This is a genomic window from Arthrobacter rhamnosi, from assembly GCF_054510975.1.
This window is the reverse complement of sequence record NZ_JBTNDN010000001.1, coordinates 115,344-339,576: the sequence shown is the minus strand read 5'-3', so window position 1 is coordinate 339,576 and position 224,233 is coordinate 115,344. Positions and strand designations below refer to the sequence as shown.

The 224,233-nt window shown below is 68.4% G+C and carries 224 protein-coding genes and 1 pseudogene (2 of these 225 only partly in view); 140 read left to right on the top strand and 85 right to left on the bottom strand.

What is annotated here, in order from left to right; all coding sequences use genetic code 11:
• From rpsJ to ACX80J_RS01425, 30 genes are all read left to right on the top strand, one after another.
• A protein-coding gene (gene rpsJ / locus ACX80J_RS01570) for a 30S ribosomal protein S10 (RefSeq protein WP_026531952.1) crosses the window boundary here: on the top strand, positions 1 to 296 show its 3' portion. It extends 13 nt beyond the left edge of the window; the window shows 296 of its 309 coding nt (coding positions 14–309); the start codon falls outside the window, past its left edge; it ends in the stop codon at positions 294 to 296.
• A gap of 16 nt (positions 297 to 312) precedes the next feature.
• Complete coding sequence (gene rplC / locus ACX80J_RS01565) at positions 313 to 969, top strand: 50S ribosomal protein L3 (protein WP_459343852.1); 657 nt, start codon at positions 313 to 315, stop codon at positions 967 to 969.
• Positions 970 to 973: 4 nt separating this feature from the next.
• The gene (gene rplD / locus ACX80J_RS01560) at positions 974 to 1,597 is read left to right on the top strand and encodes a 50S ribosomal protein L4 (protein ID WP_459343851.1); all 624 of its coding nucleotides are present in this window, start codon (positions 974 to 976) and stop codon (positions 1,595 to 1,597) included.
• Entirely contained in the window at positions 1,594 to 1,899 is a 306-nt protein-coding gene (gene rplW / locus ACX80J_RS01555; protein WP_087076895.1) for a 50S ribosomal protein L23, read from the top strand. The genes rplD and rplW overlap by 4 nt, the downstream gene beginning before the upstream one ends.
• A gap of 31 nt (positions 1,900 to 1,930) precedes the next feature.
• Positions 1,931 to 2,770 carry a 50S ribosomal protein L2 gene (gene rplB, locus ACX80J_RS01550; RefSeq protein WP_055768070.1) on the top strand — a complete coding sequence of 280 codons (840 nt, stop codon included), beginning with the start codon at positions 1,931 to 1,933 and terminating at the stop codon, positions 2,768 to 2,770.
• A 12-nt stretch (positions 2,771 to 2,782) separates the two neighbouring features.
• A complete protein-coding gene (rpsS, locus tag ACX80J_RS01545; protein WP_026549122.1) occupies positions 2,783 to 3,064 on the top strand; it encodes a 30S ribosomal protein S19 in 282 nt (93 codons plus the stop codon).
• Positions 3,065 to 3,101: 37 nt separating this feature from the next.
• Positions 3,102 to 3,467, top strand: coding sequence for a 50S ribosomal protein L22 (gene rplV / locus ACX80J_RS01540; protein WP_049829178.1), 366 nt, complete (start codon positions 3,102 to 3,104; stop codon positions 3,465 to 3,467).
• A complete protein-coding gene (gene rpsC, locus ACX80J_RS01535) occupies positions 3,468 to 4,313 on the top strand; it encodes a 30S ribosomal protein S3 (RefSeq protein ID WP_459311645.1) in 846 nt (281 codons plus the stop codon).
• A complete protein-coding gene (rplP, locus tag ACX80J_RS01530; protein ID WP_459346597.1) occupies positions 4,314 to 4,730 on the top strand; it encodes a 50S ribosomal protein L16 in 417 nt (138 codons plus the stop codon). It abuts the gene before it with no gap.
• Between the two features lie 2 nt (positions 4,731 to 4,732).
• Entirely contained in the window at positions 4,733 to 5,077 is a 345-nt protein-coding gene (gene rpmC / locus ACX80J_RS01525; protein ID WP_087076891.1) for a 50S ribosomal protein L29, read from the top strand.
• Entirely contained in the window at positions 5,074 to 5,385 is a 312-nt protein-coding gene (gene rpsQ / locus ACX80J_RS01520; protein WP_087076889.1) for a 30S ribosomal protein S17, read from the top strand. The genes rpmC and rpsQ overlap by 4 nt, the downstream gene beginning before the upstream one ends.
• A gap of 369 nt (positions 5,386 to 5,754) precedes the next feature.
• Positions 5,755 to 6,123 (top strand): 50S ribosomal protein L14, encoded by a 369-nt coding sequence (gene rplN, locus ACX80J_RS01515; RefSeq protein ID WP_049829173.1) that lies wholly within the window; start codon positions 5,755 to 5,757, stop codon positions 6,121 to 6,123.
• Positions 6,124 to 6,126: 3 nt separating this feature from the next.
• Positions 6,127 to 6,501 (top strand): 50S ribosomal protein L24, encoded by a 375-nt coding sequence (rplX, locus tag ACX80J_RS01510; protein ID WP_301226170.1) that lies wholly within the window; start codon positions 6,127 to 6,129, stop codon positions 6,499 to 6,501.
• Positions 6,501 to 7,076: a 50S ribosomal protein L5 gene (gene rplE, locus ACX80J_RS01505; RefSeq protein WP_301226172.1), complete on the top strand. Its 576-nt coding sequence runs from the start codon at positions 6,501 to 6,503 to the stop codon at positions 7,074 to 7,076. Before rplX ends, rplE begins: the two co-directional genes overlap by 1 nt.
• Positions 7,077 to 7,163: 87 nt before the next feature.
• On the top strand, positions 7,164 to 7,562 hold the full coding sequence (rpsH, locus tag ACX80J_RS01500) for a 30S ribosomal protein S8 (protein ID WP_043440638.1): 399 nt from the start codon (positions 7,164 to 7,166) through the stop codon (positions 7,560 to 7,562).
• 18 nt (positions 7,563 to 7,580) lie between these two features.
• Positions 7,581 to 8,117, top strand: a complete 537-nt coding sequence (gene rplF, locus ACX80J_RS01495) for a 50S ribosomal protein L6 (protein WP_459343850.1) — start codon at positions 7,581 to 7,583, stop codon at positions 8,115 to 8,117.
• 2 nt (positions 8,118 to 8,119) lie between these two features.
• The gene (rplR, locus tag ACX80J_RS01490) at positions 8,120 to 8,503 is read left to right on the top strand and encodes a 50S ribosomal protein L18 (RefSeq protein ID WP_459346596.1); all 384 of its coding nucleotides are present in this window, start codon (positions 8,120 to 8,122) and stop codon (positions 8,501 to 8,503) included.
• On the top strand, positions 8,500 to 9,237 hold the full coding sequence (rpsE, locus tag ACX80J_RS01485) for a 30S ribosomal protein S5 (RefSeq protein WP_459346595.1): 738 nt from the start codon (positions 8,500 to 8,502) through the stop codon (positions 9,235 to 9,237). The genes rplR and rpsE overlap by 4 nt, the downstream gene beginning before the upstream one ends.
• Positions 9,237 to 9,455, top strand: coding sequence for a 50S ribosomal protein L30 (rpmD, locus tag ACX80J_RS01480; RefSeq protein WP_301226179.1), 219 nt, complete (start codon positions 9,237 to 9,239; stop codon positions 9,453 to 9,455). Before rpsE ends, rpmD begins: the two co-directional genes overlap by 1 nt.
• Positions 9,455 to 9,952: a 50S ribosomal protein L15 gene (rplO, locus tag ACX80J_RS01475; RefSeq protein WP_459346594.1), complete on the top strand. Its 498-nt coding sequence runs from the start codon at positions 9,455 to 9,457 to the stop codon at positions 9,950 to 9,952. The genes rpmD and rplO overlap by 1 nt, the downstream gene beginning before the upstream one ends.
• 222 nt (positions 9,953 to 10,174) lie before the next feature.
• Positions 10,175 to 11,485, top strand: a complete 1,311-nt coding sequence (gene secY / locus ACX80J_RS01470; RefSeq protein WP_459343848.1) for a preprotein translocase subunit SecY — start codon at positions 10,175 to 10,177, stop codon at positions 11,483 to 11,485.
• Positions 11,486 to 11,490: 5 nt separating this feature from the next.
• The gene (locus ACX80J_RS01465) at positions 11,491 to 12,054 is read left to right on the top strand and encodes an adenylate kinase (protein WP_087076871.1); all 564 of its coding nucleotides are present in this window, start codon (positions 11,491 to 11,493) and stop codon (positions 12,052 to 12,054) included.
• Positions 12,055 to 12,064: 10 nt separating this feature from the next.
• Positions 12,065 to 12,892 carry a type I methionyl aminopeptidase gene (map, locus tag ACX80J_RS01460; protein WP_459346593.1) on the top strand — a complete coding sequence of 276 codons (828 nt, stop codon included), beginning with the start codon at positions 12,065 to 12,067 and terminating at the stop codon, positions 12,890 to 12,892.
• A gap of 276 nt (positions 12,893 to 13,168) precedes the next feature.
• Positions 13,169 to 13,390 (top strand): translation initiation factor IF-1, encoded by a 222-nt coding sequence (gene infA / locus ACX80J_RS01455; RefSeq protein WP_019481515.1) that lies wholly within the window; start codon positions 13,169 to 13,171, stop codon positions 13,388 to 13,390.
• A 21-nt stretch (positions 13,391 to 13,411) separates the two neighbouring features.
• Positions 13,412 to 13,525: a 50S ribosomal protein L36 gene (rpmJ, locus tag ACX80J_RS01450; protein ID WP_043440658.1), complete on the top strand. Its 114-nt coding sequence runs from the start codon at positions 13,412 to 13,414 to the stop codon at positions 13,523 to 13,525.
• A 162-nt stretch (positions 13,526 to 13,687) separates the two neighbouring features.
• A complete protein-coding gene (rpsM, locus tag ACX80J_RS01445) occupies positions 13,688 to 14,065 on the top strand; it encodes a 30S ribosomal protein S13 (RefSeq protein WP_087076867.1) in 378 nt (125 codons plus the stop codon).
• A gap of 169 nt (positions 14,066 to 14,234) precedes the next feature.
• Positions 14,235 to 14,636, top strand: a complete 402-nt coding sequence (gene rpsK / locus ACX80J_RS01440; protein ID WP_026531448.1) for a 30S ribosomal protein S11 — start codon at positions 14,235 to 14,237, stop codon at positions 14,634 to 14,636.
• A gap of 151 nt (positions 14,637 to 14,787) precedes the next feature.
• Positions 14,788 to 15,798 carry a DNA-directed RNA polymerase subunit alpha gene (locus ACX80J_RS01435; RefSeq protein ID WP_055769255.1) on the top strand — a complete coding sequence of 337 codons (1,011 nt, stop codon included), beginning with the start codon at positions 14,788 to 14,790 and terminating at the stop codon, positions 15,796 to 15,798.
• A gap of 65 nt (positions 15,799 to 15,863) precedes the next feature.
• Positions 15,864 to 16,457 (top strand): 50S ribosomal protein L17, encoded by a 594-nt coding sequence (rplQ, locus tag ACX80J_RS01430; protein WP_459346592.1) that lies wholly within the window; start codon positions 15,864 to 15,866, stop codon positions 16,455 to 16,457.
• A gap of 22 nt (positions 16,458 to 16,479) precedes the next feature.
• A complete protein-coding gene (locus ACX80J_RS01425; RefSeq protein ID WP_459346591.1) occupies positions 16,480 to 17,454 on the top strand; it encodes a tRNA pseudouridine synthase A in 975 nt (324 codons plus the stop codon).
• A 516-nt stretch (positions 17,455 to 17,970) separates the two neighbouring features.
• On the opposite strand, the gene ACX80J_RS01420 is transcribed toward ACX80J_RS01425, so the two are convergent.
• Together ACX80J_RS01420 and ACX80J_RS01415 are read right to left on the bottom strand one after the other, a co-directional pair.
• Positions 17,971 to 18,594 (bottom strand): prepilin peptidase, encoded by a 624-nt coding sequence (locus tag ACX80J_RS01420; RefSeq protein WP_459346590.1) that lies wholly within the window; start codon positions 18,592 to 18,594, stop codon positions 17,971 to 17,973.
• Positions 18,595 to 20,244, bottom strand: coding sequence for a sensor histidine kinase (locus tag ACX80J_RS01415; protein WP_459346589.1), 1,650 nt, complete (start codon positions 20,242 to 20,244; stop codon positions 18,595 to 18,597).
• Between the two features lie 233 nt (positions 20,245 to 20,477).
• On the opposite strand from ACX80J_RS01415, the gene ACX80J_RS01410 reads away from it, so the two are divergent.
• A complete protein-coding gene (locus ACX80J_RS01410; RefSeq protein WP_459346588.1) occupies positions 20,478 to 21,269 on the top strand; it encodes a response regulator transcription factor in 792 nt (263 codons plus the stop codon).
• 36 nt (positions 21,270 to 21,305) lie between these two features.
• On the opposite strand, the gene ACX80J_RS01405 is transcribed toward ACX80J_RS01410, so the two are convergent.
• From ACX80J_RS01405 to ACX80J_RS01365, 9 genes are all read right to left on the bottom strand, one after another.
• Positions 21,306 to 21,686 carry an Hpt domain-containing protein gene (locus tag ACX80J_RS01405; RefSeq protein WP_459346587.1) on the bottom strand — a complete coding sequence of 127 codons (381 nt, stop codon included), beginning with the start codon at positions 21,684 to 21,686 and terminating at the stop codon, positions 21,306 to 21,308.
• A 120-nt stretch (positions 21,687 to 21,806) separates the two neighbouring features.
• A complete protein-coding gene (locus ACX80J_RS01400) occupies positions 21,807 to 22,688 on the bottom strand; it encodes a type II secretion system F family protein (RefSeq protein WP_459346586.1) in 882 nt (293 codons plus the stop codon).
• Between the two features lie 10 nt (positions 22,689 to 22,698).
• Positions 22,699 to 23,628, bottom strand: a complete 930-nt coding sequence (locus ACX80J_RS01395) for a type II secretion system F family protein (RefSeq protein WP_459346937.1) — start codon at positions 23,626 to 23,628, stop codon at positions 22,699 to 22,701.
• Between the two features lie 11 nt (positions 23,629 to 23,639).
• Complete coding sequence (locus ACX80J_RS01390; RefSeq protein WP_459346585.1) at positions 23,640 to 25,088, bottom strand: CpaF family protein; 1,449 nt, start codon at positions 25,086 to 25,088, stop codon at positions 23,640 to 23,642.
• Entirely contained in the window at positions 25,085 to 26,281 is a 1,197-nt protein-coding gene (locus tag ACX80J_RS01385) for an AAA family ATPase (RefSeq protein WP_459346584.1), read from the bottom strand. The genes ACX80J_RS01390 and ACX80J_RS01385 overlap by 4 nt, the downstream gene beginning before the upstream one ends.
• Positions 26,278 to 27,045 (bottom strand): Flp pilus assembly protein CpaB, encoded by a 768-nt coding sequence (gene cpaB / locus ACX80J_RS01380; RefSeq protein ID WP_459346583.1) that lies wholly within the window; start codon positions 27,043 to 27,045, stop codon positions 26,278 to 26,280. Before cpaB ends, ACX80J_RS01385 begins: the two co-directional genes overlap by 4 nt.
• Positions 27,046 to 27,055: 10 nt before the next feature.
• On the bottom strand, positions 27,056 to 28,042 hold the full coding sequence (locus tag ACX80J_RS01375) for a Tad domain-containing protein (protein ID WP_459346582.1): 987 nt from the start codon (positions 28,040 to 28,042) through the stop codon (positions 27,056 to 27,058).
• 38 nt (positions 28,043 to 28,080) lie between these two features.
• Complete coding sequence (locus ACX80J_RS01370) at positions 28,081 to 28,473, bottom strand: TadE/TadG family type IV pilus assembly protein (protein WP_459346581.1); 393 nt, start codon at positions 28,471 to 28,473, stop codon at positions 28,081 to 28,083.
• A 74-nt stretch (positions 28,474 to 28,547) separates the two neighbouring features.
• Positions 28,548 to 28,781: a Flp family type IVb pilin gene (locus tag ACX80J_RS01365; protein WP_459346580.1), complete on the bottom strand. Its 234-nt coding sequence runs from the start codon at positions 28,779 to 28,781 to the stop codon at positions 28,548 to 28,550.
• A gap of 537 nt (positions 28,782 to 29,318) precedes the next feature.
• Here ACX80J_RS01365 and rplM point away from each other — a divergent pair.
• The 3 genes from rplM to glmM all read left to right on the top strand — a co-directional run bounded on the left by rplM (position 29,319) and on the right by glmM (position 31,882).
• Complete coding sequence (gene rplM / locus ACX80J_RS01360; RefSeq protein WP_301226221.1) at positions 29,319 to 29,762, top strand: 50S ribosomal protein L13; 444 nt, start codon at positions 29,319 to 29,321, stop codon at positions 29,760 to 29,762.
• A 41-nt stretch (positions 29,763 to 29,803) separates the two neighbouring features.
• Positions 29,804 to 30,301, top strand: a complete 498-nt coding sequence (rpsI, locus tag ACX80J_RS01355) for a 30S ribosomal protein S9 (protein ID WP_087076836.1) — start codon at positions 29,804 to 29,806, stop codon at positions 30,299 to 30,301.
• A gap of 222 nt (positions 30,302 to 30,523) precedes the next feature.
• Complete coding sequence (gene glmM / locus ACX80J_RS01350) at positions 30,524 to 31,882, top strand: phosphoglucosamine mutase (protein ID WP_459346579.1); 1,359 nt, start codon at positions 30,524 to 30,526, stop codon at positions 31,880 to 31,882.
• 36 nt (positions 31,883 to 31,918) lie between these two features.
• Here glmM and ACX80J_RS01345 read toward each other — a convergent pair whose 3' ends face one another.
• The 3 genes from ACX80J_RS01345 to nirD all read right to left on the bottom strand — a co-directional run bounded on the left by ACX80J_RS01345 (position 31,919) and on the right by nirD (position 34,739).
• Positions 31,919 to 33,304 (bottom strand): MFS transporter, encoded by a 1,386-nt coding sequence (locus ACX80J_RS01345; protein WP_459346936.1) that lies wholly within the window; start codon positions 33,302 to 33,304, stop codon positions 31,919 to 31,921.
• 216 nt (positions 33,305 to 33,520) lie between these two features.
• Positions 33,521 to 34,312, bottom strand: a complete 792-nt coding sequence (locus ACX80J_RS01340; protein ID WP_459346578.1) for a sirohydrochlorin chelatase — start codon at positions 34,310 to 34,312, stop codon at positions 33,521 to 33,523.
• Positions 34,313 to 34,349: 37 nt separating this feature from the next.
• Complete coding sequence (gene nirD / locus ACX80J_RS01335) at positions 34,350 to 34,739, bottom strand: nitrite reductase small subunit NirD (protein ID WP_459346577.1); 390 nt, start codon at positions 34,737 to 34,739, stop codon at positions 34,350 to 34,352.
• 261 nt (positions 34,740 to 35,000) lie between these two features.
• Between nirD and nirB the strand changes: the two genes are divergently transcribed.
• The 3 genes from nirB to ACX80J_RS01320 are packed head-to-tail and all read left to right on the top strand — an operon-like array spanning position 35,001 to position 39,853.
• Positions 35,001 to 37,664 (top strand): nitrite reductase large subunit NirB, encoded by a 2,664-nt coding sequence (gene nirB, locus ACX80J_RS01330; RefSeq protein ID WP_459346576.1) that lies wholly within the window; start codon positions 35,001 to 35,003, stop codon positions 37,662 to 37,664.
• Between the two features lie 3 nt (positions 37,665 to 37,667).
• Positions 37,668 to 38,735 carry a uroporphyrinogen-III C-methyltransferase gene (gene cobA / locus ACX80J_RS01325; protein ID WP_459346575.1) on the top strand — a complete coding sequence of 356 codons (1,068 nt, stop codon included), beginning with the start codon at positions 37,668 to 37,670 and terminating at the stop codon, positions 38,733 to 38,735.
• Positions 38,732 to 39,853, top strand: coding sequence for a uroporphyrinogen-III synthase (locus ACX80J_RS01320; protein WP_459346574.1), 1,122 nt, complete (start codon positions 38,732 to 38,734; stop codon positions 39,851 to 39,853). The genes cobA and ACX80J_RS01320 overlap by 4 nt, the downstream gene beginning before the upstream one ends.
• Positions 39,854 to 39,918: 65 nt before the next feature.
• On the opposite strand, the gene ACX80J_RS01315 is transcribed toward ACX80J_RS01320, so the two are convergent.
• The 3 genes from ACX80J_RS01315 to ACX80J_RS01305 all read right to left on the bottom strand — a co-directional run bounded on the left by ACX80J_RS01315 (position 39,919) and on the right by ACX80J_RS01305 (position 44,999).
• On the bottom strand, positions 39,919 to 41,433 hold the full coding sequence (locus tag ACX80J_RS01315; RefSeq protein ID WP_459346573.1) for an FAD-dependent oxidoreductase: 1,515 nt from the start codon (positions 41,431 to 41,433) through the stop codon (positions 39,919 to 39,921).
• Positions 41,430 to 43,526: a molybdopterin oxidoreductase family protein gene (locus tag ACX80J_RS01310; RefSeq protein WP_459346935.1), complete on the bottom strand. Its 2,097-nt coding sequence runs from the start codon at positions 43,524 to 43,526 to the stop codon at positions 41,430 to 41,432. The genes ACX80J_RS01315 and ACX80J_RS01310 overlap by 4 nt, the downstream gene beginning before the upstream one ends.
• Before the next feature lie 63 nt (positions 43,527 to 43,589).
• Positions 43,590 to 44,999 carry an MFS transporter gene (locus ACX80J_RS01305; RefSeq protein WP_459346572.1) on the bottom strand — a complete coding sequence of 470 codons (1,410 nt, stop codon included), beginning with the start codon at positions 44,997 to 44,999 and terminating at the stop codon, positions 43,590 to 43,592.
• Between the two features lie 325 nt (positions 45,000 to 45,324).
• Between ACX80J_RS01305 and ACX80J_RS01300 the strand changes: the two genes are divergently transcribed.
• Complete coding sequence (locus tag ACX80J_RS01300; protein ID WP_459346571.1) at positions 45,325 to 45,525, top strand: hypothetical protein; 201 nt, start codon at positions 45,325 to 45,327, stop codon at positions 45,523 to 45,525.
• A 72-nt stretch (positions 45,526 to 45,597) separates the two neighbouring features.
• On the opposite strand, the gene ACX80J_RS01295 is transcribed toward ACX80J_RS01300, so the two are convergent.
• The 6 genes from ACX80J_RS01295 to ACX80J_RS01270 all read right to left on the bottom strand — a co-directional run bounded on the left by ACX80J_RS01295 (position 45,598) and on the right by ACX80J_RS01270 (position 50,329).
• Positions 45,598 to 45,831 (bottom strand): hypothetical protein, encoded by a 234-nt coding sequence (locus ACX80J_RS01295; protein WP_459346570.1) that lies wholly within the window; start codon positions 45,829 to 45,831, stop codon positions 45,598 to 45,600.
• A 164-nt stretch (positions 45,832 to 45,995) separates the two neighbouring features.
• Positions 45,996 to 46,838 (bottom strand): alpha/beta fold hydrolase, encoded by an 843-nt coding sequence (locus tag ACX80J_RS01290; RefSeq protein WP_459346569.1) that lies wholly within the window; start codon positions 46,836 to 46,838, stop codon positions 45,996 to 45,998.
• Complete coding sequence (locus tag ACX80J_RS01285) at positions 46,835 to 47,725, bottom strand: diacylglycerol/lipid kinase family protein (RefSeq protein WP_459346568.1); 891 nt, start codon at positions 47,723 to 47,725, stop codon at positions 46,835 to 46,837. The genes ACX80J_RS01290 and ACX80J_RS01285 overlap by 4 nt, the downstream gene beginning before the upstream one ends.
• 130 nt (positions 47,726 to 47,855) lie before the next feature.
• Positions 47,856 to 48,314, bottom strand: a complete 459-nt coding sequence (locus ACX80J_RS01280; protein WP_459346567.1) for a DUF4383 domain-containing protein — start codon at positions 48,312 to 48,314, stop codon at positions 47,856 to 47,858.
• Positions 48,315 to 48,484: 170 nt separating this feature from the next.
• Positions 48,485 to 49,276 carry a ZIP family metal transporter gene (locus tag ACX80J_RS01275; protein WP_459346566.1) on the bottom strand — a complete coding sequence of 264 codons (792 nt, stop codon included), beginning with the start codon at positions 49,274 to 49,276 and terminating at the stop codon, positions 48,485 to 48,487.
• Between the two features lie 54 nt (positions 49,277 to 49,330).
• Entirely contained in the window at positions 49,331 to 50,329 is a 999-nt protein-coding gene (locus ACX80J_RS01270; protein ID WP_459346565.1) for a TIGR03885 family FMN-dependent LLM class oxidoreductase, read from the bottom strand.
• Between the two features lie 221 nt (positions 50,330 to 50,550).
• On the opposite strand from ACX80J_RS01270, the gene ACX80J_RS01265 reads away from it, so the two are divergent.
• Positions 50,551 to 50,703: a hypothetical protein gene (locus tag ACX80J_RS01265; RefSeq protein ID WP_459346564.1), complete on the top strand. Its 153-nt coding sequence runs from the start codon at positions 50,551 to 50,553 to the stop codon at positions 50,701 to 50,703.
• A 22-nt stretch (positions 50,704 to 50,725) separates the two neighbouring features.
• On the opposite strand, the gene ACX80J_RS01260 is transcribed toward ACX80J_RS01265, so the two are convergent.
• Positions 50,726 to 51,094 carry a hypothetical protein gene (locus ACX80J_RS01260; RefSeq protein WP_459346563.1) on the bottom strand — a complete coding sequence of 123 codons (369 nt, stop codon included), beginning with the start codon at positions 51,092 to 51,094 and terminating at the stop codon, positions 50,726 to 50,728.
• Between the two features lie 192 nt (positions 51,095 to 51,286).
• Here ACX80J_RS01260 and ACX80J_RS01255 point away from each other — a divergent pair, with 192 nt between their 5' ends.
• The 3 genes from ACX80J_RS01255 to ACX80J_RS01245 all read left to right on the top strand — a co-directional run bounded on the left by ACX80J_RS01255 (position 51,287) and on the right by ACX80J_RS01245 (position 53,906).
• Complete coding sequence (locus tag ACX80J_RS01255; RefSeq protein WP_459346562.1) at positions 51,287 to 52,708, top strand: amino acid permease; 1,422 nt, start codon at positions 51,287 to 51,289, stop codon at positions 52,706 to 52,708.
• A 112-nt stretch (positions 52,709 to 52,820) separates the two neighbouring features.
• Positions 52,821 to 52,940, top strand: a complete 120-nt coding sequence (locus tag ACX80J_RS01250; RefSeq protein ID WP_459346561.1) for a VOC family protein — start codon at positions 52,821 to 52,823, stop codon at positions 52,938 to 52,940.
• Positions 52,941 to 53,171: 231 nt separating this feature from the next.
• On the top strand, positions 53,172 to 53,906 hold the full coding sequence (locus tag ACX80J_RS01245) for an SDR family NAD(P)-dependent oxidoreductase (RefSeq protein ID WP_459346560.1): 735 nt from the start codon (positions 53,172 to 53,174) through the stop codon (positions 53,904 to 53,906).
• A gap of 58 nt (positions 53,907 to 53,964) precedes the next feature.
• On the opposite strand, the gene ACX80J_RS01240 is transcribed toward ACX80J_RS01245, so the two are convergent.
• Positions 53,965 to 54,789, bottom strand: a complete 825-nt coding sequence (locus ACX80J_RS01240; RefSeq protein WP_459346559.1) for a M15 family metallopeptidase — start codon at positions 54,787 to 54,789, stop codon at positions 53,965 to 53,967.
• Between the two features lie 2 nt (positions 54,790 to 54,791).
• Positions 54,792 to 55,769, bottom strand: a complete 978-nt coding sequence (gene coaA / locus ACX80J_RS01235; protein ID WP_459346558.1) for a type I pantothenate kinase — start codon at positions 55,767 to 55,769, stop codon at positions 54,792 to 54,794.
• Positions 55,770 to 55,830: 61 nt separating this feature from the next.
• Between coaA and glmS the strand changes: the two genes are divergently transcribed.
• From glmS to ACX80J_RS01190, 9 genes are all read left to right on the top strand, one after another.
• Complete coding sequence (gene glmS / locus ACX80J_RS01230) at positions 55,831 to 57,771, top strand: glutamine--fructose-6-phosphate transaminase (isomerizing) (RefSeq protein ID WP_459346557.1); 1,941 nt, start codon at positions 55,831 to 55,833, stop codon at positions 57,769 to 57,771.
• A gap of 54 nt (positions 57,772 to 57,825) precedes the next feature.
• A complete protein-coding gene (locus ACX80J_RS01225; protein WP_459343804.1) occupies positions 57,826 to 58,197 on the top strand; it encodes a holo-ACP synthase in 372 nt (123 codons plus the stop codon).
• 44 nt (positions 58,198 to 58,241) lie between these two features.
• Positions 58,242 to 59,795 (top strand): NAD(P)H-hydrate dehydratase, encoded by a 1,554-nt coding sequence (locus tag ACX80J_RS01220; protein WP_459346556.1) that lies wholly within the window; start codon positions 58,242 to 58,244, stop codon positions 59,793 to 59,795.
• Positions 59,796 to 59,932: 137 nt separating this feature from the next.
• A complete protein-coding gene (gene glgX, locus ACX80J_RS01215; RefSeq protein ID WP_459346555.1) occupies positions 59,933 to 62,119 on the top strand; it encodes a glycogen debranching protein GlgX in 2,187 nt (728 codons plus the stop codon).
• 49 nt (positions 62,120 to 62,168) lie between these two features.
• Complete coding sequence (treY, locus tag ACX80J_RS01210) at positions 62,169 to 64,490, top strand: malto-oligosyltrehalose synthase (RefSeq protein ID WP_459346554.1); 2,322 nt, start codon at positions 62,169 to 62,171, stop codon at positions 64,488 to 64,490.
• Positions 64,487 to 66,238: a malto-oligosyltrehalose trehalohydrolase gene (treZ, locus tag ACX80J_RS01205; RefSeq protein ID WP_459346553.1), complete on the top strand. Its 1,752-nt coding sequence runs from the start codon at positions 64,487 to 64,489 to the stop codon at positions 66,236 to 66,238. Before treY ends, treZ begins: the two co-directional genes overlap by 4 nt.
• 158 nt (positions 66,239 to 66,396) lie before the next feature.
• Positions 66,397 to 67,647, top strand: coding sequence for a GGDEF domain-containing protein (locus ACX80J_RS01200; protein ID WP_459346552.1), 1,251 nt, complete (start codon positions 66,397 to 66,399; stop codon positions 67,645 to 67,647).
• The gene (gene mgrA / locus ACX80J_RS01195; protein WP_459343798.1) at positions 67,644 to 68,690 is read left to right on the top strand and encodes an L-glyceraldehyde 3-phosphate reductase; all 1,047 of its coding nucleotides are present in this window, start codon (positions 67,644 to 67,646) and stop codon (positions 68,688 to 68,690) included. Before ACX80J_RS01200 ends, mgrA begins: the two co-directional genes overlap by 4 nt.
• 94 nt (positions 68,691 to 68,784) lie before the next feature.
• On the top strand, positions 68,785 to 69,534 hold the full coding sequence (locus ACX80J_RS01190) for an HpcH/HpaI aldolase family protein (RefSeq protein ID WP_459346551.1): 750 nt from the start codon (positions 68,785 to 68,787) through the stop codon (positions 69,532 to 69,534).
• A gap of 27 nt (positions 69,535 to 69,561) precedes the next feature.
• Here the strand turns inward: ACX80J_RS01190 and ACX80J_RS01185 are convergent, their stop codons facing one another.
• Positions 69,562 to 70,932: a family 4 glycosyl hydrolase gene (locus ACX80J_RS01185; protein WP_459346550.1), complete on the bottom strand. Its 1,371-nt coding sequence runs from the start codon at positions 70,930 to 70,932 to the stop codon at positions 69,562 to 69,564.
• 115 nt (positions 70,933 to 71,047) lie between these two features.
• Here ACX80J_RS01185 and ACX80J_RS01180 point away from each other — a divergent pair, with 115 nt between their 5' ends.
• On the top strand, positions 71,048 to 72,181 hold the full coding sequence (locus ACX80J_RS01180; protein WP_459346549.1) for a PfkB family carbohydrate kinase: 1,134 nt from the start codon (positions 71,048 to 71,050) through the stop codon (positions 72,179 to 72,181).
• Positions 72,182 to 72,203: 22 nt separating this feature from the next.
• Here the strand turns inward: ACX80J_RS01180 and ACX80J_RS01175 are convergent, their stop codons facing one another.
• Positions 72,204 to 72,782: a GIY-YIG nuclease family protein gene (locus tag ACX80J_RS01175; RefSeq protein ID WP_459346548.1), complete on the bottom strand. Its 579-nt coding sequence runs from the start codon at positions 72,780 to 72,782 to the stop codon at positions 72,204 to 72,206.
• Positions 72,783 to 72,889: 107 nt separating this feature from the next.
• On the opposite strand from ACX80J_RS01175, the gene alr reads away from it, so the two are divergent.
• From alr to tsaD, 5 genes are read left to right on the top strand one after another with little or no spacing between them, the layout of a single operon-like run.
• Positions 72,890 to 74,095, top strand: a complete 1,206-nt coding sequence (alr, locus tag ACX80J_RS01170; protein WP_459346547.1) for an alanine racemase — start codon at positions 72,890 to 72,892, stop codon at positions 74,093 to 74,095.
• Positions 74,040 to 74,621 (top strand): tRNA (adenosine(37)-N6)-threonylcarbamoyltransferase complex ATPase subunit type 1 TsaE, encoded by a 582-nt coding sequence (gene tsaE / locus ACX80J_RS01165; RefSeq protein WP_459346546.1) that lies wholly within the window; start codon positions 74,040 to 74,042, stop codon positions 74,619 to 74,621. Before alr ends, tsaE begins: the two co-directional genes overlap by 56 nt.
• A gap of 9 nt (positions 74,622 to 74,630) precedes the next feature.
• On the top strand, positions 74,631 to 75,332 hold the full coding sequence (gene tsaB / locus ACX80J_RS01160; RefSeq protein WP_459346545.1) for a tRNA (adenosine(37)-N6)-threonylcarbamoyltransferase complex dimerization subunit type 1 TsaB: 702 nt from the start codon (positions 74,631 to 74,633) through the stop codon (positions 75,330 to 75,332).
• Complete coding sequence (gene rimI / locus ACX80J_RS01155) at positions 75,329 to 75,823, top strand: ribosomal protein S18-alanine N-acetyltransferase (protein ID WP_459346544.1); 495 nt, start codon at positions 75,329 to 75,331, stop codon at positions 75,821 to 75,823. The genes tsaB and rimI overlap by 4 nt, the downstream gene beginning before the upstream one ends.
• Positions 75,820 to 76,941: a tRNA (adenosine(37)-N6)-threonylcarbamoyltransferase complex transferase subunit TsaD gene (gene tsaD / locus ACX80J_RS01150; RefSeq protein WP_459346543.1), complete on the top strand. Its 1,122-nt coding sequence runs from the start codon at positions 75,820 to 75,822 to the stop codon at positions 76,939 to 76,941. Before rimI ends, tsaD begins: the two co-directional genes overlap by 4 nt.
• Before the next feature lie 122 nt (positions 76,942 to 77,063).
• Here the strand turns inward: tsaD and ACX80J_RS01145 are convergent, their stop codons facing one another.
• From ACX80J_RS01145 to ACX80J_RS01115, 7 genes are all read right to left on the bottom strand, one after another.
• Positions 77,064 to 77,891: an SRPBCC family protein gene (locus ACX80J_RS01145; RefSeq protein WP_459346542.1), complete on the bottom strand. Its 828-nt coding sequence runs from the start codon at positions 77,889 to 77,891 to the stop codon at positions 77,064 to 77,066.
• Between the two features lie 176 nt (positions 77,892 to 78,067).
• Entirely contained in the window at positions 78,068 to 78,457 is a 390-nt protein-coding gene (locus ACX80J_RS01140) for a nuclear transport factor 2 family protein (protein ID WP_459346541.1), read from the bottom strand.
• Between the two features lie 21 nt (positions 78,458 to 78,478).
• Positions 78,479 to 79,366, bottom strand: a complete 888-nt coding sequence (locus tag ACX80J_RS01135; protein ID WP_459346540.1) for a sugar phosphate isomerase/epimerase family protein — start codon at positions 79,364 to 79,366, stop codon at positions 78,479 to 78,481.
• Positions 79,363 to 80,517 (bottom strand): dihydrodipicolinate synthase family protein, encoded by a 1,155-nt coding sequence (locus ACX80J_RS01130; RefSeq protein ID WP_459346539.1) that lies wholly within the window; start codon positions 80,515 to 80,517, stop codon positions 79,363 to 79,365. Before ACX80J_RS01130 ends, ACX80J_RS01135 begins: the two co-directional genes overlap by 4 nt.
• Entirely contained in the window at positions 80,514 to 81,701 is a 1,188-nt protein-coding gene (locus tag ACX80J_RS01125) for a Gfo/Idh/MocA family protein (protein ID WP_459346538.1), read from the bottom strand. The genes ACX80J_RS01130 and ACX80J_RS01125 overlap by 4 nt, the downstream gene beginning before the upstream one ends.
• 88 nt (positions 81,702 to 81,789) lie before the next feature.
• Positions 81,790 to 82,086 (bottom strand): hypothetical protein, encoded by a 297-nt coding sequence (locus ACX80J_RS01120; RefSeq protein WP_459346537.1) that lies wholly within the window; start codon positions 82,084 to 82,086, stop codon positions 81,790 to 81,792.
• A 173-nt stretch (positions 82,087 to 82,259) separates the two neighbouring features.
• Positions 82,260 to 82,553: a hypothetical protein gene (locus ACX80J_RS01115; protein WP_459346536.1), complete on the bottom strand. Its 294-nt coding sequence runs from the start codon at positions 82,551 to 82,553 to the stop codon at positions 82,260 to 82,262.
• Between the two features lie 321 nt (positions 82,554 to 82,874).
• Here ACX80J_RS01115 and ACX80J_RS01110 point away from each other — a divergent pair, with 321 nt between their 5' ends.
• Complete coding sequence (locus tag ACX80J_RS01110) at positions 82,875 to 83,099, top strand: hypothetical protein (RefSeq protein WP_301226325.1); 225 nt, start codon at positions 82,875 to 82,877, stop codon at positions 83,097 to 83,099.
• Between the two features lie 8 nt (positions 83,100 to 83,107).
• On the opposite strand, the gene ACX80J_RS01105 is transcribed toward ACX80J_RS01110, so the two are convergent.
• Complete coding sequence (locus ACX80J_RS01105; protein ID WP_459343781.1) at positions 83,108 to 84,154, bottom strand: LacI family DNA-binding transcriptional regulator; 1,047 nt, start codon at positions 84,152 to 84,154, stop codon at positions 83,108 to 83,110.
• Positions 84,155 to 84,324: 170 nt separating this feature from the next.
• Here ACX80J_RS01105 and ACX80J_RS01100 point away from each other — a divergent pair, with 170 nt between their 5' ends.
• A complete protein-coding gene (locus ACX80J_RS01100; RefSeq protein WP_459346535.1) occupies positions 84,325 to 85,470 on the top strand; it encodes a Gfo/Idh/MocA family protein in 1,146 nt (381 codons plus the stop codon).
• Entirely contained in the window at positions 85,467 to 86,378 is a 912-nt protein-coding gene (locus tag ACX80J_RS01095; RefSeq protein ID WP_459346534.1) for a DUF6807 family protein, read from the top strand. The genes ACX80J_RS01100 and ACX80J_RS01095 overlap by 4 nt, the downstream gene beginning before the upstream one ends.
• A gap of 105 nt (positions 86,379 to 86,483) precedes the next feature.
• Here the strand turns inward: ACX80J_RS01095 and ptsP are convergent, their stop codons facing one another.
• Positions 86,484 to 88,166: a phosphoenolpyruvate--protein phosphotransferase gene (gene ptsP, locus ACX80J_RS01090; RefSeq protein ID WP_459346533.1), complete on the bottom strand. Its 1,683-nt coding sequence runs from the start codon at positions 88,164 to 88,166 to the stop codon at positions 86,484 to 86,486.
• A 116-nt stretch (positions 88,167 to 88,282) separates the two neighbouring features.
• On the opposite strand from ptsP, the gene ACX80J_RS01085 reads away from it, so the two are divergent.
• The 5 genes from ACX80J_RS01085 to ACX80J_RS01065 all read left to right on the top strand — a co-directional run bounded on the left by ACX80J_RS01085 (position 88,283) and on the right by ACX80J_RS01065 (position 95,616).
• On the top strand, positions 88,283 to 89,011 hold the full coding sequence (locus ACX80J_RS01085) for a TetR/AcrR family transcriptional regulator (protein WP_087076736.1): 729 nt from the start codon (positions 88,283 to 88,285) through the stop codon (positions 89,009 to 89,011).
• A gap of 61 nt (positions 89,012 to 89,072) precedes the next feature.
• Positions 89,073 to 91,043 carry a PTS mannitol transporter subunit IICBA gene (locus ACX80J_RS01080; RefSeq protein WP_459346532.1) on the top strand — a complete coding sequence of 657 codons (1,971 nt, stop codon included), beginning with the start codon at positions 89,073 to 89,075 and terminating at the stop codon, positions 91,041 to 91,043.
• On the top strand, positions 91,043 to 92,206 hold the full coding sequence (locus tag ACX80J_RS01075) for a mannitol-1-phosphate 5-dehydrogenase (protein ID WP_459346531.1): 1,164 nt from the start codon (positions 91,043 to 91,045) through the stop codon (positions 92,204 to 92,206). The genes ACX80J_RS01080 and ACX80J_RS01075 overlap by 1 nt, the downstream gene beginning before the upstream one ends.
• Positions 92,207 to 92,372: 166 nt before the next feature.
• Complete coding sequence (locus ACX80J_RS01070) at positions 92,373 to 94,937, top strand: rhamnogalacturonan lyase (protein WP_459346530.1); 2,565 nt, start codon at positions 92,373 to 92,375, stop codon at positions 94,935 to 94,937.
• A gap of 229 nt (positions 94,938 to 95,166) precedes the next feature.
• Complete coding sequence (locus ACX80J_RS01065) at positions 95,167 to 95,616, top strand: BLUF domain-containing protein (RefSeq protein WP_459343774.1); 450 nt, start codon at positions 95,167 to 95,169, stop codon at positions 95,614 to 95,616.
• 62 nt (positions 95,617 to 95,678) lie between these two features.
• Here the strand turns inward: ACX80J_RS01065 and ACX80J_RS01060 are convergent, their stop codons facing one another.
• Complete coding sequence (locus ACX80J_RS01060; protein WP_459346529.1) at positions 95,679 to 96,662, bottom strand: acetylxylan esterase; 984 nt, start codon at positions 96,660 to 96,662, stop codon at positions 95,679 to 95,681.
• Positions 96,663 to 96,824: 162 nt separating this feature from the next.
• Here ACX80J_RS01060 and ACX80J_RS01055 point away from each other — a divergent pair, with 162 nt between their 5' ends.
• From ACX80J_RS01055 to ACX80J_RS01030, 6 genes are all read left to right on the top strand, one after another.
• Positions 96,825 to 98,117 (top strand): ABC transporter substrate-binding protein, encoded by a 1,293-nt coding sequence (locus ACX80J_RS01055; protein ID WP_459343772.1) that lies wholly within the window; start codon positions 96,825 to 96,827, stop codon positions 98,115 to 98,117.
• 16 nt (positions 98,118 to 98,133) lie between these two features.
• Positions 98,134 to 99,120: a carbohydrate ABC transporter permease gene (locus tag ACX80J_RS01050; protein WP_459343771.1), complete on the top strand. Its 987-nt coding sequence runs from the start codon at positions 98,134 to 98,136 to the stop codon at positions 99,118 to 99,120.
• A 5-nt stretch (positions 99,121 to 99,125) separates the two neighbouring features.
• Positions 99,126 to 100,037 carry a carbohydrate ABC transporter permease gene (locus ACX80J_RS01045; RefSeq protein ID WP_459346934.1) on the top strand — a complete coding sequence of 304 codons (912 nt, stop codon included), beginning with the start codon at positions 99,126 to 99,128 and terminating at the stop codon, positions 100,035 to 100,037.
• Positions 100,034 to 100,663: a hypothetical protein gene (locus ACX80J_RS01040; protein WP_459346528.1), complete on the top strand. Its 630-nt coding sequence runs from the start codon at positions 100,034 to 100,036 to the stop codon at positions 100,661 to 100,663. Before ACX80J_RS01045 ends, ACX80J_RS01040 begins: the two co-directional genes overlap by 4 nt.
• Positions 100,664 to 100,728: 65 nt before the next feature.
• Positions 100,729 to 102,705 (top strand): beta-galactosidase, encoded by a 1,977-nt coding sequence (locus ACX80J_RS01035; RefSeq protein WP_459346527.1) that lies wholly within the window; start codon positions 100,729 to 100,731, stop codon positions 102,703 to 102,705.
• A gap of 129 nt (positions 102,706 to 102,834) precedes the next feature.
• Positions 102,835 to 103,080 (top strand): hypothetical protein, encoded by a 246-nt coding sequence (locus ACX80J_RS01030; RefSeq protein WP_459343768.1) that lies wholly within the window; start codon positions 102,835 to 102,837, stop codon positions 103,078 to 103,080.
• A 56-nt stretch (positions 103,081 to 103,136) separates the two neighbouring features.
• Here the strand turns inward: ACX80J_RS01030 and ACX80J_RS01025 are convergent, their stop codons facing one another.
• Positions 103,137 to 104,276 carry a glutamate--cysteine ligase gene (locus ACX80J_RS01025; protein ID WP_459343767.1) on the bottom strand — a complete coding sequence of 380 codons (1,140 nt, stop codon included), beginning with the start codon at positions 104,274 to 104,276 and terminating at the stop codon, positions 103,137 to 103,139.
• A 145-nt stretch (positions 104,277 to 104,421) separates the two neighbouring features.
• On the opposite strand from ACX80J_RS01025, the gene ACX80J_RS01020 reads away from it, so the two are divergent.
• A complete protein-coding gene (locus tag ACX80J_RS01020; protein ID WP_459343766.1) occupies positions 104,422 to 105,240 on the top strand; it encodes a shikimate 5-dehydrogenase in 819 nt (272 codons plus the stop codon).
• Positions 105,241 to 105,264: 24 nt separating this feature from the next.
• Here the strand turns inward: ACX80J_RS01020 and ACX80J_RS01015 are convergent, their stop codons facing one another.
• Positions 105,265 to 107,163, bottom strand: coding sequence for an amylosucrase (locus tag ACX80J_RS01015; protein WP_459346526.1), 1,899 nt, complete (start codon positions 107,161 to 107,163; stop codon positions 105,265 to 105,267).
• A gap of 148 nt (positions 107,164 to 107,311) precedes the next feature.
• Between ACX80J_RS01015 and ACX80J_RS01010 the strand changes: the two genes are divergently transcribed.
• On the top strand, positions 107,312 to 108,175 hold the full coding sequence (locus ACX80J_RS01010; RefSeq protein ID WP_459346525.1) for a S1 family peptidase: 864 nt from the start codon (positions 107,312 to 107,314) through the stop codon (positions 108,173 to 108,175).
• Positions 108,176 to 108,412: 237 nt separating this feature from the next.
• Here ACX80J_RS01010 and ACX80J_RS01005 read toward each other — a convergent pair whose 3' ends face one another.
• Both ACX80J_RS01005 and ACX80J_RS01000 read right to left on the bottom strand, forming a co-directional pair.
• A complete protein-coding gene (locus ACX80J_RS01005; RefSeq protein WP_459346524.1) occupies positions 108,413 to 109,183 on the bottom strand; it encodes a type 1 glutamine amidotransferase domain-containing protein in 771 nt (256 codons plus the stop codon).
• A 75-nt stretch (positions 109,184 to 109,258) separates the two neighbouring features.
• Positions 109,259 to 109,705, bottom strand: a complete 447-nt coding sequence (locus ACX80J_RS01000) for a VOC family protein (RefSeq protein ID WP_459343762.1) — start codon at positions 109,703 to 109,705, stop codon at positions 109,259 to 109,261.
• A gap of 165 nt (positions 109,706 to 109,870) precedes the next feature.
• Here ACX80J_RS01000 and ACX80J_RS00995 point away from each other — a divergent pair, with 165 nt between their 5' ends.
• Positions 109,871 to 111,325, top strand: coding sequence for an APC family permease (locus ACX80J_RS00995; RefSeq protein WP_459346523.1), 1,455 nt, complete (start codon positions 109,871 to 109,873; stop codon positions 111,323 to 111,325).
• Positions 111,326 to 111,350: 25 nt separating this feature from the next.
• Positions 111,351 to 112,187 carry a PhzF family phenazine biosynthesis protein gene (locus tag ACX80J_RS00990; protein WP_459346522.1) on the top strand — a complete coding sequence of 279 codons (837 nt, stop codon included), beginning with the start codon at positions 111,351 to 111,353 and terminating at the stop codon, positions 112,185 to 112,187.
• A 22-nt stretch (positions 112,188 to 112,209) separates the two neighbouring features.
• Here the strand turns inward: ACX80J_RS00990 and ybaK are convergent, their stop codons facing one another.
• Both ybaK and ACX80J_RS00980 read right to left on the bottom strand, forming a co-directional pair.
• A complete protein-coding gene (gene ybaK / locus ACX80J_RS00985; RefSeq protein WP_459346521.1) occupies positions 112,210 to 112,704 on the bottom strand; it encodes a Cys-tRNA(Pro) deacylase in 495 nt (164 codons plus the stop codon).
• Positions 112,705 to 112,721: 17 nt separating this feature from the next.
• Complete coding sequence (locus tag ACX80J_RS00980) at positions 112,722 to 113,087, bottom strand: hypothetical protein (RefSeq protein ID WP_459346520.1); 366 nt, start codon at positions 113,085 to 113,087, stop codon at positions 112,722 to 112,724.
• 454 nt (positions 113,088 to 113,541) lie between these two features.
• On the opposite strand from ACX80J_RS00980, the gene ACX80J_RS00975 reads away from it, so the two are divergent.
• On the top strand, positions 113,542 to 113,835 hold the full coding sequence (locus ACX80J_RS00975) for a DUF503 domain-containing protein (RefSeq protein ID WP_459346519.1): 294 nt from the start codon (positions 113,542 to 113,544) through the stop codon (positions 113,833 to 113,835).
• 46 nt (positions 113,836 to 113,881) lie between these two features.
• Here ACX80J_RS00975 and ACX80J_RS00970 read toward each other — a convergent pair whose 3' ends face one another.
• The 6 genes from ACX80J_RS00970 to ACX80J_RS00945 all read right to left on the bottom strand — a co-directional run bounded on the left by ACX80J_RS00970 (position 113,882) and on the right by ACX80J_RS00945 (position 119,668).
• Positions 113,882 to 114,583: an HAD family hydrolase gene (locus ACX80J_RS00970; RefSeq protein WP_459346518.1), complete on the bottom strand. Its 702-nt coding sequence runs from the start codon at positions 114,581 to 114,583 to the stop codon at positions 113,882 to 113,884.
• A 115-nt stretch (positions 114,584 to 114,698) separates the two neighbouring features.
• Positions 114,699 to 115,913, bottom strand: coding sequence for a THUMP-like domain-containing protein (locus tag ACX80J_RS00965; RefSeq protein WP_459346517.1), 1,215 nt, complete (start codon positions 115,911 to 115,913; stop codon positions 114,699 to 114,701).
• 9 nt (positions 115,914 to 115,922) lie between these two features.
• Positions 115,923 to 116,681 (bottom strand): iron ABC transporter ATP-binding protein, encoded by a 759-nt coding sequence (locus ACX80J_RS00960; RefSeq protein WP_459343754.1) that lies wholly within the window; start codon positions 116,679 to 116,681, stop codon positions 115,923 to 115,925.
• Entirely contained in the window at positions 116,678 to 117,691 is a 1,014-nt protein-coding gene (locus ACX80J_RS00955) for an iron chelate uptake ABC transporter family permease subunit (RefSeq protein WP_459346516.1), read from the bottom strand. The genes ACX80J_RS00960 and ACX80J_RS00955 overlap by 4 nt, the downstream gene beginning before the upstream one ends.
• Positions 117,681 to 118,691, bottom strand: a complete 1,011-nt coding sequence (locus ACX80J_RS00950) for an ABC transporter permease (RefSeq protein ID WP_459343752.1) — start codon at positions 118,689 to 118,691, stop codon at positions 117,681 to 117,683. The genes ACX80J_RS00955 and ACX80J_RS00950 overlap by 11 nt, the downstream gene beginning before the upstream one ends.
• A 32-nt stretch (positions 118,692 to 118,723) precedes the next feature.
• Positions 118,724 to 119,668: a siderophore ABC transporter substrate-binding protein gene (locus tag ACX80J_RS00945; RefSeq protein ID WP_459346515.1), complete on the bottom strand. Its 945-nt coding sequence runs from the start codon at positions 119,666 to 119,668 to the stop codon at positions 118,724 to 118,726.
• Between the two features lie 325 nt (positions 119,669 to 119,993).
• Here ACX80J_RS00945 and groES point away from each other — a divergent pair, with 325 nt between their 5' ends.
• The gene (groES, locus tag ACX80J_RS00940; protein WP_055768411.1) at positions 119,994 to 120,290 is read left to right on the top strand and encodes a co-chaperone GroES; all 297 of its coding nucleotides are present in this window, start codon (positions 119,994 to 119,996) and stop codon (positions 120,288 to 120,290) included.
• A 73-nt stretch (positions 120,291 to 120,363) separates the two neighbouring features.
• A complete protein-coding gene (groL, locus tag ACX80J_RS00935; protein ID WP_459346514.1) occupies positions 120,364 to 121,977 on the top strand; it encodes a chaperonin GroEL in 1,614 nt (537 codons plus the stop codon).
• A 168-nt stretch (positions 121,978 to 122,145) separates the two neighbouring features.
• Here groL and ACX80J_RS00930 read toward each other — a convergent pair whose 3' ends face one another.
• Entirely contained in the window at positions 122,146 to 123,780 is a 1,635-nt protein-coding gene (locus ACX80J_RS00930; RefSeq protein WP_459343908.1) for a ribonuclease J, read from the bottom strand.
• Between the two features lie 305 nt (positions 123,781 to 124,085).
• Here ACX80J_RS00930 and ACX80J_RS00925 point away from each other — a divergent pair, with 305 nt between their 5' ends.
• The 3 genes from ACX80J_RS00925 (at position 124,086) to ACX80J_RS00915 (ending at position 129,658) form a co-directional block, all read left to right on the top strand.
• Positions 124,086 to 126,134, top strand: coding sequence for an acyltransferase family protein (locus tag ACX80J_RS00925; RefSeq protein WP_459346513.1), 2,049 nt, complete (start codon positions 124,086 to 124,088; stop codon positions 126,132 to 126,134).
• Between the two features lie 119 nt (positions 126,135 to 126,253).
• A complete protein-coding gene (guaB, locus tag ACX80J_RS00920; protein ID WP_301226392.1) occupies positions 126,254 to 127,780 on the top strand; it encodes an IMP dehydrogenase in 1,527 nt (508 codons plus the stop codon).
• 48 nt (positions 127,781 to 127,828) lie between these two features.
• Positions 127,829 to 129,658: an ABC transporter ATP-binding protein gene (locus ACX80J_RS00915; protein WP_459346512.1), complete on the top strand. Its 1,830-nt coding sequence runs from the start codon at positions 127,829 to 127,831 to the stop codon at positions 129,656 to 129,658.
• Between the two features lie 19 nt (positions 129,659 to 129,677).
• Here ACX80J_RS00915 and ACX80J_RS00910 read toward each other — a convergent pair whose 3' ends face one another.
• The gene (locus ACX80J_RS00910) at positions 129,678 to 130,700 is read right to left on the bottom strand and encodes a nitronate monooxygenase (protein WP_459346933.1); all 1,023 of its coding nucleotides are present in this window, start codon (positions 130,698 to 130,700) and stop codon (positions 129,678 to 129,680) included.
• A gap of 336 nt (positions 130,701 to 131,036) precedes the next feature.
• Between ACX80J_RS00910 and ACX80J_RS00905 the strand changes: the two genes are divergently transcribed.
• The 4 genes from ACX80J_RS00905 to ACX80J_RS00890 all read left to right on the top strand — a co-directional run bounded on the left by ACX80J_RS00905 (position 131,037) and on the right by ACX80J_RS00890 (position 134,664).
• Positions 131,037 to 131,375, top strand: coding sequence for a hypothetical protein (locus tag ACX80J_RS00905; RefSeq protein ID WP_459346511.1), 339 nt, complete (start codon positions 131,037 to 131,039; stop codon positions 131,373 to 131,375).
• A gap of 294 nt (positions 131,376 to 131,669) precedes the next feature.
• Complete coding sequence (locus tag ACX80J_RS00900; protein WP_459346510.1) at positions 131,670 to 132,671, top strand: substrate-binding domain-containing protein; 1,002 nt, start codon at positions 131,670 to 131,672, stop codon at positions 132,669 to 132,671.
• Positions 132,672 to 132,734: 63 nt separating this feature from the next.
• Positions 132,735 to 133,775 carry an ABC transporter permease gene (locus tag ACX80J_RS00895; RefSeq protein WP_459346509.1) on the top strand — a complete coding sequence of 347 codons (1,041 nt, stop codon included), beginning with the start codon at positions 132,735 to 132,737 and terminating at the stop codon, positions 133,773 to 133,775.
• Positions 133,776 to 133,791: 16 nt separating this feature from the next.
• Positions 133,792 to 134,664 carry an ATP-binding cassette domain-containing protein gene (locus ACX80J_RS00890; protein ID WP_459346508.1) on the top strand — a complete coding sequence of 291 codons (873 nt, stop codon included), beginning with the start codon at positions 133,792 to 133,794 and terminating at the stop codon, positions 134,662 to 134,664.
• Between the two features lie 86 nt (positions 134,665 to 134,750).
• On the opposite strand, the gene ACX80J_RS00885 is transcribed toward ACX80J_RS00890, so the two are convergent.
• The gene (locus ACX80J_RS00885; protein ID WP_459346507.1) at positions 134,751 to 135,533 is read right to left on the bottom strand and encodes an amidohydrolase family protein; all 783 of its coding nucleotides are present in this window, start codon (positions 135,531 to 135,533) and stop codon (positions 134,751 to 134,753) included.
• A gap of 189 nt (positions 135,534 to 135,722) precedes the next feature.
• Between ACX80J_RS00885 and ACX80J_RS00880 the strand changes: the two genes are divergently transcribed.
• Entirely contained in the window at positions 135,723 to 136,943 is a 1,221-nt protein-coding gene (locus tag ACX80J_RS00880; protein ID WP_459346506.1) for a beta-ketoacyl-[acyl-carrier-protein] synthase family protein, read from the top strand.
• Positions 136,944 to 136,981: 38 nt separating this feature from the next.
• On the opposite strand, the gene ACX80J_RS00875 is transcribed toward ACX80J_RS00880, so the two are convergent.
• The 3 genes from ACX80J_RS00875 to ACX80J_RS00865 form a co-directional block, all read right to left on the bottom strand.
• On the bottom strand, positions 136,982 to 137,521 hold the full coding sequence (locus ACX80J_RS00875; RefSeq protein WP_459346505.1) for a M23 family metallopeptidase: 540 nt from the start codon (positions 137,519 to 137,521) through the stop codon (positions 136,982 to 136,984).
• Positions 137,522 to 137,724: 203 nt separating this feature from the next.
• Positions 137,725 to 140,124 carry a beta strand repeat-containing protein gene (locus tag ACX80J_RS00870; protein WP_459346504.1) on the bottom strand — a complete coding sequence of 800 codons (2,400 nt, stop codon included), beginning with the start codon at positions 140,122 to 140,124 and terminating at the stop codon, positions 137,725 to 137,727.
• 228 nt (positions 140,125 to 140,352) lie between these two features.
• Positions 140,353 to 140,832, bottom strand: a complete 480-nt coding sequence (locus ACX80J_RS00865; RefSeq protein ID WP_459343739.1) for a hypothetical protein — start codon at positions 140,830 to 140,832, stop codon at positions 140,353 to 140,355.
• Between the two features lie 507 nt (positions 140,833 to 141,339).
• Here ACX80J_RS00865 and ACX80J_RS00860 point away from each other — a divergent pair.
• Together ACX80J_RS00860 and ACX80J_RS00855 are read left to right on the top strand one after the other, a co-directional pair.
• Positions 141,340 to 141,720, top strand: a complete 381-nt coding sequence (locus ACX80J_RS00860; RefSeq protein WP_459343738.1) for a hypothetical protein — start codon at positions 141,340 to 141,342, stop codon at positions 141,718 to 141,720.
• Between the two features lie 320 nt (positions 141,721 to 142,040).
• Positions 142,041 to 142,301: a hypothetical protein gene (locus ACX80J_RS00855; RefSeq protein ID WP_459343737.1), complete on the top strand. Its 261-nt coding sequence runs from the start codon at positions 142,041 to 142,043 to the stop codon at positions 142,299 to 142,301.
• Positions 142,302 to 142,445: 144 nt separating this feature from the next.
• Here the strand turns inward: ACX80J_RS00855 and ACX80J_RS00850 are convergent, their stop codons facing one another.
• Positions 142,446 to 143,399 carry an extracellular solute-binding protein gene (locus ACX80J_RS00850; protein WP_459346503.1) on the bottom strand — a complete coding sequence of 318 codons (954 nt, stop codon included), beginning with the start codon at positions 143,397 to 143,399 and terminating at the stop codon, positions 142,446 to 142,448.
• 425 nt (positions 143,400 to 143,824) lie between these two features.
• On the opposite strand from ACX80J_RS00850, the pseudogene ACX80J_RS00845 reads away from it, so the two are divergent.
• The 3 genes and pseudogenes from ACX80J_RS00845 (at position 143,825) to ACX80J_RS00835 (ending at position 145,018) form a co-directional block, all read left to right on the top strand.
• Positions 143,825 to 144,403 (top strand): annotated as a pseudogene (locus ACX80J_RS00845) (dihydrofolate reductase family protein).
• Between the two features lie 93 nt (positions 144,404 to 144,496).
• Positions 144,497 to 144,790, top strand: a complete 294-nt coding sequence (locus ACX80J_RS00840) for a DUF1697 domain-containing protein (protein ID WP_459346502.1) — start codon at positions 144,497 to 144,499, stop codon at positions 144,788 to 144,790.
• Between the two features lie 3 nt (positions 144,791 to 144,793).
• The gene (locus tag ACX80J_RS00835; protein WP_459346501.1) at positions 144,794 to 145,018 is read left to right on the top strand and encodes a hypothetical protein; all 225 of its coding nucleotides are present in this window, start codon (positions 144,794 to 144,796) and stop codon (positions 145,016 to 145,018) included.
• 53 nt (positions 145,019 to 145,071) lie between these two features.
• Here ACX80J_RS00835 and ACX80J_RS00830 read toward each other — a convergent pair whose 3' ends face one another.
• Together ACX80J_RS00830 and ACX80J_RS00825 are read right to left on the bottom strand one after the other, a co-directional pair.
• A complete protein-coding gene (locus ACX80J_RS00830; RefSeq protein ID WP_301226433.1) occupies positions 145,072 to 145,446 on the bottom strand; it encodes a cupin domain-containing protein in 375 nt (124 codons plus the stop codon).
• 202 nt (positions 145,447 to 145,648) lie between these two features.
• Positions 145,649 to 146,224, bottom strand: coding sequence for a TetR/AcrR family transcriptional regulator (locus ACX80J_RS00825; protein ID WP_459343733.1), 576 nt, complete (start codon positions 146,222 to 146,224; stop codon positions 145,649 to 145,651).
• A 74-nt stretch (positions 146,225 to 146,298) separates the two neighbouring features.
• On the opposite strand from ACX80J_RS00825, the gene ACX80J_RS00820 reads away from it, so the two are divergent.
• Positions 146,299 to 146,811, top strand: coding sequence for a DUF4188 domain-containing protein (locus ACX80J_RS00820; protein WP_459343732.1), 513 nt, complete (start codon positions 146,299 to 146,301; stop codon positions 146,809 to 146,811).
• Here ACX80J_RS00820 and ACX80J_RS00815 read toward each other — a convergent pair.
• From ACX80J_RS00815 to ACX80J_RS00805, 3 genes are all read right to left on the bottom strand, one after another.
• Positions 146,808 to 146,993, bottom strand: a complete 186-nt coding sequence (locus ACX80J_RS00815; RefSeq protein WP_459343731.1) for a hypothetical protein — start codon at positions 146,991 to 146,993, stop codon at positions 146,808 to 146,810. The genes ACX80J_RS00820 and ACX80J_RS00815 overlap by 4 nt on opposite strands.
• A 346-nt stretch (positions 146,994 to 147,339) precedes the next feature.
• Entirely contained in the window at positions 147,340 to 148,221 is an 882-nt protein-coding gene (locus ACX80J_RS00810; RefSeq protein ID WP_459343730.1) for a DUF427 domain-containing protein, read from the bottom strand.
• A 281-nt stretch (positions 148,222 to 148,502) separates the two neighbouring features.
• On the bottom strand, positions 148,503 to 149,030 hold the full coding sequence (locus ACX80J_RS00805) for a GNAT family N-acetyltransferase (protein ID WP_459346500.1): 528 nt from the start codon (positions 149,028 to 149,030) through the stop codon (positions 148,503 to 148,505).
• A gap of 81 nt (positions 149,031 to 149,111) precedes the next feature.
• Here ACX80J_RS00805 and ACX80J_RS00800 point away from each other — a divergent pair, with 81 nt between their 5' ends.
• Positions 149,112 to 149,483, top strand: a complete 372-nt coding sequence (locus ACX80J_RS00800; protein ID WP_459343728.1) for a VOC family protein — start codon at positions 149,112 to 149,114, stop codon at positions 149,481 to 149,483.
• 133 nt (positions 149,484 to 149,616) lie between these two features.
• Here the strand turns inward: ACX80J_RS00800 and ACX80J_RS00795 are convergent, their stop codons facing one another.
• Positions 149,617 to 150,825, bottom strand: a complete 1,209-nt coding sequence (locus tag ACX80J_RS00795) for a cysteine desulfurase-like protein (RefSeq protein ID WP_459346499.1) — start codon at positions 150,823 to 150,825, stop codon at positions 149,617 to 149,619.
• Positions 150,826 to 151,011: 186 nt separating this feature from the next.
• Here ACX80J_RS00795 and ACX80J_RS00790 point away from each other — a divergent pair, with 186 nt between their 5' ends.
• From ACX80J_RS00790 to ACX80J_RS00760, 7 genes are all read left to right on the top strand, one after another.
• Positions 151,012 to 152,151, top strand: coding sequence for a GuaB3 family IMP dehydrogenase-related protein (locus ACX80J_RS00790; RefSeq protein WP_459311433.1), 1,140 nt, complete (start codon positions 151,012 to 151,014; stop codon positions 152,149 to 152,151).
• Positions 152,152 to 152,211: 60 nt separating this feature from the next.
• A complete protein-coding gene (locus ACX80J_RS00785) occupies positions 152,212 to 153,936 on the top strand; it encodes a glycerol-3-phosphate dehydrogenase/oxidase (protein WP_459346498.1) in 1,725 nt (574 codons plus the stop codon).
• A 95-nt stretch (positions 153,937 to 154,031) separates the two neighbouring features.
• A complete protein-coding gene (locus ACX80J_RS00780) occupies positions 154,032 to 154,523 on the top strand; it encodes a PTS sugar transporter subunit IIA (protein ID WP_459343725.1) in 492 nt (163 codons plus the stop codon).
• Positions 154,524 to 154,635: 112 nt separating this feature from the next.
• Positions 154,636 to 155,505 carry an SURF1 family protein gene (locus tag ACX80J_RS00775; RefSeq protein ID WP_459346497.1) on the top strand — a complete coding sequence of 290 codons (870 nt, stop codon included), beginning with the start codon at positions 154,636 to 154,638 and terminating at the stop codon, positions 155,503 to 155,505.
• Entirely contained in the window at positions 155,480 to 155,983 is a 504-nt protein-coding gene (locus ACX80J_RS00770) for a DUF3817 domain-containing protein (RefSeq protein ID WP_459343723.1), read from the top strand. The genes ACX80J_RS00775 and ACX80J_RS00770 overlap by 26 nt, the downstream gene beginning before the upstream one ends.
• Positions 155,984 to 156,059: 76 nt before the next feature.
• The gene (gene guaA / locus ACX80J_RS00765; RefSeq protein ID WP_459346496.1) at positions 156,060 to 157,646 is read left to right on the top strand and encodes a glutamine-hydrolyzing GMP synthase; all 1,587 of its coding nucleotides are present in this window, start codon (positions 156,060 to 156,062) and stop codon (positions 157,644 to 157,646) included.
• A 93-nt stretch (positions 157,647 to 157,739) separates the two neighbouring features.
• A complete protein-coding gene (locus tag ACX80J_RS00760) occupies positions 157,740 to 161,807 on the top strand; it encodes a DUF4011 domain-containing protein (protein ID WP_459346495.1) in 4,068 nt (1,355 codons plus the stop codon).
• Positions 161,808 to 161,848: 41 nt separating this feature from the next.
• On the opposite strand, the gene ACX80J_RS00755 is transcribed toward ACX80J_RS00760, so the two are convergent.
• The 3 genes from ACX80J_RS00755 to ACX80J_RS00745 all read right to left on the bottom strand — a co-directional run bounded on the left by ACX80J_RS00755 (position 161,849) and on the right by ACX80J_RS00745 (position 163,670).
• Positions 161,849 to 162,520, bottom strand: a complete 672-nt coding sequence (locus tag ACX80J_RS00755) for an RcpC/CpaB family pilus assembly protein (RefSeq protein WP_459343720.1) — start codon at positions 162,518 to 162,520, stop codon at positions 161,849 to 161,851.
• Positions 162,521 to 162,637: 117 nt separating this feature from the next.
• Positions 162,638 to 162,931 carry an FmdB family zinc ribbon protein gene (locus ACX80J_RS00750; protein ID WP_459343719.1) on the bottom strand — a complete coding sequence of 98 codons (294 nt, stop codon included), beginning with the start codon at positions 162,929 to 162,931 and terminating at the stop codon, positions 162,638 to 162,640.
• Positions 162,932 to 163,016: 85 nt separating this feature from the next.
• Positions 163,017 to 163,670: a 5-formyltetrahydrofolate cyclo-ligase gene (locus ACX80J_RS00745; RefSeq protein ID WP_459346494.1), complete on the bottom strand. Its 654-nt coding sequence runs from the start codon at positions 163,668 to 163,670 to the stop codon at positions 163,017 to 163,019.
• Positions 163,671 to 163,726: 56 nt separating this feature from the next.
• On the opposite strand from ACX80J_RS00745, the gene galU reads away from it, so the two are divergent.
• The 4 genes from galU to ACX80J_RS00725 all read left to right on the top strand — a co-directional run bounded on the left by galU (position 163,727) and on the right by ACX80J_RS00725 (position 167,706).
• A complete protein-coding gene (galU, locus tag ACX80J_RS00740; protein ID WP_459343717.1) occupies positions 163,727 to 164,629 on the top strand; it encodes a UTP--glucose-1-phosphate uridylyltransferase GalU in 903 nt (300 codons plus the stop codon).
• Positions 164,630 to 164,635: 6 nt separating this feature from the next.
• Positions 164,636 to 165,265, top strand: a complete 630-nt coding sequence (locus ACX80J_RS00735) for a GNAT family N-acetyltransferase (RefSeq protein ID WP_459346493.1) — start codon at positions 164,636 to 164,638, stop codon at positions 165,263 to 165,265.
• A 245-nt stretch (positions 165,266 to 165,510) separates the two neighbouring features.
• Positions 165,511 to 166,380, top strand: coding sequence for a hypothetical protein (locus ACX80J_RS00730; RefSeq protein WP_459346492.1), 870 nt, complete (start codon positions 165,511 to 165,513; stop codon positions 166,378 to 166,380).
• Between the two features lie 60 nt (positions 166,381 to 166,440).
• Positions 166,441 to 167,706 carry a phosphotransferase gene (locus tag ACX80J_RS00725; RefSeq protein WP_459346491.1) on the top strand — a complete coding sequence of 422 codons (1,266 nt, stop codon included), beginning with the start codon at positions 166,441 to 166,443 and terminating at the stop codon, positions 167,704 to 167,706.
• A gap of 65 nt (positions 167,707 to 167,771) precedes the next feature.
• Here the strand turns inward: ACX80J_RS00725 and ACX80J_RS00720 are convergent, their stop codons facing one another.
• Both ACX80J_RS00720 and ACX80J_RS00715 read right to left on the bottom strand, forming a co-directional pair.
• On the bottom strand, positions 167,772 to 168,644 hold the full coding sequence (locus ACX80J_RS00720) for an alanyl-tRNA editing protein (protein ID WP_459346490.1): 873 nt from the start codon (positions 168,642 to 168,644) through the stop codon (positions 167,772 to 167,774).
• 102 nt (positions 168,645 to 168,746) lie between these two features.
• A complete protein-coding gene (locus ACX80J_RS00715) occupies positions 168,747 to 169,229 on the bottom strand; it encodes an Lrp/AsnC family transcriptional regulator (protein WP_459346932.1) in 483 nt (160 codons plus the stop codon).
• 158 nt (positions 169,230 to 169,387) lie between these two features.
• Between ACX80J_RS00715 and ACX80J_RS00710 the strand changes: the two genes are divergently transcribed.
• From ACX80J_RS00710 to ACX80J_RS00675, 8 genes are all read left to right on the top strand, one after another.
• On the top strand, positions 169,388 to 170,629 hold the full coding sequence (locus tag ACX80J_RS00710; RefSeq protein WP_459346489.1) for an MFS transporter: 1,242 nt from the start codon (positions 169,388 to 169,390) through the stop codon (positions 170,627 to 170,629).
• Between the two features lie 137 nt (positions 170,630 to 170,766).
• A complete protein-coding gene (locus tag ACX80J_RS00705) occupies positions 170,767 to 171,744 on the top strand; it encodes an N-acetylglucosamine kinase (RefSeq protein ID WP_459346488.1) in 978 nt (325 codons plus the stop codon).
• Between the two features lie 288 nt (positions 171,745 to 172,032).
• A complete protein-coding gene (locus ACX80J_RS00700; protein ID WP_459346931.1) occupies positions 172,033 to 173,151 on the top strand; it encodes an ABC transporter ATP-binding protein in 1,119 nt (372 codons plus the stop codon).
• 2 nt (positions 173,152 to 173,153) lie between these two features.
• Positions 173,154 to 173,849 (top strand): ABC transporter permease, encoded by a 696-nt coding sequence (locus ACX80J_RS00695; RefSeq protein ID WP_459346487.1) that lies wholly within the window; start codon positions 173,154 to 173,156, stop codon positions 173,847 to 173,849.
• Positions 173,849 to 174,595, top strand: coding sequence for an ABC transporter permease (locus tag ACX80J_RS00690; RefSeq protein ID WP_459346486.1), 747 nt, complete (start codon positions 173,849 to 173,851; stop codon positions 174,593 to 174,595). Before ACX80J_RS00695 ends, ACX80J_RS00690 begins: the two co-directional genes overlap by 1 nt.
• Positions 174,592 to 175,557, top strand: a complete 966-nt coding sequence (locus ACX80J_RS00685; RefSeq protein WP_459346485.1) for an ABC transporter substrate-binding protein — start codon at positions 174,592 to 174,594, stop codon at positions 175,555 to 175,557. Before ACX80J_RS00690 ends, ACX80J_RS00685 begins: the two co-directional genes overlap by 4 nt.
• Before the next feature lie 85 nt (positions 175,558 to 175,642).
• Positions 175,643 to 176,860: a pyridoxal phosphate-dependent aminotransferase gene (locus tag ACX80J_RS00680; protein WP_459346484.1), complete on the top strand. Its 1,218-nt coding sequence runs from the start codon at positions 175,643 to 175,645 to the stop codon at positions 176,858 to 176,860.
• A gap of 31 nt (positions 176,861 to 176,891) precedes the next feature.
• Positions 176,892 to 177,791 (top strand): PPK2 family polyphosphate kinase, encoded by a 900-nt coding sequence (locus ACX80J_RS00675; protein WP_459346483.1) that lies wholly within the window; start codon positions 176,892 to 176,894, stop codon positions 177,789 to 177,791.
• A gap of 4 nt (positions 177,792 to 177,795) precedes the next feature.
• On the opposite strand, the gene ACX80J_RS00670 is transcribed toward ACX80J_RS00675, so the two are convergent.
• Both ACX80J_RS00670 and xseA read right to left on the bottom strand, forming a co-directional pair.
• Complete coding sequence (locus ACX80J_RS00670) at positions 177,796 to 178,104, bottom strand: exodeoxyribonuclease VII small subunit (protein ID WP_459346482.1); 309 nt, start codon at positions 178,102 to 178,104, stop codon at positions 177,796 to 177,798.
• Between the two features lie 77 nt (positions 178,105 to 178,181).
• Positions 178,182 to 179,477 carry an exodeoxyribonuclease VII large subunit gene (xseA, locus tag ACX80J_RS00665; RefSeq protein WP_459346481.1) on the bottom strand — a complete coding sequence of 432 codons (1,296 nt, stop codon included), beginning with the start codon at positions 179,475 to 179,477 and terminating at the stop codon, positions 178,182 to 178,184.
• A gap of 171 nt (positions 179,478 to 179,648) precedes the next feature.
• Here xseA and ACX80J_RS00660 point away from each other — a divergent pair, with 171 nt between their 5' ends.
• Entirely contained in the window at positions 179,649 to 180,557 is a 909-nt protein-coding gene (locus ACX80J_RS00660) for a hypothetical protein (RefSeq protein ID WP_459346480.1), read from the top strand.
• Positions 180,554 to 181,645 (top strand): 4-hydroxy-3-methylbut-2-enyl diphosphate reductase, encoded by a 1,092-nt coding sequence (locus tag ACX80J_RS00655; RefSeq protein WP_459343702.1) that lies wholly within the window; start codon positions 180,554 to 180,556, stop codon positions 181,643 to 181,645. Before ACX80J_RS00660 ends, ACX80J_RS00655 begins: the two co-directional genes overlap by 4 nt.
• 15 nt (positions 181,646 to 181,660) lie before the next feature.
• Here the strand turns inward: ACX80J_RS00655 and ACX80J_RS00650 are convergent, their stop codons facing one another.
• Entirely contained in the window at positions 181,661 to 182,974 is a 1,314-nt protein-coding gene (locus tag ACX80J_RS00650; protein ID WP_459346479.1) for a DNA recombination protein RmuC, read from the bottom strand.
• A gap of 84 nt (positions 182,975 to 183,058) precedes the next feature.
• Between ACX80J_RS00650 and ychF the strand changes: the two genes are divergently transcribed.
• Positions 183,059 to 184,144 (top strand): redox-regulated ATPase YchF, encoded by a 1,086-nt coding sequence (ychF, locus tag ACX80J_RS00645; protein WP_459346478.1) that lies wholly within the window; start codon positions 183,059 to 183,061, stop codon positions 184,142 to 184,144.
• A 210-nt stretch (positions 184,145 to 184,354) separates the two neighbouring features.
• Positions 184,355 to 185,146 (top strand): glycoside hydrolase family 16 protein, encoded by a 792-nt coding sequence (locus tag ACX80J_RS00640; RefSeq protein WP_459346477.1) that lies wholly within the window; start codon positions 184,355 to 184,357, stop codon positions 185,144 to 185,146.
• Between the two features lie 9 nt (positions 185,147 to 185,155).
• On the opposite strand, the gene ACX80J_RS00635 is transcribed toward ACX80J_RS00640, so the two are convergent.
• The 3 genes from ACX80J_RS00635 to ACX80J_RS00625 form a co-directional block, all read right to left on the bottom strand.
• Positions 185,156 to 186,160: an acyltransferase family protein gene (locus tag ACX80J_RS00635; protein ID WP_459346476.1), complete on the bottom strand. Its 1,005-nt coding sequence runs from the start codon at positions 186,158 to 186,160 to the stop codon at positions 185,156 to 185,158.
• A gap of 119 nt (positions 186,161 to 186,279) precedes the next feature.
• Positions 186,280 to 187,338 carry an LLM class flavin-dependent oxidoreductase gene (locus ACX80J_RS00630; RefSeq protein ID WP_459346475.1) on the bottom strand — a complete coding sequence of 353 codons (1,059 nt, stop codon included), beginning with the start codon at positions 187,336 to 187,338 and terminating at the stop codon, positions 186,280 to 186,282.
• 62 nt (positions 187,339 to 187,400) lie between these two features.
• On the bottom strand, positions 187,401 to 187,715 hold the full coding sequence (locus tag ACX80J_RS00625) for a hypothetical protein (protein ID WP_459346474.1): 315 nt from the start codon (positions 187,713 to 187,715) through the stop codon (positions 187,401 to 187,403).
• Positions 187,716 to 188,079: 364 nt separating this feature from the next.
• On the opposite strand from ACX80J_RS00625, the gene ACX80J_RS00620 reads away from it, so the two are divergent.
• The 3 genes from ACX80J_RS00620 (at position 188,080) to ACX80J_RS00610 (ending at position 192,676) form a co-directional block, all read left to right on the top strand.
• Complete coding sequence (locus ACX80J_RS00620) at positions 188,080 to 189,876, top strand: ABC transporter family substrate-binding protein (protein ID WP_459346473.1); 1,797 nt, start codon at positions 188,080 to 188,082, stop codon at positions 189,874 to 189,876.
• Positions 189,877 to 190,055: 179 nt separating this feature from the next.
• A complete protein-coding gene (locus tag ACX80J_RS00615) occupies positions 190,056 to 191,597 on the top strand; it encodes an ABC transporter permease (RefSeq protein ID WP_459346472.1) in 1,542 nt (513 codons plus the stop codon).
• A complete protein-coding gene (locus ACX80J_RS00610) occupies positions 191,594 to 192,676 on the top strand; it encodes an ABC transporter permease (protein ID WP_459346471.1) in 1,083 nt (360 codons plus the stop codon). The genes ACX80J_RS00615 and ACX80J_RS00610 overlap by 4 nt, the downstream gene beginning before the upstream one ends.
• Before the next feature lie 8 nt (positions 192,677 to 192,684).
• Here ACX80J_RS00610 and ACX80J_RS00605 read toward each other — a convergent pair whose 3' ends face one another.
• Positions 192,685 to 193,311: a PH domain-containing protein gene (locus tag ACX80J_RS00605; protein ID WP_459346470.1), complete on the bottom strand. Its 627-nt coding sequence runs from the start codon at positions 193,309 to 193,311 to the stop codon at positions 192,685 to 192,687.
• Between the two features lie 89 nt (positions 193,312 to 193,400).
• Here ACX80J_RS00605 and ACX80J_RS00600 point away from each other — a divergent pair, with 89 nt between their 5' ends.
• The 8 genes from ACX80J_RS00600 to ACX80J_RS00565 all read left to right on the top strand — a co-directional run bounded on the left by ACX80J_RS00600 (position 193,401) and on the right by ACX80J_RS00565 (position 205,567).
• Positions 193,401 to 195,230, top strand: coding sequence for an ABC transporter ATP-binding protein (locus tag ACX80J_RS00600; RefSeq protein ID WP_459346469.1), 1,830 nt, complete (start codon positions 193,401 to 193,403; stop codon positions 195,228 to 195,230).
• A gap of 135 nt (positions 195,231 to 195,365) precedes the next feature.
• The gene (locus ACX80J_RS00595; protein ID WP_459346468.1) at positions 195,366 to 196,982 is read left to right on the top strand and encodes a sulfatase-like hydrolase/transferase; all 1,617 of its coding nucleotides are present in this window, start codon (positions 195,366 to 195,368) and stop codon (positions 196,980 to 196,982) included.
• Positions 196,983 to 197,334: 352 nt separating this feature from the next.
• Positions 197,335 to 198,972, top strand: a complete 1,638-nt coding sequence (locus ACX80J_RS00590; RefSeq protein ID WP_459346467.1) for a peptide ABC transporter substrate-binding protein — start codon at positions 197,335 to 197,337, stop codon at positions 198,970 to 198,972.
• A 132-nt stretch (positions 198,973 to 199,104) separates the two neighbouring features.
• The gene (locus tag ACX80J_RS00585) at positions 199,105 to 200,031 is read left to right on the top strand and encodes an ABC transporter permease (RefSeq protein WP_459343689.1); all 927 of its coding nucleotides are present in this window, start codon (positions 199,105 to 199,107) and stop codon (positions 200,029 to 200,031) included.
• Positions 200,024 to 201,037: an ABC transporter permease gene (locus ACX80J_RS00580; protein WP_459346466.1), complete on the top strand. Its 1,014-nt coding sequence runs from the start codon at positions 200,024 to 200,026 to the stop codon at positions 201,035 to 201,037. Before ACX80J_RS00585 ends, ACX80J_RS00580 begins: the two co-directional genes overlap by 8 nt.
• Positions 201,038 to 201,045: 8 nt before the next feature.
• Positions 201,046 to 202,803 (top strand): dipeptide ABC transporter ATP-binding protein, encoded by a 1,758-nt coding sequence (locus tag ACX80J_RS00575; RefSeq protein WP_459346465.1) that lies wholly within the window; start codon positions 201,046 to 201,048, stop codon positions 202,801 to 202,803.
• A gap of 252 nt (positions 202,804 to 203,055) precedes the next feature.
• The gene (gene typA / locus ACX80J_RS00570) at positions 203,056 to 204,972 is read left to right on the top strand and encodes a translational GTPase TypA (RefSeq protein ID WP_459343686.1); all 1,917 of its coding nucleotides are present in this window, start codon (positions 203,056 to 203,058) and stop codon (positions 204,970 to 204,972) included.
• 208 nt (positions 204,973 to 205,180) lie between these two features.
• Complete coding sequence (locus ACX80J_RS00565) at positions 205,181 to 205,567, top strand: hypothetical protein (RefSeq protein WP_459346464.1); 387 nt, start codon at positions 205,181 to 205,183, stop codon at positions 205,565 to 205,567.
• A gap of 46 nt (positions 205,568 to 205,613) precedes the next feature.
• Here ACX80J_RS00565 and ACX80J_RS00560 read toward each other — a convergent pair whose 3' ends face one another.
• The gene (locus tag ACX80J_RS00560) at positions 205,614 to 205,862 is read right to left on the bottom strand and encodes a hypothetical protein (protein ID WP_459346463.1); all 249 of its coding nucleotides are present in this window, start codon (positions 205,860 to 205,862) and stop codon (positions 205,614 to 205,616) included.
• A gap of 143 nt (positions 205,863 to 206,005) precedes the next feature.
• Between ACX80J_RS00560 and fdxA the strand changes: the two genes are divergently transcribed.
• From fdxA to ACX80J_RS00545, 3 genes are all read left to right on the top strand, one after another.
• On the top strand, positions 206,006 to 206,332 hold the full coding sequence (gene fdxA / locus ACX80J_RS00555) for a ferredoxin (protein WP_049829022.1): 327 nt from the start codon (positions 206,006 to 206,008) through the stop codon (positions 206,330 to 206,332).
• On the top strand, positions 206,333 to 207,487 hold the full coding sequence (gene dapC, locus ACX80J_RS00550; protein ID WP_459346462.1) for a succinyldiaminopimelate transaminase: 1,155 nt from the start codon (positions 206,333 to 206,335) through the stop codon (positions 207,485 to 207,487).
• Between the two features lie 161 nt (positions 207,488 to 207,648).
• Positions 207,649 to 208,932: a citrate synthase gene (locus ACX80J_RS00545; protein WP_459346461.1), complete on the top strand. Its 1,284-nt coding sequence runs from the start codon at positions 207,649 to 207,651 to the stop codon at positions 208,930 to 208,932.
• A gap of 83 nt (positions 208,933 to 209,015) precedes the next feature.
• On the opposite strand, the gene galE is transcribed toward ACX80J_RS00545, so the two are convergent.
• Positions 209,016 to 210,041, bottom strand: coding sequence for a UDP-glucose 4-epimerase GalE (galE, locus tag ACX80J_RS00540; protein WP_459346460.1), 1,026 nt, complete (start codon positions 210,039 to 210,041; stop codon positions 209,016 to 209,018).
• Between the two features lie 127 nt (positions 210,042 to 210,168).
• Between galE and ACX80J_RS00535 the strand changes: the two genes are divergently transcribed.
• A complete protein-coding gene (locus ACX80J_RS00535) occupies positions 210,169 to 210,783 on the top strand; it encodes a hypothetical protein (protein ID WP_459343680.1) in 615 nt (204 codons plus the stop codon).
• A 21-nt stretch (positions 210,784 to 210,804) separates the two neighbouring features.
• Here ACX80J_RS00535 and ACX80J_RS00530 read toward each other — a convergent pair whose 3' ends face one another.
• Together ACX80J_RS00530 and dapD are read right to left on the bottom strand one after the other, a co-directional pair.
• The gene (locus ACX80J_RS00530; protein WP_459346459.1) at positions 210,805 to 211,683 is read right to left on the bottom strand and encodes a hypothetical protein; all 879 of its coding nucleotides are present in this window, start codon (positions 211,681 to 211,683) and stop codon (positions 210,805 to 210,807) included.
• 3 nt (positions 211,684 to 211,686) lie between these two features.
• Positions 211,687 to 212,667: a 2,3,4,5-tetrahydropyridine-2,6-dicarboxylate N-succinyltransferase gene (gene dapD / locus ACX80J_RS00525; protein WP_459346458.1), complete on the bottom strand. Its 981-nt coding sequence runs from the start codon at positions 212,665 to 212,667 to the stop codon at positions 211,687 to 211,689.
• A 33-nt stretch (positions 212,668 to 212,700) separates the two neighbouring features.
• Here dapD and dapE point away from each other — a divergent pair, with 33 nt between their 5' ends.
• A complete protein-coding gene (gene dapE, locus ACX80J_RS00520) occupies positions 212,701 to 213,792 on the top strand; it encodes a succinyl-diaminopimelate desuccinylase (RefSeq protein WP_459346457.1) in 1,092 nt (363 codons plus the stop codon).
• Between the two features lie 105 nt (positions 213,793 to 213,897).
• Here dapE and ACX80J_RS00515 read toward each other — a convergent pair whose 3' ends face one another.
• From ACX80J_RS00515 to ACX80J_RS00500, 4 genes are all read right to left on the bottom strand, one after another.
• Positions 213,898 to 214,776, bottom strand: coding sequence for an amino acid ABC transporter permease (locus tag ACX80J_RS00515; protein WP_459346456.1), 879 nt, complete (start codon positions 214,774 to 214,776; stop codon positions 213,898 to 213,900).
• Positions 214,773 to 215,450 carry an amino acid ABC transporter permease gene (locus tag ACX80J_RS00510; RefSeq protein WP_459343675.1) on the bottom strand — a complete coding sequence of 226 codons (678 nt, stop codon included), beginning with the start codon at positions 215,448 to 215,450 and terminating at the stop codon, positions 214,773 to 214,775. Before ACX80J_RS00510 ends, ACX80J_RS00515 begins: the two co-directional genes overlap by 4 nt.
• A gap of 77 nt (positions 215,451 to 215,527) precedes the next feature.
• Complete coding sequence (locus ACX80J_RS00505; RefSeq protein WP_459343674.1) at positions 215,528 to 216,364, bottom strand: glutamate ABC transporter substrate-binding protein; 837 nt, start codon at positions 216,362 to 216,364, stop codon at positions 215,528 to 215,530.
• A gap of 45 nt (positions 216,365 to 216,409) precedes the next feature.
• Positions 216,410 to 217,186 carry an amino acid ABC transporter ATP-binding protein gene (locus ACX80J_RS00500; RefSeq protein WP_459346455.1) on the bottom strand — a complete coding sequence of 259 codons (777 nt, stop codon included), beginning with the start codon at positions 217,184 to 217,186 and terminating at the stop codon, positions 216,410 to 216,412.
• Positions 217,187 to 217,304: 118 nt separating this feature from the next.
• Here ACX80J_RS00500 and ACX80J_RS00495 point away from each other — a divergent pair, with 118 nt between their 5' ends.
• From ACX80J_RS00495 to ACX80J_RS00475, 5 genes are all read left to right on the top strand, one after another.
• Positions 217,305 to 218,186 (top strand): LOG family protein, encoded by an 882-nt coding sequence (locus ACX80J_RS00495; protein WP_459346454.1) that lies wholly within the window; start codon positions 217,305 to 217,307, stop codon positions 218,184 to 218,186.
• 44 nt (positions 218,187 to 218,230) lie between these two features.
• A complete protein-coding gene (locus tag ACX80J_RS00490) occupies positions 218,231 to 218,614 on the top strand; it encodes a DivIVA domain-containing protein (RefSeq protein WP_459343671.1) in 384 nt (127 codons plus the stop codon).
• Positions 218,611 to 219,234 (top strand): DNA-3-methyladenine glycosylase I, encoded by a 624-nt coding sequence (locus tag ACX80J_RS00485; protein WP_459346453.1) that lies wholly within the window; start codon positions 218,611 to 218,613, stop codon positions 219,232 to 219,234. The genes ACX80J_RS00490 and ACX80J_RS00485 overlap by 4 nt, the downstream gene beginning before the upstream one ends.
• Positions 219,231 to 220,442 (top strand): hypothetical protein, encoded by a 1,212-nt coding sequence (locus ACX80J_RS00480; protein ID WP_459346452.1) that lies wholly within the window; start codon positions 219,231 to 219,233, stop codon positions 220,440 to 220,442. The genes ACX80J_RS00485 and ACX80J_RS00480 overlap by 4 nt, the downstream gene beginning before the upstream one ends.
• 163 nt (positions 220,443 to 220,605) lie before the next feature.
• The gene (locus ACX80J_RS00475) at positions 220,606 to 220,773 is read left to right on the top strand and encodes a DUF3117 domain-containing protein (protein ID WP_087076540.1); all 168 of its coding nucleotides are present in this window, start codon (positions 220,606 to 220,608) and stop codon (positions 220,771 to 220,773) included.
• Between the two features lie 75 nt (positions 220,774 to 220,848).
• Here the strand turns inward: ACX80J_RS00475 and ACX80J_RS00470 are convergent, their stop codons facing one another.
• Positions 220,849 to 221,487: an O-methyltransferase gene (locus tag ACX80J_RS00470; RefSeq protein WP_459343668.1), complete on the bottom strand. Its 639-nt coding sequence runs from the start codon at positions 221,485 to 221,487 to the stop codon at positions 220,849 to 220,851.
• Between the two features lie 325 nt (positions 221,488 to 221,812).
• Here ACX80J_RS00470 and sigE point away from each other — a divergent pair, with 325 nt between their 5' ends.
• The 3 genes from sigE (at position 221,813) to ACX80J_RS00455 (ending at position 223,931) form a co-directional block, all read left to right on the top strand.
• Positions 221,813 to 222,430: an RNA polymerase sigma factor SigE gene (gene sigE / locus ACX80J_RS00465; protein ID WP_459313362.1), complete on the top strand. Its 618-nt coding sequence runs from the start codon at positions 221,813 to 221,815 to the stop codon at positions 222,428 to 222,430.
• 5 nt (positions 222,431 to 222,435) lie between these two features.
• Positions 222,436 to 223,428: an anti-sigma factor family protein gene (locus tag ACX80J_RS00460; RefSeq protein ID WP_459346451.1), complete on the top strand. Its 993-nt coding sequence runs from the start codon at positions 222,436 to 222,438 to the stop codon at positions 223,426 to 223,428.
• A gap of 110 nt (positions 223,429 to 223,538) precedes the next feature.
• A complete protein-coding gene (locus ACX80J_RS00455; protein ID WP_459346450.1) occupies positions 223,539 to 223,931 on the top strand; it encodes a Sec-independent protein translocase family protein in 393 nt (130 codons plus the stop codon).
• 18 nt (positions 223,932 to 223,949) lie between these two features.
• Here ACX80J_RS00455 and ACX80J_RS00450 read toward each other — a convergent pair whose 3' ends face one another.
• On the bottom strand, positions 223,950 to 224,233 hold the end of the coding sequence (locus ACX80J_RS00450) for an Mrp/NBP35 family ATP-binding protein (protein WP_459346449.1). The gene runs 844 nt beyond the window's last position; 284 of the gene's 1,128 nt are visible here — the last part of the coding sequence; its start codon lies off the right edge, out of view; the stop codon is at positions 223,950 to 223,952.

The window sequence follows — 224,233 nt, the reverse complement described above, 5'->3', positions numbered from 1 at the left end:
AAATCCGCATCCGGCTGAAGTCATATGACCACGAGGTCATTGATGTTTCAGCACGGAAGATCGTTGAGACGGTGACGCGCGCAGGCGCAACGGTAGTGGGCCCCGTGCCCCTGCCCACGGAGAAGAACGTATTCGTTGTCATCCGGTCCCCGCACAAGTACAAGGACAGCCGTGAGCACTTCGAAATGCGTACTCACAAGCGTCTGATCGACATCATTGATCCCACGCCCAAGGCCGTCGATTCGCTGATGCGTCTCGACCTGCCTGCGGACGTGAACATCGAAATCAAGCTGTAAGGGAGAGCGGATACACATGTCTACTTCACTTACGCGCCAGGTCAAGGGCCTGCTGGGCGTCAAGCTCGGCATGACCCAGGTCTGGGACGAGAACAACGTCCTCATCCCGGTCACGGTCGTCCAGGCTGACTCCAACGTCATCACCCAGCTCCTCAGCGCGGACAAGGACGGCTACACCGCCGTCCAGATCGGCTTCGGCCAGATCGATCCCCGCAAGGTCACCAAGCCGCTCGCCGGCCACTTCGAGAAGGCAGGCGTCACGCCCCGCCGTCACGTGGTCGAGCTGCGGACGTCCGACGCCGACTCCTACTCGCTCGGTCAGGAACTCTCCGTAGAGATGTTCGAAGCCGGCCAGACGGTCGACGTCATCGGCACCACCAAGGGCAAGGGTTTTGCCGGTGTCATGAAGCGCCACGGTTTCCACGGTGTTGGAGCCTCGCACGGTGCTCACAAGAACCACCGCAAGCCCGGTTCCATCGGTGGAGCATCCACCCCCAGCCGCGTCTTCCGTGGAATGAAAATGGCAGGCCGCATGGGCGCCGTTCGTCAGACCACGCTGAACCTCAGGGTTCACGCTGTCGACGCAGAGAAGTCGCTGCTGCTGATCAAGGGTGCCGTCCCCGGCGCCCGCGGCCAGGTCGTCCTCGTACGCACCGCCGTGAAGGGAGCATAGCCAAATGGCTGCCAACACTGTAAAGGTCGATCTCCCCGCTGAGATCTTCGATGCACAGACCAACATCCCCCTGCTGCACCAGGTCGTCGTGGCCCAGCTTGCGGCTGCCCGTCAGGGTACGCACAAGACGAAGACCCGCGCCGAGGTGAGCGGCGCAGGCCGCAAGCCGTTCAAGCAGAAGGGAACCGGTCGTGCCCGCCAGGGTTCGATCCGCGCACCTCACATGACCGGCGGTGGCGTGGTCCACGGACCGACGCCCCGCGACTACAGCCAGCGCACCCCCAAGAAGATGATTGCCGCCGCTCTCCGCGGTGCACTCTCCGACCGGGCACGCAACGGCCGTATCCACGTCCTCGAGTCCCTGGTCACCGGCGACAAGCCGTCGACCAAGGGTGCCATCGAGACCCTGCGTGCGATCTCCGAGCGGCCCCGCCTGCTCGTCGTCATCGAGCGTGCCAACGATGTCGCCGCGCTGTCGGTGCGCAACGTACCCGCAGTACACGTCCTCTACGTCGACCAGCTGAACACGTACGACGTGCTGGTGTCCGACGACGTGATCTTCACCCAGGCCGCCTACGAGCAGTTCGTCGGATCGGCTGACGCCATCTCCGAGGAGGATGCCAAGTGAGCGGCACCATCGCAAAGGATCCGCGCGACGTCGTCATTGCACCCGTCGTCTCGGAGAAGAGCTACGGCCTGATCGACGAAGGCAAGTACACCTTCCTCGTCGACCCGCGCTCGAACAAGGAAGAAATCAAGCTGGCGGTCGAGAAGATCTTCTCCGTGAAGGTCGAGTCGATCAACACCATCAACCGGGTTGGCAAGCGCAAGCGCACCAAGTTCGGCTGGGGCCAGCGCAAGGGCACCAAGCGTGCCATCGTGTCCCTCAAAGAGGGCTCGATCGACATCTTCGGCGGTCCGCTCTCCTAGAGCGGAGACCACTTTAACGAGGAATTGAGTTATGGGAATCCGTAAATACAAGCCGACAACCCCGGGCCGTCGTGGCTCGAGCGTTGCCGACTTCGCTGAAATCACCCGATCGACGCCGGAAAAGTCGTTGGTTCGTCCCCTCCCCAAGAAGGGTGGACGCAACAACACCGGTAAGATCACGACCCGCCACAAGGGTGGTGGACACAAGCGTCAGTACCGCCTGATCGACTTCCGCCGCCACGACAAGGACGGCGTCGACGCCCGCGTTGCCGAGATCGAGTACGATCCCAACCGCACCGCGCGCATCGCCCTCCTGCACTACGTCGACGGCACCAAGCGCTACATCGTCGCGCCGAACAAGCTCAAGCAGGGCGACTTCGTCGAGGCCGGCGCCGGGGCCGACATCAAGCCCGGCAACAACCTGCCGCTGCGCAACATCCCCGTGGGTACCGTCATCCACGCCGTCGAGCTCCGCCCAGGCGGCGGCGCGAAGATGGCACGCTCCGCCGGTGCGTCGGTACAGCTCGTCGCCAAGGAAGGCCGCTTCGCCCAGCTGCGACTGCCCTCCGGTGAGATCCGGAACGTCGACGTCCGCTGCCGCGCGACGATCGGCGAGGTCGGCAACGCCGAGCAGTCGAACATCAACTGGGGCAAGGCCGGCCGTAACCGCTGGAAGGGCATCCGCCCGACCGTCCGCGGTGTCGCCATGAACCCGGTCGACCACCCGCACGGTGGTGGCGAGGGCAAGACCTCCGGTGGACGCCACCCGGTCAACCCGAACGGTAAGGCCGAAGGCCGTACCCGTCGCCCCAACAAAGAGAGCGACTCACTCATCGTGCGTCGTCGTCGTTCCGGCAAGAACAAGCGATAGGAGCCTGGAGACATGCCACGCAGCCTGAAGAAAGGCCCCTTCGTCGATCAGCACCTTTACGTAAAGGTCGCTCGCGAGAACGAATCGGGCACGAAGAACGTCATCAAGACGTGGTCCCGCCGCTCCATGATCGTCCCCGACATGCTCGGGCACACGATCGCGGTGCACGACGGACGCAAGCACATCCCGGTGTTTGTCACCGAGTCGATGGTCGGGCACAAGCTCGGCGAATTCGCTCCCACGCGGACTTTCCGCGGCCATGTTAAGGACGACCGCAAGGGCAAGCGCCGCTAGGCGCTGCTCTTACGGCTAAGACGAGAGAAGGAAAGCAATGGAAGCCAAGGCTATTGCGCGTCATATCCGCGTAACGCCTATGAAGGCCCGGCGCGTCGTCAACCTTGTTCGTGGTAAGCAGGCGAATGAGGCTCTGGCTATTCTGAAGTTTGCCCCACAGGTTGCTTCGGAGCCGGTTTTCAAGGTGGTCCAGTCGGCAGTCGCCAACGCCCGCGTTCTCGCGGACCGTGACGGCGTCGCCTTCGACGAGGACAACCTCATCATCAGCGAAGCATTCGTCGATGAAGGCCCCACGATGAAGCGGTTCCGTCCGCGTGCCCAGGGCCGCGCGTTCCGCATCAACAAGCGGACCAGCCACATCACGGTTGTCGTCGCTACCCCTGAGAAAGTGGAGGTCCGCTAAGTGGGACAGAAAGTAAACCCGCACGGGTTCCGACTCGGCATCACCACCGACCACAGGTCACACTGGTTCGCCGACAGCAACAAGCCGGGCCAGCGCTACCGTGACTTCGTCCGCGAAGACATCAAGATCCGCCAGCTCATGTCGACCGGCATGGACCGGGCCGGCATCGCGAAGGTCGAGATCGAGCGCACTCGCGACCGCGTCCGCGTGGACATCCACACGGCACGTCCGGGCATCGTCATCGGTCGCCGTGGAGCAGAGGCGGACCGCATCCGCGGCGAGCTGGAGAAGCTCACCGGCAAGCAGGTCCAGCTGAACATCCTCGAGGTCAAGAACCCCGAGATGGAGGCCCAGCTTGTCGCCCAGGGCATCGCCGAGCAGCTTTCCTCCCGCGTGGCCTTCCGCCGCGCGATGAAGAAGGCCATGCAGTCCGCACAGCGTGCCGGCGCCAAGGGCATCCGTGTCCAGTGCTCCGGTCGCCTGGGTGGCGCCGAAATGAGCCGCTCGGAGTTCTACCGCGAGGGACGCGTTCCCCTGCACACGCTCCGTGCCAACATCGACTACGGCTTCTTCGAAGCGAAGACCACCTTCGGCCGCATCGGCGTGAAGGTCTGGATCTACAAGGGTGACGTCACGGCGAAGGAACTCGCAGCCCAGGCTGCAGCAGCTCCCTCCCGTGGCCGCGGTGGAGACCGTCCGGGCCGTGGCCCTGCCGGCGCCGACCGTGGTGGCGACCGCGGCGGAGACCGTCGTCGTCGTGCGCCCGAGCGCTCCGAGGGCCAGGGTGCCTCGGCACCCGCCGAGACCGCCGCAGCCCCCGCTGCGACTGAAGGAGGACAGGCTTAAATGCTTATCCCACGTCGAGTCAAGTTCCGTAAGCAGCACCACCCGGGTCGTTCCGGCGCTGCAACCGGCGGCACCGAGGTCAGCTTTGGCGAATGGGGTATCCAGGCTCTGAGCCCGGCATACGTCACCAACCGCCAGATCGAGTCCGCTCGTATCGCCATGACCCGCCACATCAAGCGTGGCGGAAAGGTCTGGATCAACATCTATCCGGACCGCCCGTTGACCAAGAAGCCTGCCGAGACCCGCATGGGTTCCGGTAAGGGTTCTCCCGAGTGGTGGGTGGCCAACGTCAAGCCGGGACGGGTTCTCTTCGAACTGTCCGGTGTTTCCGAAGAGGTAGCCCGCGAAGCCCTGCGCCTCGCGATCCACAAGCTGCCGTTGAAGGCACGCATCGTGCATCGTGAGGGTGGTGAATAGTTATGGCTCTGGGTTCAAAGGAACTGGCAACAGACCAGCTGGACGGCTTCGATAAGGACCGTCTGGTGGAAGAACTGCGCAAGGCCAAGGAGGAGCTGTTCAACCTCCGTTTCCAGTCGGCCACCGGCCAGCTCGAAAGCCACGGTCGCCTTCGTTCGGTGAAGCGCGACATCGCACGCATCTACACGGTGCTGCGTGAGCGCGAACTGGGCATCCGTCCCGAGGTCGAAGCTCCCGTCGAGGAAGCGAAGCCCGCGAAGGCGGATAAGCCCAAGAAAGCCAAGAAGGCCTCCACGAAGGACGAACCTTCCGTGGACACCGAGGCTTCTGAGGAGGACGCCAAATGAGTGAGCAGCAGAGCGAAACGACCGTAGGAACCGAGAAGGCCGTCCACGACGCCAACTCGCGCGGCTACCGCAAGGTACGCCGTGGCTACGTCGTCTCCGACAAGATGGAAAAGACGATCGTCGTCGAGGTCGAGGACCGCGTGAAGCACGCCCTGTACGGCAAGGTGCTTCGTCGCAGCTCCAAGGTCAAGGCGCACGACGAGGAGAACATCGCCGGCATCGGCGACATGGTCCTCATCAGCGAGACCCGCCCGCTGTCCGCTACCAAGCGGTGGCGCCTGGTCGAGGTCATCGAGAAGGCCAAGTAACACCCGAGCAGCACGCCGGCCCGCCGGCCCTGCAGCAGATGCCCCGGACGCAATTTCGCGTCCGGGGCATCTTCGCGATACGATAAGAACCTTGTCTGTCTGGTGGGCTGGCGCATGCCCTCACGAGGGTTCCTCCGCAGGTCTCCTGCCCAGGACTTCCGCTTGCGGGGCATCCCTCCGGGGGTTTCCTTCACACCGGGCAAATAGGCAAAAGCCCGATAATCTTGTTCATCACAAATCCGCTGTGCACACGATCCACGCACAGCCGCGCGCCCGGCGTGCACGTGCTGAGTACCAGTATTACGGGGCCCACCCATATCCGTTCCGCAAGGCTCGAGAAGAGAACCGGCGCGACGACAGGAGTAATAAGTGATTCAGCAGGAGTCGCGGCTAAAGGTCGCCGACAACACGGGGGCCAAGGAAATCTTGACCATCCGCGTTCTCGGAGGATCCGGGCGCCGCTACGCAGGCATCGGCGACGTCATCGTCGCCACCGTGAAGGACGCGATCCCCGGCGGCAACGTCAAGAAGGGTGACGTCGTCAAGGCGGTCATCGTCCGCACCAAGAAGGAACGCCGCCGCGCGGATGGTTCCTACATCAAGTTTGACGAGAACGCAGCAGTGATCCTAAAGAACGACGGCGACCCCCGCGGTACCCGTATCTTCGGCCCTGTCGGTCGCGAGCTCCGCGACAAGCGTTTCATGAAGATCATCTCGCTGGCGCCGGAGGTGCTGTAGTCCATGGCACAGAAGACAAAGCTCAAGATCAAGAAGGGTGACCTCGTCCAGGTCATCACCGGAGCCAAGCAGGACCGCGGCGGAGACCGCGGCAAGCAGGGCAAGGTACTGAAGGTGTTCCCCGAGACCAACCGCGTCCTCGTGGAAGGCATCAACCGGATCACCAAGCACACCAAGGTCGGGCAGTCGCAGCGCGGCACCAAGACCGGTGGCATCGAGGTTGTCGAGGCACCCGTGCACATCAGCAACGTCGCCGTCGTCGATCCCGAGACCAAGAAGCCGACCCGCGTCGGATACCGCACCGAGACCGTCGAGCGCGACGGCCGCGAGCGCGTTGTCCGCATCCGCGTGGCCAAGTCATCAGGGAAGGATCTGTAATGACTGTCGAAACCACAGAAGCCCGGGTTCTTCCCCGCCTGAAGGCACGCTACGCGTCCGAGATCAAGGCCGCCCTGCAGGAGGAGTTCAACTACTCCAACGTCAACCAGGTCCCGCGCCTGGTCAAGGTCGTCGTGAACATGGGTGTCGGTGACGCCGCCAAGGACTCGAAGCTGATCGACGGGGCCGTCAAGGACCTCACCGCGATCACGGGCCAGAAGCCGCAGGTCACCAAGGCCCGCAAGTCCATCGCGCAGTTCAAGCTCCGCGAAGGAATGCCCATCGGTGCGCACGCTACCCTGCGTGGCGACCGCATGTGGGAATTCACGGACCGCCTGATCTCCCTCGCCCTGCCCCGTATCCGCGATTTCCGCGGACTCAACGGCAAGCAGTTCGACGGCAACGGCAACTACACCTTCGGCCTCACGGAGCAGTCCATGTTCCACGAGATCGACCAGGACCGTATCGACCGCGTGCGTGGCATGGACATCACCGTCGTCACGACCGCCAAGACCGACGCCGAGGGCCGCGCGCTCCTCAAGGCGCTCGGCTTCCCCTTCAAATCCGAAGATTAATCTAACTACGTTGCAGGTCCACTCCAGCCGGCACCCTGAGTGCCGTCCGGAGCCCGGAAACCGTTTCGAGGAAGGGCAAGAGCCCACATGACAATGACAGATCCTGTCGCAGACATGCTCACGCGTCTGCGCAATGCAAACTCGGCTTACCACGACTCCGTGTCCATGCCGTACAGCAAGTTGAAGGCCCGCGTCGCGGACATCCTCAAGGCCGAAGGCTACATCGCCGGCTGGAAGGAAGAGGAAGCGGAGGTCGGCAAGAAGCTGACCATCGACCTCAAGTTCGGACCGGACCGCCAGCGTTCCATCGCCGGCATCCGCCGTATCTCCAAGCCCGGTCTGCGCGTGTACGCCAAGTCCACGAACCTGCCCCACGTGCTCGGCGGCCTCGGCATCGCCATCCTGTCCACGTCCTCCGGTCTGCTCACGGACCGCCAGGCATCCAAGAAGGGTGTGGGTGGGGAAGTCCTCGCCTACGTCTGGTAACGGGAAAGGGAAAGAATAATGTCACGTATTGGACGTCTCCCCATCACCGTTCCCGCCGGTGTCGAGGTCGCAGTCAACGGCAGCGAGGTCACCGTCAAGGGCTCGAAGGGCGAGCTGAGCCACACGGTTCCCAGCCCCATCGAGGTCTCCCTGAACGAGGGCATCCTCACCGTCGCGCGCCCGAACGACGAGCGCGAGTCGCGGTCGCTCCACGGCCTCACCCGCACGCTGATCTCCAACATGATCGTCGGAGTCACCGAGGGCTACAAGAAGAACCTTGAGATCGTGGGCACGGGTTACCGTGTGCAGGCCAAGGGCAGCGACCTGGAATTCGCTCTGGGTTACAGCCACCCGGTCGCCGTCAAGGCTCCCGAGGGCATCACCCTGACCGTCGACAGCCCCACCAAGCTCTCGGTCGCAGGCATCAACAAGCAGCAGGTCGGCGAGGTCGCTGCAACCATCCGCAAGCTGCGCAAGCCTGACCCCTACAAGGGCAAGGGCATCCGCTACGCAGGCGAGATCATCCGCCGCAAGGTCGGAAAGGCTGGTAAGTAACCATGGGTCTGAGCATCAACAAGAAGCGCAGCTCGAAGAGCAAGTCCGCCTCGCGTGGACGCCGCCACCTCCGTGTACGCAAGCGCGTCTCGGGCACGGCTGTCCGTCCCCGCCTGGTCGTCAACCGTTCGGCCCGCCACGTATTCGTGCAGGTCGTCGACGACACCAAAGGCATGACCGTCGCATCAGCCTCCACCCTCGAAGCGGACCTCCGTGCATTCGACGGTGACAAGACCGCCAAGGCCAAGCGCGTTGGCGAACTCGTTGCAGAGCGTGCCAAGGCTGTCGGTGTCGAAGCTGTCGTCTTCGACCGCGGCGGCAACAAGTACCACGGTCGCGTTGCAGCAATCGCAGACGGCGCACGTGAAGGTGGGCTGGCACTGTGACCGAGGAAAACAAGGCAAAGGAAGCCCCATTGAATACGGCTACAGAGCAGTCCGCGGCCGAAGCTCCGGCTGCAGGTGCAACTGACACCGCGTCGGCTGACGCCAACCGCCGCGGCAACGCCCGTGGTGGCGAGCGTGGCGGCAACTCCCGCGGCGGCGAGCGCGGCCGTGGTGGCCGTGACGGCGGACGCGACGGCGGACGCAATGACGACAAGGACAAGTTCATTGAGCGCGTCGTCACCATCAACCGTGTCGCCAAGGTCGTCAAGGGCGGCCGCCGCTTCAGCTTCACCGCCCTCGTGGTGGTAGGCGACGGCAACGGCATGGTCGGCGTCGGCTACGGAAAGGCGAAGGAAGTTCCCTCCGCCATCCAGAAGGCCGTCGAGGAAGCCAAGAAGACGATGTTCCGCGTTCCGCGCATCGGTGGCACCGTCCCGCACCTGGTGCAGGGCGAGGCAGCAGCCGGCGTCGTTCTTCTCCGTCCCGCCTCCCCGGGTACCGGCGTCATCGCCGGTGGTCCGGTGCGTGCGGTCCTGGAGTGCGTCGGTATCCACGACGTCCTCTCCAAGTCGCTCGGTTCCGCGAACGCCATCAACATCGTTCACGCGACCGTTGACGCGCTGAAGCGCCTCGAAGAGCCCCAGGCAGTCGCGGCACGCCGTGGCCTGCCCCTCGACGAGGTCGCATCCCACCAGATGCTGCGTGCAATCGCAGCTCAGAAGGCAGGTGCGTAATGACCGCGATCACGCCTAAGAACGTGCGTGTGAGCTCGGCCCAGCTCGAGATCACCCAGATCAAGTCCGCCATTGGCGGCAAGCAGAACCAGCGCGACACGCTGCGGTCGCTCGGCCTCAAGCGGATCGGCCACACCGTGGTCCGTGAAGCCGATGCCGTCACCGTTGGCATGATCAACACGGTTCCGCACCTCTTGAAGGTTGAGGAGGCCAACTAATGGCAGAGAACAACACCGCGGCTTCGGCCGCACCCGAGGCAAAGGCAGAGCGCGTCCACGCCCTCAAGGTCCACCACCTCCGCCCCGCACCCGGAGCCAAGACGGCGAAGACCCGTGTTGGCCGTGGTGAGGGTTCGAAGGGTAAGACCGCAGGCCGTGGTACCAAGGGAACTGCAGCCCGCTACCAGGTGAAGGCAGGATTTGCCGGCGGCCAGCTGCCGCTGCACATGCGCCTTCCCAAGCTGCGTGGCTTCAAGAACCCGTTCCGCGTCGAGTTCCAGGTCGTGAACCTGGACAAGCTCTCCGAGCTGTACCCGGCCGGCGGCGACGTCACCGTGGACAGCCTGGTGGCGAACGGTGCCGTCCGCAAGAACCAGCCCGTCAAGGTGCTGGGAACCGGCCAGATCACCGTGGCCGTCAACATCTCGGCCGACGCCTTCTCCGCATCCGCTGCAGAGAAGATCGTCGCAGCCGGCGGGACCGTCACCGAGCTGTAGGTCATGAGCCACCCCTTCCCCGGCGCGCTGGGGGAGGGGTTGGCTGTGATCGGTGGCACTTTGGAACTAGACTCTTGGTGGGCAGGGCTGTATCAGCCCACCAGGAGTCTTTTTTCGGCTCAGGCCACCACACCCGCCGGTGCTCTGCCACGGGTGACCAACCGTTAGACTCGGTTGTTGTGTAGGGTCCGCCACAGGACCAACAGACCTTCAGGAGGACGCTTGCTTAGCGCTATTGGCCGGGCATTCCGGACGCCAGACTTGCGGCGCAAGCTGTTGTTCACGCTGGGAATCATCGCCATCTTCCGCCTCGGAGCCTTCATTCCCGCTCCTGGTGTCGACTACGGAAACGTCCAGCAGTGTCTTGCCCTGGGCAACACCGAGGGCGGCCTCTACCAGTTCGTGAACCTCTTCAGCGGCGGAGCCCTGCTCCAGGTCTCCATCTTCGCGCTGGGGATCATGCCGTACATCACGGCCAGCATCATCACCCAGCTCCTCCGGGTGGTCATTCCCCGCTTCCAGGAACTGCACGAGGAAGGCGCCCAGGGCCAGTCGAGGCTCACCCAGTACACGCGCTACCTGACCATCGCGCTCGGCCTGCTCAACGCCACCACCCTGGTCTCGCTCGCACGCTCCGGCGCGCTGCTCGGCAACTGCCCGGTGCCCCTGATCCCGAACGACTCGCTGATCACCATCATCCTGCTGATCATCACGCTCACCGCCGGAACCGGACTCATCATGTGGATGGGCGAGCTCATCACCGAGCGCGGCGTGGGCAACGGCATGTCGCTGCTCATCTTCACGGCCATCGCCGCCGGTTTCCCCACCTCGCTCGGCGAGATCCTCCGCACCCAGGGCGCCACGGTCTTCACCTTCGTCCTGCTCATGGGCATCGTCGTCGTCGCCCTCGTGATCTTCGTGGAGCAGTCACAGCGACGCATCCCCGTGCAGTACGCCAAGCGCATGGTAGGCCGCCGCACGCTGGGCGGCAGCAGCACCTACATCCCGATCAAGGTCAACATGGCCGGCGTCATCCCCGTGATCTTCGCGTCCTCGATGCTGTACCTGCCGAGCCTGATCGCACAGTTCAACACCCCGCAGGACGGCACCGCCCCGGCAGGCTGGGTCAACTGGATCACCACGTACCTGACCAGCGGCGACCACCCGCTGTACATGGCGCTGTACTTCCTGCTCATCGTGTTCTTCACCTACTTCTACGTGGCCATCACGTTCAACCCGGACGAGGTGTCCGAGAACATGAAGAAGTACGGCGGCTTCATCCCCGGCATCCGCGCCGGGCGTCCCACGGCCGAGTACCTCCAGTACGTGCTCTCACGCATCACGCTCCCGGGTGCCATCTACCTGGGACTCGTGGCCCTGATCCCGCTGATCGCACTGGTGGCCATCGGTGCCAACCAGAACTTCCCGTTCGGCGGCACCTCGATCCTCATCATGGTGGGCGTGGGACTCGAGACGGTAAAGCAGATCGACGCTCAGCTCCAGCAGCGTCACTACGAAGGGTTGTTGCGTTGACGAGAATGCTGATCATCGGTCCCCCCGGATCCGGCAAGGGCACCCAGGCCGCCCGGATCTCGGAGCGCCTCGACGTCGTGGCCATCTCGACCGGCGACATCTTCCGCGACAACGTGAAGCGGGAGACGCCCCTGGGCCTCGAGGCGAAGAAGTACATGGACGCCGGCGACTTCGTCCCCGACAGCGTCACGAACAGCATGGTGCGCGACCGCCTCGCGGCCGACGACGTCCAGGAGGGCTTCCTCCTCGACGGGTACCCGCGCACCGCGTCGCAGGTCGCCGAACTCGACGACATCCTCCGCGAGAACGAGCTCGAGCTCGACGTCGTGCTTCAGCTGACCGCCGACGACGAGGAGCTCGTGAAGCGGCTCCTCGGGCGGGCGAAGCTGGACGGCCGTTCGGACGACAACGAACAGGTCATCCGCCACCGCCTCGGCCTGTACCACGACCAGACCGAAGCCGTGGTGTCGCGGTACGACGAGCGCGGCATCGTCACCAAGGTCGACGGCATCGGGCCGATCGACGAGGTCACCGAGCGCGTCATGGCAGCACTCAAAGTAGCGAGCTAGGACTTCACGCATGTTCCGCCAGCCGAAGATCGAGTACAAGACGACCAGCCAGATGCTCGTGATGCGCGAGGCCGGCCGGGTGCTCTCCACGGCACTCGACCGCACCGTCGCAGCTGCCACTGTCGGTGTCACCACGGCGCAGCTCAACGAGGTCTTCGAGGAGGTCCTCCGCGAGGAGGGCGCCACGTCAAACTTCCTCGGGTACCACGGCTTCCCGGCCAGCATCTGCACATCGGTCAACCACGAGGTGGTCCACGGGATCCCCGGCGGCTACGTGCTGCAGGACGGCGACATCATCTCGATCGACGGCGGCGCCGTCGTCCGCGGATGGCACTCCGACTCGGCCCGGACCGTCATCGTCGGGACGCAGCGTCCCGAGGACGTGCGGCTCTCCGACGTCACCGAGGAGGCGATGTGGCGCGGTATCGCAGCGCTGGCCTCCGCGCGGTTCGTCGGCGACATCGGTGCCGCGATCGACGACTACGTCTCGTCGGTCCCCGGACCCGCCCTCGGGATCCTCGAGGACTACGTGGGCCACGGCATCGGGACGCAGATGCACCAGGCGCCCGACGTCCTGAACTTCCGCAGCGCGAACCGCGGCCCGAAGGTTCGACCCGGACTCTGCCTCGCCATCGAGCCGATGCTCGTGCAGGGAGGACTGGAAACCGCAGTGCTCGACGACGACTGGACCGTCGTCACCACCGACGGCAAGCGCGCCTCGCAGTGGGAGCACAGCGTCGCAGTGCACGACGGCGGCATCTGGGTCCTGTCGGCCCCGGACGGGGGAGCGTCGCGACTCGAGCCGCTCGGCGTCACCCCGGCTCCTCTGGCCGGCTGACGGCACGGCCCCCTATGACGAACGAAGGTCCCGCACCCCGGTGCGGGACCTTCGTCGTTCCCGGCAGCGCCTGGTGCGGCAGCCGCGCAGACCCGCCGTCCGATTTAACGATCCGGGAACAGTAGCGTAGAGTTGTCTGTTGGTTGTCTCTGCTTTTCGTGCCCAATTGGGCCCCGAAGACCTTCCCGTCCGAGCTCCGGCTCCCGGCGGGTCTGACAATCAAAACCCCAAACCCGTCCGCCATGCAAGTGGCGGGCATAGACGTTAGCGGAGGATATGGCCAAGAAAGACGGTGTCATTGAGATTGAAGGCACTGTGAACGAGGCGCTGCCCAACGCGATGTTCCGCGTTGAGTTGGCCAACGGACACATTGTTCTCGCCCACATCTCGGGAAAGATGCGCCAGCACTACATTCGAATCCTTCCTGAGGACCGGGTCGTAGTGGAACTCAGCCCGTACGACCTCACCCGGGGCCGTATTGTCTACCGCTACAAATAAGAATCAACTCGAAGGAAAACCATGAAGGTCAACCCGAGCGTGAAGCGGATCTGCGAGAAGTGCCAGGTGGTCCGCCGCAAAGGCAACGTTCTCGTCATCTGCGAGAACCCGCGCCACAAGCAGCGCCAGGGCTAAGAACCTCTTCCAGAGGTTCTTCCCACGCGTAGAAGTACATTTCACGGCAGAACAGCGTCCCGACGGGACGTACACCCCCGGCACGGAGGCCGGGGACCGGAACACAAGTTCCGTGGACGTTCTGCTTCAGACCTCCGGTAACACCAAAGGAGCACCGCCACTATGGCACGTCTCGCTGGCGTAGACATCCCCCGTGAAAAGCGGGTAGTCATCGCACTTACCTATATCTACGGCGTGGGCAAGACCCGTGCAGAGAAGACGCTCGTCGACACGGGGATCTCCCCGAACACGCGCGTCAAGGACCTCACCGACGCCGAGCTGGTCCAGCTCCGCGACTACATCGAAGGCAGCTTCAAGGTCGAGGGTGACCTCCGCCGTGAGGTTGCAGCCGACATCCGCCGCAAGGTCGAGATCGGCAGCTACGAAGGCATTCGGCACCGCCGCGGCCTTCCCGTACGTGGACAGCGTACGAAGACCAACGCCCGTACCCGCAAGGGCCCGAAGCGTACGGTCGCAGGCAAGAAGAAGGTCGGACGCTAGTCCCTGATGGCCCCCTAACCGGACTCGCTAGCGCTCGTCCGGCCAGGGAACCCCGCCATCAGGGGCCCATCCCACTGGCTCCCTCGCCAGTGGAGGCCCCTGTTCGTAGGACCTCCGGCAGGATTCGATCCGACTCAATGCTTTACCCAATACCTTCGTAGGAGAAGTAATGCCCCCCAAGACTCGTGGAGCGGTGCGTAAGCCGCGTCGCAAGGATAAGAAGAACATCGCGCTCGGCCAGGCGCACATCAAGAGCACCTTCAACAACACCATCGTGTCCATCACGGACCCCAGTGGAGCAGTCATCTCCTGGGCCTCCGCCGGTGAGGTTGGGTTCAAGGGCTCACGCAAGTCCACCCCGTTCGCCGCGCAGATGGCTGCAGAAGCTGCTGCCAAGCGTGCCCAGGAGCACGGCGTCAAGAAGGTCGACGTCTTCGTGAAGGGACCGGGATCGGGTCGCGAAACCGCCATCCGTTCGCTGCAGGCCACCGGCCTCGAGGTCGGGTCCATCTCGGACGTCACCCCCAGCGCACACAACGGCTGCCGCCCGCCCAAGCGCCGCCGCGTCTAATCTGCTCTTCGGTCACCGTGCCGCCCTGAAGGAACTGCAATGTTCCGGCAGGGCGGTTCGGTGCCGTTCCAGTAGCTTTCGAGCCGGCCGACCCGCAGTCCCGCCCATACAGAAGCGTCATATAGCGGATGCTTCCTGAAAGGAAATGTACGTGCTTATTGCACAGCGCCCCACCCTGACTGAAGAAGTAGTCGCCGACAACCGCTCGCGGTTCGTTATCGAACCCCTCGAGCCCGGCTTCGGCTACACCCTCGGCAACTCCCTCCGCCGCACCCTCCTGTCCTCGATCCCCGGTGCTGCTGTGACCAGCATCCGCATCGACGGCGTGCTGCACGAATTCACCACGGTTCCCGGGGTGAAGGAGGATGTCACCGAGATCATCCTGAACATCAAGAATCTTGCCGTCTCCTCGGAGCACGACGAGCCCGTCGTCGCCTACCTGCGCAAGCAGGGTCCCGGCGTCGTCACCGCTGCGGACATCGCGCCTCCCGCAGGCGTCGAGTTCCACAACCCTGACCTCCACATCGCGACCCTCAACTCGAAGGGCAAGTTCGAGCTCGAACTGACCATCGAGCGTGGCCGCGGTTACGTGTCCGCCTCGCAGAACAAGTCCGGGGACTCCGAGATCGGCCGCATCCCGGTCGACTCCATCTACTCGCCGGTCCTGAAGGTCACCTTCCGCGTGGAAGCGACCCGTGTGGAGCAGCGCACCGACTTCGACAAGCTGATCGTCGACGTCGAGACGAAGGACGCCATCGCCCCGCGCGACGCCGTCGCTTCTGCCGGCACCACCCTGGTGGAGCTGTTCGGACTCGCCCGCGAGCTGAACACCGCCGCCGAGGGCATCGAGATCGGTCCTTCGCCGACCGACGCAGCACTTGCTGCCGACATGGCGCTGCCGATCGAGGACCTCGAACTCACGGTCCGCTCGTACAACTGCCTCAAGCGCGAGGGCATCCACTCCGTGGGTGAACTCGTCGCACGCTCCGAGGCCGACCTCATGGACATCCGCAACTTCGGTGCGAAGTCCATCGACGAGGTCAAGGCGAAGCTCGTCGAGCTCGGTCTCTCCCTGAAGGATTCCCCTCCAGGCTTCGACCTTGCTGCCCGCGCTGCTGCCATCGAAGAGGACGACGCCGCCTACGGCGACGAAGAGCTCTAAAACGCTATCTGTCCGTCCCGTCGCCGGAAAGCGGCGGGACGGACACCTAATGAGGAGAAATCACCATGCCCACACCCACTAAGGGCCCACGCCTCGGAGGCGGTCCGGCGCACGAACGCCTGATGCTCGCCAACCTGGCCGCCTCACTGTTCGAGCACAAGCGCATCACCACCACGGTGACGAAGGCCAAGCGCCTCCGCCCCTACGCCGAGCGTCTCATCACGTTCGCGAAGAAGGGCGACCTGGCGTCGCGTCGTCGCGTCCTCGGTGTCATCAGCAGCAAGAGCATCGTCCACGAGCTGTTCACGGACATCGCCCCCGCTGTTGCCAACCGCGAGGGTGGCTACACCCGCATCACGAAGATCGGCAACCGCAAGGGCGACAACGCCCCCATGGCCGTCATCGAACTGGTGCTGGAGCCCATGTCCGCCAAGCAGTCCGTCGTCGCCGAGGCCGAGCAGGCCAAGGCTCCCGCCGCTGCTGCAGCACCGGCCGCCGAGACCGTAGAGGTTCCGGAGACCGCTGAGGCTGTCGAGTCGGTCGACTCGGCACCTGCTGCCGACGATGTCGCAGCCGAGGAGACCACGATCGACGCCGAAGCCGGCGCCGAGGACGAGGTCGTCGTCGTCGAAGGCACTGTCGAGGACGAGAAGAAGTAATTCTTCCCCTCCGCCGCACGCCATGACCACGCTCGAGCCCGCCATCCCTTCCGGGTATGGCGGGCTTTTGCGTGTCCGGGTCCGCCTGGACATCTCCTACGACGGCGCGCCCTTCTCGGGCTGGGCCCTGCAGCCGGGGCTCACCACCGTCCAGGGCATCCTCGAAGGTGCCCTCTTCACCCTCCTGCGCCGGCAGGCGCGCCTCACCGTGGGCGGACGGACCGACGCCGGTGTCCATGCCCGCGGCCAGGTGGCCCACGTCGACCTGACCCACGCCGAGTGGGAGGGCATGCCGCGGGGCCGTGATGTCGACCCGGCCGACGCCTTCCTGCGCCGACTGACCGGCACCATCAACAGCGAGCTCACCGACGGTATGACGGGACGGGGTCGTTCCGTCCGCAACTCTGTACCCGCCGTCGTCGTGCGTTCCGCCACCCGCGCACCTGCCGGTTTCGACGCCCGCTTCTCCGCGCTCTGGCGCCGCTACAGCTACGGCATCGCCGATACCGTGGCCGGGCAGGACCCGCTGCGCCGCCACACGACGCTGTGGCACCCTGCGGCGCTGGATGTGGCGCTGCTCAACGAGGGTGCGGCCCACCTGCTCGGGATGCAGGATTTCGCCGCCTTCTGTAAGCCCCGGGTAGGGGCCACGACCATCCGGGAACTGCAGCGCTACGAGTTCGTCCGTGGGGCGGACGGCGTCATCACGGCCACCGTGCAGGCGGATGCCTTCTGCCACAACATGGTGCGGGCGCTCATCGGATCGACGCTGCGGGTGGGATCGGGGGAGCTGCCGCCGGTGTGGCTGGCAGAGCGGCTGGCGGCCCGCCTCAAGGACGCCCGGTCCATTCTGGCCGCTCCGCATCCGCTCGTGCTCGAGGAGATCGCGTACCCCGGCGACGAGGAGCTCGCCGTTCGTGCGGAGCTCACACGGGCCCGCCGGAACGCGGGACACCTGACGGATGCGCCCGCCGACTCCGACGGTCCGGACGCCTAGCCCGGACTCGAGGGCCTCGGGTCGTCATCCTCGGGTTCCTGGGCTGGGCGGCACACCCGGAGGGTCTTTCCTCGGCTCCTGCCAGATATCGGGGCGGCCTTCCCTGGGGGAGTTCCACCCGGGATGCTGTGCCCACTGCCGCCTCAGGCGCGCTTTCCTGCCGGCACGCCGGAAGATGCCCACTGCCTCGCAGGCCGCCACGATCGTCCCGCCGGCGAAGAGCACACCTGCGAAGAGGCTGACCAGGAGCATCAGCCCCGCCGCACCGGCCGAATATTCCACCAGGTAGTCATCTCCACGGGCCGGCACAAGCACCTCCGCTGGTGGCTCCACTATCCCGCTCAACCAGCCGAAAGACTCCACGGTGTAACCGAAGGTCGCCCAGCTGAGGATCACACCGCCCAGCACAAGCGCTGCCCTGCTCCAGCCCCTGGTGGGCCGATCCTCAGTCGGAGTCGGCATCTTGAAAATCTTCATTGTCCCCTACCTGATAGTCCGCCGGGCCTTCCCAAGGCTCTAACCCAGCAGGACGAAGCTCGCCAGGGCGGCGAGCAGCATGCCGGGACCGAACGGGAAGGTCGAGTTACGCGATCCTCGGCGCAGCAGGATGACGCCGATCCCGGCGAGCCCGCCTAGTAGGAACCCGCCGAGGAGTGTTCCCATCCAGGCAGCGGCACCCGCCCACCCGCCGAACAGCCCGAGGACGGCTGCAAGCTTCACGTCGCCCATCCCCATGCCGGCCGGCGAGATGAGGGCGAGTAGGAAATACACGATGAAGAGGCAGGCACCTCCCGCAGCCGCAGCCAGCAGGCCGCCCCAGTTTGCTGTCACCACTCCCGCGAGGATGAGCAGGGGAACGGTGATCGCCAGGAACCGTAGGAGGACTGCGTTCGGCAGCAGCTTGGTACGCGCGTCGATCGCTCCGAGCACGACGCCGAAGGCCGCAAGGACGACGAGGAGTGGCAAGTTCCACGACAAGCCCATGACGACGCTTCCCCCCCCCGCGAGAATTCCTGCCAGCAGCGCCATGGGAACCCGCCAGGACGAAGGCAGGACCGTACGCGGGTCCCTGCCGGCGAGGGCGAACAGCGCGTAGCCAAGAGCGGCGGAGAGGACGGTTATGGAAAGGGCGAGGACCACCTAGACGGACTCTTCCAAGGAATCGTGTGGCACGCGGCTGACGTCGCCGTTGACTGGCAGCGTCACCGTGAAGCGGCTTCCCTCGCCGGGAGAGCTGACACAGGAGATCGCCCCGCCGTGGCTCTCCACGATGGACTTGGTAATCGCCAGTCCGAGGCCCGCCCCCTCGATGTCGGCATGCCGTGCGGCCGGGGTCCGGTAGAAGCGCGAGAACACCTGCCGAGCCTCCTGCTCCGTCATGCCCATGCCACTGTCCTCGACGTGCAGGTTGATGCACGTCTCCGTCTCCTCCGCGTAGACGCTCACCACACCGCCGCGGGGGGAGTACTTGATCGCGTTGGACACGAGATTGTCGAGCACCTGGGAGATCCGCAGTGGGTCGATCAGCGTCCAGAGCGGGTTCTGGGCATCGCTCTCGAGCTTCACCTTGTTCTTCTGGGCCCGAAGTCGGTTGGACCTCACGCTCATCTCGATGAGGGCGGCAAGGTCCACAGGGCGGGGATGGACCCGAACCTTGTCTCCTGCAGTGGACAGCAGGTCGGCCACGAGGTGGAGGACACGTTCGGCGTTGCGGCCCGCCACATCCACGTAGCCCTTGAGGTGGGCGGGTAGCGGGTGCTCGTCCTCCATGACCAGTTCGAGGTAGCCGAGGACAGACGTGAGGGGAGCATGGAACTCGTGGGAGATGTTCGAGATGAAGGCGTCCTTCGCGGTGACGGCCTCGACGAGTTCGGTCACGTCACTGCACACGATCAGTGCACCGGCGATACGGCCGTCGGCGTTCTTGATAGGTCGGGCGGCTGTCGAGAGCGCGCGCTGCGCATCGCCCTCGCCTACCCAGATGAGTTCGTCGGCATAGGTCTGACCAGTGAGGGCGCGGTAGATGGGCCTTTTCTCCAGGGGGAGCGGCGTGGTGCGGTCCGGGCCGAAGTAGAGGGAGCGGTGTGTGTCGTCGTGCCCTGTTGCGAGCCGGTTGAACAGTTCCTGTTGGCGGTTTGTGAGCGTGGTGTTGCCGTGTGCATCTACGGCGGTGAGTCCGACGTCGACGGTGTCGAGGATTGCGGTCAGGACGCGTTCACGGTCCATGGCCGCGCGCAGCAGGTCGTTGAGCTCACGGTCCTTGCGCTCGATCTCCAGCTCGCGCGCCCGAGCGCTGAGGCTCATGACGCGGATGGTGACGGCGATGCAGAGCATCACGATCGGTAACAGCAGGATTCCCAGGTACGAGCGTATGCGGGCGGGGTCGAAGGAGCCTAGCAGCGGCCAAGCTGTCACCAGGAGGGATCCGGTCCAGGTGAGGACGAGAGCCGCCCAGGTGGGGAGCGAGGAGCGCATGAGCCAGAGCACAGGAAAGACGGCGAGGACGCCGAGTGCCGGCTGGGTCTCCGCGGCACCGGCCCGAACAAGTGCGATGGCGACGAAGTCGAGGATGGGCACCACCAGCAGGCTGCCGCGCGGAAGCTCGCGCCACGGGACCACGATGCACAGGGCCAGCAGGACCAGAATCATCGAAAAACCCAGGTCGAAGGTCGGATTCGACATGAGGCCGGGCCGGAGGACCGGCGCCGTGACGCCGATGACGACGACGATTACGGTGAGGGGGATCTGGCACAGCACGACGGAGCGGTTGATGGTGAACCTCGATGCCATTACGCGCAGTCGAACCGCACTTGCATCCCTAGGCACGCACTATCCAAGGAAAGATGAGAGACCACATGATAAAGAACTTTCCGACGCTGAGACCTACGTACTGCCTCACATTATGTCCCCTATCACGCGTTTTGCACCGGAAGGCGGCGTAATTCCGGTGCGCGGGCATGCACAATGGGATTCATGACGAGTCGAGCGCGCAGCAGCGCAGGTCACATGGGGGTAGGAACCGAATGAGCGATCCGGGCGTAGCGGTAGTCATCGAGGACGACGCCGATGTGCGAAATCTCGTGGCGGCCGTCCTGCGGCAGTCGGGATTCGACGTCCACGTGGCACCCAGCGGAAGGGCCGGCGTCGACCTGGTCCGCGAGCACGACGCGACCGTGGTGACGGTCGATGTCGGGCTGCCGGACATCGACGGATACGAGGTGCTCCGGCGCATCCGCAGCTCCAGCAACTGCTATGTCGTCATGCTGACGTCGCGCGGTGACGAGCTGGACACTCTCACGGCCCTGCAGCTCGGCGCGGACGACTACCTCACCAAACCGTTCCGTCCACGGGAGCTTCGAGCCCGCATCGCCGCTATGCTGCGGCGTCCGCGCGCCGTTCCCGAGCCTGTAGGGGCTGCTCACGCCGGTGCTGCAGCGCCTGCGGTGGCTGTCGCCGCACCTTCCGCTCCCGTGTCGGAGACGTCGTCGGTCCTGGAGCACAACGGGCTGGTTCTCAACGCTGCGGCCCGCACCGTCGTGCTCGACGGCGCTGACCTGCCGCTGACGCGCAGTGAGTTCGATCTGCTGCACGAGATGCTGAAGAGCAACGGAGCGGTGAGGACCAAGGCCGATCTGGTGCGTGTGGTGCGTGGCGACTACTACGGTGAGGACGCCTACATCAGTGACTCGGACGAGCGCGCCATCGAGGTGCACATCGGCAACCTCCGCCGGAAGCTGGACGAGGACCCGAAGAACCCCCGCTGGCTGCAGACCGTGCGCGGGGTGGGCTACCGGCTGACGCCCGCCCGAGTGTGACTCGGCGGTCCCATGCGGCGGTTCAGCGGTGCAGTCTCAAGCGGGCGTGAGGTACCGGGTTTCGAGTTCGTTGATGGTGTCCAGTCCGCAGCGCTCGATCGCTGTGAGTGCTGTGCGTGCTGTCTCCAGGTCTGCTGACGTCACAGCCGTCTCCAGATCCGCGGCCATCGCGGAGAGCCGTGCGGCGCCGACCATGGCGGATGAGTTGCGCAGGCTGAGGACGGCGTCGAGGGCAGCGGGGAGGTCCACCGTGCCGATGGATCTGGTGAGGCGAAGGTAGCGCGTCTCGAATCCTGTGATGTAGTCGCGCGCGAAAGCCCGGGCCGGCACGGGGTCATTTAGCTGTCGCTCCAACTGGGAGAGGACAGCGAGGTCCACGAGCGGGAGGACCATCGGGGCGACATTCGGTAGCACCATGTCAGGCTACTTCCGGGATCTGACTGTTTGCCGGAAACCGGCCGATGCTGACATATAACTGCGCAATTGCTTCCCCGTTCCCCTTCTTACGACGGGAACTCGCCTTCTTCATGGAGGACATTATTGGCCCGCGAAGGTATCGATGACGTTGAGAGCGGCGGGACCGAGAATGACAATGAACAGCACCGGAAAGATGAATAGCAGCAGCGGGAAGAGCACTGCGACGGGTAGCTTCATGGCCTTTTCCTCAGCGCGTTGGCGTCGCTTGACGCGCATCACCTTCGCCTGGGTGCGGAGTACCCCCGATAGGGCGATGCCGTAAGCATCTGCTTGCACAATGGCCTTGACGAAGCTGCGCAGTTCCGGGATGGTGCTGCGATCGGCCATCGCGAGGTAGGCCTCACGCCTGCTGCGCCCCACCTGCATGTCCTGCAGCGTCCGGACGAGTTCCTCTGCCAGTGGCCCTTTACCGGTCTCGCCTGCGCGCTGCATGGCGCTTTCGAAGCCGAGGCCCGCCTCGACTGAGATCAGCATCTGGTCGAGGGTGTTGGCCAGTTCGAGGGCCATCGCCTTCTGACGTTCCTGACCCTTGCTGTAGAGGAGCAGGTCGGGCACGAAGTACCCCAGCACGGTGATGAAGATTGCCAGCAGCACGAAGAGCTTTTCCGGCTTGGACTGCACCAAGAGCAAACCGGCAAGCCCGCCGGCGAGGGCGAGGAGGGGTTTGGCTGTCAGGACCTTCGCCAAAGGCATTGAGAAAGGCCGCCCGGCGAGCGCGAGCAGGTGGTCGAGCTTCATGACGTAGGCCTGCGGTGTCAGCCGGTGTCCCAGCCGCAACAGCGGGTTCGGCCGTTCCGCAGCTGCTGCGGCCAGTCCAATGCCCTGGTTGAGGTTGTGCTGGACGAGGCGACGCACCTTCACGTCCGACGTGAGTAACGACCACGTGAAATAGCCGAGGGGCGCGGCGGTCATCAGAAGTGACGCGAACAGGATCGGGTCCATGGAGGTTTCCTCAGAACTTCAGGTCGATGATTTTGCGCAGCCAGAGCCCGCCAATGGTCATTAGCAAGGCGGCGGCCCCGAGCATTACCCACCCCAGCGGTTTGGTGAAGAGCGGGTCCACGTAGCCCGGACTGACAACAGTCAGGATGAGTGCGATGCCGAAGGGCAGTGCGGCAAGGATGTAGGCCGAGAACTTGCCTTCCGCGGCGAGCGACCGGATGTGCCCCTTGATCTCGCTACGTTCGCGGATGGTGTGGCCGACCTGGTCGAGGACATCGGCGAGATCACCGCCCACCTCTCGATTGATCTGGATGGCCTGGCCGATCCACGCAAAGTCCTCGTTCTGCATACGGTGGGAGGTATCGATCAGCGAAGCGAGCAGGTCCTTGCCGAGGCTGGTCTCGGCGACGATGCGACGCATCTCCTCCGACGTCGGACTGTCCGCTTCAATGGCTGCTGCATCAATTGCACGCAGGATGCTGTGGCCGGCCCGCAGCCCGCCGGTCAGGAGTTGCAGTGTGTCGCCTAGCTGGGCGTCGAAGCGGCGCCGTCGTCGTCCGGTCAGGAGAACCACCACCAGGTGCGCCGCGGGCGGAGCCAGCAGGAGCAGCAGGATGCCCACCACGGGGGCGAGCAGGACCCAACCGAGTAGGAGGCCCGTGATGGCAGCAAGAATGACGAGCAGGTACACCTCCGCCTGACTGATCTTCACGCCGGCAGTTTCAAGCACCGCCTGGTTGAGGAAGCGCATCGGGCGGCGCTTGAGGTAGGAGTCCACCGCACGGCCGACAGCCCCCGCGAATCTCGACAGCTGTGAGTCCGACTCGTCGAGGGGAGGACGACGCCGATCAAGTGGCACCGGCGACTGTAGTGGCCGGAGGGCCACGAGCACGAGGGCGATGGCGCCGACCAGAAGGGCGAACCCGCTGACCAAGAGGATGCTCATCTCTTCTACCTTCCGCGCACTGGGGAGGACCCGAAAACTGCGGGAGAGACCGTGATGCCCATGTCCTCGAAGCGCTCCATGAAGCGTGGGCGGATGCCGGTGGGGATCGGCTTGCCGAGGAAACGGCCCTTCTGGTCGACTCCGGCGGAGTAGTCGAAGACGAAGGCGTCCTGCAGGGTGACGACGTCGCCTTCCATGCCCTGGACCTCCGTGACGTGCGTGATGCGGCGGCTTCCATCCCGGAGGCGCGAGATCTGCACTACGAGGTTGACGGCGGAGGCTAACTGCTCGCGGATAGCCCGGAGCGGCAGGTCCATGCCGGCCATCAGGACGAGCGTCTCGAGGCGGGCGACGGCATCGCGCGGGGAGTTCGCATGCACTGTCGAGAGCGAGCCGTCGTGTCCGGTGTTCATGGCCTGCAGCATGTCGAGGGACTCACCCCCTCGCACCTCGCCGATCACGATCCGGTCCGGCCGCATACGGAGCGAGTTACGCACCAGATCACGGATGGAGACCGCACCCTTGCCCTCGGTGTTGGGCGGGCGGCTCTCCAACCGCACCACGTGTTGCTGTTGGATTTGGAGCTCGACGGCGTCCTCGATGGTGACGATCCGCTCGTCTCCAGGGAGGAAGGAGGAGAGCACATTGAGGAGGGTCGTCTTTCCGGTACCCGTACCACCCGAGACGATGATGTTGAGCTTCGCCTTCACGCAGGCGTCGAGCAGTTCCGCCATCTCGGGCGTCAGTGTCCCGAAATCGATGAGGTTCTGTACCGTCAGGGGTACCTTGCTGAACTTACGAATCGTCAGGGAGGAGCCGTTGACGGCAAGTGGCGGGATGACCGCGTTGACACGGGAACCGTCCTCGAGCCGGGCGTCCACGAACGGCGAGGACTCGTCGATGCGGCGGCCGACCTTGGAGACGATGCGCTCGATGACCCTGCGCAGGTGTTCCTCCGAGCTGAACCGGGACTCACTGAGAGTCAACCGGCCCTTCTGCTCCACATAGATCTGGTCCATCCGGTTGACCATGATCTCGGTGACGGTGGGGTCGTCGAGGAGTCGCTGGAGCGGACCGAACCCCAGGACGTCGTCGGCGACGTCCTGGATGAGGCGGCGTCGTTCATCGGGGCTGAGCGGCACCTGTTCGGCGTCGATAATCTGGCTCAGTTCGTCACGCGCGATGACCTTCAGGTCCTCCTCGGTGATCGAGGTGTCGCTGGCGCGGACTCCCATCCGCTCGAAGAGGGCAAAGGCCGCACGCTGCTTGAGGCCAGCGAAGACGTCGACCTTCGCCGATCCTGGTTTGTCCGAAGCATCGCGAACGATGGCGGGAGCAAGCGTAGAGGGACGGGGCTCCTCGACGGTTGCTATGGCAGCGGCCGGGTCTTCGGCAGGAGCGGCGGAGGGGACGGGCGTCAGGCCGGCGGCCTGGATACGAGCAGAGAGCTTCATCGGACGACCACGCGGCGGTGTAGCTTCCGCTGAGACCTGGCGCGCCACTCGTGATCGAAGCGTTCGACGAGGTCGTTGAGGCTCTTCGTGGCCGGGTCGCGGACCTTGTCCTGGAGAAGGGGAATTCCGCGGTTCGTGGAGAGGGTGAGGCCTCGCGAGCGTGGGATGGAGACGTCGACGGGCGCCGCGAGGGTTGCTTCGATGTCCTGCACCGAGAGGCCGGTCTTCGTATCCGCGAAGTTGACCACCACGTGCCGGGTCTCGGGCAGAAGGTTGAGCTGATTGAGGACATCGAGGCCCGTGCGAAGGCCGCGGACGCTCGGCACGTCCATGCCGGTCACCCAGACAGCATCAGTGCACTGCTCAAGTGCAGCCAGACTTGGTTCCGTGAGTCCCGGCCCGGTGTCGACGACGACGTAACGGAACTCGAGGGCGAGCTGCTGGATCAGGCGCGTGATCTGCTCGGGGGAGATTCGGTCCGCATCGGCAGGATTTCGGGGACCACACAGGGCGTAGATCCCCGAGGGGTGCGCCGTGAGGAACGCCTTGAGCACCATGGTGTCCTGGGTGGCTGCACCTGATACGGCATCAAGGACGGAGTACTCGGGGTTCAGATAAAGACCGGAGGCAACGTCACCGAACTGGAGGTCCAGATCCACGATGACGACGCTCATGGGAGCAAGCTTGCCGAGACCGACCGCGAGGTTGGTGGAAATGGTGGTCTTGCCCACGCCGCCCTTCGGAGAGAACACCCCGATGACGAGACCGCTCTGCTGCTGACCCGGCAACTGCGCATCGGAGCGCTGGCGGGTAGCGAAGGCCTGGCAGGCGCGCTCAAGCTGGGCGCGGATGCTCGCGACATCGGCCAGAGGGCTGAGGATGTCGCGGACGCCCGCTCGCATCGCCTGCAGAGCGACGTCGGGGTGCTCCTCATGGACCAGCACTACGCTGATCTCGGGGAAGGTCACATCCACGATGATTGCGAGCCGCAGCGCGTCCTCGATGGCGATGCCGGGCCCAAAGATGAGCACCTCGGGTCGCTCCAGCGAAAGCTGCTCGAGGATCGCGTCGGTGTCTCCAGACAGCACGCTCGCGGGCAGGCTCTTCACGTGCCCCTGCAATCCGCCAGAGACGGCGAGGCGGACCTTCTGCTCGAAATCGGAGCTCGGTGTAATCAGGACGAATCTGCTCATCGGTACAGGACCTTGTCGTGAATGGTGATGGGTTCAGGGCTTTCCACAGCGGAGCTCGGTTCCTTGCTGAGCCACACGCTCTCAAACTCATTGGCGAAGACGATCTTCGTGGCCTGCTCCTCGCTCACGGCGACCGTCAGCATGAGCGAACCAGACGGCAGCGCTTCAGCTTCTGCCTTCGCCTGCTCTTCAGGAGTGGCCTGAGGATCGACGGCTGCCGCGACAGGTGCCCGCTGGACCGAGGTGACAAGGACCTTGTGAAGCACAAGCTGGGTGGTGTCCGCCTCCGGATCTTCGGGCAGGGAACCAGGAGCCATGGAGATGAAGATGCCGACTGTGTCACCCGGCAGTATCTTCCCGCCGACGGCGCGATCGGGTTCGATTGTGAAGGAAATCTCCTGCAAGCCTTCCGGTGCCTTGACACTTCCTGTGAGCGATGCTTCATCTGGACTGACAAGACGTTCGGCCAGCAGCTGCTCGCCCGGCATCAGGGCAACCGCGGTGACCATTCCGTCCGAGGATTCCAGGTCCTTCAGGGCGGAGTCGCCCACCGCGGTAGCCGGCAGGGTCTCCGTCGTGAGGAAGGGCATAAGTTCTTCCGAGGGCGTCCCTGCGGGAACCTCGGTTGCGACGACGAGGACGGGCACCGGGTCAAGGCCCTCTACAGCCCGAGCTTCGGCACCCTGGGCGTAGCCGTAGAGCATCATGGCTCCGACGAGCGCGAGGACGACGGCGGCGACGCCGGCCAGGACACGAGATTTCATGAGGGAGCTTTCAGAGCGAGGGTCGAACGACGGTTGCGCCGCCGCTAGTAACGGGTCCGAGGGCGTAGCCGTCGGCGAGCGAGACGTACTTGATGAACTTGCCGATGATGCCGCGGCAGTTGCCGTTGCAGCTCTTCGTGACAGATCCATCGGTCACCGACGGGTTGAAGGTCATCGGAAGGTGATTGTTCCCAGAAAATGCCCACCCCTTTACGTCGTACGCCGTGAAGTAGAGGAGGTGATATTGTGCTCCGGCACCAGTGCCGGTCACTTGATCGAAGACCGGAAGGAGGAGCGTCACGGGTCTGCCAGCCGACAGGTCGGCCGCCCAACCATTCAGGACGGCGTCACAGTTGCTCGGTCCGTCATTACCTGTGTCACCAGCGCCCAGTTGCACAGCGATGTCGACGAATGCTCCACACTGGCCGGACGATTGTGACAACCAGCCGAATCCACCCGGCACGGCAGCGCCGGAAGGGCCGTAATTGCAGTCAGGGTTCGCGTTGTCACCGTGGGCCTGAAGGAGTTGGAGTGATCCGCCGACCTGTCCCTGTACTTGACAGATCGAGAAAGTCAAAGGAAATGGTGCAATGCCCGTGGTGGGGCTTCCCCAGACCGCTTTAGAGGTCGCGGTGACCTCGCTGGAACTGATTCCTAGAACATTGGCAAAAATGGCAGAGACCCTGTTCGGCGTACCACCCTGTTCCATCGCACCCGCTGTGACGGTCACCTTCCGCTCACTCTTGTCAACGACGACGTCCGAGACATTGCTGCGCGCATCGAGGGCGTTGTCGTTGGCGAGGCTGCGTGCCAGCGGGGAGGTGGAGGCACACTCGGCATCGCTGGAGTTCGAGGCGCATTTCTGCGCGATGGCCAGGGCGCCGGCATCTGCCCCATTCTGCAACTGAGCTTTCTCCGAGTAGAGGAGCCCGATGTCGACTGCGAGGGCTGCGAAGCCCAGCAGGACCACCATGAGGAGGGCGACGAGTACGCTCACCGCGCCCCGCTCGGATCGGCTTGATGCGCTGCCCTGCATCAACCTCCACACAGCATGACTCCCTTACCGGTCATAGCGAAGGGGCCCGCTATACCCGTGAGCGTGCTCAGGGTGTAGGTAATCGTTACGGTTGATGTGCTTCCCGCAGGGCACGGATTGCTCGTTGTTGCTCCCGGAACGGATATCGCGATGTTCGAGTCGGTCAGAAGCGGGTTCAGCATCTGACCGGCCGTTGCGGTCGCGGACCGGGCCAGGCCCGGGTCCTTTGAAATCGACATGACCCGGACGCCCTCCCGAGCCGCGTTCGTGAGCGTGACCTGTGCGTTGAAAGCACGTCCGAATTCCATGATGCCGAGGAGGAGGAGGATCAGCACAGGTAGCACCAGGGCCATCTCGACTGCGGCCGCACCGCGTTCTTTATTTACACTCACCGGCGTGCATCTTCCTCAATCAGACGGCCGCAGAACTGGGTGAGCTCATAGTCCCACCCAGTTCTGCGAGGGCGTTATGCGCAGGTGGCGGGCGTCGTGGCAGTTGCAGCGGTGTAGGTCTTGCTATTGATGGCGCACTGAGCCTTTGTGAACTTGTCCTGGAGTCCGCTACCAAGCAGGGTGACAGCCGCGATGATGACGACCGCGATGAGGGCGACCATGATGCCGTACTCGACAGCGGTGGCGCCGTCTTCCTTGCGGACCAGGCGGGGGAGGATGGGCATACGGGTGTTCGAGACGAGGAACATAATGGGACTCCTGAGACGGGTAGTGGCTGACCCAGTGCCAGCTCTGAGCAAAAACCTAATCGCCAATTTGGTGGTGGACGCCTGAATCGAGGCGAACCTGAGGGAAGCTTCATCCTTCGGACCTTCTCCTGCGCAGAACCTGCGTTTTACCGGGCGGTCTCCACCGGGATCTGAGTAGTTGGAGACCGCTTACACGTAGTTCGCCCTGCTGCATGCAGGTATGGATCCGAGTCGGAAGCCGGACAGGTGTGCCGGATCGCCCGCCCAGCCGGCGCCACCGGCCATTTTGACCTGGAGCATGGCGGCAGGCTAATCTTGGTAGTCGTTGTGCGTATCCCAGCTCGATACGTCTGCGCCTCTCGGAGCGGTTCAGTTGCAGAACCACCTGGCCCGGGGGCGGAGCCGAGATTTACGGGATAACTGGTCGTATTTCAGCCCTCACCTGAAGTTCCGGTAACGCATGAATAAGCTGAGCCCGCGGGCACGGAGGTTTCCGTGGATGCGGGCGACACCGAAATAGAAACGAAGGCCATAACCGTGCGTACGTACACCCCGAAGCCAGGCGACATCAGCCGCCAGTGGCACGTAATCGATGCAACCGACGTCGTCCTCGGCCGTCTTGCCAGCCAGACCGCAATCCTGCTCCGCGGAAAGCACAAGCCGACCTTCGCTCCCCACATGGACATGGGCGATTTCGTCATCATCATCAACGCTGAAAAGGTAGCCCTCACCGGCTCCAAGCTCGAGCAGAAGCGCGCCTACCGCCACTCGGGTTACCCGGGCGGCCTGAAGTCCACCAGCTACGTGGAACTCCTGGACAAGAACCCGGAGCGCGCAGTCGAGAAGGCTATCCGCGGCATGCTTCCCAAGAACTCGCTGGCAGCCCAGCAGATCGGCAAGCTGAAGGTCTACCGCGGTGCTGAGCACCCCCACGCCGCGCAGCAGCCCAAGACGTTCGAAATCACCCAGGTCGCCCAGTAGTCCTGGCCACCACACACTAAGAAATTAATTCAAGGAGAACCGTGGCTCAGAACCCTGAAGAGCTGAATGAACCTACTGAGGAGCTTACGAGCTACACCTCAGAGTCCACCGAGGCCAGCGAGACCACCGCGAAGGAGCGCCCCGCGCTGACGGTCGGCGGCGGAGCCGTTGGACGCCGCAAGGAAGCAGTCGCCCGCGTGCGCCTCGTCCCCGGCACCGGCAAGTGGATCGTCAACGGGCGCGAGCTCGCTGACTACTTCCCGAACAAGCTGCACCAGCAGGAAGTCAACGACCCGTTCAAGCTCCTCGAGCTCGACGGCGCGTACGACGTCATCGCCCGCATCCACGGTGGTGGACCCTCCGGCCAGGCCGGTGCCCTCCGCCTCGGTGTTGCGCGCACGCTGAACGAGATCGACCGCGAGAACAACCGCCCCGCCCTCAAGAAGGCAGGCTTCTTGACCCGTGACGCCCGCGTCATCGAGCGCAAGAAGGCCGGTCTCAAGAAGGCACGCAAGGCGCCTCAGTACTCCAAGAGGTAATTTTCGCCTTCCCCGAGCGGAATCGCAGGCGCGATTCCGCTCGGGTCCCCTCGGCGAAAATTGCCTCTTGGCTCCACGCTCCAGGGCGTGGGCTGGGTCACATTCTTTCTGCTGTTAGGGACACGCGCTGATGCCCGTCCGGGGTTCCGGGCGGGCATCGTGCTTTAACCTGTTGGGGACCCACCTGAGCGGTCTCATGTTCTTCACTTAGGATGATCCACGATGAGCAAGTTATTCGGCACCGATGGTGTGCGCGGCCTGGCCAACGGCCTGATCACGGCGGAACTCTCCCTGCAGCTGGCCCAGGCGGCCGCCGTCGTGCTCGGCCACAACGCGGTCGACGGTGATCGACGGCCCACCGCCGTGATCGCCCGCGACCCCAGGATCAGCGGTGAGTTCATCGCCGCTGCCGTGGAAGCGGGCCTCGCGAGCTCCGGGGTCGACGTCTACGACGCCGGCGTCCTGCCGACGCCCGCCGCGGCGTTCCTCGTCGCCGATCTCGACGCCGACTTCGGCGTCATGATCTCCGCCTCCCACAATCCGGCCCCGGACAACGGCATCAAGTTCCTCGCCCGCGGCGGCAAGAAGCTCAGCGACGCGCTCGAGGACGCCATCGAGGCCGAGATGACCAACGCACGCCGCCGCCCCGTCGCCGGCGACGTAGGCCGGATCCAGCGCTTCGCCGACGCGGAGGACCGCTACGTGGTCCACCTGCTCCAGACCATCCCGCACCCCCTCGACGGGCTGAAGGTGGTCCTCGACTGCGCCCATGGTGCCGCCAGCGGCTGCTCCCCGGAGGTGTTCAAGAACGCCGGCGCGGACATCGTGGTCATCGGCGCGGACCCGGATGGCGTCAACATCAATGACGGATACGGCTCCACGCACCTCGAGAAGCTCCAGGCCGCCGTGCTCGAGCACGGAGCGGACCTCGGCATCGCCCACGACGGCGACGCCGACCGCTGCCTCGCCGTGGACCACGAGGGCACCGTCGTGGACGGCGACCAGATCATGGCCGTCATGGCGCTGGCCATGAAGGACGCCGGTAAGCTCAAGGACGACACCCTCGTGGCCACCGTGATGAGCAACCTCGGGCTGAAGATCGCCCTGCGCGAGGCCGGCATCTCCATCAAGGAGACCGGCGTCGGTGACCGCTACGTCCTCGAGGGCATGCGCGACGGCGACTACACGCTCGGCGGCGAACAGTCCGGCCACGTGATCTTCGCCGAGTATGCGACGACCGGCGACGGCGTCCTCACAGGGCTCCAGCTCGCCTCACGCATCGCTGCGACGGGCAAGAGCCTCAAGGAGCTCGCGGCTGTCATGACGAAGCTCCCGCAGGTACTCATCAACGTCAAGGGCGTGGACCGCACGGCCGCCACCTCGGACGAGGGTGTGCAGGAGGCCGTCCGCGAGGCGGAGCAGATCCTGGGCGAGACCGGACGGGTCCTGCTGCGTCCCTCGGGTACCGAGCCGGTCGTCCGCGTGATGGTCGAGGCCGCCGATACCGGGACGGCCCAGCGCATTGCCGAGGAACTCGCCGCCACCGTGCAGGAGCGTTTGTCGCTCGAGCCTGCCGCCTAGCCTCCCTCGTGGTGCGGGGCACAGGCCCCGAGGGCCCTATTGACCTGAGGACGCTGCGTCGGTCTTGGCAGGCCCCTGCGGGGTCTTGCTTGTCGCGGGCATTGCGACGACGGCGACGACGGTGAGAAGTGCACCGATCAGAACCGCCAGGAACACCGCGGTGGAGGCCGAGACGATGGTGTGCGCATCCGTATCGCCGCCCGGGGTGCCGGCGTAGATCGAATTGGCCACGGCCCCGAAGACGGCGACACCGATCGAACTCCCGATCGATCGTGCGAAGAGATTCGTGCCGGTGACCACGCCGCGCTCGTTCCACTCGACGCTCGACTGGGCGGCGATGAGGCTCGGGGTCGCCACCAGGCCGAGGCCGAGTCCGACGATGAAACAACTCGCCGCCACCAGCAGGATGCTGGGTGAGGACGCGGTGAGGGCGAGAACGGCTGTACCGATGACCGTGACGGTCACGCCGATCAGGGCGGTCCTGCGGAATCCGATCCGGAGATAGAACCGGCCCGATTGGGAGGCGCTGATCGGCCAGCCGAGGGTCAGTGCCGCCAGGGCGAGTCCAGCCAGGATCGGAGAGGTCTCGAGGGCTCCTTCGAGGAAGGTGGGCACGTAGGAGGTGAGGCCGAGCATGACCGCTCCGACACCGAAGGAAATCATCGCGGTGGTCGCCAGCAACCGGCGGGACACCACCCACGGCGGCAGGACCGGCTCCGAGGTTTTCCTCTCGACGAGGACGAACGCGGCGAACAGGAGTGCCCCGGCTGCGAAGACGGCGATGCCGATGAAAGAGTTCCAGGCCCACGCCTGGCCGCCCTGGAGGGCCCCCAGAATGATCAGGGTGAGTGAGACCGTCAGCAGTCCCGCCCCGAGATAGTCCACACGGTGCTTCGTGCGCTCAATATCCTCGTGGAACGTCCGAAGCAGCATCCACCCCGCCAGCAGGCACAGTGGAATGTTCACGAGGAAGATCCCACGCCAGATACCCAGTGAGGAGAAGACACCCCCGAGTGTCGGACCCACCACCGAGGAGACGGCCCACACGCTGGCGAGATACCCCTGCACCTTCGCCCGCTCGGTCAGCGTATAGATATCGCCTGCGATGGTGATCGCCACCGGCTGCACTGCGCCTGCGCCGAGACCCTGCAGCACACGGAACGCGATCAGGGCAGGCATGCTCCAGGCCACGCCGCAGAGGATCGAGCCGAGCAGGAAGAGACCGATACCGCTGAGAATGATCGGTTTGCGCCCTACGACGTCCGAGAGTTTCGCGTAGACGGGCACCGAGACGGCCTGTGCCAGGAGGTAGGCGGAGAACAGCCAGGGGAAGGACGTGAAGCCACCGATGTCCTGCACGATCGACGGTACGGCCGTCGCAACGATCGTCGAATCGATCGCCACCAGACCCGTGGACAGCATCAGGGCGATGAGAATCGGTCCCCGTCGGGACCGGAAGCCGATTCCTTCGGTCGTCGCTGTTGTCACGTCGTCTCATTCCTGTTCTCGGCGGAGTGCTCTACGCGCACCTGACCGCTTCCGGCCCGAGTGCATAACTGCGCCACCGACGGAATTAGTCCCGCTCCTCCGCTGTACTGCTCCGCAGAGGGTCCGCGGGGCGCTACGGCCCGGGCGGCATCAGACGGGCTGGGCTGAACCACTCCGGACGCACGTCGACACCAGCGCGCGGCACGGCCGCGGGCAGGTTCCTTCCTGCCGGGGGAGTCCGAGACGCGCGACGGCGTCGTCGTACCGGCTCAGGGCGATCTCCGCGATGACGGGACTCGGCAGCAGGGGAGCGCTGACGACGTCGGCGCCCGCCTTCGCCAGCTGGTCGTGGAAGTACCCGGGAGCGAGCAGGTAGGAGGCGAGGGCGACAGGACGCGGCTCAGAACCCCCGCGATACGCCGCGACGGCCTCGGGGACGGACGGCGAGGCCTTCGACCCGAAGCCCGGCTGCACCGGGCCCGTCTGGAGGTCCGCGAGGACCGCGAGAACCTCCGCGACGTCCTCGGCAGCGCAGGCGTCGGATGACCCGGCGGCCGCGAGGACCACGGCATCGCCGTCGGCCACTCCCGCCTCGACGAGGCGCTGCTGCAGGACGGTCGCGAGACGCGGATCCGGTCCCAGCGGAAGGGCGGACACCGTTCCCGGCCTGCTCGCAGCCACCCGCGCGATGTCCACCTTCACGTGGTAGCCGACGGACAGCAGCAGCGGGACGATGACGGCCGGACGGTCCGGCGGGAGCGACGCCACGACGTCCACCAGGTCGGGGACCTGCACGTCCACGTACGCCTCGAGGACATCGAGTCCCGGCCGCAGCGCGGAGATCCCGGCCCGCACGGTGTCGATCTCGCGGCGTCCCTGCACGTTGTCGGTACCGTGTGCACAGGCGATGAGGACGGGGGCGGTGCTGGAAGGCTCGGTCATGGCAGCCATTGAAGCACTGACGGAGGGACTTGCGCGCTCAGGCGGCACCGCGGGCTTCGGCCCCGGAGGCTTCGGCCACACCCACTTCGACCACGCCGTCCACGCATCGCACCGGGTACGCCCGGAGTCCCTGCCCACCCGACAGGCAGGCGCCGGTGGCGAGGTCGTAGACCTCCTTGTGCAGCGGTGAGGCGATGGTCGGCACTGCACCGCGCGAGCCGACGATGCCCCGGGCCATGACGGCCGCCTGCGTCCGGGGGTCGATGTTGCCGACGGCGTGGACCCGGTTCCCCGGGAGCCGGAACAGGGCGATCTGCTCCCCGCCGACGAGCGCGGCCTCACCCCAGCACTCCTCGAGGTCGTCGAGGCGGCAGACCGCCACCCAGGCCGAGACGGCGGTGGGGCGCTGGAGTACGAGTTCGGTCATGGCGTTCTCCTGCTGATGTGGGGTGCTGATGCGGGGTGCTGATGGCGAGGGGGCCGGTGCGTTGAGCACAACGCTAGGCCGGGGACGTGTCGCCCAGGTCCCGGGGCTGTTGCGCCCGGGTAACTTGCACCTCACCGGCCCTGCGCCCGCCCGTGAGCGCGAAGTTAACTTTGCGATACATCCGCGACACACAGGAGTAATTGCCCCTCCGTACGGTGGAACCAGACGCGGGACCACCCCGGCCCGGATGGAAGGCACACCATGAGCGAGAACCGATCATCACGGCCCTCCGGGGACGTCCCCGCAGTGCCGGAACGGCGCATCGTCGTCGTGGGCGGGGGACCTGCAGCACACCGGTTCGTCGAAGCCCTCTGGCGGCGCGGCACCGACGGCCTCTCCGTCACCGTGCTCACCGAGGAAGCGTACGCACCCTATGACCGCGTGGCGCTGAGCAGCGCGCTGACCGGCGACGTGGACCTCAGCCTCGGCGAACAGCTCATGTGGCGCGAACCCGCCATCCGGCTCGTCACCGGTGAGCGGGCAGTCCGGCTCGACCTCGCGGCGCGGTGCGTCGTGGGAGCCTCCGGAGAGAAGTACGCCTACGACGACGTGGTCCTCGCCACCGGATCGGACGCCGTACGGCTGCCCCTGCCGGGCGGCGAGCACGCGGCGGTGTACCGCACTCTCGATGACGTCCAGTGGCTGCGCACGGAGACCGCCCGCCTCGCCGCCGGCCTCGGCCGGCCCCCGCGCGCCGTCGTCATCGGCGGCGGGCTCCTCGGCCTCGAGGCGGCCGGAGGGCTTCAGCAGCTCGGCGCCGAGTCGACCGTGGTCAACCGGGCCGGCTGGCTCATGAACGCACAGCTCGACCAGGGCGGGGGACAGGCACTCGGGCGCCTCATCGAGGCGAAGGGCCTGGGCATCCACTGCGGCGGTGCGCCGACCTCCATCGAGACGGACGACGGCGGGCGGGTCACCGGCGTCGCGCTGAGCGACGGGTCCGTGCTCCCCGCCGACCTCGTGGTGTTCGCCGTGGGCATCCGGCCGCGCGACGAACTCGCGAGGGAGGCCGGGCTCGAGGTGGCGCCCCGCGGCGGCGTCGTCATCAGCGCAGCCTGCGAGACCGCCCTGCCGGGTGTGTGGGCGATCGGCGAGGTGGCGAGCTACGAGGGCGTCAGCATGGGCCTGGTGGCGCCGGCGAACGCCATGGCCGAGGTCTGCGCGGACGGTATCCTCGGGGGCCTGTCCTCCTTCCCCGGCTTCGACACCGCGACCAAGCTCAAGCTCTCCGGCGTCGAGGTCGCGAGCTTCGGTGACGCGCTCGCGGAGACTCCGGGCAGCCTCGAGATCGTCTACGCCGACCCGGCGAGGGGCCTGTACCAGAAGCTCGTGGTCACGGACGATGCCCGGACGCTGCTCGGCGGCATCTTCGTCGGTGACGCCGCGCCCTACTCGGCACTCCGGCCCCTGCTGGGCCGCGAGCTGCCCGCCGAGCCCGGGGCCTACCTGTCCTCCGCCGGTGGCGGCGAGGCTCCGCAGTCCGACCTGCCCGACGACGTCATCCTCTGCTCCTGCAACAACGTCACCGCCGGCGCGTGCCGCTCAGCGGTACACGGGACGGGGGACGGGGAGCCGGCGCTCGACATGCCGTCGCTCAAGGCGTGCTCGCGTGCCGGAACGCAGTGCGGCTCGTGCGTGCCGATGCTCAAGAAGCTGCTCGACAGCGAGCTCACGAAGGCCGGGCGCACCGTCTCGAAGGGCATCTGTGAGCACTTCGCGATGTCGCGGCCCGAACTGTTCGAGGCCATCCAGGCCCTGGACCTCGCCTCCTTCCACGACATCATCCGCCGCTTCGGAGCATCGGAGGAGGCGAAGGCCGGGCAGGGCTGCGACATCTGCAAGCCCGCCATCGGCTCCATCCTGGCCACGCAGCGCGGGGAGTACGTGCTCGACGGCGGCCGCGGCACGCTGCAGGACACGAACGACCGCGCGCTGGCCAACATGCAGCGCAACGGCACCTACTCGGTGGTGCCGCGCATCCCGGGCGGGGAGATCACGCCGCAGAAGCTCGCCGTCATCGCGCAGGTGGCCGAGCAGTTCGGCCTGTACGTGAAGCTCACCGGGGCCCTGCGGATCGACCTCTTCGGCGCACGGCTGGAACAGCTCCCGGAGATCTGGAAGATCCTCGTGGAGGCGGGCTTCGAATCCGGCCAGGCCTACGGCAAGGCCCTGCGGAACGTGAAGTCGTGCGTCGGGTCCACCTGGTGCCGCTTCGGCGTGCAGGACTCGGTGGCCATGGCGATCGACCTCGAACTGCGCTACCGCGGGCTGCGCGCCCCCCACAAGTTCAAGATGGGCGTCTCCGGGTGCGCCCGGGAGTGCGCCGAGGCGCGGGGGAAGGACGTCGGCGTCATCGCCACCGACCAGGGCTGGAACCTCTACGTGGGCGGCAACGGCGGCTTCCAGCCCGCTCACGCACAGCTCCTCGCCCAGGACCTCGACGGCGAGACGCTCATCCGCTACATCGACCGGTACCTCATGTACTACATCCGCACCGCCGACCGCATGCAGCGGACGGCCCGCTGGATGGACGACCTCGACGGCGGCCTCGACCACGTGCGCGACGTCGTCATCCATGACTCCCTCGGCATCGCCGAGGACCTCGAGGCAGCGATGGCCCGCCATGTGGAGCACTACGAGGACGAGTGGGCGGCAACGCTCAAGGACCCCGACCGGCTCCGCCGCTTCCGGTCCTTCGTCAACGCCCCGGACGCCGCGGACCAGTCGATCGTCCTCGTCGAGGAGCGCGGCCAGCGCCGGCCGGCCACCCCCGCCGAGATCGAGGCGCAGGCCCGGCGCACGAACCTCGGAGCGGCGGTCCCCGTCCGCACCGCAGCAGGAACCGCACCAGGAACCGAGGGCTGAACCATGCAACTCGAGATCGATCTGGCCGGAAGCCGCGTGGTGGTCCTCGGGGCCGAGCGGGCCTCGCGCAGGGTGGTGGCCCGGTACAGGGCCGCAGGGGCCGACGTCGACCGGCGGGAGACCGCGGAGGCCTGCACGGACGCGGTGCTCGCCGGCGCCGCGCTCGTGGTCGTGGTGGGCGACGTGGTGGGAGACGCGGTGGGCGACGCCCCGGAAGGCGCGCACCCGGACGATGCCGTGGACGCCCTGCGCGCCCGGTGCCGCCGCAGCGGCGCACTCTTCGTGCGGGAGGCAGCTGCGCAGGGGGGTGGCACCGTGACCCTCGTCGGTGGCGGGCCGGGCGCCCTCGGACTCCTGACCCTCGACGCGGCCGCGGCGCTCCGCGAGGCCGACGTCGTCCTGTACGACAGGCTCGCCCCCACGGATGCGCTCGCGGAGCTCGCCCCGGCCGCGGACCTCGTGGACGTCGGGAAGCTGCCGGGCCACCACCGCGTGCCGCAGGCCGGCATCAACGATCTCCTGGTCCGGTACGCGCTCGACGGCTCCTCCGTGGTCCGCCTCAAGGGCGGCGATCCCTTCGTCTTCGGGCGGGGGAGCGAGGAGCTCGCGGCATGCCTCGCGGCCCGGGTGCCGTGCCGCGTGGTGCCGGGTGTCAGCTCGGCGATCTCCGTCCCCGCGGCCGCCGGCATCCCGGTCACCCACCGGGGCGTCAGCCACCTGTTCACGGTGGTATCCGGTCACGCGCCCCTGAGCGACGAGGAGCACGAGCACCTGGCCGGCCTCGGCGGCACCATCGTGGTCCTGATGGGCGTCTCCACGCTTCCGCAGCTCGTCGCCGGTCTCGGCCGCGCCGGGATGCGCCCGGACATGCCGGTCGCCGTCGTCGAGCGCGGGTACAGCGCGTCCCAGCGCACGACGGCGGGCACCCTCGCCACGATCGTCACGGCGGCGGGTGCCGCGCGGTGCCAGTCCCCGGCCGTGCTCGTGATCGGGGAGGTGGTGCGTGTGGGCCTCGACCTGCAGGGCGGTGCCGCGCACCTCGCCCGCCTGACCGAATCGCTGGCGTCATGACCGAGGCGATCCGCCTGGACGGGTCGGCAGGGCAGCTGGCCGGCTTCCGCATCGGTGTGACGTCGGACCGCCGCTCGGGGGACCTGATCGACGCCCTCGAGCGGCGCGGCGCCTCGGTGTTCCACGCACCGGCCCTGAAGATCGCGCCCATCGCCGAGGACGTGGAGCTGCTCTCGGACACCGCTGCCATGGTGGCGGCGCGCCCGGACCTCTTCATCATCACGACCGCCTACGGCATGCGCCGCTGGTTCGAGGCGGCGGACGCCGCCGGGCTCGGCGACGACCTGCTGGACGTCCTGGGGAACGGCCGTATCTACGTGCGCGGGCCGAAGGCCCGGGGAGCGGTGCGCGCGGCAGGGCTCGACGACGTCGGCATCAGTTCCGACGAGACGACGGCGACGCTGGTCGACGAGCTGCTGCAGCAGGACCTCTCAGGCCTCACCATCGGCGTGCAGCTGCATGCCTACGCCGACGCGCACCAGCTGGCCCGGCTCCGTGCGGCGGATGCGACCCTGCTCACCGTCACGCCGTACCGCTGGATCAAGCCCGAGGGCTCCGAGCGGCTGCCGAGGCTGATCGAGGCCGTCTGCGCCGGGCAGCTGGACTGCGTCACCTTCACGAGCGCCCCCGCCGTGGACGCGCTGTTCAACACGGCCGCCGAGCAGGGCCTGCAGGAGGAACTGATCCAGCGGTTCCGCCGGAGCGTCCTCGCGGCCGCCGTCGGGCCGGTCACCGCCCAGCCCCTGCTCGACGCCGGCATCGAGCCCATCGTGCCCGACCGCTACCGCATGGGCGCCCTGATCCGCCTCGTCTGCGACCACCTCGCCGAACACCACGTCGAGCAGCTCCGGACCCGCTCCGGCTACGTGGAGGTACGGGGCAGGTCCGTCCGGGTGGACGAGGTCCAGGTGGAGCTGGCACCCGCGCAGCTCGTGCTGTTCAAGGCGCTGCTGTCGGCGCGCGGTGCCGTCCTCAGCCGTGACGCGCTGACGCGCCTCCTCGCACACACCGGGGCCGGCCATGCCCTCGACATGAACGTGAACCGGCTGCGGAAGTCCCTGCCGGACCCCGGCCTGGTCGAGACCGTGGTCAAGCGCGGGTACCGCCTGCACGTGTAGGGTCCAACCGCTCCGCCGCGTCCACCCGGTGACGATGCCCGTCATGATGCCCGTCACGATGCCCGTCATGATGCCACGGCGAAGTGCTGCTCGATGACGGCCCGGATATCGTCGTGGCAGCCTCCGCAGCCGGTTCCGGCCCGCGTGCCCACCGAGACGTCCTGCACCGTGGCGCAACCCGAGTGGACGGACTCCTGCACCGTGCCCCGCGTGATCCCCGCACACCGGCACAGGGTCGCGTCGGGTCCGGGAGGCCGCACCGCGCTCGCGCCCTCGATGCTGTCCAGCCGCAGGAGGCTGGAGCGATCGGCGGGCAGTTCGCTGCCGCGTTCGAAGAGCAGCACCAGTTCCGCGCCGGTCCGTGGCATGCCCACGCACACGAGGCCCGTCAGGACGCCGTCGCGCGTGACCATCTTCGCGTAGCGGCCGTGCCCCGGGTCCGACCAGACGGCCACGGCGAGGCCCGGTTCCACGGTCCACGGGTCGGCGTCCGTCTCACCCGCGGTCACGGCGTCGACCCCACGGGCCTTGAGGACCAGGACGGCGTCCCGCCGGTCGGGCAGGCCGACGGCGGGCGCGGGGACCCCGGACAGTTCCGCTGCGAACGCCCGGCCGAGCTGGTCCGCCTGCTGCCAGCCCGGGCCGATCAGCCCCTGCGGAGTGGTGACACCGATGCATGCCGGGCAGGATCCGTCCCAGCAGCGCACCTCGGCGCAGTCACCGATCGCCCAGATGTCCCGGGTGTCGAGCGCGCGGAGTTCGTGGTCCACGAGGATCCCGGCGGCAGTAGGGAGATCGCAGCCGTCGGCGAGTTCGGTACGCGGCCTCACGCCGCAGGCGAGCACCAGGGCGCCCCCGTCCACCTGAGTGCCGCCCTCGAGAGTGAGACCCGAGAAGCGCCCGTCCGTGAGGGTGATGCCTGTGGACGTGCCGGCCACCACGGTGATGCCGGCCCTGGTCAGGGCCGCGGCCAGGACCCGTGAGCCCTCCCCGAGGAACCGCTCCATGGGAGCCCTGCCGTTGTGCACGAGCGTGACGCGCCCTCCTTCCTCGGCGGCGGCGAGGGCTGCCTCGATGCCGAGGATGCCTCCGCCCAGCACCACGATGCGCTGCCGCACGGCCAGGGCCGCCGACACGGCGCGCGCATCGGAGAGATCCCGGAGGAAGCTCACGCCCGGCGGGAGGGGGAACTCGTCGTGGAGCCCCTCGAGCCGCGGCAGGAGAGGGCGTGACCCGGTCGCGAGGACCAGGCGGTCGTAGCCGAGAGCCTGTCCGTCGTCGAGCAGGACCCGCCGGAAGGGCCGGTCCACCCTCGTAGCGCGGGCGCCCAGCCGGACGTCCACACCCACGGCGATCAGCGCCGCCGCATCGGCGAGCCGGATGGCGGACTCCCGCGTGCGGCCCACGGCGACGTCGGCGACGAGCACCCGGTTGTAGGCGGCGTCCTGCTCCTGGCCGATCACCGTCAGCGCCACGCGTCCGGCGGCGACGAGCGGCTCGAGGTGCTCGATGAGCCGCGCGGCGACGGGCCCGAAGCCCACGACGACGATCCGTTCCGGAACAGGTGCGGCGTTGCTCATGCGATGGCCTCCAGCTGGTCGGTGAATGCACGGGCGGACAGGGACGCGACCCGGACCGGTGTCGTCTTGAACTCGGGCATGCCCGAGACCGGATCCGTGGCGCTTCCCGTGAGCCGGTTGGCGCTCTCCGCCTCCGCGTAGTGGAAGGCGAGGAAGACGGTGTCCTGGCGGATGTCGGTGGTGAGGTCCGCCAGCGCCCGGGCGTCACCGTGGGCGCTGGTGACGACGACGGGGTCGTCCTGCGCGATGCCGAGGTCCTGGGCGGTGGCGGGATGGAGCTGCAGGCGTGCCACCGGCTGGGCGGCGAGCAGTCCGGGGACCCGCCGGGTCTGCGTCCCGGACTGGTAGTGCTCGAGCAGCCGGCCCGTGGCGAGCAGGAGCGGGGTAGGGACCCGCCCGTCGAGGGCGGCCGGCCGTGGAGCCACCGGCACCAGCGCGGCGCGTCCGGTCGGATGGGCGAACGCGTCGAGGAACAGGCGTGGAGTGCCGGTGCTCCCCGCAGGGTAGGGCCAGTACGCGGCCGCTCCGCCGTCGAGCACGCCGTAGTCGAGCCCGGAGTAGTCGGCGATCCCGCCGGCGCTGGCGCGGGCGAGTTCATCGAACATCGTCGCCGGGTCGTCGCTGAAGAGAGACGGAGCCTCGAGCAGCCGGGCGAGCTCCTGCATCAGCCACAGCTCGCTGCGGGCGCCGGCGGGAGGGGTAGCGGCTGCGCGTCGGCGCAGGACCCGGCCCTCGAGGTTCGTCACCGTGCCCTCCTCCTCGGCCCACTGGAGGACGGGCAGCACGATGTCGGCCAGTGCTGCGGTCTCGGACAGGAAGAAGTCCGAGACGACGAGGAGGTCGAGCGACCGGAGTCCGTCGATCACCGCCGAGGCATTCGGTGCCGAGACCGCGATGTTGGCGCCGTGCACGAAGAGGCATCGGGTGCCGTCCGGCCGGCCGAGGGAGGCGAGGAGTTCGACGGCGGGCAGTCCCGGCCCGGGGATGGCGTCCTCGGGTACCCCCCAGACGGCGGCGACGTGCGCGCGGGCCGCAGGGTCGGTGATCTTCCGGTAGCCGGGCAGCTGGTCCGCCTTCTGGCCGTGTTCCCGGCCGCCCTGCCCGTTGCCCTGGCCCGTCAGTGTCCCGTAGCCGCTGTGGGGCGTACCGGGCAGGCCGAGGAGGAGCGCGAGGTTGATCGCCGCGGTGGTCGTGTCGGTGCCGTCCGCATGCTGTTCGATGCCCCTCCCGGTGAGGATGTAGGCACCAGGACCGCCCTGCGCTCCGCTGTGCGCTCCCTGCGCCAGGAGCCGCGCCGTCGCCCGGATGGCGGCGGCAGGGACGCCCGTGATGCCCTGCACGCGCTCCGGCCACCAGCGGGCCAGCCCGCGCGCGACGTCGTCGTACCCGCTGGTGCGCGCCGAGAGGTAGCGGCGGTCCTCGAGGCCTTCGGCGACCACCACGTGCGCGAGGCCGAGGAGGAGTGCGAGGTCCGTGCCGGGCGTGGGCTGGAGGTGGACGCCTCTGCCCTGATCGGTCAGGCGGGCGGTCGCGGAGCGGCGGGGGTCCACGACGATCAGGCCCGCGGCGGCCTGCGCCCCCCGGAGGTGCTGGACGAACGGCGGCATGGTGTCCGCGGTGTTCGAGCCGAGGAGCAGGACCACGGACGCGGCGTCGAGGTCCTCCAGGGGGAAGGGGAGGCCGCGGTCGACGCCGAACGCGCGGTTCCCGCCCGCTGCCGCCGATGACATGCAGAACCGGCCGTTGTAGTCGATACGGGACGTGCGCAGTGCGAGCCGGGCGAACTTGCCCAGCGTGTACGCCTTCTCGTTGGTGAGTCCGCCGCCGCCGAACACCGCGACGGAGTCCCGGCCGGACTCCGCCTGGATGCTGCGGACCCGGTCCGCGATCAGGTGCAGGACGGCATCCCACTCCGCTTCCCGCAGCACGCCGTCGGTGCCGCGGACCAGGGGTGCGGTGAGCCGGTCCGGGTGGCTGAGCAGGTCCGCGGCGGACCAGCCCTTCCGGCACAACCCGCCGCGGTTGGTGGGGAACTCCCGGCCGGTGACCGTCACGCCGTCGTTCCTGCCGGGGCGGCTCGCCGTGACGGTCATGGCGCACTGGAGGGCGCAGTAGGGGCAGTGCGTCGGCTGCCCGGTCCCGGCCTGCTCCACCGGTCAGACCTTGCCGAGCGTCGAGGAGCGGCGGAGGTAGAAGAACCAGGTGACGGCGAGCATCAGGACGTAGCTGCAGACGAACCCGTAGAACGCGCCCTCGTAGCTGCCGGAGGCGCCCTTCGAGGCGTTGAGGACCTGCGGGATGAGGAAGCCGCCGTAGGCGCCGACCGCCGAGATGAGGCCGAGGGCCGCCGCCGACTTGCGGGCCGTGCTGATGGATTCGCGCAGCTCCGCCGATCCTGCGGCGGCGCCGCGCCGGGCGAAGATCACCGGGATCATCCGGTAGGTGGCGCCGTTTCCCGATCCCGCGGCGGCGAAGAGCACGAGGAACAGACCGAGGAAGAGCCAGAAGTTGGCCAGCGGGAGTGTCCAGACGACGGCGAGGGCGACGGCCGCCATGACGGCGAACGCCCCGACGGTGATGAGTGCTCCGCCGAACCGGTCCGCGAGGCGCCCGCCGAAGGGCCGGGCGAGGGAACCCACCAGGGGGCCGAGGAACGCCAGGCCCAGTGTGACGGGGCCCATGGCGATCGTGGAGAAGGTGGGGAAGGTATCGGCGATCAGCTTCGGGAAGACACCGGCGAAGCCGATGAAGGACCCGAAGGTGCCGATGTAGAGCAGCGCCATGATCCAGAGGTGCGGTTCGCGGACCGCGGCCAGGGAACCGGCGAGGTCGCTCTTGGCGCTGGACAGGTTGTGCATGTACTTCCATGCGCCGAACGCGGCGACGAGGATCAGGGGCACCCAGAGCAGGCCGGCGAGCGGGAGATTCAGGGTGGCCGCGGCGCCGAGCACGACGGCGACCGGGACCACGAGCTGGGCGACGGCCGCACCGAGGTTGCCGCCCGCGGCATTCAGGCCCAGGGCCCAGCCCTTCTCACGGGCGGGGTAGAAGAAGGTGATGTTCGCCATGGAGCTGGCGAAGTTGCCGCCGCCGAACCCGGCGAGCGCCGCGACGGCGAGCATCACGCCGAACGGGGTCTCCGGGTTCGAGACGCAGAGCGCGAGTCCGATCGTCGGGATCAGGAGCAGGAGGGCCGAGATGATGGTCCAGTTCCTGCCGCCGAACCTCGGCACCATGAAGGTGTAGGGGATGCGGAGGGTGGCCCCGACGAGGGACGGCATGGAGATCAGCCAGAAGATCTGCGACGTCGAGAAGGTGAACCCTGCCGCGGGCAGGTACACGACGACGATCGACCAGAGCTGCCAGACCACGAAGCCGAGGAATTCGCAGGCGATGGACCACTGGAGGTTCCGCTTGGCGATGGACTTGCCGACGCTGTTCCACTGCGCGGTGTCCTCGGCGTCCCAGTTGTCGATCCAGCGGCCGCTGCGATGCCCCAGCGGTGGCGCGCTCGCCGGAGCCGCCGGCGCGGCGGCCAGGGGCGTTGATGCTTCGTCAATGCTCACGGAGTCCTCCAGGGGATGGGTGGTCCTGCTTTCCCCTGACGCTAGTGAGCGCGCATTTCCGGTCCTTGCGTGCTGCGTAAACGCTCCGTGACGTTCACCTATCCGAGGCCCCGGACCGTTGTGAGATCTTCGGCGGAACCGGCTCCCCGCGGATCGTCGTCGAGGCGCACCGTCCGCTCAAGATTGGTTCAAGCTTCACGGACCGAGCACCCCGCGGCCGGCGGGCGGTCTCCGGTATGCCTACAATCAGTGGCGGCGCTCCCGTTCCTGCCACTGCGGATGCCCGGCACGGAGCTTTTGTCGACCCAGCGGGAAATGGATGGTTATGAACAGCAGGATCGCGCCCCACGAGGCGTTCCCCGACGTCGGCTCCCTACCGACGGAGCAGGTCGAGGTGTTGAACAGCAAGGTCCACCGTGAATTGGACTTCGAGTACGCGACCGACGGGGAAGCGCACGCCGAGACCGAATTCCGGCTCGAGGAAGTCAACGAGGAACTCGACCTGCGGGACATGCTCGAGACCTGATACCCGCGCGCCGCTTCAGGTCGACATGGCAGGTCAGCCCGTCGGATCGGCCGGTCGGATCGGCCGGTCGGATCAGGTGATCGATGAGGCCGGGCTCGCCTGAGGGCTGTGCCGCTCCAGCACGTCCAGCGCCGCCAGGGGTGACAGGTCGGCGATGGCAGCGACCGCGGCCAGGGACTCGCCGTTGCTGATGGCCGATGCCACTGCGCTCTGGAGTTCCTCCGGCGGGTCGATACCGGACAGCTCATCGTGTGAAGCAGCGGTGTCCTTCCGTGCCGCAGCCACCACCCGATCAAGGTCTTTCAAGCTCACAGGCTCCTCCTAGCACGCGTCCCGGTGGTCCTAAGTGTGCACGAGCGGACCCTGGCGCACGGCGGTCGCGGGCGCAGGCGACAACACTTGCCACTGCGGCCGCGCCATGGTTCCGGCGTTGCAGGTCCGGGCGGGTGGAACCGGTCATCGCCCGCTCATCACTCGAGGAGCGGTGCCCTCATCGGTGTCGCCGGTCCTGCCGGCCGGGGGAGAGCGGCGACGAACTGCAGGATCTCCCGGGCCACGGGCGTAGCAGCACCCCGATGCACGGCGTGGGGTTGGCCGGGTATCTCCACTACCGTGCCCCGCGGGGCTGTGCGACCGAGCCGACGGCACCAGGCACGGCCCGCGATCGGATCGAGCGATCCCCGGAGGATCAGGACCGGCTGGTCCACCCGGACGAGTCGGTCATCGAGACGGTAGCCGAGCATCACGGGCAGTTCCTCCAGGTACCAGCGGATGCCGCACCGGAGGTACGCTCCGGCGACCAGCGCAGTGGTGGAGGGCTTTTCCAGGAGGGTGTCCAGTGCGAGGGTCATGGCGTTGCGGACGGCGGAGGGATGAGCCGTGTCCGTCACCGGACCAATGAGGACGACCAGAGCGACGAGGTCGGGGCGCTGCAGCGCCAGCTCCGTGACGAACTGCGCACCCATCGAGTGCCCCACGAGGACGCAGGCGGAAAGCCGTGCCTCCTCGAGGGCCTGCCCGATGAGGTGCGCGTAGTCCGCCACGCCGAGCGGCCTCGACGGTCGGGGAGTGCCGCCGAAACCGGGGAGGTCGAAGACCGCGACCTCACCGTGGTCGAGCAACTCGGCCCGTAGCCGGTCGAAGTAGCGGTGTGACATCCCGATGCCGTGGACCAGCACGAACACCGGTCCCGGCCCGCTCCCTGTCCTGCTCGACCGGTGCAACCGGTACTCCGCGACCTCGACCCCGGCCGCGCCCCTGCTCGCCGCGCGTCCTCCCGCACGGGGCGGCAGGGCGGATGGACGAACGGTCACCCGAGGGTCGACAGGGCTCGTGGAACGCTCTCGATGGTGATGGAGGTGGCGGCTTCCACCGATTTCACTTCTCCGTCGATCTGGTACGGCATGGGCTTGAGCGTCGAGAACCGGTACTGGGAATAGCTGGGCTGGTCGCCCAGCCCCTTCGTGGCTGCGCGCACGGCGGTCAGCAGGATGCGCCACTTGGCCGCATGCGGGAAGATGATCACCTCGAACTGGCCGTCGGTGGGTTGCTCGTCGGCTTCGCTCAGCGTCGCGTACTTTGCCATCTGCGAGATGTTCGCGAAGATCAGGCTGTCGAACTTCCGGCGTCGTCCATCGGTCTGGCGGATTTCGAAGGGCTGGAACTTGCGGAAGGTGCGAGCGACGGAGAACATCTCCTTGAGGGCGCCTTTGCTCCCTTTCTCCAGGTCGATCGCCATGACCGGGGTCAGCCCGAAGCCGATGTAGGAGTGGGCGTGGACCGGTTGTGACCCAGGTACGTCCATGCTCAGGCGCAGTACGTCGATCCTGCGCACGTGGCCCTCGATGATCGCCTCGGCCAGCGGCTTGCGTCCCGTCACCCGGCGGTGGTCGTTCGCATTGCCGGCGGCGAGGACCGCGCATACGACGTCCTCCCTACCACCGGCCATCACACCGTTGACGACCTCGTTGTATCCGCCGTCCCCACTGACCGACACGACCAGGGCATTGGGTGCCGAGGCCGCCTCGCGCGCGAGCTCGATAGCGTGGCCGGCGTGCTCGGTGGGCTGCAGTCTCACCTCCGACTCCGGCAGTGCCGGGACCAGTTCGTCCCGGAGTTCAGCGGCGAGCTTCGGAGCGTCCCCCGTGCTGTTCGGGTTGAAGATGATCGTGATGGTATCGAACCGGCGCGGTGCAGTCATAGACAAACCGTATAGTAAGCCGCCTTCGTTCCCCGTCCGGCCCTTCCCGGACACGGATAAGGCTCCGGAATCTATACTCCGGAGCCTTATCCCTGCGCTTGCGCGCCATACCCTGGTGATTCAGGGCTGGTCAGGCATGCGTTGCCTTGCGGTCGCTGCGACGGGTGAGGAGCAGCGCCAGGGCGACCATGCCCACGCCCAGCAGGAAGTGGAGCCAGTTGTCCGCACCGTTGAGGGGTACGAAGTTGCCGGCCGAGTTCTGGTCGATGACCAGGCCGTAGATCCAGAGGACGAGGTAGATGATCCCCCCGTACAGCAGGTAGGACCGCGCTCCGCTGACGGTGCGGGCCATGGCGATGCCGGCAGCACCGAAGAGCAGGTGCACGATGTTGTGCAGGACCGAGATCTGGAACAGGCCGAGGAGCAGGGCGCCGGACTCGTGCCCGGCGAAGCTGAGCTGGTCGTACTGGCTGGTGATACCCGGGACGAAGCCGAGGAGGCCGACGAGCAGGAAGACTGCGCCGACGGCGAGGGCCGCTTTCTGGACGTTGGTGCGGGTGCCCGCTCGGGGCGTACTTGCTGTAGTCATGATTGTTCTCCCAGTTGAGTGAGTGGTGCATGCGGCGGCTGCTGGTGGTTGTTCGGGCAGCAGACGTCGAAGGATGGGTGAGACCAGGTGCAGCGGCCATCCGTCCTGATCCGACGACGGCCGTCACCCCCATACTAGTAAGCTTGCTTCGTTTTTGCGCGCGACGCGCTTCAGGAGAGGGAGAGGACGAAGGAGAGAACGAATCCGGCGGCCGTGCTGAGGGCTACTGCCGGCCCCCCGTGTTCGTAGGCTTCAGGCATGAGGGTGTCCGCCAGCGAGGCGATGACCGCGCCGGCGGCGAACGCCAGGGGCAGCGAGATGGTCTCCGGGTCGGCGCCCGAGAGTGGTCCGGCGCCGACGACGACGGCGACGACCAGTAACACCGCGCAGATGCCCCAGAGGCCGAGGATCGTCCGAGGAGACCTGCCCTGGCTGCGCATCGAGGACGCTCCCACGAGTGCTTCGGGCAGGTTGGAGACGAAGATCGCGGCCAGGAGAGCCAGCCCGCCCGTGCCTCCGCCGAGTGCGACGCCCAGGGCGATGTTCTCGGGGACGCCGTCGAGGGTGACCGCGGCGAGCAGGGCCAGGCCCGCCGCACCCCGGGTGGACGCCGCCGTGGGGGAGCGGTCGGAGGCAGCGGCATCGGTGTCGAGCTTGGCGCTGCCCTCGTACTCGTCCGCCGGGACCGATCGGTCACCCTGCTGGGCCCAGCGGTCGAGGAACGCGCTCAGGGCCGTGAAGACCACGGCGCCCGCGAGCAGTCCGACCGCGGCGCGCCAGATGCCCCCTTGCTCGAAGGCGTCCTCGAAGAGTTCGAAGGTCAGGGCCGTGATCAGGGATCCTGCGGCGAAGGACAGGAGGATCGCCAGGACGCGCTTGGGCAGTTCGAAACGCAGACCGATGAAGGCACCCACCACGAGGGCGCTGGAAGCAATCACGCCGAACAGCAATGACGTTGCCATGCCGCAAGTATAGGAAGGCAGCCGGAGGGCCGATAGGGGAGCCGGCGGCCGGCATCAGGAACCGGGTGCGACGACCTCCGGCGTGTGTCGCGAGGTGACGTCCAGTTGTGGCAGGACCTGCTCCGCCATCGTCGCGAGGAAGAACTCCTGCTCCTTGCCGACGTTGTGCAGGTAGATCTGGTCCGCCCCCTGCTCCGAGATCGCCGCGAGGAGGTCGACGAGTTGACCGGGATCGTCGGTGACGAAGACGGACTCGGCCACGGCGGCGGGGGTGACGTGCTCGGCGGCCTGGTCGTAGTGCTCGGCGGTCTCGAGGTCCCAGCACAGGGGTGGTGGGAAGACATTCGTCCGCCATTGGTCGTGGGCGATGGACAGCGCCTCCTCGCGGCCGGGTGCCACGCTCACCTGGGTCTGGATGACGACGTCGCCGCGGCCCCCGGCGTCCCGGTAGGCGCCGATGACTTTTCGCAGCTCGTCCATCGGCTGCAGGATGGTCGCGAGTCCGTCCGCCCATGAGGCCACCCAGGCGGCGGTTTCCCGGGTGACTGCCGCTCCGATGAGGGGCGGCGGGGTGTCGGGCAGCGACCATACTCTCGCCCGGTCGACCGTGACCAGGCCCTGGTGGCTGACCTCCTCCCCTGCCAGGAGCGCCCGGATGATGTCGATGCACTCTGCGAGGCGCGCCTTGCGTTCCGGTTTCGAAGGCCACCTCTGCCCCGTGACATGCTCGTTCATCGCTTCCCCGCTGCCGAGCGCCGCCCAGAACCTGCCGGGATACATCAGCTCCAGGGTGGCGATCGCCTGGGCGGTGATGACCGGGTGGTATCTCTGGCCCGGCGCGGTCACGACGCCCAGCGAGAGCGACGTGGCCTCGAGTGCGGACCCCAGCCACGTCCAGGCGAAACCCGACTCGCCCTGGCGCTCACTCCACGGGCTCAGATGATCCGAGCACATCGCGGCGGTGAAGCCGGCCTCCTCTGCCTTCTTCACATTGTCGAGGAGTTGCCGGGGTCCGAGTTGTTCATGCGAACAGTGGAAGCCGAGCTCTGTCACGGAAGGTACCTCTTTCCTGGTCTGACCGGGCGGGTGTCGTCATTCCAGCTTCCGCAGGTCCGCACCCGAGGACAAGGGCGCAGCCGGTTCCGCTCCCGGGGGAGGACCTGCTATGGGCCACCGCCGGTCGTGGGGACGCCCGGTTGCGCGGCAGTGGCCCGCCGTCGGACAGCAGCACCGCATCGGGAGCCAGCACATCCATCAGGGCCTGAAGATCTCCGGTGACCAGCGCGTCCAGGAACGCCGTGAGGGCCACGGTGGTGCTTTCGGCGCCCATCGCCGTGCGGTCGACGGCGGAGAGCAACGTCCGGGCGCGGACGGCGATCTGCCGGACCGCCGCCGCATTCCTGCCGACCGCCTCGGCGATGGCCTGATAGGGCAACCCGAAGACATGGTCTACTGCGTCGGAGCCGGCACCGCGGTCCGCCGCGATGCCGCCGCGTGCTGTGCCGACTTGAGTTCGAAGAACTCGCACAGCGCTGCCGCTTCGGTCAGCTCCTCCGCAAGGTCGCGCAGTTTCCCTGCGCTCATCGTGAGGTCCCGCTCGCGGGGTCCGAAGTTGACTTCCCACGTCGGGTCACCAGGAGCGACGGGGTGAAGGTAGACGTCCGACGGCAGATCGGTCATCCGCATCACGACCAGTCCCGTATCTGCACCTGCTCCGCCGTCGTGCCGGAGTACCTCGATGACGCTCGTCGACGTCGCGCCGGTCGCCGTGAATTCACGTACCCACCGCTGAAGTAGGTCCTTACTGCGATAGGGCACGACGAAACTCCTTGAGATGGTATGAGGACAGTCTACGAGGGCCCGGCCATGCGAGCCCCATCGGCGCCGCCCGGCTCCTGGATCGTTTTTCCATCCCCGTGACCGGCGGTTTAGGGTGGAACGTCCTGTCACCCGCAGCACCGCGGATTCCGCTGCAGCCGGTCCGACCACCCTCCGAAGAACGGCCCTTCCATGCCCGCTGACCACCAGCTGTCGAAATCCCTGAAACCGCGGCACCTGTCCATGATCGCCATTGCCGGCGTGATCGGCGCCGGACTCTTCGTCGGATCCGGTGCCGCGATCCAGCAGGCAGGTCCGGGGATCCTGGTCGCCTACCTGGCCGCAGGACTGGTGGTCATCCTCGTCATGCGCATGCTCGGCGAGATGGCAGCAGCCAACCCGGAGACCGGTTCCTTCTCCACGTACGCGGACAAGGCGCTGGGTCGCTGGGCGGGGTTCAGCATCGGCTGGCTCTACGCCTGGTTCTGGATCATCGTCCTCGGCATCGAGGCCACGGCCGGCGCCGCCATCATGCACCGCTGGGTGCCGGGCATCGACCAGTGGGTCTGGGCGCTGCTCCTGATGGTCCTCCTCACCCTCACCAACCTCGGTTCCGTGAAGTCCTTCGGGGAGTTCGAGTTCTGGTTCGCGTCCATCAAGGTCACCGCCATCGTGCTGTTCCTGCTGTTCGGCCTCGCGGCGATCCTGGGACTCGTCCCCGGAGTTCCTGCCCCTGGCCTGGACAATCTGGTCGGCAACGGCGGCTTCATGCCCAATGGGCCGGGCGCGGTGCTGGCAGGCATCCTGGTGGTCGTCTTCTCCTTCTTCGGCGCCGAGATCGCGACGATCGCGGCCGGTGAATCGGAGAACCCCGTCGACGCGGTCAAGAAGGCCGTGAAATCCACCGTCTGGCGCATCCTGGTCTTCTACATCGGGTCCATCGCCATCGTGGTCACCCTGCTGCCGTGGAACTCCGCCTCCGTCGCCAAGAGCCCCTACGTCGCCGTGATCGAGCTCTTCGGAATCCCCGGGGCCGGCACCATCATGGACATCGTCGTGCTGACCTCCGTGCTGTCCTGCCTCAACTCCGGCCTCTACACGGCCAGCCGCATGCTGTTCTCGCTCTCCCACCGCGGCGACGCCCCGGGCGCCTGGATGCGCATCTCCGAGCGGGGCGTCCCCGCGGCGGCCGTGCTGGCCTCCACGGTCGTCGGCTTCATCACCGTCGGCCTCAACTACATCGCCCCGGACACCGTCTTCCTCTTCCTGGTCAACACCTCGGGAGCCATCGCCCTGTTCGTGTGGCTGGTGATCGCCGCCTCCCAGCTGATCTTGCGGCGCAGGATGGGTGCGTCCGCCCAGCACCTCCCGTTGAAGATGTGGCTGTTCCCGTACCTGACCTGGGTCGCCATCGTCAGCATCGTCGCCCTGCTGGTCGGCATGCTCGTCCTGGATTCGACCCGGGAGTCCCTCCTGCTCTCGCTGGCACTGGCCGCCGTCGTCGTCGGGATCGGCCTCTGGCGCTACCGCTCGCGCGGCGAGGGGACCCCGCGCGAGTCCGACGCCGGTGGGTCCGCCCGGACTGTGCCCGCGGAAGCCCGCCGCGGCGCCTGACGGGGACTGCGGCGGGAGCGCCCGGCTTCCCTCCGCGGCACCGGGGCGCTGGTCCCGCTACCTAGAGTGATGCCATGAGTCTCGAACGGGACAGGCGGTCGTCGACGCGGCGTTGGGCGCTCGTACCGTCGACATCGGCAAAGGTTCGCAGCCCTGGACCGTGCTCGCGGACCCGGAAGGCAGCGAATTCTGCGTCCTGGGACCCAGGGAGGAGGCCGGTGCCGGATGCTAGGTCCTGACCGGCTCCTGCTTCGTGCCGGAGTAGGGAACAAGCATGGAGGGCCTGCGTGCCTGAGCGGTGCAGCGCTGCAGACCGGGGGATCTCGTTGGGTCTTGCGGTGCGCCGTCGGCACGCGGGACCCTAGGCTGATCGCCGGCGGCCGGACGGGCCGGCGAGGACCCACTCCGGGAAAGGAGCAGCTCCGATGAAGAGTGCGTCAGGAACTCGAAAGGCGGCACGAGCATGAGGATTCTGGTCACCGGCTCCACCGACGGGCTCGGGCTGGCAGCAGCGGAAGCGCTGCTCGGGGACGGACACGACGTCGTCGTGCACGCCCGCAACCAGGACCGGGCGGCCGCTCTCGAAGCCCTGATCCGCGGAGGCGCGGACCTCGTGGTGGGGGATTTCGAGGACCGGGACGCGGTGCTGCGCATCGCAGGGGAACTGAGCGGAGCTGAACCGCTGGACGCGGTGATTCACAACGCAGGGGTCTGGAGCGGGCGGGCGGTCTTCCCCGTCAACGTCGTCGCGCCCTACCTCCTGACCGCGCTGCTCCGGGGCCCGCGGCGCCACGTCTACCTGAGCAGCGGCTCCCACTACGGTGGGCGCGCGTCGCTCGACGGCGTGGACTGGCGCGGGGGCGTACCCGGCTCCTACGGGGACAGCAAGCTCTTCGTGACGACGCTCGCCGTCGCGCTCGCCCGCCTGCAGCCCCGACTGCTCAGCAACGCGGTGGACCCCGGCTGGGTCCCGACCAGGATGGGCGGACCCGATGCCCCCGACGACCTCGAGCTCGGCCACCAGACCCAGGTATGGCTCGCGACGGGAGACGATCCGGACGCCCTCACGAGCGGCGGGTACTGGTACCACCGACGGCGGCGCGAGCCACACTCGGCGGTGCACGACGTCGCGTTTCAGGACCGGCTCCTCCAGGCCCTGGCGGAGGAGACCGGCGTGCCCCTGGCGCCCGAGCTCTGATCTGGGCCCGGTTCCTGAGAAGGCCCGAGACCTCCGGAACCGCCGGATGAAGTATGCGTCAGTAGGACGGAGCCGCGGGGAGGCCGAAGTGCTCCTCGAGCGTCGGTGTCCCGGCAGCCCTCATCGCGAGGGACACGTCCCTGCCGACGTAGCGGTAGTGCCAGGACTCGGCCGAGAAGCCGGTGATCCCGTGGAATCCCAGCGGGTAGCGGAGGAGGAACCCGAAGTCCGCCGCGTGCACCGCCGTCCACCGGGCGGCGGCGGTATCGCGGAAGCACAGGACGAGTGAGCACGCGCCGTCCGCCTGGCCAATGTCGAACGCGAGCCCCGTCTGGTGCTCGGAGTAGCCCGGGCGCGCCGACACGGTATCCGCCGCCGCGGCATCCCCGTACTCACCCACCCAGTGGGCGTACGTCGATTCCTGGTCGGCGAAGGAACGGTAGCCGCTGAGGAGGACCAAGCCGACGCCGTCGTCCTCCGCCGCCGCGAACATCTCCTCGACGGCCGCGGCGGTGTCGGAACGCAGGAGCGTATCGCCGGCGGTGGCCACCTCGGGCAGGCGCAGCCCGGTGGGAGCGTAGTCCAGCGGTACGAGGGGACGCCGTTTGTTCACGACGACGTCGACGGCGCCCGGATCGGAGTGCAGGTCCGGGGGAGGGGACGAGGGGCGGGCCGCTGCCTCCGCGCCAACGGGCACGGGCGCGGGCTCCCGCTGGGCCGGCGCCAGAAGGTCACTGGTGGGGGCCGGAGAGCCGGCCCGGGAGGGGTCCTGCGACGCCGCGACGGCGCTAGTGGAGGCAACAGTTCCTGCAGGGCCGGGCGCGGAGCAGGCCGCGAGTCCGAAGCACAGGAGCACCAGAACCGCGCACGGCACGACGCGCATGGTCAGGTTTTCCGCAGGAGCATGCGCCGGACCGAGTGGTCGGCGTCCTTCGTCAGGACGAGCTGCGCGCGGCCGCGCGTGGGCAGCACATTGGCGACGAGGTTGGGTTCGTTGATGCGCTGCCAGATCCCCTTCGCCGTCTGCCGGGCTTCCTCGTCGGTGAGGTTCGCGTACCGGTGGAAGTAGGACTCCGGGTCGGCGAAGGCACTGGACCGCAGGGACTGGAAGCGGTCGATGTACCACTGCTCGATGTGGGAGGTCTTCGCATCGACGTAGATGGAGAAGTCGAAGAAGTCGCTGAGCGCGAGGCCGGTGATGCCGTCGGGCCGCGGACGGGCGGGCGCGAGGACGTTGAGGCCCTCGACGATCAGGACGTCCGGCCGCCGGACCACCACTTCCCGGCCCGGGACGATGTCGTACGTGAGGTGCGAGTACCAGGGGGCGCGCACCTCGGCCGCCCCGCTCTTGATCTCACTGACGAAACGGAGCAGGCGGCGCCGGTCGTAGGACTCCGGGAAGCCCTTGCGCTGCATGAGTCCGCGCCGCTCGAGCTCGGCGTTGGGGTACAGGAAGCCGTCGGTGGTGATGAGTTCCACATCCGGGGTGTCGGGCCAGCGCCGCAGCAGTTCACGGAGCACCCTCGCCGTCGTCGACTTGCCCACCGCCACGGATCCGGCGACGCCGATCACGAAGGGCGTCCTGGTGGTCGTCTCCCCGAGGAACGTGTTGGTGGCCGCGTGGAGTTGCCCCGCCGCGGCGGTGTAGAGGTTCAGCAGGCGGGAGAGGGGAAGGTACACCTCGCGCACCTCGTCGAGGTTCAGGGTGTCCCCGAGGCCCTGCAGGCGCTGCACGTCCTCGACGTTGAGCGGGCTCTCGATCTCGTTGGACAGGCGCGACCACATCTGGCGGTCCAGCTCGACGAAGGGTGTGATGGATTCGGCACTGGTGGCCTGTTGCGTGCCCGTGCTTCTCTCACTCACCCGTCGATTCTGCCCGGTGCCCTGCGCATTAACAAACGGAGCCACCGGTACGCTTGATGCCATGTGTGGAATTGTGGGATACGTAGGCCGGGACCACGGCCAGGAATCATCGGTGCTGGACTCGATCGCCCCGGCGTTCGGCCAGGAGCCGGCCGACGGGCAGCACGGAGCGCTCGACGTCGTCATGGAGGGCCTCCGGCGCCTCGAGTACCGCGGGTACGACTCCGCGGGCGTGGCGGTGATCACCGCGGACGGCATCGAGTCCCGTAAGAAGGCCGGCAAGCTGACCAATCTCGTGGAGGAGCTGGCCGCCGATCCGCTGCCCCGCTCGATGACCGGTATCGGCCACACCCGGTGGGCGACGCACGGCGGACCCACCGACCAGAACGCGCACCCCCACCTGGCCGACGGCGGGAAGCTCGCGCTGATCCATAACGGAATCATCGAGAACTATGCCGAGCTCAAGGCCGAACTCACGGGTGAGGGCCTGACCTTCATCTCGGACACGGACACCGAGGTCGCGGCCGGGCTCGTCGGTTACCTCTACCGCGGACTCGTCGAGAGCGGCGCCCAGGGCGATCTGCTGACCCTGGCCCTGCAGCAGGCCTGCCAGCGCCTCGAGGGTGCCTTCACCCTGCTCGCCATCCACCAGGACCAGCCGGGCACCGTCGTCGCCGGACGCCGCAACTCACCGCTCGTCGTCGGACTCGGCGACGGCGAGAACTTCCTGGGCTCCGACGTCTCGGGCTTCATCGACTTCACGCGCCGCGCCGTCGAGCTCGGCCAGGACCAGATCGTCACCATCACGCCTGACGACGTGACCATCACCGACTTCCTCGGTGCACCCGCCGAGGGCACCGAGTTCCACGTCAGCTGGGACGCGGCCGCTGCCGAGAAGGGCGGCTTCGACTCCTTCATGGAGAAGGAGATCCACGACCAGCCGGACGCCGTCGGCCAGACGCTCCTCGGCCGGTCCGACGCCTCGGGCAGGCTCGTGCTCGACGAACTGCGCATCGACGAGTCGATCCTGCGGTCCGTCGACAAGATCGTCGTGCTCGCCTGCGGCACCTCCGCCTATGCGGGCCAGGTGGCGAAGTACGCCATCGAGCACTGGTGCCGCATTCCCACCGAAGTGGAGCTCTCGCACGAGTTCCGTTACCGCGACCCGATCGTGAACGAGAAGACCCTGGTGGTCGCCATCTCGCAGTCCGGCGAGACCATGGACACGCTGATGGCCGTCCGGTACGCCCGCGAGCAGGGCGCCAAGGTCGTGGCCATCTGCAACACGAACGGCTCCACGATCCCGCGCGAATCGGACGCCGTGCTCTACACGCACGCCGGCCCCGAGATCGCCGTCGCCTCGACCAAGGCGTTCCTCGCGCAGATCACCGCGGCCTACCTGCTGGGCCTGTATCTCGCCCAGCTGCGCGGCAACAAGTTCCGTGACGAGATCGCGGACGTGCTCGCGGACCTCTCGGAGATCCCCGCGAAGATCCAGGCCATCCTCGACGACGCCGACAAGATCAAGCAGCTCGGCGCGGACATGGCGAACGCGAAGTCGGTGCTCTTCCTCGGCCGCCACGTCGGCTTCCCCGTGGCCATGGAGGGTGCACTCAAGCTCAAGGAGCTCGCCTACATCCATGCCGAGGGCTTCGCCGCCGGTGAGCTCAAGCACGGTCCGATCGCGCTCATCGAGGAGGGCCAGCCCGTCGTGGTGGTCATGCCGTCCCCGCGCGCCCGGGACTCCCTGCACGCCAAGGTGGTCTCCAACGTCCAGGAGATCCGCGCGCGCGGTGCCGTCACGATCGTCATCGCGGAGCAGGGCGACACCTCGGTCGAGGCCTACTCCGAGCATGTCTTCTACGTGCCCGCGTCCCCGACGCTCCTCGCACCGCTGCTCACCACGGTCCCGCTGCAGATCTTCGCGCTCGCCCTGGCCAGCGCCAAGGGCTACGACGTCGACCAGCCGCGCAACCTGGCGAAGTCGGTCACGGTTGAGTAGTCCGGTCCGGATGCCGCCGCGGTTCTCCGCGGCGGCATCCCGTCGGTGCGCCGCATGATCGTCGGTATCGGCGTCGACGTCGTGGACATCGAACGCTTCCGGCAGCAGCTCGAGCGGACCCCGGCCCTCGTCGAGCGGCTCTTCGTGCCGTCCGAACGCGGGCTCAATACCCGGTCCCTGGCTGCCCGCTTCGCGGCCAAGGAAGCCATCGCGAAGGCCCTCGGTGCGCCGGTGGGCATGAACTGGCAGCACTGCACCATCGCCGTCGACGAGGCCGGTGCGCCGTCGGTGGTCATCGACGGGACCGTCGCCGACGCCGCACGGGCCCGGGGCGTCGAGACCTGGCACCTCTCCATCAGCCACGACGGGGGCCTTGCCACAGCCATGGTCGTCGCGGAAGGCCGCATCCCGTCCGGCAAGAAATAGTAACCGTACTGATCATCGGCCCGCTTACCGCTAAGCTCGATCATATGCTTTCAGCCTTTTCCGGTGGTGACGTCCGCTCTGCGGAGGCACCACTCATCGACGCCGGCCAGGGGAACGCCCTGATGCAGAAGGCTGCCCACGGGCTGTTCGGCGTGGTGCTCGGCCTGCTGCGCGCCGACGGGCGCGGCATCTACGGAGCCACCGCCGTCGTGCTCACCGGGAGCGGCAACAACGGAGCCGACGCCCTGTACGCGGGGGAGCGGCTCCTGCGCCGCGGCGTCGCGGCGACCGCGATCCTCACCGCCGACCGCGTGCACGCAGCCTCGCTCGAGGCCTTCGTCCGCGCGGGCGGGACGACCGTCCGGCTCGACGACGCCGATCCCTCCGAGCTCGCCGCCCATGCCGCGGCCGCCGACGTCCTGATCGACGGGATCCTCGGGACCGGCGCCAGCGGAGGGCTCCGCGGAGCCGCCGCCGCCTTCGTCGAGGCCTTCAACGCGGCAGCCGGTCCGCGCGGGACGCGCTCCACGATCGTCATCGCCTGCGACCTGCCCAGCGGCATCGGCACGGACTCGGGCCGCGTCGAGGGGCCCGTCCTCTCCGCCGACGCGACCGTCACCTTCGGGGCGGCGAAGCCCGGCCTCCTGATCGGTGAGGGCGCCGTGGCGGCCGGCGAGGTGAACGTTGTCGACATCGGCCTCGATTTCTCCTCCTTCGTCCCCGTGGCCCGGACCCTGCTCGCCTCCGACGCCGCCGCCCTGCTGCGCCCGCCCCGCGCCGGGGACCACAAGTACTCGCGCGGTGTCCTCGGCGTGGCCGCCGGATCGGCCCGCTACCCGGGAGCCGCCGCACTGGCCGTCGGTGCGGCCCTCGCGACCGGAGTCGGCATGGTCCGCTACCTCGGTCCCGACGCCGTCGCCGCCCTGATCCACCAGCGGAACCCGGAAGCCGTGGCGTCCGCCGGTTCCGTCGCTGACGCCCGATCCCAGGCATGGCTCGTGGGGCCGGGTGCCGTGGACGACGACGACCAGCGCCGGCGCGCCGTCGATGCCATCGCCTCGGGTCTGCCCACGATCGTCGATGCCGGAGCGCTCGGCGCCGTACCCGAGCGCGGGGGTCCCCAGGTCATCCTGACGCCCCATGCGGGGGAGCTGCGCCAGCTGCTGGCCGAGCGCGGCCTCGACGCCGAGCGGTCAGAGATCGAGGCCGAACCCGCGCACTTCGCGCTGCGGGCCGCCGAGACGACCGGCGCCACGGTGCTGCTCAAGGGGTTCACGACCGTCGTCGCGGCGCCGTCCGGGGCCCTGTTCGTGCAGGCCGATGCGACGCCCTGGCTCGCCACGGCCGGTTCCGGGGACACGCTCTCCGGGATCATCGGCGCGCTCGCGGCGACCCTCGCGGAGGACGACGGTGCGGCGGGCCGGATCGGCGTCGCGCAGGAGGACCTGTGGGCAGCAGTCGCCGCGGCGGGGGCGCTGATCCACGGAAGCGCCGGCCGGCGCGCCGCACTGCGCGGCCCGGTGGTCGTCTCGGACCTGCCCGCCGACATCGGCGCGGTCGTCGCGGGCCTCCTCGAGGAGCGTCGCCTAGCGATGTGAGGGACGCAGTTAACCGCACCGACAGACGAATGCGCTATGTATGAAGCAGGGAATCGGGGTCCGAAGACCCCGGCGACTGCGAGTATCACCGTGGCTGCCCCCGAGGCGCCCACGGCAGAAGACATCAAGGAGAACTCATGGAACTATGGCCCGGCGACGCGTATCCCCTCGGAGCGACCTATGACGGCACGGGAACGAACTTCGCGCTGTACAGCGAGGTGGCGGACCTGGTCGTCCTCTGTCTCTTCGACGACGACGGGACGGAGACCTGCGTCGAACTGAAGGAGGTCGACGGCTACGTCTGGCACGGGTACCTGCCCCACGTGACCCCCGGACAGAAGTACGGCTACCGGGTCCACGGACCCAACAACCCGGCCGAAGGACACCGCTGCAACCCCAACAAACTCCTTCTGGACCCGTACGCGAAAGCCGTGTCCGGGGACCTCGACTGGGACCAGGCGCTCTTCGGCTACAACTTCGGCGACGAGAACTCCGTCAACAACGAGGACTCCGCCAAGCACATGATGCTCGGCGTCGTCGTCAACCCCTTCTTCAACTGGGATGGCGACCGCATGCCGCGCACGCCCTACCACCAGTCCGTCATCTACGAGGCCCACGTCAAGGGCCTCACGCAGCTGCATCCGGACGTCCCCGAGGAGCAGCGCGGCACCTACGCCGGCATCGCGCACCCCTCCGTGATCGCGCACCTGCAGAAGCTCGGCGTCACGGCGATCGAACTCATGCCCGTGCACCAGTTCGTCAACGACAGCACGCTGCAGGAGAAGGGCCTCTCGAACTACTGGGGCTACAACACCATCGGATTCTTCGCGCCGCACAACAAGTACACCTCCACGGGCGACCAGGGCGAGCAGGTTCAGGAGTTCAAGGCCATGGTGCGCGAACTGCACCTCGCCGGCATCGAGGTCATCCTCGACGTGGTCTACAACCACACGGCCGAGGGCAACCACATGGGCCCCACCATCTCCATGCGCGGTATCGACAACGCGTCCTACTACCGCCTGGTGGAGGACGACAAGCAGTACTACATGGACACGACGGGTACGGGCAACTCGCTCAATGTCGGCAACCCCCACTCCCTGCAGCTGCTCATGGACTCGCTGCGCTACTGGGTCACGGAGATGCACGTCGACGGCTTCCGCTTCGACCTCGCCTCCGCCCTCGCCCGCGAGTTCTACGAGGTGGACCGCCTCTCGGCCTTCTTCGAACTCGTGCAGCAGGATCCGATCGTCTCGCAGGTCAAGCTCATCGCCGAGCCCTGGGACGTCGGTCCCGGCGGCTACCAGGTGGGCAACTTCCCGCCGCAGTGGACGGAGTGGAACGGCAAGTACCGCGACACCGTCCGCGACTTCTGGCGTGGGGAGCCCTCGAGCATCGGCGAGTTCGCCTCGCGCCTGACCGGCTCGGCCGACCTCTACGAGCACAGCATGCGGCGCCCCGTGGCGTCGATCAACTTCGTCACCGCGCACGACGGCTTCACCCTGCGTGACCTCGTGTCCTACAACGAGAAGCACAACGAGGCCAACGGCGAGGACAACAACGACGGCGAGTCGCACAACCGCTCCTGGAACGGCGGCGTCGAGGGACCCACCGACGACCCCGAGGTACTGGCGATCCGGGTGCGCCAGCAGCGCAACTTCATCGCGACGCTCCTGCTCTCGCAGGGTGTCCCGATGCTGCTCCACGGTGACGAACTGGGCCGGACACAGGAGGGCAACAACAACACCTACTGCCAGGACTCCGAACTGAGCTGGGTGCACTGGGACAAGATGGACCAGCCGCTGCTCGAGTTCACTGCCGCCGTCAACCGCCTGCGGTCCGAGCACCCGACGTTCCGTCGCCGCCGGTTCTTCGACGGGCGCCCCGTGCGCCGCGGCGAGGGCGAGGCACTGCCGGACATCGTGTGGCTGGACACGTCCGGCGAGCTGATGGCGCCCGAGGACTGGAACAGCGGCTTCGGCCGCTCGATCGGTGTGTTCCTCAACGGACAGGGCATCCAGGGCCGTGATGCGCGCGGCCAGCGCATCGTCGACGCCAACTTCCTCCTCTACTTCAACGCCCATGACGAGGCCGTGGACTTCACGATTCCCTCCGACGAGTACGGGACCTCGTGGGACGAGGTGATCGACACGGCCGGCAAGTATGCCGACACCGAGGCGATCCCCGCCGGCGCCACGATCTCGATCGAGGCGAAGTCCATGGTGGTCCTGCGGGCGCACTCCGAGGTCGAGGACCTGGACCACTCGGTCGCGGCGTCCCTGGCGATCCTCGCCAACGAGGTCACCGCCAAGACCGGAACCCCCTAGCACCACCCCGACAGGTACATCCCATCCACCGTCCCAGGAGGACCCCCACGTGTTGACCCCGAAATCGACGTACCGGCTGCAGATCCGGAGCGAGTTCGACCTGCATCGGGCCGCGGCCCTGGTGCCGTACCTGCACGACCTCGGGGTGGACTGGGTGTACCTGTCGCCGATCCTGACGGCGGAGAAGGGGTCCGGCCACGGCTACGACGTGACCGACCCCACCTCCGTCGACCCCGACCGCGGCGGTCCGGGCGGCCTTGCAGCACTCAGCAAGGCGGCCCGGGCCGCGGGCATGGGGGTGCTGGTGGACATCGTCCCGAACCACATGGGCATCGAGACGCCGGCCGACAACGCGTGGTGGTGGGAGCTCCTGAAGGAGGGCCGCGGCTCACGCATGGCGGAGGCCTTCGACGTCGACTGGGACGCAGGGAACGGGCGCATCCGGGTTCCGGTCCTGGGCGACGGCGACGGCGAGCTCGACCAGCTCACCGTGGTCGACGGCGAACTGCACTACTACGACAACCGCTACCCGATCGCCGAGGGCACGGCCCATCCCGGTGATACGGGTGCCGAGGTCCACGCACGCCAGCACTACGAACTCGTGAACTGGCGCCGCGCCGACGCCGAGCTGAACTACCGGCGCTTCTTCGGGGTCAACACCCTGGCGGGCCTGCGCGTCGAGGTGCCGTGGGTGTTCGAGGAGAGCCACAGCGAGGTGAAGCGGTGGTTCGACGAGGGGCTCGTGGACGGGCTGCGCATCGACCACCCGGACGGACTCGCCGACCCCAAGGGCTACCTCGACGACCTCTTCACCCTGACCGGCGGTGCCTACGTCCTGGTGGAGAAGATCCTCGAGCCGGGGGAGAAGCTCTCGGAGGACTGGGCCACCGAGGGCACCACGGGCTACGACGCGCTCGCCGACATCGATCGGCTCTTCACCGACCCTGCCGGGGAGCACGTCCTCACGCAGTCCGTGCCCGTGGAGCCGTTCCACGAGATGATCCACGGGACCAAGCGCGGGATCGCCGACGGCATCCTCCGCTCCGAGGTGCTGCGCCTCGCGCGGCTCGTGCCGGCAGGCGCGAACCTCGACGCAGGCTCCGCGGCCGATGCGATCGCCGAGCTGCTGACCTGCTTCCCCGTCTACCGCAGCTACCTCCCGGGCGGCGCCGACCACCTCGCCGAGGCGGTGCGGGACGCCCAGGTGCGCCGTCCCGATCTCGCGGACACCATCACGGCGCTGCACCCGCTCCTGAACCCCTTCCTGGACGGGGCGGACGGTGCGGACGGGCTGACGGAACTCGCACGGCGGTTCCAGCAGACCTCGGGGATGGTCATGGCCAAGGGCGTCGAGGACACGGCGTTCTACCGCTACTCCCGGCTCGTCTCGCTCAACGAGGTGGGCGCCGATCCTGCGATCTTCTCGCTGAATCCGCTGGAACTCCACCGGCGGCTGCTCGAGCGGGAGACGGACAGCCCGCTGGCCATGACCACGCTCAGCACGCACGACACCAAGCGCAGCGAGGACACCCGTGCCCGCATCTCGGTCCTCTCCGAGGTCGCCGGCGAATGGACCGGCCTCCTGGCGCAGCTCGAGGAACGCGCACCCATCGGGGACCCGACCTTCGCGCCCCTGCTCTGGCAGTCGCTTCTCGGAGCCTGGCCGCTCAGCAGGGAACGCGCCCACGCCTACGCGGAGAAGGCCTCGCGTGAGGCGGACCTCAGCACGCACTGGACAGCCCCGGACGAGGACTTCGAGCGCGGCCTGCACGCCGCCGTGGACGCCGCGTTCGACGACGACGCCGTGTCCACGCTTCTCACGGCCTTCGTCGAGCGCATCCAGCAGGCGGGGTGGTCGAACTCCATCGGCCTGAAACTGCTCCAGCTGACCATGCCCGGCGTGCCGGACGTGTACCAGGGCACGGAGTTCTGGGACACCTCCCTCGTGGATCCGGACAACCGCCGCGAGGTGGACTACGACGCACGCCGGCAGGTGCTCACCGACCTCAACTTCGGGGCACTGCCCCCGCTCGGGGCGGATGCGCACGCGAAGCTGCTCGTGGTGACCCGCGCCCTGAAGCTGCGCCGGGACCGCCCCGAACTGTTCACCGGGTACACCGCCGTCCCGGCGTCCGGGCAGGCTGCGGACCACGTCTTCGGCTTCGATCGCGGGGGCGCCGTGACGCTGCTCACCCGCCTGCCCCACGGACTCGCGCAGCGCGGCGGATGGGGCGGAACGACCATCGAGCTCCCGCCCGGCAGCTACACCTGCGCCCTGACCGGTGCCGCCGTCCGAGGCGGCACCGTACGCGCGGCCGACATCTTCTCCACCTTCCCCGTAGCCCTACTGGTCCAGGAGGACGCATCATGAGCTCACCGTTCGACGTCTGGGCGCCCCGCGCCGAGTCCCTCACCCTCGTCGCCGACGGCACCGAGTACCCCATGACCCAGGGCGAGGGCGGCTGGTGGCACCCGGACAAGGCTCCGGCGGCCGACGACGTCTCCTACGGCTACCTCGTCAACGGATCCGGCACGCCCGTGCCCGATCCGCGCTCGCGCCGCCAGCCCGACGGCGTCCACGAACTCTCGCGCACCTTCGACCCGTCCGCCCACGACTGGCAGGACGAGTCCTGGCAGTCGCCTGGCCTCAACGGCGGCGTCATCTACGAGATGCACCTCGGCACCTTCACACCGGAAGGGACGCTCGACGCCGCCATCGGGAAGCTCGACCATCTCGTCGACCTCGGTGTGCAGTACGTCGAGCTGCTGCCGGTGAACGCCTTCAACGGCACCCACAACTGGGGCTACGACGGCGTCCTCTGGTATGCCGTTCAGGAGACCTACGGCGGGCCGGCCGCCTACCAGCGCTTCGTGGACGCCGCCCACCAGAAGGGTCTCGGCGTCATCCAGGACGTCGTCCACAACCACCTGGGCCCGAGCGGGAACTACCTCGGCCTCTTCGGCCCGTACCTCACCGAGGGGATGTCCAACACCTGGGGCGACTCCCTGAACCTCGACGGACCGCAGTCGGACGAGGTGCGCGACTACGTGGTGGAGAACCTGCTCATGTGGTTCACGGACTACCACGTGGACGGACTGCGCCTGGACGCCGTCCATGCCCTCCACGACGAGCGTGCCGTCCACATCCTCGAGGAATTCGCCGAGCGTACCGACGAGTGCGCCGCCGAACTCGGCAAGCCGCTGTTCCTGATCGCGGAGTCGGACCTCAACAACCCGCGGCTCATCTCGGGCCGCGACGTGGGCGGGTACGGTCTCGCGGGCCAGTGGAGCGACGACTTCCACCACGCGGTGCACGTCAACCTCACGGGGGAGACCGAGGGGTACTACCTCGACTTCAACTCGGTCGGCGCCCTGGCGAAGGTCCTGGAGAAGGGCTTCTTCCACAACGGGACCTACTCGTCGTTCCGGGAACGCCACCACGGCCGCGAGATCGATCCGTCCCGCGTCTCGCCCCTCCAGCTCGTCGTCGCGGCCCAGAACCACGACCAGATCGGGAACCGGGCCGCCGGCGACCGCATCAGCGCCACGCTGAACCCGGCGCAGCTCGCGCAGGCCGCCGTCCTGACCATCCTGGGACCCTTCACCCCGATGCTGTTCATGGGGGAGGAGTACGGGGCGTCCACGCCGTGGCCGTTCTTCACCTCCCACCCGGAGCCGGAACTCGGCAAAGCCACCGCCGAGGGGCGCCTGAAGGAATTCGAGCGCATGGGCTGGAAGCCCGAGGACGTCCCCAACCCCCAGGACCCGGCGACCTTCGCCTCGGCGAAGCTGGACTGGGCGGAGGCGGAGCAGGGGCACCACGCCGAACTGCTCGCCACCTACCGTGAACTGATCCGCCTGCGCCGCTCCCGCCCCGAACTGCGCGACGCCGACTTCGGCAGCATCTCGGTGGACTTCGACGAGGAGCACCGCTGGATCGTCCTGCACCGCGGCAGCACCGCCGTCGTCCTGAACCTCGGCGACGCACCGGTCACCGTGCCCGTGCGCGGGGCCGATGCGGAGGTCCTGCTGTCCACGGTCGACGGGGTGGGGGTGCTCGACGACGGCGTGCAGGTGCCGCCTCACGGCTCGCTCGTCCTCAGCCTCTCCGCAGGGTAGCTCGGGGACTCTGCAGGGGTTCGGGCAGGACCGGGGACCGGATCGGCCAAAGGGTCCGAGGACTCCGTCATACTGGGCTGGGACTCCTTCCCGGAGGGAAGGCCGGTCGCGTCCCTGCAGCGGAACGGGACCGGGGAGCACGAGGCGGCAGGAACACCATGACCCTGGACATCACGACACTGCGGGTGGCGTTCGGCGCTCTCGCCGTCACCCTCTTCGTGCTGTTCTACACCGTCGCCTTCCGCCAGACCCGGTCCGCCTACAGCGCCTGGTGGTGCGCCGCCATCGCGTTCTTCTTCACGGGCTCCTCCGCGTACCTGCTGGACGGCACCGCCCACCAGATGTGGGCCAACCCGCTGGGCAACACGCTGCTGGTGATGGGTGCCACCAGCGTCTGGGCCGGTGCGCGGACCCTCCGCACCAGCGAACCCGCGTGGCTCCAGCTGTCGGCGGCTCCGCTCCTGACCCTGCTCGCCTCGGTGGTCGACAGCCCCGCGACGAACACGTGGTCGGGAGGCCCGGTGTTCCTCGGCATGATGTCCCTGACCATCGGCCTCGCCTCCTGGGAGCTGTGGCGCCTGCCCGGCAGCTACAGCAGGGTGCAGGCGCCGCTGGCGTTCGCGTCCGGGTTCCTCGCGCTCCTCTACCTGGGGCGGTGCATCGCGTTCGTCGCCGGCGGCCAGGACGGCTACGTCTTCACGACCTACTTCGGTTCGGGGATCACCACCCTGATCACCATGCTCCTCCTCGTCGTCGTGTCCTTCAGCGCTGCCGCCCTCAGCGCCGAGCAGATCGCCACGGACCTCCGCAGGCGCGCGGACAGGGACTCGCTGACCGGGCTCCTCAACCGCGCGGGCTTCCTGGACCTCGCGCGCGTCCAGCTGGACCGGCTGGCGCGCACCAGCAGCCCCGGGACGCTGATCCTCGCGGACCTCGACTTCTTCAAGGCCGTCAACGACACGCACGGGCACGCCGCGGGGGATGAGGTGCTCAAGGCGTTCGCCGAGGCCAGCACGGACACCGTCCGGTCCACGGACCTGGTAGGACGCTACGGCGGCGAGGAGTTCGTCTTCCTGCTGCCCGGCGCGTCCCTTGCGCGGAGCGAGGACATCACCCGGGAGGTGAGCAGGGCCCTGCGCGGACACTCGACGCCCGGAGGCGTCCAGATGCCCACGGTGAGCTACGGCGTCGCCGCTCTCGAGGCAGCCGGCTACGATCTCGATGCCTCCATCGCCGCCGCGGACCGGGCGCTGTACGCGGCGAAGGCCGGCGGGCGGAACCGCTCCGTCCGGGCGGTCCGCCCTCCGCGCAGGACCGGGTCGGCGGAGCAGGTCCAGGCGCACCTCCGGCTCCAGCAGGTCCAGGCGCCTGAACTCCGCGGGGGACGCTCGCCTAGGATGAAGGGATGACCTACCACCCCGCTGAAGACCGTTATGAGAAGATGCCCTACCGCCGCGTGGGAAAGAGCGGCCTGCACCTGCCCGCCGTGTCCCTCGGACTGTGGCACAACTTCGGGGACGACAAGCCCTTCGACACGCAGCGGGACATCCTGCGCCGGGCGTTCGACCTCGGCGTCACCCACTTCGACCTGGCCAACAACTACGGGCCGCCCTACGGAAGCGCCGAGACCAATTTCGGGCGGCACCTGAAGGACGACTTCCGGCCGTTCCGCGACGAGCTCGTCATCTCGAGCAAGGCCGGCTACGACATGTGGCCCGGCCCGTACGGGGACTTCGGCTCGCGGAAGTACCTGCTGGCGAGCCTGGACCAGTCGCTCGAGCGGATGGGCCTCGACTACGTCGACATCTTCTACAGCCACCGCCCGGATCCCGGGACCCCGCTCGAGGAGACGATGGGTGCCCTGGACACGGCCGTCCGGTCCGGTCGCGCCCTGTACGCGGGCATCTCGTCCTACTCGCCCGAGCGAACCCTGGAAGCCGCAGCGATCCTGAAGGACCTGGGCACCCCGCTGCTCATCCACCAGCCCTCCTACTCGATGCTCAACCGCTGGGTGGAGAACGGGACGCCGAACCTTCCCGAGGCCCTCGAGACCGTCGGCGCCGGTTCCATCGCGTTCTCCCCGCTCGCGCAGGGGCTGCTGACGAGCCGCTACCTCGACGGCGTGCCGGCGGATTCGCGGGCGGCTGCCGCCAAGTCGCTGTCGGAGGACCACCTGTCGGAGGACAACCTCCGCCGCGTGCGCGGCCTCAACGGGATCGCGGAGCAGCGCGGACAGAGCCTCGCCCAGATGGCCATCGCCTGGATCCTCCGTCCCCAGGCCAAGGGCACGCCCATCACGTCGGCGCTCATCGGTGCGTCCAGCGTGCGGCAGCTGGAGGACAGCCTGGCGGCGGTGCGGAACCTCGACTTCACGTCCGAGGAGCTGCGCGCCATCGACGAGTTCGCCGTCGATTCGGACATCAACCTGTGGGCCCGGGCGCTCGACGCCTGATGCCCCGGTCCGGACGGCGGTCCCGGCCCGCCGTCCGGACCACCGTCCGGCGCCGCCGAGCGCCACGAAGCCCGGGGTCGGACACAATGGGGGCATGACTCCCGGAACACCGTCCCCTGATCCGCTGCTCGGCGCCTGGGCCACGCTCGGCGAGCCCCGCCTGACCGGCGAACTCGCGCGGTCCGGTCTCGGCTGGGTGGGTCTCGACGCCCAGCACGGCCACTTCGACGACCGCTCCCTCCGCGACACCCTCGGCGGCCGGTCGGCGGACGCAGCCCCGATGCTCGTGCGCGTGGCCGCCAATGACGCCGCGCTGATCGGCCGGGCGCTCGACGCCGGTGCGGACGGCGTCGTCGTCCCCCTCGTCAGCGTCGCCGACGCCGAAGCGGCTGTGGCGGCGAGCCGCTACCCGCCGCACGGCGTCCGCAGCTGGGGTCCGCTGCAGGGCAGCCGGCCGGCGTACGGCCCCGGGTCCGACGGCGGACCCCACGACGTCCCGCTGTGCGCGGTGATGGTCGAGACCGCCGCCGCGCTCGACGCCGTCGAGGAGATCGCCTCCGTGCCCGGGGTGGACATGATCTTCGTCGGTCCGTTCGATCTTTCGCTCGCCCTGGGACTGGACGTGGAGGACCTCCTGGCGTCCACCGATGACAGCGCGCCGCTCGGACGGATCGTCCGTGCCTGCAGGAACGCCGGGATCCTGGCCGGCGCCTACGCCGGAACACCCGGACGGGCCGTGCTGCTCGCCGGGGCGGGCTTCTCCTGGATCGCTGCCACCACGGACACCGCTCTCCTGCCGTTCGGCGTCGAGGCGGTCCGGCGCCAGGTGCACGGCGACGCCTGAGGGGCGTAGGGGGGGACGCGGGCAGGCTCAGCCGGCCCAGGACGCCTTCAGCGCGGGGAATGCCTCCTCGTAGCCTGCGAGGACCCTCGTCGCCGCATGGAACGAATCGACCAGGGGGTGTCCGGCCAGGGCCCGCAGCGCGGCGTCGCGGTCCCGGTGCACCGCCGCCCGGATCGTCTGCTGCTCGACGGCCTTCACCGCGGACATGAGACCGAGCTGGTGCGGGGTCAGGGGCGCGGCGGGAAGCGGCCGTGCGCCGTACGCGTCCACGACGGACGGAACCTCGACGACGGCGTCCTCCGGCAGCCCGGGGAAGGTGGACCCGTTACGGACGTTCAGGACGAGTTCCGAGCGCGTGCCCGTGAGCAGCGCCCGCATGACCTGGAGGGCCACGCGCTCGTAGCCCCCGCCGGCGAGGTCCGCCTCGTCCCGCTCCTCGTCCGCCGCACGCGCCTCGGCGAGGTAGCCGGACTCCCGTTCCCGCCGGGCGTCCTCCCACACGGCGAACGGATCGTCGGCCGCAGCGAGGTTCGGATAGAGGCCACGCTGCTGATCCCGGAGGATCTCCCCGCGCGTTCGATCCGCGCTGCGGATCGACAGCAGGGCCTCGCGGTGGAAGTAGTAGTAGAACAGGTACTCGTTGGGCAGGGCGCCGAGGACCCGCAGGAGGTCCGGACCGAACAGGCGGCCCTCCTCGAAGCCGGACAGGCGTAGCGGATCGGCGAGCAGTCCGGGGAGGCGGTCGCCCGCGCCGTCGTCGAGCCCCCGGAGCCAGCCCAGATGGTTCAGCCCTACGTAGTCGACGCCGGCGAGCGAGCCCTGCAGATCCACCTGCGCCGCCCGTGCGGCCCGCGTGATGAGTCCCGATGCCGAGTCGCAGATGCCGATCACCCGGGAGCCGAGGACGGTGGAGGCCGCTTCCGTGACCATCCCGGCGGGGTTCGTGAAGTTGATGAGCCATGCGTCCGGAGCGAGGTCGCGCAGGGAAGCGGCGACACGCATCATGTCCGGGATGGAGCGCAGGGCGTAGGAGATGCCGCCCGCGCCCACGGTCTCCTGCCCGAGCAGCCCGGCGGACAGGGCCACACGCTCGTCGAGGATGCGTCCCTCCGTTCCGCCGCTGCGGACCGCGGCGAAGACGATATCCGCACCGGGCAGTGCGTCCTCGAGGCGTTCCTCCACCCGGACCGACGGTGCGGGGCCGCCGCCGGTCACCGGCATGGCGTCGAGCACCCGGGCGATGGCATGCGCCCGCTCCGGCAGCGCGTCGAGCAGGACGACGTCGGACACGAGCCCGGCGAAGGGTCCGCCGGCGAGGGCGCGGTACACGAGGGGCACCCGGAAGCCTCCGCCGCCGACGATGACGAGGGTGGCACCGGTTCCGTCCGCTGTGGGCACCGTTCGTCCTGCTTCCGTCGTGGCCTGTTCTCCCGCGCGGGAGTCGCCGTCGTCGGGCTCCGCACGTTCCGGTGCTGCCGCCCGCGTCCGGCGTTCTGCAAGTATTGTGCCGTACATGTCCCAACAGCACCGTTTCGATCCGCTGGCGGCTCTGCGCGGCCCCGACGGACCCGAATTCGACCTCCTGCTCGCCGGGCAGGTGTTCTTCGACATCATCTTCACCGGCTTGGAGCAGCTTCCGTCCCCGGGCACGGAGGTGTGGACCGACGGCATGGGGTCCGGACCCGGCGGTATCGCCAACCAGGCCATCGCCGCGAGCAGGCTGGGACTGCGCACCACCCTCTCCGCGGCCTTCGGCGACGACGGGTACGGCCAGTTCAACTGGGACGTGCTGCAGGACCAGGAGCACGTGGACCTCTCGCGGTCCCGTGTCTTCGGGCAGTGGCATTCCCCGGTCACGGTGTCCCTGTCGGTGCACCACGACCGCTCGATGATCACGCACGGACACCCGTCCCCGCTGCGCGCCACGGAGCTGATCGGGACTCCGCCGTCGTGCCGGGCCGCCATCGTCGGACTGGAGCAGGAGATGGAACCGTGGGCGCTGACTGCCGCGGCCGGCGGCACGAAGCTGTTCGGTGATGTCGGCTGGGACCCGGCGGGGGAGTGGGCGCCGGAGACGCTCTCCTCGCTCGAGCATTTCTACGCGTTTATGCCCAATGCCGGCGAGGCCATGGCGTACACCCGGACGGAGGACCCTTGGGCGGCCCTCTACTCCCTCGCCGACCGCGTGCCCGTGGCCGTCGTGACGGTCGGCCAGCAGGGTGCGATGGCCATCGACTCGCTCACGGGTGAGGAGGAATGGGTGCCCGCCCTGCCCGTCTCCGCCTACGATCCGACCGGGGCGGGCGACTGCTTCGGCGCGGCATTCGTCATGGGCGACCTGGCGGGGTTCCGGCTCGCCGACCGCCTCAGCTTCGCGAACCTCTGCGCCTCGCTGTCCGTGCAGCACGTGGGTGGCTCACTGGCCGCACCCGGGTGGGGTGACATCGCCGACTGGTGGCGCCGGGTCAGCGCGGGGCGCGACGGCGTCCGGAAGCAGTGGCTGCGCCGCTACGCCTTTCTGGAGGACCTGGTCTCCGACGTGCCCGTCGAGGCGGTCCGCCGGGCGACGGCGACCATCGCGCGGCACTCCGACGCGTCGCCGTCGCGCATGCCCACCTGGCGCGGGGAGATGCCCGGCACCCTGTGACGGGGGTCCGCCGGGGTACCGGCTACCCCCGCAGGGCGGCCGCCTCCCCGAGCCAGCGCGTGTACCGTGCCCAGGGATCGTCGACCCCCGCGGCGAGACGGCCGATATGGTCCTCCACCTCGGGCGCGAGCGTGAACCACTCGGAGCGGTCGAGGCGCCAGGCCGCGAACTGCTCGTGGCGGCGGTGCTCGACGAGCCGGTCGCCGCGCTCGAACGCGAGTACCTCGTCATGCCAGATCCGGGCCAGCCGCCGGCGCGGGTTCGCCGTCGTCCCGATCTTGACGCGGTCCTGGAAGCGGATGTAGTAGACGACGTCGACGCGTGGGGGCGGCAGTCCGTCGTCGAGGACATCACCGACGCGCCACTCGCAGGCCGCGCACGCCCACCCGGACGGGTACCGTACCCCGAGCCGCGACCCGCAGGCGCGGCAGGGCGCCGGCAGCAGGTCGGTGGTGCCCCACTCCGTCCCGGCCCACTCGACGACCAGCTCCACGTGGGCGGGGCACAGCGGGAAGGGCGTACTGCCGGAGTCGCGCCCGCACGGCCGTCCGTCATCACCCGGGAGGACGCACGGGTGGCCGCTCGGCCGGGAATCGGACACGGAGTCGATCTTCCATCCCCGGCCCGCCCCGCGCAACCCGGATCCAGCCGCTCCCGAACGGCTGCTTCCGCCGGAACGCCCTCACGAGAACTGGCAGAATGGGCTGAGTGACTTTCACCGAACGTGCCGCAGAAATCGACCTCGACGCCCTTCGGCACAACATCCGCCACCTCCGCGACATCGCCCATCCGGCCCGCGTGATGGCCGTCGTCAAGGCCGATGCGTACGGCCACGGCGCCGTTCCGGTAGCGCGGGCCGCCCTGGAGGCGGGCGCGGCCTGGCTCGGAGTCGCCCACGTCAGCGAGGGCGTCCGGCTGCGCAAGGCGGGCATCGAAGCCCCGATCCTCGCGTGGCTGCACACGTCCGGGACCGACTTCGTCGCCGGCGTCGAGCACGGGCTGGACCTCGGGATCTCCGGGTGGGAGCTGGAGCACGTCACCGCGGCGGCCCGCGAACTGGAGCGGCCCGCGATCGTGCATCTGAAGATCGACACCGGGCTGGGCCGCAACGGCTGCCCGCCGGACAAGTGGGACGCCCTGCTCAGCAGGGCGGCGCAGTACCAGGAGGAAGGGCTGATCCGCGTCGTCGGGATCTTCTCCCACCTCGCCGTCGCGGACGAACCCGCGCGGCCGGAGACCGACCTGCAGGTGCAGGCGTTCCGTGAGGCCGTCGCCGCCGCGGAGAACGCGGGGATCGACGTCGAAGTCCGCCACCTGGCCAACACCCCTGCGACGTTCTCGCGGCCCGACTGCCACTTCGACCTCGTCCGCGTGGGCCTCGGCATCTACGGCCTCTCGCCCTTCTCCGACCAGGGGTCCGCCGACCTCGGACTGCAGCCCGTCATGACGCTCAGCACCACCGTCTCCAACTGCAAGGAGGTGCCCGCCGGCCAGGGGGTCTCCTACGGGTACGCCTACCGCACGCAGAAGCCGACGACGCTCGGGCTCATCCCCGTCGGCTACGCCGACGGCGTCCCGCGCATCGCGACCGGCGCGCCCGTCCTGGTGGGCACCAGGATCTACCCCGTGGTCGGGCGCATCGCCATGGACCAGCTCGTCATCGACTTCGGCACCACGGGCCTGGTCGACTCGCCCGACAGCCCGCTGGGCAAGCGGGCCGTCCTGTTCGGCGGGACCGGCTCTCCCCCCGTGGAGGACTGGGCTGCCGCCGCGCAGACCATCAACTACGAGGTGGTCACCCGGATCAGCGGCCGTGTCGAGCGCGTCTACATCGACAGGGCCCGGGACGGCGCACAGGATGGCGCACCGGACAGTGCCCGGGACAGCGCACAGGAGGCGGGCCGTGACGCCTGAGTGGGCCCGGACGTACGCCGTCGGCTCCGCCGCCGAGCTGCAGGGGCTCGCCGCCGCGCTCGCCCCCCACCTTCGTCCGGCGGATCTCCTGGTCCTGTCGGGGGAGCTCGGCGCGGGCAAGACGACCTTCACGCAGGGACTGGGGCGGGGACTGTCCGTCGAGGACCGCATCATCTCGCCGACCTTCGTGCTCGTCCGCCAGCACGCGGCGACGGCCGGCGGACCGGGCCTCGTCCACGTGGATGCGTACCGGCTGGACAGCGCCGCTGCGGTCGACGACCTCGACCTCGAAGCCACCATGGCAGCCAATGTCACCGTCATCGAATGGGGAGCCGGCCGGGTGGAGCACCTGAGCGACAGCTGGCTGCGGGTCGACATCGTGCGGCCGCTGGGAAGCACCGACGCGGCGTCCGGCGGTCCGGTGACCGACTTCGACGACGACGGCGAGGACGAGGTGCGCACCGTCACCCTCTCGGGCTTCGGCCCGCGCTGGAGCGGACGGCAGCCGGCACTCCCGCTCGACTAGGCTGGATGAGTGCTTCTTCTCGCCCTCGACACCTCCGCCGCCGCCACGGTCGCGCTCCTGCGCGACGACGACGTGGTCGCGCGGTTCGGCAGCGCCGACACGCGCTCCCATGCGGAGGTCCTCGCCCCGGCGGTGCAACGCATCCTGGCGGATGCCGGCGTGGCCGGCGCGGACCTCGACGCCGTGGTCACGGGCGTCGGACCCGGACCCTTCACGGGACTGCGTGCCGGACTCGTGACCGCCCGGACCCTCGCCTTCGTCTGGGGCGTACCACTCCACGGGGTCATGAGCCTCGACGCCCTGGCCTTCGATGCCACCGTGAGCGGCGCCATCCCGGCAGGGAGCGAGTTCCTCGTGGGAACGGACGCGCGCCGGGGTGAGGTCTACTGGGCCGCGTACCGCGCGCCGTCCAGCAACGGCACCCGGCCCGGACGGGACGCCCACCCGGCACTGCCCGAACTCCTCGACGGCCCCCACGTCGGTCCGGCGGCCGGCCTGCCGAAGGGCCTGCCGCTGGTGGGCCGGGCGGCGGTCCTGTACCCCGACGACGTCGACGGGGTCGGGGCCCTCGCCGATCCCGACGCGGCCTCGCTCGGCCGCGTGGCCCGGCTGCGTCTCCTCGCGGGGGAGCCGCTGCAGGACACCTCCCCGCTGTACCTGCGCGAATCCGATGCCCAGGTCCCCGGACCCCGGAAGCAGGCGACGGCATGAGCTCCGACGGCACCGGCTCCGACGCGGGCTTCACGGTGCGGGACATGGCCTTCGAGGACATCGAGACCATCGGGCGGCTGGAGAACGAGCTGTTCCCGACCGACGCCTGGCCGCTCGAGATGTTCTACACCGAGTTTTTCCAGCCGGACACACGCCGGTACATCGTGGCCGAGGTCGACGGCGACCCGGTGGGGTACGCGGGCCTGATGGTCATCGACACGACGGCCGACATCCAGACCATCGGCGTGCTGCCGGGCTTCGAGGGCCGGGGCATCGGACGGACTCTGCTCACCGAACTGCTCGCCGAGGCCCGGCGGCGCGGCGCCGACAACGTGATGCTCGAGGTGCGCGCCGACAATCCCCGCGCCCAGCAGCTGTACACGCGGTTCGGTTTCCGGAAGATTCACACCCGGCGCAACTACTACAGGGACGGCATCGACGCCTGGATCATGAGGCTCGTCCTGCCGGCCGCCGAAGGAGGCGAGCAGTGAACACCGCCGATCCAGGGGGCCCTGCAACCGCAGGGGATGCCCCTGGTCCCCTGATCCTGGGCATCGAGTCCTCCTGCGACGAGACCGGTGTCGGCATCGTCCGGGGCACGCAGCTGCTGACCAATACGGTGTCGTCCTCGATGGACGAGCACGTGCGGTTCGGCGGAGTCATCCCCGAGATCGCCTCCCGCGCACACCTCGAGGCGTTCGTGCCGACGCTCCAGGCCGCGCTCGACGACGCCGGTGTCACCCTCGACGCGATCGACGCCATCGCCGTCACGGCCGGGCCGGGCCTCTCGGGTGCGCTCATGGTCGGCGTCTCCGCGGCAAAGGCGCTCGCAGTCGCCACCGGCAAGCCCCTGTACGCGATCAACCACCTCGTGGCGCACGTGGGGGTCGGGATGGTCGGCGGCACCTTTGCCGGAGGCCTGCCGCCCAACCTCGGCGCGCTCCTGGTCTCCGGCGGGCACACCGAGATCCTGCGCGTGGGGAACATCGCGAGCGACGTCGAACTGCTGGGATCCACGATCGACGACGCCGCAGGCGAGGCGTACGACAAGACGGCGCGCATCCTCGGCCTCGGCTATCCCGGTGGGCCCGCCATCGACCGGCTGGCCCGGGAGGGCAACCCGAAGGCCATCCGCTTCCCGCGAGGCCTGTCGCAGCCGAAGTACATGGGGACGGCCGAGGAGCCGGGCCCGCATCGTTACGATTGGTCCTTCAGCGGTCTCAAGACCGCCGTCGCCCGCTCCGTGGAACAGTACGAGGCCGCGGGGCTGGAGCTCCCCGTCGCGGACATCGCCGCGTCCTTCCAGGAGGCCGTCGTGGACATCATCACGTCGAAGGCCGTCCTCGCCTGCCGGGAGCACGGCATCACCAACCTCCTCCTGGGCGGTGGAGTCGCAGCCAACAGGAGACTCCGTGAGCTCACGGCGGAGCGCTGCGCCGCCGCGGGAATCACCCTGACCGTCCCGGCGCCGTCGCTCTGCACCGACAACGGGGCGATGGTCGCCGCCCTCGGGGCGCAGATCGTGCTGGATGGCGGCCGTCCGAGCGGCATCGCCTTCGGGACGAACCCGTCCCTGCCGGTCACGAGCATCGTCCTCCCGGAGGTCTGATCCTCCCGGACGCCTGAGACCCGGGAGGGCAGGGCGTTCCGGACCCGCCCCGGTGGTCGGGGCCGGAACGCGCAAGGACCGGACCCCCGAAGGAGTCCGGCCCATCCGCGGAACTGCTGGGACTAGAGCGTGCCCCGACGGTTGATCGGGTCGCGGTCGGTCAGCGTGTCGTCCTCGAGGCCCTGGCTGTCCGAGGGGACGCCCGAGCCCGGGATCCCGTCCACGGCGGGAACGGCGTCGACGTCCGTGTCGGTTCCGACGGGGGTGGTCGCGGGGACGGACGTCTCGTGCGCGAGAGGGGTGGTCGTGGTGACCGGGACGGTGGAGACCTCGGTCTCGGTCTCCTCTTCCTTCCCCTTGTTCGCTGCTGCTGCGGCGACTCCTGCCACGGCGGCAGCCGCCGCGACACCTACTCCTGCGGCAACCTTGCCGGACACGCCGGCCTTGCCGCTGTCGCCGCGTGACTGCTCCGCGTCAGCGACGGTGGGAGTCCCGGGCTGCCCGGCCACGGTGCCGCGCCAGGCGCCGGTGGAGTAGCTCTCCGACTCGATGAATGCCTTGAACTTCTGGAGGTCGGCCTTCGCCTGGTTCTCCACCACGTTCAGCTTGTCGCCGATCTTCTCGACGAGTCCCTCGGGCTCGTATTCCAGCACCAGGTTGACGCGGGTCGTCCCGCCGAGGTCCTCGAAGGAGACGGTGCCCGCATTGGTCGCACCCTCCGTCGCCGCCCACGAGACCTTCCGGTCCGGTACCTGCTCGAGGATTCGTGCTTCCCACTGGCGGCGGATCCCGCCGATCTCAGCGACCCACTCGAGGCGGTCGTCGCTGAGCTGGGTGATCTGCTTGATGCCGCCCATGAAGTGCGGGAATTCCTCGAACTGCGTCCACTGGTTGTACACGGTCGTCACTGGAAGATTCACTACAACGGTTTCTTCGACCTTCGTGGCCATCTTGCCCTCCTTGGCTGGTGGGGTACGTTCGCTGATTCATCAGCATGCTTAGCATATGGTGTGGGCCGGGGGTATGGCCAGCCCCTACCGTCGATGCCCGACCAGCCGCGCGACGATTCCTGGCCCCGGCCGAGGTCGGCATGCCGGCGGATCGAACGCCTGCTGCCTCCGGGTCCTCAGGAGGGCAGGTCGCCGACGTCCGCATACCTGCGGCGCCAGTCCCTGCCCTCCTCCCCGCCGTACTGCGTCCAGTACTCGCGGCCCGAGCTGATGACGCCGTCGGTCACGGTCCAGATCGACACGACGCGGAAGATGCCGACGTCCTCCTGTGGCACCTGGACCTCGGACACCACCACCTCGCCGGCGTGGTAGACGTTCAGGACGTCGATGCTCCAGCCGTTCGGACGCTCGGAATTCACGGCCACCATATTGTCCCGGCCGCGGATGACCTCGCGCGTGACGGGCCAGAACACCTCCACGTCCTCGGCCAGTACCTGACCGACGGCCTTCCAGTCCCTGCTCCACACCGACGACCAGTACCGCCGGATCACCTCGGTAGATTCCATGGGCCGATGCTACCGCCGATGCTACGGCCGGGCGTCGCCGCTCAGGGCGCCCAGGTGCAGCGCGACGTTCGCCTCGAAACCCTCGACGGTCCGTGCGACGGCGTCCGCCGGCGGAGTGTCCCAGATGTCCTGGTTGAAGAGCTCCACCTCGATGTCACCGGCGTACCCGGCCGCCGTGACGGCACGGGTGATCGCCGCGAAGTCGATGACGCCGTCGCCCGGGTAGTGGCGGGACAGCAGGACGTCCGCGGCGAGGGGGGTCTTCCAGTCGCAGACCTGGTAACTCGCGATCCGGCCCTCCGCGCCTGCCCGCGCAACCTGCCCGGACAGCTCCGGATCCCACCAGACGTGGAAGGTGTCGACGACCACTCCGACCACGGAGGAGGGGAACGGCGAGGCGAGATCGAGGGCCTGCTTCAGCGTGGAGATGACGGCCCGATCGGAGGCGTACATCGGATGGAGCGGCTCGAGGGCGAGCGTCACCCCTGCGGCCTGGGCGTCGGACGCCAGCTCCCCGAGGGCGTCCTGCACCATCGCGCGGGCTCCTGCGAGGTCCTTCGATCCCTGGGGAAGACCGCCGGCGACCATGACGAGGACCGCGGCGGAACCTGCGGCGCCGGCAGCCGCGAGCTGGGCGGTCTCCTCGATCGCCCTGCGGTTGTCGTCCATCGCGGCGCGGCGTGCCCGGCCCTCCGGCACGGTGAAGAAGCCGCCGCGGCAGAGGCTGGAGAACCGCAGTCCCGAGTCGGCGAGCAGCCGTGCGGCCTCGGGCAGCGAGGCTGCCTCCACGGAGTCCCGCCACAGGCCGATGCCGGCGATGCCGGCATCGGCGGTCACCCGGAGCGCCTCGCGAAGGGGGGCGTACTTGATGGTGGCCTGGTTGATCGACAGGCGCTCGTTCGGCGTCATGCCGCCACCCCGCTCACGCGCAGCAGTGCGTGCCAGCGTTCACGGGCCAGCTCGGGTTGTTCGAGCGCCCCGCACTGGTTCGCGAGGCGGACGATCTCCGACAGGTGCGGCAGGCTGCGGGCCGCGTGCAGCCCGCCGACCATGCCGACGCCGGGTTGGTGCCCGTTGAGCCAGCTGAGGAAGGCCACGCCCGTCTTGTAGTAGAACGTCGGCGCCGCGAAGATCTGGCGTGAGAGTGCTTCGGTGGGCCCGAGGATCCGTGAGTACGCGTCGGAGTCGCCGGCGTCGAGCGCCTGGACGGCCGCCGACGCGTGCGGACCGAGTGCGGCGAAGGCGCCGAGGAGTGCGTCGGAGTAGCCCGACGAATCCCCGCCGATGAGGGAGACGTAGTTGAAGTCGTCTCCGGTGAACATGCGTGCGGGAGCGTTGAGCTGTGCACGGACCGCCCGCTCCGAGTCCGCATCGAGCAGGCTCATCTTGACGCCCGCCACCTTGTCGGGGGAGTTGGCGATGATCTTCAGCAGGGTCGAGGACGCCGTGTCGGTGTCCGCCGAGCCGAAGTAGGTGCCGAGTTCGGGGTCGAAGGCGCTGCCGAGCCAGTGCAGGATCACGGGGGCGCCGGCCGCTGCCAGCACCTCGGAGTACACGCGCTGGTAGTCCTCGGCGGTCCGTGCGGCGCGGGCGAGGTGCCGGCTCGCCATCAGGACCACGGACGCGCCTGCGTCCTCGGTGAAGTGGAGCTGGTCCTTGTAGGCGTCGATCACGGCGTCGAGGGAGATCACGCGGTCCTCGACGTGGTCCGTGTTCACACCGGCCACGAGGGCGCCGCCGACGGAACGGGCCTCGGCAGCACTGCGCGCTATGAGTTCGCGGGTCGCGGCGGGGTCGAGCCCCATGTTGCGCTGGGCGGTGTCCATCGCATCCGCGACGCCGAGCCCCCAGGACCACAGGTGGTGCCGGAACGCGAGGGTCGCATCCCAGTCGAGGTCCGCTGCAGCGCCGGGCACGTTCTCCGCCGTCGTGCGGGGGACCACGTGCGCCGCCGCATACACGGTCCGGCTGGTCAGGGGCGCGGTCGGCTTGGAGAACGACGGCGCGGGCTGGAGTTCGACGGCGGATGGAGTCCCCGCCGCATCGACGAGGGTGATCATGCCAGCGTGACCGCTTCCTCGAGGGGGAGCACGGCAGTGCGCACGTCCTGCAGTTCGAGGCGGCGTCCGGAGCGGGAGCTCTCGAGCCCCTGCTCCGCGAGGTACATTCCGCGGGCACCGGCGAGGAAGTCGTACGGGTGCGGCCCGTCCTCCAAGACGTGGCGCAGGAACTCCTCCCACTGGGTCTTGAAACCGTTCTCGAACACCTCGTTGGTGGGGACGTCGATCCAGTCGGCGTCGTAGTCGTGCGTGTCCTCGAGGTCCGGGTTCCAGACCGGCTTCGGCGTGGCGTTGCGCGGCTGGATCTTGCAGCCGAACAGCCCCACGACGGCCGAGCCGTGCGTGCCGTCCACCTGGAACTGCACGAGCTCGTCGCGGTTCACCCGCACGGTCCAGCTCGAGTTGAGCTGGGCGACGATGCCGCCCTCCAGCTCGAAGACGGCGTAGGCGGCGTCGTCCGCCGTTGCCCGGTAGGGGTGGCCCTGCTCGTCGACGCGCTCGTCGATGTGCGTGACCGCGCGGGCGTAGACGGACTCGACCCTGCCGAAGAGGTTCTCCAGGACGTAGCTCCAGTGCGGGAACATGTCGACGACGATGCCGCCGCCGTCCTCCGTGCGGTAGTTCCAGCTGGGGCGCTGGGCGTCCTGCCAGCCGCCCTCGAAGACCCAGTAGCCGAACTCGCCGCGCACCGAGAGGATGCGGCCGAAGAATCCGGAGTCCACGAGGCGCTTGAGCTTCTGCATGCCCGGCAGGTACAGCTTGTCGTGCACCACTCCGTTCTTGATGCCGGCCGCTTCGGCGAGGTTCGCGAGTTCGAGGGCGTCGGCGGCCGTCTCGGCCGTGGGCTTCTCGGTGTAGATCGCCTTGCCGGCCGCGATGGCCTTCCGGATGGCTGCGGACCGGGCCTTGGTCACGAGGAAGTCCGCGTAGATCTCCCAGGTCGGGTCCGCCAGGACGCTGTCGAGGTCGGTCGAGTAGTGCTCGATGCCGTGCTTCGCGGCGAGTTCGGCGAGCTTCGCCTCGTTGCGGCCCACCAGGATCGGCTCCACCTGGACCCGGCTGCCGTCGGAGAGGAGAACTCCTCCCTGGTCCCGGATGGCGAGGATGGAGCGGACCAGGTGCTGCCTGTATCCCATCCGTCCTGAGACGCCGTTCATGATGATTCCGATTGTCCTCGTCGACATTGATGCTCCTCTTGGCTCCGGCAGCGCGGAAAGCGCTTACCGAGAGTGTAGGGGAAGAAGTAGGGAGGGGCAATAAGCGACGGGGAGGTCAGGTGCCGTCGGTGCGGCGGGGGATGTCACGGCGGGTGCACTGGTCGGGGCGGACCCACGCTTCCCGGGCGATCGAGAATTCGATCCACTGGGCGAGGACGGCGGAGCCGGTCCACGCCATCGCGAACCCGCGCACGGTCTGCCGTGAGCCGTTCGGGTACTCGAGGTCGACCCAGAGCGCCGGAGCGGGGGAGACGGACTCGGTGATGGGCCCGGGAGGCGCTTCCAGCTGGAGCGGGGGTACGAACACGTGCGTCGTCGGCGGAAGTCCGTGCCAGCCGGCCGCCCTAGCCACGGGGGCCTACCCTGGCGGGGGAGTGCGACGGCGGCGTGTCCATGCGACCACTCTACGAGGGGGCCGATCCACCAGGGGCAGGCGCGGATCAGGAGCGGGGGCAGTGCCGGGAACGGTTCCCGGTGTGGCGAGGGGAGTGGTGTCGGGAGGAAGCTCCGGCTGGCAGGAAGCCGTCAGGCCGCGCGCGTCTGCGGCTTCAGCTCGCGGCGGCGGCAGCGCGCCGCGTCCACCCAGGCCTCACGGGCCCGGGAGTATTCGATCCACTGCGCGAGGACCGACGTCGCCGTCCAGGCCATGGCGAAGCCCTTCTGTGTCCGCGTGGAGCCGTCGGGGTAGTCGAGGTCGACCCAGAGCGCCGGTGACCTGAGGGGCTCGGTGATGCCGCTCTCCGGCGCCTGGAGCTGGAGCGGTGGACGGTACCTGTCGGCGCTGGGTGGGATGCCGTGCCATCCCGGTCGTTCTGCCATGCGACGAGGGTACGCCGCGGCTCCGACACGAGGGGCGTTCACCGCTGCATGAGGATTCCCTTCGCTGGTCCCATCCGGGTCGTGCGGGAGCGCTCGGGATGCTGGTGCGGGGATGCTTGTTGCGGTGGCGTTCCCGCAGGCGCGGGGCTAGGCGGTTCCCGGCGTGGCGAGGTGTCCGGGCCGTGAGGTCGTACCTTGTCGCCGGGTCTCTCGATAGGATGAGCGCGACGATGTCACCGTCGCCGCATCGCGGACAGTCCGGTCCGGAGGGGTGGCACCGTTCCGCCGTTGATCCACCATGTGGAAGGTACCCGCAACGCCATGACGAAGAACGATTTGCAGAAGATCCGCGTTGCCGCCGCGGACAAGGAGGACGTCGAGTTCGAGCTCGACCGTGCTGAGCTGGTGTTGAAGGAGGCCGTCGCGGAGGCCATCAGCCACGGCGAGGACATCCGGGCCGTCGCGGAGGTCGCCGAACTGCCCCTCGACGACGTCGTGAAGCTGGCGGCCCCGGACGTCGAACCGGACCCGATCCGGCCCCTCTGAGCCCAGGCCTACCGCCGGGGCGTGCTGCCCCGGAGAATCGTCTCGGTTCGGATGGGCTCCGGACCGTCGCCGGCATCCGGTGCGCCGTGCGCCGATCCCGTGGCCAGCTGGAGGGCGCGGCGGCCCACCTCCTCGAGGGGGATGCGGACGGTGGTGAGGGCGGGCGTGATGTCCCGCACCGTCGGGATGTCGTCGAAACCTGCGACGCCGATGTCCTCTCCCGGCGCGATCCCGGCGTCGCGCAGTGCGGACACGACGCCGACGGCCATGACGTCGTTCACCGCGAACACCAGGTCCACCCGGGCGCCCGACGCCAGGAGGTCCTGGGCGCCGCGATAGCCCCCGTCGCGCGTGAAGTCCGAGTGGATGACGCGCTCGGCCGGCAGGGAGATCCCGTGCTCAGCCAGTCCCTCCGAGAAACCGTCGAGACGTTCCTGGGCCGTCCGGATCTCGGCCGGTCCGGCGATGACGGCGAAGTCACGGTACCCGAGCTCGGCCAGTGCGACCGCGAGGTTCCGGGCCCCGCCCCGGTTGTCCAGGAGCACCGTCGCGAAGGGGGCTGCGTCCTGGCTGATGAAGGCGACTTTCCCGCCGGTGTCCTCGAAGGAGGACAGCTCGCTCCGCAGCTGGACCTCGAACGCCGACCCCGTGGTCCTGGAGCCGGCGAGGATCATCACGCGGGGACGCTGTCCGCGCAGTGCCCGCACGGTGTCCAGTTCGCGCTGCGCGTCGCGGCCGGTGACGGCGATGGTCACCACGAGCCGTTCCTCGCTCGCCGCATCGATGACTCCGGCCGCGATACTCGAGAAGTAGGGGTCCGCGATGTCAGCCACGAGCAGGGCCACGGTGGTGGTGCTGCCCTTGGCCACGGCCTGCGCGAAGAGGTTGGTCGTGTAGCCGAGCCGCTGGGCCGCCTCGACGACGCGCTGCCGGTAGTCCTCGTTCACCTTGCGCGCACTGCCGTTCAGGGACCGCGACGCCGTCGCCAGGGAGACTCCCGCTTCCCTGGCGACGTCGTGCAGCGTCGCGGGACTCTTGCTTGCCGGTGCCGACATTGCTCTCCTGACGGTGTGGGCATCGACCGCTCCGGCGACACCCCGGGGAATTCCGGAAAGGGCTATTCTCGCACGGCGGGGATCTGCGCCGGCGCCGCCGTGCCCCGCTCGGTAAGCGCTTTCTCTGGTAGTGTGTCCGGAACCGCATTCCTGTAGCTGTTGGAGGATCCGTGCCCCCGTCGAGTCCGGCCCCCGAACCCGCCGCTGCCGTCCGGAGGCCCCTGCGGGCCGCGATCCTGGGCACCGGCGCAGTGGCGCACCTCCACGCCGAAGCCCTGCATCTCCTGCCGGGCGTGGAGCTGGTCGCCGCCGCCGATCCGTCTCGGAGCCACCTCGCGGCCTTCGCCGAGACGTACGGACTGCCGTCCCGCTACCCGTCGCTGGAGGATCTCCTCGGAGGGGAGAGCATCGACGTCCTCCATGTCTGCACGCCTCCGGGAGGCCATGCCGAGCAGGCGGCAGCGGCGTTCGCGGCGGGTGCCCATGTCGTCGTCGAGAAGCCCGCCGCGCTCAGTCTCGCCCAGCTCGATGCCATGGTCGACGCCGGCCGCGCAGCGGACCGGAACCTCGCCGTCGTGTTCCAGCAACGCTCGGGCACCGCCGCCGCCCACGTGAAGGGGCTGCTGGACTCGGGCGTCCTCGGGCGCCCGCTCTCCGCGCTCTGCCAGACGCAGTGGTACCGGACGGCCGAGTACTTCGCCGTCCCGTGGAGGGGTACCTGGGCCACGGAGGGTGGCGGCACCACGCTCAGCCATGGCAGCCACCAGGTGGACCTGCTCGCATACCTGCTGGGGGAGTGGTCCGCAGTGCACGCGACGATGTGGCGCCTCGACCGCGACGTCGAGACCGAGGACCTCTCGCACGCGTCCCTCGTCTTCGCATCCGGTGCCGTCGCGTCGGTGGTGTCCACGGTCCTCGCGCCACGGCAGTCCAGCCTCCTCCGCATCGACACGGAGAACGCGACGATCGAGCTCGAGCACCTGTACGGCCACGGCCACGCCCACTGGACGATCACCCCGGCGCCCCACGTCGATGACGGGACGGCGGCATCCTGGGCGCTGCCCGGCCAGGAGGTGCCGAGCGGGCACGACGCCCTTTTCGCAGGGATCTACGCGTCGCTCACCGAGGGGCGGGGCATGCCGGGCATCGCGGCGCATCCGGCCCGCGCCCTGGAGATCGTCACCGGCATGTATGCCTCCGCGCGGGAGGGCCGGTGGATCACGAGGGAGGACCTGGCGGACCCCGCGCTGCGCGGGACCCTGTCCGGGCAGGTGATCGAGGGCCGGCCCGGGGTCCTGTCCGCCGGTCCGTCATGACCGGCCCGGTAACCCTGACGGCGGAAGGGCGCAATGCCGGCGTCCTGCACGACGGCGCGGGAGAACCGGACGAGCACTCGCCCCGGCCCTTCCTGCATCCCGTACCGACACCCGGCGGGCTCCCCGTCAGCGATTACCGACCCGCGGACCACCCCTGGCACTGGGGCCTCGGCCTCGCCGTCTCGAACATCGCAGTCGCCGGGCAGGCCCACCCGGTCAACCTGTGGGGCGGCCCGACCTACAGGGACGAACAGGGCTACGTGCAGCTGCCGAACAACGGCTCGCAGCGGGTGCGCACGACGGCGCGCGAGCGGGACGGCGTGGTCCAGCACATCGACTGGTGTGCGGCGGACGGGAGCAGCTTCCTGGCAGAGGAGCGGACCTGGCACGCGGAGAGCCTGACCGCCGCCGGTTCGGAGTGGATCCTCACCTCCGTGCGGAGCAGGTGGGCCAACACCAGCGGCGGGCCCCTCGCGTTCGGCAGCCCGACGACGGCGGGCCGCCCGGACGCGGGCTACGGCGGTTTCTTCCTGCGCCTCCCGGCGTCGTTCGACGGAGCGGCGATCATCGCAGGATCGGCCGACGGCGTCGGTTCCCTTCCCGAAGCCGAGGCCATGGGGGGCAGGCGCCCCTGGCTCGGGCTCCGGTCGGATACCGCGTCGGTCCTCATGGTCCCGGCGGCCGGCAACCCGGGAAGCCCCACCCCGTGGTTCGTCCGCAGCACGGGCACCCCCATGCTGTGCGCGGCGCCGTTCTTCTCCCACGAGGTGCGCCTGGGGGCCGGCGACGTGATCGACTGGAGCTGGTCGCTCCTCACAGCGGACGGACCTGTGCCGGACGCGGGGTTCGCCGCGGCGGCCCGGCAGGCAGGGGTGGCCGGAGGAGCTGCAGGGGTGGTCCGGCCCTAGGTACCTCGCGGCCGCCGCGCCCTCGTGGCGACGGGGCACGGGCTGCCGGGCAGGGTGCCGCTCGCGGCCGGGGGCTAGGAGCGCCCCCGGCCCGGCTCCGGTGCGCTACAGCCCGAGCGGCTCCAGGGCGGGCAGCTCGGCCCGGGCCCGCGAGCGAGCCTCCGCCGCCGTCGGTGCGGCTACCGCGATGCCGGCGATCCGCTGCGCCTCGGCGAGGGTCACGCTGTTCAGGACCGCGCCGACACCGGCGAGGGCCCGGGGCGTCATGGACAGGGTCGAGACGCCGAGTCCCACGAGGACGACGGCGAGGGCGGGATCCGCTGCAGCCTCGCCGCACACACCCACGGGCTTCGCGTGCCCTTCGGCGGCGCTGCCCTCGACGGTCAGCTTGACCATGCGGAGGACCGCGGGCTGCCAGGAGTTGTTGAGGGCGGCCAGGGAGCCGAGCTGGCGGTCCGCGGCCATCGTGTACTGCGTGAGGTCGTTCGTGCCGAGGCTCGCGAAGGACACCGCGCCGAGGATGGCCTCGGCCATCAGGGCAGCCGACGGGACCTCGACCATGACGCCGGGCGTCTGCAGGCCGGCATTGCTGCACAGCTTGGCGAAGTCCGCGGCTTCCTCGGCCGTGGAGATCATGGGTGCCATGACCCACACGTCCGCGGTGGCCTGGGAGGCGGCCTCCGCGATGGCGCTGAGCTGGCGCTCGAGGACCCCGGGGGACGTGAGGTCGGTGCGGTAGCCGCGGACGCCCAGCGCCGGGTTCGGCTCCGTGGAGTCCGTGAGGAAGGGGAGTGGCTTGTCGGCGCCGGCATCCAGTGTGCGGACTACGACCTTCTTGCCGGGGAAGGCGTCGAATACGCCCTTGTACGCCTCGATCTGCTCCTCCGCCGTCGGCTCCGTGTCCCGCTCGAGGAAGCAGAACTCGGTGCGGAGCAGGCCCACACCCTGCGCCTTCGCTTCGGCGGCCTTCACGGCATCCTTCGCTCCACCCACGTTGGCCAGCAGGGGGACCTCGTGCCCGTCCGCGGTCACGCCGACACCGTCGAAGACCGTGAGTGCTGCCGCGGCGGTCCGATAGGCCTCGGCCGCGGCCTCCTCCTCCGCTCCGGGATCGAGCGAGATGGTCCCGGCCGCTCCGTCCACGAAGACGACCGTCCCGTCGGCGATGTCGTCGACGCCGGACGCAGCCACGACGGCGGGGAGTCCGAGTGAGCGGGCGATGATGGCCGTGTGCGACTGCGGACCGCCGCCCGAGGTGACGAGGGCGAGGACCTGCGCGGGATCCAGGGTGGCCGTGTCGGCAGGGGCGAGGTCCTCGGCGACGAGGATGAAGGGCGTGTCCGACGACGGGATGCCCGGCGCGGGCAGCCCCCGGAGCTCGGCGACGATCCGGGACCGCACATCGAGGACGTCGGCGGTTCGCTCGGCCATGTAGCCGCCCAGGTTGTGGAGCATCTCGGCGACGGACGCGCCCGCCTCCCAGACCGCGCGGGCGGGGGAGGCGCCGTTGTTGATGAGCTTGGTCGCGGACTTCAGCAGCATGGGGTCTGCCGCCATGAGCGATGTCGCCTGCAGGACGGCCTGCGCATCGCCCTTGGCGATCCCCGCCCTGCGCTTGAGCTCCTCCTGGACGGCCTTCGACGCGGCCTTCAGGGCGGCGACGGCCTCTTCAGGAGCATCGAGGGCGTGGCGTTCACCCGGGGGAGGTTCGCTGACCGATCTCGGCATATGGCGGATAGGGCCGATCACGCGTCCGGGGCTCACTCCGACCCCTGCGAAATTCTCCATCGAACGTCCTCGTTTCCTTGCCGTGTGGTCTCGGTCTAGCACCATTGTGCCGCCTGAGGCAAAAAGTTTTGTGACCCAGTTCATATAACACTGCTATAGGTGCTACGGTAGCAGGCATGAAAAAAGTAGGCGAACCAGCGCCTAAGGTTCGGCTCCTCAGGGCGGCCGCGGCACTGCTCGCCGAGTCCAACGGCGAGCCCGTGTCGACCCGGCAGATCACCCAGGCCGCCCGGGTCACCGCTCCGACCCTGTACCACCACTTCGGTGACAAGGAGGGCCTGTTCGACGCCGTCGTCGCCGAGGGTTTCTCCGAGTACCTCGACGCCGAGAGAAGCCTCCCGACGTCGGGACAGCCCATCGAGGACCTCCGGATGCACTGGGACAACCACGTGCAGTTCGGCCTCGACCACCCGCACCTCTACCTGGTGATGTTCGGCAACATCCAGCCCGAGCGCCGGCCGTCGATGGTGGCCAGTGCGGAGGCGTTCCTCGAGGAGGTGCTGGGGCGGGCGGCCGCCGCAGCGCGCCTCGTGGTGTCACCGCACGAAGCCGCGCGCAGCATGCTCGCCGCCAACATCGGCGTCACGCTCATGCTGATCGCGGAACCGGCGGCGAAGCGCAACCTCGAGTTGTCCGCCATGACCCGGGAGGCCGTGATCTCGGCCGTGGCCACGGATTCCGAGGCCGATCCCACCACGGACACGGAGGGAACGCCCTCGGTGGTCGTGGCGGCCATAGCGCTCAACGCCGCTCTGCAGTCCTCGCACCCCGACCAGCTCTCCAGTTCGGAACTGAAGCTCTTCCTCGAATGGCTCCAGCGCATCTCCAGCCGGTCGGCAAGCTGACGCTCATCCCTCACAATCCATCCCTCCCCGCAGAGCTGCGGGGACAACGGTAAGGAAAAAAGTGGCAACACAACTAGAAGCGAGGTCCGGCACCAGCGCCCGGGTCCGCGTGCAGAAATTCGGGACGTTCCTGTCCGGGATGATCATGCCCAACATCGGCGCCTTCATCGCCTGGGGTATCGTCACGGCCCTCTTCATCGAGAAGGGCTGGCTGCCCGTTCCGCAACTGGGCGGCTACGGCGAGACCGACGGCGTGGCGAACGTCGGGCTCGTGGGACCGATGATCAACTACCTGCTGCCCCTCCTGATCGCCTACACCGGCGGCCGCATGGTCTACGACGTGCGCGGCGGCGTCGTCGGTTCGATCGCCACCATGGGCGTGATCGTCGGTGCCGGCATCCCGATGTTCATCGGAGCCATGATCATGGGCCCGCTGGGTGGCTGGACCATGAAGAAGATCGACGCCCTCTGGGACGGCAAGATCCGTCCCGGCTTCGAGATGCTCGTCAACAACTTCTCCGCGGGCATCTGGGGGGCCCTCCTGGCGCTGATCGGGTTCTACGGCGTCTCGCCGCTGGTCCAGGCCTTCAGCACCGGCGCAGGCAAGGTCGTCCAGTTCCTGGTCGACAACGGCCTGCTGCCGCTCACCAGCATCTTCATCGAGCCCGCGAAGGTCCTGTTCCTCAACAACGCCATCAACCACGGCGTGCTCACCCCGCTGGGCGTCCAGCAGTCGCTGGAGCAGGGCAAGTCCATCCTGTTCCTGCTCGAAGCCAACCCGGGTCCGGGCTTCGGCATCCTCCTCGCCTACATGTTCTTCGGTCGCGGCGCAGCCAAGGCCTCCGCGTCCGGTGCTGCCATCATCCACTTCGTGGGCGGTATCCACGAGATCTACTTCCCGTACGTGCTGATGCGCCCGCTGCTGATCCTGGCCGCGATCGCCGGCGGCATGACGGGTATCGCGACCCTGAGCATCACGAACTCCGGCCTGGTGGCGCCCGCCGCCCCGGGATCCATCATCGCCGTCTTCGCCCAGACCTCCCGTGACAGCTACGTCGGCGTCGCCCTCGCCGTCCTGCTCGCCACGGCGGTGTCCTTCCTCGTCGCCTCGGTCATCCTCAAGACCGGGAAGAACCAGGACAACGACGACATCGCTGCCGCCGCCACGAAGATGGAAGGCCTCAAGGGCAAGAAGAGCTCCGTCGCGGGCAACTTCCGCTCCTCGGCAGCCACGGACGGGCCCATCCGCAACATCGTGTTCGCCTGCGACGCCGGCATGGGCTCCTCGGCGATGGGTGCATCGGTGCTGCGCAACAAGATCAAGGCGGCCGGCTTCCCCGACGTCAAGGTCTCGAACCTCGCCATCGCCAACCTGAAGGACGACTACGACGTCGTCGTGACGCACCAGGACCTCGCCGCCCGCGCCGAGCCCCTGACGCAGAGCGCGACGCACGTCTCCGTCGACAACTTCATGAACAGCCCCCGCTACGACGAGATCGTCGAGCTGGTGCGCGCCAGTGCTGCCGCTGAGGGCGGGGTCGACCCCAAGGCCCCGATGCCCGCCGACGTGGCAGCCGACGCCGATACCGGGACCGCCTCCCATGACGTCCTCGCCGAGGAGAGCGTGGTCCTGCGCGGCCGGGCGACGACGCAGGAGGACGCCATCAACGAGGCCGGCCGCCTGCTGGTCGACCGGGGTGCCGTGGATTCCAGCTACGTCGCGGCGATGCACGAGCGCGAGAAGTCCGTTCCCACCTACATGGGCAACTTCCTCGCCATCCCGCACGGCACCAACGCGGCCAAGGACCTGATCCGCCGCTCCGCCGTGTCGATCGTGCGCTACCCCGAGGGCATCGACTGGAACGGCAAGCAGGTCAAGTTCGTGGTCGGCGTCGCCGGCGTCAACAATGAGCACCTGTCCATCCTGTCCGCGATCGCCCGCGTCTTCTCGGACAAGGACCAGGTGGCCAAGCTCGACGAGGCCACGACGGTGGACGAGGTCCTCGCCCTCTTCGGAAAGGTCAATGCCTAGTGAAGGCAGTACATTTCGGTGCCGGCAACATCGGACGCGGCTTCGTGGGGCTCCTGCTCCACGAAGCCGGGTACGAGGTGGTCTTCGCCGACGTCGCGGACGCCCTGATCGACCAGCTCGCCTCGACGCCGAGCTACGACGTCCACGAGGTCGGCGAGGACCCGGCGGTCAAGACGGTCGACAATTACCGTGCCCTGAATTCGCGGTCCCAGGAGGACGACGTCGTCGGCGAGATCGCGACGGCCGACATGGTCACCACGGCGGTGGGCCCGAACGTCCTGAAGTTCGTCGCGCCGGTGATCGCCCGGGCGATCGCCCGCCGGAGCGAGGACCTGGCGCCGCTGCAGGTGATGGCGTGCGAGAACGCCATCAACGCGACGGACATCCTGCGCCGCGAAGTCGAGCAGACGTACGACGGCGCCGCACTGGACCTCGCGTCCAGGGCGGTCTTCGCGAACACCGCGGTGGATCGCATCGTCCCCAACCAGGCGGCGGGCCAGGGCCTCGACGTCACGGTGGAGACCTTCTTCGAGTGGGTCATCGACCGCACCCCCTTCAACGGGAACGCACCCGGGATCCCCGGGGCGACGTACGTGGACGACCTCGAGCCGTACATCGAACGGAAGCTGTTCACGGTGAACACCGGTCACGCGTCGGCGGCCTACTTCGGCTACGCGGCCGGGGTCGAGAAGATCGCGGACGCCATGGCGGACGACGCCATCGCGGCGAAGGTGCGGGCCGTGCTCGACGAGACGAAGCAGCTGCTCGTCGCCAAGCACGGGTTCGACGACGCGGAGCAGGAAGCCTACGTGCAGAAGATCCTGCGGCGCTTCATGAACCAGCACCTTCCGGACACGGTGGTGCGCGTCGGCAGGGCGCCGCTGCGGAAGCTGAGCCGCAAGGAGCGCTTCGTCGGGCCGGCCGCCGAGCTGGCCGAGACCGGGGTGCACCCCGCGGCACTGCTCGAGGCGATGCGGGCCGCACTGGCCTTCTCGGCTCCCGACGATCCCGAGGTCGCCGCGCTCGCCGAGATCCTGGCCACCCAGGAGCCCGGCGAGGCCACGACGTCGATCACGGGCCTGCCCGCGGATCACCCGCTGTACGGTCCGGTCCGCGACCTCATCGCACAGCATGCGCCCGGCCATCACGCGGAGCACGGCTGATCGCGTAAGCACAGGCACAAGCACAAGCACAAGCACAAGCACAAGCACAAGCACAGGGAAAGGGAGCAGCTGCGGCTGCTCCCTTTTTCTTCGCCGTCCCTTGACGACAGCAGCACTCTGACCATAGCGTGATGAGGAAAGCGTTTTCCAAATAGAGGATTCAATGATGAGTTCGGCACAGAAAACAACGGTCTCGGCATGCCTGGCGCTCGCCACGGGGACCCTCCTCACCCTCAGCGGACTCTCCGTCCCCGCTCTGGCGCAGGGGCCCGCCAACGCGGCTCCGATCGGAGGAGTGCAGCTCGAGTACCTGGACCGGGGCCTCGTCGGCGCCGCCACCCCTCAGGGTGTCTTCCTCTCCTGGCGGCTCAGGGCGACGGAGGCGACGGGCGCGACGGCGGACGGCCTCACCGGGACGGACTTCACGGTGTACCGGGACGGCGAAGCCATCGCCACGGTCACGGACAGCACCAACTACCTCGACACGGCAGTGACCGATGCAGATGCCGCCGCGAGCGCGCGGTACAGCATCGGCGCCGTCGTCGACGGCGTGGAGGTCGAGGTGAGTGCCGACGTCGCCCCCTGGACCCAGGCCTACACCGACCTCGCGCTGTCGAAGCCGGCCGACGGCGTGACGCCGACCGGTGAGGCGTACACCTACTCGGCGAACGACATGAGTGTCGGGGACGTGGACGGGGATGGCTCGTACGAGTACTTCGTCAAGTGGTACCCCTCCAACGCGAAGGACGTATCCCAGCTGGGCTATACGGGCAACACCTACATCGACACCTACACGGCCGAGGGCCGGCTGCTGAGCCGGATCGACCTCGGCGTCAATATCCGCTCCGGAGCCCACTACACGCAGTTCATGGTGTCCGACTTCGACGGCGACGGCCGGTCCGAGATGATGCTCAAGACGGCCCCCGGGACGAAGACCACCGCCTACGGGCCCACGGGCGAGGTCACCTCGGAGAGCTACGTGACGCTGCCGGAGGCGGACCTGGCCGCAGGAGTCACGTCTGCCGACGATTACCGGCTGAGCGCCGCGGACTACTACGACCACGTCGTCACGATGTTCAAGGGCTGGCAGGACCACCCCGAGGTCGTCGCCGGGAACTGGCCGGCGACGCTGGAGGAGGCCTTCGGTATCGGGCAGCGGTACGACTACCCGCTGTCCGACGCCGACGCCCGCGCGATGGCGGACTACTTCGTGGACGTCTATGCACCGTCCCGGAGTGCGAGGAACACCCTCCGCGCCTTCGAGGGATTCGTCGTCGACGGCCCCGAGTACCTGAGCGTGTTCGAGGGCGCCACCGGTGCCGAGCTGGAGACCGTTCCCTATGAGCCCGGCCGCGGGGACGATGGCCTGCTGTGGGGCGATTACGCCATGGCGCGCATCGAGCCGGGCAACCGGGTGGACCGCTTCCTCGCCGGCGTCGCATACCTCGACGGCGAGCATCCCTCCGCCGTCTTCGCCCGCGGCTACTACACGCGTGCCGACATCGTCGCCTACAGCTGGGACGGCGAGCGGTTGACGCAGGACTGGCAGGTGGACTCCGGCCACGTGCCCATGTCCAATCCCTTCAACGACAGCCCGCACGGCGGAACGGGCAGCAGTGAGGAGTTCGGCGCCCTGGCCGGCCAGGGCTTCCACTCCCTGAGCGCCGCCGACGTGGACGGCGACGGACGGCAGGAGATCGTCTACGGCAGCGCCACCCTCGACGACGACGGATCCCTGCTGTACAGCTCCTTCGACACGCTTCCCGCCGCCAGCGCCGCTCCCGGTACGGAGGCGAAGCTGGGGCACGGAGACGCCATGCACGTGACGGACATCGATCCGGACCGCCCGGGCCAGGAGATCTTCTCCGTCCACGAGGGAGCGACGGGCGCACCCTATGGCTGGGCGATGCGGGACGCGTCCGACGGTGAGGTCCTGTTCGGCGGCTACACCGGCAAGGACACCGGGCGCGGCATGATCGGCGACATCGATCCCTCCGTTCGTGGCATCGAGAACTGGGCCGTGGGCCTGCGCTCGGCCTCCGGTCGGCTCCTGCCCGGCAACGGCCCGGGAACCAACATGAGCATCCGCTGGGCGGCCGACGGCACCACGCAGCTCGTCAACGGCGCCGGCGACCAGACTCCGACCGTCGACGATGCCAGACGCGGACGCCTGCTGACGGCGACCGGTACCCGCACGAACAACGGCACCAAGGGCAACCCCTCGCTCGTGGCCGACGTGGTCGGTGACTGGCGCGAGGAGTTGCTGGTGCGGAACACGGACAGCTCCGCCATCCGGATCTTCACGAGCACCGAGGTCACGGACCGGAAGCTGTACACCCTGATGCACGATCCCCAGTACCGGGCCGAGATCGCTCGTCAGAACACGGCCTACAACCAGCCCGCGTACACGAGCTTCTACCTCGCCTCGGACACGGATTTCACGGCCGTGCCGGTGCCCGATGCCTTCCTGCCCGGCGCACTGCCGGCCCTGCAGCGGCAGCTCGAGCAGCTCATCTCCACGGGTGACGTGTCCGGACCCGCGGCGCAACAGCTGCGCGCGTCCCTGGACCAGGCGCAGCGCGCCGTCGAACGGGACCAGGCGGGCAACGCGGCCAGGGCCCTGGAGAAGTTCCTCGACCAGCTGCAGCGGACGAAGCCCGGCACGGTCTCCGAGCAGGCCCGCACCGAGCTCGGATACCAGGGGTCGGTGATCCTCCCGACGCTGCAGTAGCGGCGTCGGTCAGAACATCCGGCAGGATCGCGTGCCGTACGACCACGCGGTCCTGCCGGACCTGTTTCCAGCGCTTGTACGCGCTGCATCGCCGACGTCGGCCGGGAGCGGAAGGTGCCCGTGATCGCGGCGTTCGGGCGCCGGTCCGCCCGGGGGAGTGCCGCAGGCCTGTGCGTACCCAGGACGTGCCGCTGGGCTCGGCCGACCCGCGGCCGGTAGATTGGAGCGTGTGAGCCGAACCCCCAACGACCTGCTGTCGATCGTCTACTCGAGCACCTCGGCGCACCCGTTCAGGGACGAGGAGCTCAATGCCCTGCTGGCCCTCAGCCGGGAGAGCAACGCCCGTGCTCAGCTGACGGGGATGCTGCTCTACCGCAGCGGACGGTTCCTCCAGGTCATCGAGGGCCCTGCCGACGTCCTGCGTGAGCGCATGTCCATCATCGCCGCCGACCCACGCCACCTGGACGTCCACATCCTTCTCCAGGAGACCATCGACGAACGGAAGTTCCCGGACTGGACCATGGCGTACGAGCCGGCCTCCGAGGTGGCTGCGGACGATATCCCCGGGTACCGCACCACCTTCTCGGACATCGAGGGCGAGGACGACCCGCAGGAGTCCGTCGCCGCCCTGCGCGAGCTGATTCGCTGGTTCCAGGACCGCGCCGGCCAGATGCGCTGACCCGGACCGGCCCCTTGCGCCGACCCGCAGCCGGGGTGCCCACGTCGGACGTCACCGCTGCCTCAGGAGCCGGTGAGCTCCCGCACGAACGCGAGGTGCTCGACGTCCTGGAAGGCGCCTCCCTGCTCGTGCCCGTTGTACGGGTACACCTTCATGCGCTTGGGCCCGGCGTAGTGGTTGTGCGCCGCGAACACGCACGACGGCGGGCAGACGTCGTCGAGCAGACCCACCGAGAACATCGCGGGGATCGTGCTGCGTGTCGCGAAGTTGACGCCGTCGAAGTAGCTGAGGGTGTGGAAGACACTGTCGACGGCGTGCCGCCGCGTTCCGAGGTACGTCGCGATCTCGGAATAGGGAGCGGTGTCGACGATCTCGGTGGCGCGCCGCATGTGCGAGAGGAACGGGACGTCCACGATGGCGCCGACGGGCGGCGTGTCGTTCACCCGCTGCGTGAGGGCTGCGGCAGCCAGGGTGATGCCACCGCCCTGGCTGCCTCCGGAGATCACCACGCGGGACGGATCGACGGCGGGGTGCGACTGGGCGGCTTCGACGGCGTGGACGGCATCGACGAAGAGCCGGCGGTAGTAGTAGGTCTCCGGGTTCTCGACGCCGAGCGTCATGAAGCCGCCCAGGTGCGGACCCGCCAGGGGCCCGTCGGGCGTGTCGCCCGTCCGGTGTCCCGCGCCCTGTCCGCGGAGGTCCATCACGAAGTGCGCGAAGCCGGCGCTGGGCAGGCCCGTCCATTCGCCGAGCAGGCCGCGTCCGCCGCCGTAGCCGATGAACGTGACGACGGTCGGCAGGGGACCGGGAAGGTGGCGTGGCGTGAGCAGCCAGCCCTTGACGGGCTGGCCGTCGTAACCCGCGAACGTCACGTCCTCCGTGATCAGCTGCGTATACCCCGCGTCGACCTCCGCGAAGGACGGGCGTGCTGCGTGGACGCGCTGCTCGGCGAGGGTCTTGTCCCAGAAGGCGTCGTAGTCGGCGGGTTCGTCCCGCTCCGGCAGGTAGCTGCGCAGCTCGGACAGGGGGAGATCGAAGTGAGGCATAGGGTGCATCCTTTCACGGCTTCGATAAGCGAAGATAGAGCGCGGACAAGGTCGCCGGGATCAGGCTGTTGACCATTGATACGATTCAACCTACGCTGTGGGATAACGCTTTCCCAAGGCGTCCCACGATGGCTGACGAAGAAGTTTTCCAGGAGGACAAAGATGTTCCGCACACTCTCACGGCGCACCCTGACAGGCGTTGCAGCCCTGGCCGTTACCGGCCTGGCCCTGACCGGTTGCGGCGGTGGCGGTGGCGAACCCGCAGCGCTGGACACCGAGGAAGAGATCACCCTCAACTACACGTTCTGGGGCAACGACGATCGCGCCGCCCGCTACGACAAGGCCATCGCGGCGTTCGAGGAGAAGTTCCCGAACATCACGATCAACGACACGTTCACCGACTACCCCTCGTACTGGGAGAAGCGCCAGACCGAGGCTGCGGGCGGCGGGCTGCCGGACGTCATGCAGTTCGACTACACCTACCTCCGCCAGTACGGCGACAACGGCCTGCTGCTGAACCTCGAGGACTACTTCGGCAACGGCATCACCACCGACGCCATCGACGAGAGCCTGCTGTCCACCGGCAAGCTCGAGGACGGCACGTTCGCCATCCCCACCGGCTACAGTGCGTGGTCCGTGTTCCAGAACCCGGCACTGCTCGCCGAAGCCGGTGTCGAGCCCTACGAGGGCGGCACGAGCTGGGACGACTACGACGCGTACATGGCATCCGTGACCGAGGCCACCGGCGGCAAGGTGTACGGAGGAACCGACACCACCCAGCGCATCCAGGACCTCGAGCTGAAGCTGCGCCAGGAGGGCCGCGAGCTGTTCACCGAGGACGGGAAGCTGAACTTCACGCAGGAGGAGCTCGCCGCGCACTGGACCGAGGGCCAGGAGAACCGCGACAAGGTCACGGTTCCGCAGAGCAAGCTCGAGGAGATCAACCCGGTCTCCGGCTTCGGTGGGAACCTGACCACCAGCGAGATGAGCTGGAGCAACTTCCTCGGTGGGTACCTGGGCGACTCCGGTGCCGAGGAGATCACCCTCGTCGCCCCGCCCACCGACAACCCGGATGAGAAGGACCTCTACCGCAAGGTCGGCCTGATGCAGGCCGCATCCTCCTCGACCGAGCACCCCGAGGCAGCGGCGGCCTTCGTCGACTTCCTCATCAACAGCCCTGAGGTCGGCGAGATCTTCGGTGCGACACTGGGCATCCCCGCCTCGGAGACGCAGCTCGAGGGTGCGAACCTCGAAGGACCGGACAAGGCCGTCAAGGACTACCTCGATTCCATCTCGGACCGTGTGGGCGATGCTCCGGCCGCACCCGTCGCCGGCTTCGGCGCCATCGAGCAGACCTTCTGGGACCTCGGCAAGTCCATCGGCCTGGGCGCCGTCACCCCGGAGGACGCCGCGAAGCAGTTCTTCGACGAAGCGTCCGTCACGCTCGGTAGCTAGGCAAAGGAGCTCCATCATGACAACGGACTCGGCGCACGCGCCGGCACCAGCCCGCACCGCCGAATCCGGCGCCCGTCCGGCGGCCCGCCGCCGGACGGGCGCGCCCCGGCCCCGCCGTTCCCGCAACCGCGACACCGTGGCGGGCTACGTCTTCCTCTCCCCGTGGCTGCTCGGCTTCATCGGCCTCACCCTCGGCCCCATGGTGGCGTCGCTCTACCTGGCGTTCACCGACTACAACCTCTTCACCGCTCCCGAGTGGACCGGGCTCGAGAACCTCACCCGCATGGCCGGGGACGAGAAGTTCTGGAGCTCGGTGAGAATCACCCTGATCTACGTCCTCGTCGGCACGCCCATCAAGCTCGCAGCCGCACTCGGCGTCGCGATGCTCCTGAACTACAAGGCACGCGGCACCGGCTTCTTCCGCTCGGCGTTCTACGCCCCCAGCCTCATCGGAGCGAGCGTCAGCATCGCCATCGTGTGGCGGGCGATGTTCTCCACCGACGGGCCCGTCGACGGCACGCTCAATCTCTTCGGCATCAACCTCGGAGGGTGGATCGGCAACCCGTCGCTCATCATGCCCATGATGATCCTCCTCGCCATCTGGCAGTTCGGCGCCCCCATGGTCATCTTCCTGGCCGGGCTCAAGGGGGTTCCCGCCGAACTGTACGAGGCGGCCTCGGTGGATGGCGCCCGCGCCTGGCGCAAGTTCCTCAGCGTGACCGTGCCGATGCTCTCGCCGGTGATCTTCTTCAACCTGCTGCTCGAGATGATCAACGCCTTCCAGGTGTTCGCCTCGGCGTACATCATCGGCTCAGGAACCGGTGGCCCCGGCGGGGCGACGAACTTCTACACGGTCTACCTCTACACACGGGCCTTCGCCAACAACCAGATGGGCTACGCGTCCGCCATGGCCTGGGTCCTGCTGCTCGCCGTCGGCGTCCTCGCCTTCATCCTGTTCCGCACCTCCAGGAGCTGGGTCCACTACGCAGGAGACTCCAAGTGACCACCATCGAATCGAACCCTGCCGTCCCGGTGCCCGTGGATCCCGACGGACCCGCGCCGTCGGCCCGCCGGCGTCGCCCGCTGCGACGCCACATCCCGACCATCCTCTGGATCATCGGCATCGTCGCCCTGACCGCGCTCGTGCTGTACCCGCTGCTGTGGATGGTCTCCGCCTCGCTGAAGCCGAACTCCGAGTTCGGCAGCAACCAGGGCTTCTTCCCCGAGAACCCGACCTTCGACAACTTCGTCAAGGTGATGCAGGGCATCGCCGGCATCCCGACCTGGAAGTTCTTCCTCAACTCCCTGCTGCTCGGTGTCGGAGCGGTCATCGGCACCGTCATCTCGTCGTCGATGGCCGCGTACGCCTTCTCGCGGATCAATTTCCGCGGCAGCAAGGTCCTGTTCGCCGCCATGATCGGCACCCTGCTCCTGCCGTTCCACGTGCTGATCATCCCGCAGTACATCATCTTCCGGAACCTGGGGCTGATCGACACCTTCTGGCCGCTGCTGGCCGGCAAGTTCCTCGCCACCGAAGCCTTCTTCGTGTTCCTCATGGTGCAGTTCATCCGCAACCTGCCGCGTGAGCTGGACGAGGCCGCCCGGATCGACGGCTGCGGCCACGGCCGGATCTTCTTCTCCATCACGCTGCCGCTGATCAAGCCCGCGCTCATCACGTCGTCGATCTTCGCGTTCATCTGGAGCTGGAACGACTTCCTCGGCCCGCTGCTGTACCTGAACTCGCCGGAGAAGTACCCGCTGCCGCTCGCCCTGCGCATCTTCAACGACCAGACGAGCACCTCGGACTACGGCGCGACGATCGCGATCTCCGTGCTCGCCCTCCTGCCCGTCATGCTGTTCTTCATCCTCTTCCAGCGCTTCCTCGTCGACGGCGTCGCGACCCAGGGCCTCAAGGGATGAGCCGGCGCCAGCGCGAGGCGGCTCGGGGGCGCGAAGCCGCCGCCGACGGCAGCAGCCTGCGCTGGCCCGGGGCGACCGCGAAGTTCGCCCTCTTCGGTGAGGTCCTGGAGGTGGGGGTGCTGTGCTGCATCGCCGGCCTCGGGATCGTCACGATCCCCGCGGCGTTCGCGGCCGGATCCGCCCACCTCCACCGCTTCCTGCGGGCCGAGGACTCTTCGCTCCGGCAGTTCGCCGCGGACTTCACCGCTGCGCTGAGGACCGGGTGGCTCGTGGGACTGGGTGTCGCCGTCGTGGTGTCCCTCCTCCTGCTGGACATCGTCGTCGCCGGTTCCCGGCTCCTGCCGGGCTGGCAGGCCGTCCTCGGGCTTGGCGTCGTCCTGCTCGCGTCCGTGCTGGTGGGCCTCGCCGGAACGACGGCGCGCTGGCACGCCGCGGGGTCGTGGCGGGCCGCCGGACTGGAGTGGGTCCGCGACGTCCGCCGTGATCCGGCGGGGGTCCTCTGGCTCGTCGCGGCGGTCGCCCTCGCGGCGATCGTCGCCTGGCAACTGCCGCCGCTCGTGGTCCCGGCCGTCGGGTGCCTGGTGTTCGCGGCACTCGCGACCTCGGTGCGCGAGCGCCACATCTGAAACGCCGTACCTGAGACGCCGTACCTGAGACCTTGTCCGACCAACCGACCACCCCTGGAGTCCGAGTGCACTACGGCGGCGACTACAACCCCGAGCAATGGCCCGAAGAGGTCTGGCCCGAGGACATAGCACGCATGCAGGAGGCCGGGGTCACGATGGTGAGCATCGGCATCTTCTCCTGGGCGCGCATCCAGCCGTCCGAGCACGTGTTCGACTTCGACTGGCTGGACCGCGTCATCGGCCTCCTGCACGACGGCGGGATCGCGGTGGACCTGGCGACCGCGACGGCGTCGCCCCCGCCCTGGGCGACCGTCGCCTATCCGGAGATGCTGGCCGCGGACGAGAACGGGACGCCCTACTGGCACGGCAGCCGCCAGCACTATGCGCCGTCCTCGCCCGCCTACCGCAGGCTCGCCACCGAACTCGTCACCAGGATCGCGGAGCGCTACGCAGGCCACCCCGCCGTCGTCCTCTGGCATGTGAACAACGAGTACGGCTGCCACCTGAACGTGGACTATTCGGATGCCGCCCGGGATGCCTTCCGCGGCTGGCTGGAGACGCGGTACGGTTCGGTCGCTGCGCTCAACGAGGCATGGGGCACCATGTTCTGGTCCCAGCGGTACGGATCCTTCGCCGAGGTCTTCCCGCCCCGCCACGCCCCCTACAGCCACAACCCGGGGCAGCTGCTCGACTACCGCCGGTTCACCTCCGACATGCTCCTCGAGTGCTACCGGATGGAGCGGGACATCATCCGCGCGGCCGGCGCCACGCAGCCGGTCACCACGAACTTCATGGGAGCGTTCAAGCCCGTGAACTACGCCCAGTGGACGCCGGAACTGGACGTCATCAGCGACGACCTCTACCCCGACCCCAATGATCCGGAGGGGTTCCGCGACGGCGCCTTCCACGGCGACCTGATGCGGTCCCTCAAGCCGGGGACGCCCTGGCTGCTCATGGAGCAGGCCTCCAACGCGGTCAACTGGCGCCCCTCCAACGCCCCGAAGGCGCCCGGGCAGCTCGCGGCGCAGAGCATGCAGGCCGTGGCGCGAGGAGCCGACGGCGTCCTGTTCTTCCAGTGGCGGCAGTCCCGGGCGGGGGCCGAGAAGTTCCACTCGGGGATGCTGCCGCACGCCGGCACGCAGACACGTACGTGGCGGGAGGTGGTGGCACTCGGCGGCGAACTGGGCCGCCTGCCGGACCTTCCGGCCGACGACGGCTCCGCCAGGGTCGCTCTCCTGCTCGACTGGGAGAACTGGTGGGCCATCGAGAACCCGGACCACCCCACCTCGCTCGACTACCTGTCCCTCGTCCGGGGCTGGTACGACGCCGCACACCGTCTCCACGTCCAGGTGGACATCCTGCCGCCCACCGCCGACCTCGCGCAGTACGACGTCGTCCTCGCCCCGCACCTCTACCTGCTGACGGGGGAGTCCGCCGGGAACCTCACGGCATTCGTGGAGCAGGGCGGGCACCTGCTCGTCACAGCCTTCAGCGACGTCGTGGACGGGAACGACCGCTTCCGGTCGGGCGGCTTCGGCACGCAGGTGCGGGACCTGCTGGGGATCGTCGTCGAGGATTTCGGTGCCCTCGTCGCGCCGGGCTCGGCGGGTCCCGGCCAGCAGCACGCGCGGGTGGCCGGCGACGGGTTCGGCTTCGCGGGGTCCTTCCTCGCCGAAGAGGCGCACGTGGTGGACGCCGAGGTCCTTGCGGCCTTCGACGGAGGCCGTCAGCACGGCGGGCCCGCCCTGACCTCGCGCCGCTCCGGGGCGGGCACCGCCTACTACCTCGCCACGGTGCCCGACGACGACGGCGCGCGGCAGGTGCTCGGGCACCTGTTCGCAGCGGCGAAGGTGCGGCCGGTCCTCGAGGGACTCCCACCGATGGTCGAAGCCATCCGGCGCGGGCCGCTGCTGGCCGTCATCAACCACGGTGCCGAGCCTGTCCGCGTCGACGTGCAGGGGCGGGACGTGCTCACGGAAGCCGCGGTCCGCGACCTCACGCTGGAGCCCTTCGGGTACGCGCTGATACGTCCGGACCGCTGAGCCCGGCTCCCTCCGGGACGCCCCGACGTCGGGGGTCCTGCGGTACACCGCGCGGACGGGACCCGCAACAGGCTGCGGCGGCCGGAGCCTCCGCTGCGGGGGAGGAGCGGCGGCGCCTACGCTCGGAGCATGGACCAGCCGACTGAAGAACACCACATGAAGGATCTCGGCAGCACGGAGGGGATCGATCCGACCGACGTCGGCCAGATCCAGGACGGGCCGCTGACCGCGGCGGACGAGGTGGACCTCATCGCCAACCAGGTCGTCCCGGCGGACAACCCCTCCCCGAAGACGCTCGCCGCGAACCTCGGCCTCGAGGACGCACCTGCCGACAATCCCACGACGGACGACCGCTTCACCGAAGGCTCACGCTGACCCGGTCGCGCTGATCGATCCGTCACCCCGGCCGCGTCACCCCGACCGCCCGGCGCCTAGTCGCGCAGCTGCTGCACCATGTCGAGCACGACGGCACGGAGGTCGCCGTCGTTCTCCTCCGCGACCCGCCGCTGGCGCTGGTACCCGGCTCCACGCTGCAGGATGCCCTCCACATCCGCGAGTTCGCTGCTGCAGCCGAGCTTCGCGGCGATCGGCTCGAGCCGGTCGAGCACCTCGACGAGGTGCTCGGTGACGAGCTTCTCGTTGCCCTCGGCGTCCAGGATGATGATGGCGTCGAGCCCGTAGCGAGCAGCCCTCCACTTGTTCTCCTGGATGTGCCATGGCTGCATGGTGGGGATGCTGCCTCCGGCGTCGAGGGTTTCCGAGAACTCGTGGACGAGGCACTGGGTCAGGGCCGCGACGGCGCCGACGTCCCGGAGGGTCGAGAGCCCGTCGCACACCCGCATCTCGACGGTGCCGAGGTTGCCGACGGGGCGGATGTCCCACCGGATCTCACTGACGGCGTCGATCACTCCCGTGGTGAACATGTCCTGGACGTAGGACTCGTAGCCGGCCCAGTCGTCGAAGTGGAACGGCAGGCCGGCCGTGGGCAGCTGCTGGAACATCAGCGCCCGCTGTGAGGCATAGCCCGTGTCCTCACCGCCCCAGAACGGCGACGACGCCGAGAGCGCCTGGAAGTGCGGGAAGTAATTGGTGAGGCCGTCCACCACGGGCAGGGCCTTGTCCCGGGAATCGAGTCCCACGTGCACGTGCACCCCGTAGATGACCATCTGGCGGCCCCACCACTGCGTGCGGTCGATGAGCTTCGCGTACCGCTCCTTGTCCGTGACCTGCTGGGCACGGGGAGCGCTGAAGGGGTGCGATCCGGCGCAGAAGAGCTCCACGCCCATCGGGTCGGTGACTTCGCGGACGGCGGCGAGCGAGCGCGAGAGGTCTTCCTTCGCTTCCTCGACGGTGGTGCACACCCCCGTCACGAGCTCGACGGTGTTGAGCAGGAGTTCCTGCTTGATGTGCGGGTGCTCGTCGTCGTCCTGCAGTTCCGGGTGGTTCGCACTGACGCCGCGCAGGACCTCGTTCGCCACGGAGGCGAGTTCGCCGTTGTAGCGGTCCACGAGGGCCAGCTCCCACTCGACGCCGAGCGTTGACTGGGCTGACTGCGCAAAGTCGATCTTCAAGGGCTTGCTCCTGGAACGGTGCGGGATGGGGGCGCCTCGGCATCGCGCCGTCGCGGAAGAGACTGGTCCCAATATTAGTGCCTGGCGGGCAGGTGCAGGACGGCTGTGGTGGCCCGGCGGACCGCGCGGCTGGAAGAATGGTCGGGTGCCCATCCTGAACAAAGACATGACCCTCTGCATCTCCCTGGCCGCGCGACCCAGCAACATCGGGACGCGCTTCCACAACTACCTCTATGAGGAGCTGGGGCTGAACTACATCTACAAGGCCTTCACCACCACGGACCTGCCGGCCGCCATCGCCGGTCTGCGCGGGCTGGGGATCCGGGGCTGCGCCGTCTCGATGCCGTTCAAGGAGGACGTCATCCCCCTCGTGGACGCCCTGGACCCGTCGGCGAAGGCCATCGACTCGGTCAACACGATCGTGAACGACGACGGCGTCCTCACCGCCTACAACACCGACTACCTCGCGGTGGAGCGGCTCCTGCGCGAGCACGCCGTACCGACGACGCACTCGGTCCTCGTGCAGGGATCCGGGGGCATGGCCAAGGCCGTCGTCGCAGCACTGCGCGACTCCGGCTTCACCCGGGTGACGGTCGTGGCCCGCAACGAGCGGACGGGCCGGGCGCTCGGCGAGCTCTACGGCTTCGACTGGCAGCGGGAGGTGGGGGAGTCGACGGCGGACCTGATCCTCAACGTCACCCCCCTCGGCATGGCAGGAGCGGACGCGGACGCCCTCGCGTTCCCGCAGTCCGCCATCGACGCCGCCCAGGTGGTGTTCGACGTCGTCGCCTCCCCGTCCGAGACACCGCTGATTCTCGCCGCCCGGGAGGCAGGCAAGCCGGTCATCACGGGCGCCGAGGTCGTCGCGCTGCAGGCGGAGGAGCAGTTCGTGCTCTACACCGGAGTCCGGCCCACACCGGAGCAGGTCCGGGCTGCCGGGGAGTTCTCGCGCCGGCAGCCGTAGGGCCCGGGCTGCCTTCGACGGGCCTCAGACCCTCAACCACCGCACGCCGTGCGGCTCGAGGGTCAGGCCCGTGCGCAGGTGCGCGGGCTCTCCGCTGAGAAGTTCGAGGGCGCTCTCCGGCAGGCCGGAGAGTGTCCCGGCGCTGATGTGCTGCGGAGTGTCGGCGAAGTTGGCGAGCACGACGACGGTGGACTCCTCGCCGTCGAGCAGGCCGGGGCGCTGGTAGCCGAGGACGTGGGCGTTGTGCGTGGTGAAGGGCAGCAGGCGTCCGCCGGCGAGCTCCGGCGTGCTCTTCCGGACGTCGATGAGGTGGCGCAGCCACGGGAAGACCGTCCCGGCGTCGGTCGTCGGGTCCGTCCGGGTCGCATAGCGCTCCGCGGGGTAGGTGGGCCGGCCGACCCACCGGCTGTCCTCGGCCTTGGCCGGATCGTCGAGGTACCCGTAGTCGTTGAGCTGGCCCACCTCGTCGCCGAGGTAGAGCAGCGGGATGCCGCCGGTGCTCAGGATGATCGAGTGGGCGAGCAGGATCCGGGCGACGGCGGCCCCGTCGCCCGCCTCCAGTCCGGCGAGGGACGCCGTGGTGCCCGAGATACGGCAGTCCCCGGTGCGGGGGTTGTCCTGGAAGGGCACGCCGCGGGCGAAGCTGTCGGGGAACCGATTGACGAAGAAGGCGTTGAGGAAGCGGCGGTGGTCGTGCCCGTTGATGCCGAGTTCGGCGGCGTCCTCGTCGGAAAACGTCCAGCCGATGTCGTCGTGGCTGCGCACGTAGTTGACCCAGGCGGTGCCGGCCGGGATGTCGTGCCGGCGTTCGAGGGCCTGGGCGAGCAGGGAGACCTCCCGCGTGGCGAGCGAATTCCAGATCAGCGCCATCTGCAGTGGGTTGTAGCTGAGCTGGCACTCGCCCGGGTCGATGTACTGCACCACTTCGTCGGGGTGCACGATCGCCTCGGACTTGAACAGCAGCGAGGGAGCTGCGAGCCGGCACACGGCGTTGAAGGCCTGCAGCAGGAGATGCGCTTCGGGGAGGCTCTCGCAGGTGGTCCCGAGCTGCTTCCAGATGAAGGCGACGGCGTCCATCCGCACCACGTCGACGCCCTGGTTCGCGAGGTAGAGCATCTCGCCGGCCATGGCCCGGAAGACGCGCGGGTTCCGGTAGTTGAGGTCCCACTGGAACGAGTGGAACGTCGCCCAGATCCAGCGTCCGTCCTCGAGCTGCACGAACGAGCCCGGGTGGTCGTCGGGGAAGATCTCCCGGACGGTCCGCTCGTAGGCGTCGGGCATGTCCCGGTCCGGGTAGATCCAGTAGAAGTCCCGATACTCGGGGTCACCGGCGACGGCCCTGCGCGCCCATTCGTGCTCGTTCGAGGTGTGGTTGAAGATGAAGTCGACCACGAGGGCGATGCCGTTGCCGCGCAGCTCCCGTGCGAGGTCCGCGAGCTCCTCCATGGTGCCGATTGCGGGGTCGACGTCGCGGTAGCTCGAGACGGCGTACCCGCCGTCGGAGTTCTCCTCCGGTGCCAGGAACAGGGGCATCAGGTGGAGGTAGGTCAGACCGAGGTCGCGGAAGTAGGGGATGCGCTCGCGCAGCCCTGCCAGGTTCCCCGCGTACAGGTCCACGTAGCAGACGCCGCCGAGCATCCGGTTCGAGGAGAACCAGTCGGGCGCCATCGCCCGGGATGCGTCGAGAGCCTTCAGGTCCTGCGGGCGCTCCTGCCAGGACGCCGCGGCATCGAGTACCAGCGGCAGCAGTTCGGCGTCCCCGTCGGGGCCGTAGATGCGGTGGAACAGCGACTGCAGCCGGGGGAACTCGGCGTCGAAGCGCGCCTCGAAGGACTCCCACTCGGCGTCCGGCGTCCCCGCCCGGCGAGCGGACCGGAGCTCCGCCCGAATGCGGGTTTCGGACAGGGCGTGCGCGGGACTCATCCGGCAAGCCTATTCCAGCCGCGCGGCGAACGTCGGCGCCGTTTTCCCGGAGGTTCAGGCGGAATGGTGGCCTTGGTGAAACGGAATGGTGGCCTTGGTGAAGTTGTGGCTGTACTCTCGACCCACCACACCCCCTGGAAAGGTCGCAATGATGAGACGTTTTCTCCGCAGTTCCGCCCTGCTGGCCACGACGGCAATCGCCCTCTCGGTCGCCGGAGTGGCCCCCGCCTCGGCCATCACGGGAGGCGAGCCGGATGGCGAGGATCACCCCAATGTCGGGCTGATCCTCTTCTACGACGAGAGCGGCGGACGGTTCCGCTGCTCCGCTACCCTGATCGAACCCACGGTCCTCCTCACCGCCGCGCACTGCACCGACGGCACGGTCGGGAGCACCCTGGTCACGTTCGACTCCGTCGTGGCCGAGGCGCCACCGTCGCCGTTCCCGACCGCCAAGGATCCCTCCGTCGGCTTCACGGACGCGGAGATCGCCGCCGCGGGCTATCTCTCGGGTACCGCCTCCACCCACCCCGCCTATTCGGACTTCACGGACGTCGCCAACTGGAACGATGTCGGCGTCATCGTCCTGGACGAGCCGGTCACGGGCATCGAGCCGGCGACCGTCGCTCCGCTCAACTACCTCGACCAGTTCAAGTCACCGAAACTCAACAGCACCATCTTCGAGGTCGTCGGATACGGTACGGAGGTCCGCAAGCCGGAGGCCGGACCGCAGAAGCCCCAGCCCATGTCCTACCCGCTCATCCGTCGCAACACCACGTCCCCGGGACAGAAGCTGACGCCGCAGATCCTGCAGCTCCAGGGGAACCCGAACGACACCAGGGGCGGCGGCGGAACCTGCTTCGGTGACTCGGGCGGCCCCGTCTTCCTGGACGGCTACCTCGTCGCCGTCACCAGCTATGGCTACACGTCGAACTGCCGGTACCTAGGCGGGTACCAGCGCGTGGACATCCCCGTCGTGCAGAACTGGCTCGATGACTACGTCACGCTGAACTAGGACACGCACAGCACAGGAGCCGGTTCCCCCGCGGAACCGGCTCCTGTTGCGTGTCAGGCCCTGGTCCGCGGCGGTTCTCGCAGCACCCGTGATTCCTGCCCCAGCATCCCTAGGCGTGGTCCCGGCGCCGTCGTGCATGGGTTTCCGGCGCCACCGTCCCTGATAACCGGCGTGTCGCAGCACGACACGCGACTCAGGCGCTGAAACCCGTGCACGACGGCGCGGCGGGACGCGGCGCTAGCTGTGCTCAGCGCCTGCCGCCGCAGCCTTCTCGGCGTCCTTCACGGCGCGCAGGGCCTCTGTCTCGTGCTGTACTTCGGCTTTTTCCTGATGGATGAGTTCCGCGAAGAGTTTTTCCATCTCCTTGGCCACGCCGGCGGCCGAAGCGGGGTTCTGGCCGGTCACCAGCCGTTCGTCGACCACCACCATCTCCTCGAAGACGGGGGCGGAGACGTGGGTAGCGCCCTGCTGCTCGAGCCGGTCCGCCAGGAAGAAGGGGATGACCTTGTCCTTGCCTGCGGCGACCTCCTCGTCGTTGGTGAAGGCGGCGACCCTGCGGCCCTCGACGAGGCGGAACCCGTTCGCCAACTCCACATTCACGAGGCCGGCGGGTCCGTGGCAGACGGCGCCCACGAGGCCACCGGCGTTGTACACCCCGGCCACCAGGTTCTGCAGGCCCTCGCTGTCCGGGAAGTCCCACATGGTGCCGTGGCCACCCACGAGGTAGACGGCGTCGTACTGGTCGGGATCGACGACGTCGACGCGGGCAGTGTTGTAGAGCCCGGCGCGCGTGGTCTCGTCCTCCGTGAAAGCGACCTGGACAGGATCTTTCGAGTCCACCTCGTCCTGCGGGGGCTGCCCACCCTGGATGGACGCAAAGTCCACGAAGTGCCCGGAGTCCTTGAAGACTTTCCATGGGTGTGCCGCCTCGGCAACGTTGTAGCCGGTCTTCTCTCCGGTATCGCCGATCTCGGAAACGCTAGTCAGTATCATGAGGATTTTCTTCATGACGTGCTCCTTTCGTCCACCGTCCACCCTACGCCGGGACTCCGGGACGGGCCGCGGCCACCCGTCCGTGCGGGATCAGACCGCCTGCTGTTCCCCGTACTTGGCCTGGACCGCTTCCCAGTCGCCGGTCTGTGCGATGGGATCCATCCACAGGATCTCCCAGCTGTGACCGTCCGGGTCGGCGAAGGAGCGGGAGCGCATGAAACCGAGGTCCTGCGCCTTTCCCTCGATCGCGCCGGCGGCCACGGCCCGGTCGACGAGGGAATCGATCTGGGCGGGTTCCTCCACGCTGATGGCGTTGATGACGGCGGAGGTCGCCGTGGCATCGGCCACCGGCTTGTCCGTGAACTGCGCCCAATGGCTGTGGGTCAGGATCATCACGTAGATCGTGTCGCTGATGACGATGGCACCGGCGTCGTCGTTCGAGAAGTTCGGGTTGAGGGTCCAGCCGAAGCTGGTGTAGAAGTCCTTGGACCTGGCGAGGTCGCTGACGGGAAGGTTGATGAAGACGCTGGTAGCCATGGCGGTACTCCTGTTCTGGAATGGCCTCGGTGGGCCCTTGGTACTTCTTGGACGGATGCTAGGGCCGAAAATCATCGGTGGGAAGGGGCCGCTCTCCGGCGCACCCCTTGCTAAGGAGGCTGATCGGTACCAGAGTGAGGTGGAAAACCCGAGGGAAGGCCGAGCATGAGTACTTCTGCCGAGCACGTGTCCGACGCAACCACGGCACAGAGGGAGCCGGAGCTGAAACGGGTCCTCGGGCCGAAACTGCTCCTCCTGTTCATCGTCGGCGACATCCTCGGAGCGGGCGTCTACGCCGTCACGGGAACCATGGCGGGTACTGTCGGGGGTCTGGTCTGGCTACCCTTCCTGCTCGCCTTCATCGTGGCGACGCTGACCGCCTTCTCCTACCTGGAGCTCGTCACGCAGTACCCGCAGGCCGCCGGTGCCGCTCTCTATACCCACAAGGCGTTCGGCATCCACTTCGTCACCTTCCTGGTGGCGTTCGCCGTCGTCTGCTCGGGGATCACCAGCGCCTCCACCTCCGCGAACGTGCTGGCGCAGAACTTCTTCGGCGGCCTCGAGGTCAACGGCTGGATGAGCATGCCCGGGCAGGGCGTGATCACCGCCGTCGCCCTGGGCTTCATGCTGCTGCTGGCCGTCATCAACCTGCGCGGTGTGGGTGAGAGCGTCAAGTTCAACGTGGTGCTGACGCTCGTCGAGATGACGGCGCTGTGCATCGTGATCGGCGTCGGCTTCCTCGCCATGGCGCAGGGCACCGGCAACGTGGGCGAGATCTTCGTGTTCACCGACTACCAGGACAAGGGCATGTTCCTCGCGGTGACCGCTGCGACCTCGATCGCCTTCTTCGCGATGGTGGGCTTCGAGGACTCGGTGAACATGGTCGAGGAGGTCCAGAACCCCGAGCGGATCTTCCCCCGCACCATGCTGACCGGGCTCGGGATCGCCGTCATCCTCTACATGCTGGTCGCGGTCTCCGTGGTCACGGTGCTGAGCCCCACCGAGTTGGAAGGCATCCGGGAGGCCGAGGGCGCGGCCCTGCTCGAGGTCGTGCACAAGGGATCGCCCGACTTCCCGATCGACAAGATCTTCCCGTTCCTCGCCGTCTTCGCCGTCGCCAACACCGCCCTGATCAACATGCTGATGGCCAGCCGCCTGATCTACGGCATGGCGCGTCAGGACGTCCTGCCGCGCCCGCTCGCCAAGGTGCTGCCGGGCCGCCGTACTCCCTGGGCCGGTATCGCCTTCTCGACCATCCTCGCCCTGGGCCTGATCCTGTACGTGACCAGCGACCCGGACAGCAATATCGTCGCCAACCTCTCCGGCACCACGGCTTTCCTGCTACTGTGCGTCTTCACCGTGGTCAACGTGGCCTGCTTGGTGCTGCGGCGCAAGAGGGACGTCAACCGCAAGGTGTTCTTCACGTCCCCTGGCCCGCTTCCCCTCGTGGCGGCACTCCTGTGCGCGTTCCTCGCCGGCCCGTGGGTGGGGCGCGACGTCGTCCAGTACCAGATCGCCGGCAGCCTCATGGCGATCGGCGTCGTCCTCTGGCTCGTCACGTGGCTCATCAACCGGAAGACCAACACCCGCGCCGGCGATCCCACGGCAGTCGAGAGCTGAGTCCACCGGGCGCTAGCATCGCTTCATGGAGATCCTCCGCTACGCGGCCTTCACCGATCGCCCCGACGGCGGCAATCCCGCCGGCGTGGTGCTCGACGCCGACGACCTCTCGGCCGGTCAGATGCAGGCGATCGCGGCCGAGCTCGGCTACGCGGAGAGCGCCTTCGTCTCGCGTCGCTCGCCGGGCAGGGCGACGGTCCGCTACTTCGCCCCCGAGGCCGAGATCCCGTTCTGCGGCCATGCGACGATCGCGACCGGGGTCGCGCTCGCCGACCGCGAGGGCGCCGGGGACATTCTCCTGTCGACGCCGGTGGGCCCGCTCGACCTGAGCACCACGCGGGTGGGCGATCGCTTCGTCGCCTCCCTCGTGACGGTCGAGCCGCGCGTGGAGGGGATCGACGCCGACATCCTGGACGAGCTCCTGCAGCACCTCCGCCTCACCGTGGAGGAACTGTCGGCCGACCTGCCCGTTCAGCTGTCCTTCGCCGGCAACACCCACCCGATCGTTCCGGTCCGCGACGCAGCCGTCCTGCGACGCCTCGACTACGACTACGACGGCCTCAAGGCGCTCATGATGGCGCAGGGCTGGGGTGCGACGGTCGCCGTCGTTCACCGGCTCGGCCCGGACGTCTTCGAGGCCCGGAACCCGTTCCCGCCCGGGGGCGTCCGGGAGGATCCTGCGACGGGTTCAGCCGCCGCCTCACTCGGCGCCTACCTCCGCGCGCGGGGGGATCTCACGCCCCCTGCCACGCTCACCGTGCACCAGGGCTCCGACGTCGGGCGCCCGTCCGTCATCACGGTCGACATCCCGCCGACCGGCGGCCTGACGGTGTCGGGCGGGGCCGTCCCGATCGGCGCGTAGCGGGCTTGGTCCGGCCGGTCGGTCAGGGCCCGGCGATGGGGGCTGTGAGCGCCTGCGCGGCGACGATGAGATCTGCAGGTGACAGTTCGATGTCCAGCCCCCGCTGGCCTCCGGACACGAAGACCGTGGGATGGTCGAGGGCGGACGCGTCGATCACCACGGGGGACGGATGCCGCTGTCCGAGAGGGGAGATCCCGCCCAGGACGTAGCCGGTCCGGCGCTGGGCGAGAGCCGGGTCGGCCATCGCCGCCTTCCGCCTGCCAAGCGCGGAGGCGAGGGCCTTGAGATCGAGCGAGCCGCTGACCGGGACGACGGCAGCCACGAGGGAGCCGTCGACGCTCGTCATCAGCGTCTTGAAGACCCGATCCGGGTCGACGCCCAGCGCAGCGGCGGCTTCCAGCCCGTAGGAGGATGCGCCGTCGTCGTGCTGGTAGGGGCGGGCGCTGAAGGCGATGCCGGCCGCCGAGAGGACGGCCAGGGCAGGGGTGCTGCGGGAACCGGTCGGCTTCCTGCCCACGGCACCTCCTTCCGGTTCTACGACGCTGTGACGACTTCCCGCACCGCGGCCAGGTCCCAGAGCTCGGGCTGACCCCAGACCCCGGAGAAGTCGCAGGCCACGATGAAGTCGGCCATGACCGGCCCCGTCAGGATGAGCCCCTCGACGTAATCTACGCCGTCCCGCTGGATCGGCTCCACCCCCCGGGCATACAGGGCCTCGAGGACAGCGGCGGTGTCCGGGGAGTCGTCCGTGGATTCGCCCGAGGAACCCTCCGTGGAGTCCGCGGCGCGGAGGGAGCTCCAGTACAGGTAGAGTCCCTCGACCTCGTCGATGGATACGAGCGAGCCGTCGGCGGTGACGGTGATGCAGTCGTGCAGGAAATCGTCGATGTGCTGCGTCATGGTGGTCCTTTGCAGTGTCGAGCAGTGGAGAAAAGAAGTGCTGAAAGCGAAGCTGGGTCCGGAGATGTGCCGGGGAGGAAGCGCCGACAGCGGATTGCCGGCGCGCAGCGGATCAGGGCGCGGAGGTACCGGCAGGGAGAGGTGAAGTCGTCAGGGCACGGCCGGGGCCGGCGCTGGAACTGGAGGCCGCACGGCGCGGGGAACCGCCTGCGGATGGCTGTGGAAGAAGGGCTTCCTGGTCGTTCATGCTGCACGCCCCTATCGGGGATGGTGCTCTGCTATTGGGTACCCGGTGCGATCACCAGGGCAACGAAGAGAAGAACCGAAATCAGCCGCCTTCTTCTAGACAACTCCCCCCACCCTACGCTTCTTTCCTCCGGATGGCGTGGAGAGGCTTCGCTACAGTACACACACAAGAGTCGGCTCGGGGTGCTCGACGACAAGGAGGACCACCATGTGGATCGGATTCATCGAGTTCGATGTCCTGCTCGGTGACGTGCACTCGCTGAAGGGAAAGCGGTCGGTGGTGCGCCCGCTCGTGTCGGACCTCCGCCGGAAGTTCGAGCTGTCCGTCGCAGAGATCGGGCACCAGGACCTGCACCGCCGGGCCGTCGTGGGGGCGGGGGTGGTCGGAGGCGACCGGCAGCATGTGGTGGACGTGCTGGACCGGGTGGAGCGATACGTCGCAGCGAGGCCCGAGGTCGAGCTTCTGAGCGCCCGACGACGCCTCCTCAGCAGCGAGGACTAGCAAGCGAGGATGCGCAGCAGGGGGGCGGTGGCCCGGCTCAGGCTCCTCAGGACGTCGCCAGGTGGTGCAGCGCCCCGTCGTCGAACGCGTCGAGCAGCGCCCGGATGTCCTTGTAGACCTCCACGGCTCCTGCCTCGCGCAGTTCCGCCTCGCTCGTGCCGCCCGAGGCCAGGCCGATCGTGGGGATCTTCAGTTCCGACGCCGCGAGGACGTCCCACACGGAGTCGCCGACGAATACGGCGTTCGCTGCCTCGAGTCCGCCGGCCTCCAGCGCCGCCGCCAGGATGTCCGGGGAGGGCTTGCTGTTCTCCGCATCCGAGGAGCTCGTCGCCGCGCTGATCGCCTCGTCCGCGTCGATGATCTCGCGGAGCACGCCCAGTTCCTGCTGCGAGGCGGAGGACGCGAGGACCACCGTGAGGCCGCTGTCCGCGCATCGGCGCACCAGTTCCCCTGCTCCCTCGAAGGCTCGCAGGGCCGGCCAGTAGGTGGAGAAGACGGCGCCATGCGTGGAGTCGAGCTCCTCGTCCTGCCCGGTGTCCCGGTCGTCGCCGAGGAGGTGCGCCACCAGCTTGTCGCCGCCCATCCCGATGGCCCGGTGGATCTCCGCCAGCGGGACGTCGTGCCCGAAGCGGCGGAATGCCTGCCACCAGGCGATGGTGTGCTGGTAGTTGGAGTCCACGAGGGTGCCATCCACGTCGAACAGCACACCGTGCCGTGCTTCCGATGATCCCGCTGTACCGTTCGCCATGCGCTGCCTCCCGCTCGTCCCGGATTCCCGTCCTCCCGAGTCTAGGAAGCCAGGCGCGCGGGTGGCAGCCGAGACGACCCGGTTGCGGCCGCGCGGAATGTGTGGCCCGGTGCCGCTAGGGGGCTGGAACGGGCTCGACGACGAGAGCCACGCGCTCGTCCCCGATGCGCGTCAGCACCAGGGTCGCCTTGTTCCGTCCCTTGCCGGAGCCGGTCAGCAACTGCTTGCGCACGTCCTCCGGGGTGGCCGAGATGCCGCGCTTCTTGATGTCGAGGACGCCGATGCCCTCGGAGCGGACCCAGGTCCTGAGTGCCTTGACGTTGTAGGGCCGTACCGCGAGCACCCGGTACGCCCGGGCGAAGGGGGTGTCCGTGAACGTGGGCGCGCAGATGTAGGCGATCATCGGGTCCAGCAGGTGCCCGCCCAGGTCCGCGGCGAGGTCCGCGACGAGTTCGGCGCGGATGACGGCGCCGTCCGGCTCGTACAGGTAGCCGCCGGGCTCGCCGACGGGAGCGGTCGGGCCGCTGCCGAACTCCGCGTCCGACACCATCTCCGCGGCCCCCCTCGGGCCGAGGACGAGGGCGGCGCGGCGGACGCCCTCGCGGCGGAGCGCATTGAACCACAGCGCCACCTCGGTGACGTCGCCGTCCACGGAGACCCACTGTGCCTCGCAGCCCGACGGGATGGACTCGTGCGGCATGCCCGGGCCCATCTTCACGCCCACCGGCTTCCCGCTGTCGGCGAGTTCCTGGACGAAGGACAGCGGGGGCGAGAACGCCTCGGGGTCGAAGAGGCGGGAGGTGCCCGACGACGTCGTCGTCCTGCGCGCCGGGTCGAGCCAGACGCCGTCGTACTCGGCAGTGTCCACGGCCGAGGCGTCGGCGTTGACCACGCGGGCGTTGGGGAAAGGCAGCAGGTTCATGGTCGCGGCGGCGGCGGTCGTCTCGTCGAGTTCGACGGCGGTGACCTGGCGGTCGAGGGTGGCCAGGGCCATGCTGTCGGCGCCGAGGCCGCACCCGAGGTCGGCCACCGTGACCAGCCCGGCGTCGACGAAGCGCTGCGCGTGGCGGGCGGCGACGGACAGGCGCGTGGCCTGCTCGAGTCCTGCCGATGTGAAGACCATGTGCTCGGCGAAGGGCCCGAACTTGGCGGCTGCCTTCGCCCGCAGGCGCGACTGGGTGAGGGCGGCGGCGACGGCGTCGGGGGAGTGGCCCGCCTTCCGCAGCCGCTCGGTGAGCCGCAGGCTGTCGGCTTCGGCGTAGGGGCCGAGGGAGTTCACCAGCTCCCAGCCTTCGGGGGTCAGGATGTCCGCGATGTTGTCCGAAGCCATGCAGCCAGCCTAGGCGAAGTAGACGCCGATCCTGTTGCCCCGGATGTGCTCCACCTGGATGTCCACGTCGTACACGTCGTGCAGCACCTGCGGCGTCATGATCTCCTCGGGCGTCCCCTGGTGGATGATCGCGCCGTCGCGCATCGCGACGATCGTGTCGGAGTAGCAGGACGCGAAGTTGATGTCGTGGATGACGAGCACCACGGTCTTGCCGAGGTCGTCCACGAGCCGGCGGAGCAGGCGCATCATGTCCACGGAGTGCTTCATGTCCAGGTTGTTCAGCGGCTCGTCGAGCAGGATGTAGTCCGTGTCCTGTGCGAGCACCATGGCGATGAACGCCCGCTGGCGCTGCCCGCCCGAGAGCTCGTCGACGAAGCGGTCCGCGAGGTCGGCGAGGTCGAGATAGTCGAGGGCCCGCTCGATGTGTTCCCGGTCCACCACGGTGGGCCGGCCGTTGTTGTGCGGGAACCGGCCGAACCCCACGAGGTCCCGCACCGAGAGGCGGACGGTGAGCTGGTTCTCCTGGCGCAGGATGGACAGCGTCCTCGCGAGCGCGGGTCCCGGCGTCGTGCTGACGTCCAGCCCGTCCACCTCCACGGTCCCGGCGTCCAGCGGGAGCAGCCGGCTCATCAGGGACAGCAGGGTGGACTTCCCGGCTCCGTTGGGTCCGATGATCGAGGTGACGCCGCCGCGGGGGAGGGTGCAGCTGACGTCGTCGACCACCGTCGCGGTGCCGTAGCGCTTGGTGGCGGAGGTCAGGGTGATCACCGGATGCGACCTTTCAGGAGGAGGGCGAGGAAGACGAGGCCGCCCGTGAACTCGATGACGATGCTGAGCGCCGTGTCGAACTCGAAGACCTGCTCGAGGACGAGCTGGCCGCCGACGAGGGCGATCACGCCGAGCAGGACGGCGAGGGGGAGTACGACGGCGTGCCGGAAGGAGCTGCACAGCTGGTAGGCGAGCGCCGAGACCAGCAGGCCGAAGAAGGTGGCCGGACCCACCAGGGCGGTGGAGACGGCGACGAGCACCGAGCAGATGACGAGGACCACCGTCACGGTGCGCCGGTAGTCGACGCCGAGGCCGACGGCGGTGTCCCGGCCGAGCGCGAGGACATCGAGGCGGTGCCGAAGGCGCCACGCCGGAATGCACAGCCCTCCGACGGCGATCGCGGAGAGGAGCAGCAGGGTCGGGTCGACGCGGTTGAAGCTGGCGAAGAACAGGTCCTGCAGGATGATGTACTCGCTCGGGTCCATCAGGCGCTGGAGCAGTGTCGAGGCGCCCCGGAAGAAGACGCCGAAGACGATGCCGACGAGCAGCAGGAGGTGCAGGCTGCGCCCGCCGCCCGTGAACAGCCACCGGTAGAGCAGCCAGGAGAACGCGACCATCAGCGTGACCTCGACGGCGAAGCGGATCGGTGCGCCGAGCGTCAGGAGCGCCGAGGCGCCGAGGGCGAAGGCCAGCGCGGTCTGGATGAGGATGTAGAGCGCGTCCAGGCCCATGATGGACGGCGTCAGGATCCGGTTGCCGGTCACGGTCTGGAACAGGACGGTGGAGACCCCGACCGCGACGGCGACGAGCACCATCGCCCCGACGCGGTTGAGCCGGCGCGGAAGCACGTACGCGATGTCGCCCTCGAGTCCGACGAGCAGGAACGCCGCGATGAGCGCGACCGCCGTGGCCCCGAGCACCCCAAGCCAGAAGGCGGGCGGGAGCGACCGGATCGGTGTCCGGCCGGATTGCACGACGGCGCTGGGAAGGGCGTTCGTCCTAGCGCGCACCGGCGTTCCTCCGAACGAGCAGGGCGATGAACAGCGCACTGCCGACCACCGAGACGATCACGCCCACCGGCACCTCGTAGGGAAAGCGGATCACGCGGCCGAGGATGTCGCAGGTCAGGACGAAGCCCGCGCCGAACACGGCGATCCAGGGGACCGCCCGGCGCACGTTGTCGCCGATCAGCAGGGAGACGAGATTGGGGACGATCAGCCCGAGGAACGGGATGGAGCCGACCACCACGACGACGACGGCGCTGATGAGGCTGACCAGCACCAGGCCGAGGTTCATGGTGCGCCGGTAGTCCAGTCCCAGGTTGGTGGTGAACTCCTCGCCCATGCCCGCCACGGTGAAGCGGTCGGCGCACACGTAGCCCACGACGGCGAGGGCGGCGACGATCCACAGGAGCTCGTAGCGGCCGCGGATGAGTCCGGAGAAGTCCCCGATCATCCACGTGTTGAGCGTCTGCAGCAGGTCGAAGCGGTAGGCGAAGAACGTGGTCACCGCCGAGATGACGCCGCCGAGCATGATGCCGACGAGGGGCACGATCAGGGTGTTCCGCAGGGGTATCCGCCGCAGCACGGACAGGAACAGCGCGGTCCCGGCCAGCGCGAAGACCGCGGCGATGCCCATCTTGGCCACGATCGGGGCGCCGGGCAGGAGCAGTGTCGCCACGAGGATCCCGGCGGTCGCGGCCTCCACGGTTCCGACGGTCGAGGGCTCGACGAACCGGTTGCGGGCCATGAGCTGCAGGATGAAGCCCGCGATGCTGAGCGCGACGCCCGCGAGCACGACGGCGAGGGTGCGGGGGACCCGGCTCACGAGGAAGGTCTGCCAGACACCGGTGTCGCCCGCGAGCAGGTCGGCGGGGGAGACGTCGGAGACTCCGGTGAAGAGGCTGATGAGGGCAAGCAGCAGCACGGCTCCACCGGCCGGCCAGAGGGCCGGCGATCGGGAACCGCGCTGCTGTGCCGGCCGCTGGGGCCGGAGGGAGAGTGCTGCCATGGGGGCGCCCGCCGCAGGTGCGGCGCAGCGGATCAGGCCGCGACGGCCTCGTTGACGGCCGACACCATGGCGTCGAGGTTGTTCAGGCCGTAGCCGATGAGGTACCAGCTGGCGGAGTCGAGGTAGGTGACGGCGTCGTTCTTCGCGGCGTCCGTCCCGTTGACGAGTTCGTTGTCCAGGACGGCGGAGGCGGCGGCTCCGGCCTCGCCGACGGCGGCGTCACGGTCGATGACGAAGAGGTGGGCGGGGTTGATCTCGGCGATGTACTCGAAGGAGACGGCCTCGCCGTGCGTGCCCTCGGTCTTCACCTCGGCGGCAGGTTCGACGCCGAGGACATCGTGGATGAGGCCGAAGCGGGACCCGGCGCCGTACGCCGTGACCTCGCCTGCGCTGGTCATGAGGATCAGGCCGTTCCCGGCGGACGCCGCGGCCTCCTTCGTCTCGCTGATCCGGGTGTCGAGGGCCGCCAGGCGCTCCGCCACCTCGTCCTCGGCGCCGAAGATCCGGCCGAGGGACTCGGTGTGCGCGGTGAAGCTCGCGATCGGCTCGGAGGCATCGACGGTCAGGTCGATGGTCGGCGCGATCTCCGAGAGTTCGTCGTAGGAATCGGCGACGCGGCTCGAGATGATGATCAGGTCCGGGTCGGCCGCGGCGATCGCCTCGAAGTCGGGTTCCTTCATGGACCCGATGTTGGTGATGTCGCCGCCCTCGTAGGCCGACAGCTGGGCGGGCAGGGTTCCCTGCGGGACGCCGTCGACGTCGACGCCCAGGGCGTCCAGGGTGTCGAGTGCGCCGAGGTCGAAGGTGAAGACGTTCTCGGGGTTCACCGGCACCTCCGTGGTGCCCTGCGCGTGGTCGATCGCGACGATCGACGTCGTCGCAGGCGCATCCGCTGCTTCGGAGGAACCACCGCAGGCGGTCAGGGCCAGGGTGGCCGCAGCGGCTGCGGAAAGGACGGCGAAGCGCAGGTGTGCCATGGGGTGAACTCCGGGAAGGGAAGGGCCGGCAGGCCGGGGATCGGAAGTAAGGAATGCCTTACCTTCTCGAATCTAGAGCGTGGCTCGGGAATTACGCAAACGAAGCATCACCTATTGCCTGTGGCGTCGGTCACAGGACGGGGCGGGAAGCGCGGCAGCTGGCACTCGCCTTGACCGAGTGCTAGCCGTTGCATACAGTCGGAGTTGGCACTCACTCCATGTGGGTGCTAATCCCGAGGGAAGCGTTCGCCGGCACCGCGACGACGGTTCACGCCCAGCCCGAGGGCCTTCATTCCATTGGTAACGAACGCAAAGGAGAGCCCGAGTGTCGGTCTCTATTAAGCCCCTTGAGGATCGCATTGTTGTCCGTCCCCTCGAAGCCGAGCAGACCACTGCTTCCGGCCTCGTCATCCCGGACACGGCCAAGGAGAAGCCCCAGGAGGGTGAAGTCGTAGCAGTCGGACCGGGTCGCGTCGACGACAACGGCAACCGCGTCCCCGTCGACGTCGCCGAGGGCGACATCGTCATCTACTCGAAGTACGGCGGAACCGAAGTCAAGCACGGTGGCCAGGAGTACCTGGTGCTCTCCGCCCGCGACGTCCTCGCAGTCGTCGTCAAGTAGTACCCGATTGGAAAAGCCCCGGCCCGCAGTGGCCGGGGTTTTTCTCGCTGCACAAGCCTGAAAGGAACCAACAATGGCAAAGCAGTTGGAATTCAACGACGCCGCCCGCCGTGCCCTCGAGGCCGGCGTGGACAAGCTCGCGAACACCGTCAAGGTGACGCTGGGCCCCCGCGGACGCAACGTCGTGCTCGACAAGAAGTGGGGCGCCCCCACCATCACCAACGACGGCGTGACGATCGCCCGCGAGATCGAGCTCGACGACCCCTACGAGAACCTCGGCGCGCAGCTGGCCAAGGAGGTCGCCACCAAGACCAACGACGTCGCCGGTGACGGAACCACCACCGCGACCGTCCTGGCGCAGGCCCTGGTCAAGGAAGGCCTCCGCAACGTGGCCGCCGGCGCCGCACCGGGTGCACTCAAGCACGGCATCGAGGTGGCGGTCGAGGCCGTCGCCAAGCGCCTGCTCGAGAACGCCCGCGAGGTCGTCGGTCAGCAGACCGCGAACGTCGCCTCCATCTCCGCCCAGAGCACCGAGGTCGGTGACCTCCTCGCGGAGGCCTTCGAGAAGGTCGGCAAGGATGGTGTGATCACCATCGAGGAGTCCTCCTCCACGCAGACCGAGCTGGTCCTCACGGAGGGCATGCAGTTCGACAAGGGCTACCTCTCGCCGTACTTCGTCACCGACGCGGAGCGCCAGGAAGCCGTCCTCGAGGACGCGCTCATCCTGATCAACTCCGGCAAGATCTCCTCGCTGCAGGAATTCCTGCCGCTGCTCGAGAAGGCCCTGCAGGCCGGCAAGCCGCTGTTCATCATCGCCGAGGACATCGAGGGCGAAGCGCTCTCCACGCTCGTGGTCAACAAGATCCGCGGCACCCTCAACGTCGTCGCCGTCAAGGCTCCGGGCTTCGGCGACCGCCGCAAGGCCATGATGCAGGACATCGCCACCCTCACCGGTGCGCAGGTCGTCTCGCCCGATCTCGGCCTGAAGCTGGACCAGGTAGGCCTCGAGGTGCTCGGTTCCGCTCGCCGGATCACGGTCACCAAGGACGCCACCACGATCGTCGACGGCGCCGGCAGCGAGTCCGACGTCGCCGACCGCGTGTCCCAGATCCGCGCCGAGGTGGAGCGCACCGATTCCGACTGGGACCGTGAGAAGCTCCAGGAGCGCCTCGCGAAGCTCGCGGGCGGCATCGGCGTCATCAAGGTCGGCGCGGCCACCGAGGTCGAGCTCAAGGAGAAGAAGCACCGCATCGAGGACGCCGTGTCGTCGACGCGCGCAGCCCTCGAAGAGGGCATCGTTGCCGGTGGCGGTTCGGCCCTGGTCCACGCCGGCAAGGCGCTGGACACCGATGCCGACGTCCTGGCACTCGAGGGGGATGCGGCCACCGCCGTGGGCCTCGTGCGCCGCGCGCTGGCCCAGCCGCTGCGCTGGATCGCCGAGAACGCCGGCCACGAAGGCTACGTCGTCGTCGCGAAGGTCTCCGACCTCGAGGACGGCCACGGCTTCAACGCTGCGTCCGGCGAGTACGAGAACCTCGTGGATGCCGGCATCATCGACCCCGTGAAGGTGACGCGCTCGGCCCTGCGCAACGCTGCCTCCATCGCGGCGCTGGTGCTCACCACGGAAACCCTCGTGGTCGAGAAGCCCGAGGAGTCCGACGACGAGGGCCACGGCCACTCGCACTAGGACGCCCGGGCCCCGGCCCGACCTGTCACCCAGCAGCACCCCGGTTCCTCCGAGCCGGGGTGCTGCTGTGTATCCGGGCCCTGGACGCAACGGCCCTGATACGACGGCCCGGGAGACGACGACGCCCCGGCACTCTCGCGAGTGCCGGGGCGTCGGGTCGGTGCTCGGTCAGGCGTCGACGACGATCGCCGTGACGACCGGCTGGCGGTTGTAGTACCGGCGCATCCAGTTGGCCGTTGCCCGCTCGATGATGTCCTCCGGATCCTGGCGGCGCCCGCCCTGACGGTTGGACGCGGAATCGCGGAGTGCCTTCTCCACGGCCGCGCCGGCCTTGTCGAGGTCCCCGTCGGAGCAGGAGAAGCCCTTGGTGAAGAACTCGGGGGCCTCGACCATGTCACCGTTGTCCGGGTCGATGATCGCGAGGACGGTGACGACGCCCTCCTCCGCCAGGCGGCGGCGCTCCACGAGGTCCTCCTCGGTGATGCCGCCGACGCTATCGCCGTCCACGAACACGAGCCCGGCCTCCACCTTGCCCGAGATCGTGGCACGGCCACGCACGAGGTCGACGGTCACGCCGTCCTGCGCGATGACGACATTGCGGGGATCGACACCGGTCGCTACCGCGATCGCAGAGTTGGCCCGCAGGTGGCGCCACTCGCCGTGCACCGGCATGACGTTGCGCGGCTTGACGATGTTGTAGCAGTACGCGAGCTCACCGGCGCTGGCGTGGCCGGAGACGTGCACCTTGGCGTTGCCCTTGTGGACCACGTTGGCGCCGATCTCCGTCAGGGCGTTGATGATGCTGTAGATGGCGTTCTCGTTGCCCGGGATGAGCGAGCTGGCCAGCAGCACGGTGTCACCCTCGCTGATGCGGATGGCGTGGTCGTTGTTGGCCATGCGCGACAGGGCGGCCATGGGCTCACCCTGCGAGCCGGTGCAGATCAGGACCACCTTGTGGTCGTCGCTGCGCTCGAGCTTCTTGAAGTCCACGAGCAGGCCCTGCGGGATCTTGAGGTAGCCGAGGTCCGCGGCGATGGTCATGTTGCGCACCATCGAGCGGCCCACGAAGGCCACCTTGCGGCGGTGGCGTTCGGCGGTGTCGATGATCTGCTGGATACGGTGGATGTGGCTCGCGAAGCTGGAGACGATGATCCTGCGCGGCGCCGAGCGGAACGCTGCCTCGATCGCCGGAGCCAGGTCCTTCTCGGAGGTCGTGAAACCGGGGACGTCGGCGTTCGTGGAGTCCGTGAGGAACAGGTCCACGCCCTCGGCGCCGAGGCGCGCGAAGGCGCCGAGGTCCGTGATGCGGCGGTCCAGGGGGAACTGGTCCATCTTGAAGTCGCCGGTGTGGAGCACCGTCCCGGCCGCGGTGCGGATGGCGACGGCGAGGCTGTCCGGGATGGAGTGGTTCACGGCGACGAACTCGAGGTCGAACCCGCCCAGGGTGCGGCGGTCGCCCTCCTTGACCTGGATGGTCTTCGGGGTGATGCGGTGTTCCTGGAGCTTGGCCTCGATGAAGGCGAGCGTCAGCTTCGAACCGACCAGGGGGATGTCCGCGCGTTCCTTGAGGAGGTAGGGAACGGCGCCGATGTGGTCCTCGTGTCCGTGCGTGAGCACCACGGCGACGACGTCGTGGAGCCGGTCGCGGATATAGGAGAAATCGGGGAGGATGACATTGACGCCCGGCTGGTGTTCCTCGGGGAACAGGACACCGCAGTCGACGATCAGCAGCTTGCCCTCGAACTCGAAGACGGTCATGTTTCTGCCAATCTCACCGATGCCACCGAGAGCGACGATCCGCATGGCTCCCTTGGCCAGTTCCCGTGGTGCTTTCAGTGCGGCAGGTCTTTTATTCACAGATTAGGTTTCTCTCGTTGGGTGAGGGAGACGGGGCAGAGGCCGTCAGACGTTCGTCGTCGCGGCCGGCAGACCGGCGGCTCCATTCAGGTGGTCCCCGGCGTTCCCGGGGAGATACTCCTTCTAGGGTACGTGCTACGCGGGCGACCGGCGGATCGGTCCTCGAGGGCTCCCGACGCGACGGCAGGTTCCCGAACGGTAAACTGGAGGTTTGCGTCCGCCCATCTTCCAGGCCTCCGAGGAGGAACAGCGTGGCTTCCGCCCTGCAGACCCCGCCCTCTGCGGCCGCCCGGAATCGTCCGGACGGCTCGGCTGAGCGCCGGTTCCGGCCCGAGGTCCAGGGACTGCGCGCGCTGGCCGTCAGCATGGTCGTGGTCTACCACGTGTGGCTCGGGCGGGTGTCCGGCGGCGTGGACGTGTTCCTGCTCGTCTCGGCCTTCCTCCTCACCGTCACGTTCACGCGGCGCCTCGAGTCCGGGCAGCCACTCGCCCTTGCCGCGTACTGGCTGGGCCTGCTCAGGCGCCTGCTACCCGCCGCCGTCGTCGTCCTGCTGTCCGTCCTCGCGGCCACCGCCGTCTTCATCCCCGGTTCGCGCTGGCGGTCCGTCTTCGATCAGACCTGGGCGTCGCTAACCTACCGGCAGAACTGGCAGCTCGCGGGTGACGCCGTGGACTACTACGCCCTCGACCACAGCGCGGCGAGCCCGCTGCAGCACTTCTGGTCGCTCTCCATCCAGGGGCAGGTGTTCCTGCTCTGGCCGCTCCTGTTCGCGGTGTGCGCCGTCGTCGTCGCCGGCACCCGCCTGCGTCCCCGGTCCGTGCTGATCGCCCTGTTCGGCGCCGTCTTCGTGCTGTCGCTCGTGTTCTCCGTCCGGCAGACCGGAGCGGACCAGGCCGCGGCCTACTTCGACACCCGCGCCCGGCTCTGGGAGTTCGCGCTCGGTTCGCTGGTGGCACTGGTGCTGCCCCGCCTCGTCCTTCCCGTGCGGGTGAGGGTGGTGCTGGGCTGGGCCGGCGTGGCCATGATGCTGGCCTGCGGCGTCCTCCTGCAGGTGCAGCAGCAGTTCCCCGGCTACATCGCGCTCTGGCCGACCCTCGCGGCCGCCGCCGTCATCGCAGCCGGCCGGACGGACAGCCCTGCCGGCGTCGATCGGTGGCTGTCCTCGCCGCCCGTTCTCCGGCTCGGGAATGCGTCCTATGCGCTGTACCTGTGGCACTGGCCCATCCTCGTGATCTGGCTCATCGTCGCGGACGAACAGGAGGCAGGGCTGCTCGACGGCGGCCTCGTCATCGCGGCCTCGCTCGTGCTGGCCGTGCTCACCACGCGCTTCGTCGAAGAGCCGGTGCGCTCCTGGGCGTGGCCGTCCGGGCGGCGCAGGCGCACCGGCCTCGTGGCCGCGCTGGCCCTCGGCCTCGTGGCCGTGCCCCTCTCGGGCTGGGAGTACCGCGTCCAGGCGCAGGAGGCGGCGGTGGAGCAGCAGACGCGGGCAGACAATCCGGGCGCCGCGGCCCTGGTTCCCGGCTTCGAGTTCCGCGGCGCCGAGGACGCGCTGGTGAGGCCCCTGGCCAGCAGCCTCGGCGCGGAGTGGGCGGCCGTCGACGGGCCGTGCGCGCCGATGCCGGCCGACCCGCTGCTGTCCTCCTGCGTCCAGACAGGGGATGCGGCGACCGCGGAACGGATCGTCCTGGTGCTCGGCGACTCCCACTCGCAGATGTGGATGACAGCCGTCGGTGCGATGGCCGCCTCGAACAACTGGCTCGCCGTGTCGGTGCACAAGCCCAACTGCAGGTTCGTCGACTCGCCGGCGACGGTGGACCCCGAATGCCACGCCTTCAATGAGGCCGCCCGGCACTACGCGCTCGGCCTCGCTCCGGACGCGGTACTCACCGTCGGCACGCGCACGGACTGGAGTTCGCCGGCGGAGGAGGTCCCGGCCGGCTTCGAGGAGGGGATCGCGCCCCTTCTCGCAGCCGGTATCCCCGTCGTGGGCCTCCGGGACACGCCCCGGTTCGAGGAGGACATGGCGGAGTGCACGGCACGTCATGCCGCCGACCCGTCCGCCTGCGACGTCCCCATCTCGGAGGTGCTGGCGCCGTCGTCGCCCCTCACGGCCGTCGCGCACCGCCTGCCCGGGCTCGGACACCTGGACATGACGGACCTCGTCTGCGCCGAGGCCACCTGTGCCGGGGTGGTCGGGAACGTCCGCGTCTACATGGACCGCGATCACCTCAGCAAGACCTACGTCGAGACCATGATCCCGGCCTTCGAGGAACGGTTCCGGTCCGTGCTCGGCTGGTGACGTGAGCACTGTCACCGGAATAGGGCGCCCCGGTGATCCGTTCTAGACTGTCAGAGCCCGCCGGCGCATCCAGCCGAAGGCCCATACCCCCACCCGGTGATACCGAAAGAGGCGCAGCAGTGAGCCAGCAGTCCGGCCAGAACGAAACCCACGACCCCTTCGGATTCATCGGCCTGACGTACGACGACGTCCTCCTGCTTCCCGGCCATACCGACGTCATCCCCTCGGAGGCCGACACGTCGTCGCGGATCTCCAAGCGCATCACGGTGAAGACACCGCTGCTCTCCTCGGCCATGGATACCGTGACCGAGTCCCGCATGGCCGTGGCGATGGCCCGCCAGGGCGGCCTGGGCGTCATCCACCGCAACCTGTCCATCTCCGACCAGGCGGATCAGGTGGACCGGGTGAAGCGCAGCGAGTCGGGCATGATCACCAACCCGCTGACCATCGGTCCGGATGCGACCCTGCAGGAACTCGACGAGCTCTGCGGCCACTACCGCGTCTCCGGCCTGCCCGTCGTCGACGCCACCGGGCACCTCCTCGGCATCGTCACCAACCGCGACACGCGCTTCGTCCTCGAGCGGGACTTCCCGCGCATCCTCGTCAAGGACGTCATGACGAAGATGCCCCTCGTCACCGGGCGCGTGGGCATCAGCGGTGACGACGCCATCAACCTCCTCGCCACGAACAAGATCGAGAAGCTCCCCCTCGTCGACGACGAGGGCGTCCTGCGCGGCCTCATCACCGTCAAGGACTTCACGAAGGCGGAGCAGTACCCGCTGTCCACGAAGGACGACGACGGACGCCTCCGCGTCGGCGCGGCCATCGGCTTCTTCGGCGACGGCTGGGAGCGCGCCATGGCGCTCGTCGACGCGGGCGTGGACGCCCTCTTCGTCGACACCGCCAATGGGCACAGCGCGGGCGTGCTCGAGATGATCGCCCGCCTGAAGGCCGAGAAGTCCGTTGCGCACGTCGACATCATCGGCGGCCAGGCGGCCACCCGCGAGGGAGCGCAGGCCCTGATCGACGCCGGCGCCGACGGCATCAAGGTCGGCGTGGGCCCGGGATCCATCTGCACCACCCGCGTGGTCGCAGGGGTCGGCGTCCCGCAGGTCACCGCGATCTACGAGTCCGCGAAGGCCGCCATCCCCGCCGGCGTCCCCGTCATCGCCGACGGCGGCCTGCAGTACTCCGGCGACATCGGCAAGGCCCTCGTGGCCGGTGCCGACACCGTGATGCTCGGCTCGCTCCTGGCGGGTTCCGCCGAGGCACCCGGCGAGCTGATCTTCGTCAACGGCAAGCAGTTCAAGACCTACCGCGGCATGGGCTCGCTCGGTGCGATGCAGACCCGCGGCAAGAACACGTCCTACTCCAAGGACCGCTACTTCCAGGCGGACGTCTCCGGTGACGACAAGCTGATCCCCGAGGGCATCGAGGGCCGCGTCGCGTACCGAGGACCCCTCGCGTCCGTGGCGTACCAGCTCGTGGGAGGTCTGCGGCAGACCATGTTCTACACCGGCGCACGGACCATCCCCGAGCTGAAGGCCAAGGGCAAGTTCGTCCGCATCACGGCTGCGGGCCTCAAGGAATCCCACCCGCACGACATCCAGATGACGGTCGAGGCACCCAACTACGGCTCCAAGTAACGCACCCGCGTCTCCTCAGCCCCTCCCTCCGGGAGGGGCTGATGCCGTATGAGCGGGCTGCCGCAGCCCGAGGTCGCCGCCCGCCGCAAGCTCCGGCTCGGCCCCTACGCCCGCGCCGTCGGCCAGGTGCTGGTGGTCAGTGCCAAGGCCTCACCCGGTGCGGTCGCGATGAAGGTGGCCGGGTCGCTCATCTCGGCCGTCCTGCCGCTGGTCACCACCTATTTCGCCTCCCTGACGACGACGGCGCTCGCCGCCGCGTACGCGGGTGATCCCGACGCCGGGCGCTCCGCCATCACCTACGTGGTCGTCACGGCCGTCCTCGGACTGCTCTGGGGTTCCTTCACCAGCGTCGACCGCTACATCCAGCAGGTCCTGAGCTTCCGGGTCGGCGCCATCGTGGGCGACCGCATGTACGAGCGTTTCCTGGCCCTGGAGTTCTGGCGGTACGACGACAAGGAGACGGTGGACCTCTACGACCGGGCCCGCCGCTTCTCCGACTCCTACGCGAGGGTCCTCGACCGCATCGCGGCGATCTTCACGCAGCTCGTCTCGGTGGTCCTCGCGATCGGCGCGCTGCTCCTCGTCAGCTGGTGGATCGCCCTGATCGTCCTGGTCGCGATCATCCCCAGCGTCTACCTGCAGTTCCGCCTGTCGCGGGAGCAGATGGCGCACTGGAACACCCAGGTGGACTCCCGGCGGCAGCGGCGCATGATCGAGACCAACCTGATGAAGCCGCAGCACATCGCCGAGATGCGCCTCTACGGGATCGTCCGCTACCTGATGGACCTGCGCTCCACGCTGCGGGACGCCGACGAGAAGCGGCGGCTGGACTTCCAGAAGCGCTACATCCCGAAGCAGCTCCTCGCGGACGCGGTGCAGTACGGCGCCGAACTGCTGGCGCTCGTGTGGATCGTCGGGCAGATCATCGCGCGGGCCCAGCCCGTGGGGCAGTTCCTCTACGTCCAGCAGATCGTCACCCGGGCGCTCAGCACCGCGAACAACCTCGTGTCCTCACTGAGCTCGATCGACGAGGACCTCGCGAACCTCATTGACTACGAGCAGTTCATGGACTTCCCGCTGTCCACGGCGGCCCCCGGCCGACTGGAGGCGCCGCCGTCCGCCGTCGAACTCCGCGGCATCTCCTTCACCTACGCGGGCAGCGAGGCGGAGGTGCTCAAGGGCATCTCCATGTCCTTCGAGCGCGGCACGCACATCGCGATCGTGGGGGAGAACGGCGCGGGGAAGTCCACGCTCATCCGGGTGCTGGCAGGGCTGTACCAGCCGAGCAGGGGGGAGGTGCTGCTCGACGGCCGGAACCTGCGGGAGGTCCGTATCGACGACTGGCACCAGCACCTGGCCGTCATGTCGCAGGACTTCCTGCGGTACGAGTTCGCGACGGCGGCGAACAACATCTACTTCGGGGATGTCCACCGTCCGCGCGACGACGACCGCGTGCGCCGGGCGGCGGAGGACGCCGAGGCGGCGGAGTTCATCGGGAAGATGCCGGGCGGCTTCGACAGCTACGTCAGCAACTGGATGGAGGACCCGCGCGGGCGGAAAGGCAGCGGACTGTCGGGCGGGCAGTGGCAGCGCCTCGCCATGGCGCGGAACTTCTACCGGGACGCGCCCTTCATCGTGATGGACGAGCCGACGTCGGCCATCGACGCGCTGGCCGAGCACCGGATCTTCACGCGCCTGTTCGCGGACCGCTCACGGACGATCATCGCGATCAGCCACCGCCTCGCCACGATCGAGAAGGCGGACATCGTGTACATGCTCGAGGACGGCCGCGTGGTGGAATCCGGCACGCACCGCGAACTCGTGGCCCTGCGGGGCAGGTACTACCGCATGTTCGAGAGCCAGCTGCCGGACGCCTGACCGCCGAAGCCTTCCGGGGTCAAGGGGTGAGGGCTTCGACGATGCCCGCTGCTGCTCCGGTGCGGGTATTGCGGTAGCCGGTGCCGGCCCAGAGGTGCAGTCCCTGGAGGTCGTGGGAAGCCGCTGCCGCGGCGCGGAGCGGCGCGGTCATGTGGTGGATCTGCGGGTAGGCGGGTCCGCTGCCGGGATGGTCATCCATGAACCGGTTCCGCAGCCCGCGCGCGGGCCTGCCCGTGAAGGCCCTGGTGACCTTCGTTTCGGTGAACGCCGGGTCCTGGAGCGCTGACCGGTGGGCAGGGTTCGTGCCGGCTTCGTCCGCCAGGAGGAGTGCAGTGCCGAGCTGGACGGCGGCGACTCCGGTGTCGAGGATCGCGCGGACCTGCTCCCGGGTGCTGATGCCGCCTCCTGCGATGAGCGGCAGTTCGACCGCCCTCCTGATCGCTCGGATCACCTCAGGAAGGGGTTCGGTGCCGGGGTCCGCGGCGGGGTCGAAGGTAGCCCGGTGGCCGCCGGCGTCGGGCCCCTGCACGATGAGGATGCGGGCGCCGCGTTCCGCCGCCATGCGCGCTTCAGCCGGGGACGTGACCGTGACGGCGGTCAGAACGCCCACCTGGGCGAGCCCGTGCAGCACCTCCGTGTCCGGGCAGCTGAACGTGAATGACACCACATCGGGTCTCAGATCCCGGATGACGTCGAGCTTGCCGCTCCAGAAGTCGTCGTCCCATCGGGGAGGGCCCACGTGCGTGCCGTACCGGTCGGCGTCATGCTGCAATTCCTGCCGGTAGGCCTCGAGCTCGTCCTCATCGACCTCGTTGGCCGAGACGACGAAGAGGTTCACCCCGATCGGGCCCTGGGTGAGCGCCCTCGTGGCGGTGATCTGAGCCCAGAGCTGCTGAGGGGTCTTGTATCCGCCGGCGAGGAACCCCATGCCGCCCGTGTTCGTGACCGCAGCGACCAGGTCCGGTGTGGACGGTCCTCCTGCCATCGGCGCACCGATGATCGGTCGGCTGATCGGAAACGGCAGCGGTACGGGATCGAACATGGTCACGGAGACTGCCTGCGGGAGGTCAGGTCCGTGCCCGGGGCCTCGCAGCGGGAGGAGCTGAACGGGTGACCCCCGCGCGGGAACGGAATCGTACTGTCGAATGGAACACGGTCCACGGGCCCTCCGACCAACGCAGTGTCAGTGCACGTGGTCGGCAGGCTATCACCGCTTATCCCGGGTGAGCCATTGGGCCTTGGCGCGATCGGTGCGCGGGCCGGTTCCCGCGCATCATGCCCCTGGCTCTTGCCTGTTGCACATCTGAGGCGAGCCGGCGGCTTTTGTTGCTCCTCGACCCGCCCGCGTACTCGGCAGGGCCGCGGCGTGGACCGGCGCGTGCTGGTCAGTTCGGGACTGGACGACAGGAAGACGTCCAATGGCTACCTGCAGCGGGCCCAGGACCTCATGGCCGAAGCGGTCGGGGCGGACCGGACGTTCTTCTCGACCTGCGGCAGGTCACTGTCGGTGAAGGCGGCGATCCTCGCTGTCACCCACGGCGAGGGCGAGATCCTGATCGGCCGGGATTCCCAAAATACGTGGTCTCGGGACTGGTCCTGGGCGGCCTGCAGCCTCGGTGAATCCGGCCGAGCTGGGACAACGACCTCGAACTCGCCCACCCGAACCGGGCCCCTCGTGGTGGATCCTACGGGACCTGCCGGTAAGGATCCGCGGTGAACATGGCTCCAGCGCTCACGTGAGATCATGGCGGTAGCCGATGCTTCCATCCTTGCCGCGTAGCACCAACGCACCCGCCCGGCAGTGCATCGGGTTCATCGGTCTTCCAGGCGAGGCTCCATCGATGAGGGTCCCTGAATGCGGGTGGCGGGGTGTCCGCACCGGCCGACCACGAGGCGCTGAGGCCCGAACCACGCCGATGCGTCCAGGGCTGACTGGCTCCTGGAAGAGGTTGTGAGTTCCGGGTCGACGCCCAGGTTTCGACCGGACATGTAGATCAGAAGGAGATCGGTCGTGAAGAAGTTTTCCTGGCGGGCAGGGGTTGTGGCCGCAGTGGTCGTCCCGGTACTGGCTCTGAGCGCCTGCTCGGCACAGGGCGGACGGGATCCGGACGGCGGCAAGGCGGATCGCGGCGGGCAGGTAGCGAACACTCCGGAGATCAAGGTCGCGATGATCACCCATGCCGGTCCTGGCGATACCTTCTGGGACATCGTGCGCAAAGGGGCCGAGGAGGCTGCCGCGAAGGACAACGTCGACCTGCTGTACACCTCGGACCCCGAAGGCGGGCGGCAGGCCCAGCTGGTCCAGCAGGCTGTCGATCAGGGGGTCGACGGAATCGTCGTCACCCTGGCAAAGCCCGATGCGCTGAAGGATGCGCTGAAGAGGGCCTCTGACGCCGGCATCCCGATCGTCAGCATCAACTCCGGGGCAGACGTGTCCGCGGAATTGGGAGCCTTCACCCACTTCGGTTCGGATGAGGCCCTCGCCGGCGCGGCAGTGGGCGCCGAACTGGCGGCAGAGGGTAGCAGCCACCCGATCTGCGTGATCCACGAGCAGGGCAACGTGGCTCAGGAGGCCCGCTGCGCGGGTGTGAAGTCGAAGGTTCCCGGGAGTGAGATCGTCTATGTCACGGGAACGGACATGACCCAGGTCTCCTCGACGGTGACCGCAAAGCTGCAGGCCGCCTCGGATGTCGATGCCATCATCGGGCTGGGGGCACCCTTCACCCAGACGATCCTCACGGCCGTGGAATCGCTGGACCTGCAGGACGAGGTGAAGGTCGCTTCCTTCGACCTGAACGGGGAGCTGGTTCAGAGCATCATCGACGGCAAGGTCCTGTTCACCGTCGACCAGCAGCCGTGGCTGCAGGGCTACGGTTCCGTGGATGCGCTCTGGGAGGCCAGCCGCGGCGGCTTCCAGATCGGCGGCGGGCAGCCCGTCCTGACCGGACCGGCGATCGTCGACGCATCCAACGCCGAATCGGTGCTCCAGTTCGCCAAGGACGGCATCCGCTGAGGACGCGTCAGGACGCCGGGGACCTCGCATCGTCCCTGGCAGCAGCCCGATGAGGAGAATCACATGGCAACACTCGTAGAAATCCCCACGCTGGATGAACGCGTCGGCAGGCGCAGCGTCGTACAGAACCTGCTGGGCCGTCCGGAAGTCGGCGCCCTGGTGGGCGCCATCGTCCTGTTCATCTTCTTCTCGGCCGCAGCCCCTGTCTTCCTGCAGCCGAACTCCTTCGCCACGGTGCTCTACGGCTCCTCGACCTTCGGCATCATGGCGGTGGCCGTGTCACTGCTGATGATCGGCGGGGAGTTCGATCTTTCCGCCGGTGTCGCCGTGATCAGTTCGGCCCTGACCGCATCCCTGTTCAGCTGGTATTTCTCCCTGAACCTCTGGGTGGGCGTCGGCGTGGCCCTGATCGTTTCCCTGCTGATCGGTTTCGTCAACGGTTGGATCCTGATGAAGACGAAGCTGCCGAGTTTCATCGTCACCCTGGCCACCTTCCTCATGCTGACAGGGCTGAATCTGGCGCTGACCCGGCTGATCGGCGGCAGCGTGGCGACGCCGTCGATCGCCTCGATGGATGGTTTCGAATCAGCTCGGGCTGTCTTCGCCAGCAGCTTCACCATCGGCGGCATGGACCTGAAAAGCCCGATCCTCATCTGGATCGTCCTCGTGGTGATTGCGTCCTGGCTGCTGCTGCGCACGAGAATCGGCAACTGGATCTTCGCCGTGGGCGGAGACGCGAATGCGGCTCGTGCCGTGGGCGTACCCGTCAGGGCCACCAAGATCGGGCTCTTCATGGGCGTAGGTTTCTGCGGCTGGCTGCTCGGCATGCACAACCTCTTCGCCTTCGACGCCGTCCAGTCCGGTGAGGGTATCGGCAATGAATTCCTGTACATCATTGCGGCGGTCATCGGCGGTTGCCTGCTCACAGGCGGCTACGGCTCGGCGATCGGAGGGGCCATCGGTGCCTTCATCTTCGGCATGGCCAACAAAGGAATCGTCTACGCAGAGTGGAACCCGGATTGGTTCAAGTTCTTCCTGGGCCTGATGCTGCTGCTGGCCACCATCGTGAACCTGATCGTCAAACGCCGTGCGGAACGAACATAGGAAGGGCACGGCCGCTATGAGCAACGGGCAGAACCCGCCTACTCCCGCCCCGGTCCACCTCCTGGAGCTGGACGGCGTGGGCAAGCACTACGGCAACATCATCGCCCTGAGCGATGTCAGCATGACCGTCGACCAGGGGCGGGTGACCTGTGTGCTCGGCGACAACGGCGCCGGCAAGTCCACGCTGATCAAGATCATCGCCGGACTGCACCAGCACGACGAGGGAACGTTCAGGATTCTGGGTCAGGAGCGCAGACTCGCCAGCCCCCGGGAAGCGCTGGATGCCGGCATCGCCTCGGTGTACCAGGATCTTGCCGTTGTGCCGCTCATGCCCATCTGGCGGAACTTCTTCCTGGGCTCCGAGCTGACCGTCGGCAAAGGTCCGTTCAAGCGGCTGGACGTCAAGCGGATGAAGACGGTCACCAGGAAGGAACTGGCGGACATGGGCATCGACCTTCGCGACGTCGACCAGCCCATCGGTCAGCTCTCGGGCGGCGAGCGGCAGTGCGTGGCCATTGCGCGTGCTGTCTACTTCGGCGCCAAGGCACTGATCCTGGACGAGCCGACGGCGGCACTGGGTGTGAAACAGTCCGGCGTCGTCCTTCGCTACATCCTGCAGGCGCGTGACCGGGGGCTCGGCGTCATCTTCATCACCCACAACCCGCACCACGCCTACCCGGTCGGTGACAGGTTCCTGCTCCTCAAACGCGGAAGAAGCATCGGCTGCTACGACAAGAAGGACATCGAACTCGATGAACTCACAGGTCTGATGGCCGGCGGCGCCGAACTTCAGGAGTTGGCCCACGAGCTGGCGGAACTCGGCGGCCACACCGACGTCGTTCGCGAGGTCCAGTCCGACGCCGCCGGGACGGGTCGGCGGCCTGAATAGCGGTTGTGTCCTAATCGCTCCGGGTCCTACAGCGGAGCCCTCGAGGAGGTAGGGGCCGGGTCCGCGGGGAAACTGTCCGAGTCCTGTCACCACGACCCGGCCGCCGGCGTGGCGTCCGGTTCCATGCGGTAGAAGGACCGTCCGTTCTCGTGCAGCACCGCCGGCAGAGCCGACTCGCCGAGAGCCTCGGCTATGAGGGGAATATCGGTGGCGGCGAACGGCCGCCGGGCTCGGGTGGACGGCAGGTCGGTGCCGAACATGAGAGCGGTCGGGTTGACGGCGTGGATCGCGCGCAGGGCCTCGACGACGTCCAGCGTGACGCGCCCGAAACCCGTCGCCTTCACACGCATGCCTCTTCCCACCAGTCGGAGCAGGACCTCCCGATTGGCTCCACTCATTCCCAGGTGATCGATGCTGACCCGGGGCAGCTGCGCCAGCGTCGGTTCGAGTGCGTCCAGATCCGTTGCATCGACATACAGTTCGGTGTGCATGCCGGCGACCGCCGCGACCCGGGTGCTCAACCGTAGGAGTTCGCCGACGCTCTCGGACCCTCCGCGGTAGAGGTTGAAGCGCACAGCTCGAACACCGGCGGCGGCCAGTTCCTCTATCCCGGAATCAGGAATATCCGCAGGAAGATTCGCCACACCCGCGAATCCCGGTCCGAGCTCTCTGAGGGCATTCAGCAGGTAGTCCTGGTCGAAGCCCTGGAAGGACCCCGATACGACGACGCCGCCGGACATCCCGAGAGCCTTCGTCCGGGAGCGGTAGTGGTCCACGGTGAAGTCAGGAGGGAGGAACCCATCATTGGGTATCAGCGGAAACCTGGGATCGATGATGTGGAAGTGGCTGTCGAAGATGGCGTGCGTCATGCCTTATTGCTACTCCATCACTGGTTCATCTGCCTGGTCGAACCCGTGTGCGCCGTGCCGTTTCCGCTGACGGTTGCCCCCACCACCGGCCGGTGCCGTCGCGGGCCTGCCCTGCGATGATGGGGGACGACGGAGCTCGTTTCGGCAACGGGCCGTCTTGTTTCCCGGACAGTAGGAGGAGGGGTTTCTGTGGTTGCGAAGGCAGTTGGGGTGGTGGTGACCGGTATGGGTGCCATGACTCCTGTAGGGGGTACGGTCGACCAGACCTGGAACGAGCTCGTGGAGGGCCGGTCGGGCATCACGGTCCTGGATCAACCATGGGCGCAAGAGCTGCCGGTGCGCCTCGCCGGGCTCGTCGCTACGGATCCCGCTGCAATGCTGTCCACCAGGGAATACCGGCGGATGGACCGCTGCGGGCATCTGGCAGTCGTGGCATCGCGTGAGGCATGGGCCCAGGCCGGGCGGCCCGGCGTTGATCCCGACCGCCTCGCCGTGGTGATCGGATCCGGCTACGGAGGTCTGGGCACGGTGGTGTCACAGGTCCGGAACCTCGATACCGGCGGACCACGCCGGGTTTCCCCTCATACGTTGACGCATATGATGGTCAATGGTCCTTCTGCGTGGGTGTCCATCGATATCGGCGCCCAGGGAGGGGCCCGCACTCCAGTGAGTGCCTGCGCCTCCGGAGCCGAAGCGATCGCCCAGGGCGTCGAGATGATCTCCTCGGGTGCAGTGGACGTCGTCGTCGCTGGGGGAGTCGACGCCTGTGTGAACGAGCTGGCGATCAGCGGTTTCGCTCAGCTCCGAGCGCTCTCCACGAGCAACGATGATCCGACCGGGGCTTCTCGGCCTTTCGACCGGGACCGGAACGGGTTCGTGATGGCCGAGGGCGCCGGCATCATCGTCCTCGAGCGGGAAGACTTCGCCCGGGGGCGTGGAGCTGAGATTCTGGGGCGGATCGCCGGGGCCGCGGTCACGTCCGACGCCGGCGACATCGTGGCCGCCGACCAGGCGATACAGCACCGCGTCATGCAGAAAGCTCTTGCATCGGCAGGGCTTTCCGGATCCGATGTCGGCTTCGTCCATGCGCACGCTACATCGACCCCTGTCGGTGACCTTCTGGAGGCGGGCGCCATCGCTGCTGTCGTCGGAGAGGAAATCCCTGTCACCTCCACCAAGTCCATGACAGGACACCTGCTGGGGGGAGCCGGGACGCTCGGTGCCATCGTGACCATCCAGGCCCTCCGGACCGGACTGCTGCCAGGCACACTCAATCTCGAAAACCAAGACCCGGGAATCAACCTCAACGTCATCAAGACCACGATCGAGTGCGCCGGCTCGGAAACTGCCATCACCAACGCATTCGGCTTCGGCGGTCACAGCACCGCCCTCGTCATCGCTGCGGCATGAGAACCGGAACGGAATCCCCGGCGTGCAGATGCCTCTCCTCACGGCACGAGGATGATCTGTGACTCGCAGGGTAGCTCGACGCCATTCGGGGTCTCGAAGGCGATGGGCAGGGCCTGCGCACGGGACCATTGCGTGCTGTCGGTGACCTGCACATGCACATGCGGTTGTGTGCTGTTCCCTGAGTTTCCGACCTCGCCAAGCACCTGACCGGCTTCGACCAGGTCGCCGACACCGATGCGGACCGAATCCTTCCGCAGGTGGGCGACCAGCACGAAGGGCCCGCCGTCGCCCAGGGCGATCACGACGTGATTGCCGGCTATCGCGCTCGCACCCCGCTGGATGCGCTGCGCCTGTCCCGCCATGTACGAGATGAGCGTGAGTTGTGATCTTCGGGCCTTATGGTCGTCTTCGCCGTCATGGGCGATGACGACGGTGCCCCTGCCGGGTGCCACGACGGCCGCGCCGAACCCGAAAAACTTCTCCGGCCGTTCCGTCGCCACAACCGCCCGCCAGTTCCAGGGCGCTGACCGCCCGTAGGAATCAACGGGGATGAAGTCGATGGCGAAGGCCGTTCCCATCAGGTCCGTGCCGTGACTCGGCACTCTTCGCGCGGGGCTGTTCCGTGCCCGGAACCTACCCGTGAGCGGGTACTTCAACAGGACCGTACCGCCGTTCGGCGGAGGTGACACCATGCGCTTCATTCTCCTGCGCTGACCTCAGGGAAGCCAGACCGCGCCTCAGGAACTGATCTCCGGGCTGATGGACATGTAGCAGTAGCTGGTCAGCCCACGATGAAGACGGAACTGAGTCCGCTTGTGAGGAGACTGCTGGTGGCCAGGAGCGTGTAGGGGCCGGATGCCGGGCCGCCGACGGTGAGTCCAGTGAAGGTGGCGATGCCGTTGACGGCGTTCACGGTGGTGCTTCCGCCGAGGTTGCCTCGGGCTCCCGTTGCGCCTGTGCTGGTCCTGAGCTCGAGGGTCGCGGCAGCGGTACTCGTCGTCCTGTTGCCGTACTGGTCCACGATGGTTGCGGTGATGGTGGGAGAGAAGGGGACACCCTTGCGCACGTTGGTGGGGTTCTGCAGGAACTGGACCTGGGCCGGTGCGGCCGCGGTGATGGTCTGCTGTTGTGCGGCGGACGTGAGGTTCGCGCCGGTGACTGTGAGGGTGGGTGTTCCTGCGGCCGTATCGGCGTAGTACAGGGTGGTGCTCGTTGCTGCTTCAGGGATGGTGATGGTCGGGGTGCTGGTGGTTGTTCCGCGCGTGGTGGAGAAGATTCTCGTGCCGGCGGAGGTCGAGGTGAGGTTGAGCAGGGTTCCACCGGCAGGGGCGGGGGAAGGGTTGCCGAAGCTGTCCTCGAGCTGCACCGTCATCGGTCCTACGTTCGTGGTGCTCGACGCTTGTCCTCTGGCGGGTGCGGTGAGGTAGGTCAGACGTGCCGGGGCGGCTGCGCGAACGGTGACTTGCTGGCTTACGTTCGTCAGACCCGGCGCGGCGACGGTGACCGTTGGTGTGCCGGCCAGTGTGTCGCTGTAGTAGAACGTGGTGCTGGTGGCGCCGGCAGGAATGGTGATGGTGCCCGTGGTCGTCGCGCCCTGGGTGCTGGAAACCCTGGTGGTGCCTGGAGAGGTGGAGGCGACGGTCAGCGTCGTACCCTGACCGAGTGCGGTGACGGGCAGCCCGGCAGCGTCGCGTAACTGGACGGTGATGGGACCCAGGGTAGTGGTTGCCGTCGCGGTACCTGTGACAGCCGGACTGGTGATTGCCAGTTGCGTGGCAACCGGGCTGGTCAGGGTGATCGCCTGGGACGCGGCCGGGAGGCTGCCGGCTGTTGCGCTGATGGTGGCGGTACCGGCTCGTGTATCACCGTAGTAGAAGGTGAGCGAGGAGGACCCTGACGGGATGGTGGCAGTGGCTGCGGTAGCGGTCGCTCCCTGCGTGGGGGAGAACACTGCGGTTCCGGTGGTGGTGGAGGCGAGACGGACAGGGACTCCCGCAGCCGGCGCGACCACCGGGTTGTTGAAAGGGTCCTGGAGCTGGACGGTGAGAGGCCCCAGATCCGCCGTGGTGGAGGTCGTCCCGGAGAGGGGCTGTGTGGTGTAGGCCAGTTTCGAGGCTGGAGCGGCGGTGACGGTCTGTGTCTGGGACCCCGCGGTCACACCGGTGGCGCTGACCCGGACCACGGGGGAACCCGCCCTGGTATCGCCGTAGTAGAACGTCGCGCTCGAGGCTCCGTTGGGGATGGTGATGGTCGTGATGGGTTGCCCGTTGGGGCTGGCCGCGAAGGACGCGCTTCCGGCGGTGGTGGATGCGAGGGTGAGACTCAGTCCACCTGAGGAAGCGGTGATGGGTGTGCCGGCGGAGTTGACGCGCTGAACCGTGATGGGGCCCTGCCCTGCTGTTGCTGACGCGATGCCGTTCGTTGCGGCGGTGGTGAACACGAACACGGACGCGGTCACGGCGAAGCCCGTACTGGTAGCTGCGGGGATGCCGCTGCTGGTGGCGGTGAGTGTGTACCCTGTGCCTAGCTTGTCGAGGTGTAGGTCGCTGAAAGTCGCGGTGCCATCCGTGCCGGTCGTGGCCGTGAGGGTGCCGGTGAGGTTGCTTCCGCCGGGGTTCGCGCCGATCGCCAGGGTGATGGGCTGGTTCGGCGTGCGGACGGGCACCCCCTGCGTGGATTGCAGTGCCACCTGCACAGAAGGAGTGATCGTTCCGTTCGCTGCGACATCACTGGGCTGAACCGTGAAGACGAGTTTTCCGGCCGTGAGCGTGACGCTTCCGCTGGGATTGCTCGTGGACGTCCAGGATTTGTGGACTGCCGTCACCGTGTAGGTATGAGGCCCCGCGGTCGGGGGAGAATCTGTACAGCTGGTGGCTGTGATGCTGCTGCCCGGCGTCGTGCCGCAGGCAGGTGATCGAACGCCATTGGTAGAGCGGACCACGTAGTACGCGACCGGTGTCAGGACGCCGACCGGCGCGGTCCAGGATACCGGGACAGCCCCGGTGGTGGTCGACGGGACGGTGACGCTGGTCGGTGAGGCCAGGAACCCGGTCGAGACGCTTCCTGTTCCGCTTCCGGCACTGGTGTAGGCCGCCTGGGCTGCCGGGGACGCGGCGACCAGAAAGGAGAGGACAGCTGCGGCGCTGATGATGAATGCCAGTACGACGGCGACCGGTGGCACGGACAGTGGGCGTGAGGACTCCCGACGTGACCGCCTCCTGTCCGGAGCGGCGGATAAATCAGTCCTGGCATTCATGGGGGCTCGTCGTTTTCACGCTGTAGGAGGTTGCTGACCGGGAGTCACCGACACCCGTTGACTGGTGCAGGTGGAGGTGCACCGTCGGTGGTGCTCGAACTTACTGGCCTGCGGCATCAGGTGGGACGCCGGTATGCGCCCCACCCGAGGTGATCAGCGGGCGCTGAAGTACAGCGGGACGGTCGCGTTCTTGCAGGCGTCCTGATTGGTGGTGAGGTTGTTCATGGTGACGGTCACTGTTCCCGACACACTTGCGCCGGAGGCGATCTGGCCGGCAGTGATGGTCGGCGTGCCCACCGTGTAATCCGATGCCGAGCACCCCGGGACGTCCGTCCAGGCGGTGCCGGCAGGACCGGCGACCGTGACCGTGACCGCTGCGAGGTTCTGCGATCCGGTGCCGGGGTTCGTGACGGTGAACGGCACGGTCTGGGTCGGACCCCCGGGGGTCAGCGCGCCCCCGGCTGCGGTGCCTGCGGTGACCGTGAAGGGGGTGCTCGTGCCGGTGCTGACAGATCCTGTGCCGGCGCCCATCGAGGACCAGAACGCGAACGCACCGCTACCTCCCACGATGAGAGCCGCGGTGACAGCGGCGATTTTCTTCTTGCGGTGAGTGCGAGTCCGTGAAGTGGTCATGATGAAGCTCCTTGAATGAGACCGGAAGCGCATGCGAGACCTGTATCGATGAGACAGAAGGAGCTCGCCCCCTGAGCGGGACTGCCGGGATGAAAACCTGCTGAGAGCCAACAGGCGATGAAGATGGTGCGGATGAATCAGGTACTGGTACTGGGCTTCGAGGATGCAGCCTCAGCATCGTCGGACGTATGTCCGAGCGAGCCGAAGATGCGTCCCGCCTGCCGTCAATCGGTCCTGCTACCCCTATGCCGCAAGACTGATTGGACCCACCTTGGCAGCTCTCCCTAAGGGAATTCGGGGGAAACAGCGAAGGAAGCCCGAAGAAGGGCCGAAGGAGTGGTGGCCGTGCGCTACCGCCGTCCGGGCGTTGGGCACGGATGGAGCTGAGAGATCTGCTCACCCTAGCTGCGGCGGCATCGGCGGTTGTCGTTGTCTTGGTAGCAATACTGGGCATAATGGGCGCTTAGTAGTAGGCCGTGTTCGCAGGATGTGAGTCCGTTGGTTGGCATGGCAGTAGGAGTTATGGGGCATCTTGGAAGACTGGTTCCGGCTGCCCACCACTCCTCAAGGGGGACGGTCGTGTGGGAGTGGATCAGGTATCGTGCGCTCATCCTGGCTGTGTTGCCGTTCGCTGTCGGCGTTTCCCTGTGGTTCCTGTCGGAGAACGCTGGTGGATGGGACGGACTGGGATACTTTCTCGCACTTATCCTTTCAGTGCCGGTGCTGGCTATGATGGCTGCTTTCTCCGTGAGGTTTGCCTTCCGAAAGGATGATGATCTTCGCAGGCTGAAAAGAACCTCAAAGGTTGCCAGCATATTTTCGCTTTCCGTGTTCGGCAGTCTGGTTCTGATCGGCATCGCCGGAGTCGTCGAGTCGCTTTGGGTTTGAAACGGAGTGCCGGCTGATATTCCTCCCGTACGAGGATCCCATTGGGGATGCTTCATTGATCGCACTTTGAACGCGTTGGTTTCAAACATGTACGGGGAGTGGTGGAAGATGCGGTCGCCAGGACCGCGTTGCTTACCTGAATCTGCATGCCTCGTACTCATATCCCCACATTGCTTACTTAGATCGTCGTGTGCTTGTGCGGCGTCGGAGCAATGCGTCGGTACAGTTCCGGCAGGGGACTTATTCCGGATGCGTGCAGCAGCTCGTATTCCGTCCTCTTTCTTTGCTCCACTTCACGCTTGCGACCTAAGGGGACTATTTTGACTCAGCAGCCATATCAGAACACGCAGGACATCAGGGGCATCTCACCCGAAGCCAGCAAGGCCAAGACAACCAGCCTGGTGCTCGGCATCGTCGGCCTGTTCATTCTCGGCATCATCCTCGGACCGCTGGCCATCATGCAGGCCAACAAAGCCGAACGGCTGGGAGAACGCGCGACTGCAGGAAAAGTGCTCGGCTACATCTGCACCATTTTCGGCGTCATTGCGCTGATTTTCACCGTCCTCAGGTTCATCGGCTAGCGCACCAGCTCCGCGGCGCCCGGCGAAGTAGCGGGAGAACGCGGTATGGGGGGGGTAGGACACCTGCAATGGCGTCCCACCCCCCCATTCCTGCAGAACATCATTGAAGCCCTCCGTGGCGCTGAGGCAGTCGTGTCGCCGTCGTCAGGGCATGTATTCCATTTCGATTTTCTGTGTCCAGGATCCGAGGTTCTCCTGCACGAAGGCCCAGTCGATGTTCTGGCGGGTGAACTGCTCGTCGAACTCGATGACCGCGGGCTTGGCGCTCTCGAGTGCCTTTTCATTGACCGGCAGTGAGCCGAATTCAGCTGCCCATTCGCCCTGGACTTCACCGCTGCCAAGCCAGTCGATGAACTGCAGTGCCTCGTCCTGGTTGTCCGAGCCTTTGACGAGTGCGACCTGCTCCACAGCGTAGGGGACGCCGACTTCGGGACTCACCGCGCCGGAGGTCACACCGTAGGTTTCTTCACCTCCCGGGATGGAGGAGGAAGACATCTGGCCGAAGTCGACTTCGCCGGCGGTGAAGCGGGCGAAGAGGTCCAGGTCCCTGACAGCGGAGACACCGTTCTCGAAGTACTGGTCGATCTGCCGCCAGCCCTCGTCGCTGACACCGAGATCACCGGACTCGTCCCTGTATCGGGTGAGGATTCCCGCTATGACGAGCTGTGTCGTAGCTGCCTCCGTCCCGCTTCCGCGCTCGTACCGGTCTTTGTATTCATCCTTGGTCCACAGGTCGGTCCAGTCCTTCGGAGCGCCGGCTTCGGACACCGCGTCCGCGTTGTAGGTGAGTACGATGGCTTGTTCTACCAGCGGCCAGTACGCCTTCTCGTCTGCTGGGTCGGCGAGGGATTCATCGACCTCGGCGAACCACTTCGGCGTGTAGGGCTCAAGGACGTCTTCCTTTTTGAGCTGCTCGTAGTAGACGTTGTTCAACCCATATACGACGTCGGCGGTCGGGCTGCCCTTCTCGGCGATCAGCGTGTGCGTGGTGTGCCTGCCACCGGCACCGACGATCTCGATGTCGAACCCGGCCTCTTCCGCCTCCTTCTGCAACCATTCGCCCCGTCCATCGGAGCTCGAGTTCGTGTAGATGACCAAGGGCTTGCCTGCACCCGCTGTCGGTGCAGACCCGCGCTCGGAGGCGGGTCCGCCACAGGCTGTCAGTAAGGACGCTGCGGTAATGGTCAGGGCGATGAGAGTTGTTCTCTGGGACACGGTGGATTCAATTCCCTAGTAGCAACACTGCGTGCACCGATCCCATGCACAAGTGCTGTAAGTGAGCGTGCTGTGGGCCATCAGTGCACCACCTCACGGTCTCGTTCTTCAGTGAACAGCGATGACCAGGGCCTCGAACGGCAGGTTAACTTGTCAAGCACCTGGGCGACACCTCCCGAGAGGATCCTCTCCGTACGGAGTATCTGCTGGGCGTGGTGGTCGACCAGCCTTCGGTGTCGCCTCAGCGGTGACCTCTCCGCACCCTGCTGGTCTGTACAGGGAATACCGGCTCACGGGAGACTGACGCCGTGCGCACACTGACCTTCGCCATGAACCTGAGCGTGGACGGCTTCATCGCTGCGCCCGGCGACGACGTCGGCTGAGGCGTACCGAGCGACGAGCTGTTCCAATGGTGGTCCGACCGGGTGGGGGCGACGGGCCTGGCGCTGTACGGGCGCAGACTGTGGGAGACGATGAGCTCCCACTGGCCGACCGCCGACCAGCAGCCGGGGGCCACGCCGGCCCAGATCGAGTTCGCCCACCGCTGGCGGGACATGCCGAAGGTGGTGTTCTCCTCGACGATCAGGACGGTCGACTGGAACACCCGCCTGGTCACCGGCGACGCCGTCAGCGAGATCACCCGGCTCAAGGCCGGCGACGGCGGCCCCACGGACATCGGCTTCATGGACATCGGCGGTGCCACGCTTGCCGCGCCGGCCATGCAGGCCGGGCTGATCGACGAGTACGCAATCGTCACCCATCCGGTCCTGGTGGGCGGAGGCACGCCGTTCTTCACGGCCCTGGACGGCTGGGTGAACCTGAGCCTGGTGGAGACGCGGACGTTCCCCGGCGGTGTCGTCCTGACGAGGTACGAGACGAGGCGCTGAGCGCCCGACGTCGGATCAGCGCGGGATTCGGGCCACCCAGGGACCCGGTGGCGCTGCTTTCGACGTCTGGGATGCCCCGGTTAGGCTTTCACCATGCCACGATCGGCCGCTCTGATCCGAGGTGTGGGAGGGCCCACTGCCATGAGGATGGCGGAGCTACGTGCAGCCCTCGAGGACGAAGGACTCGAAGGTGTAGCGACCTCGCAGGTAGCGGGCAACATCGTCTTCGACCCGGGCGAACGTTCGACGGCGGCCTGCGCCGCCCTCATCCGACACACCGTGTGCGCGCGGTTCGGCCATGATCTCCCCGTCGTCATCCGCTCACACGAACAACTGGTCGATGCCGAGCGGCGCAACCCGTTCATCGGATCGCAGGAAGGTCGCTAGGTCATGACGGTGTTCCTCGACCGGACACCGCACCCAGCGACCAGCCTCGATCCTGCCGCAGGAGCACCGAACGTCTTCGCTGTGGACGGTTCCGAAGTATTCATCCGCTATGCCTCTGGCGTGGCGGGTTCGAAGCTCCAGTCCACGTGGTTCGAGAAACGGCTCGGTGTTGTCGGCACCGCCCGCAACGCGAATACCGTCACGAAGCTCATTCTGCTCACGGCCTGACACGACGGGTACCGGATCGAAGTGATTCCGCCTCACGCCCTCATCGGCGAGAACTAGGCAGGTTTGGCATACTCGGCCGCGCTCATGATCTCGTAGGCCACGAACGTCTCATCATTCTCGACCCAGGCATCATGGCCCGCGGGGATCGAATAGGCGTCACCGGCGTGGATCGTGGTGCGGGTTCCGTCTTCCATCTCCACTGCGAGAGTTCCAGCGGCGCAGACTCCTAGATGGTTGTTCTGGCAGCTCTCGGTGTGGACCACTGTCTTGACGGTCTCGGACCATCGCCAGCCGGGCTCGAAAGTGAACCTGCCCAGTGTGGCGTTGCCGAGGTTGACGACATCGACTTCGGTCTTGGGTGGACGACGCTTCTCATCGGGTTCGTTGAACGATTTAGTTTCAAGCGCATTGACAGTTATGGCGGGCATCTTGTCCTCCTCGGTGGGTTGCTTGTAACCGTTGCACCGGAGAAGAAACCACGCGCTCCGGGAATGAGGCTCGGCGGGCGCCGGTGGAGGCACTTGGTCAGGCCCGAACACTTGCGAGTGAGGCTAACAGCGTGCTCCCAGCCCTGGCGTATGTCAACGTGGGTGGAGCGCCCTGCTCTCGGCCGTTCCCTTGCAGCAATCGTCAGGTAGCCCAGCCCCGGGCTATGGCGTCCAGCGCGGAGTGGAAGGCCCCAGCCCAGTCGGTGCCCGGCTGGCCCATCTGTGCCAGCTCGAGGCTCACCAGTCCGTGCACCTGGCCCCAGATCGCCACAGCAACCATCTCAACGGGCGCCGGAAGCAGGGCACCGGACGCCTGCGCCGCCGCGACAGCTTCTTCGAGGGGTTCTATGGCACTGCCGGCCGCCTCCGGACTGGGCTGGCAGTCCACGAAGGCAGCCATGGCGCCGCCGAACATCAGTCGATACAGTGCGCGGTGCTCCAGTGCCCAGGCCCGGTAGGCGACACCCAACCCCTGTAGCCCCGCCGGGGCGGCGGCTACCTGTGATTCCCGGAAGGACCGGAACCCGTCGTCCACCACGGCGGTCAGCAACTGCGACTTCCCGCCGAACAGCGAGTAGACGGCGGTGGTGGAGGTGTGGGCGGCCGAGGCAACGTCCCGCATGGTCACCCGCGCGGGCCCCTCGCGATCCACGAGCTCAGCCGTGACCGCCAGCAGCTCCTGCCGCAGGGAATCGTTGTGGATCACAGGTCTTGCCATGCGTCCCATTGTTCCATAACCTTGTTTTGTAACAACGTTATCGAAGGTATGTCCATCACTAGCTAGGAGATCCCATGGTGCAGGTTGTCTTTCCGGGTCGCTATACCGCCGATCCCGGGCTGGAGTCAGTGACGGTGTTCCTGATCGGCATGCGTGCAAACCGGTGGTGGAAGGTGCGGGCGGTGGGCAAGGTGGCAAGCGCAATGCCTCGCATGCTTCAGCACCTGGCCGAGGATCCTGCGTCGGGAATGCTCGGATGTGAGCAGTGGTTCGGCCGGACCACCATGGTCCTCAGCTACTGGAAGAGCCCGGAACATCTCCGCACGTTCGCCGCTGACCGGGAGTCTCCGCATCTTGAGCCCTGGCGCCGGTTCATGAAGGAGACCGCTGGAAGCGGGGACGTGGGTGTCTGGCATGAGACCTACCAGGTCCCGGCCACCGGGATCGAGACCATCTACAATGGGATGCCGCTTTTCGGCTTGGCAAAGGCTACTGCCCACCTGCAGGTAGGAGCGGGGACCAATACTGCCAGGCAGCGAATGGGTCGGCTCGGGGCGACGAGCAGCCGAATGACGTCCCCGAACTAGCGACGTGTACGGGGCCGGGAGTAGCGGGTCAGGAGATCATTGAGCGCCAGGGTGGCGACGATGATCGACACGGCGACACCCGCGAGCATGACGTAGAGCCCGATCAGCATCACCATCGGCGAGCTCGCGTCGACCAGAAAGCCGATACCGCGCACTGCTCCGACAACCCACAACACAGCCACGGCAAGTAGCGCCGCAATCGACGGTAGGGCCCCCTTGTTGTCCCTGAACCATCGCACTTTCCGTCCTGCGCCATTCCCCCTGAGTGCCATGCTCCCAGTGTCCGACCCGCCGATAACAGAACGGGCGAGGTTGCGTCTCAGCTGGGCCACAATGTGATCGCGCCAGCGGAGATCGGCAAGGTGGGGCATGGGCGACTGTCGACACTTCATGAGTGGGAGCCTTCACCTATGGCTGAGACTCTCAGGACACATGAACAAGGGCTGATTCGGTGATTGTCCCGGTTCCACGGTCACCGCCAGCGTGAGGTGTGCACGCCGACAGCCGGCAGAGACACGACCACGGCAGCTACGACCACGGAGTGACCGCGCGCTTCTGTTGTTCGCCGTCGATGACGAGATCAAGTCGCTCGTCGAAGAACGCGACGTAGTCCTGCACGGCGGCTGCGTCACTCAGCGGGTGCTCGTACTGCCACGCGATGTCATCCACTTTCCTGTCGCCGACGATCGCGGAGTACCAGGTCGCATAACCCTTGTACGAGCACATGGACCTTGTCGAGCTGCGCTCGAGCGGCGCGACGACGTCCTCGATCGGAAGGTAATACCGGGCAGGCAGGGTCGTCTCGAACAGCATCCGCGCTCGGGTGGTGTCGGCGAGGACGTGGCCGTCGAGCATCAGCTGCACATGCCGGGAGGTGCCTCGAATGTCGATGCGACCGTAGGGGTCATGTGGATGGCTGATGATCTCGTCGTCTTCCTCGAACCAGCTGTCGAAGTCGGCGAACGCGAGGATCACGTAGTTGGCGAGACCGGGGTCGCGTGCACGGAATCCAGCTGCCGCAGCGTCCGTTCCCGCAACGCGCACCTCGACCGGCTCTCCCGGCGTCGTGCGCACATCGAACGGGATGCGCGGGTCGAACACGGGGACCTCCGACAGGTCGGGAAGCATGAATCCGACCGCACCGTCCTCGAGTGCCTCTGAGGTCCGACGCGAGATCTCGGCGCGGATGTCCTGGGTCGGCACGGCGTACCCGGGCACGACCCGGCGCGGCTCCCATACGAGCATCGCTCGCGTGGTGTCGACGACGGTCTGCCCGCCGAGCGTGGCGCGGATGCGCTTCACGGTCGGCTCGTATCTCAGCTTTTGGACCAACTGGCCCATTACATCCCGCATGCGCACGCCGGGCGTAGCGGCGTCGTCGTCGAGCGGGTCTTGTGAAGGGCCTGACATGCACTCACGGTAGACCTGCGCTGCCGCGTCCGGATAGTGGCGGATGGCCGTGCAGTCGTCTGGTGGCCTATGGAGGATCGACTGTCGGGTAGATCGTGGCGGGCTACGGCCCAGTCTCGGCTGCCACGAAGCTGTCCCCAGCCAAAACGGCTCTCGGCGATGAAGTCTTGAAGATGGCTCTGCACGAAGCGAACGAGGGTGTCTACGCCGTCATCACGAGGGAGACTGCTGAAGACGCCGGAGCTGCCAGCGCCCGAGCCGACCGTCCGCAATCCACCCCGTTACGGAGCGCTGTCGTTCAGACGCTGGAACATCAGGTGATCCTGCCACTGGCCGGCGATTTTCAAATACCTCGGTGCGCAACCGTACTGTTCGAAGTCGGTCTTGGCCAGGACCCTCCGAGAAGCAACATTATTGACCAGGGTCTCTGCCTGCACTCGGTGGAGCTTCAGCTGGGTGAAAGCGAAGGCGACCGCTGCTCGGACAGCGTCTGTCGCTAAACCCATACCTGTCTGATCCTCTGCGAGCCAGTACCCCATGCTGCACGACTGGAACGGACCGCGGACGATGCCGCTGAGTGTCAATCGGCCGGCAATCGCGCCGTCATCGTCCAGAACAACCCAGGGCATTGCCTCACCACGGGCATGACGGGCAAGTGCTACGTCAATGTCGGTCCGCTGTCCCGCCACAGTGAAGTAGTCATCCTCCCGAAGGGGCTCCCACGGTGCCAAGAAGTCTCGGTTGCGTACCTGCAACTCCATCAGCTCTTCGTCGTCACCAGGTACGACGACGCGAATCCGGGAATTCATGACCTCAACTTTCAGCCCCGTGTGAGGCGTTCGACCTGCCAGGGTCTGGTCGTGGTGGAGTTGTAGTGCAACACTGGCCGCATGGTCGATGCAGCGAAGGCATTCAGCGGTTTCTCCGTGCGGCAGATCCCGGAAGCGAAGGCGTTCTACGAGGGCGTACTGGGGCTGCCTGTCACGGAGGAGCACGGAATGCTTTGGATCGATCTGGGCGCCGATCACCGCGTCCTCGTCTATGCCAAGGGCGCCGCACATGAACCGGCGTCGTTCACGGTCCTGAACTTCCCGGTGACGGATGTCGATGCCGCGGTCGATGAGCTCGGTGCGAAGGGCGTGGAGTTCCTTCACTACGAGGGTGTGACAGACAGTAAGGGCGTGAACCGGAACGGCGGGCCGCTCATCGCCTGGTTCACCGACCCATCAGGCAACATTCTGAGCGTCCTGGCCGCGCCCTGACACCGCCGTACCTCACCGGAGGCTCCGACCTTCGACGGGTTGCAGCCGAGAACCTTGATGACATGGGGAACCTCATCGACGATCGTCCTCGGCAGGTCTCGAAACGGGCCAGCTCCAACGAGCTCATTCCGCACTACCAAGCGACGAACTCGCGCAGTGCGGCCAGGAGGCGGTCGACGTCGTCGTCGTCGTTGTACGGCGCCAGCCCGATCCGCAGGGCGGCGCTGTCCTCGAGGTCCAGGCGGCGGAAGGCTTCGTACGCGTAGAAAGAACCGGCCGGCGCGAGGATGTTCCGCTCCGCGAGGAATCGGTAGGCGTTCGCGGAGGACCGGCCCGGGAACGTCACCAGCAGTGTCGGTGTCCGGTCCTGGGCTCTGGAGTGCAGCACGACGGCGTCACCCAGTTCGGCCAGCCCTGCCTCGATGCGGGAGCGCAGGGCGTGCTCGTGCTCGTCGATCACGTGAGCGGATGCAAGAAGGCGCGCACGGCGGCCGGTTGCGGCGCCGGGTGCGATCGCGGCGAGGAAATCCACGGCCGCCGTGGCGCCGGCCATGATCTCGTACGGGAGGGTGCCGAACTCGAACCGCTCCGGCACCACGTTCGTGGACGGCAGCAGCTTGTCCGGCCGCAGCGTCTCCAGCAGTTCCGGGTCGGCCGCGAGAACGCCGCAGTGGGGTCCGAGGAATTTGTAGGGCGAGCAGGCGAAGAAGTCAGCTCCGAGCGCCTTCACGTCGACCGCCGCATGAGCGGTGTAGTGCACCCCGTCCACGTAGACCAGTGCGCCGACCGTGTGCGCGGCATCGGCGATGCGGCGCACCGGCGGTTTCGTGCCGAGCAGGTTCGACGCGGCGGTGATCGCCACCAGCTTCGTGCGCTCGGTGATCGCGGCTGCGACGGATGCTTCGTCGATCTCCGTGGTCTCCGGGTCGAAATCGATCCAGCGCACGGTGGCGCCGACCGCATCGGCTGCCTGCAGCCAGGGGCGGATATTGGAGTCATGGTCCAGGCGTGAGACGACGACCTCGTCACCCGGCTGCCAGGTCTTGGCGAGGTGGCGGGAAAAGTCGTAGGTGAGCTGCGTGGCGCTTCGCCCGTAGACGACACCGCCGGGATGCGCCCCCAGCAGGTCAGCCATCGCCTCCCGGAATTCGCTGACCGCCGAGTCGGCGTTCCTCTCCGAGTCCATGCGGACACCGCGGTTGGACAGCGGCCCGGTGATGGCGTCGGCTATCGCGGCTCCTACGGCGGCGGGAGCCTGTGTTCCGCCGGGCCCGTCGAAATGGGCGGTACCGGTGAGGAGGGCAGGGAAGTGCGCACGGAAGGCCGCGATGTCCAGGGTCATGTCGTTACTTTCTCAGGTGAGCCTCGATACGGGAACATCACGGGCGAGAGCCGGAATGGATTCGTTCGGAAGGTTGCTCTCATCACGAGGGGTGTCACTGCCCGATGGTGTGTCGACACGGGGTGTCGGCGGGCCCTGTCGTGGCCCGGCGGCGATACCGCGGGAACGCTCAGCTAACCTAGAGCAGTGACTTACGAGATCGAGATTGGCCGAGGCAAGCGCGGACGCAGGGCATATTCGCTGGACGACGTGGCGGTGGTGCCCTCCCGGCGGACCCGTGATCCGCTCGACGTCTCCGTGAACTGGCAGATCGACGCCTACCAGTTCGAGATGCCCGTGGTCGCGGCGCCGATGGACTCGGCCATGTCGCCGGCCACGGCCATCGCGATGGGCCGCCTCGGAGGCCTCGGCGTCCTCAATCTCGAAGGGCTATGGACCCGCTATGAGGACCCCCAGCCGGTCCTCGACGAGATCGCCGGGCTCAGCACCGAGAACTTCAGCCCCGCCGCCACCCGGCGCATGCAGGAGCTGTACGACGCGCCCATCCAGGCCGAGCTCATCACCAGCCGCCTGGCCGAGATCCGTGAGGCCGGTGTGACGGTCGCGGGTTCGCTCACGCCGCAGCGGACGCAGCAGTTCTACAAGACGGTCCTCGCGGCCGGCGTCGACATCTTCGTCATCCGCGGCACCACCGTGTCCGCCGAGCACGTGTCCAAGAACGAGCAGCCGCTCGACCTCAAGAAGTTCATCTATGAGCTCGACGTCCCGGTCATCGTCGGCGGCGCCGCCGGCTACACGCCTGCGCTCCACCTCATGCGCACGGGTGCCGCCGGTGTGCTCGTGGGCTTCGGCGGAGGAGCGACGACGACGACGCGCAGGGCCCTCGGCATCCACTCGCCGCTCGCCTCGGCCATCGCCGACGTCGCCGGTGCCCGCCGCGACTACATGGACGAGTCCGGCGGCCGGTACGTGCACGTCATCGCCGATGGCGGGATGGGTGCGAGCGGCGACATCGTGAAGGCCATCGCCATGGGTGCTGACGCCGTCATGCTCGGTTCCGCGCTCGCCCGCGCGGAGGAGGCTCCGGGCAAGGGCTGGCACTGGGGCCAGGAAGCGCACCACCACGAGCTCCCGCGCGGCGACAGGGTCAACATCGGGACCGTCGGCCCACTCCAGGAAGTGCTGTGGGGGCCGTCCCACCACACGGACGGGACGTCGAACCTGATCGGAGCGTTGCGCCGGGCCATGGCCACCACCGGCTACTCGGACCTCAAGGAGTTCCAGCGGGTAGAAGTGGTGCTCTCGCCCTATATCTCCAACGACTGATGGGATTAGAGTTGGCCTAGCTCCCCAGGGGCGCTCAACCTCCCAATGAAGGGTCTGGCCATGGCATCCGGCGCACTCAGTCCGCAGAACCGTGACGACGCGCTCCGGGCGCTGAGGGCGACCTCCGAGCCAGGGCAGGAACTCGACCTGCTGATCGTCGGGGGAGGCGTGGTGGGCGTCGGAGCGGCGCTCGACGCCGTCACGCGCGGCCTCTCCACCGGCATCGTCGAGGCCCGTGACTGGGCGTCCGGGACATCGTCGCGGTCGTCCAAGCTGATCCACGGCGGCCTGCGCTACCTGGAGATGCTGGATTTCGCCCTGGTCCAGGAAGCGCTCAAGGAACGCGGGCTGCTGATCCAGCGCATCGCGCCCCACCTCGTGAAGCCGGTGCCGTTCCTGTACCCGCTGACCAGACGGTTCGTGGAGCGTCCCTACGTCGGCGCGGGGATCGCCCTGTACGACGCCATGAGCATGAGCGGCGGCAACTCGCGCGGGGTCCCGTTCCACAAGCACCTGAGCCGGAAGGCCACGCTGCGCGCGGCGCCGAGCCTCAAGGACGACGCGATGGTCGGCTCCATCCGCTACTACGACGCGCAGGTCGACGACGCGCGGTACGTGGTCAACATGGTCCGCACCGCCCAGCACTACGGTGCGCGGGCGGCGAACCGCGTCAGCGTGGTGGACTTCCTCCGCGAGGGCGAGCGCGTCGTCGGCGCGCGGGTCCGGGACCAGGAGAGCGGCGACGAGTTCGCCATCCGCGCCAAGCAGGTCGTCAACGCCACGGGTGTCTGGACCGACGAGACCCAGGCCATGGTGACCGACCGCGGGCAGCTCAAGGTGCGGGCCTCCAAGGGCATCCACCTCGTGGTGCCGCGCGACCGCTTCCAGTCCACAGTGGGGTTGATCCTCCGCACCGAGAAGTCCGTGCTGTTCGTCATCCCGTGGGGCCGCCACTGGATCATCGGCACCACCGACACGGACTGGAACCTCGACAAGGCCCACCCCGCAGCGTCCTCGAAGGACATCGACTACGTGCTGGAACACGTGAACCGGGTGCTGAAACGCCCCCTGACGCGTGAGGACGTCGAGGGCGTGTATGCGGGTCTGCGCCCGCTGCTCGCCGGCGAGAACGACTCGACGGCCAAGCTGTCCCGCGAGCACGTCGTCGCCCACCCCGTCCCCGGGCTGGTGGTCGTCGCCGGCGGCAAGTGGACCACCTACCGTGTCATGGCCAAGGACGCCGTCGACGAAGCCACCCGCGCGCTCGACGAGAAGGTGCCCGAGAGCTGCACGGAGACCGTGCCGCTGCTGGGTGCGGAGGGATACCGGGCCGCGTGGAACATGCGGGCCCGGCTCGCCGACGACGCCGGAGTGCACGTCGCGCGCGTCGAGCACCTCCTGCAGCGGTTCGGCACCCAGGCCACCGACGTGCTGGACCTCATCCGGCAGGATCCCGGACTGGGGCAGCCGCTGCCGGGAGCGGACGACTACCTGCGCGCCGAAGTCGTGTTCGCCGTGACGCACGAGGGCGCCCGGCACGTGGACGACATCCTCACGCGCCGCACGCGGACCTCCATCGAGTCCTGGGACCGGGGGGTCTCCGCCGCGCCGGTGGTGGCCGACCTGATGGCGCCGTTCCTCGGCTGGAGCGACCAGCAGGTGGACCGCGAGGTGAAGCACTACCAGGCCCGCGTGGCTGCAGAGCGGCTCAGCCAGGAACAGCCCGACGACATCTCCGCCGACAGTGCCCGCATGGGTGTGCACGACATCGTCCCGCTAAGCTAGAAGGGTCGGGGAAGGCCGCGATCGGCAGCCGCACCCGGTGCGCGGCGGCCGGTTCCCGGACCTCCGATGCTGGCGGGAACTTCGAAAGGCATCCAGTGAGCGACCTGTCCCTTGAGCTGCACGACGCCGTACTCACCACCCCCGACCTCGTGATCCTGGAGATGGAGGCTGCCTCGAAGGAGGACGCCGCGGCGCAGCTCGCCGGGCGGATGCACGAGGCAGGACGCATCTCCGACCTCCAGGCGTTCCTCGACCAGGTCAACTCGCGTGAGCACCAGATGGCCACAGGGCTCCCGGGTGGGGTCGGGCTCCCGCACGCCCGCAGCGAATTCGTCAACCAGACCTCGATCGCCGTGGGCGTCACCCGGTTCGGGCACAGCCTGGACTTCGGCGCGGTGGACGGCCCGGCAACGCTCGTGCTCCTCATGGCGACGCCGGCCCAGTCCTTCTCCGAGCACCTCGAGGTCCTCGCCACGATCGCGCGGAGCCTCTTCAAGGAGAACTTCCGCGAGTCCCTGCGCCGCGCGCACGACGCCGAGGTGATCGCCGAGCTGATCAACTCGTCGCTGGTGTTCTTCGACCACTAGGTCCCGAGCGGTCCGGGGCGCCCCGGAGATCCCGGCCCGGACGGCCCCTGGACTCCACGTCCGGCGCCGGCGGCATTCGTTGTTCTACAACGGCACGAAGTACCTTTAAGGGGTGTTGAAGACCGCCCTCAAGCCTCGATGGATCCTCACGCTGATCCTCGCGATGACGATCGCCGCGGTCTTCGTGCTCCTCAGCCAGTGGCAGTTCAACTCCTCGAGGGAGGCGCCGCCGCCCGCCCCTAGCACCACGGAGAACGTCCGCCCCCTGGCCGGTGTCCTCCAGCCCGGGACGCCGCTGTCCGCTGCGAACGCCGACCAGATGGTCTCGTTCGAGGGCGCCTTCTTGGCCGATACCCGCGTCCTGGTGCAGGACCGGCTCCTCGGGAACGAGGAGGGCCTCTGGGTCCTCCAGGCCTTCGAGGTCGACGGGGCCGGAGTCCCGGCGGGCACGGAGGAAGCATCCGTCATCCCCGTGGTCCTCGGCTGGGTGCCCGATGCCGGGGACACCGTGTCCGTGCCGCAGCAGCAGGGTGCAGCCACCGTCGTCGGACGCCTGCTGCCGCCCGAGGCTCCTGAGGTGCAGCGTCCCGTGGAAGGGCAGGTCCCCACCCTGTCGACGGCAGAGCTGTCCAACCTGTGGGACCGGTCCTCGTACGCGGCCTTCGTCGTGGCGTCCGACGTGGCGGTCGAGGGCGTGGAGGTCCCGTTCGCGGCCGGACTGGAGCCGGTCGTCGTCGGCCCCCAGCCGCAGGAGACGCCCGTCAACTGGCTGAACATCTTCTACGCCGTGGAGTGGGTGGTCTTCGCCGGCTTCGCATTCTTCCTCTGGTGGCGCCTCGTCGCCGACGACTACCGCCGCACGCTCGAGGACGAGGCCGACGCGGCCGAGGAAGCTCGTTCCGCCCAGCCCGGCGCCGTCGAGCCCGCCGTCGTTCTCTCCCCTCCCGTATCCGATCATGAAAGCGGTGCCCACCGTGACTGAGCCAGCCCTTGACCCTGCCGGAACCGACCGCACGCCGTCGAAGGGGAAGCCGAAGCGTCGGTTCGGCGGCACCCACGCGCAGATCCGGTCGGCACTGACGTTCTACAAGGTGCTCGCGTACGCCACGGGCATCATGCTGCTCCTCGTCGTCGTCGAGATGGTCGCGAAGTACGGCTTCGACTCGGAGATCGTCGCGGGTGGCGGCGCCCCCCTCCAGTTCCTGCCCACGGTGGTCGCGGAGACCGCCGGCGGCCTCAACCTGTCGACGGCGGTGCTGATCGTGCACGGGTGGCTGTACGTGGTCTACCTCGTCGCGGATTTCCGTCTCTGGCAGTTTATGCGCTGGCCGTTCAGCCGCTTCGTGCTCATCGCGCTCGGCGGCGTGGTGCCCCTGCTGTCGTTCATCGTCGAGAAGCGGATCCACCGCCAGGCCGAGGACGACCTCGCGGCGCACCCCGAGGCCGCGCCCCGTTACTGACGGCCGGGCAGCCGCACCTGCCCCGCCGCCTCTTCATCGATGTGCGGCGCCGGTTCCCGCGGACTATTGTTGATGGGTGACTACCCCCGAGAACGGCTCTGAACACCGCCCTGTCCTCGTCGTGGACTACGGCGCACAGTACGCCCAGCTGATCGCACGCCGCGTCCGCGAGGCCGACGTGTATTCCGAGATCGTGCCGCACACGCTCAGCACGCAGCAGATCCTCGCGAAGAACCCCGCGGCCATCATCCTCTCGGGTGGTCCTTCCAGCGTGTACGCGGAAGGTGCGCCCCGGGTGGACGCCGACCTGTTCGACGCCGGCGTGCCCGTCCTCGGGATCTGCTACGGCTTCCAGGCCATGGCCAACGCCCTCGGGGGCACCGTCGCGAAGACGGGCCTGCGGGAATACGGCTCCACGGACGTCCAGTCCGACGGTGAGGCCCGGTCCATCCTCAGCGGCACCCCCGAACACCAGAACGCCTGGATGAGCCACGGCGACAGCGTCCAGTCCGCCCCGGAGGGCTTCGACGTCCTCGCCAGCACCGCAGGCGCCCCGGTGGCCGCGTTCGCGAACGAGGAGAAGGGCCTCTACGGCGTGCAGTGGCACCCGGAGGTCAAGCATTCGCAGCACGGCCAGGCCGTGATAGAGAACTTCCTCTTCCGCGGTGCCCGGCTCGACCCCAACTGGACCACGCGCAACATTCTCGAGGAACAGGTGGAGCGCATCCGCGAGCAGATCGGCGACTCCCGCGTGATCTGCGGACTGTCCGGAGGCGTGGACTCCGCCGTCGCCGCCGCGCTCGTGCAGCGTGCGGTCGGCGACCAGCTCACTTGCGTCTTCGTGGACCACGGACTCCTCCGCGAAGGTGAGGCCGAGCAGGTGGAACGCGACTTCGTCGCAGCAACCGGCGTGAAGCTCTACGTCGCCAACGAGCAGAAGCGGTTCCTCGACGCACTCGCGGGCGTCTCGGACCCGGAGACCAAGCGCAAGATCATCGGGCGCGAGTTCATCCGGGCGTTCGAGGAAGCCGAGCGCGCCATCATGCGCGAGGCGGAAGCCGAGGGCGAGCCCATCCGCTTCCTGGTGCAGGGCACCCTCTACCCCGACGTCGTCGAATCGGGCGGAGGCGAAGGCGCCGCCAACATCAAGAGCCACCACAACGTGGGAGGCCTGCCCGAGGACCTGCAGTTCGAGCTCGTGGAACCGCTCCGGACCCTCTTCAAGGACGAGGTGCGTGCCGTCGGGGCCCAGCTCGGCCTGCCCGCGGAGATCGTGGGACGCCAGCCGTTCCCCGGCCCGGGGCTCGGCATCCGCATCGTCGGAGACGTGACCGAGGAGCGCCTCGAGCTCCTGCGCAAGGCCGACGCGATCGCCCGCGCCGAGCTCACGGCGGCAGGGCTCGACAACGAGGTGTGGCAGATGCCGGTCGTCCTGCTCGCCGACGTGCGCAGCGTCGGTGTCCAGGGTGACGGACGCACGTACGGCCACCCGATCGTCCTGCGTCCGGTATCGAGCGAGGACGCCATGACGGCCGACTGGTCGCGCCTGCCGTACGACCTCCTGGCCAGGATCTCCAACCGGATCACCAACGAGGTGGACGGCGTCAACCGCGTGGTGCTCGACGTGACGAGCAAGCCGCCGGGAACCATCGAATGGGAGTAGGCGGACTCCGGAGCGGGATCGAACCCACTCCGGTCCGCACGGGCCGCGTTGCTATCCGCGGGGTCCGTCCGCTTTTCGGATAGCTTGGAAGACATGCCCATCTGGTCGAGATCAGCACGTGACAATGCAGGAAAGAAGGCGGTCGTGCCGGAGCAGGACCAGCGGGATGCGGGAGGGACGCCGGCGGATCAGCCGCACGCGGACCGGGGCGCCCGGTCGGAGCAGCGCCCGGCACCGTCCGACGGTGCCGCCCAGGACTTCCTCCTGCCGTGGCTCGAGGGCCTCGGACCTCAGGCGACGGGGGATACGCTGCTGCATTTCCGCCCCTCGGCCGGGACGAGCATCGACCTGACTCATGCGCACCCCTCGGGACTCGCGCAGCTCCTCGCCGGACGCCGTACGCGCCTGTCGACGCTCCTGCGCGATCCGGTCCAGTACAGCGCCGCGAAAGCCGCTGCCCGTGCCCTGCGCGCGAAGATCTTCGAACTCGGCACCGAGCGCGGCATCGACGTCGGATACCTCGCGGCCGGCACGGCGTCGTGGCGGTCCGTGGACGACTCCGGACGCTCCGAGACCCTGAACGCACCGATCCTCCTCACTGCGGTCTCCCTGACGGTGCACCCGTCGCAGGACGACTACGAGCTGCAGATCACCGAGCAGGCCCGGATGAACCCGGCCCTCGTGCGCCACCTGCGCCACCACCAGGGCCTCCAGGTGGATCCTCCCGCCATCGCCCGGCTCGCCTACGGCACCGCACGCTTCGACCCGCACCCGGTCCTGGAGCGCATGCGGACGCTGAGCGCCGACGTCCGCGGGATGTCCGTCGAACACCGGATCCTGGTATCGACCTTCGCCGACCTTGCCGGCGTCAAGGGGGATCCGGCCCTGCGCCCCGACCACCCGGTCCTCGCCGCCCTCATGGCCTCCGCCAGGGGCGACGCCGAAGCCGCCTCGGCCCTGTCGGGGAGCGCGGAGGAGCTGTCCTTCCCGCCCGCAGACGAGCGGGATCCCGCCGAGGAACTCCTGATCCTCGATGCGGACCGGGCGCAGCAGGAAGTGCTCGACCTCGCCTCCGCCGGCGTCAGCGTCGCCGTCGCCACACCTCCGGGCACAGGGCAGACCCAGACCGCCCTGAACGTGGCCGCCCGGTCGGCGGCAGCCGGCAGGCGCGTCGTCGTCGCGGCGGAGCGCCGTGGCAGCCTCAACGAATTCGTGCAGGACCTCGACGGCCTGAACCTCGGGTCACTCGTGCTCCAGGTCGGCAGCCAGACAGGTCCTGTACAGCTGCGCGAGGCCGTGATCCGTGCCCTCGTCCGCAACGAGAAGGCCGCCGAGCCGCAGCTCGAAACGCTGCATGCCACGCTGACCGGGCACCGCCACCAGCTGATGGAGCACGTCCGGAGCCTCCACAACGTCCGCAGCCGCTGGGGATGCTCGCCCTACCAGGCCATGCAGTCCCTCGCCGGACTCACCGCGCTCGACCCCTCGCCGTCCACCACGGTGCGGCTCAAGCGCAGCGTGCTCGATTCCATCGCCGACCGCAGGGACCTGACCGAGCGGCTCCAGCGGGCCGCCGAGCTGGGCAGCTTCAGCAAGGCCTCGACCGAGAGCCCCTGGTACGGGGCGCAACTGCTCAACCGCAAGGAGACCGAGCACGCGCACGGCCTCGCGGAGCAGCTGTCCACCGAGATCCCCGAGCTCCGGGCCAAGGTGCAGCGCGTCGCCGAGCATTCGCACATCACACTCGGCGGAACCTTCAAGGAGTGGGGCGAGCAGCTCGAACTCCTGGTCGCGGTACGGGAGAGCCTCGACAAGTTCACATCGGATATCTTCGACCGTCCCGTCACCGATCTGATCTCGGCCACGGCGCCATCGTCGTGGCGCAAGGAACGCGATATCGAGATGAGCTCGATGACGAGGTCGAGGCTGCGGCGCGTGGCCAAGGAGTACATCCGCCCGGGTGTGCACATCTCGGACCTGCACACCTCCCTGCTCGAGGTGCAGCAGCAGCGCACGCTGTGGACCCGCTACGCCCTCACCGAACGGCACCCGTCGGTTCCGACCGGCCTGGCGGAGATCCATGCGTCCTACCGTTCCGTGGAGGTCCTCCTCGCGGAGCTGACCGCGATCCTGCGGCCCACCGCGGGCGGCCCTGACCTCGCCGCGCTCGACCTGGACGGCCTCGAAGCCCTTCTGCGTGACCTCGCGCTGGACAAGGACACCCTGGAGACGCTGCCGGAGCGTACGCTGCTGCTCGACGAGATGCGCGAGCAAGGGCTCGGCGAACTGCTCGCCGACCTCGCCGCGCGGGAGGTCCCCGCCGAGCGCGTGGGGCCCGAACTCGAACTGGCCTGGTGGCAGTCCGCCCTCGAGGCGATGATCAGCGGTGACGACTATCTCGCCATGTCGGACGGCGACAGCCTCCGCAGGCTGGAGGCCGAGTACCGCCTCGCAGACAACGCCCACGTCGCGTCGGGGCCGGCCCGCATCCGGTGGACGCTGGCAGAGCGCTGGCGCGCCGCGGTGGAGGCCCACCCGGAGGATGCCGCACGCCTGCGGCAGGAACTCAAGGACGGCACGCTCACCCTCGAGGTCTTCGCGGCCCTGCACCCGGACCTCGTGGCTGCGCTGCTGCCCGTCTGGGCGGTCAGCCCGCTCACCATTCGGGGCGCCGTGCCGGAGGGGTACACCTTCGACACCGCCGTGATCCTCGATGGGGAGTCGATGTCGCTGCAGAGTGCGGTGCCCTGCGTGGCGCGGGCCTCCCAGGTCCTGGTGTTCGGTGACGATCGCCTCGCCGGCCCCACCCGCTTCAGCATCGAGGTGCAGTCCGCCGACCGCGCGTCCACACTCGAACCCCTGCCCAGTGCCTTCGACTCCCTGCGCGAGGTCCTGCCCGTCCGCGGACTCACCGAGATCTACCGCGGTGTCGACCGGGCCCTGGACACCTATCTCAGCGAATCGTTCTACGGCGGGAAGCTCTCCCGGCTTCCGCAGGCCTCCGAGGTGACGGGGGAGGGACGCGGCCTGGTGGTCGAATACCTCCCGAACGGCACCGGGATGCCGAGCTCCGAGCACGACGGCGTGGAGAGCGTCGCCGTCGAGGTGAACCGGGTCGTCGAACTCGTCTTCGAGCACATCCGCCGCCGCCCGAACCTCTCCCTGGCCGTCGTGACGGCCAGCGCCCGGCACGCGGCGCGGGTGGGGGAAGCGATCCGCATGCAGATGGCGGAATTCCCGTGGGCCGCCGGCTTCTTCACTTCGGGCAGGGAGGCTTTCCGTGTCGTGCCCGTCGAGCGCGCGGGCGGCCTCGTCCGCGACGACATCATCTTCTCGCTCGGATACGGCCGGACTCCGCACGGACGGGCGCTGCACACGTTCGGTCCGCTGTCCGGCCCGGACGGCCGCCGCAACTTCGTCATGGCGATGACGCGGGCCCGGCGCCTGCAGCATGTGCTGACGTGCTTCGAACCGTCCGACCTGGATCCGGACCGGCTCACCACGGGGGCCCTGGACTTCTTCGAGCTGCTCCAGCGGGAACTCGGCAGTGGCGCAGGGCGAAGCCCTGCCGTGTCCGGCGGGAACGAGGATCCGCTGGTGGCGGACCTCGTGGACCGGCTGCGGCACCGCGGCGCCGAGGTGTGGGACCACTATGCCGGCGTCCTGGACATCGTCGCGGTACGGCCGGCGGACCTCCGGGCGGACGGGAGCGCCGCTGCAGTACAGGACGAGCGCCCCGCTCCACTGGCCATCGAATCGGACGGCACCAGCCGCTACGGGTCGATGTCGGTGCGGGAGCGCAGCCGCCTGCGCCCCCAGGTCCTCGAGCGCATGGGCTGGCGGTACATGCCGCTCTGGACCATCGAGGTCTTCACGGACCCGGATGGTTGCGCGGAGCGTGCATCGGGCCTCATCGGGCTGCCGCCACGCGAGACCCCGGACCCGTCACGGACACGAAAGGAGCCCGCGGGCATGCGGAAGGACGAGCAGCACCCCGAGGGCGGGACGACCGCCGGCGGGCCCGCCGGGCCCGCCGGGGCCGGCGATGCGTCGCCCGTCATCCCGAGGACCGCGGGCGAGGACGATCCCCGGTCCTGGGGAGACGCCGAGAGCAACCACGACGAGTGGCTCAAGGAGCAGCGTCCGCCGCACTGGGGCTGATCGCCCGTCGGTAGGCGTCCATCGGCGTCCCTGAGCGCCCTTCAGGGTCCCGTGGTCAGGACGAGGTGGACGTCGCCCGAGCTGGAGGATGCGGCGAGGGCCTCGGCCTCCGCCGCGCGCGCGGCGACGACCACCAGCCCGCCGGCGTCCCCGGCGCCGGGCCAGGTGCTGCCCGTACCTCCGGGGGACGTCCAGAGCACGGCGACGGAGCGGGCCAGCACGGTGGAGTCCGCAGCGACGTCGTAGCCGTTGCCTGTACTCAGGATCACGTCGACGAGCTGGCCCGGGGCGAGCAGCTGGACGGTGGCGGGATCGGCCGGCCGGAGGGGGACCGCGACGGTGCCGGGTGCGGTGCCGGTCAGCAGTCCGTCCCCTACGAGGGCGGTCGACGCCAGGGGTGACCCCCGGGACAGGGGAGCGGCCAGCTGCTGACCCAGCACCTGCTCGGGCAGGCTGAAGGTGTCCCTGCTGAGGGCCTCTTCGGGTAGTTGGACGATGGCGACGTCGGCCTCCGTCAGGACCGCCCCGACCGCGAGGTCGTGCGATGCGGTGACCACCGACGCCGTCGGGTAGTCGTCGCCTACTGCCGCCTCGACGGCGACCCCGGCCGCCGCGCTCAGGAGCAGGCAGGCGAGGAGCCGCTTGTGGCGATGGACGAGCCGGCGGAGCCGGTACCGGAACGGGGCCCGTAACATGCGGCTGGACGGCGTCATGGATCGACCCTAGGCGGCAGGACCAGCAGGCCACTCCGGTGGTCGGGCTATGTGGACATCGCGCCCGTGGAACCCGCGTGCGCGCTCAGCCCCCGCAGGAAGCAGGACGACGGTGTCTCAGGACGATGCGGCGGCCTTGCCCGACGGGGACGCCGCGGCGGGGGACGGGGAGGACGCGGTCGTGCTCGGAGCCTTGGTGCTCGAGGACGACCCGGCATCCGTGCTGGACTTCGTGTCGCGGGAGTCCGTGCGGTAGAAGCCCGAGCCCTTGAAGACGACTCCGACGCTGTTGAACTTCTTGCGCAGAGATCCGCCGCACTCGGGGCAGTCGGTCAGGGAGTCGTCGGAGAAAGACTGCTGGATGTCGAAGGCGTGGCCGCAGTCCTTGCAGGCGTAGGCGTACATGGGCATGGATATCCTCCTGGACGAACTTCACGGTCCCCGGATGGCTCTGTCGGGCGACTGCTCTTGGCACTCTCCGGGGTCGAGTGCCAGTCTACACCGACGAGCCGTCCGTCCCGAAGCGGAGCAGTCCGTCAGGGGTGAAGACCCCGCCCAGGGGCTGGTCGTAGGGCTCGGACGGGACGGTCCCTGCCGGGAGGACCTCGGACCGGTAGACCACACCCAGCCGTGGGACCGCTCCTGGTGCGTCGAGCGGATAGCGTGCCAGGAAGCGGTCGTAGTAGCCCCCGCCCTGGCCCACGCGGTGGCCCGATCCGTCCACGCCCAGCGCCGGTACGAGGATGACGGCCACGTCGGGCACCTCGTCGAAGGAGAAACGCTCGCCCACCGGTTCCTGGACGGGCGCGCGCACCGACCGCTGCAGGGGAACCCCGGGGAACCAGGAGACCCAGGACAACTGGTACTCCGGTTCGCAGACGGGAACGACGAGGCCGAAGCCGAGGCCGTGCAGTTGCTCGAGCAGCGGCGCCGTATCCGGCTCCGGGTCGACGCCGAGATAGACGGCGACTGCCGGCCTCAGTTGCGGGGTGCCGCCCGGAGCGGAAGGGAGACTGCGGAGGTGCTCCACCACGACGCCGGCCAGGGCCCGCGACTGGTCCTGCCGGTCCGTAGGGTCCAGGGCTGCACGGGCAGAGCGCAGCGAGGCGCGCAAGCGGGCCTTCTCCGTATCACGAGTGGAAGGTGTCATGTCACCATTGTGGCAACGACCGGGGAATCCCGCGGCCGTTATGTAGTGTGGTCATCATGACTTTGCAATCACGTGTAACGAAGGCCGTTATCCCAGCGGCCGGCCTCGGGACCCGTTTCCTTCCCGCCACCAAGGCGATGCCGAAGGAAATGCTGCCCGTCGTCGACAAGCCGGCTATCCAGTACGTCGTCCAGGAGGCCGTCGATGCGGGCCTGTCCGACGTCCTGATGATCACGGGGCGGAACAAGCGCGCGCTCGAGGACCACTTCGACCGCGTCCCCTTCATCGAGCAGACCCTCGAAGCCAAGGGTGACCACGACAAGCTCGCCGCGGTGCGCCGTCCGTCCGAGCTCGGGGACATCCACTACCTGCGCCAAGGCGACCCGAAGGGTCTGGGGCACGCCGTCCTCCGCGCCAAGCTGCACGTCGGTGACGAGCCGTTCGCCGTCCTGCTCGGTGACGACCTGATCGACGAGCGGGATGCCCTGCTCGAGACCATGATCGACGTCCAGGCCAAGACGGGCGGCTCCGTGATCGCCCTCATCGAGGTGGACCCCGAACAGATCAGCGCCTACGGCTGCGCCGACGTCACGCAGATCGACGGTGAGAACCACGTCCGTGTCAACCAGCTCGTGGAGAAGCCCTCCGTCGAGGACGCCCCGTCGAACCTCGCCGTGATCGGACGCTACGTGCTCCACCCCCGGGTGTTCGAGGTCCTCGAGACCACGAAGCCGGGCCGCGGCGACGAGATCCAGCTGACGGACGCGCTGCAGACCCTTGCCGCTGCCGATGGCGAAGGGTCCGGCGTGTACGGCGTCGTCTTCCGTGGCCGCCGCTACGACACCGGTGACAAGCTGAGCTACCTGAAGGCCGTTGTGACACTGGCGTCGGAGCGCGAGGACCTCGGTCCTGACCTCCGCGCCTGGATCAAGGACTTCAGCAAAGACATCTCGGTCTAGCACGCCATGTGGTCGGCGAGCAGCTGGCCCGTGACCCTGAGGACAGGCGCCTTGTCCCTGAGGCCCATCCGCCACAGGGACAAGGCGGCCTGGACCGCGTTGCGTCACCGCAACGCCCAGTGGCTCGCGCCCTGGGAGGCCTCCAATCCGGATCCCGAGGGGTTCCTTCCCACCTACCACCAGATGGTGCGCTCCCTGTCGGCGCAGGCGCGGGCAGGATCGGCCTTGCCGTTCCTGATCACGGAGCAGGAGCCCGGTTCGCGGGAGGGTCGGCTGGTGGGCCAGCTGACGGTCTCCGGCATCACCTGGGGATCCGCCATGACGGCGACGCTCGGCTACTGGGTGGACTCCGATCGGGCCGGGCGCGGGATCGCTCCCACCGCGGTGGCCCTTGCCACGGACTACTGCTTCGGGGACCTCGGGCTGCACCGGATGGAGATCAACATCCGCCCCGAGAACCGCGCGAGCCTCCGGGTCGTGGAGAAACTCTCCTTCCGGGACGAGGGGCTTCGCCCGCGCTACCTCCACATCGCCGGACAGTGGGCGGACCACAGGAGCTTCGCCCTGACGGCCGAGGAAGTCCCGCGCGGTCTGCTGGCGCCGTGGCTGGAGAGCCGGCACCCGCGGTCCGACTGACCGCTCGAATGCCCCTCGGGGCATACTACGAGCCGACACACCGGGATCAATGCGGGAGCAGGGGGGCAACTGCTCCTACCGTTCTAGGTGTGGTCTTCTCCCTGGATAGCTCGTTGGTGCTCGCCGCAATCGTCGGATTGTGGCTGGTGTGGGTAGCACCGTTCGTCCTTCGAAAGACCGTGCCGGCAGCCGCCGGCAGAAGACGCCGATCGCCGAAAACCAGGACGGGTAGTCCTGGAGGGAGCATGATGACAAGAACCGCGCCGCAGGACGATGCCGCGAGACCGGGGGATACCCCGGAACCGCCCTCCACGACGGTTGCCCCGTCGCCATCTGCTGCTCAGCCGGGTCTCTCGCCCAGGCCCTTCACGCCGCGGTGGGGACGCATCGCCGTCGCGCTGGTAGGACTCCTCGCGCTCTGCGCCGCCCTCGTGACGCTCGTCCTCGGGGCCGTAGGCATCGTCAGCTTCTTCGTCCCTCTCGCCTGCGTCGGCCTCGCCGCTGCGGCCGTCGCGGTCCTGAGGCTGCTCGCCGTCCGCAGCCGGGAGGCGCGCGTGAATCGTGCCTTCGCCGATGCCATGGCACCCGTGCGTGAACCCGCCCCGGAACGCACCGGCGTCGCTCCGCCGGTTCCGTCTGCACCGAAGCGCCCCACCGCCCTGTTCGACGCCGAAGAGGCCGCCGAACGGCCCCTGACCGCCATGGAACGGCGGACGGCGGCGCTCGCGGGCTCGTCCGTTCTGAATCTCCACGACCAGACTGCGCCGGCCGAAGCCTCCGAAGGTAGTGAAACCTCCGGAGGTACCGAGGCCTCAGAAGGTACCGACGCGGCGCAGCCGACCGGCGCGACGGCGTGGGCCCCGGTCGAGGTACCCCGTCCCACCTACGTCGATGCGGCGAAGGCCGAACGCCAGGCGCCGGCTCCCCTGGACCTCCCCGAGGCGCCGAAGCCGTCGACCAGGACGCCCATCAAGGCATCGGAAGCAGCTGCCCGGGTCGCCGCGGCAGCCGACACCGCAGCGGCCAGCGCCGACTCCACGGACGCATCGTCCGGCTCCGATCCCGCCACCGGACGCATCAACCTCGACGACGTGCTGCAGCGCCGGCGCGCCTGACACCGCCGCGATGCCAGGGTCTGCCCCCGGTGCCGTCCGCAGTCCCCGCGTAGGCGCAGCGTGAGGGCGAGGGAGGCACGCGTCATCCGGGAGCAGGACACGATCGTGCTCCTCGAATCGGATGCGCCGTCGGAACTCCTGCGCTCTGCGCTCGCCGAGGCGGGATGGGAGCTGGTCTCCTGGCAGCCGGGACCGCTGCACCACCGGCCCGGCGCGGGCGTGACGGGGGTCTTCTCCCTCGAGGTGCGCAGGTCGTCCGACCGGGACGGCCGGAACGAAGCGGTGCCGACGCACGCCTGCATCACCTCCTGCTCCATTCACCATCCCGCCGCCCACGTCGCGGTGTTCCACCGCCGGGGCGCGGACCCGCTCTCGGTCTGGGTGCAGCCCGCCGATCCGCTGTTGCCGGGCCTCCCGCTGGCACTCGACCCCCTGCGCGTCACTCCCTTCGCGTTCGAGGCGGAGCACGACCCCTCCGAGACCGTGATCGAGACCAGGAGCTACCGGCCGCTGCGGCGGGCTGTGGTCCTGGCCCGGAACGGGGACGACCGCCGCTACCTGAAGGTTCTCCGCCGCCAGGAGTCGGGGCCGCTCGCGGAACGGCACCGCATGCTGCGCGCTGCAGGTGTTCCGGCCCCCGCTCTGGCCCGTGAGCCCGTGCAGGACGTCGTCGCCATGCATCCCGCTCCGGGCACACCGCTCGCCGAGCTCCTCATGCGCGACGGCGCGTCCGACGTCGATCCCTCCGCGTTGGTGCGGGTCCTCACCTCACTGCCTCCCGCCGTCCTCGGACTGCCGGCGCGGCAGCCCTGGTCGGCCCGGGTCCGGGACTACGCCGAAGGCGCGGTTGCCGCCCTGCCGGCAGATGCCCACCGGATCAGGCGACTGGCCGCCGGGATCGACGACCTCGTCCGTTCGACCGATGCAGGCCCGCTGGTGCCCACCCACGGTGACTTCTACGAAGGCAACCTTCTCATCACGGACGGTGCGGTGTCCGGGCTCCTGGACGTCGATGCGCTCGGCCCGGGCCACCTCGTCGACGACCTGGCCTGCTTCCTCGGCCATATCGCCGTCCTGCCCGGATTGCATGCCGGCTACACCCACGTACCCTCCGCGCTGCTGCAATTCCTGCGGGCCTTCGACCGTCATGTCGATCCCGTTGCGCTCCGGAGCCGCGCCGCGGCGGTGAGCCTGACGCTCATCGCGGGAGCACGGCGGGAGGCTGCGGACGGGGGAGGTGAGGCGCTGTCCCGGCTGGGGATCGCCGAGCAGTTCCTCGCCGAGGCCCGGACCCTGGGCTCCGTACGGGAGCGCGGCAGCGGCTAGGACCAGGAGGAACGCGCGGTCCCCTGCCGCCCGTGCCGCATCCGTGCGGTGCAGGTCGGCCGTCCTCAGGCCGTCGCCGGCGGGCGGCCCCTCGTATCCATCTGCAGGACCGGCGTGCCGTCCGCGTCCGAGAGCTCGAGCTGCACGGCGACGTCGAGCCCGGCGAGGGAGGTCAGGTGCGTGCCGCCGCAGGGGATCTCCGCCCGTTCCTCCGGGAGTCCGCAGACCCACCGGCGACGGTCGGTGAGGCCCGGTCCGTCCGCCTCGATGCCGATCGGTGCCCCGGTCGCCGTCCACGCGGCGAGCGTCGCGTTCACCGCCGCGGCGGTGACATCCGTGTCCAGGTCCTCTCCGCTGAAGCCCTTCCTCCGCAGGGACTTGCCCAGGCGGTACCTGTCCACGGAGCCGAACTCCCCGATGACGGTCGTGTCGATCGCCAGTGCGTCGAAGTTCGGTGCGCCGAGCGCGTCCGGAGCCACGTCCTTCTTCCACCGCCCGGCCAGGGCCCGGTTCAGGGCCAGCGAGGCGAGGTGGCACCCGGTGTGCCCGGCGGACACGGCCGCGCGGTGCGCGCCGTCCACCCGCACGACGACGTCGTCGCCCTCGGCGGGTCCCTCGCCGTCGATCAGGTGCACGACGACGAAGGCCCAGCCCTCCGCGCCCTTGCGCACCGGAGCCTCGTCGCCCAGGTACAGGGTGGCCCCGTCGGTGGCTCCCACCACGCAGTCGGCCACGGGCCACGTGCGCGACCCTGCCTGGAGTTCGCCCCGATCCGGCCCCTGGTCCGGCCAGGCGGAGTCCACCGGATGAAAGGCGGTGGTGTCCAGCAGGACCGCGCACCGGCCGTCGTCGCGGACCTCGACGTGCAGGACGCGGGAGGCCGATTCGACGGCCCCCTGGGGATAGGTGACGCGCGTGTCGGTCCTCGGCAGGGCCATGGTGCTCCTCGGATGGTCGGTGCTGGTGGTGTTGCTGGCGGTGTTGCTGGCGGAGTTGCTGGGTGGTCGGTGCCGGTGCAGGCAGGGGCCGGGCAGCGCGGTTCAGGTGTCGTCGGGCAGGTGCGCCAACCGCTCGAGCAGGGGCTCTGTGCGGTAGGGGATGTGCTCGTGGAGGGCGAGGACGGTCTCGGTGCGGATCACGCCCTTGATCTTCAGGACCGATCGCAGTGCCGCCTGCAGATTGTGCGTGTCGGTCGCGGCGACGCGGCACCAGACATCACCCCGGCCGGAGATCTCGTGCACTTCCAGCACCTGGTTGAGGGTGCGCAGCCCGGCGATGACGCCGTCGAGCTCGCGGTGTGAGACCTCGATGGTGACGAAAGCGATGACGTCGTAACCGAGCGCCTCGAGGTCGAGCTCGCGGCCGCTCCGGCGCAGCGCCCCGGTGCGCAGGAGCCGGCGGATCCGGCTCTGCGCCGTATTGCGGGCGACGCCGAGGATCTCGCTCAACTCGCTCACCTGGGCGCGGGGATCACGCACCAGCTCGAGCAGCAGGCGCAGGTCAAGGTTGTCCAGCTTGCTCACAAAGCTCACTTCCCGTCAGTCGGCTTCGCCTGTGTTGCGCAGGACGCTCAAAAGGGCATCCAGGATCTTTGCAGGACGGTCGATCCAGCTCATCCTATAGAGGTCCGAGGCGAATCGCGCCCGGTGAGTTCCGACGCGTACGAGCAGGAAGAAGTGGGATGAGCGTTCTCAACGAACTCCGGATGAGGCCGGCAGCGACCGAGCGCCGCAGCTGGGACGCGTCCCTGGCCGCCCGCCTCGCGCTCGCCGTGACGGTGATCTCCACCCTCCTGATCGGGGCCAATCTCGCCACGCCGATCTATCCGCTCATCCAGGCCGGCCTCGGACTCACACCCTTCGCCGTCACCGTCGCCTTCTCGTCCTACGTCATCGCGCTGATCGGTGGGCTCGTCCTGGCAGGCCACTGGTCGGACCACATCGGACGGCGCGCGGCGCTGGTCCTCGCCATCGTCCTGGGGCTGCTCGGCGCTGCACTGTTCGCCGTCGCGACCTCGCTGCCGATGCTGGCGGCGGGTCGCGCCCTGCAGGGAGGAGCGGTCGCACTGGCCACGGGTGCGAGCGCCGCTGCCCTCCGCGACCTCCTGCCGACACGGCCGGACTGGGCCTCCAGATTCACGCTGATGGCCTCGGCCGGGGGAGTCGCAGCCGGTCCCGTGATCGGCGGGCTCCTCTCGCTCCTGCCGGCCCCGACCCGCACACCGTTCGTCATCTACCTCGTGGTGCTCGCCAGCCTCCTGGTACCGCTCCTGCTGCTCCGCGCCCGGCCCGCGATCCGGCCCGCCGCTGCCGACCGCCCGCTCGCGGCCCTGCGTCCCCGCAGGCCGGCGGTGTCACGGGATGCGCGCCGGTCCTTCTGGACCGCCTCCGCCGTCGGTTTCCTCAGCTTCGCCGTCTTCGGCTTCACCTTGAGCCTGGCACCCACCTGGTTCGCGGGGATCGCGGGCACCGCCTCCCGGCCACTCATCGGCCTCCTCGCAGCGCTCGTCCTCGGATCGTCGGCCGTCAGCCAGGTGCTGTCCCCCCGGGGCAGGTTCGTGGTCCCGGGAGGCCTCGCCGGCATGGCGCTCGGAATAGGGCTCCTGCCGCTCGCCCAGGCCATGGGCAGCCTGCCGCTGCTGGTCGGAGCATGCATCGTGGCGGGTTTCGGACAGGGCATGGCCTTCCGCATCGTTTTCAACGAGGTGTCGTTGAAGGTCGATCCGGCCCTCCACGCGCAGACCGTGAGCGCCGTGTACGTGCTCACCTATCTTGGGAGTGCCGTCCCCGTCCTCGGGCTCGGCGCGGCCGCCGGCATCTGGGGACTGAACGCCTCGGTCACGGTCTTCGCACTTGCGATCTGTGGAGTGTGCGCGCTGCTCGCGGCGGCATCACTGGTCTCCCGGACCCGCGCCTCGCGGTAGGCCTCCGCCGATCCGACGCCGATCCGACGCCGATCCGACGCCAATCCGGTGCCCTGCCGGCGCCCTGTCGGCGCCCTGGCATCCCACCCCGGGCGCCCGCGGTCCTGGGCGGGCAGTCCTGTTTGTAGGCTGTAGCCATGTCGAACACCGCCGCGCCGCAGCCTCCGAGTCAGTCCTCCGGTCCCCGTCCGGACGGCCCCGCGGCTGGTGCCGCGGGTAGCGCGCCACGCGTCGTCGTCGGCCTCGACATCGGTGGTTCCAAGACCCATGGAGTGCTGTGGCGCGACGGCACGCTCGCTGCGGAGGCCAGGGCAGGAAGCGCCAACGTCCAGAACGTGACGCAGGATGAAGCCGCCCGGAGCCTCGGCCGGCTCTTCCGCGAGCTCGTGCGGGAGGGGCAGGTCGGCGGGATCGACCGCGTCGTCGCCGGATCCGGGGGAGTGGACACCGCTGCGGATGCCGAGCGCCTCCGGGCCCTGATCGCTTCCCACGCGCCGGGAGCAGGGATCGACGTCGTCCACGACACGCGGCTGATCCTGGCCGCCGGAGGCGCACGGGTGGGCATCGCCGTCATCGCCGGCACCGGGTCCGTCGCCTGGGGCGTCGGGGAGGACGGCAGGGAAGCGCGCTCCGGCGGGTGGGGATACCTCCTCGGTGACGAGGGCAGCGGCTACTGGGTGGCGCGCGAAGCCGTGCGGCGGACGCTGCACCGCAACGACCTCGGCATGCTCCCGGATGCGCTCGATGAAGCCGTCCTCGCTCTCAACGGCGTGGGGACCCCGACGGAGCTGATCGGGCTCTTCCACTCCGGGGCCGGGCGGACCTACTGGGCCGCGCAGTCCAGGGCCGTCTTCGATGCGGCGCGCGACGGGCATCCCGACGCGGCGGACATCATCGACCGCGCGGCCACGGACCTCACCCGGCTCGTGCTCGACGTCGCGAGCGTGATCGGCGTGCCGGGGCCGGTGGTCCTGGGCGGGGGCCTCGCGATGCACCAGCCGGACCTGCAGGACCGCCTCCGCGCCCGTCTCGCGGCGGAGGGCACCACCGAGGTCGTGTTCCTCGACAAGGACCCGGTGATGGGCGTCCGGTTCCTTGTCGAGGGTGCCCGGTAGGACCGGATGCCGGCGCCGCCCCCGGGATCCCGGGCGGGCCGGGCGCACAGGAGCCGACCGCGGAATGCAGCCGGGACCCATACACGGCCTTGCCTGCTGCGAACTCATGGTTAGACTCAGAACCTCCGACAGCTTGAACTGACCGCTGCGCCCCCGGGCCAGCAGAAATCCAGACGGCAAGCCGGAACCGCCTCGTGCGGCCCGCGGGTGCAGCCCGGCCGAGAAGCTCCTGCCACGAAAGGCGCAGCTGCCATGACATCCTCCGACCAGGCTTCCGGCCGGCGCCCCATGATCGAGTTCCGCAACGTCACCAAGACCTACGACGGCGGACGCCCGGCGGTGGACGACCTCACCATGGACATCGACCGCGGCAGGATCACCGTGTTCGTCGGACCGTCCGGCTGCGGCAAGACCACCTCGCTGCGCATGATCAACAGGATGGTCGAGCCCACCGCCGGCCGGATCCTCCTCGAAGGCCAGGACGTATCGCAGGGGAAGGCCGCGGAACTGCGGCGCTCCATGGGGTACGTCATGCAGTCCTCGGGCCTCCTGCCGCACCGCTCCGTGCTCGACAACATCGCGACGGTGCCGCGCCTCAACGGGGTCGGGAAGGCCGACGCCCGCAGGCGCGCCCAGGAACTGCTCGACGTCGTCGGCCTGTCCGCCGACCTGGGCAGCCGTTATCCCGGCCAGCTCTCCGGTGGGCAGCAGCAGCGCGTCGGAGTGGCACGCGCCCTCGCGGCCGATCCGCCCGTCCTCCTCATGGACGAGCCCTTCAGCGCGGTGGACCCCGTGGTCCGCGCCGAACTGCAGGAGGAACTGCTGCGCCTGCAGCGGGACCTCGCGAAGACCATCGTGTTCGTGACCCACGACATCGACGAGGCGACGATCCTCGGCGACAAGGTGGCCGTGTTCGCCGTCGGCGGCCGCCTGGCCCAGTACGCGGCGCCCGAGGAGATCCTCCGGGCACCCGTGGACGATTTCGTGGCGGGATTCGTAGGACGCGACCGGGGCTTCCGCCACCTCTCCTTCCAGGAGGGCGGCAACCTGATCATCCACCCCGTCGAGACGATCGAGGTGGGCCTCCTCGCGGACCCCACCGTCTCGGTGCGTTCGCCGTGGACCCTGCTGGTGGATGCCCGGGGCCGCCCCCACGGCTGGGTCCCGCAGGCCACCCGCGGCAGCATCACCCGGCAGGCGGACGCGGTCCCCGGCGGGTCCCTGTACCGGCGGGGGGACACCCTGCGGCGCGCGCTCGACGCCGCGCTGTCCTCGCCGTCGGGGCTGGGCGTGGCCGTCGACGACGACGGACGGGCGATCGGCGTCGTCCATGCCGCGGAGATCTTCGAACTCATCGAATCGGCGCGGCTGGACCGTGGCCGCGCCGAGCACAACACGGCGGTCTAGCCATGGACTGGTTCCTCGCCAACCTCGATTTCGTCTGGCTGCACACGCGCCTCCACCTGTTCCAGGCGATCGTGCCGCTGCTCCTCGGTGTCCTCGCCGCCGTGCCGATGGCCCAGCTCGCCCGCAGGAATCCCGTGGTGGGATCCGTCCTGCTGACCGGCTCGTCCATCCTCTACACGATCCCGTCCCTCGCCATGTTCGTGTTCCTCCCCGTGGTCCTCGGCACCAAGGTGATCGACCCCGTCAACGTCATCGTGGCACTGGCGATCTACGCCTTCTCCCTCCTGGTCCGGTCCACCCTCGACGCGCTGAACTCCATCGACGACGGCGTACGACAGGCCGCCGTCGCGATGGGCTACACGCCCGTCCGCCGGTTCCTGACCGTGGACCTCCCGCTGTCGCTGCCCGTGCTGTTCGCCGGACTGCGCGTGGTCTCGGTCACCAACATCTCGCTCGTCAGCGTCGGCGCGCTGATCGGGGTCCCCAGCCTCGGGACGCTGTTCACGGACGGGCTGTTCCGGTCCTTCCCGACCGAGATCGCCGTCGGGATCGGCATCATCCTGCTGTTGGCGCTCGTCCTGGACCTCCTCCTCGTCCTTCTGGAACGCCTGCTGACACCGTGGACGCGCAGGGTCCCCGCCGGCGGCAGGCCGGCGGAGGAGATCGTCGCGCTCGAGGCGAAGGTGGCGGGCGCCTGATGGACTACTCGAGCAGCAACCTCCTGGTGCAGATGGCGGAGTGGCTGACCGCTCCTGCCAACTGGGAGGGCGACCGCGGCATTCCCACGCGCGTCGCCGAGCACCTGGGTTACACCGGGCTGACCATGCTGATCGCCCTGACGATCGCGGTACCGATCGGGCTCTACGTGGGGCACACCGGTCGCGGCCGCGTGGTGATCGTCTCCGGCGTGGGGATCCTCCGCGCCCTGCCGACGCTCGGCATGGTGTTCCTGTTCGTACTCCTCGCGGGCCTCGGGCTCATGCCGCCCATCTGGGCGCTCGTGCTCCTCGCCGTCCCTCCGCTGCTGAGCGGGATCTATGCCGGCATCTCGTCCGTGAACCGCACCGTGGTCGATGCCGCTCGGAGCATGGGCATGACCGAGTTGCAGATCCTGTTCCGGGTCGAGGTGCCCAACGGCCTGCAGGTCATCCTCGGCGGAGTGCGTGCGGCCGTCCTGCAGGTCATCGCGACCGCAGCCGTCGTCGCCTTCATCAACCTCGGGGGACTGGGGGTCTTCCTCGTCGAGGGAACGCAACTCGCGGACTACGGGCGCCTCTTCGGCGGCGCAGTGGTCATCACCGTCCTCGCGATCGCCGTCGATCTGCTGATGGGACTGCTGCAGAAGCTCGCCATCTCACCGGGACTGCGGACGTCCGGCCCCGGAAAGACCCAAGGATCTGGCCGGCAGAAGGCCGTCGCCAGTGCACAAGGAGGAACACCATGAAGAACCTGTCAGCACAACGCGCCGGACGGCGCGCTTTGATGGGACTGGCGGGCGGCCTCACGGCCACGCTGGCGCTGACCGCCTGCGGGGCCAACAGCGACCCCCAGGGCGAGACGGCGGAGACCGCCACGGCAGGCCGCTCCGTCGTCGTCGGTTCGGCTGATTTCCCCGAGAGCCAGATCATCGCCGAGATCTACGCGGGCGCACTCACCGCGGCAGGCGTCGAAGCGACCACCAAACCCAACATCGGCTCGCGCGAGATCTACTACTCCGCCGTCGAGGACGGGTCCGTCGACATCATGCCCGACTACAGCGGCAACCTGCTGCTGTTCGCCGATCCCAAGGCCACCGCCGAGTCCGCCGAGGACATCGTCGCGGCCCTTCCCGACGCCCTCGCCGCGAAGTCGCCCGACCTGAAGCTCGACGTGCTCGAGCCCTCGCAGGCCGAGGACAAGGACGCGCTCGTCGTCACGGCCGCGACCGCGGAGAAGTACGGCCTCGAGTCCATCGCGGACCTCGCGGAGGTCTGCGGGGAGATCACGATCGGTGCCCCGAGCACCTTCCAGGAGCGTGCCTACGGCCTGCCCGGCCTCAAGGCGAAGTACGACTGCGAGCCCGGCGGCTTCGAGGCCATCAACGACGGCGGCGGCGAGGTCACGCTGAAGGCACTGCTGAACGACGACGTGCAGGCAGCCGACATCTACACGACGACGCCGTCCATCGAGGACAACGACCTGGTGGTCCTGGAGGACCCGAAGAACAACTTCATCGCCCAGCAGGTCCTGCCGCTCGTCAACACGGAGACCGTCGGCGAGGAGGCGCAGAACGTCCTCAACGAGGTGTCGGCCCAGCTGACCACGGAGGACCTTCTGTCACTCAACCGCGAGGTCAGCGGGGACGAGAAGCGGAACCCGGCGGACGCGGCTGCCGACTGGCTGGCGGAGAAGGGACTTGCGGGCTGAGTCCTGCGGACCCGTTCCCTGCAGGGGCCCGGTGTTCGGCATTGCTATGCCGCGCACCGGGCCCCTGCTGTGGCATCCTGATCAGATGGCCACGTACAAGCAGTCGGAAAAACTCCGTAACGTCCTCTACGACATCCGGGGGCCGCTGCTCGAACACGCCATGACCATGGAGGCCCAGGGCCACCGGATCCTGAAGCTCAACATCGGCAACCCGGCGCCCTTCGGGTTCGAGGCGCCCGACGCCATCCTCGTGGACATGATCCGCAACCTGCCGAAGGCCCAGGGCTACAGCGACTCCCGCGGCATCTTCTCCGCGCGCACCGCCGTGGTGCAGTACTACCAGAGCCGAGGCATCAACTCGATCGACGTCGATGACGTCTACCTCGGCAACGGCGTCAGCGAACTCATCACGCTCTCCATGCAGGCCCTGCTCAACGCCGGCGACGAGATCCTGATCCCGACACCGGACTACCCCCTCTGGACCGCGTCCGTGGCCCTCGCCAGCGGCACGCCCGTCCACTACCTGTGCGACGAGGAAAGCCACTGGTGGCCGGACCTCGAGGACATGGCCTCGAAGATCACCCCCAACACCAAGGGCATCGTCCTGATCAACCCGAACAACCCGACGGGTGCGGTGTACCCGAAGGCCATCCTCGAGGGGATCGTCCGCCTCGCCCGCGAGCACGGGCTCATCCTGTTCGCCGACGAGATCTACGAGAAGATCCTCTACGACGACGCCGTCCACATCAACGCTGCGTCGGTCGCCGGCGACGACGTCCTCTGCCTCACCTTCAGCGGCCTCTCGAAGGCCTACCGCATCGCCGGGTTCCGCAGCGGCTGGATGGCCATCTCCGGGCCCAAGCGCGACGCCGCGAACTACATCGAGGGCATCAACCTGCTGGCCAACATGCGGCTGTGCGCCAACGTCCCCGCGCAGCACGCCATCCAGACAGCGCTGGGCGGCTACCAGAGCATCAACGACCTGATCCTGCCCGGGGGGCGCCTGAAGCAGCAGCGCGACAAGGCCGCGCAGATGCTCAACGCGATTCCCGGCGTGAGCTGCGAGGTGGCGCAGGGCGCCCTGTACCTCTTCCCGAAGCTCGATCCCGAGGTCTATCCCATCAAGGACGACGAGAAGTTCGCCCTCGACCTCCTCAAGCAGCAGAAGATCCTGATCTCGCACGGCAGCGCCTTCAACTGGGTCACCACGGACCACTTCCGCATGGTGACACTGCCGAGTGTGGAGGTCATCGAGGACGCCATCGGGAGACTCGCCGACTTCCTGTCCACCTACAAGCCCTGACCGTCCCGGGACGCCCGACGCAGGAGAATCCATGGCACCGAAAGCCGCCGGCACTGCGAAAGCCGCCGGCACTGCGAAAGCCGCCGGCACGGCCGACACCGCCGAACTGCGGCGGCTGCTGCTGGCGGGCCCGGACTTCGTGCTGGACGCCGTGGACCCGCACTCCACGCCGGGGTTCGACGGCGGCAAGAAGGCCGGGACCGCTGCACTCGCCGCCGGTGCGGATACCCTCTCCTTGCTGCAGGAGAAACTCTTCGCGGAGAGCCGCACCGGAAGCGGCATCGCCGTCCTGCTCCTCCTGCAGGGGATGGACACCTCGGGCAAGGGCGGGATCGTCCGCCACGTCGTCGGGCTGGTCGATCCGCAGGGCGTGCAGCACTCCGCGTTCAAGGCTCCGACGGAGGAGGAACGGAGCCACGACTTCCTCTGGCGCGTCCGTCGGCAACTCCCGGAAGCAGGCATGATCGGGGTTTTCGACCGGTCGCACTACGAGGACGTCCTGGTCCATCGTGTGCGGGGCCTCTCGCCTGCCGATGAGGTCGAGAAGCGCTACGGGGCCAGCCGGGCGTTCGAGAACGAGATCGCGGCGTCCGGCACCCGGATGCTGAAGGTCATGCTGCACATCAGCAAGGACGAGCAGAAGGCCCGGCTCGCCGAACGGCTCGACCGCAAGGACAAGTACTGGAAGTACAACCCCGGCGACGTCGACGAGCGCGGGTACTGGCAGCAGTACCAGGAGGCCTACCAGGCGGCCATCGAGCGGACGAGCACCCCGGAGACCCCGTGGTATGTGGTGCCCGCCGATCGCAAGTGGTACGCCCGGCTCGCGGTGCAGCACCTGCTCACCGCGACCCTGGAGGACATGCAGTTGAGCTGGCCGCCGGCGACCTTCGACGTCGAGGCCGAGAAGAAGCGCCTCGCCGCGTCCTGATCCGCTACCCCTCGGCCTTGTCCCGCGCGGCCGCGAGCCTCACCTTCGCCCCTTCCAGCCACGCCTCGCAGCGATCGGCCAGGGCCTCGCCGCGTTCCCAGAGGGCCAGCGACTCCTCGAGGCTCACGCCCCCCGCCTCCAGCCGGGCCACGACGGCCACGAGCTCCTCCCGCGCCTGCTCGTAGGACAGCGTGTCCACGTCCGGGCGGCGTGCCTCCGGCCGGCCGGCGTCCGGTTGGCTGTTCTCGGGCTGGCTGTTCTCGGGTTGGCTGTTCTCGGGTTGGCTGTTCTCGGGCTGGGTGTTCTGGCTCATGGTGTCTTCCTCATCTGCTGGTGGTCGAGTGTCCGGGGACCGGGGACCGGGGACCGGGGACTGTCGGGTGGCCCGGGTCATCGGGTGCCGGACGGCGAGGACGCTTCCCGGGCGACCGCGCCGAACCTCCCGCCGGCGACCCGGATGCGCAGGGTCTCGCCCGGCTGCACGTCCGCCGGCTCCCTGACCACGTGCCCGTCGGCCGTCTGCACCACCGCGTACCCGCGGTCCAGTGTCTTCTGCGGCGACAGGGACCGGACGCGTTCGCGCAGGTGATGGATCGAGTCCGCCTCCCGCTCGACTGCGGCGGAGATGGAGCGCAGCGCGCGGGATCGAAGCCGCTCGACGTCGGCTTCTCGGACGTCGATCATTCCTTCCGGTCGTGCCAGCGACGGGCGGGACCTCAGGTTGGCGAGGCTCTCGCTCTCGCGGTGCACCAGGACCCGGATCGACCGCTCGAGCGCGGCACGCGCCTGACCGATCCGGCCGAGTTCCTCCGAGACGTCCGGCACCACGCGTTTCGCCGCGTCCGTCGGCGTCGAGGCGCGCAGGTCCGCCACCTCGTCGAGCAGGGGCCGGTCCGCCTCGTGGCCGATCGCGCTGACCACCGGGGTGCGGGCCATGGCGACGGCCCTCACCAGGGATTCATCGCTGAACGGCAGGAGGTCTTCGAGTGCCCCGCCGCCCCGCGCGATGATGATCACGTCGACCTGCGGGTGGGCGTCCAGCTCGGCGAGCGCCGCGGTGACCTGGGCGACGCTGCTGACGCCCTGGACGGCCACCTCGCGCACCTCGAACTCGACGGCCGGCCACCGGAGCGCCGCGTTGCGCATCACGTCCTTCATGGCGTCGGAGTCCCGGCCGGTGATGAGCCCGATGCGGTGGGGGAGGAGGGGCAGCTGCTTCTTGCGGGCCGCTGCGAACAGTCCTTCGGACGCCAGGGCCTGCCGTAGCCGCTCGATCCGCGCGAGGAGGTCGCCGATCCCGACGGGCCGGATGTCGATCGTCTGCATCGACAGGCGCCCCGTCTTGACCCAGAAGTCCGGTTTGAGCCGCGCCACGACCCGGGAGCCGCGATCGAGCGGTGCGGAGACCCGGTCCATCACGCTGCCGTAGACCGAGAGGGACAGGGACACCTCCGAGTCGACGTCGCGGAGCGTGATGTAGCACATGCTCGCGCGGCGGTTGAGTTCGATCACCTGCCCCTCGACCCAGGCCGCGGGGGCGCGGTCGATATGGGCCTTCAGTTTCTCGGACAGGAGATGGAGCGGCCATGGCGCGTCCGGTGACGTCTCCGCTGCCGTCGCCGGGACCGTCGACGCCGGCCGGGGCGTGCCTACAGCGGGCTGCGCGCGGATTCCCTCGCTCGTCATCGGTGTCCTGTCCTTCGGGAGGCGGTTGCCTCCGGGTGTTCCACGGGAGAATGCACTGTCCATCTCTACCACCCCCGACCCACGGCATCCCGCCCGGCAGGACCACGCGGGCCGTGCCGGCTCTCGCTGGAGCGGGCATAATCGGAGGTTCGACCTCCAGTAAAGGATTCCATGCGGACGTTCGTCTCTGCCCTCCTGGGCCTCCTCGCGCTCGTCGTCGCCTCGGGCGGGCTGGTGTCGGCCTGGCTCGACGAGAACCTCGTGGAGGAATCCGGGTTCATCGCGCTGGCGGCTCCGCTGGGGGACGACGCCGACTTCCAGACGGCGCTCGCGGAGTCACTCGCGCAGGAGGTGACGGCGGGTACCGCGCTGCCCGAGCAGCTCGGTTCCCTCGTCGAACCACTCGTCCGGGATGCTGCGGGGGCGGTCACCCGCTCATCCGCTTATCCGGCCGCCTGGGCCGAGACCCTGCGCCTCTCCCACGCCGTCACCTTCGCGCAGGCGCCCGATCCCTCGGAAGCGGCACCGGCCGTCCTGACCCTCGATCTCGGGCCGGTCGTCGGGCTCGTGGCGGACAGCGTCGGGACAGGTCTGGGCGTGGACATCCCGATCCCCGAGGACACCACGGTCGAGGTCGGCTCCCTGGCACGGGGCGGGCTCCTGCACGGGATCGCGGATCTGGTGCAGGACTGGCGGCTGTACCTCGCGGGTGCCGGGGTGCTGGCGCTGCTGGCCCTCGTGATCGCACGACGGCGGGGCACCACGCTCGCGCTCCTGGGCCTCGGGGTCGCGGGCATCGGTGTGCTCGGCATCCTCGCGGGGGACTGGGTGCCCGACGCCGCAACCAGGGCACCCGGTACGGGCGCCGTCGCCGACGTGTTCATCCGGGGGCTGGCGCAACGGGCCGGAGCCGACATCGCGGACTCCAGCGTGCCGGTGCTCGTCGGCGGCGTCGTCGCCGTCCTGGTCGGTGTGGTCGGGCAACTCGCCGTCGGCCGCGGACGCAGGGCTCAGCTTCCAGCGGAGGGGCCGCCGGTGGACCGGGTCGCGCATTCGCGACCCGGTAGAATCGGGGAATGACCAGTACCACCGTTCAGGTCCCCATGCCCACCATCCCGCGCAGGCGCCGCTCTCCCGAGGACGTGCTCGCCGCCGCGCCGGTCGGGGAGAAAAAGGTACTGCTCGCAGCGCCCCGCGGGTACTGCGCCGGCGTGGACCGCGCCGTCATCGCCGTCGAGAAGGCGCTGGAGCACTACGGGCCGCCCGTGTACGTGCGGAAGCAGATCGTGCACAACCTGCACGTCGTCTCCACGCTCGAGGCGAAGGGCGCCATCTTCGTGGACGAGACCGACGAGGTCCCCGAGGGTGCCCTCGTGGTCTTCTCGGCCCACGGCGTCTCACCCGCCGTCGTGCAGTCCGCGGAGGACCGGGGACTGCGGACCATCGACGCCACCTGCCCCCTGGTGACCAAGGTGCACAAGGAGGCCCAGCGCTTCGCCCGTGACGACTTCGACATCCTCCTGATCGGCCACGAGGGCCACGAGGAAGTGGAGGGCACGGCGGGCGAGGCCCCCGAGCACATCCAGATCGTCAACGGCCCGGAGGACGTCGACAAGGTGCAGGTGCGCGACCCCGAGAGGCTCATCTGGCTCTCGCAGACCACCCTGAGCGTCGACGAGACCATGCTGACCGTGAACCTGCTCAAGCAGCGCTTCCCGACCCTCCAGGACCCGCCCAGCGACGACATCTGCTACGCCACGTCGAACCGCCAGGCCGCCATCAAGAAGATCGCGCCGCAGACGGACCTCGTGATCGTCGTCGGGTCCGCCAACTCCTCGAACTCCGTCCGCCTGGTGGAAGTCGCGCTCGAATACGGGGCCAAGGCAGCCCACCGCGTCGACTTCGCCAACGAGGTCGACGAGTCCTGGTTCGAGGGTGTGGCCACCGTCGGCATCTCCTCGGGCGCCTCCGTGCCGGAGAACCTCGTGCAGGACGTGCTGCGACTGCTCGCCGAGTACGGCTACGGACAGGTCGAGGAGGTCGTGACGGCCCAGGAGGACATCATCTTCTCCCTGCCCAAGGAGATCCGGGCCGCCCTGAAGGCCATGGGTGACCCGTCGCAGGGTCGTGGCGGCCGGGGCCAGCGGCAGGACCGCACGCTCAACTGATCCTCCCGGCGCTCCCTACCCGTCGGTCCCGTCGAGGAGCTCGTGGGCCGTCAGGGAGCGGGGAGTGGCGTCGATCGCGGCCTGGCCCGGGCCGCCCGGCGCACCGGCGCGCTGCGCACGGGCCGTGCCGAGCAGACTCACGTCGGCCCCTGCCTCCCCACCACCGGCCGCCGCATCGACGACGTCCAGGGATGCCGAATCGAACGCCCCGATGCGCCGGGCCGTGGGAAGCACGCGGGATTCGAGGGCGCCCACAAAGGAGTTGTAGCGTTCCACCGAGGTCTTGAGGGACGCTCCCAGGCGGGTGACGTGCCCACCCATGGTGCCCAGGCGCTCGTACAGCTGCTTCGACAGGTCGAAGAGCTCACGCGCGTTGTCGGTGAGCACGGCCTGCCGCCAGCTGAAGGCCGCACCCTTGAGGATGCCGAGCAGGGACACCGGTGACGCGAGGGCGACGTTCTGGCCGAAGGCGTAGTCGAGCAGTTCGGGATCGGCACGCAGGGCTTCGGAGAGCACCGACTCGACCGGGATGAAGCAGATGACCAGCTCGGGGGAGTTCGCGGCGCCTTCCCAGTACTTCTTCCGCGCCAGGGCGTCGATATGGGCGCGGAGCGCCTTGCCGTGCTGCCGGAGCAATTCGGCGCGCCGGGCCTCGAGGGCGGCCGTGTCGGCGTCGTTGCCGGCCGTGCCCGCAAGCTCCTGCGCGGCGAGGAAGGCGCTCAGGGGCACCTTGGCGTCGATGACCAGTTGCTTGTCGCCCGGAAGCTGCACCACCATGTCCGGCCGGGCGCGCTCGCCGTCGTCGCCCGCGCTGAAGGACACCTGCTCCAGGAAGTCCACGCGTGAGAGCATGCCGGCTGCCTCCACGACGCGGCGCAGCTGGATCTCACCCCACTGGCCGCGTGCGCTGTTGCTGCGCAGGGCGCCGGCGAGCGAGGAGGTCGTCGAAAGGAGGCGTGCATCCGCTTCGCGTGCCTCCTCGAGCTGCCGTGCGAGTTGCCCGTACTGTTCCAGGCGGTCGCGCTCGAGCAGGCCCACCTGCCGCTGCACCTGGGTCAGCTTCTCCGCGACGGGAGCGAGCGCACGCAGGACGTCGTTGTCCGTGGACGTCTTGCCGGTCAGCTCGCGGTTGTGCTGCTGCAGGAGGTCGCGCTGGGCGACGGCTGCCGCCAGGTCCGTCGTCGTGCTCCCGAGGCGCGCTGTCGCGTCGTCGAGCTCGGCACGGAGGTCCGCCGTGCGCGGGGTGAGATAGCGCGCCACCAGGAAGGCGCCGACGGCGCCCCCGAGGACGAAGGCGAGGAGAACGAGGAGGACGGCCGTGGTGCTCATGTCCACACTGTCGCAGGAACCTCCGACATTCGGCGGACACGACACCGCCGGGCGGCCCTCGGCTGCCCGGTAGACTTGTCTCCCGTGGCTCTTACTATCGGCATCGTCGGACTGCCCAACGTCGGCAAATCAACCCTCTTCAACGCGCTGACGCGCAACAACGTCCTGGCGGCGAACTACCCGTTCGCGACCATCGAGCCGAATGTCGGCGTGGTCAGCCTGCCGGACCCGCGCCTCGCCCAGCTCGCCGAGGTCTTCGGGTCGAAGCAGATCCTGCCGGCCACCGTCTCCTTCGTCGACATCGCCGGCATCGTCAAGGGGGCCTCCGAGGGTGAGGGCCTCGGCAACCAGTTCCTCGCGAACATCCGTGAGGCCGAGGCCATCGCGCAGGTCATCCGCGTCTTCGACGATCCGGACGTCATCCACGTCGACGGCAAGGTCGACCCCCGCTCCGACATGGAGACCATCAACACCGAGCTGATCCTCGCCGACCTGCAGACGCTCGAGAAGGCCATCCCGCGCGTCGAGAAGGAAGTGAAGATCAAGAAGCGCGAGGCTGCACAGCTCGCCGCCATGCAGGCCGCGCAGGCCGTCCTCGAACGCGGTGACACGATCTTCTCCTCGGTGAAGAGCGACAAGCTCGAGATGGACCACCTGCGTGAGCTGAGCCTGCTCACCGCCAAGCCCTTCATCTACGTCTTCAACGTCGACGACGCGGTGCTCGGGAACCCGGAGCGCCAGGAGGAGCTCCGCCAGCTCGTGGCCCCCGCGGACGCCATCTTCCTCGACGCCAAGCTCGAGGCCGACCTCGTGGAGCTCGACGAGGCGGAGGCCCGCGAGATGCTCGAGATGAACGGCCAGGAGGAGTCGGGGCTGGATCAGCTGGCACGCGTCGGATTCCATACCCTCGGACTGCAGACCTACCTCACCGCCGGTCCCAAGGAGACCCGCGCCTGGACGATCAAGAAGGGTGCCACGGCCCCGGAGGCGGCAGGGGTCATCCACTCCGATTTCCAGCGCGGCTTCATCAAGGCCGAGGTCGTCCACTTCGAGGACCTCATGGAAGCCCGGACGATGGCCGAAGCCAAGTCCCGCGGCAAGGTGCGCATCGAGGGCAAGGAGTACGTCATGGCCGACGGCGACGTCGTGGAGTTCCGCTTCAACGTCTGACCCAGGCGCGCTCCGCCAGGAGATCGAGGATGGTGCGGTACCGGTCGGCACGAGTGCCCACGAGTGCCTGGGCGTCCACTCGTCGCGTGGTCGAAGGCATCGGTTGCTGACCCTTCCGCTTCTGCCCTACGCTTCGGCATAGCTGGGGTCGGACGGTGAGCGCTCCTGGGCCGACGCCTCCCCGGGCCCAGGCATGAGAGGGGCGGCCTGATGTCGTGGCGTCAATGCGCAGTGATCGCATCCTCCCTTCTGGTGGGGTCGGCACTCATCACTCCGACAACGGCACGCACCACAGCGACGACCGCGCCCGAGGCGGCAGCGCCCGAGGCGGCAGCACCCGAGGCGGCACCATCTACGGAGGCGGCGGTGGTCCAGGGGTGGGGTGCACCTGTGGCGGGCGACGAGTTCAATTACACCGGTGCGCCGGACGCGACCAAGTGGAGGATCTACAACAGCGCCGGGCACGCGGGCAAGGGTACCCGGAGTCCACGGCAGGTGACCGTGGACGGTTCCCGGATGGTCATGACCGGAACCTCGGATGGCACGACCGCCGGCATGAGTGCCAAGTTCGCACGCCAGAAGTACGGGCGGTGGGAAGTCCGGGCAGCCGGGTCCGGTGATGACGAATACCATCTGGTCTCCATCCTGTGGCCGGACAGTGGGAACTGGCCCTGCGACGGCGAGGTCGACTACGCGGAGACGACGGGCGACTGGAACGTCATCAAGTTCTTCCACCACCATGGCTGTTCGAATGCGCAGACGTCGGCGTCCAAGGCCCTGGACGTCACGACGTTCCACAACTACGCGGTCGATTGGTCCCCGCGGGGGATCGTCGGGTACATCGATGGGGTGAAGTGGTTCGAGGACAACGACCCCGCGCACCAGCCTCCCGGTCCGATGCACCAGACGCTGCAACTGGACTGGTTCCCGGACGGCACCGCTGACGGCGCCGGCGAGATGCGAGTGGACTGGGTCCGCGTGTACGGAGCCGCCGGCCGGTAGGAGTCCTGGTCAGGTCGCCCGTGGTGCTCCGAGGAAGATCCGGGAGAGCGGCGTCCGGTGGAGGATCATCGCCACGGACCACGGCAGGACCAGTGCCGCGATCAGTACCCAGAACTGCCGCTCCGTGTCGGGAACAGGGAGCAACCACAGCACGTACGTGTGCGTCAGCACCACCATCAGGCAGCCCGCGGCGAGCTTCGTGGACAGTGCGTGAGCCCATGCCGGCAGCCGTGAGAACACGCCCTCGAGGATCAGGAGGAGGCCGGAGCTGATCAGCACCGCGACGACGACGCTGAGGACCGGAGTGCCGAGCTCGTTGTACTTCAGGTCCAGCGGGGCCGATGTCCCGGTGAGGACAGGTGCCGCACCCGCCAACAGGCACACCGTGCCGCACAGGATCGGTGCTTCCACCCGGGTGCGGACGTGTCGGAGGGCCTGTCCGGCGAGCAGGAAGACGAGCGCGGAGCCGGCGACCCCGAGTGACAGGGGCAGCGGGGCGAGGACGTCCCCGTACAGGTGGAGGACCACCGTGATCCCCGCGATCAGTGCGACCCGCAGGACAAGGGGTACGCGCTCCAGTGCCCGGAACATGACGGCCGAGAGGAACAGTGCACTCATGAACCAGTAGGCACCGAAGGGTCCCGCATTGAGGGATCCGCCGACGAGAGGCAGGATCACGGCGTCACTCGTCAGGGTGCCGCGGTGGAGGTGGATGGGGACATGAACGAGGAGCGTTCCGACCAGCCACGCGCAATAGGGGACCATGATGGTTCGAAATCGCTTCCCGGCTTCCGCCGCGACGGGCCGTGGCGCGCCCGGTTCGCGGCTCTTCCAGAGGTACCCGGAGAGCAGGAGGAACGCAGGGACGTGCCAGGTGTAGAGGCCGGCGTCGACGAGCGGGCCCGACCAGACGTGCCCTGCGACGACGGCGACGACCGCGAGGACCCGGAGTGCGTCGATGGCTCCGGATCGGGTCGCTGGAACGGCTGGTGCTCGTGCAGACAGGGTCGCCAAGGATGCCTCGAAGGTCGAATTCGTCAGTATCAAGGCTAGGCGAATCCCCGCGTGCAATCCGGCTCACACCGCAGCTACCGTCGACGTATACTCCCGCTGCGCACGCCGCACGGAACGACCTACTCGATGCCCTGCCCGGCACCCGAAGGAGTCCAGCCGAGGGCGGGCCCCAGTTTCTCGGCCATGTCGGTGAGGATCTGGACGTAGTCCCCGTGGTCGAAGCTGAAGGGCAGGGCGAACGCCACCTCGTCGACCTCCTGGAACCCCGCATGCGCATACAGCTGCTCGGCGATCTCATCGCTCGTCCCGATGAGGTCCGGGGCGAACAGCATTCCTTTGGGCCCCTGGGGTGCGCGCGTCCGGGGGAGGCGTTGGTCGACGTACCGCTGGTACTTCTCCCGCTGGTCCGACGACGCCGAATCGGTCGGGATCACCACCAGGCCCTGCGATACCCGGGCCGATCCGAGGGCAGGGGATGACGCGGCGGCAGCTTCGCGGTAAGCACGGATCTGGGATTGCTGGATGCGGGCGAAATCCGGTTCCTGATCATTCTCGGGGAAGATGACGCTGCTGGAGAGCAGGTTGAAGCCGTTCGCCCCGGCCCAGACAGCCGATTTCCTGCTTCCCGCGCCGTACCAGAGGCGTTGCCGCAGCCCGGGCGAGTGAGGCTCGACCCGCGAGGAGAATTCCTCGACGACCCCCTGCCGGCCGGAGAAGTCCCGGACCGGTTCCCCTGCGACCAGACGGGCGAGCCGCTCCACGCGTGCGTAGCCGAAGTCCTCCACCTCCCAGGAGTCCGGGTACAGCTCGTGTTTCACGGTGTCGTAGTGCATCGGCTCACCGACGCTCAGGCCAGGGTTGATGCGTCCGCCGGCGAGCAGATCGACGGTGGCGAGGTCCTCGGCCAGGCGCAGGGGGTTCTCCCAGCCCAGTGGGGTCACGGCTGTTCCGATCTCGATCCGGGAGGTGCGCTGGCCCGCGGCGGCCATCATCGCAATGGGGGAGGAGATGCCGAACTGCAGATGGCGGTGGCGCAGCCAGGCGCTGTCGAAGCCCAGGCGCTCGCCGAGTTCGATGATCCGCAGTGTCGCTTCGTGCCCCGCAGCCGGATCCGCCGGATCGAACAGGCCGATGGTGAGGAATCCCAGCTTGCGGAGCGGGCGGGTGGAGTCGGGCATGGACTTCCTCTTCACATCGGCGGACGGCTGATCCCCAGACTATGCGGCAGGCTTCCCGCCGGTCACCACATGCGGCTGGTGGTTTCCGACACGAATCCGCGGCCGTCGGAGAACCAGTGGATCGTCGGGCTGTTCCGGGCGGTCGGCGTCGTGAGCTCCGCGAAGAGGTCCGCGTTGAAGCGGTTGCTCAGCTCCGGGGAACTCAGCACGGTGTCCGGGGTGATGACGAACACGGGTCCCTTCAGCCCCTTGCTCTGGATGGACAGGTGAACCTCGGCGTGCTGGTCCAGCCGTACCTTGAGCGCTCCGATCGCGGCCTGGACATTCGCGTCGTCGTCCCAGACCGCTGCGTGCCTGTCCACGAAAAGCCACGCCATGATGACTCCCTGTCCGTCCCGACCGAGGCTCCGCGGCGGCCCGTGCGCTCCCGCCACCCCGGCAGCCGCTGCCGCCGGGCCTCCCTAGCAAAACACCGAGTCGAGGACGATATCAAGGGGCGGCACGGAGCGGGCACCAGGGGGCGGCACCACGTCCAGCCGGGAAGGACCGGGGAAAGGCCCGGAAACATTTGGTTGCATCTCGATAACAACACGGGAGCAGTCCGGGCAAGGGATACCTGCTGGTAACAAAGTGCCCCTAGGCTTTTGCACACGTGAGTGGCGTCACCCCCCCCGGGGTCGCGTGTCGGCTGTCATGCAACACCGCGTGAAGCTGGAACCACACTAGGAAATAGGAGGCGGAATGCGTTTCGGACGTACTTCCAAAGCTGTGGGGGTCGCTGCTGCTGCAGCGCTCGCACTCAGTGCCTGCGCTGCCAATACGGGTACTGAGACACCCGAGGAGAGTGCCGAGGGCGAAGCATCGGGCGGCAACATCCGCGTCGTGGAGGTGAATGCCTTCAGTTCGTTCAACTCGAACAGCTCCGAGGGCAACGTGGACATCAACGGCAAGATCGCCTACGCGACCCACTCCGGCTTCGTCTACATCAACAACGATCTCGAGGTCGTCGAGAACAAGGATTTCGGTTCCATGGAGGTCCTCTCCGAGGACCCCCTCAGCGTGAAGTACACGGTCAACGAGGATGTCACCTGGTCCGACGGCGAACCGGTCGACGGCGGCGATCTGCTGCTCTCATGGGTGATCGGCTCGGGCTACTTCAACGATGCCACCACCGACGACGCAGGCGAAGTCACCTCGGGTGCCACCTACTTCGACTACGCCGGTGACACGAGCGGCCTCGGCCTCACCGAGCTCCCCGAGATCGGCGACGACGGCCGCTCGATCACGCTGAACTACTCGGAGCCCTTCGCGGATTACAAGGTCGCCTTCGGCCTCATGAGCGAGGGCGGTATCTCCACTCCCGCCCACGTGCTCGCGGAGAAGGGCGGTCTCGCCGACGAGGACGCGCTCATCGAGCTCATCCAGACCGCACCGGCAGGCGACCCCGAGAAGCCCGTCGAGCGTCCCGAGATCCAGGCTCTGGCCGACTTCTGGAACACGGGCTTCGACACCAAGTCGCTGCCCACCGATCCGCAGCTGTTCCTCTCGAACGGTCCCTTCATCGCGTCGGCCATCACGCCGGACCAGTCGATGACGCTGACACGCAACGAGGACTACACCTGGGGCCCGATGCCGAAGGTGGACGAGATCACCGTCCGCTACATCGGTGAGGCCCCTGCTCAGGTCCAGGCGCTGCAGAACGGCGAGGTCGACATCATCGCCCCGCAGGCCTCGGCCGATACCGTCGAGCAGCTCGAAGCGCTCGAGGGTGTCACCGTCGAACGCGGCAACCAGCTGTCGTACGACCACCTCGACCTGAACTTCAGCGGCGTCTTCAAGGACGAGAAGGTCCGTGAGGCCTTCATGAAGACGGTGCCTCGCCAGCAGCTGGTGGACTCCATCATCAAGAAGCTGAACCCGGACGCGGAACCCCTCGACTCGCAGCTGTTCCTCACGGACCAGGAGCCCTATGAGGAGTCCGCCGCGAACAACGGCTCGGAGGCCTACGCCGAGGTCGACATCGAAGGCGCCAAGGAACTGCTCGCCGGAGCGACGCCCGAGGTCCGGATCATGTACAACCGCGACAACCCGAACCGTCTCAACTCCTACACGCTGATCGCCGAGTCCGCCTCCCAGGCGGGCTTTAGGATCGTCGACGGTGGCCTCGGTGCCTCCGACTGGGGAGCAGCGCTCGGCAACGGCACCTACGACGCGACCATCTTCGGCTGGATCAACTCGGGTGTCGGCGTGTCCGGTGTCCCGCAGATCTTCAAGAGCGGCAACGGCTCCAACTTCAACGGGTTCTCGAGCCCGGAGGCCGACAAGCTGATGGACCAGCTGATCGTCGAGACGGACCCTGACAAGCAGGACGACCTGCAGATCCAGATCGACAAGCTGATCTGGGACTCCAAATACGGACTGCCCCTGTTCCAGGTGCCCGGCGTCGACGCGTACAGCGACAACGTCACCGGCATTGAGTACATGCCGAACCAGACGGGCGTCTGGTGGAACCTGTGGGACTGGGAAGTCGTCCAGTAGCTCGCCCACTGGAACAAGCACATTCCTAGGAGAAGGCGCCGGGACCGGGGAACTCGCCCGTCCCGGCGCCTTCTCCATGTGCCGCGCCGCAGTCGCACCGCCGACTCCAGCCCCTGCACTACACTTCAGCGAAAGCACGGGAACACCCACCCGCATCCGATCGTGAGGCGTGAAAACCCATGGTGACCTACATCGTCCGACGTCTGCTGACGGCCGTCCTCATCCTCTTCGGCGCGTCCTTCGTCGTCTACCAGCTCACCGCCCTGTCAGGGGACCCGCTCGAGGACCTCCGGGCGAGCAATGCCCCGAACCGCGAGCAGCTCATCCAGGCCCGCACGGAACTCCTCGACCTCAACACCCCGGCCCCCCTCCGGTACTTCGGCTGGCTGGCAGGTGCCGCGAAGTGCCTGGTCCCCTTCGCCGCCTCCTGCGACCTCGGCGCGAGCATCCAGGGCGAATCCGTCACCACCTCGCTCGCGAGGGCCATGGGGAACACCATCACGCTCGTCACCACCGCCACTGTCCTCGCCATCATCATCGGCATCTCCCTGGGCATCATCACGGCCCTGCGGCAGTACAGCGGCCTGGACTACGGCGTGACCTTCATGTCCTTCCTGTTCTTCTCGCTCCCGATCTTCTGGCTGGCCGTCCTGCTCAAGGAATTCGGCGCCATCGGGTTCAACAACTTCCTCGCCGATCCGGAGATACCCGGATCGACGATCATCGTCGTGGCGATAGCCAGCGGACTCATCTGGGCGCTGTTCGCGAGTAGATCGTGGAAACGCAAGGGCATCGCGTTCCTCCTGGGCGCCGTCGTCGCCGCGGTCCTCCTGTTCGTCCTCGACCTCGTCGACTGGTTCTCCAGCCCGGGGCTCGGACCCATCATCATCCTCATCACCGGAGTCGGCATCGCCATCGGCGTCGTGCTGCTCACCGCCGGCCTGCGGAACCGCAAGGCCCTGTTCTCGGCGCTGATCATGGTGGCGCTCGGCCTCGTCGCCTACTACGTGGTCAACCCGATCCTGAATGCCGCGACCGCCTGGATGATCGTGGTCTTCGCGATCGTCACGGTGCTCGTGGGCCTGGCCGTCGGCTACCTCATGGGTGGGTACGACCGCGGACAGAGCATGCGGGCTGCCGCGCTGACGGGCCTGCTGATGGGCTTCCTCATCGTGGTGGACCGGTTCATGGTGACGTGGCCGTCCTACGTCAGCAACCCGCGCGTGCGCGGGAGGCCGATCGCCACGGTGGGAGCCGAGACCCCTGGCCTCGACGGCACGTTCTGGGTCAACGGCCTGGACACGTTCACGCACCTCCTGCTGCCCACCCTCGCACTGCTGCTCGCCTCGCTCGCGAGCTACAGCCGGTACTCCCGTGCCTCCATGCTGGAGATCATGAACATGGACTACATCCGCACGGCCCGCGCGAAGGGACTCAGCGAGCGGACAGTGGTCATGCGCCATGCCTTCCGCAACGCGCTCATCCCCCTGGCCACCCTCGTGGCCTTCGACATCGGGGCGCTCATCGGCGGCGCGATCATCACCGAGCAGGTGTTCGCCTTCGCCGGGATGGGGCAGCTCTTCGTGCAGGCGCTGCAGCGCACCGACCCCGATCCCATCATGGGCTTCTTCCTGGTGGCGGGCATCCTGGCTCTGGTGTTCAACCTCGTGGCCGACATCGTGTACTCGTTCCTCGATCCTCGCGTAAGGGTGAAAGCATGACGACGCAGAGTCCCTCGGACGTCCCGGACCGTTCGACGTCGACCGTCACGGGGCCGGTGCATGCCGATGAGACGCCCGATGCGGATCCCACGCCCGCCGCAGGTCCGACGCCGGCTGCGGATCAGGAGGCCAAGGGCCTGTCCCAGGGCCAGATCGTCCGCCGGAAGTTCTTCGACAACACGGCCGCGATCATCAGCCTCGTCGTGTTCGCCATCATCTTCCTGATGGCGTTCACCTCCGTGGGCTTCGCCGGCATACCGGGCTGGTGGAAGTACAACCACACGGAGTTCCTGCCCCTGCTCGGCGGCGGCGCGCCGACCATCACCGGCCCGTTCAGCTGGGGCGACCACCCCTTCGGCCAGGACTCGATCGGGCGCGACTACTTCGCCATGACGATGCGCGGGACGCAGAACTCGATCATCATCATGTTCATCATCGGCGTGCTCGCCGGCCTGGTCGGCGTCGTGATCGGTGCGTGCTCGGGGTACTTCCGCGGCTGGCCGGAAGCGGTGCTGATGCGCTTCACGGACATCGTCATCATCATCCCCGTGGTCCTCGCGGCTGCGACGCTCGGTCAGGCGGTCAACCGCTACGTCGGCTCGGGAGCCCAGATATGGCTTCTCGGTCTCTTCCTCGGGCTCGTGCTGTGGACCGGCCTCGCACGGCTCGTCCGCGGTGAGTTCCTGACGCTCCGTGAACGCGAGTTCGTCGACGCGGCCAAGATCGCAGGAGCATCCAACAGGCGGATCATCTTCAAGCACATCCTGCCCAACGCGGTCGGTGTCATCATCGTGAACACCACACTGCTCATGTCCTCGGCCATCCTGCTGGAGACGGCGCTGAGTTACATCGGCTTCGGAGTGAAGGCACCGGACGTGTCCCTGGGCCTGATCATCAGCCAGAACCAGGAAGCCTTCCAGACCCGCCCGTGGCTGTTCTGGTTCCCCGGCCTGTTCATCGTGCTCATCTGCCTGTGCATCAACTTCATCGGCGACGGCCTGCGCGACGCCTTCGACCCGCGGCAGAAGAAGTTCAATGCCGGCCGGGCCAAGGACGCAGAGAAGCCCGCAGCCGCGTGAGGACGTCGCTAGGGTGCCAGGTACAGCGAGACGGCAGTCGCTGCAACCAGCAGCGCGGCCGCGGCGAGGTGCCGCCAGTTCCACGTGCGGCGCACGGGTGCCGGCTGGTCGACGTCGACGGCGCCGCTCTCCACCAGGTCCTGCCAGCGGGAGCGGACCAGGTAGGCGGCGTAGCCCGAATCGGTGTTCTTGAGGTCCCCCGGACGGATCGACCGGCCGGGGCCATAGCTGGTGGAGGGCAGATTCGTCACGTGCTCGGGCTTGCCGGCATGGGTTCCCCAGACTCCGGGAGCGGGCGCCGCCCAGGCCGTGAAGGAGCCCGACGGCGTCACCAGCTTGAGCGCGTACTTGGTGTCGACGTCGATCAGCGCGGCCCAGGGTACGCGGACGGTCGCCAGGGGATTGCGGAGGGTGACCGAGTCCTCGGCGAACACCACCGCCGGGTACCAGAACAGCCACCATCCGACGTACGCGATGCCGAGAAGCGGCCAGCCTGCCGGCAGGCCGGCCGGCCCCTCGGTCGCGACGACGGACACCAGGCCACCTCCGGCGACGAGTACGGCGATGCCTGTGAACCATCCACTCGTGCGCGGCTTGAAAACGGTGGCCCCGGCCACGTCGATCGAGCGTCCCATGGCTCCATAGTCCCAGCACTGCAGCCGTCCGCGGCAATCCAGGAGCGCCCGCGGTCCCGCGGCGTCTCCGTCACGAAGGAGATCACGTCATGAGTACTCAGGTCATCGGTGGCATCGGAGACTCCGGCGCGGACCGATCGTCGTCCCAGGGGCCCGTCCTCGAGGTGCGGAACCTCAGTGTCGACTTCGGCGTCGACAAGAAGTGGGTCCCGGCGGCCATCGACCTCAACTACGAGGTGAAGGCCGGCGAGGTGCTCGCCATCGTGGGGGAGTCCGGTTCCGGCAAGAGTGCCAGCTCCATGTCCCTGCTCGGACTGCTGCCCTCCAACAGCCGCGTCACGGGTGAGGTGCTGCTCAACGGCACATCCGTCCTGACGATGTCACCCGCCAAGCTGCGCCAGATCCGCGGCAACGACGTAGCCGTCATCTTCCAGGAGCCCATGACGGCGCTGAATCCCGTCTACACGGTGGGTTTCCAGATCGTGGAGACGCTGCGCCTGCACAATGAGATCTCGCCGGACGAGGCGAAGCAGCGTGCACTCCGCCTGCTGCAGCTGGTGGAGCTGCCCGATCCGGACAAGGCCTTCCGGTCCTACCCCCACCAGCTCTCCGGAGGCCAGCGCCAGCGTGCGATGATCGCCCAGTCGCTGTCCTGCGATCCCAAGCTCCTGATCGCCGACGAGCCCACCACGGCCCTCGACGTCACCGTGCAGGCCGAGATCCTGGACCTGATGCGCAACCTGCGGAACCAGCTCAACAGCGCGATCGTCCTGATCACGCATGACATGGGCGTGGTGGCGGACCTCGCCGACCGGATCGCCGTCATGCGCAAGGGGCGCATCGTGGAGACCGGCACCGCCGAGCAGATCTTCAACAACCCTCAGCACGAGTACACCCGGGAGCTGCTCGCCGCCGTTCCCCACCTGGGGCAGGGGGACGGGAACGACGACGTCGACATCACCGCTGCGCTGGCGGCGGCGACGCACACCGAACTGCAGACGGTGGACCGCGACGAGCTCGCGCGACGCGAGCAGGAAGTGCTGGCCCAGCTCGCCGAGGACTCGGCGGTGGCGCACCCGGCCGCCGAGGCAGTGCTCGAGCTCGTCGACGTCGCCATCGAGTACCCCAAGCAGGGCAGGGTCCCCGCGTTCCGCGCCGTCGAGGGCGCCAATCTCACCGTCCACCCGGGCCAGGTCATCGGTCTCGTCGGGGAGTCGGGCTCGGGCAAGACGACGATCGGCCGGGCCGCGGTCGGGCTGCTGCCGGTCGCGGAGGGTTCGCTGAAGGTCGTCGGCACCGACATCTCGGGCTTCCGGCCCACCTCGAAGGAACTCGTCAAGGTGCGGCGCCACGTCGGCATGGTGTTCCAGGATCCGTCGTCGTCGCTGAATCCCCGGCTCCCGATCGGTGAGAGCATCGGTGAGCCGATGTTCCTCGCCGGCGAGGCCAAGGGTGGTGCGCTGCAGAAGCGCATCGAGAGCCTCCTCGACCAGGTCGAGCTCCCGCGCTCCTACCGGAACCGGTATCCGCATGAACTCTCCGGCGGGCAGAAGCAGCGCGTCGGGATCGCACGCGCGCTGTCGCTCAAGCCGAAGCTGATGGTAGCGGACGAGCCGACGTCGGCCCTGGACGTGTCCGTGCAGGCGAAGGTCCTGGAGCTCTTCCAGAACCTGCAGCGCGAACTCGGGTTCGCCTGCCTCTTCGTCACGCACGACCTCGCCGTCGTCGATGTGCTCGCCGACTACATCTGCGTGATGAAGCGCGGCCGGATCGTGGAGCAGGGCACCCGCGACCAGATCCTGCGCAGCCCCCAGGACCCCTACACGCAGCGCCTGCTCGCGGCCGTACCGCTGCCGGATCCGGAGAAGCAGCGCGAACGCCGCGAACTGAGGTCCAAGCTCCTGGCCTCTACCGAGTAGCCGGCCCCGCTCACCGTCCGGGCCTCCCCGGTTGAGCGGGTAGTGTAACGGCACTAGTCTGCTATGGGCCCGAGAACGGGCCCGATGTCAAGGCGTTCGGCGAAACCCCGGGCATCTGGAACGCGAGGTGTTGCCATGTCTGGCCGGATTCTCCACCTGACCCGACGGGTCGGCATCGCCCTGGGGCACGTCCTGGTCTACGTCCTGATCTGGGCGGGGCTGGCCCTGCTCATCGCCGCCGCGGGCATCCGCTTCTACTGGGGCACGATCTCCGTCAGCCAGATGCTCATGAACCTCGTCTCCGTGGAGACCGACGGGGGCGGCGGGTCCGTCGTGTGGATCGGCATCCTGGGCGTCGGCGTCGCACCCGTGCTCATCACCGTCGGGATCGCCGTGTGGCAGCACTACCGGCGCCGCGCGCGCCGCCGCAGGGACGAGGTGCGCCCCGCGCGCCGCTCCGGCGGAAACGAGCTGCACCGCGCGCGCCACCGCGGGGGCGAGGCGCCCCGTGTGGGCGGCCGGCAGTGGATCCTGCGCACCGTCTCCACGGCCCTGGTGGCCGCGGTGGTCCTCGGCGGGGCCACGGCTTTCTCCACGGCGGTGGGCATGGGGGACTACATCAGGGCGGCGAACTCCGACTACGACCTCGGCGACTACTATCGGGAACCGGTCGTGACCGGCGACGCGGACAAGCGCAACCTGGTACTGATCTACCTCGAGTCCGGTGAGGCCACCCTCGAGGACGAGCAGCTCTTCGAGAAGGATGCATTCGCCCCCCTCAAGGAGGTCACCCGTGCCACCGACGGCTGGCAGAGCGTGGAGGACCTCCAGCAGTACGAGGGCGGGGGCTGGACCATGGCCGGCCTCGTCGGGACGCAGTGCGGCGTCCCGCTGAAGGGAGCCGACACCGCCGCGGGTAGCAGCGCGCCCTCGAACGACCTCGGCGGCGGCGCCGACACCTACCTGGGCGGGCTGACCTGCGTGGGCGACGTCCTGGCCGATCACGGTTACACCAGCACCTTCCTGGGCGGTGCCAATGCCTCCTTCGCCGCGAAGGACGTCTTCCTGGAGACCCACGGCTACTCCGAGGAGAAGGACCTCGCAGACTGGCGGGCCGCCGGGGAACAGGCGAGGAGCTTCCGCGGCGACTGGGGCCTGAGCGATGAACGCCTGATGGCGAACGCCCGGGACGAGATCGACCGGCTGCACGCCGAGGCGGAGCGCACCGGCGAGCCGTTCAACCTGTCCATGCTGACCCTGGACACCCACGAGCCGGTGTTCGTCTACGACTACTGCGACGTGGACACCGAGAACGTGGTCACCTCCGTGTACTCCTGCTCCATGACGCAGGTCGCCGGATTCGTGGACTACATGCGGCAGAAGGGCTACCTCGAGGACACCGCCGTGGTGATCACCGGCGACCACCTCAAGCACATGAGCGCGGGTGACGCGTTCCACGAGCAGCTGGACCACCACGAGAACCGCACCGTCTTCAACCGGGTCTGGGTTCCGGGCGGCACGCCTGCGCTGCGCCCCCGCGTGGACCAGCTGAATCTGTACCCCACCATCCTGGAGGCCGCCGGCCTGACCCTGCAGGACTCCCAGGCCGGGCTGGGCGTGTCAGCCTTCGCCCCCGAGGTCCCGGCCGGCTCGGCCCAGGGGATGGGCCCGGCTGCCTACAGCGAGCTGCTCAACTCGCTGTCCCCGTTGTTCTACGCCAGGGCCTGGGCAGGCCTGGACTCCGCCCCGTAGCGCCGTCTGTCCCTCCTCGCGAGCCCCGGCAAGGCCTCCTCGCGAGCCCCGGCGAGGCCTCCTCGCGAGCCTCCGACGCGCCTTCCTCCGCGCGCCCGGCAGGTGCCCCACTCGTCCTTGCCTCCGGACCCGTTATCAAAGCGTGATGCCGCGCCCTTCTCGCCGCTGGCCTGCGGAAACACGGGAAGGACCCGCCGAAGCTGAAAGCCGGCTGGGAGCCTTCGCCGACAGGATGTTCAGGGAAGCAACAGAACGGGCATAGAATCTTCCGGTGTGAGTTTGCTCTCGCTACCTGCGGGACAACTTTCCGGCCACATCAGCGCCGGAACAACCCAAATAACTAGGAGGCGGAATGCGTTTCACGCGCACTTCCCACATGCTCAGCGTCGCGGCCATCGCCGTCCTGTCGCTGAGTGCATGCGGCGGCGGAAGCACTGAATCCAGCACGGGCGGCGGCACCACGGACGCCGTCATCGTGGTGGACGGATCCGAGCCCCAGAACCCGCTGATCCCCACCAGCACCAACGAGGTGGGCGGCGGAGCGATCCTCGACCTCATCTTCGCGGGCCTGGTCAGCTATGACGCGGACGGCAAGCCCCAGAACGAGATGGCGGAGTCCATCGAGACCGAGGACGCCCAGAACTACACGATCACGCTCAAGGAGGGGAAGACCTTCACCAACGGTGACCCCGTCACCGCGAGCTCCTTCGTGGACGCCTGGAACTACGGCGCCGCCGCGAAGAACGCGCAGCTCTCGAGCTACTTCTTCGAGAGCATCGAAGGCTACGACGAGGCCAGCGCCGAGGGCTCCACCGTGGAGACCATGAGCGGCCTCACCGTCGTCGACGATCAGACGTTCACCGTCAAGCTGGCGCAGCCCGAGTCCGACTGGCCGCTGCGCCTGGGGTACAGCGCGTTCTTCCCGCTGCCCGCCGCGGCACTCGAGGACCCTGCAGCCTTCGGCGAGAACCCGATCGGCAACGGACCCTACAAGTTCGCCTCCGAGGGCGCCTGGCAGCACAACCAGCAGATCGAACTCGTTCCGAACGAGGAGTACGAAGGCCCGCAGGCCGCCCAGAACGGTGGCGTGACGTTCAAGATCTACCAGAACGACACGACGGCGTACCAGGACCTGATCTCGGACAACCTCGACGTCCTGAAGACGATCCCGACGAGCGATATCAAGAACTTCAAGAACGACCTCGGCGAGCGCTCCATCGAGTCGCCCTACGCGGGCAACCAGACCATCGCCGTGCCGTACTACCTCCCGAACTGGGACGGCGAGGCGGGCAAGCTGCGGCGCCAGGCGCTGTCGATGGCGATCAACCGCGACGAGATCACCGAGGTCATCTTCAACGGCGGTCGTGAACCCGCGAAGGACTTCACCGCTCCCGTCCTCGAGGGCTACAGCGCGGACCTGCCGGGCAGCGAGAACCTCGAGTACAACCCGGACGAGGCCAAGAAGCTCTGGGCCGACGCCGAGAAGATCGCGCCCTACGACGAGTCGCAGCCCCTGACCATCGGCTACAACGCCGACAAGGGCGACCACAAGACGTGGGTCGAGGCCGTGGTGAACAACATCAAGAACAACCTCGGGATCGAGGTTGCGGGCAAGCCGTACGCGACCTTCAAGGAAGCGCGCACGGAAGCCACGGAGGAGACCCTCACGGGTGCCCTGCGTGCCGGCTGGCAGGCCGACTACCCGTCGCTGTACAACTTCCTCGGACCCATCTACGCCACCGGCGCCGGGTCCAACGACGCCCGCTACAGCAACCCGGACTTCGACCAGGAGCTGACCGAGGGACTCGCCGCCAGCTCCGTCGAGGAGGGCAACGAGGCCATGAACAAGGCCCAGGAGCAGCTCCTGGAGGACCTCCCGGCCATCCCGCTGTGGTACCAGGTCGCCCAGGGCGGCTGGAGCAACAACGTGGACAACGTCGAGTTCGGCTGGAACGGTGTTCCGCTCTACTACGCCATCACCGGCAAGTAACCCGTAACGGACTCGGGGCCTGCCCGGCGGGCAGGCCCCTTTTCCGTGCTCCAACGAAAAGGTGCAACACCTCATGAGCCTTCCCCACCTGCGTCCCGTCCGGACGCCTGCCGCACCGGGAGGTGCGCGCTGATGGCCTGGTACATCGTCCGACGCTTCCTGCAGCTGATCCCCGTCTTCCTCGGCGCCACGCTGCTGGTGTACTTCCTGGTCTTCAGCCTTCCCGGCGATGCCACGGCCGCCATCTGCGGCGAGCGCGGCTGCACCCCTGCCGTCGTCGCCGGACTGCGTGAGCAGTACAACCTCGACCAGCCCTTCTGGATCCAGTACCTGCTGTACCTGAAGGGTGTGGTGACGTTCGACCTCGGCACCAACTTCTCCGGCCGGCCCATCGCGACCATCATCGCCGAGGTCTTCCCGACCACGGCGAAGCTCGCCGTCATGGCCCTGGTCATCGAGGCCGTCTTCGGCATCCTCTTCGGCCTCATCGCCGGCCTGCGCAAGGGGAAGCTGTTCGACTCCTCGGTCCTCGTCCTGTCCCTGATCGTGATCGCCGTGCCCATCTTCGTGCTCGGCTTCCTCATGCAGTTCCTCATCGGCGTCAAGCTGCAGTGGACCAATCCGACCGTGAGCGGCGACGCGACGTTCGCCGAACTCCTGCTGCCGGCCGTGGTCCTCGGACTGGTGTCCTTCGCCTACGTCCTGCGCCTGACCCGCACCAGCATCATCGAGAACGTGAACGCCGACTACGTGCGGACGGCGACGGCCAAGGGCCTCAGCCGCAATCGGGTCGTCGTCGTGCACGTGCTCCGCAACTCTCTGATCCCTGTCGTGACCTTCCTCGGCGCCGACCTCGGCGCCCTAATGGGCGGCGCGATCGTCACCGAAGGGATCTTCAACGTCAACGGCGTCGGCAACACCCTCTACCGCGCCGTGCTGAACGGTGACGGACCGATGGTCGTCTCGATCGTCACGTTCCTGATCCTCATCTTCTGCCTCGCGAACCTGCTGGTGGATCTCCTGTACGCGTGGCTGGACCCAAGGATTCGATATGCCTGAACCAACAACACCCATCGAGATCGCCGCGACCGCACCCACCCCGGCGGCACGCACCAAGCGGTCCGCCTATCCGATCGAGCACTTCGTCGCAGACCCCGACGAGACGCCGGTACGGGCTACGGACAGCGCCGTGTCCGACGCCGCGCCCCGCAGCCTCTGGGGCGAGGCCTGGCGCAGCCTGCGGAAGCAGCCGCTGTTCATCATCAGCGCGATCCTGATCCTCGCGGTCATCTTCGTGGCGCTGTTCCCCGGGCTCTTCACGCACGAGCCGCCGAACGAGAACTGCCTGCTCGAAAACTCCGACGGCGGTCCCGCACCCGGGCACCCGCTCGGCTTCACCGTCCAGGGCTGCGACATCCTCTCCCGCGTGGTCCACGGCACGCAGTCCTCGCTGACCGTCGGTCTGTTCGCGACGCTCGGCGTGGTCCTGATCGGCGGCCTGATCGGCGCGCTGACCGGGTTCTTCGGCGGCTGGATGGATGCCATCCTCGCCCGCGTGGGTGACATCTTCTTCGCCCTGCCGCTCATCCTCGGGGCGATCGTCGTCGTGCAGCTCCCCGTGTTCCAGCAGAACCGCAACGTCTGGACGCTCGTCGTCATCCTCGTGGCGTTCGGCTGGCCGCAGATCGCCCGCATCACGCGGGCGGCCGTCATCGAGGTGCGCAACGCGGACTTCGTCACGGCCGCTCGGTCGCTCGGTGTCTCGCCCCTGGGCGCCCTCGTCAAGCACGTCATCCCGAACGCGCTCGCGCCGGTCATCGTCATCGCGACGATCTCGCTGGGCACGTTCATCGTGGCGGAGTCCACGCTGTCCTTCCTCGGCATCGGACTGCCGCCGGACGTCATGTCCTGGGGCAATGACATCTTCTCGGCGAAGCCGTCGCTGCGCAGCAACCCGATGGCCATCTTCTGGCCGGGCCTCGCACTGTCGATCACCGTTCTGAGCTTCATCATGCTGGGCGATGCCCTGCGTGACGCTCTCGATCCGAAGGCACGCAAACGATGAGCTCCAGCATGGGAACCAACCAGGGCGGCCGCCGCGCCGCCCCCACCGCCGCAGCGGCTCCGACGCCGTCGGGCGGCCCGCAGCCGCTGCTCGAACTCCGGAACCTCGCGATCACGTTCGCGACGTCGAACGGGGACGTCCCGGCGGTGCGCAATGCGCACCTGACCGTGATGCCCGGCGAGACCGTCGCGATCGTGGGGGAGTCGGGCTCGGGGAAGTCGACGACGGCCCTCGCCGCCATCGGCCTCCTGCCCGCCAACGGGCGCGTCTCCGAGGGCAGCATCATCTTCGACGGCGAGGACATCACGCACGCGTCGGAGAAGCGCATCGTCGAACTCCGCGGATCGTCGATCGGCATGGTCCCGCAGGACCCGATGTCCAACCTGAACCCGGTGTGGAAGATCGGGTTCCAGGTCCGGGAGACCCTCCGTGCGAACGGACTGCCCAGTGGTCCCTCGGACGTCGCGAAGGTGCTCTCGGAAGCGGGGCTGCCCGACGCCGCCTCACGCGCCAACCAGTACCCGCACGAGTTCTCGGGCGGCATGCGCCAGCGCGCCCTGATCGCGATCGGCCTGTCCTGCCGGCCCCGCCTGCTCATCGCCGATGAGCCGACGTCGGCCCTGGACGTGACCGTGCAGCGGCAGATCCTGGACCACCTGGACACCATGACCGAGGAGCTTGGCACCGCCGTGCTGCTCATCACGCACGACCTCGGCCTCGCCGCCGAGCGGGCGCACAAGGTGATCGTCATGTACAAGGGGCAGGTCGTCGAGGCCGGTCCCGCGCTCGAGCTGCTGACCAACCCGCGCCACCCGTACACGCAGAAGCTCGTGGCCTCCGCGCCGTCGATCGCGTCCCGTCGCATCGAGTCGGCCAAGAAGGCCGGCATCGAGACCGGCGACCTGCTGGCTCCCGCTGCAGCGAAGAACGCGGCGAGGAACACGGCGCTGGACACGGCGCTGGACAGGGTGATCGAGGTCGAGGACCTGACGAAGGTCTTCAAGATCCGCGGCAGCTGGGGCAAGTCCACCGACTTCACCGCCGTGGACAAGGTCTCCTTCTCGATCGCGCGCGGCACCACCACCGCCGTCGTCGGTGAGTCCGGCTCGGGCAAGTCGACGGTGGCGAAGATGGTCCTGGGGCTGGAGGGGGCGACGTCGGGCAGCATCCGCTTCGACGGCGTGGACATCACCACGCTCGGGCGGAAGGAGATGTTCGACTTCCGGCGCCGCGTGCAGCCGATCTTCCAGGACCCCTACGGCTCGCTCGACCCGATGTACAACATCTACCGGACCATCGAGGAGCCGCTCCGTGTCCATGGGGTCGGAACCGCGAAGAGCCGCGAGAAGAAGGTGCGCGAGCTGCTCGACCAGGTGGCGCTGCCCTCCGCGATGATGCAGCGCTTTCCCAACGAGCTCTCCGGCGGGCAGCGCCAGCGCGTGGCGATCGCCCGCGCCCTGGCACTCGATCCCGAGGTGGTCATCTGCGACGAGGCCGTCTCGGCCCTCGACGTGCTGGTCCAGGCGCAGATCCTGAACCTGCTCGCCGACCTGCAGTCGGAGCTCAGCCTCAGCTACCTCTTCATCACGCACGACCTCGCCGTGGTCCGGCAGATCGCCGACCATGTCGCCGTCATGCAGAAGGGCACGCTCGTGGAGCAGGGGACCACCGACGAGGTGTTCGACAACCCGCGGACCGCCTACACCCAGGCACTGCTCGCGGCCATCCCGGGCGCCGGACTCGTCCTGCCCCCCGAGGTCGCGTAGCGGGGGTCGCGCAACCGGTAGCTGCATCACGCAGGCGCATCATCCGGCTGCAGTCCTCGGCTGCGGAACACGAACGACGACGGCGGTCCTCCCCCGGGAGGGCCGCCGTCCTTGTGCGCCGAGAGCGGACACGGGCCGCCGTCGGCCCCGCGCATTAGGTCTGTTTTTACCTCTCGCCTAGACTGGTGGGAGGGCGAGCACTGCAGCCGCCGACAATTTCCCCGCAGTAGATACTGAATTGAGTCCTTACGCATGTCTGAAACCACAGGCAACACCGCTGTCCGCAGCGATCTCCGCAACGTAGCCATCGTGGCTCACGTTGACCACGGAAAAACCACCCTGGTCGACGCCATGCTGAAGCAGACCAACTCGTTCGCTGCGCATGGCGACGTCGCCGACCGCGTCATGGACTCGGGCGACCTCGAGCGCGAGAAGGGCATCACCATCCTCGCGAAGAACACCACGGTGTTCTACGACGGCCCGTCCGCCAAGGGCGAGACGATCACCATCAACGTCATCGACACCCCGGGCCACGCCGACTTCGGCGGCGAGGTGGAGCGAGGCCTGTCCATGGTCGACGGCGTCGTCCTCCTCGTCGACGCGTCAGAGGGCCCCCTGCCCCAGACCCGCTTCGTCCTCCGCAAGGCCCTCGCAGCCAAGCTCCCCGTGGTCCTGCTGGTCAACAAGACCGACCGCCCGGACTCCCGCATCGAGGAAGTCGTCAGCGAGTCGATGGACCTCCTCCTCGGCCTCGCCTCCGACCTCGCGGACGAGGTCCCCGACCTCGACCTCGACGCGATCCTCAACGTCCCGGTCGTCTACGCCGCCGCCCGCGCCGGTGCAGCCTCGCTCGAGCAGCCCGCGGACGGGACCGTGCCGTCGAACGACAACCTGGAGCCCCTGTTCCAGACGATCATCGAGCACATCCCCGCACCCCGCTACAACCCCGACGGTGTCCTGCAGGCACACGTGACCAACCTGGACGCGTCGCCGTTCCTCGGCCGCCTCGCCCTGCTGCGCATCTTCAACGGAACGCTCCGCAAGGGCCAGACCGTCGCCTGGGCCCGCCAGAACGGCGAGCTGAAGTCCGTGAAGATCACGGAACTCCTCGCGACCAAGGCGCTGGACCGTGTCCCCACCGAGTCCGCCGGACCCGGCGAGATCGTCGCCGTCGCCGGTATCGAGGGCATCACCATCGGCGAGACCCTCACCGACGTCGACAACCCCCAGCCGCTGCCGCTCATCACGGTCGACGATCCCGCGATCTCGGTGACCATCGGTATCAACACCTCGCCGCTCGCCGGCAAGGTCAAGGGCGCCAAGGTCACCGCCCGCCAGGTCAAGGACCGCCTCGACAAGGAGCTCATCGGCAACGTGTCGCTCCGCGTCCTGCCGACCGCGCGTCCCGACGCGTGGGAGGTCCAGGGCCGTGGCGAGCTCGCGCTGGCCATCCTCGTGGAGCAGATGCGCCGCGAGGGCTTCGAGCTCACGGTCGGCAAGCCCCAGGTGGTCACCAAGACCATCGACGGCAAGATCCACGAGCCGATGGAGCACATGACCATCGACGTGCCCGAGGAGTACCTCGGCGGCGTCACCCAGCTCATGGCCGCCCGCAAGGGCCGTATGACCAACATGGCCAACCACGGCACCGGCTGGGTCCGCATGGAGTTCATCGTCCCCGCGCGAGGCCTGATCGGCTTCCGCACCCGCTTCCTGACCGACACCCGCGGTGCCGGCATCGCGGCGTCGATCTCCGAGGGCTACGAGCCGTGGGCCGGTGACATCGAGTACCGCACCAACGGTTCGATGATCGCCGACCGCGCCGGCGTCGTCACCCCGTTCGCCATGATCAACCTGCAGGAGCGCGGCTCCTTCTTCGTGCAGCCCACCTCCGAGGTGTACGAGGGCATGATCGTCGGCGAGAACTCCCGCGCCGACGACATGGAGGTCAACATCACGAAGGAGAAGAAGCTCACCAACATGCGTGCAGCGTCCTCCGACACCTTCGAGAACCTGACCCCGCCGCGCAACCTCACGCTCGAGGAATCCCTCGAATTCGCCCGCGAGGACGAGTGCGTCGAGGTCACGCCGGAGAGCATCCGCATCCGCAAGGTCATCCTCGACGCCAACGAGCGCATGCGCGCTTCGCGTTCACGCGCCCGCGCATAACGCCGGCACCACCAGCAGAACAGTGGCATACGACGACGCCGGTTCCTCCCCAGCAGGGGAGGGCCGGCGTCCGTCGTTGGCGGAAAGGGCCGGAGCAGGCGGTTCCGCGCCCAGGCCCGGGGATGATCGTTCCCGTACCGCGCCTGCCGCAGCGTATGCACGCGCGAGTGCGCCGGCAGCCCGTCGGGCTCGCGTACGGCCCGCCGCCATGGCGGGCGCCGGGGGAGCGGGAACCACCGCCGCTGTCTTCGGCACCCTGCTGCACGGGCACCTCGTCTTCGTGGGAGGCGTTCCCCTCCCCGTCGGCGCGCTCGGTGCGCTCGTGCTCGCCGGCAGCCTGTTCCTGCTGTGCGGGCTCTGGGCGAGGAACGTGGTCCTGACGGCGGTGGCGGGCGCGGTCGCCTACGGCGTGGTGGCCCTGCTGTCCACCTCGTCGAAGACGCTGATCCTCACCGGGGCGTCGCCCACCGCTCCGGGCTCGGCCCTCGCGGGCAACCTGTGGCTCTTCGGCGTCCTCGCCGTGACACTCGCCGCGGTGGCGATCGGGGCCGTGGTCCTCGCTCCCTCGCGGCTAGGCCGGCGCACAGCGCGCTGACGGGGGCGGCGTCCGTCCGCCGGACAGCCAGTGGACGGATTCCGGATCACAGCGTCCCCGGGGTTCCTGCGCACCGCGGGGCCCGGCGGGGCGGAGCGGGCGGCACGGCCCGTGCCGCGGTGACATCCGCGAGCCGGACGACGTCGTCGCCCCTGCGGGTCCGTACCGTGCACGTGGTCCCGTCGCGCGCGACGAGGTCGCCCAGGGAGTCGCTGAACCCGTCGGCGACGCGGCGGCGCACCACCACCCTCGTGTCGAGGGGGAGAGTCGCAAGGAAGGCTGAGGGATCCTGCACCTATTCAGGGTAGGCCCCTCCCGGTCCGGGCAGGGTGCACGGGCGCCTGCCACCGTGGTCCTGTCGCAGCGAAGCATTGCGTTAAGCTGGGAACCGCACCGAGGGTGCGGCAGCCGACCCCGTTCCATAGAAAGGCGTGGGAAGTGACCTACGTAATCGCGCAGCCCTGCGTGGATGTCAAGGACAAGGCCTGTATCGAGGAGTGCCCCGTCGACTGCATCTACGAGGGTGAGCGGTCGCTCTACATCCACCCCGATGAGTGCGTCGACTGCGGCGCCTGTGAACCGGTCTGTCCCGTGGAGGCCATCTACTACGAGGACGACACCCCCGAGCAGTGGGCCGAGTACTACAAGGCCAACGTCGAGTTCTTCGACGACCTCGGCTCGCCCGGCGGAGCGGCGAAGGTCGGCAACACGGGATTCGACCACCCGATCATCGCGGCCCTGCCGCCCCAGAACCAGCCCGCCTAGGTGGCGGCCGGCGAGCCGACCTCCTTCGGCCTGCACCTGCCCGACTACCCGTGGGACGCGATGGCGCCCTACCAGGACATCGCGGCGCAGCACCCCGGGGGAGTAGTGAACCTGTCCATCGGGACTCCCGTGGATCCCACGCCGGAGCTCATCCAGGCCGCCCTCGCCGCGGCTGCCGACGCCCACGGGTACCCGACCACCCACGGCACACCTGCCCTGCGGGAAGCCATCAGCGCGTGGTTCGCGCGCCGCAGGGGAGTGCCCGGGCTCGACCCGAAGGACATCCTGCCCACCGTGGGGTCCAAGGAACTCGTCGCGTGGCTGCCCCTGCTGCTGGGACTGGGGGAGGGCGACGTCGTCGTCCGCCCCGCGGTGGCGTATCCCACCTACGACGTCGGCGCCCACCTCGCCGGGGCCACGGCGGTCGCGTCCGACTCCCTCGCCGACCTTCCCGAGGAGGTCCGTGCGCGTGTGCGCCTCGTCTGGATCAACTCGCCGGGCAACCCCACGGGCGAGGTGCTCGACGTCGACGGCCTGCGGGCGATCGTCGACGACGCCCGGTCGCTCGGGGCCGTCGTGGCCTCCGACGAGTGCTACGGCGAACTGGGCTGGGGCCCCTGGGACCCCGCGGAGGGCGGCGAGCCCGTGCCCAGCGTCCTCGACCCCCGCGTCTCCGGCGGCTCCCACGACCTCCTGCTGGCCGTCTACTCGCTGAGCAAGCAGTCCAACGTCGCCGGCTACCGGGCCGCGTTCACGGCCGGCGACCCGGCGATCGTCGCCAACCTCGTCAACTCGCGCAAGCACGCCGGCATGATCGTGCCCTACCCCGTGCAGGAAGCGATGCGCGTTGCACTGGGGGACGATGCGCACGTGGCGGCACAGAAGGACCTGTACCGCCGGCGTCGTGCACTGCTGGTTCCCGCGCTCGAAGCCGCCGGATTCACGATTCACGGCTCGGCGGCCGGCCTGTACCTCTGGGCATCGAACGGGAAGCCCACCTGGGACACCATCGGATGGCTCGCCGGGCTCGGGATCCTGGCGGGCCCGGGCACCTTCTACGGCGACGCGGGGGAAGGATTCATCCGCGTCGCCCTCACGGGCAGCGACGAGAGGATCGAGGCGGCGGTCGCGCGGCTCGCCGCTACCGCCCCCTGACCGGCCCCCGCCACTACACCGTGAAGGTACGCAGGATTAGTGATCGGGGCCCGCTGACGGTAGCGTTTCAGCTGAATGTGCGATGCCGGTGGGACGTCTGTCCTCCTGCGTAGCGACTGATTTGTGGCGACGACCTCGCTCCAGCTCCTGAAGGAGAATCAATGACCGAGCAGAATGCTGCTTCCCTGCACTACGACGGCGGGAAACTCAGCCTGCCGCTGGTGCCCGCTGTCGAGGGCAACAACGGCTACGACGTGTCGAAACTGCTGAAGCAGACGGGCCAGGTCACCTTCGACCCCGGCTTCATGAACACCGCGGCCACCACGTCCGCGATCACCTACATCGACGGCGACGCCGGGATCCTGCGCTACCGCGGGTACCCCATCGAGGAACTGGCGAAGAGCTCCAGCTTCCTCGAGGTGTCCTACCTCCTCATCTACGGCAACCTGCCGACGCCCGAGGAGCTGAGCACGTTCGACGGCCGCATCCGCCGCCACACCCTGCTGCACGAGGAGCTGAAGGGCTTCTTCGGCGGCTTCCCCCGTGACGCGCACCCCATGCCGGTGCTCTCCTCGGCCGTCTCGGCGCTGTCCACCTTCTACCAGGACTCCCTGGACCCGTTCGACGACGAGCAGGTGGAACTCTCCACGTTCCGGCTCATGGCGAAGCTCCCCGTCATCGCGGCCTATGCGCACAAGAAGTCCATCGGCCAGCCGATGCTGTACCCGGACAACTCCATGAACCTCGTGGAGAACTTCCTGCGGCTCTCCTTCGGCCTGCCCGCCGAGCCGTACGACCTCGACCCGATGATGGTCAAGGCCCTGGACCTGCTGCTCATCCTGCACGCGGACCACGAGCAGAACTGCTCCACCTCCACGGTGCGCCTCGTCGGCAGTTCCAACGCCAACATGTTCGCCTCGGTCTCCGCCGGGATCAACGCGCTCTTCGGCCCGCTGCACGGCGGTGCCAACGAGGCCGTGCTGAACATGCTGCGGGACATCCAGGCCAAGGGCATGCAGCCCGAGGACTTCATGGAGAAGGTCAAGAAGAAGGAAGACGGCGTGAAGCTCATGGGCTTCGGGCACCGCGTCTACAAGAACTACGACCCGCGCGCGAAGATCGTGAAGGCCACCGCCCACGACATCCTCAACAAGCTCGGCGGCAACGACGAACTGCTCGACATCGCCATGCGCCTCGAGGAGAAGGCCCTGGCCGACGACTACTTCATCGAGCGCAAGCTCTACCCGAACGTCGACTTCTACACCGGCCTCATCTACAAGGCCATGGGCTTCCCGGAGAAGATGTTCACGGTCCTCTTCGCGATCGGCCGCCTTCCCGGCTGGATCGCCCAGTGGCGCGAGATGATGCAGGATCCGCAGACGAAGATCGGGCGCCCGCGCCAGCTGTACACGGGCGAGGGAGAGCGGCACTACCCCGCGAGCTGACCCCCGGCGCCCACTGGTCTCCCCAGCAGCAACGACGGCGGCCGTCCACCTTCCCAGGTGGGCGGCCGCCGTCGTGTGTGGTCTCAGTCGTCCTGGACCGTCGCGTAGCCCTGCGGGTTGTTCTTCTGCCAGCGCCAGTGGTCCTCGCACATCTCGGCGAGGGTTCGGGTCGCGGACCAGCCGAGGTCGGCGAGGGCCGACGACGGGTCCGCGTAGCTGACGGCCGCGTCGCCGGGCCGGCGGGGAGCGAATTCGTAGGGGATGTCACGACCCACCGCGGCGGAGAACGCCGTGAGGACCTCGAGGACGGAGGAGCCGTTGCCTGTGCCGAGGTTCCAGGTGTGCACGCCGCCGCGCGCCACGAGGTAGTCGAGCGCAGCGAGGTGCCCCTGGGCCAGGTCGACCACGTGGATGTAGTCGCGCACGCCCGTGCCGTCGGGCGTCGGATAGTCGTTGCCGAACACCATCACCTTCTCGCGCCGTCCCACCGCGACCTGCGCCACGAACGGCAGCAGGTTGTTGGGGACACCGGTAGGGTCCTCGCCGATGGTGCCGGAGGCGTGGGCGCCCACGGGGTTGAAGTAGCGCAGCAGGGCGATGTTCCACCGCGGGTCGGCCGCGCCGAGGTCGGTCAGGATGTCCTCGATCTGTTCCTTGGTGCGCCCGTACGGGTTCACCGCGTCGAGGGGGAGCTTCTCGGTGAGGGGGACTTCCTCCGACGCCCCGTACACCGTGGCGGAGGAGCTGAAGACGAGGGTGCGCACATCGGCGTCCTCCATCACGCGCAGCAGGCTCAGGGTGCCGCCGACGTTGTTGGAGTAGTAGTACAGGGGCTTCTCGACCGACTCGCCGACCGCCTTCAGGCCTGCGAAGTGGATGACGGCGTCCACCTTCTCCTCGGCGAAGATGGTGCGCAGGCGCGGTTCGTCGAGCAGATCCGCCTGGTGGAACGTCGGCGTGCGGCCCGCGAGTGCGGCCACCCGCTGGAGCGACGTCTCGGTGGAGTTCAGGAGGTTGTCGACGACGACGACGTCATGGCCGTGTTCGAGCAGGGTCAGGACGGTGTGCGAGCCGATGTATCCGCTGCCACCGGTAACGAGGATCTTCATGGTTCCATCCTAGGTCGGCGTGCCGCGGGTGCCGTCCCTGCCCCGCGTCGCAACGTGCCGCGGGCTCTGGAGCGCCGCGGGTCCGGGGTCTACTGTAGGAGCAGCCTGACTGGTGCAAGGGAGGTCCATGTCATACTCCGAAACCGGCTACAGCGCGCACTTCACGGTGGACACGTCCGAAGTGCTCCTCGTAGCGCTCTACCTGCGGGATTGCTCGGGGCTCCAGGGGGTGGGCAGCCCTGCCCTGCCGCCCGTGGTGCCCTCCGTGCGGAGGGCCGAGACTCGACGCCTGACCGAACCCGTCGGAGGACCCGGGACGTTGAGGGTCGAATGGGAGGCGTGGTGGCACAGCCTCCTCCGCCACCGGATCAGCGACGCCGTGCTGCCCGTGCCGCCGCGCCTGGAGGCCCTCGACGGCATGGAGGCGCTCAAGGCGCTGATGAGGGCGCACTTCGGTGCCGCGACGGCGTGGGCCGAGGAGCGGTGCGCCGAGTACGCCCTGCATTCCGGTGCACGGGGCGCCGACACCATGGAGAACCTCCTGGCGCGGATCCTGGAGGAGCGGGAGCTGGAACTCGGCCGTGCCGCACGCCGCTTCTCGCTCCAGATCGTCGAACTGCCGCTGGGCGTGCACCGCGCGTGGTGGGTGGAGCCGGACAAGCTCCTCATGTGCCAGGAACTGTTCGACGACGAGCGTTCCTTCCGCAGCTACGTGGAGCCGGTCGTGAAGATGCTGGCCTGAGCAACCGGGTCCGCAGGGCCGTCAGGGCGTGACCCCGGCGACGGTGACGGTGACGATGCCGGGCTCCGACGTCGTCGCCGTCCACCCGCCGTCCGCCCTGTCCCACTGCAGGCCGGAGTGGGACACGGACGTGATGGAGAAGGTGGAGGCGTTCGCCACCGCCCACTGGGCGACGGCCCAGCCGCTGGTGCCCGAGACGTCCAGGGTCAGCGTGGTGGCCTCGACGACGCCTGCCAGCGGTCCGAACACCTCCTCCGCCGCGGCCGAGGCCGCCAGGGGGTCGCCCGCGCCGTCCGGCTCGTGCAGGGTGCAGTCGAGGGCCGCGGGGGAGTTGCCCGTCAGCGCGGACGCGAAGGCTCGCCCCTCCGGCTCGTGGTCCGCGTACGCCTCCGGGTGGGCCGACCGCTGCACGATCTGCGCGGCCTCGGTGATGGGCAGTGTCTCGTACCCGGGGACCCGGACGAGGGCGTCGTAGAAGGCGCCGGTGGCATAGAGGGGCGACATGATCTGCTCCTCCGTGCCCCAGCCCTGCGAGGGCCGCTGCTGGAACAGGCCGCGCGAGTCCGGCCCGGCGTCGTCCCCGTAGTCGATGTTCTCCAGGCGGGACTCCTGGATGGCGGTGGCGATGGCGATGGACGCCGCGCGGGCCGGGAGCCCCCGGGCCACGGCGACGCCGGAGATGAGGGCCGCATTCCCTGCCTGCGTCGGACTGAGCTCGAAGGTGTCCGTCCCCACGGTCGCACTGCAGCGCTCCCGGACCAGGACCTCGCTGGCCTCCAGCTGGTTGACCGCCAGGACACTGCCGCCCGTGACCACCGTGACCAGGGCGGCGAGCATCACACCCGTGCGCACCTGGCGACGGCGACGGCGGACAGCAGCGGAGGGGACCCTCGACGGCATGGGTTAGTTGGCGTGCAGGGCCGGGTTGAGGGCTATGCCCTCACCGGTGCGGGGGCGTGCCTCGACGGCTCCTGTGGCGGAGTTGCGCAGGAACAGGATGCCAGGCTCACCCGAGAGGTCCTTCGCCTTGACGAGCGAGCCGTCCTGCAGGGTCACCTTGGTGCCCGCCGTCAGGTAGAGGCCCGCCTCGACGACGCAGTCGTCGCCGAGCGAGATGCCGACACCCGACTCGGCGCCCAGCAGGCAGCGCTCACCGATGGTGATGCGTTCCTTCCCGCCGCCGGACAGCGTGCCCATGATCGAGGCGCCGCCTCCGACGTCGGACCCGTTCCCGACGACGACGCCTGCGGAGATGCGGCCCTCGACCATCGAGGTGCCGAGCGTGCCGGCATTGAAGTTCACGAAGCCCTCGTGCATCACGGTGGTGCCGTCGGCCAGGTGGGCTCCGAGCCGGACACGGTCGGCGTCGGCGATCCGCACGCCGGCCGGGACCACGTAGTCCACCATGCGCGGGAACTTGTCGACGCCGTAGACGGCCACGGGCCCCCGGGCGCGCAGGCCCGCGCGGACGGTCTCGAAGCCCTGCACGGCGGCGGGGCCGTGGCTCGTCCACACCACGTTGGCGAGGAGTCCGAAAATCCCGTCGAGATTGATGGTGTTGGGCCGGACGAGCCGGTGGGAGAGGAGGTGGAGCCTCAGGTAGGCGTCCGGGGTGTCTGCCGGGGCGTCATCCGGATCCACCGTGACGTCGACCACGCGCTGGGTGACGCGACGGACGTCGTCGGACCCGGACCCGGCGAGGGACTCCAGGGTGGCGCGGAGGTCCTGCCGCGCGGCGGCATCCATGGTGTCCTCACCGAGCCAGGGGGCGGGGAACCAGGTGTCCAGGACGGTGCCGTCCGAGGCCACCGTGGCAAGGCCGAGACCGCCGGCTGTCCGCTGGGCGGCGTCGGGCAGGGGGGAGCTGGGCGTGGGAGGAGTCATGGGCACCAGTCTACCGAGCGATAGGGTTGCAGCATGATGCAGACTCCCTCGGCGGACCTCGATCCGGCCTCCGACGTCGCCCAGCTGACGGCCCGACTGATCGACCTCGAGAGCGTCTCCGGGAACGAGGCCGTGATCGCGGACGCCGTGGAACGGGCGCTGCGCCGCCTGGAACACCTCGAGGTGGTGCGCGACGGCGACTGCGTGATGGCGCGGACCCGGCTCGGCCGGGCGGAACGGGTCATCCTGGCCGGGCACATCGACACCGTGCCGCTGCCGACCACCCCCGGGTCGAGGGGGACCGTCCCCTCCTCGTGGGAGGGCGACGTGCTGTTCGGACGCGGGGCCACCGACATGAAGGGCGGTGTCGCCGTGCAGCTGGCGCTCGCGGCAGCCCTCGCGGAGCCCACGCGTGACATCACGTTCATCTTCTACGACCACGAGGAGGTCGAAGCCTCCCTCAGCGGTCTCGGCCGGGTGGCCGCCTCCTACCCGGAGTGGCTGGAGGCCGACTTCGCGGTGCTCCTGGAACCCACGGACGGCACCGTGGAGGGCGGATGCAACGGGACGGCCCGCTTCGACGTGCGGGTCGCCGGCAAGGCCTCCCACTCCGCCCGGGCATGGATGGGGCAGAACGCCATCCATGGCGCCGCCGAGATCCTCGTCCGGCTCCGCGACCACGAGCCCGCCACCGTGCACGTGGACGGCCTCGACTACCGCGAGAGCCTGAACGCGGTGAAGATCTCCGGCGGCACGGCGGGCAACGTGATCCCGGACAGCACCGTGATCGAGGTCAACTACCGCTTCGCCCCGGACAAGACCCCGGATCAGGCCGAGGACTACGTGCGCGCCCTGCTCGAGGGCTTTCCCGTCGAGCGGACGGACGCCGCGGCCGGAGCCCGGCCAGGGCTCCAGCACCCCGCGGCCGCCGCCTTCGTGGCGGCCGTCGGCGCCGAACCCAAGCCCAAGTACGGCTGGACCGACGTCGCGCGGTTCAGCGCCCTCGGTGTGCCGGCGGTGAACTTCGGACCCGGCGACGCGCTCCTGGCCCACACCGATGACGAGCACGTGCACGCCGACGCCGTACGGGCCTGCCTCCGTGCCCTGACCACCTGGCTGTCCTGAGCGGGCGGCCCTCCCCACCCTGACCCGGCTGGTTCGACCGGCCCGAACACGCGGAAGGGCCCGGCACTCGCCGGGCCCTTCCTCGTCGTGCTGCCCGGAACCCGCTCAGGTGGGGGCCGGGGTGGAGGCGTCCAGGGCGATGGACCCCTTGGCTGCCGGCTTGCGCCCCTTCGTCCGGAAGCTCAGGAGGACGGAGAGGCGCGTGGCCAGGGTGGAGAGGGCGAAGTTGATGAGGATGAAGATCGCCGCCGCCACGAACAGGGACGGGATCACGTTGCCCTCGCCCACCCCGAGGCGCCGCGTGAACTGCAGCAGTTCCGGGTAGGTGATGATGAAGCCGAGGGCCGAGTCCTTCAGGATCACGACGAACTGGCTGATGAGTGCCGGCAGCATCGCGATGAGGGCCTGCGGTACTTCGATCGTGCGCAGCGACTGGTTCCTCGTCAGGCCGATCGCCATGCCTGCCTCGCGCTGGCCCTTCGGCAGGCCGTGGACGCCCGAACGCACCAGTTCCGCGATGACGGACCCGTTGTAGAGGGTCAGGGCGAGGACCACGGCGATCAGCGGGGCATCCTGCGGATTGACGGAGCCGGAGCTGCCGAGGGCCAGCCAGAAGAAGATCATCATGAGCAGCACGGGCACGGCGCGCAGGAATTCGACGACGATCCCGGCGATCCAGCGGATCGGCGCGGAGTGCGACAGGCGTCCGACGCCGAAGATCAGGCCGAACAGCACCGAGGTGACGATCGAGATGCCGGCCGCCTTCAGCGTGTTGAGCAGTCCGGGCAGGATGAAGAACTGCCACGTCCGGGATTCGAGGAAGGGCGTCCACATGCCCGCCGTGAGCTGGCCCTTGCCGGCGAGTGCGGAGATCACCCAGGCGAGGATGCCGAGGACGATCAGCGCACCCACGATGTTCCCGATCAGGATATTACGGCGCCCGCGCGGGCCGGGCGCGTCGAAGAGGACCTGCTGCACGCTCATCGTGCCACCGCCAGTTTCCGTGAGGCCCAGGTGGTCAGCAGCCCGATGGGGATCACCAGGATCACGAAGCCGAGGGCGAAGGTGAGGAAGATCGGGATGACGAGGTCCGAGCGGAACTCGATCATGGTCTTCATGAGGCCCGACGATTCGGTGGCGACCGATCCGGCGGCCGCGACGGTGGAGTTCTTGATGAGGGCGATCAGGACGTTGCCGAGGGGAGCGATGGCTCCGCGGAAGGCCTGCGGCAGAATGATGAGCCGTGCTGCCGGCAGGAAGCTCAGGCCGATGGCACGCGCGGCCTCGGCCTGGCCCAGCGGGACCGTGTTGACGCCGCTGCGGATCGCCTCGCAGACGAAGGCCGCGTGGTACAGCGAGAGGCCCACGATGGCGATGCGGAAGAGGCTGGCGTTGAGGTCACTCGCAAGGCTGATCTGCATGACGGAGAACAGTCCGAGGAACCCGAACGCGAGGATGATGGTCAGGGGCGTGTTGCGGAAGATGTTGACGTACGCCGCACCGAAGAGCTGCAGGCTCGGGATGGGGGAGATGCGGAACAGGGCCAGCACCGTGCCGATCGCCAGGGCCCAGATAGCTGCCCAGAAGGACAACTGGATATTGACCCAGAACGCGGCCGGCACGTTGTAGGTCTCGAACAGCGACAGGTAGTTCTCCACGGTTCACCTCTTTCCTGGTGGGGAACACGGCATTGGTGGGGCGGTCCGCGCGGACCACCCCACCAATGGACGCGATGCTAGGCGCAGGGCGCCGGGGTGGGCGGGTTCAGCTCCGCGTTGTAGGTGTAGTCGGCACCCTCGGTGTTCTTGGTGATCGCCTCTTCCCAGGCACCGTCGTCGATCATCTTGGTGATGGCGGCGTTGATGTCCTCGCACTTGTCGCTGCCCTTGGGGAGCCCGACACCGTAGTTCTCCTCGGAGAACGTGTTGCCGACCACCTTGAACTTGCCGGCGTTCGCGTCCTGCGCGGCGAGGCCGGCGAGGATGATGTCATCGGTGGTGACGGCGTCGATCTGGCCGCCGCCCATCGCGGTGACGCACTCCGCATAGCCCGGCTGCTCGACGAGCTGCACGCCGGGGTACTGGTCCTTGATCTTCTGCGCGGACGTGGAACCGGTCACCGAGCAGAGGTTCTTGCCCTCGAGGTCCTCGGGGCCGGTGATGTCGCTGTCCGTGGGGACGAGGAGGTCCTGGCCGGCCACGAAGTACGGGCCGGCGAAGTCCACCGTCTCCTTGCGGGTGTCGGTGATGGAGTACGTCGCGAAGATCATGTCCACCTGGTTGTTGGACAGCAGGTTCTCGCGGTTGGCGGACGGGGCTTCCACGAACTCGATCTGGTCCTCGGTGAACCCGAGCTCGCCTGCCACGTACTTGGCCACGTCGACGTCGAAACCGGAGTAGGAGCCGCCCTCGTCGAAGCCGAGGCCGGGCTGGTCGAACTTGATGCCGATGCGGACGGTCTCACCGCCGGCATCGCCGCCCTCGCTCTCGCCGCTGTCGCCGCCACCACAGGCGGACAGCGTCAGTGCGGCGAGTGCAGCCACCGCGGCTGCTGCGTATCGGGTTGTGCGCATTGGTTCTCCTTGCATTGCGGCCGATGGCCTCTTCGGATACGGGGGTCAGTGCGAGAGGATCTTGCCGAGGAAGTCCTTGGCGCGGTCACTCTGCGGATTGGTGAAGAACTCCTCGGGCGTCGCCTGCTCCATGATCTGGCCGTCGGCCATGAAGATCACACGGTCGGCGGCCTTGCGGGCGAACCCCATCTCATGGGTCACCACGATCATCGTCATGCCCTCCTTGGCAAGGGCCACCATGGCGTCGAGGACCTCGTTGATCATCTCGGGGTCGAGCGCCGAGGTGGGCTCGTCGAACAGCATCACCTTCGGTCGCATGGCCAGCGCGCGGGCGATCGCGACACGCTGCTGCTGGCCACCGGACAGCTGGGCCGGGAGCTTCTGCGCCTGGTTGTCGACGCCGACGCGCTTGAGGAGGGACATCGCCAGGTCCTTCGCCTCACCGCTCTTCATGCCCCGGACCTTCACCGGGCCGAGCGTGACGTTCTCGAGGATGGACTTGTGGGCGAAGAGGTTGAACGACTGGAAGACCATGCCGACGTCCGCGCGGAGCTTCGCAAGGGCCTTCCCCTCGGCGGGGAGCACCTTGCCATCGATGGAGATCTCGCCGTCGTCGATCGTCTCGAGGCGGTTGATCGCGCGGCACAGCGTCGACTTACCGGAACCGGAGGGGCCGATGACAACGACGACCTCGCCTCGGGCGACCTCGAGATTGATGTCCCGGAGAACGTGCAGCTCCCCGAAATGCTTGTTCACGTTCTTGAGGGAGACGAGGGTGTTTCCCGAGGACGCGGGCACAGTCGGTTGCTGTTCACTTGTCATGGGAGAAATCTAGCGAACTATTCCTCGCGGGCGATACGGCGGAGCGGAAAGGCCCTGATCGTGATTGAAGAGCAATCAAAAGCGCCCCGGGGCGCCGGCTGTTGGTTAGCCTAGGTAAATGTCCCCCTCCCAGCACCCCGCGGCCAGCGACGAAGCTCGCCCCCCTGTGTACGACGACGACGCCGGCACAGGTTCCCCCCAGTCCTCCGCCGAGGACGGCGGTCCGTTCGGTGCCAGCCCTCCGGGGACGAGCAACGGGGCGGGCAGGGCGACCAGGCGGAAGGGCTCCGTGGAGCTGCGCCGCGCCCAGGCGACGGTGCCGCAGTCGGACAACATGCTCCTCGACGCGGACGACACCAAGGGCTTCACCCGCACCGACCCCTGGCGCGTGCTACGCATCCAGAGCGAGTTCGTGGAGGGCTTCGGGACCCTCGCCGACCTCGGCCCCGCCATCAGCGTCTTCGGATCGGCCCGGACCGCGCGGAGCTCGTCCTACTACGCGATCGGCGAGGAGGTGGGCCGGAGGCTCGTGCAGTCGGGCTTCGCCGTCATCACCGGGGGCGGTCCGGGCGCCATGGAGGCCGCCAACAAGGGAGCCTGCGAGGCGGGCGGGACGTCGGTGGGGCTGGGCATCGAGCTGCCGTTCGAACAGGGCATGAACGAGTGGGTGGACCTCGGCATCAACTTCCGGTACTTCTTCGCCCGCAAGACCATGTTCGTCAAGTACGCGAGCGGTTTCGTGGTCCTGCCGGGTGGGTTCGGAACCCTCGACGAGCTGTTCGAGGCGATGACGCTCGTGCAGACCGGCAAGGTGACCTCCTTCCCCATCGTGCTGATCGGCGTCGATTACTGGCGCCCCCTCATCGACTGGATCAAAGGCACGCTGATCGCGGAAGGAACCGTGTCCGAGAAGGATCTCTCACTGCTGCAGCTCGTCGACACCGCAGAGGAGGCCGTGCGGATCGTGGCGGCATCGGCGGGCCACGACCACCCGTCCTGACCCCGGTCCTGACCCTCCCGGGACCGCTCTGGCACCATTGCGGTGTGACTATCTTCCTGGTGATCCTCGCCATCCTGCTGATGGGAGCAACAGCGGTCCTTGCTTCGGGGCGCCCGGTGCCGGCGGCGTTCCAGCACATCGGGGCGGGCTTCCGGGCCGCCTCCGGCGCCGGTTCCGCCGGGCACGACGACGATTCCCCGGGGAACGGCATGGGTCTGGTGGAGCCGGTGGCCTCGCTACCGCCCGTCCTCCTTCCCGACACCCCTTCGGCCCGCGACGTCGATGCCGTCCGCTTCGGCCTCGGACTGCGCGGGTACCGGATGGACCAGGTGGACGAGGTCCTGGACCGGCTGGCCGCGGCGCTCGAGGAGCGCGACGCGGTCATCCGGGACCTGCGCTCGCAGCTCGCGGCCAGGGACGCCGGATGAGCGGGGCGGTTCCCGGGTCCGACGGCCGGAGGCGCTGCGGCTGGGCGGTGTCGAGCGAGGAGTACGAGCGGTACCACGACGAGGAGTGGGGACGGCCCGTGCTCGGTGAGGCCGGCCTGTTCGAGCGCCTGAGCCTCGAAGCGTTCCAGTCGGGCCTGAGCTGGATCACCATCCTGCGGAAGCGCGAGGCGTTCCGCCGGGCCTTCGCCGGGTTCGATCCCGCCGTCGTCGCGGGCTTCGGCGCGCAGGACATCGAGCGGCTGATGGGTGATGCCGGCATCGTGCGGAACCGGCAGAAGATCGAGGCGACCATCGCGAACGCCCGTGCCCTTCTCGTGCTCCCGGACGGGACCACCCTCGGCTCGGTCCTCGAAAGCCACCGGCCGGTCTCCGGGCCCGCGCCCGCCACCCTCGTGGATGTCCCGGCCATCACCCCCGAGAGCACGGCGCTGGCCCGGGAACTCCGCGGACTCGGCTTCCGCTTCGTCGGACCCACGACCGCGTACGCGATGCTCCAGGCCACGGGGTACGTGAACGACCACCTGCGGGACTGCTGGGTCCGGGCCGAGCCGCAGCAGGGCGGGCCTCCATCGGCCGCGTCCGCCCCCTCCGGCCCGTGAGCCGCGTGCTGCCGGCCCGGCAGAACCGGTCCGCGCACCGGTTCGCGCACTGGTCCCTGCAGGTCCTGGCGGTCTTCCTCGCCGGGCGCCTCGTCTCGACGGGGATCCTCCTGCTCGCGGCGGTACGCCAGGGCCTCAGCCCCTGGTCCGGTCCGGCCCCCGCGTACGGCACCTTCATCAACTACTGGGACAGCGGCTGGTACGAACGCATCTTCACCGAGGGCTACCCGACGGACCTGCCGCGCGACGCGCTGGGCAACGTGAGCCACAACGCGTGGGCGTTCTACCCGCTCTACCCGGGACTCGTCCGGGCCCTCGACGCCGCCACCGGCCTGGGCTGGGGGATCCTCGCGCCTCTCGTGTCCCTGACTGCCGCAGCGGGTGCGTCGCTGATGATCTACCGGCTCTTCCGTCTCGGGTCGGACCACCGGGCGGCGCTCGCAGGCGTCGCCGTCGTGTCCTTCGCGCCCGTCTCCGCCATCCTCCAGGTGCCGTACGCGGAGTCACTGCACCTGCTGCTCCTCGCGTCCGCGCTGTACCTGGTGTCCACGGGCCGGTACTACGCGGCGATGCCCGTCGTCGTGCTGATGTGCCTGGCACGACCGGCCGGGGTGCCCTTCGCCGTCGCGGTGGGGATCCTGTTCCTTGCCGCCCTCCGCTCCGTCCGGCGCAGCGTCCTCCCCGGGGGGCCGCCGGCCCAGCCGGTGCTGCCCGTGTTCCTGCTGGGCGTGGTCTCGTCGCTCGGCGCCGTCGCCTGGCCGCTGATCGCCTGGACCGTCACGGGGCAGCGGAACGCTTATGTGGCGACCGAGACCGCCTGGCGGGGCGAGGCGCTGGTCCCCTTCGCGCCGTGGTTCGAGGCACCGGCCGCGGTCGTAGGTCCTGCCGCGGCTGTGCTGGTCGTCGCGGGCCTGCTCCTGGTCGTCGTCGCGCTCTTCCTCACGCCCGCCGTGCGCTCGATGGGGCTGGTCGCCGGCGCCTGGTGCGCGGGCTACCTGCTGTACCTCGGGGCGTTCTGGGACCCGCAGTCGAGCACCTGGCGGATACTGTTCCCGCTGTTCCCCCTGGCACTCGCCGTCACCGGCAGCCGCTTCGGGGCCCGTATCCTCTGGGTGCTGCTGCCGGTATCGGTGCTGCTCCAGTTCATCTGGGTGGACTGGCTGTGGGGCTGGACCCCGTCGGGACCGGACGGGGATTATCCCCCCTGAGTGTGATCCACGCCGCACCTGAATTAGCAGGTGAAGGGCTTGTGCTGAATAATGAAGGTGATGACGTGCACTGCGGGACACCCCTATGGGCTACCGGCCGGCGCACTGTTTACTGTCGCGCTGCCGCTGATCGCGGTCGCGCCCTGTTGAAAGGGACACCCCTATGGCTGCCATGAAACCGCGTACCGGCGATGGACCGATGGAAGTCACCAAGGAGGGGCGCAGCCTCATCATGCGGGTGCCGATCGACGGCGGTGGACGCCTTGTCGTCGAACTGAACGCCGAGGAAGCGGGCAAGCTCAAGGACTGCCTGCTCACCGTCACCACCTAGGCGATCCCAGCCAGGAGTCCCGGCTTCCTGTTCCAGGCGTCGGGGCAGGCGGCAGCCGCCGCCCGCCCGCCGCCGCTAGGCGCGCTGCTTGACCGCGAGCAGGAGCCCGGTGCCCGTCGGCACGAGTGCCGAGACGAGGGCCTCGTTCTCACGGATCATCTTCCCCACCTGGCGGAGCGTATTCGTCGACTGTTCACGCACGGCAGGTTCCGCCACCCGGTCCTGGTCCAGTGCGTCGTTGATGATCATGATGCCGCCGTCCTTGAGCAGGCGCGTTGCCTGCTCGACGTAGACCGGCAGGCCCGCCTTGTCGGCGTCGATGAACACCAGGTCGTACGCGGCATCGGTCAGCCGCGGCAGCACGTCGGCCGCGCGCCCCGAGATGGTGCGTGTGCGGTTCGAGGGGATGCCGGCCTCGGAGTAGGCCTCCCGGGCGGCCCGGAGGTGGTCGACGTCGGAATCGATGGTGGTCAGGACCGCATTCCGGCCGAGGCCCCTCAGCAGGCAAACTCCTGACACCCCTGCTCCGGCACCCACCTCGACCGCGGTGCTCGCCTTGGAGGCCGCCGCGAGGACGGTGAGTGCTGCGCCGACGGCAGGAGTGACAGGGGCGACACCGAGTTCATGGGAGCGGTCGCGCGCCCTAAGCAGGATGTCGTCCTCGTCGGGGAGTCCTTCGGTGTAGGACCAGCTGCTGTGTTTGTCGGCGGCCATGGACATCCGTTCTGTGGTTGCGGGAAGTGGCGGGGAGGCAGGCGCCCCGCCCCAACACTACTGTGCGGCGCCGTCGGACTTCCATGCGGGCGGGCGGGTGCGCGCAGGCGAGGAGAGCGGGCCCGGCGTCCCCGGATACGCACACACCATGTCCTTGCCAGCCAGTTCCCAGCTTGGTGAGAAAGACTTCCTTCTCGGACATCCAGCATGGGCACGGCCCCGAATCCCCGATACCACCGCAGCCGCGGCCGCGGGGTAGGACCTGTTCGGGATGCGTGGCGAGAAGGGGTAGATGATGTCTAGCGTGAAGGCGGTACAGGCCGCCATGGAGGCCGTTCCCGGAGCGGACGTGCCTCTCCTCGACGAGCACGGCAACCCGTGGGTCGCGCCGTCCTGGGAAGAAGTCGTCACCAACTACTCGCCGAAGGTCTACCGGCTGGCCTACCGCCTCACCGGCAACAAGTTCGACGCCGAGGACCTCACGCAGGAGGTCTTCGTGAGGGTCTTCCGTTCGCTGGCGAACTTCAAGCCCGGCACGCTGGACGGCTGGCTGCACCGGATCACCACCAACCTGTTCCTCGACCAGGCGCGGCGCAAGACTCGCATCCGGTTCGACGGACTGACGGAAGAAGCCGAGAGCAGGTTGCCGAGCAAGCATCCCGGCCCCGAGCGCAGCTTCGAATTCAACAACCTGGACATCGACGTGCAGGCAGCCCTGGAAGAACTCCCGCCGGACTTCCGCGCCGCCGTGGTGCTGTGCGACCTCGAGGGCCTGGCGTACGACGAGGTGGCGCAGGTCCTCGGCGTCAAGCTCGGGACCGTCCGCTCGCGCATCCACCGGGGCAGGACGATGCTGCGGGAGAAGCTCGCCCACCGCGACCCCCGGAAGCCGGGCGGGAACGGCGCCGCCCTGGGCGTCCCACGGATTGCCGGCCTGGGTTAGGAACGATGCTTCATCCCCATCGCTCCCTGCAGGACCTCGTGGACGGTGAGCTGTCCGACCGGCGCCGGATCGCCGTCGAACAGCACGTCTCACGCTGTGCGTCGTGCGCCGCGACGGTCTCGCACCTTCGGAGCCTCAAGAGCGCCCTGCTGGGCCTGCGGAACCCGGCCCCGGATCCGGACCTCCAGCGCAGGCTCCTGTCGCCCGCCTTCGGCGCCACCGCCGGCCTGAATCGCGGCATGAATACCGGCATGCACGGGGCCCGCACGGGTTCCAGCGCGGCCTTCGTGCGCGAGCACCACGAACGGGCCGCCCCCCGGAGCCGGACGGTGCTCACCGCCGTCGGTGCATCGGCCGCCGTCGCCACCGCCATCCTCGGGAGCGCCTACGTCATGGGGTCCGAGGCGCGGCCCGCCACGGCCGAAGGGGCGGCGACGGGGGTCACCGCGCTGCAGGCGCGCTGGGAGTCCGTCGCGTCGCAGACGCCCACCTACCTGGACACCGACCAGCTGGAGACCCTCCGGTCCGGAGGCTGGTACTGCCCGGAGCTCGAATCCCTCGGCTTCACGCTGCAGAGTGCCGAGGGCATCACGGTCGCAGGCAGGCCGACGCTGGAGATCGTCCTCGAGAACGACGACGACACCGTCACCATCTACGAACAGCGGAAGGTCAGCGGGGTTCGCGGCGCCGCCGCTCCGCCGCTGAACGCCGTGACCGGCAACATCGTGACGGCGGACGGTTTCGAACACATCGGCGGCGCCGAGCGCGACGTCTGGGTCCGTCCCGGCGAACCATGGCAGGTGGTGCTCGACTCGCCGTCCGTGACCTACACGGTGGTCTCGAACCTGCCTGCCGCCGCGATGCCGCAGACGCTCAGCCAGCTCGTCACGGCGGAGCACGCCCAGCTGGCCCTGTCGCCGCAGGCCCAGGAGGACTCGATGATGGAGCGGATTCTCCGCGGCCTCTCGATGATCACGCATCCCGGCGCGAACGGGTAGGCGCGGCCCTGCGACGACGCCGACGGCAGCGCGCCACGGCTCCCGCCCCGCGGGGCTCGTCCGGTAGGGGCGAATGTGGTCGGCACCGGCCGGGAAGGTAGTCTTTTCACGTGTTGGGAATCAACGGCCTCGAACTCGTGGTCCTGGCGTTCATCGCCGTCGTGGTGCTCGGCCCGGAACGGCTCCCGGAGTACGCGGCCCAACTCGCCCGGCTCGTGAAGGGCCTGCGGCGCATGGCCACGGGAGCCCGCGAGCAACTCCGGGAAGAGGTCGGTCCGGAACTGGACGAGGTCGATTGGCGCAAGCTGGACCCCCGCCAGTACGACCCCCGCCGCATCATCAAGGAAGCGCTCCTCGACGACATCGAGGACGTCTTCAAGCCTGTCAGCGGTGGTGGCCCCCGGCCCGTACCCGCTGCGCCTGCGCCCGGCGTCGCCCGCCCACCCGCCGTACCGCGCCTCGAAGCCGGGCAGGCCGCGCCCTACGACCTCGAGGCGACCTAGCGGAGGCCATGCCCCCCGTCAGCGGAGGCTGACCGGCAGCCTCAGGCCGTCCAGGCCGCGGGGGCGGCGGGCGAGCGTGGAAGCGATCGCCGTCAGCTCGGCACGGGCCGTGGAGGTCCCTCCGCCGAGGACGAGGGGAGTGCCGGCATCGCCGCCTTCCCGGAGGGCGACGTCCAGCGGGATGCTGCCCAGCAGGGGGATCTCCGTGCCCAGCGTGGCCGACAGCCGCGCGGCGAGCGTGCTCCCACCCCCGGCGCCGAAGAGCTCGAGCCGCCCGCCGTCGGGCAGCTCGAGCCAGGACA

Bases quoted from the DNA above. Each gene is read 5' to 3' on its own strand.
- rplC (WP_459343852.1), top strand. From the start codon at position 313: ATGTCTACTTCACTTACGCGCCAGGTCAAGGGCCTGCTGGGCGTCAAG.
- rplD (WP_459343851.1), top strand. From the start codon at position 974: ATGGCTGCCAACACTGTAAAGGTCGATCTCCCCGCTGAGATCTTCGAT.
- rplB (WP_055768070.1), top strand. From the start codon at position 1,931: ATGGGAATCCGTAAATACAAGCCGACAACCCCGGGCCGTCGTGGCTCG.
- rpsS (WP_026549122.1), top strand. From the start codon at position 2,783: ATGCCACGCAGCCTGAAGAAAGGCCCCTTCGTCGATCAGCACCTTTAC.
- rplV (WP_049829178.1), top strand. From the start codon at position 3,102: ATGGAAGCCAAGGCTATTGCGCGTCATATCCGCGTAACGCCTATGAAG.
- rplP (WP_459346597.1), top strand. From the start codon at position 4,314: ATGCTTATCCCACGTCGAGTCAAGTTCCGTAAGCAGCACCACCCGGGT.
- rpmC (WP_087076891.1), top strand. From the start codon at position 4,733: ATGGCTCTGGGTTCAAAGGAACTGGCAACAGACCAGCTGGACGGCTTC.
- rpsQ (WP_087076889.1), top strand. From the start codon at position 5,074: ATGAGTGAGCAGCAGAGCGAAACGACCGTAGGAACCGAGAAGGCCGTC.
- rplX (WP_301226170.1), top strand. From the start codon at position 6,127: ATGGCACAGAAGACAAAGCTCAAGATCAAGAAGGGTGACCTCGTCCAG.
- rplE (WP_301226172.1), top strand. From the start codon at position 6,501: ATGACTGTCGAAACCACAGAAGCCCGGGTTCTTCCCCGCCTGAAGGCA.
- rpsH (WP_043440638.1), top strand. From the start codon at position 7,164: ATGACAATGACAGATCCTGTCGCAGACATGCTCACGCGTCTGCGCAAT.
- rplF (WP_459343850.1), top strand. From the start codon at position 7,581: ATGTCACGTATTGGACGTCTCCCCATCACCGTTCCCGCCGGTGTCGAG.
- rplR (WP_459346596.1), top strand. From the start codon at position 8,120: ATGGGTCTGAGCATCAACAAGAAGCGCAGCTCGAAGAGCAAGTCCGCC.
- rpmD (WP_301226179.1), top strand. From the start codon at position 9,237: ATGACCGCGATCACGCCTAAGAACGTGCGTGTGAGCTCGGCCCAGCTC.
- rplO (WP_459346594.1), top strand. From the start codon at position 9,455: ATGGCAGAGAACAACACCGCGGCTTCGGCCGCACCCGAGGCAAAGGCA.
- ACX80J_RS01465 (WP_087076871.1), top strand. From the start codon at position 11,491: ATGCTGATCATCGGTCCCCCCGGATCCGGCAAGGGCACCCAGGCCGCC.
- map (WP_459346593.1), top strand. From the start codon at position 12,065: ATGTTCCGCCAGCCGAAGATCGAGTACAAGACGACCAGCCAGATGCTC.
- infA (WP_019481515.1), top strand. From the start codon at position 13,169: ATGGCCAAGAAAGACGGTGTCATTGAGATTGAAGGCACTGTGAACGAG.
- rpmJ (WP_043440658.1), top strand. From the start codon at position 13,412: ATGAAGGTCAACCCGAGCGTGAAGCGGATCTGCGAGAAGTGCCAGGTG.
- rpsM (WP_087076867.1), top strand. From the start codon at position 13,688: ATGGCACGTCTCGCTGGCGTAGACATCCCCCGTGAAAAGCGGGTAGTC.
- rpsK (WP_026531448.1), top strand. From the start codon at position 14,235: ATGCCCCCCAAGACTCGTGGAGCGGTGCGTAAGCCGCGTCGCAAGGAT.
- rplQ (WP_459346592.1), top strand. From the start codon at position 15,864: ATGCCCACACCCACTAAGGGCCCACGCCTCGGAGGCGGTCCGGCGCAC.
- ACX80J_RS01425 (WP_459346591.1), top strand. From the start codon at position 16,480: ATGACCACGCTCGAGCCCGCCATCCCTTCCGGGTATGGCGGGCTTTTG.
- ACX80J_RS01415 (WP_459346589.1), bottom strand. From the start codon at position 20,244: ATGGCATCGAGGTTCACCATCAACCGCTCCGTCGTGCTGTGCCAGATC.
- ACX80J_RS01410 (WP_459346588.1), top strand. From the start codon at position 20,478: ATGAGCGATCCGGGCGTAGCGGTAGTCATCGAGGACGACGCCGATGTG.
- ACX80J_RS01405 (WP_459346587.1), bottom strand. From the start codon at position 21,686: ATGGTGCTACCGAATGTCGCCCCGATGGTCCTCCCGCTCGTGGACCTC.
- ACX80J_RS01400 (WP_459346586.1), bottom strand. From the start codon at position 22,688: ATGGACCCGATCCTGTTCGCGTCACTTCTGATGACCGCCGCGCCCCTC.
- ACX80J_RS01390 (WP_459346585.1), bottom strand. From the start codon at position 25,088: ATGAAGCTCTCTGCTCGTATCCAGGCCGCCGGCCTGACGCCCGTCCCC.
- ACX80J_RS01385 (WP_459346584.1), bottom strand. From the start codon at position 26,281: ATGAGCAGATTCGTCCTGATTACACCGAGCTCCGATTTCGAGCAGAAG.
- cpaB (WP_459346583.1), bottom strand. From the start codon at position 27,045: ATGAAATCTCGTGTCCTGGCCGGCGTCGCCGCCGTCGTCCTCGCGCTC.
- ACX80J_RS01365 (WP_459346580.1), bottom strand. From the start codon at position 28,781: ATGTTCCTCGTCTCGAACACCCGTATGCCCATCCTCCCCCGCCTGGTC.
- glmM (WP_459346579.1), top strand. From the start codon at position 30,524: ATGAGCAAGTTATTCGGCACCGATGGTGTGCGCGGCCTGGCCAACGGC.
- ACX80J_RS01345 (WP_459346936.1), bottom strand. From the start codon at position 33,304: ATGCTGTCCACGGGTCTGGTGGCGATCGATTCGACGATCGTTGCGACG.
- ACX80J_RS01340 (WP_459346578.1), bottom strand. From the start codon at position 34,312: ATGACCGAGCCTTCCAGCACCGCCCCCGTCCTCATCGCCTGTGCACAC.
- nirD (WP_459346577.1), bottom strand. From the start codon at position 34,739: ATGACCGAACTCGTACTCCAGCGCCCCACCGCCGTCTCGGCCTGGGTG.
- nirB (WP_459346576.1), top strand. From the start codon at position 35,001: ATGAGCGAGAACCGATCATCACGGCCCTCCGGGGACGTCCCCGCAGTG.
- cobA (WP_459346575.1), top strand. From the start codon at position 37,668: ATGCAACTCGAGATCGATCTGGCCGGAAGCCGCGTGGTGGTCCTCGGG.
- ACX80J_RS01320 (WP_459346574.1), top strand. From the start codon at position 38,732: ATGACCGAGGCGATCCGCCTGGACGGGTCGGCAGGGCAGCTGGCCGGC.
- ACX80J_RS01315 (WP_459346573.1), bottom strand. From the start codon at position 41,433: ATGAGCAACGCCGCACCTGTTCCGGAACGGATCGTCGTCGTGGGCTTC.
- ACX80J_RS01310 (WP_459346935.1), bottom strand. From the start codon at position 43,526: ATGACCGTCACGGCGAGCCGCCCCGGCAGGAACGACGGCGTGACGGTC.
- ACX80J_RS01300 (WP_459346571.1), top strand. From the start codon at position 45,325: ATGAACAGCAGGATCGCGCCCCACGAGGCGTTCCCCGACGTCGGCTCC.
- ACX80J_RS01285 (WP_459346568.1), bottom strand. From the start codon at position 47,725: ATGACTGCACCGCGCCGGTTCGATACCATCACGATCATCTTCAACCCG.
- ACX80J_RS01280 (WP_459346567.1), bottom strand. From the start codon at position 48,314: ATGACTACAGCAAGTACGCCCCGAGCGGGCACCCGCACCAACGTCCAG.
- ACX80J_RS01275 (WP_459346566.1), bottom strand. From the start codon at position 49,276: ATGGCAACGTCATTGCTGTTCGGCGTGATTGCTTCCAGCGCCCTCGTG.
- ACX80J_RS01255 (WP_459346562.1), top strand. From the start codon at position 51,287: ATGCCCGCTGACCACCAGCTGTCGAAATCCCTGAAACCGCGGCACCTG.
- ACX80J_RS01245 (WP_459346560.1), top strand. From the start codon at position 53,172: ATGAGGATTCTGGTCACCGGCTCCACCGACGGGCTCGGGCTGGCAGCA.
- ACX80J_RS01240 (WP_459346559.1), bottom strand. From the start codon at position 54,789: ATGCGCGTCGTGCCGTGCGCGGTTCTGGTGCTCCTGTGCTTCGGACTC.
- glmS (WP_459346557.1), top strand. From the start codon at position 55,831: ATGTGTGGAATTGTGGGATACGTAGGCCGGGACCACGGCCAGGAATCA.
- ACX80J_RS01225 (WP_459343804.1), top strand. From the start codon at position 57,826: ATGATCGTCGGTATCGGCGTCGACGTCGTGGACATCGAACGCTTCCGG.
- ACX80J_RS01220 (WP_459346556.1), top strand. From the start codon at position 58,242: ATGCTTTCAGCCTTTTCCGGTGGTGACGTCCGCTCTGCGGAGGCACCA.
- glgX (WP_459346555.1), top strand. From the start codon at position 59,933: ATGGAACTATGGCCCGGCGACGCGTATCCCCTCGGAGCGACCTATGAC.
- treZ (WP_459346553.1), top strand. From the start codon at position 64,487: ATGAGCTCACCGTTCGACGTCTGGGCGCCCCGCGCCGAGTCCCTCACC.
- ACX80J_RS01200 (WP_459346552.1), top strand. From the start codon at position 66,397: ATGACCCTGGACATCACGACACTGCGGGTGGCGTTCGGCGCTCTCGCC.
- mgrA (WP_459343798.1), top strand. From the start codon at position 67,644: ATGACCTACCACCCCGCTGAAGACCGTTATGAGAAGATGCCCTACCGC.
- ACX80J_RS01190 (WP_459346551.1), top strand. From the start codon at position 68,785: ATGACTCCCGGAACACCGTCCCCTGATCCGCTGCTCGGCGCCTGGGCC.
- ACX80J_RS01180 (WP_459346549.1), top strand. From the start codon at position 71,048: ATGTCCCAACAGCACCGTTTCGATCCGCTGGCGGCTCTGCGCGGCCCC.
- tsaE (WP_459346546.1), top strand. From the start codon at position 74,040: ATGGCGCACCGGACAGTGCCCGGGACAGCGCACAGGAGGCGGGCCGTG.
- rimI (WP_459346544.1), top strand. From the start codon at position 75,329: ATGAGCTCCGACGGCACCGGCTCCGACGCGGGCTTCACGGTGCGGGAC.
- ACX80J_RS01145 (WP_459346542.1), bottom strand. From the start codon at position 77,891: ATGGCCACGAAGGTCGAAGAAACCGTTGTAGTGAATCTTCCAGTGACG.
- ACX80J_RS01140 (WP_459346541.1), bottom strand. From the start codon at position 78,457: ATGGAATCTACCGAGGTGATCCGGCGGTACTGGTCGTCGGTGTGGAGC.
- ACX80J_RS01135 (WP_459346540.1), bottom strand. From the start codon at position 79,366: ATGACGCCGAACGAGCGCCTGTCGATCAACCAGGCCACCATCAAGTAC.
- ACX80J_RS01130 (WP_459346539.1), bottom strand. From the start codon at position 80,517: ATGATCACCCTCGTCGATGCGGCGGGGACTCCATCCGCCGTCGAACTC.
- ACX80J_RS01125 (WP_459346538.1), bottom strand. From the start codon at position 81,701: ATGTCGACGAGGACAATCGGAATCATCATGAACGGCGTCTCAGGACGG.
- ACX80J_RS01115 (WP_459346536.1), bottom strand. From the start codon at position 82,553: ATGGCAGAACGACCGGGATGGCACGGCATCCCACCCAGCGCCGACAGG.
- ACX80J_RS01110 (WP_301226325.1), top strand. From the start codon at position 82,875: ATGACGAAGAACGATTTGCAGAAGATCCGCGTTGCCGCCGCGGACAAG.
- ACX80J_RS01105 (WP_459343781.1), bottom strand. From the start codon at position 84,154: ATGTCGGCACCGGCAAGCAAGAGTCCCGCGACGCTGCACGACGTCGCC.
- ACX80J_RS01095 (WP_459346534.1), top strand. From the start codon at position 85,467: ATGACCGGCCCGGTAACCCTGACGGCGGAAGGGCGCAATGCCGGCGTC.
- ptsP (WP_459346533.1), bottom strand. From the start codon at position 88,166: ATGGAGAATTTCGCAGGGGTCGGAGTGAGCCCCGGACGCGTGATCGGC.
- ACX80J_RS01085 (WP_087076736.1), top strand. From the start codon at position 88,283: ATGAAAAAAGTAGGCGAACCAGCGCCTAAGGTTCGGCTCCTCAGGGCG.
- ACX80J_RS01070 (WP_459346530.1), top strand. From the start codon at position 92,373: ATGAGTTCGGCACAGAAAACAACGGTCTCGGCATGCCTGGCGCTCGCC.
- ACX80J_RS01060 (WP_459346529.1), bottom strand. From the start codon at position 96,662: ATGCCTCACTTCGATCTCCCCCTGTCCGAGCTGCGCAGCTACCTGCCG.
- ACX80J_RS01055 (WP_459343772.1), top strand. From the start codon at position 96,825: ATGTTCCGCACACTCTCACGGCGCACCCTGACAGGCGTTGCAGCCCTG.
- ACX80J_RS01050 (WP_459343771.1), top strand. From the start codon at position 98,134: ATGACAACGGACTCGGCGCACGCGCCGGCACCAGCCCGCACCGCCGAA.
- ACX80J_RS01040 (WP_459346528.1), top strand. From the start codon at position 100,034: ATGAGCCGGCGCCAGCGCGAGGCGGCTCGGGGGCGCGAAGCCGCCGCC.
- ACX80J_RS01030 (WP_459343768.1), top strand. From the start codon at position 102,835: ATGGACCAGCCGACTGAAGAACACCACATGAAGGATCTCGGCAGCACG.
- ACX80J_RS01015 (WP_459346526.1), bottom strand. From the start codon at position 107,163: ATGAGTCCCGCGCACGCCCTGTCCGAAACCCGCATTCGGGCGGAGCTC.
- ACX80J_RS01010 (WP_459346525.1), top strand. From the start codon at position 107,312: ATGATGAGACGTTTTCTCCGCAGTTCCGCCCTGCTGGCCACGACGGCA.
- ACX80J_RS01005 (WP_459346524.1), bottom strand. From the start codon at position 109,183: ATGAAGAAAATCCTCATGATACTGACTAGCGTTTCCGAGATCGGCGAT.
- ACX80J_RS01000 (WP_459343762.1), bottom strand. From the start codon at position 109,705: ATGGCTACCAGCGTCTTCATCAACCTTCCCGTCAGCGACCTCGCCAGG.
- ACX80J_RS00995 (WP_459346523.1), top strand. From the start codon at position 109,871: ATGAGTACTTCTGCCGAGCACGTGTCCGACGCAACCACGGCACAGAGG.
- ACX80J_RS00990 (WP_459346522.1), top strand. From the start codon at position 111,351: ATGGAGATCCTCCGCTACGCGGCCTTCACCGATCGCCCCGACGGCGGC.
- ACX80J_RS00980 (WP_459346520.1), bottom strand. From the start codon at position 113,087: ATGACGCAGCACATCGACGATTTCCTGCACGACTGCATCACCGTCACC.
- ACX80J_RS00975 (WP_459346519.1), top strand. From the start codon at position 113,542: ATGTGGATCGGATTCATCGAGTTCGATGTCCTGCTCGGTGACGTGCAC.
- ACX80J_RS00970 (WP_459346518.1), bottom strand. From the start codon at position 114,583: ATGGCGAACGGTACAGCGGGATCATCGGAAGCACGGCACGGTGTGCTG.
- ACX80J_RS00965 (WP_459346517.1), bottom strand. From the start codon at position 115,913: ATGGCTTCGGACAACATCGCGGACATCCTGACCCCCGAAGGCTGGGAG.
- ACX80J_RS00950 (WP_459343752.1), bottom strand. From the start codon at position 118,691: ATGGCAGCACTCTCCCTCCGGCCCCAGCGGCCGGCACAGCAGCGCGGT.
- ACX80J_RS00945 (WP_459346515.1), bottom strand. From the start codon at position 119,668: ATGGCACACCTGCGCTTCGCCGTCCTTTCCGCAGCCGCTGCGGCCACC.
- groL (WP_459346514.1), top strand. From the start codon at position 120,364: ATGGCAAAGCAGTTGGAATTCAACGACGCCGCCCGCCGTGCCCTCGAG.
- ACX80J_RS00930 (WP_459343908.1), bottom strand. From the start codon at position 123,780: ATGCGGATCGTCGCTCTCGGTGGCATCGGTGAGATTGGCAGAAACATG.
- ACX80J_RS00915 (WP_459346512.1), top strand. From the start codon at position 127,829: ATGAGCGGGCTGCCGCAGCCCGAGGTCGCCGCCCGCCGCAAGCTCCGG.
- ACX80J_RS00910 (WP_459346933.1), bottom strand. From the start codon at position 130,700: ATGTTCGATCCCGTACCGCTGCCGTTTCCGATCAGCCGACCGATCATC.
- ACX80J_RS00895 (WP_459346509.1), top strand. From the start codon at position 132,735: ATGGCAACACTCGTAGAAATCCCCACGCTGGATGAACGCGTCGGCAGG.
- ACX80J_RS00890 (WP_459346508.1), top strand. From the start codon at position 133,792: ATGAGCAACGGGCAGAACCCGCCTACTCCCGCCCCGGTCCACCTCCTG.
- ACX80J_RS00885 (WP_459346507.1), bottom strand. From the start codon at position 135,533: ATGACGCACGCCATCTTCGACAGCCACTTCCACATCATCGATCCCAGG.
- ACX80J_RS00875 (WP_459346505.1), bottom strand. From the start codon at position 137,521: ATGGGAACGGCCTTCGCCATCGACTTCATCCCCGTTGATTCCTACGGG.
- ACX80J_RS00865 (WP_459343739.1), bottom strand. From the start codon at position 140,832: ATGACCACTTCACGGACTCGCACTCACCGCAAGAAGAAAATCGCCGCT.
- ACX80J_RS00860 (WP_459343738.1), top strand. From the start codon at position 141,340: ATGGCAGTAGGAGTTATGGGGCATCTTGGAAGACTGGTTCCGGCTGCC.
- ACX80J_RS00840 (WP_459346502.1), top strand. From the start codon at position 144,497: ATGCCACGATCGGCCGCTCTGATCCGAGGTGTGGGAGGGCCCACTGCC.
- ACX80J_RS00835 (WP_459346501.1), top strand. From the start codon at position 144,794: ATGACGGTGTTCCTCGACCGGACACCGCACCCAGCGACCAGCCTCGAT.
- ACX80J_RS00830 (WP_301226433.1), bottom strand. From the start codon at position 145,446: ATGCCCGCCATAACTGTCAATGCGCTTGAAACTAAATCGTTCAACGAA.
- ACX80J_RS00825 (WP_459343733.1), bottom strand. From the start codon at position 146,224: ATGGCAAGACCTGTGATCCACAACGATTCCCTGCGGCAGGAGCTGCTG.
- ACX80J_RS00820 (WP_459343732.1), top strand. From the start codon at position 146,299: ATGGTGCAGGTTGTCTTTCCGGGTCGCTATACCGCCGATCCCGGGCTG.
- ACX80J_RS00810 (WP_459343730.1), bottom strand. From the start codon at position 148,221: ATGTCAGGCCCTTCACAAGACCCGCTCGACGACGACGCCGCTACGCCC.
- ACX80J_RS00805 (WP_459346500.1), bottom strand. From the start codon at position 149,030: ATGAATTCCCGGATTCGCGTCGTCGTACCTGGTGACGACGAAGAGCTG.
- ACX80J_RS00800 (WP_459343728.1), top strand. From the start codon at position 149,112: ATGGTCGATGCAGCGAAGGCATTCAGCGGTTTCTCCGTGCGGCAGATC.
- ACX80J_RS00795 (WP_459346499.1), bottom strand. From the start codon at position 150,825: ATGACCCTGGACATCGCGGCCTTCCGTGCGCACTTCCCTGCCCTCCTC.
- ACX80J_RS00785 (WP_459346498.1), top strand. From the start codon at position 152,212: ATGGCATCCGGCGCACTCAGTCCGCAGAACCGTGACGACGCGCTCCGG.
- ACX80J_RS00770 (WP_459343723.1), top strand. From the start codon at position 155,480: ATGAAAGCGGTGCCCACCGTGACTGAGCCAGCCCTTGACCCTGCCGGA.
- ACX80J_RS00760 (WP_459346495.1), top strand. From the start codon at position 157,740: ATGCCCATCTGGTCGAGATCAGCACGTGACAATGCAGGAAAGAAGGCG.
- ACX80J_RS00755 (WP_459343720.1), bottom strand. From the start codon at position 162,520: ATGACGCCGTCCAGCCGCATGTTACGGGCCCCGTTCCGGTACCGGCTC.
- ACX80J_RS00750 (WP_459343719.1), bottom strand. From the start codon at position 162,931: ATGCCCATGTACGCCTACGCCTGCAAGGACTGCGGCCACGCCTTCGAC.
- ACX80J_RS00745 (WP_459346494.1), bottom strand. From the start codon at position 163,670: ATGACACCTTCCACTCGTGATACGGAGAAGGCCCGCTTGCGCGCCTCG.
- galU (WP_459343717.1), top strand. From the start codon at position 163,727: ATGACTTTGCAATCACGTGTAACGAAGGCCGTTATCCCAGCGGCCGGC.
- ACX80J_RS00735 (WP_459346493.1), top strand. From the start codon at position 164,636: ATGTGGTCGGCGAGCAGCTGGCCCGTGACCCTGAGGACAGGCGCCTTG.
- ACX80J_RS00730 (WP_459346492.1), top strand. From the start codon at position 165,511: ATGATGACAAGAACCGCGCCGCAGGACGATGCCGCGAGACCGGGGGAT.
- ACX80J_RS00720 (WP_459346490.1), bottom strand. From the start codon at position 168,644: ATGGCCCTGCCGAGGACCGACACGCGCGTCACCTATCCCCAGGGGGCC.
- ACX80J_RS00710 (WP_459346489.1), top strand. From the start codon at position 169,388: ATGAGCGTTCTCAACGAACTCCGGATGAGGCCGGCAGCGACCGAGCGC.
- ACX80J_RS00705 (WP_459346488.1), top strand. From the start codon at position 170,767: ATGTCGAACACCGCCGCGCCGCAGCCTCCGAGTCAGTCCTCCGGTCCC.
- ACX80J_RS00700 (WP_459346931.1), top strand. From the start codon at position 172,033: ATGATCGAGTTCCGCAACGTCACCAAGACCTACGACGGCGGACGCCCG.
- ACX80J_RS00695 (WP_459346487.1), top strand. From the start codon at position 173,154: ATGGACTGGTTCCTCGCCAACCTCGATTTCGTCTGGCTGCACACGCGC.
- ACX80J_RS00690 (WP_459346486.1), top strand. From the start codon at position 173,849: ATGGACTACTCGAGCAGCAACCTCCTGGTGCAGATGGCGGAGTGGCTG.
- ACX80J_RS00685 (WP_459346485.1), top strand. From the start codon at position 174,592: ATGAAGAACCTGTCAGCACAACGCGCCGGACGGCGCGCTTTGATGGGA.
- ACX80J_RS00680 (WP_459346484.1), top strand. From the start codon at position 175,643: ATGGCCACGTACAAGCAGTCGGAAAAACTCCGTAACGTCCTCTACGAC.
- ACX80J_RS00675 (WP_459346483.1), top strand. From the start codon at position 176,892: ATGGCACCGAAAGCCGCCGGCACTGCGAAAGCCGCCGGCACTGCGAAA.
- ACX80J_RS00670 (WP_459346482.1), bottom strand. From the start codon at position 178,104: ATGAGCCAGAACACCCAGCCCGAGAACAGCCAACCCGAGAACAGCCAA.
- xseA (WP_459346481.1), bottom strand. From the start codon at position 179,477: ATGACGAGCGAGGGAATCCGCGCGCAGCCCGCTGTAGGCACGCCCCGG.
- ACX80J_RS00660 (WP_459346480.1), top strand. From the start codon at position 179,649: ATGCGGACGTTCGTCTCTGCCCTCCTGGGCCTCCTCGCGCTCGTCGTC.
- ACX80J_RS00655 (WP_459343702.1), top strand. From the start codon at position 180,554: ATGACCAGTACCACCGTTCAGGTCCCCATGCCCACCATCCCGCGCAGG.
- ACX80J_RS00650 (WP_459346479.1), bottom strand. From the start codon at position 182,974: ATGAGCACCACGGCCGTCCTCCTCGTTCTCCTCGCCTTCGTCCTCGGG.
- ACX80J_RS00640 (WP_459346477.1), top strand. From the start codon at position 184,355: ATGTCGTGGCGTCAATGCGCAGTGATCGCATCCTCCCTTCTGGTGGGG.
- ACX80J_RS00630 (WP_459346475.1), bottom strand. From the start codon at position 187,338: ATGCCCGACTCCACCCGCCCGCTCCGCAAGCTGGGATTCCTCACCATC.
- ACX80J_RS00625 (WP_459346474.1), bottom strand. From the start codon at position 187,715: ATGGCGTGGCTTTTCGTGGACAGGCACGCAGCGGTCTGGGACGACGAC.
- ACX80J_RS00620 (WP_459346473.1), top strand. From the start codon at position 188,080: ATGCGTTTCGGACGTACTTCCAAAGCTGTGGGGGTCGCTGCTGCTGCA.
- ACX80J_RS00615 (WP_459346472.1), top strand. From the start codon at position 190,056: ATGGTGACCTACATCGTCCGACGTCTGCTGACGGCCGTCCTCATCCTC.
- ACX80J_RS00610 (WP_459346471.1), top strand. From the start codon at position 191,594: ATGACGACGCAGAGTCCCTCGGACGTCCCGGACCGTTCGACGTCGACC.
- ACX80J_RS00605 (WP_459346470.1), bottom strand. From the start codon at position 193,311: ATGGGACGCTCGATCGACGTGGCCGGGGCCACCGTTTTCAAGCCGCGC.
- ACX80J_RS00600 (WP_459346469.1), top strand. From the start codon at position 193,401: ATGAGTACTCAGGTCATCGGTGGCATCGGAGACTCCGGCGCGGACCGA.
- ACX80J_RS00595 (WP_459346468.1), top strand. From the start codon at position 195,366: ATGTCTGGCCGGATTCTCCACCTGACCCGACGGGTCGGCATCGCCCTG.
- ACX80J_RS00590 (WP_459346467.1), top strand. From the start codon at position 197,335: ATGCGTTTCACGCGCACTTCCCACATGCTCAGCGTCGCGGCCATCGCC.
- ACX80J_RS00585 (WP_459343689.1), top strand. From the start codon at position 199,105: ATGGCCTGGTACATCGTCCGACGCTTCCTGCAGCTGATCCCCGTCTTC.
- ACX80J_RS00580 (WP_459346466.1), top strand. From the start codon at position 200,024: ATGCCTGAACCAACAACACCCATCGAGATCGCCGCGACCGCACCCACC.
- ACX80J_RS00575 (WP_459346465.1), top strand. From the start codon at position 201,046: ATGGGAACCAACCAGGGCGGCCGCCGCGCCGCCCCCACCGCCGCAGCG.
- typA (WP_459343686.1), top strand. From the start codon at position 203,056: ATGTCTGAAACCACAGGCAACACCGCTGTCCGCAGCGATCTCCGCAAC.
- ACX80J_RS00565 (WP_459346464.1), top strand. From the start codon at position 205,181: ATGGCGGGCGCCGGGGGAGCGGGAACCACCGCCGCTGTCTTCGGCACC.
- ACX80J_RS00545 (WP_459346461.1), top strand. From the start codon at position 207,649: ATGACCGAGCAGAATGCTGCTTCCCTGCACTACGACGGCGGGAAACTC.
- galE (WP_459346460.1), bottom strand. From the start codon at position 210,041: ATGAAGATCCTCGTTACCGGTGGCAGCGGATACATCGGCTCGCACACC.
- ACX80J_RS00535 (WP_459343680.1), top strand. From the start codon at position 210,169: ATGTCATACTCCGAAACCGGCTACAGCGCGCACTTCACGGTGGACACG.
- ACX80J_RS00530 (WP_459346459.1), bottom strand. From the start codon at position 211,683: ATGCCGTCGAGGGTCCCCTCCGCTGCTGTCCGCCGTCGCCGTCGCCAG.
- dapD (WP_459346458.1), bottom strand. From the start codon at position 212,667: ATGACTCCTCCCACGCCCAGCTCCCCCCTGCCCGACGCCGCCCAGCGG.
- dapE (WP_459346457.1), top strand. From the start codon at position 212,701: ATGATGCAGACTCCCTCGGCGGACCTCGATCCGGCCTCCGACGTCGCC.
- ACX80J_RS00515 (WP_459346456.1), bottom strand. From the start codon at position 214,776: ATGAGCGTGCAGCAGGTCCTCTTCGACGCGCCCGGCCCGCGCGGGCGC.
- ACX80J_RS00505 (WP_459343674.1), bottom strand. From the start codon at position 216,364: ATGCGCACAACCCGATACGCAGCAGCCGCGGTGGCTGCACTCGCCGCA.
- ACX80J_RS00500 (WP_459346455.1), bottom strand. From the start codon at position 217,186: ATGACAAGTGAACAGCAACCGACTGTGCCCGCGTCCTCGGGAAACACC.
- ACX80J_RS00495 (WP_459346454.1), top strand. From the start codon at position 217,305: ATGTCCCCCTCCCAGCACCCCGCGGCCAGCGACGAAGCTCGCCCCCCT.
- ACX80J_RS00485 (WP_459346453.1), top strand. From the start codon at position 218,611: ATGAGCGGGGCGGTTCCCGGGTCCGACGGCCGGAGGCGCTGCGGCTGG.
- ACX80J_RS00475 (WP_087076540.1), top strand. From the start codon at position 220,606: ATGGCTGCCATGAAACCGCGTACCGGCGATGGACCGATGGAAGTCACC.
- ACX80J_RS00470 (WP_459343668.1), bottom strand. From the start codon at position 221,487: ATGGCCGCCGACAAACACAGCAGCTGGTCCTACACCGAAGGACTCCCC.
- sigE (WP_459313362.1), top strand. From the start codon at position 221,813: ATGGAGGCCGTTCCCGGAGCGGACGTGCCTCTCCTCGACGAGCACGGC.
- ACX80J_RS00460 (WP_459346451.1), top strand. From the start codon at position 222,436: ATGCTTCATCCCCATCGCTCCCTGCAGGACCTCGTGGACGGTGAGCTG.